The sequence below is a fragment of the Paenibacillus pinisoli genome (assembly GCF_003605435.1).
Classification (GTDB): Bacteria; Bacillota; Bacilli; order Paenibacillales; family Paenibacillaceae; genus Pristimantibacillus; species Pristimantibacillus pinisoli.
Window position 1 is genome coordinate 804,769 of the sequence record NZ_QXQB01000002.1, and the last position, 230,686, is coordinate 1,035,454.

The 230,686-nt window shown below is 51.0% G+C and carries 200 protein-coding genes, 1 tRNA gene and 2 pseudogenes (2 of these 203 running past the window's edge); 55 read left to right on the forward strand and 148 right to left on the reverse strand.

Going from position 1 to position 230,686, the window contains the following annotated elements:
• The 5 genes from D3P09_RS10990 to D3P09_RS11010 all read right to left on the reverse strand — a co-directional run.
• Positions 1-284 carry the 5' portion of a carbohydrate ABC transporter permease gene (locus D3P09_RS10990; protein WP_120109746.1) on the reverse strand. It extends 553 nt beyond the left edge of the window, so only the first 284 of its 837 coding nucleotides appear in the window; its start codon is at positions 282-284; its stop codon lies beyond the left edge, outside the window.
• A gap of 21 nt (positions 285-305) precedes the next feature.
• A complete protein-coding gene (locus D3P09_RS10995) occupies positions 306-1,220 on the reverse strand; it encodes a carbohydrate ABC transporter permease (protein WP_243644073.1) in 915 nt (304 codons plus the stop codon).
• Between the two features lie 182 nt (positions 1,221-1,402).
• Complete coding sequence (locus D3P09_RS11000) at positions 1,403-2,764, reverse strand: ABC transporter substrate-binding protein (protein ID WP_120109747.1); 1,362 nt, start codon at positions 2,762-2,764, stop codon at positions 1,403-1,405.
• Positions 2,765-2,879: 115 nt separating this feature from the next.
• On the reverse strand, positions 2,880-4,475 hold the full coding sequence (locus D3P09_RS11005; protein ID WP_120109749.1) for a response regulator: 1,596 nt from the start codon (positions 4,473-4,475) through the stop codon (positions 2,880-2,882).
• A gap of 1 nt (position 4,476) precedes the next feature.
• On the reverse strand, positions 4,477-6,216 hold the full coding sequence (locus D3P09_RS11010) for a sensor histidine kinase (RefSeq protein WP_165867394.1): 1,740 nt from the start codon (positions 6,214-6,216) through the stop codon (positions 4,477-4,479).
• A 241-nt stretch (positions 6,217-6,457) separates the two neighbouring features.
• Here D3P09_RS11010 and D3P09_RS11015 point away from each other — a divergent pair, with 241 nt between their 5' ends.
• Positions 6,458-6,985, forward strand: a complete 528-nt coding sequence (locus tag D3P09_RS11015; protein ID WP_120109752.1) for a cupin domain-containing protein — start codon at positions 6,458-6,460, stop codon at positions 6,983-6,985.
• A 92-nt stretch (positions 6,986-7,077) separates the two neighbouring features.
• On the opposite strand, the gene D3P09_RS11020 is transcribed toward D3P09_RS11015, so the two are convergent.
• The 7 genes from D3P09_RS11020 to D3P09_RS11050 all read right to left on the reverse strand — a co-directional run bounded on the left by D3P09_RS11020 (position 7,078) and on the right by D3P09_RS11050 (position 15,009).
• Entirely contained in the window at positions 7,078-8,640 is a 1,563-nt protein-coding gene (locus D3P09_RS11020; RefSeq protein WP_120109753.1) for an AraC family transcriptional regulator, read from the reverse strand.
• A 32-nt stretch (positions 8,641-8,672) separates the two neighbouring features.
• The gene (locus D3P09_RS11025; protein ID WP_165867395.1) at positions 8,673-9,677 is read right to left on the reverse strand and encodes an ABC transporter substrate-binding protein; all 1,005 of its coding nucleotides are present in this window, start codon (positions 9,675-9,677) and stop codon (positions 8,673-8,675) included.
• 241 nt (positions 9,678-9,918) lie between these two features.
• Positions 9,919-11,040, reverse strand: a complete 1,122-nt coding sequence (locus D3P09_RS11030) for an aminoglycoside phosphotransferase family protein (protein ID WP_120109756.1) — start codon at positions 11,038-11,040, stop codon at positions 9,919-9,921.
• A 139-nt stretch (positions 11,041-11,179) separates the two neighbouring features.
• Positions 11,180-12,217 (reverse strand): HAAS signaling domain-containing protein, encoded by a 1,038-nt coding sequence (locus D3P09_RS11035; RefSeq protein WP_120109758.1) that lies wholly within the window; start codon positions 12,215-12,217, stop codon positions 11,180-11,182.
• A gap of 43 nt (positions 12,218-12,260) precedes the next feature.
• A complete protein-coding gene (locus D3P09_RS11040; RefSeq protein WP_120109759.1) occupies positions 12,261-12,599 on the reverse strand; it encodes a PadR family transcriptional regulator in 339 nt (112 codons plus the stop codon).
• Between the two features lie 861 nt (positions 12,600-13,460).
• A complete protein-coding gene (locus D3P09_RS11045; protein ID WP_120109761.1) occupies positions 13,461-14,480 on the reverse strand; it encodes an SMI1/KNR4 family protein in 1,020 nt (339 codons plus the stop codon).
• A 19-nt stretch (positions 14,481-14,499) separates the two neighbouring features.
• The gene (locus D3P09_RS11050) at positions 14,500-15,009 is read right to left on the reverse strand and encodes an endonuclease V (protein ID WP_120109762.1); all 510 of its coding nucleotides are present in this window, start codon (positions 15,007-15,009) and stop codon (positions 14,500-14,502) included.
• 235 nt (positions 15,010-15,244) lie between these two features.
• On the opposite strand from D3P09_RS11050, the gene D3P09_RS11055 reads away from it, so the two are divergent.
• Entirely contained in the window at positions 15,245-15,937 is a 693-nt protein-coding gene (locus D3P09_RS11055) for a queuosine precursor transporter (protein WP_120109764.1), read from the forward strand.
• On the opposite strand, the gene D3P09_RS27645 is transcribed toward D3P09_RS11055, so the two are convergent.
• Positions 15,934-16,071: a hypothetical protein gene (locus tag D3P09_RS27645; RefSeq protein WP_165867396.1), complete on the reverse strand. Its 138-nt coding sequence runs from the start codon at positions 16,069-16,071 to the stop codon at positions 15,934-15,936. The genes D3P09_RS11055 and D3P09_RS27645 overlap by 4 nt on opposite strands.
• Positions 16,072-16,197: 126 nt before the next feature.
• Here D3P09_RS27645 and D3P09_RS11060 point away from each other — a divergent pair, with 126 nt between their 5' ends.
• The gene (locus D3P09_RS11060) at positions 16,198-16,977 is read left to right on the forward strand and encodes a MerR family transcriptional regulator (protein ID WP_120109766.1); all 780 of its coding nucleotides are present in this window, start codon (positions 16,198-16,200) and stop codon (positions 16,975-16,977) included.
• An 89-nt stretch (positions 16,978-17,066) separates the two neighbouring features.
• Here D3P09_RS11060 and D3P09_RS11065 read toward each other — a convergent pair whose 3' ends face one another.
• The 8 genes from D3P09_RS11065 to D3P09_RS11100 all read right to left on the reverse strand — a co-directional run bounded on the left by D3P09_RS11065 (position 17,067) and on the right by D3P09_RS11100 (position 26,327).
• Positions 17,067-18,188 (reverse strand): TolB family protein, encoded by a 1,122-nt coding sequence (locus D3P09_RS11065; RefSeq protein WP_120109767.1) that lies wholly within the window; start codon positions 18,186-18,188, stop codon positions 17,067-17,069.
• A gap of 83 nt (positions 18,189-18,271) precedes the next feature.
• Positions 18,272-19,729 (reverse strand): sensor histidine kinase, encoded by a 1,458-nt coding sequence (locus tag D3P09_RS11070; protein WP_165867397.1) that lies wholly within the window; start codon positions 19,727-19,729, stop codon positions 18,272-18,274.
• Entirely contained in the window at positions 19,716-20,429 is a 714-nt protein-coding gene (locus D3P09_RS11075) for a response regulator transcription factor (protein WP_243644075.1), read from the reverse strand. The genes D3P09_RS11070 and D3P09_RS11075 overlap by 14 nt, the downstream gene beginning before the upstream one ends.
• A gap of 160 nt (positions 20,430-20,589) precedes the next feature.
• Positions 20,590-21,249, reverse strand: a complete 660-nt coding sequence (gene catA, locus D3P09_RS11080; protein ID WP_120109771.1) for a type A chloramphenicol O-acetyltransferase — start codon at positions 21,247-21,249, stop codon at positions 20,590-20,592.
• Positions 21,250-21,441: 192 nt separating this feature from the next.
• On the reverse strand, positions 21,442-22,323 hold the full coding sequence (locus D3P09_RS11085; RefSeq protein ID WP_120109772.1) for a DUF6999 family protein: 882 nt from the start codon (positions 22,321-22,323) through the stop codon (positions 21,442-21,444).
• Positions 22,320-24,185, reverse strand: a complete 1,866-nt coding sequence (locus tag D3P09_RS11090) for a StlD/DarB family beta-ketosynthase (protein ID WP_120109774.1) — start codon at positions 24,183-24,185, stop codon at positions 22,320-22,322. Before D3P09_RS11090 ends, D3P09_RS11085 begins: the two co-directional genes overlap by 4 nt.
• Before the next feature lie 141 nt (positions 24,186-24,326).
• A complete protein-coding gene (gene erm / locus D3P09_RS11095) occupies positions 24,327-25,163 on the reverse strand; it encodes a 23S ribosomal RNA methyltransferase Erm (RefSeq protein WP_165867398.1) in 837 nt (278 codons plus the stop codon).
• 444 nt (positions 25,164-25,607) lie between these two features.
• Entirely contained in the window at positions 25,608-26,327 is a 720-nt protein-coding gene (locus tag D3P09_RS11100) for an SDR family NAD(P)-dependent oxidoreductase (protein ID WP_120109778.1), read from the reverse strand.
• Positions 26,328-26,511: 184 nt separating this feature from the next.
• Between D3P09_RS11100 and D3P09_RS11105 the strand changes: the two genes are divergently transcribed.
• A complete protein-coding gene (locus D3P09_RS11105) occupies positions 26,512-27,945 on the forward strand; it encodes an alpha/beta hydrolase family protein (protein WP_120109780.1) in 1,434 nt (477 codons plus the stop codon).
• A 61-nt stretch (positions 27,946-28,006) separates the two neighbouring features.
• On the opposite strand, the gene D3P09_RS11110 is transcribed toward D3P09_RS11105, so the two are convergent.
• Together D3P09_RS11110 and D3P09_RS11115 are read right to left on the reverse strand one after the other, a co-directional pair.
• Entirely contained in the window at positions 28,007-28,951 is a 945-nt protein-coding gene (locus D3P09_RS11110) for a MerR family transcriptional regulator (RefSeq protein ID WP_243644077.1), read from the reverse strand.
• A gap of 17 nt (positions 28,952-28,968) precedes the next feature.
• The gene (locus D3P09_RS11115) at positions 28,969-29,631 is read right to left on the reverse strand and encodes a pentapeptide repeat-containing protein (protein ID WP_120109783.1); all 663 of its coding nucleotides are present in this window, start codon (positions 29,629-29,631) and stop codon (positions 28,969-28,971) included.
• Positions 29,632-29,850: 219 nt separating this feature from the next.
• Between D3P09_RS11115 and D3P09_RS11120 the strand changes: the two genes are divergently transcribed.
• From D3P09_RS11120 to D3P09_RS11125, 3 genes are all read left to right on the forward strand, one after another.
• Positions 29,851-31,839, forward strand: coding sequence for a fibronectin type III domain-containing protein (locus tag D3P09_RS11120; RefSeq protein ID WP_120109785.1), 1,989 nt, complete (start codon positions 29,851-29,853; stop codon positions 31,837-31,839).
• Between the two features lie 174 nt (positions 31,840-32,013).
• Positions 32,014-32,169, forward strand: a complete 156-nt coding sequence (locus D3P09_RS27650) for a hypothetical protein (protein ID WP_165867349.1) — start codon at positions 32,014-32,016, stop codon at positions 32,167-32,169.
• Positions 32,170-32,229: 60 nt separating this feature from the next.
• On the forward strand, positions 32,230-32,922 hold the full coding sequence (locus D3P09_RS11125) for a Dph6-related ATP pyrophosphatase (protein WP_120109787.1): 693 nt from the start codon (positions 32,230-32,232) through the stop codon (positions 32,920-32,922).
• A gap of 84 nt (positions 32,923-33,006) precedes the next feature.
• Here the strand turns inward: D3P09_RS11125 and D3P09_RS11130 are convergent, their stop codons facing one another.
• On the reverse strand, positions 33,007-33,396 hold the full coding sequence (locus tag D3P09_RS11130; protein ID WP_120109789.1) for a hypothetical protein: 390 nt from the start codon (positions 33,394-33,396) through the stop codon (positions 33,007-33,009).
• 329 nt (positions 33,397-33,725) lie between these two features.
• Here D3P09_RS11130 and D3P09_RS11135 point away from each other — a divergent pair, with 329 nt between their 5' ends.
• Positions 33,726-34,394, forward strand: coding sequence for a L,D-transpeptidase family protein (locus tag D3P09_RS11135; RefSeq protein WP_243644079.1), 669 nt, complete (start codon positions 33,726-33,728; stop codon positions 34,392-34,394).
• Between the two features lie 71 nt (positions 34,395-34,465).
• On the opposite strand, the gene D3P09_RS11140 is transcribed toward D3P09_RS11135, so the two are convergent.
• From D3P09_RS11140 to D3P09_RS28075, 5 genes and pseudogenes are all read right to left on the reverse strand, one after another.
• Positions 34,466-34,909: a cell wall hydrolase gene (locus D3P09_RS11140; RefSeq protein ID WP_120109792.1), complete on the reverse strand. Its 444-nt coding sequence runs from the start codon at positions 34,907-34,909 to the stop codon at positions 34,466-34,468.
• Positions 34,910-35,039: 130 nt separating this feature from the next.
• Positions 35,040-37,079, reverse strand: a complete 2,040-nt coding sequence (locus tag D3P09_RS11145; protein ID WP_120110755.1) for a serine hydrolase domain-containing protein — start codon at positions 37,077-37,079, stop codon at positions 35,040-35,042.
• A 667-nt stretch (positions 37,080-37,746) separates the two neighbouring features.
• Positions 37,747-40,035: an S-layer homology domain-containing protein gene (locus D3P09_RS11150; protein WP_120109793.1), complete on the reverse strand. Its 2,289-nt coding sequence runs from the start codon at positions 40,033-40,035 to the stop codon at positions 37,747-37,749.
• Positions 40,036-40,146: 111 nt separating this feature from the next.
• On the reverse strand, positions 40,147-43,227 hold the full coding sequence (locus D3P09_RS11155; RefSeq protein WP_120109795.1) for an AfsR/SARP family transcriptional regulator: 3,081 nt from the start codon (positions 43,225-43,227) through the stop codon (positions 40,147-40,149).
• A gap of 174 nt (positions 43,228-43,401) precedes the next feature.
• Positions 43,402-43,655, reverse strand: a pseudogene (locus D3P09_RS28075) (DNA alkylation repair protein); the annotation flags it as partial.
• A 323-nt stretch (positions 43,656-43,978) separates the two neighbouring features.
• On the opposite strand from D3P09_RS28075, the gene D3P09_RS11165 reads away from it, so the two are divergent.
• On the forward strand, positions 43,979-45,163 hold the full coding sequence (locus D3P09_RS11165; RefSeq protein ID WP_120110757.1) for a hypothetical protein: 1,185 nt from the start codon (positions 43,979-43,981) through the stop codon (positions 45,161-45,163).
• Positions 45,160-48,165 carry a DEAD/DEAH box helicase gene (locus D3P09_RS11170; protein ID WP_120109797.1) on the forward strand — a complete coding sequence of 1,002 codons (3,006 nt, stop codon included), beginning with the start codon at positions 45,160-45,162 and terminating at the stop codon, positions 48,163-48,165. Before D3P09_RS11165 ends, D3P09_RS11170 begins: the two co-directional genes overlap by 4 nt.
• A gap of 276 nt (positions 48,166-48,441) precedes the next feature.
• Here the strand turns inward: D3P09_RS11170 and D3P09_RS11175 are convergent, their stop codons facing one another.
• Positions 48,442-49,602: a serine hydrolase domain-containing protein gene (locus D3P09_RS11175; protein ID WP_165867399.1), complete on the reverse strand. Its 1,161-nt coding sequence runs from the start codon at positions 49,600-49,602 to the stop codon at positions 48,442-48,444.
• A 370-nt stretch (positions 49,603-49,972) separates the two neighbouring features.
• The gene (locus tag D3P09_RS11180) at positions 49,973-50,818 is read right to left on the reverse strand and encodes a sulfurtransferase (protein WP_120109801.1); all 846 of its coding nucleotides are present in this window, start codon (positions 50,816-50,818) and stop codon (positions 49,973-49,975) included.
• Positions 50,819-51,174: 356 nt separating this feature from the next.
• Between D3P09_RS11180 and D3P09_RS11185 the strand changes: the two genes are divergently transcribed.
• Positions 51,175-51,321, forward strand: a complete 147-nt coding sequence (locus D3P09_RS11185; RefSeq protein WP_120109803.1) for a DUF1540 domain-containing protein — start codon at positions 51,175-51,177, stop codon at positions 51,319-51,321.
• A 199-nt stretch (positions 51,322-51,520) separates the two neighbouring features.
• Positions 51,521-51,886 (forward strand): hypothetical protein, encoded by a 366-nt coding sequence (locus D3P09_RS11190; RefSeq protein WP_243644083.1) that lies wholly within the window; start codon positions 51,521-51,523, stop codon positions 51,884-51,886.
• Positions 51,887-52,041: 155 nt separating this feature from the next.
• Here D3P09_RS11190 and D3P09_RS11195 read toward each other — a convergent pair whose 3' ends face one another.
• Positions 52,042-52,257 (reverse strand): hypothetical protein, encoded by a 216-nt coding sequence (locus tag D3P09_RS11195; protein ID WP_120110762.1) that lies wholly within the window; start codon positions 52,255-52,257, stop codon positions 52,042-52,044.
• 251 nt (positions 52,258-52,508) lie between these two features.
• Between D3P09_RS11195 and D3P09_RS11200 the strand changes: the two genes are divergently transcribed.
• Entirely contained in the window at positions 52,509-52,817 is a 309-nt protein-coding gene (locus D3P09_RS11200; RefSeq protein ID WP_120109805.1) for a putative quinol monooxygenase, read from the forward strand.
• A 1,000-nt stretch (positions 52,818-53,817) separates the two neighbouring features.
• Here the strand turns inward: D3P09_RS11200 and D3P09_RS11205 are convergent.
• The 15 genes and pseudogenes from D3P09_RS11205 to D3P09_RS11275 form a co-directional block, all read right to left on the reverse strand.
• The gene (locus D3P09_RS11205; protein ID WP_120109806.1) at positions 53,818-55,146 is read right to left on the reverse strand and encodes an ABC transporter substrate-binding protein; all 1,329 of its coding nucleotides are present in this window, start codon (positions 55,144-55,146) and stop codon (positions 53,818-53,820) included.
• Between the two features lie 26 nt (positions 55,147-55,172).
• Positions 55,173-56,318: an efflux RND transporter periplasmic adaptor subunit gene (locus tag D3P09_RS11210; protein WP_120109808.1), complete on the reverse strand. Its 1,146-nt coding sequence runs from the start codon at positions 56,316-56,318 to the stop codon at positions 55,173-55,175.
• Positions 56,319-56,333: 15 nt separating this feature from the next.
• Positions 56,334-57,200: a carbohydrate ABC transporter permease gene (locus D3P09_RS11215; protein WP_120109809.1), complete on the reverse strand. Its 867-nt coding sequence runs from the start codon at positions 57,198-57,200 to the stop codon at positions 56,334-56,336.
• Positions 57,201-57,220: 20 nt separating this feature from the next.
• Complete coding sequence (locus tag D3P09_RS11220; protein WP_207892475.1) at positions 57,221-58,123, reverse strand: carbohydrate ABC transporter permease; 903 nt, start codon at positions 58,121-58,123, stop codon at positions 57,221-57,223.
• A gap of 79 nt (positions 58,124-58,202) precedes the next feature.
• Positions 58,203-59,321: a sensor histidine kinase gene (locus tag D3P09_RS11225; RefSeq protein WP_120109811.1), complete on the reverse strand. Its 1,119-nt coding sequence runs from the start codon at positions 59,319-59,321 to the stop codon at positions 58,203-58,205.
• Positions 59,314-60,018, reverse strand: coding sequence for a response regulator transcription factor (locus D3P09_RS11230; RefSeq protein WP_120109812.1), 705 nt, complete (start codon positions 60,016-60,018; stop codon positions 59,314-59,316). Before D3P09_RS11230 ends, D3P09_RS11225 begins: the two co-directional genes overlap by 8 nt.
• 49 nt (positions 60,019-60,067) lie before the next feature.
• A complete protein-coding gene (locus D3P09_RS11235; RefSeq protein ID WP_120109814.1) occupies positions 60,068-60,655 on the reverse strand; it encodes a VanZ family protein in 588 nt (195 codons plus the stop codon).
• A 7-nt stretch (positions 60,656-60,662) separates the two neighbouring features.
• A complete protein-coding gene (locus tag D3P09_RS11240; protein ID WP_120109816.1) occupies positions 60,663-61,559 on the reverse strand; it encodes a M15 family metallopeptidase in 897 nt (298 codons plus the stop codon).
• Between the two features lie 114 nt (positions 61,560-61,673).
• Positions 61,674-62,549 carry an alpha/beta fold hydrolase gene (locus tag D3P09_RS11245; protein ID WP_120109818.1) on the reverse strand — a complete coding sequence of 292 codons (876 nt, stop codon included), beginning with the start codon at positions 62,547-62,549 and terminating at the stop codon, positions 61,674-61,676.
• A gap of 80 nt (positions 62,550-62,629) precedes the next feature.
• Positions 62,630-63,013 (reverse strand): hypothetical protein, encoded by a 384-nt coding sequence (locus D3P09_RS11250; RefSeq protein ID WP_120109819.1) that lies wholly within the window; start codon positions 63,011-63,013, stop codon positions 62,630-62,632.
• Between the two features lie 153 nt (positions 63,014-63,166).
• On the reverse strand, positions 63,167-67,027 hold the full coding sequence (locus D3P09_RS11255) for an S-layer homology domain-containing protein (protein ID WP_165867400.1): 3,861 nt from the start codon (positions 67,025-67,027) through the stop codon (positions 63,167-63,169).
• A gap of 229 nt (positions 67,028-67,256) precedes the next feature.
• A complete protein-coding gene (locus D3P09_RS11260; RefSeq protein ID WP_120109822.1) occupies positions 67,257-67,838 on the reverse strand; it encodes an LOG family protein in 582 nt (193 codons plus the stop codon).
• Positions 67,839-67,856: 18 nt separating this feature from the next.
• Positions 67,857-68,033, reverse strand: a pseudogene (locus D3P09_RS28080) (MazG nucleotide pyrophosphohydrolase domain-containing protein); the annotation flags it as partial.
• Between the two features lie 174 nt (positions 68,034-68,207).
• Positions 68,208-70,460 carry a hypothetical protein gene (locus D3P09_RS11270; protein ID WP_120109824.1) on the reverse strand — a complete coding sequence of 751 codons (2,253 nt, stop codon included), beginning with the start codon at positions 70,458-70,460 and terminating at the stop codon, positions 68,208-68,210.
• Positions 70,461-70,714: 254 nt separating this feature from the next.
• Positions 70,715-72,055, reverse strand: a complete 1,341-nt coding sequence (locus tag D3P09_RS11275; protein ID WP_120109826.1) for an aminotransferase-like domain-containing protein — start codon at positions 72,053-72,055, stop codon at positions 70,715-70,717.
• Between the two features lie 147 nt (positions 72,056-72,202).
• Between D3P09_RS11275 and D3P09_RS11280 the strand changes: the two genes are divergently transcribed.
• Positions 72,203-73,159, forward strand: a complete 957-nt coding sequence (locus D3P09_RS11280) for a DMT family transporter (RefSeq protein WP_120109828.1) — start codon at positions 72,203-72,205, stop codon at positions 73,157-73,159.
• A 167-nt stretch (positions 73,160-73,326) separates the two neighbouring features.
• Here D3P09_RS11280 and D3P09_RS11285 read toward each other — a convergent pair whose 3' ends face one another.
• Positions 73,327-74,295, reverse strand: a complete 969-nt coding sequence (locus D3P09_RS11285; protein WP_120109829.1) for a helix-turn-helix transcriptional regulator — start codon at positions 74,293-74,295, stop codon at positions 73,327-73,329.
• Positions 74,296-74,414: 119 nt separating this feature from the next.
• On the opposite strand from D3P09_RS11285, the gene D3P09_RS11290 reads away from it, so the two are divergent.
• Positions 74,415-74,840 (forward strand): VOC family protein, encoded by a 426-nt coding sequence (locus D3P09_RS11290; RefSeq protein WP_120109831.1) that lies wholly within the window; start codon positions 74,415-74,417, stop codon positions 74,838-74,840.
• A 95-nt stretch (positions 74,841-74,935) separates the two neighbouring features.
• Here D3P09_RS11290 and D3P09_RS11295 read toward each other — a convergent pair whose 3' ends face one another.
• Positions 74,936-75,358: a VOC family protein gene (locus D3P09_RS11295; RefSeq protein ID WP_120109833.1), complete on the reverse strand. Its 423-nt coding sequence runs from the start codon at positions 75,356-75,358 to the stop codon at positions 74,936-74,938.
• A gap of 75 nt (positions 75,359-75,433) precedes the next feature.
• Positions 75,434-76,414 (reverse strand): sigma-70 family RNA polymerase sigma factor, encoded by a 981-nt coding sequence (locus tag D3P09_RS11300; RefSeq protein WP_120109835.1) that lies wholly within the window; start codon positions 76,412-76,414, stop codon positions 75,434-75,436.
• A 171-nt stretch (positions 76,415-76,585) separates the two neighbouring features.
• Here D3P09_RS11300 and D3P09_RS11305 point away from each other — a divergent pair, with 171 nt between their 5' ends.
• The 4 genes from D3P09_RS11305 (at position 76,586) to secA2 (ending at position 81,511) form a co-directional block, all read left to right on the forward strand.
• On the forward strand, positions 76,586-77,521 hold the full coding sequence (locus D3P09_RS11305; RefSeq protein ID WP_120109837.1) for a LytTR family transcriptional regulator DNA-binding domain-containing protein: 936 nt from the start codon (positions 76,586-76,588) through the stop codon (positions 77,519-77,521).
• Positions 77,522-77,659: 138 nt separating this feature from the next.
• On the forward strand, positions 77,660-78,505 hold the full coding sequence (locus D3P09_RS11310; protein WP_120109838.1) for an ABC transporter ATP-binding protein: 846 nt from the start codon (positions 77,660-77,662) through the stop codon (positions 78,503-78,505).
• Positions 78,502-79,209 carry an ABC transporter permease subunit gene (locus tag D3P09_RS11315; protein WP_120109840.1) on the forward strand — a complete coding sequence of 236 codons (708 nt, stop codon included), beginning with the start codon at positions 78,502-78,504 and terminating at the stop codon, positions 79,207-79,209. The genes D3P09_RS11310 and D3P09_RS11315 overlap by 4 nt, the downstream gene beginning before the upstream one ends.
• A gap of 25 nt (positions 79,210-79,234) precedes the next feature.
• Positions 79,235-81,511, forward strand: coding sequence for an accessory Sec system translocase SecA2 (gene secA2 / locus D3P09_RS11320; RefSeq protein WP_120109842.1), 2,277 nt, complete (start codon positions 79,235-79,237; stop codon positions 81,509-81,511).
• Positions 81,512-81,679: 168 nt separating this feature from the next.
• Here secA2 and D3P09_RS11325 read toward each other — a convergent pair whose 3' ends face one another.
• From D3P09_RS11325 to D3P09_RS11395, 16 genes are all read right to left on the reverse strand, one after another.
• A complete protein-coding gene (locus tag D3P09_RS11325) occupies positions 81,680-82,069 on the reverse strand; it encodes a hypothetical protein (protein WP_120109843.1) in 390 nt (129 codons plus the stop codon).
• Between the two features lie 298 nt (positions 82,070-82,367).
• Positions 82,368-82,826, reverse strand: coding sequence for a type II toxin-antitoxin system VapC family toxin (locus D3P09_RS11330; RefSeq protein WP_243644088.1), 459 nt, complete (start codon positions 82,824-82,826; stop codon positions 82,368-82,370).
• A 12-nt stretch (positions 82,827-82,838) separates the two neighbouring features.
• Positions 82,839-83,144, reverse strand: coding sequence for a hypothetical protein (locus D3P09_RS11335; protein ID WP_120109847.1), 306 nt, complete (start codon positions 83,142-83,144; stop codon positions 82,839-82,841).
• A gap of 329 nt (positions 83,145-83,473) precedes the next feature.
• Entirely contained in the window at positions 83,474-83,578 is a 105-nt protein-coding gene (locus D3P09_RS28085) for a putative holin-like toxin (protein ID WP_243644090.1), read from the reverse strand.
• Positions 83,579-83,891: 313 nt separating this feature from the next.
• Positions 83,892-84,275 (reverse strand): hypothetical protein, encoded by a 384-nt coding sequence (locus tag D3P09_RS11340; RefSeq protein ID WP_120109849.1) that lies wholly within the window; start codon positions 84,273-84,275, stop codon positions 83,892-83,894.
• Between the two features lie 289 nt (positions 84,276-84,564).
• The gene (locus D3P09_RS11345) at positions 84,565-86,586 is read right to left on the reverse strand and encodes a serine hydrolase domain-containing protein (protein ID WP_120109851.1); all 2,022 of its coding nucleotides are present in this window, start codon (positions 86,584-86,586) and stop codon (positions 84,565-84,567) included.
• A gap of 341 nt (positions 86,587-86,927) precedes the next feature.
• Entirely contained in the window at positions 86,928-87,560 is a 633-nt protein-coding gene (locus D3P09_RS11350; RefSeq protein WP_243644093.1) for a flavin reductase family protein, read from the reverse strand.
• A gap of 367 nt (positions 87,561-87,927) precedes the next feature.
• Positions 87,928-88,791 carry a sulfurtransferase gene (locus D3P09_RS11355; protein WP_120109853.1) on the reverse strand — a complete coding sequence of 288 codons (864 nt, stop codon included), beginning with the start codon at positions 88,789-88,791 and terminating at the stop codon, positions 87,928-87,930.
• Between the two features lie 30 nt (positions 88,792-88,821).
• Positions 88,822-89,595, reverse strand: a complete 774-nt coding sequence (locus tag D3P09_RS11360; protein WP_120109854.1) for an ABC transporter ATP-binding protein — start codon at positions 89,593-89,595, stop codon at positions 88,822-88,824.
• 13 nt (positions 89,596-89,608) lie between these two features.
• Positions 89,609-90,634, reverse strand: a complete 1,026-nt coding sequence (locus tag D3P09_RS11365) for an ABC transporter substrate-binding protein (protein WP_120109856.1) — start codon at positions 90,632-90,634, stop codon at positions 89,609-89,611.
• A 30-nt stretch (positions 90,635-90,664) separates the two neighbouring features.
• Entirely contained in the window at positions 90,665-91,447 is a 783-nt protein-coding gene (locus tag D3P09_RS11370; RefSeq protein WP_120109857.1) for an ABC transporter permease, read from the reverse strand.
• A 42-nt stretch (positions 91,448-91,489) separates the two neighbouring features.
• Positions 91,490-92,857 (reverse strand): LLM class flavin-dependent oxidoreductase, encoded by a 1,368-nt coding sequence (locus tag D3P09_RS11375; protein ID WP_120109859.1) that lies wholly within the window; start codon positions 92,855-92,857, stop codon positions 91,490-91,492.
• Between the two features lie 48 nt (positions 92,858-92,905).
• Entirely contained in the window at positions 92,906-93,895 is a 990-nt protein-coding gene (locus D3P09_RS11380) for an aldo/keto reductase (protein ID WP_120109860.1), read from the reverse strand.
• Between the two features lie 113 nt (positions 93,896-94,008).
• Entirely contained in the window at positions 94,009-94,869 is an 861-nt protein-coding gene (locus tag D3P09_RS11385) for an ankyrin repeat domain-containing protein (RefSeq protein WP_165867401.1), read from the reverse strand.
• Between the two features lie 137 nt (positions 94,870-95,006).
• Entirely contained in the window at positions 95,007-95,663 is a 657-nt protein-coding gene (locus tag D3P09_RS11390; protein WP_120109863.1) for a metallophosphoesterase family protein, read from the reverse strand.
• A 213-nt stretch (positions 95,664-95,876) separates the two neighbouring features.
• Positions 95,877-96,650, reverse strand: coding sequence for an SDR family oxidoreductase (locus D3P09_RS11395; protein ID WP_120109865.1), 774 nt, complete (start codon positions 96,648-96,650; stop codon positions 95,877-95,879).
• Positions 96,651-97,031: 381 nt separating this feature from the next.
• Here D3P09_RS11395 and D3P09_RS11400 point away from each other — a divergent pair, with 381 nt between their 5' ends.
• Complete coding sequence (locus D3P09_RS11400) at positions 97,032-97,421, forward strand: VOC family protein (RefSeq protein ID WP_120109866.1); 390 nt, start codon at positions 97,032-97,034, stop codon at positions 97,419-97,421.
• A 90-nt stretch (positions 97,422-97,511) separates the two neighbouring features.
• Here the strand turns inward: D3P09_RS11400 and D3P09_RS11405 are convergent, their stop codons facing one another.
• Together D3P09_RS11405 and D3P09_RS11410 are read right to left on the reverse strand one after the other, a co-directional pair.
• Complete coding sequence (locus tag D3P09_RS11405; RefSeq protein ID WP_120109868.1) at positions 97,512-100,718, reverse strand: glycosyl hydrolase family 18 protein; 3,207 nt, start codon at positions 100,716-100,718, stop codon at positions 97,512-97,514.
• 366 nt (positions 100,719-101,084) lie between these two features.
• Complete coding sequence (locus D3P09_RS11410; protein WP_120109870.1) at positions 101,085-101,723, reverse strand: nitroreductase family protein; 639 nt, start codon at positions 101,721-101,723, stop codon at positions 101,085-101,087.
• A 121-nt stretch (positions 101,724-101,844) separates the two neighbouring features.
• Between D3P09_RS11410 and D3P09_RS11415 the strand changes: the two genes are divergently transcribed.
• A complete protein-coding gene (locus tag D3P09_RS11415; protein ID WP_120109871.1) occupies positions 101,845-102,204 on the forward strand; it encodes a MerR family transcriptional regulator in 360 nt (119 codons plus the stop codon).
• 108 nt (positions 102,205-102,312) lie between these two features.
• On the opposite strand, the gene D3P09_RS11420 is transcribed toward D3P09_RS11415, so the two are convergent.
• Both D3P09_RS11420 and D3P09_RS11425 read right to left on the reverse strand, forming a co-directional pair.
• Positions 102,313-102,789: a GyrI-like domain-containing protein gene (locus D3P09_RS11420; protein ID WP_341538285.1), complete on the reverse strand. Its 477-nt coding sequence runs from the start codon at positions 102,787-102,789 to the stop codon at positions 102,313-102,315.
• The gene (locus tag D3P09_RS11425; protein ID WP_120109873.1) at positions 102,773-103,156 is read right to left on the reverse strand and encodes a winged helix-turn-helix transcriptional regulator; all 384 of its coding nucleotides are present in this window, start codon (positions 103,154-103,156) and stop codon (positions 102,773-102,775) included. The genes D3P09_RS11420 and D3P09_RS11425 overlap by 17 nt, the downstream gene beginning before the upstream one ends.
• A gap of 145 nt (positions 103,157-103,301) precedes the next feature.
• Between D3P09_RS11425 and D3P09_RS11430 the strand changes: the two genes are divergently transcribed.
• Together D3P09_RS11430 and D3P09_RS11435 are read left to right on the forward strand one after the other, a co-directional pair.
• Positions 103,302-103,655 (forward strand): DoxX family protein, encoded by a 354-nt coding sequence (locus D3P09_RS11430; RefSeq protein ID WP_120110773.1) that lies wholly within the window; start codon positions 103,302-103,304, stop codon positions 103,653-103,655.
• Positions 103,656-103,756: 101 nt separating this feature from the next.
• On the forward strand, positions 103,757-104,635 hold the full coding sequence (locus D3P09_RS11435) for an aminoglycoside phosphotransferase family protein (protein WP_120110776.1): 879 nt from the start codon (positions 103,757-103,759) through the stop codon (positions 104,633-104,635).
• A gap of 69 nt (positions 104,636-104,704) precedes the next feature.
• Here D3P09_RS11435 and D3P09_RS11440 read toward each other — a convergent pair whose 3' ends face one another.
• From D3P09_RS11440 to D3P09_RS11460, 5 genes are all read right to left on the reverse strand, one after another.
• Entirely contained in the window at positions 104,705-105,910 is a 1,206-nt protein-coding gene (locus D3P09_RS11440; protein WP_243644095.1) for an MFS transporter, read from the reverse strand.
• Positions 105,911-106,098: 188 nt separating this feature from the next.
• Positions 106,099-106,653: a MarR family winged helix-turn-helix transcriptional regulator gene (locus D3P09_RS11445; RefSeq protein ID WP_120109875.1), complete on the reverse strand. Its 555-nt coding sequence runs from the start codon at positions 106,651-106,653 to the stop codon at positions 106,099-106,101.
• Between the two features lie 130 nt (positions 106,654-106,783).
• Positions 106,784-109,840, reverse strand: a complete 3,057-nt coding sequence (locus D3P09_RS11450) for a cadherin-like beta sandwich domain-containing protein (RefSeq protein WP_120109877.1) — start codon at positions 109,838-109,840, stop codon at positions 106,784-106,786.
• Positions 109,841-110,501: 661 nt separating this feature from the next.
• Positions 110,502-112,058 (reverse strand): ABC-F family ATP-binding cassette domain-containing protein, encoded by a 1,557-nt coding sequence (locus D3P09_RS11455; protein ID WP_120109879.1) that lies wholly within the window; start codon positions 112,056-112,058, stop codon positions 110,502-110,504.
• Between the two features lie 282 nt (positions 112,059-112,340).
• Positions 112,341-113,312, reverse strand: a complete 972-nt coding sequence (locus tag D3P09_RS11460; RefSeq protein WP_120109881.1) for a LacI family DNA-binding transcriptional regulator — start codon at positions 113,310-113,312, stop codon at positions 112,341-112,343.
• Positions 113,313-113,616: 304 nt separating this feature from the next.
• Between D3P09_RS11460 and D3P09_RS11465 the strand changes: the two genes are divergently transcribed.
• The 5 genes from D3P09_RS11465 to D3P09_RS11485 all read left to right on the forward strand — a co-directional run bounded on the left by D3P09_RS11465 (position 113,617) and on the right by D3P09_RS11485 (position 120,429).
• Positions 113,617-114,876 carry an ABC transporter substrate-binding protein gene (locus D3P09_RS11465; protein WP_120109883.1) on the forward strand — a complete coding sequence of 420 codons (1,260 nt, stop codon included), beginning with the start codon at positions 113,617-113,619 and terminating at the stop codon, positions 114,874-114,876.
• 119 nt (positions 114,877-114,995) lie between these two features.
• Positions 114,996-115,871 carry a carbohydrate ABC transporter permease gene (locus D3P09_RS11470; protein WP_120109885.1) on the forward strand — a complete coding sequence of 292 codons (876 nt, stop codon included), beginning with the start codon at positions 114,996-114,998 and terminating at the stop codon, positions 115,869-115,871.
• Positions 115,871-116,707 carry a carbohydrate ABC transporter permease gene (locus D3P09_RS11475; RefSeq protein ID WP_120109887.1) on the forward strand — a complete coding sequence of 279 codons (837 nt, stop codon included), beginning with the start codon at positions 115,871-115,873 and terminating at the stop codon, positions 116,705-116,707. The genes D3P09_RS11470 and D3P09_RS11475 overlap by 1 nt, the downstream gene beginning before the upstream one ends.
• Positions 116,708-116,726: 19 nt before the next feature.
• Positions 116,727-118,811 (forward strand): amylo-alpha-1,6-glucosidase, encoded by a 2,085-nt coding sequence (locus D3P09_RS11480; RefSeq protein ID WP_120109889.1) that lies wholly within the window; start codon positions 116,727-116,729, stop codon positions 118,809-118,811.
• A 4-nt stretch (positions 118,812-118,815) separates the two neighbouring features.
• A complete protein-coding gene (locus D3P09_RS11485) occupies positions 118,816-120,429 on the forward strand; it encodes a glycoside hydrolase family 13 protein (RefSeq protein ID WP_120109891.1) in 1,614 nt (537 codons plus the stop codon).
• Positions 120,430-120,706: 277 nt separating this feature from the next.
• Here D3P09_RS11485 and D3P09_RS28315 read toward each other — a convergent pair whose 3' ends face one another.
• From D3P09_RS28315 to D3P09_RS11540, 11 genes are all read right to left on the reverse strand, one after another.
• Positions 120,707-122,818 carry a collagen-like domain-containing protein gene (locus D3P09_RS28315; protein ID WP_481354045.1) on the reverse strand — a complete coding sequence of 704 codons (2,112 nt, stop codon included), beginning with the start codon at positions 122,816-122,818 and terminating at the stop codon, positions 120,707-120,709.
• Positions 122,819-123,195: 377 nt separating this feature from the next.
• Positions 123,196-123,948 (reverse strand): type I methionyl aminopeptidase, encoded by a 753-nt coding sequence (gene map, locus D3P09_RS11495; protein WP_120109893.1) that lies wholly within the window; start codon positions 123,946-123,948, stop codon positions 123,196-123,198.
• A gap of 135 nt (positions 123,949-124,083) precedes the next feature.
• Entirely contained in the window at positions 124,084-125,118 is a 1,035-nt protein-coding gene (locus D3P09_RS11500; protein WP_120109894.1) for an NAD(P)/FAD-dependent oxidoreductase, read from the reverse strand.
• A gap of 171 nt (positions 125,119-125,289) precedes the next feature.
• Positions 125,290-125,478: a hypothetical protein gene (locus tag D3P09_RS11505; protein WP_119597648.1), complete on the reverse strand. Its 189-nt coding sequence runs from the start codon at positions 125,476-125,478 to the stop codon at positions 125,290-125,292.
• A 177-nt stretch (positions 125,479-125,655) separates the two neighbouring features.
• Positions 125,656-125,856 carry a hypothetical protein gene (locus tag D3P09_RS11510; protein WP_120109896.1) on the reverse strand — a complete coding sequence of 67 codons (201 nt, stop codon included), beginning with the start codon at positions 125,854-125,856 and terminating at the stop codon, positions 125,656-125,658.
• Positions 125,857-126,027: 171 nt separating this feature from the next.
• Positions 126,028-126,465 carry a PaaI family thioesterase gene (locus D3P09_RS11515; RefSeq protein ID WP_120109898.1) on the reverse strand — a complete coding sequence of 146 codons (438 nt, stop codon included), beginning with the start codon at positions 126,463-126,465 and terminating at the stop codon, positions 126,028-126,030.
• Complete coding sequence (locus D3P09_RS11520) at positions 126,462-128,543, reverse strand: long-chain-fatty-acid--CoA ligase (protein WP_120109900.1); 2,082 nt, start codon at positions 128,541-128,543, stop codon at positions 126,462-126,464. Before D3P09_RS11520 ends, D3P09_RS11515 begins: the two co-directional genes overlap by 4 nt.
• A gap of 15 nt (positions 128,544-128,558) precedes the next feature.
• A complete protein-coding gene (locus D3P09_RS11525) occupies positions 128,559-130,367 on the reverse strand; it encodes an acyl-CoA dehydrogenase family protein (RefSeq protein ID WP_120109902.1) in 1,809 nt (602 codons plus the stop codon).
• A 59-nt stretch (positions 130,368-130,426) separates the two neighbouring features.
• On the reverse strand, positions 130,427-131,644 hold the full coding sequence (locus D3P09_RS11530; protein ID WP_120109904.1) for an acetyl-CoA C-acyltransferase: 1,218 nt from the start codon (positions 131,642-131,644) through the stop codon (positions 130,427-130,429).
• Between the two features lie 13 nt (positions 131,645-131,657).
• Positions 131,658-134,108, reverse strand: coding sequence for a 3-hydroxyacyl-CoA dehydrogenase/enoyl-CoA hydratase family protein (locus D3P09_RS11535; protein ID WP_120109906.1), 2,451 nt, complete (start codon positions 134,106-134,108; stop codon positions 131,658-131,660).
• A gap of 61 nt (positions 134,109-134,169) precedes the next feature.
• Complete coding sequence (locus D3P09_RS11540) at positions 134,170-136,371, reverse strand: (Fe-S)-binding protein (RefSeq protein WP_120110781.1); 2,202 nt, start codon at positions 136,369-136,371, stop codon at positions 134,170-134,172.
• Positions 136,372-136,748: 377 nt separating this feature from the next.
• Here D3P09_RS11540 and D3P09_RS11545 point away from each other — a divergent pair, with 377 nt between their 5' ends.
• Both D3P09_RS11545 and D3P09_RS11550 read left to right on the forward strand, forming a co-directional pair.
• A complete protein-coding gene (locus D3P09_RS11545; RefSeq protein WP_120109908.1) occupies positions 136,749-137,552 on the forward strand; it encodes an electron transfer flavoprotein subunit beta/FixA family protein in 804 nt (267 codons plus the stop codon).
• A 208-nt stretch (positions 137,553-137,760) separates the two neighbouring features.
• Positions 137,761-138,762, forward strand: coding sequence for an electron transfer flavoprotein subunit alpha/FixB family protein (locus tag D3P09_RS11550; RefSeq protein ID WP_120109910.1), 1,002 nt, complete (start codon positions 137,761-137,763; stop codon positions 138,760-138,762).
• 728 nt (positions 138,763-139,490) lie between these two features.
• Here the strand turns inward: D3P09_RS11550 and D3P09_RS11555 are convergent.
• The 5 genes from D3P09_RS11555 to D3P09_RS11575 form a co-directional block, all read right to left on the reverse strand.
• The gene (locus D3P09_RS11555) at positions 139,491-140,495 is read right to left on the reverse strand and encodes a class I SAM-dependent methyltransferase (protein WP_120109912.1); all 1,005 of its coding nucleotides are present in this window, start codon (positions 140,493-140,495) and stop codon (positions 139,491-139,493) included.
• Positions 140,434-141,261: a polysaccharide deacetylase family protein gene (locus D3P09_RS11560; protein WP_243644137.1), complete on the reverse strand. Its 828-nt coding sequence runs from the start codon at positions 141,259-141,261 to the stop codon at positions 140,434-140,436. Before D3P09_RS11560 ends, D3P09_RS11555 begins: the two co-directional genes overlap by 62 nt.
• Positions 141,262-141,453: 192 nt before the next feature.
• Positions 141,454-142,128, reverse strand: a complete 675-nt coding sequence (locus D3P09_RS11565; RefSeq protein WP_120109916.1) for an SOS response-associated peptidase — start codon at positions 142,126-142,128, stop codon at positions 141,454-141,456.
• Positions 142,129-142,256: 128 nt separating this feature from the next.
• On the reverse strand, positions 142,257-143,108 hold the full coding sequence (locus tag D3P09_RS11570; protein ID WP_120109918.1) for an AraC family transcriptional regulator: 852 nt from the start codon (positions 143,106-143,108) through the stop codon (positions 142,257-142,259).
• A 217-nt stretch (positions 143,109-143,325) separates the two neighbouring features.
• On the reverse strand, positions 143,326-144,126 hold the full coding sequence (locus D3P09_RS11575) for a hypothetical protein (protein WP_120109920.1): 801 nt from the start codon (positions 144,124-144,126) through the stop codon (positions 143,326-143,328).
• 237 nt (positions 144,127-144,363) lie between these two features.
• Here D3P09_RS11575 and D3P09_RS11580 point away from each other — a divergent pair, with 237 nt between their 5' ends.
• From D3P09_RS11580 to D3P09_RS11595, 4 genes are all read left to right on the forward strand, one after another.
• The gene (locus tag D3P09_RS11580) at positions 144,364-146,553 is read left to right on the forward strand and encodes an exosporium glycoprotein BclB-related protein (protein WP_279387124.1); all 2,190 of its coding nucleotides are present in this window, start codon (positions 144,364-144,366) and stop codon (positions 146,551-146,553) included.
• A gap of 510 nt (positions 146,554-147,063) precedes the next feature.
• The gene (locus tag D3P09_RS11585; protein ID WP_243644098.1) at positions 147,064-148,947 is read left to right on the forward strand and encodes an exosporium glycoprotein BclB-related protein; all 1,884 of its coding nucleotides are present in this window, start codon (positions 147,064-147,066) and stop codon (positions 148,945-148,947) included.
• A 504-nt stretch (positions 148,948-149,451) separates the two neighbouring features.
• Positions 149,452-151,554, forward strand: coding sequence for a collagen-like protein (locus D3P09_RS11590; protein ID WP_424452316.1), 2,103 nt, complete (start codon positions 149,452-149,454; stop codon positions 151,552-151,554).
• Positions 151,555-151,900: 346 nt separating this feature from the next.
• The gene (locus D3P09_RS11595; RefSeq protein ID WP_133304991.1) at positions 151,901-156,316 is read left to right on the forward strand and encodes a beta strand repeat-containing protein; all 4,416 of its coding nucleotides are present in this window, start codon (positions 151,901-151,903) and stop codon (positions 156,314-156,316) included.
• Positions 156,317-156,382: 66 nt separating this feature from the next.
• On the opposite strand, the gene D3P09_RS11600 is transcribed toward D3P09_RS11595, so the two are convergent.
• Positions 156,383-156,931 (reverse strand): hypothetical protein, encoded by a 549-nt coding sequence (locus tag D3P09_RS11600; protein WP_120109923.1) that lies wholly within the window; start codon positions 156,929-156,931, stop codon positions 156,383-156,385.
• 137 nt (positions 156,932-157,068) lie between these two features.
• Between D3P09_RS11600 and ilvA the strand changes: the two genes are divergently transcribed.
• Positions 157,069-158,337, forward strand: a complete 1,269-nt coding sequence (ilvA, locus tag D3P09_RS11605) for a threonine ammonia-lyase IlvA (RefSeq protein ID WP_120109925.1) — start codon at positions 157,069-157,071, stop codon at positions 158,335-158,337.
• Positions 158,338-158,407: 70 nt separating this feature from the next.
• Here the strand turns inward: ilvA and D3P09_RS11610 are convergent, their stop codons facing one another.
• Positions 158,408-159,388, reverse strand: coding sequence for an aldo/keto reductase (locus D3P09_RS11610; protein ID WP_120109927.1), 981 nt, complete (start codon positions 159,386-159,388; stop codon positions 158,408-158,410).
• A 131-nt stretch (positions 159,389-159,519) separates the two neighbouring features.
• On the opposite strand from D3P09_RS11610, the gene D3P09_RS11615 reads away from it, so the two are divergent.
• The 6 genes from D3P09_RS11615 (at position 159,520) to D3P09_RS11635 (ending at position 163,428) form a co-directional block, all read left to right on the forward strand.
• The gene (locus tag D3P09_RS11615) at positions 159,520-160,689 is read left to right on the forward strand and encodes an MGDG synthase family glycosyltransferase (protein ID WP_165867403.1); all 1,170 of its coding nucleotides are present in this window, start codon (positions 159,520-159,522) and stop codon (positions 160,687-160,689) included.
• A 33-nt stretch (positions 160,690-160,722) separates the two neighbouring features.
• Complete coding sequence (locus D3P09_RS11620; RefSeq protein WP_120109931.1) at positions 160,723-161,889, forward strand: MFS transporter; 1,167 nt, start codon at positions 160,723-160,725, stop codon at positions 161,887-161,889.
• The gene (locus tag D3P09_RS11625) at positions 161,889-162,497 is read left to right on the forward strand and encodes a TVP38/TMEM64 family protein (RefSeq protein ID WP_120109933.1); all 609 of its coding nucleotides are present in this window, start codon (positions 161,889-161,891) and stop codon (positions 162,495-162,497) included. Before D3P09_RS11620 ends, D3P09_RS11625 begins: the two co-directional genes overlap by 1 nt.
• Positions 162,498-162,508: 11 nt before the next feature.
• Positions 162,509-162,865 (forward strand): hypothetical protein, encoded by a 357-nt coding sequence (locus D3P09_RS27365; protein WP_133304992.1) that lies wholly within the window; start codon positions 162,509-162,511, stop codon positions 162,863-162,865.
• Positions 162,866-162,951: 86 nt separating this feature from the next.
• Positions 162,952-163,095 (forward strand): hypothetical protein, encoded by a 144-nt coding sequence (locus D3P09_RS27655; protein WP_165867404.1) that lies wholly within the window; start codon positions 162,952-162,954, stop codon positions 163,093-163,095.
• Positions 163,096-163,134: 39 nt separating this feature from the next.
• Positions 163,135-163,428 (forward strand): transposase, encoded by a 294-nt coding sequence (locus D3P09_RS11635; RefSeq protein ID WP_120109937.1) that lies wholly within the window; start codon positions 163,135-163,137, stop codon positions 163,426-163,428.
• A gap of 67 nt (positions 163,429-163,495) precedes the next feature.
• On the opposite strand, the gene D3P09_RS11640 is transcribed toward D3P09_RS11635, so the two are convergent.
• Positions 163,496-164,614, reverse strand: a complete 1,119-nt coding sequence (locus tag D3P09_RS11640) for a DNA alkylation repair protein (RefSeq protein ID WP_120109939.1) — start codon at positions 164,612-164,614, stop codon at positions 163,496-163,498.
• A 101-nt stretch (positions 164,615-164,715) separates the two neighbouring features.
• A complete protein-coding gene (locus D3P09_RS11645; RefSeq protein WP_120109941.1) occupies positions 164,716-166,497 on the reverse strand; it encodes an ATP-binding protein in 1,782 nt (593 codons plus the stop codon).
• Between the two features lie 214 nt (positions 166,498-166,711).
• Between D3P09_RS11645 and mscL the strand changes: the two genes are divergently transcribed.
• Both mscL and D3P09_RS11655 read left to right on the forward strand, forming a co-directional pair.
• A complete protein-coding gene (gene mscL / locus D3P09_RS11650) occupies positions 166,712-167,179 on the forward strand; it encodes a large-conductance mechanosensitive channel protein MscL (protein WP_120109943.1) in 468 nt (155 codons plus the stop codon).
• A complete protein-coding gene (locus D3P09_RS11655) occupies positions 167,172-167,819 on the forward strand; it encodes an NUDIX hydrolase (RefSeq protein WP_120109945.1) in 648 nt (215 codons plus the stop codon). Before mscL ends, D3P09_RS11655 begins: the two co-directional genes overlap by 8 nt.
• 70 nt (positions 167,820-167,889) lie before the next feature.
• On the opposite strand, the gene D3P09_RS11660 is transcribed toward D3P09_RS11655, so the two are convergent.
• The 5 genes from D3P09_RS11660 to D3P09_RS11680 all read right to left on the reverse strand — a co-directional run bounded on the left by D3P09_RS11660 (position 167,890) and on the right by D3P09_RS11680 (position 172,911).
• Positions 167,890-168,300, reverse strand: a complete 411-nt coding sequence (locus D3P09_RS11660; RefSeq protein ID WP_120109947.1) for a hypothetical protein — start codon at positions 168,298-168,300, stop codon at positions 167,890-167,892.
• A gap of 126 nt (positions 168,301-168,426) precedes the next feature.
• Positions 168,427-169,584: a glycoside hydrolase family 18 protein gene (locus D3P09_RS11665; RefSeq protein WP_120109949.1), complete on the reverse strand. Its 1,158-nt coding sequence runs from the start codon at positions 169,582-169,584 to the stop codon at positions 168,427-168,429.
• Positions 169,585-169,589: 5 nt separating this feature from the next.
• Complete coding sequence (locus D3P09_RS11670; protein WP_120109950.1) at positions 169,590-170,702, reverse strand: acyltransferase; 1,113 nt, start codon at positions 170,700-170,702, stop codon at positions 169,590-169,592.
• Positions 170,703-170,719: 17 nt separating this feature from the next.
• Positions 170,720-172,069 carry a glycosyltransferase family 2 protein gene (locus D3P09_RS11675; protein ID WP_120109952.1) on the reverse strand — a complete coding sequence of 450 codons (1,350 nt, stop codon included), beginning with the start codon at positions 172,067-172,069 and terminating at the stop codon, positions 170,720-170,722.
• Between the two features lie 467 nt (positions 172,070-172,536).
• Positions 172,537-172,911 carry a hypothetical protein gene (locus D3P09_RS11680; protein ID WP_120109954.1) on the reverse strand — a complete coding sequence of 125 codons (375 nt, stop codon included), beginning with the start codon at positions 172,909-172,911 and terminating at the stop codon, positions 172,537-172,539.
• 311 nt (positions 172,912-173,222) lie between these two features.
• Between D3P09_RS11680 and D3P09_RS11685 the strand changes: the two genes are divergently transcribed.
• The 3 genes from D3P09_RS11685 (at position 173,223) to D3P09_RS11695 (ending at position 174,845) form a co-directional block, all read left to right on the forward strand.
• Positions 173,223-173,633, forward strand: a complete 411-nt coding sequence (locus D3P09_RS11685; protein WP_120109956.1) for a helix-turn-helix domain-containing protein — start codon at positions 173,223-173,225, stop codon at positions 173,631-173,633.
• A gap of 187 nt (positions 173,634-173,820) precedes the next feature.
• Positions 173,821-174,453 carry an ImmA/IrrE family metallo-endopeptidase gene (locus D3P09_RS11690; RefSeq protein ID WP_120109957.1) on the forward strand — a complete coding sequence of 211 codons (633 nt, stop codon included), beginning with the start codon at positions 173,821-173,823 and terminating at the stop codon, positions 174,451-174,453.
• Positions 174,450-174,845: a hypothetical protein gene (locus tag D3P09_RS11695; RefSeq protein WP_120109959.1), complete on the forward strand. Its 396-nt coding sequence runs from the start codon at positions 174,450-174,452 to the stop codon at positions 174,843-174,845. Before D3P09_RS11690 ends, D3P09_RS11695 begins: the two co-directional genes overlap by 4 nt.
• Here the strand turns inward: D3P09_RS11695 and D3P09_RS11700 are convergent.
• From D3P09_RS11700 to D3P09_RS11710, 3 genes are read right to left on the reverse strand one after another with little or no spacing between them, the layout of a single operon-like run.
• Positions 174,842-175,156, reverse strand: coding sequence for a DMT family transporter (locus tag D3P09_RS11700; RefSeq protein ID WP_120109961.1), 315 nt, complete (start codon positions 175,154-175,156; stop codon positions 174,842-174,844). The genes D3P09_RS11695 and D3P09_RS11700 overlap by 4 nt on opposite strands.
• Positions 175,156-175,506, reverse strand: coding sequence for a DMT family transporter (locus D3P09_RS11705; protein ID WP_120109963.1), 351 nt, complete (start codon positions 175,504-175,506; stop codon positions 175,156-175,158). The genes D3P09_RS11700 and D3P09_RS11705 overlap by 1 nt, the downstream gene beginning before the upstream one ends.
• Positions 175,487-176,275: a MerR family transcriptional regulator gene (locus D3P09_RS11710; RefSeq protein WP_120109965.1), complete on the reverse strand. Its 789-nt coding sequence runs from the start codon at positions 176,273-176,275 to the stop codon at positions 175,487-175,489. Before D3P09_RS11710 ends, D3P09_RS11705 begins: the two co-directional genes overlap by 20 nt.
• A 146-nt stretch (positions 176,276-176,421) precedes the next feature.
• On the opposite strand from D3P09_RS11710, the gene D3P09_RS11715 reads away from it, so the two are divergent.
• Positions 176,422-177,969 carry an FAD-dependent oxidoreductase gene (locus D3P09_RS11715; RefSeq protein WP_120109967.1) on the forward strand — a complete coding sequence of 516 codons (1,548 nt, stop codon included), beginning with the start codon at positions 176,422-176,424 and terminating at the stop codon, positions 177,967-177,969.
• Positions 177,970-178,084: 115 nt separating this feature from the next.
• Here D3P09_RS11715 and D3P09_RS11720 read toward each other — a convergent pair whose 3' ends face one another.
• Positions 178,085-178,438 (reverse strand): hypothetical protein, encoded by a 354-nt coding sequence (locus tag D3P09_RS11720; protein WP_120109969.1) that lies wholly within the window; start codon positions 178,436-178,438, stop codon positions 178,085-178,087.
• Positions 178,439-178,694: 256 nt separating this feature from the next.
• On the opposite strand from D3P09_RS11720, the gene D3P09_RS11725 reads away from it, so the two are divergent.
• Positions 178,695-179,069, forward strand: coding sequence for a hypothetical protein (locus tag D3P09_RS11725; RefSeq protein ID WP_120109971.1), 375 nt, complete (start codon positions 178,695-178,697; stop codon positions 179,067-179,069).
• Positions 179,070-179,132: 63 nt separating this feature from the next.
• Here D3P09_RS11725 and D3P09_RS11730 read toward each other — a convergent pair whose 3' ends face one another.
• The 35 genes from D3P09_RS11730 to D3P09_RS11900 all read right to left on the reverse strand — a co-directional run bounded on the left by D3P09_RS11730 (position 179,133) and on the right by D3P09_RS11900 (position 211,726).
• Complete coding sequence (locus D3P09_RS11730) at positions 179,133-183,431, reverse strand: LuxR C-terminal-related transcriptional regulator (RefSeq protein WP_120109973.1); 4,299 nt, start codon at positions 183,429-183,431, stop codon at positions 179,133-179,135.
• A 275-nt stretch (positions 183,432-183,706) separates the two neighbouring features.
• Entirely contained in the window at positions 183,707-183,964 is a 258-nt protein-coding gene (locus D3P09_RS11735; RefSeq protein ID WP_120109974.1) for a phage holin family protein, read from the reverse strand.
• Positions 183,957-184,799 (reverse strand): N-acetylmuramoyl-L-alanine amidase, encoded by an 843-nt coding sequence (locus D3P09_RS11740; RefSeq protein WP_165867405.1) that lies wholly within the window; start codon positions 184,797-184,799, stop codon positions 183,957-183,959. Before D3P09_RS11740 ends, D3P09_RS11735 begins: the two co-directional genes overlap by 8 nt.
• A 56-nt stretch (positions 184,800-184,855) precedes the next feature.
• Positions 184,856-185,107, reverse strand: a complete 252-nt coding sequence (locus tag D3P09_RS11745) for a hemolysin XhlA family protein (protein ID WP_120109977.1) — start codon at positions 185,105-185,107, stop codon at positions 184,856-184,858.
• Between the two features lie 113 nt (positions 185,108-185,220).
• Positions 185,221-185,388, reverse strand: coding sequence for a hypothetical protein (locus tag D3P09_RS27660; protein WP_165867406.1), 168 nt, complete (start codon positions 185,386-185,388; stop codon positions 185,221-185,223).
• A gap of 16 nt (positions 185,389-185,404) precedes the next feature.
• Positions 185,405-185,728 carry a hypothetical protein gene (locus D3P09_RS11750; protein WP_120109979.1) on the reverse strand — a complete coding sequence of 108 codons (324 nt, stop codon included), beginning with the start codon at positions 185,726-185,728 and terminating at the stop codon, positions 185,405-185,407.
• Between the two features lie 18 nt (positions 185,729-185,746).
• On the reverse strand, positions 185,747-187,195 hold the full coding sequence (locus D3P09_RS11755; RefSeq protein WP_120109980.1) for an NHL repeat-containing protein: 1,449 nt from the start codon (positions 187,193-187,195) through the stop codon (positions 185,747-185,749).
• Positions 187,196-187,206: 11 nt separating this feature from the next.
• A complete protein-coding gene (locus D3P09_RS11760; protein WP_120109982.1) occupies positions 187,207-187,551 on the reverse strand; it encodes a hypothetical protein in 345 nt (114 codons plus the stop codon).
• Position 187,552: 1 nt separating this feature from the next.
• Positions 187,553-189,412, reverse strand: coding sequence for a pyocin knob domain-containing protein (locus D3P09_RS11765; protein ID WP_120109983.1), 1,860 nt, complete (start codon positions 189,410-189,412; stop codon positions 187,553-187,555).
• A gap of 170 nt (positions 189,413-189,582) precedes the next feature.
• A complete protein-coding gene (locus D3P09_RS27370; RefSeq protein WP_133304993.1) occupies positions 189,583-190,806 on the reverse strand; it encodes a Kelch repeat-containing protein in 1,224 nt (407 codons plus the stop codon).
• Positions 190,803-193,094, reverse strand: a complete 2,292-nt coding sequence (locus D3P09_RS11775) for a hypothetical protein (protein WP_120109987.1) — start codon at positions 193,092-193,094, stop codon at positions 190,803-190,805. Before D3P09_RS11775 ends, D3P09_RS27370 begins: the two co-directional genes overlap by 4 nt.
• Positions 193,095-193,500: 406 nt before the next feature.
• A complete protein-coding gene (locus tag D3P09_RS11785; protein ID WP_120109990.1) occupies positions 193,501-193,632 on the reverse strand; it encodes an XkdX family protein in 132 nt (43 codons plus the stop codon).
• Entirely contained in the window at positions 193,632-194,063 is a 432-nt protein-coding gene (locus tag D3P09_RS11790; protein WP_120109992.1) for a hypothetical protein, read from the reverse strand. Before D3P09_RS11790 ends, D3P09_RS11785 begins: the two co-directional genes overlap by 1 nt.
• Before the next feature lie 15 nt (positions 194,064-194,078).
• On the reverse strand, positions 194,079-194,450 hold the full coding sequence (locus D3P09_RS11795) for a hypothetical protein (RefSeq protein WP_120109994.1): 372 nt from the start codon (positions 194,448-194,450) through the stop codon (positions 194,079-194,081).
• Positions 194,451-194,462: 12 nt separating this feature from the next.
• On the reverse strand, positions 194,463-197,147 hold the full coding sequence (locus tag D3P09_RS11800; RefSeq protein WP_120109995.1) for a hypothetical protein: 2,685 nt from the start codon (positions 197,145-197,147) through the stop codon (positions 194,463-194,465).
• Between the two features lie 4 nt (positions 197,148-197,151).
• Positions 197,152-197,433, reverse strand: a complete 282-nt coding sequence (locus D3P09_RS11805) for a ketopantoate hydroxymethyltransferase (RefSeq protein ID WP_120109997.1) — start codon at positions 197,431-197,433, stop codon at positions 197,152-197,154.
• Entirely contained in the window at positions 197,430-198,017 is a 588-nt protein-coding gene (locus D3P09_RS11810) for a putative phage tail protein (protein WP_120109998.1), read from the reverse strand. Before D3P09_RS11810 ends, D3P09_RS11805 begins: the two co-directional genes overlap by 4 nt.
• On the reverse strand, positions 198,010-199,095 hold the full coding sequence (locus tag D3P09_RS11815; RefSeq protein ID WP_120110000.1) for a baseplate J/gp47 family protein: 1,086 nt from the start codon (positions 199,093-199,095) through the stop codon (positions 198,010-198,012). The genes D3P09_RS11810 and D3P09_RS11815 overlap by 8 nt, the downstream gene beginning before the upstream one ends.
• A complete protein-coding gene (locus tag D3P09_RS11820; protein WP_120110001.1) occupies positions 199,088-199,492 on the reverse strand; it encodes a DUF2634 domain-containing protein in 405 nt (134 codons plus the stop codon). The genes D3P09_RS11815 and D3P09_RS11820 overlap by 8 nt, the downstream gene beginning before the upstream one ends.
• Complete coding sequence (locus D3P09_RS11825; protein WP_120110003.1) at positions 199,482-199,790, reverse strand: DUF2577 domain-containing protein; 309 nt, start codon at positions 199,788-199,790, stop codon at positions 199,482-199,484. The genes D3P09_RS11820 and D3P09_RS11825 overlap by 11 nt, the downstream gene beginning before the upstream one ends.
• A 2-nt stretch (positions 199,791-199,792) precedes the next feature.
• A complete protein-coding gene (locus D3P09_RS11830) occupies positions 199,793-200,755 on the reverse strand; it encodes an XkdQ/YqbQ family protein (protein WP_341538288.1) in 963 nt (320 codons plus the stop codon).
• 5 nt (positions 200,756-200,760) lie between these two features.
• Entirely contained in the window at positions 200,761-201,516 is a 756-nt protein-coding gene (locus D3P09_RS11835) for a LysM peptidoglycan-binding domain-containing protein (protein WP_120110006.1), read from the reverse strand.
• Positions 201,517-201,527: 11 nt separating this feature from the next.
• Positions 201,528-204,206, reverse strand: coding sequence for a phage tail tape measure protein (locus tag D3P09_RS11840; protein WP_120110008.1), 2,679 nt, complete (start codon positions 204,204-204,206; stop codon positions 201,528-201,530).
• Between the two features lie 324 nt (positions 204,207-204,530).
• Positions 204,531-204,938, reverse strand: a complete 408-nt coding sequence (locus D3P09_RS11845) for a phage tail assembly chaperone (RefSeq protein ID WP_120110010.1) — start codon at positions 204,936-204,938, stop codon at positions 204,531-204,533.
• A gap of 34 nt (positions 204,939-204,972) precedes the next feature.
• A complete protein-coding gene (locus D3P09_RS11850; RefSeq protein ID WP_120110012.1) occupies positions 204,973-205,440 on the reverse strand; it encodes a phage tail tube protein in 468 nt (155 codons plus the stop codon).
• Position 205,441: 1 nt separating this feature from the next.
• A complete protein-coding gene (locus D3P09_RS11855) occupies positions 205,442-206,758 on the reverse strand; it encodes a phage tail sheath family protein (protein ID WP_120110014.1) in 1,317 nt (438 codons plus the stop codon).
• 1 nt (position 206,759) lies between these two features.
• Complete coding sequence (locus D3P09_RS11860) at positions 206,760-206,960, reverse strand: hypothetical protein (RefSeq protein ID WP_120110016.1); 201 nt, start codon at positions 206,958-206,960, stop codon at positions 206,760-206,762.
• On the reverse strand, positions 206,950-207,381 hold the full coding sequence (locus D3P09_RS11865; RefSeq protein ID WP_120110018.1) for a phage tail terminator family protein: 432 nt from the start codon (positions 207,379-207,381) through the stop codon (positions 206,950-206,952). Before D3P09_RS11865 ends, D3P09_RS11860 begins: the two co-directional genes overlap by 11 nt.
• Positions 207,382-207,556: 175 nt before the next feature.
• The gene (locus D3P09_RS11870) at positions 207,557-207,820 is read right to left on the reverse strand and encodes a hypothetical protein (protein WP_120110020.1); all 264 of its coding nucleotides are present in this window, start codon (positions 207,818-207,820) and stop codon (positions 207,557-207,559) included.
• Positions 207,821-208,045: 225 nt separating this feature from the next.
• Entirely contained in the window at positions 208,046-208,534 is a 489-nt protein-coding gene (locus D3P09_RS11875) for a hypothetical protein (RefSeq protein WP_120110021.1), read from the reverse strand.
• Positions 208,535-208,557: 23 nt separating this feature from the next.
• Entirely contained in the window at positions 208,558-209,976 is a 1,419-nt protein-coding gene (dnaB, locus tag D3P09_RS11880; protein ID WP_120110787.1) for a replicative DNA helicase, read from the reverse strand.
• 22 nt (positions 209,977-209,998) lie between these two features.
• On the reverse strand, positions 209,999-210,340 hold the full coding sequence (locus D3P09_RS11885; RefSeq protein ID WP_120110023.1) for a replicative helicase loader/inhibitor: 342 nt from the start codon (positions 210,338-210,340) through the stop codon (positions 209,999-210,001).
• Entirely contained in the window at positions 210,318-211,160 is an 843-nt protein-coding gene (locus D3P09_RS11890) for an HTH domain-containing protein (RefSeq protein WP_120110024.1), read from the reverse strand. Before D3P09_RS11890 ends, D3P09_RS11885 begins: the two co-directional genes overlap by 23 nt.
• 49 nt (positions 211,161-211,209) lie before the next feature.
• The gene (locus D3P09_RS11895; protein WP_120110026.1) at positions 211,210-211,464 is read right to left on the reverse strand and encodes a hypothetical protein; all 255 of its coding nucleotides are present in this window, start codon (positions 211,462-211,464) and stop codon (positions 211,210-211,212) included.
• Between the two features lie 25 nt (positions 211,465-211,489).
• Complete coding sequence (locus tag D3P09_RS11900; RefSeq protein ID WP_120110027.1) at positions 211,490-211,726, reverse strand: helix-turn-helix transcriptional regulator; 237 nt, start codon at positions 211,724-211,726, stop codon at positions 211,490-211,492.
• 181 nt (positions 211,727-211,907) lie between these two features.
• Here D3P09_RS11900 and D3P09_RS11905 point away from each other — a divergent pair, with 181 nt between their 5' ends.
• Entirely contained in the window at positions 211,908-212,270 is a 363-nt protein-coding gene (locus tag D3P09_RS11905; RefSeq protein ID WP_279387130.1) for a helix-turn-helix domain-containing protein, read from the forward strand.
• A 55-nt stretch (positions 212,271-212,325) separates the two neighbouring features.
• Here the strand turns inward: D3P09_RS11905 and D3P09_RS11910 are convergent.
• A tRNA-Thr gene (locus D3P09_RS11910) sits at positions 212,326-212,396 on the reverse strand.
• Between the two features lie 295 nt (positions 212,397-212,691).
• On the opposite strand from D3P09_RS11910, the gene D3P09_RS11915 reads away from it, so the two are divergent.
• Together D3P09_RS11915 and D3P09_RS11920 are read left to right on the forward strand one after the other, a co-directional pair.
• Positions 212,692-213,588 (forward strand): manganese catalase family protein, encoded by an 897-nt coding sequence (locus tag D3P09_RS11915; RefSeq protein ID WP_120110030.1) that lies wholly within the window; start codon positions 212,692-212,694, stop codon positions 213,586-213,588.
• Positions 213,589-213,733: 145 nt separating this feature from the next.
• Positions 213,734-214,396: a TraX family protein gene (locus D3P09_RS11920; RefSeq protein ID WP_243644102.1), complete on the forward strand. Its 663-nt coding sequence runs from the start codon at positions 213,734-213,736 to the stop codon at positions 214,394-214,396.
• Between the two features lie 12 nt (positions 214,397-214,408).
• Here D3P09_RS11920 and D3P09_RS11925 read toward each other — a convergent pair whose 3' ends face one another.
• Entirely contained in the window at positions 214,409-215,287 is an 879-nt protein-coding gene (locus D3P09_RS11925) for a serine/threonine protein kinase (protein WP_120110032.1), read from the reverse strand.
• Positions 215,288-215,439: 152 nt separating this feature from the next.
• Here D3P09_RS11925 and D3P09_RS11930 point away from each other — a divergent pair, with 152 nt between their 5' ends.
• Entirely contained in the window at positions 215,440-215,841 is a 402-nt protein-coding gene (locus D3P09_RS11930; protein WP_120110033.1) for a hypothetical protein, read from the forward strand.
• Between the two features lie 111 nt (positions 215,842-215,952).
• Positions 215,953-216,171 (forward strand): hypothetical protein, encoded by a 219-nt coding sequence (locus tag D3P09_RS11935; RefSeq protein ID WP_120110035.1) that lies wholly within the window; start codon positions 215,953-215,955, stop codon positions 216,169-216,171.
• Positions 216,172-216,244: 73 nt separating this feature from the next.
• On the opposite strand, the gene D3P09_RS11940 is transcribed toward D3P09_RS11935, so the two are convergent.
• The 6 genes from D3P09_RS11940 to D3P09_RS11965 form a co-directional block, all read right to left on the reverse strand.
• Positions 216,245-217,576 carry a putative bifunctional diguanylate cyclase/phosphodiesterase gene (locus D3P09_RS11940; RefSeq protein WP_120110037.1) on the reverse strand — a complete coding sequence of 444 codons (1,332 nt, stop codon included), beginning with the start codon at positions 217,574-217,576 and terminating at the stop codon, positions 216,245-216,247.
• A 234-nt stretch (positions 217,577-217,810) separates the two neighbouring features.
• Positions 217,811-218,527 (reverse strand): response regulator transcription factor, encoded by a 717-nt coding sequence (locus tag D3P09_RS11945; protein ID WP_120110038.1) that lies wholly within the window; start codon positions 218,525-218,527, stop codon positions 217,811-217,813.
• A 109-nt stretch (positions 218,528-218,636) separates the two neighbouring features.
• A complete protein-coding gene (locus tag D3P09_RS11950) occupies positions 218,637-222,500 on the reverse strand; it encodes a response regulator (protein WP_120110040.1) in 3,864 nt (1,287 codons plus the stop codon).
• A gap of 48 nt (positions 222,501-222,548) precedes the next feature.
• Positions 222,549-223,547, reverse strand: coding sequence for an L-glyceraldehyde 3-phosphate reductase (mgrA, locus tag D3P09_RS11955; RefSeq protein ID WP_120110042.1), 999 nt, complete (start codon positions 223,545-223,547; stop codon positions 222,549-222,551).
• Positions 223,548-223,614: 67 nt separating this feature from the next.
• Entirely contained in the window at positions 223,615-225,060 is a 1,446-nt protein-coding gene (locus D3P09_RS11960) for an HD-GYP domain-containing protein (protein ID WP_120110043.1), read from the reverse strand.
• A 31-nt stretch (positions 225,061-225,091) separates the two neighbouring features.
• Complete coding sequence (locus tag D3P09_RS11965) at positions 225,092-227,107, reverse strand: putative bifunctional diguanylate cyclase/phosphodiesterase (protein ID WP_120110045.1); 2,016 nt, start codon at positions 227,105-227,107, stop codon at positions 225,092-225,094.
• Positions 227,108-227,273: 166 nt separating this feature from the next.
• Between D3P09_RS11965 and D3P09_RS11970 the strand changes: the two genes are divergently transcribed.
• Complete coding sequence (locus tag D3P09_RS11970; RefSeq protein ID WP_120110047.1) at positions 227,274-228,449, forward strand: foldase protein PrsA; 1,176 nt, start codon at positions 227,274-227,276, stop codon at positions 228,447-228,449.
• A 184-nt stretch (positions 228,450-228,633) separates the two neighbouring features.
• A complete protein-coding gene (locus D3P09_RS11975; RefSeq protein ID WP_120110048.1) occupies positions 228,634-229,509 on the forward strand; it encodes an aldose epimerase family protein in 876 nt (291 codons plus the stop codon).
• Between the two features lie 671 nt (positions 229,510-230,180).
• On the opposite strand, the gene deoC is transcribed toward D3P09_RS11975, so the two are convergent.
• A protein-coding gene (gene deoC / locus D3P09_RS11980; RefSeq protein WP_243644140.1) for a deoxyribose-phosphate aldolase crosses the window boundary here: on the reverse strand, positions 230,181-230,686 show its 3' portion. 142 nt of this gene lie beyond the right edge of the window; 506 of the gene's 648 nt are visible here — the last part of the coding sequence; its start codon lies off the right edge, out of view; its stop codon occupies positions 230,181-230,183.

Here is a 230,686-nt window from a genome sequence, read left to right on the forward strand (position 1 = left end):
AGCGAACTGGTCAGCAATGAGCCGATGACGGTGATTACTGTAATTTTGATCGTATTCCAGTAGTATTGGGCGAACTGATATTTCTCTCCCCATACCGTCCCATAGTTGCGCAGATTGAATGTGCTCGGTATCCACTCGATTGGATAATTGAATACTTCCGCCTGGATTTTGAAGGATGCGGACAGCATCCATAGAAACGGCGATAGTATGATTACGGCTAACAGCAGCATCGCGGAAGTTACGGCTGTCTTTACAAACCTGGCGTTAAGTCGTCGTTTTGTCATTGTCGTTAGTTCACTCCTTCATTAAAAGTGCTGCTGCCATTTCTTCTGGCTTCTCCATTGCACAAGGGTTACGATGAAGATCATGCAGAACAATAGCCATGATAAAGTTGCGGCATAGCCCATTTTGTAATATTGAAACGCCTGCAGATAAATATGATAAGCCATTACCATCGTCGAATTGAGCGGTCCGCCTTGCGTCATTACATTAATGACTGCAAATACCTGGAAGGTAGATATGATGAGCGTTATGGCGATGAGGAAGCTTGTTGGCTTCAGCATAGGCACCGTAATTTTGAAAAATTGAGTGGTGCGATTCGCCCCGTCAATAGAGGCTGCCTCATACAAATCCTTGGGAATCCCTTGTAATCCGGCCATATACAGAACGAGTGTATAGCCGATGTACGTCCATGCGACGAGGATAATGATTGCGATCAACGCCCATTGCGGGCTGGCTAGCCATCCTGGAGGATTCTCGATGCCGATATCTCGCAGAAAGGAGTTAATCGGACCGCTTCTGGAATTGTAGAGTACGCTCCACACAATGGACACCGCCACTAAGCTGCTCACATACGGCAGGAAAAAGATCGTCCTCAGCATGTTTTTCAAATACACAAACCGGTTAATGACGACTGCCAGCATCAGCCCCATCACCATGGCTAATGGAACGGTGACTGCCGTAAATACCGCATTATTGATCAATGCTCTGCCCAAATATTCATCCTTCGCCATCCGGATAATATTGTCGAGCCCTGCGAATGTAAGCCCGCCAAATCCCTTCAAGTAATCCCAATCCATAAATACGAGATACAGACTGAACAGCAAAGGCAATACGATGAAAAAAAACACCCCTAATAGATTAGGCAATATAAATAAATATCCCGCGATATTTTCCTTCATATCCTCTCTGAACAACCTCGCTGTTGCTTTATTAAGCATGCCGATCCACTCCTCGTGTTGAATATAGGCTTTATACTAATGACTTAGGTCATGTAATGAAACGTAGTATTTTAGGGGTTTTCCGTCTTTTTTTTAGCTGGCTCATAAAAGCTGGACATAAAAAAAGCACCTGCTTATGACAATTGTCAAAGCAGATGCCTTCTTGCTATTCAGGGATGAAATTATTTGCTTTCAGCTTGAATCGCTTGATCCGCTCGAGCTTTCACTCGTTCCATAGTTTGATCCAGCGGCTGTGCGTTCATCATGTACTTCTCCGATTCTTCCGACAAGATTTTCGTCAGCTCAGCGTAAGCTACCGATTTCACTTGCTTAGGGAACACATAATCGATGCTCAGCACTTGCTTCAATGACTCTACATCAATCAGGTCTTCTGCTTCGCCTACGAACAGCTCCACCAGCTTATCCATATCCGCTTGCTTGTTGGTCGGAATACGTCCGCCTGGAATCATCGCCGTATTGCCCTCTGTCAAATACCATGAGATAAACGCCATGGCTTCTTCCTTATTCGCACTCTTGCTGTTGATGGACATCAGATCGTTGAAGCCGGCAATATTTACTTTTCCGCCCTTCTCCATTTGAGGGTTTGGCGCAAAAGCGACTTTAAAGTCACGCGGGAACTCTTCCTTGTTTTTCACATAACGCATCAGATGCGTGCCGCCCAGAATCATGTTGGCTTGGCCAGTAAATAATTCACTGTACGGCTTAAGATTATTGGATATCGACTCCGGCCAGCTTATCATGGACTTCTCGTCATAAAGCTGCTTTTGAAGCTGCATTCCCTTCTGGACAGCGGCGCTGCCAAAGCTTGACAGGCCCTCTGCATCATAATAAGAGTCTTGCGGCTGGCTTAGCGTCAACAATATTTTCGGCAAAATTTCTCCCGGCGCTTCAATAAAGCTTCCGAATACATTCCCTGTAGTCAGCTTGCCCGCAAGCGCAACATACTCATCCCACGTCCAATCTGACGGCAATTGCTCTCCCGCCGCTGTCAATGCTGACTGATTAATCAGCACCATCGAAATTTGCTTCATAGCCGGCAAGTAGAAGATTTGACCATCATGCTTAATGACGTTGTCCTCGCCAATGACCGCTTCCACATCAAAACCTGTCTTCTGGATCAGCTCATCCATGGAAGCTGTCATGCCGGCATGCATTCTGCGGTTGAAATACGTTTCGCCATAGCTGATAAAGATGTCCGGCGCATCGGTATTGCTGATCAAAGCCGTGTCCAGCTTCGTATTCCCGCTATCGTCATTCACATAGCGCACATACTCGACCTGGATTCCCGGATTATTCGCATTCCAGTTGGCCACAACTTCGCCTGGACCGCTTTCCTCCGGAACGCCGCCCCACATTTTCAGCTTCACGACCTTATCCGTTGCATTTTCCGTTGTCTGTTCCTTCGTTTCCGATCCGTTGCCGCCTGTATTTGTTTTTCCGTTGCTGCTGCTCGAGCATGCGCTCAATATCGTACTTAGCGCGAGCACGCCAACAAGCATCATTAACAACATGCTTTTTCTCAAAGCGAGTCCCCTCCAAATGGCTGTATTGGTTGTCGTCCATCACGACATGTCAAGAATACCAAGCCCCTTACCTTCATTGAAGGGAATAATCCTCTGTAAATCCGTCTCTTTTCACTCATATATTAAAATAGATTTTTCTATATTCTTGGGGATAAATCCCTTCTATTTTCCTGAAAAACTTCCCGAAATAATTGGAATCCGTATAGCCTACAGCTTCGGAAATTTCATAGATTTTCAACGTTTTGTCCTTTAGCAGCTCCTTCGCCTTTTTCAGCCGATATCTGGTAATGGAGTCCATAATCGTCTCGCCGGTTTCCTTCTTATACAGTACGCTTAAATAGGACTCCGAATAGCCAACCGCTCTTGCCAAATCCATCAACTTAATATTGGTCGCGTACTGTTCCTTGATCGTCTGTGCAACGAGCTGAATCTCAGGACGCCATTGATGATTCACGCAATGATTCAAATATTGAAAATAAACGTCAACCCAGCCTTGCAGCCAAGCCAAGATTTCATCCATCGTCTCTGCATTCCGAACAGCCTGGAACGGAAATTTGCCTTGATGCGGCTCGATGGAATAAATGTCCCCGCCAACTTCGCTGAGCGACTGTGAGAACAAATGAATAATTTTGATCCACTGCTCCTTGACCTCGCTAGGCTCCACCATTGGATACCGCGACATTCGCGCGCCGATTCCGCTAATAAATCTCTGCACGGCATCCTGATCTCGCTGCTCCAGCAATCTCGACAATGGTTCGTCGCTCCAGCTTATTCGTTCGGGATTTTCCCCCGTTGCAGCAGCTAGCGAATCCACATAAATAATTTTGTCGGCACTGCCATAAAAGTTAAAGCTCAGCGCATATTCGGCTTCAGTGAATGCCGCATGTACCTGATAAATATCGGAGAACGGCGCCGATACGCCGCAGCTTATAGCAAGCTTCAGGTATCTTTTCATGCTGTCTCTGATTTCCTCCAGCAGCTTCTCGGAAAAGCTCCCGAGCAACAGCGAGAATCTCCCTGATTCCAGCACGATCAGCTCCCCGCCTCCTCTGCCTCTCACCAACTCCATCATAATATTGGCTACGGATTGAATCAGAAGCTTCTCGCTCTTAAACGTATTGGTTTCCAGCACCCCCTGATAGTTGTCGATTTGAAGCATCACACTGCGATAATTCTCACTCTCGGGGAATTGAAATTCCTGCAGAACCTCCGCAATCTCCCGCTTGCTGCAAGCTTTCGTAATGATGTCATAAAATCTTTTTTCGCGAATTTCCTTTTGAAACATTTCAATCTTGAAGTTCAATCGCTTCACTTGGCTTAGGTCGGAGCGTTCTTGTTCAATTTGCGCCTGCACCGCGCGGAGCTTATGGATAAGCTCTTGAGGCTCCATAGTCAGCTTCAGGATATAATCCATTGCCCCAAGCTGAAGCGCTGTTCGCACCATCTCAAAGTCATCGTGGTTGGATAAAATCATGCTTTTGATATGAGGATACAATTCCTTCACCCTGCGCAATAACGTCAATCCATCCATTTGCGGCATCTGGATGTCGGTCAGCAGCAAGTCGCATTCCTCATTCTCCAATAGGCCAAGCGCTTCTAGCCCGTTAGCTGCCTCCGCAATGAGTTCAAAACCTTCCTCTTCCCAGGCTATTAATGTTTTCAAGCCTACTCTAACCAGAAACTCGTCTTCTACTATGAGCACCTTGATCACATTATCGTTCCCCTTCCCGCAAAGGCAATTGAAGCGTCACTTCAAATCCTTCATTCATGATGTTACGAACGGTTAGACCATAGGCTTCTCCAAAATGCAATTTGATGCGCTCGTGAATATTGTTCAGTCCAATCCCGCTAAACTTGGACACTGTAATCGAAGCATGATGTTCCGCCCTATTTTCATCTGTATCGTCGTCACTGCCTATACTGCCCCCGCCGTTGTCTCGAATCGAGATCGTAACCATCCCATCTTTAATGCTGCCATGGATCGAAATCAATAACGGATCGCTTCGCCCATGAATAATGCTGTTCTCTACAATGGGCTGCAAAGTAAATTTCAAGATCGGCACCGCCAGCAGCTCCGATGGAAGATCCGCCTTCAGGCGCACGCTGTTATTGAATCTAATATTTTGCAAGGACACATAGCTTCTGAGAAAATCAATCTCTTCAGACAGCAAAGCTTGCTCCTTATCGTTTTTCATCGAATAGCTTAACAGCTTGCCTAACGAGGTAATCATCTCGCTAACATGCTCGGCGCCCGATAACTTGGCGGACCATTTAATCGAAGTTAAGGTGTTGAACAAAAAATGCGGCTTCACTTGAGCCTGCAACGCTTGAAACTTGGCCTCTTCTTTTTTCTTCTGTTCTTCGGCGACATTTCTGACCAGCACGCTCAAGTTCGACACCATATCATTGAATTTGCGGCTAAGCAGCACGAGCTCATCATCGCCTGCTCCGATTGGAATCGGAGTAAAATTGCCAGAGCCCACCTTGCTCATCGAGCTATGCAGCATCTTTAACCGCTTCATAATTCGCAGCATGATCATGATAAATACCAAGCAACAGCACATTAAGAGCAGAACAAGCCAAAACATGGATTGATTGCGCAAGGATTGCAGCTTTTCGGAAAACAGATTGCTCGGCGTGGCTTCAATCAAGCTCCAGCCTAACTGATTGATGTGCTGTTCATTGATCAAAAAACGTTGATCCAACGCCCCATATGCCATTTCATCCCCCAGCAGCAGATCTTGATCCCTCACTAGAAACAGCTTGCTGCCGGCCGCTTTCTCTGAAGGAAGCTCCGCTATCATCTCAGGCAGCATCGAAGAAATTGGAACCGCTATCAAAACAATGCCATAGCCCTTGCCCGTACTGCCGGCTACCAGTCTTGTCATAGTTAAATAGGTTTCAGCCTGTGAGCCTTGTACAATGCCCATATCCTGCTCGCCGAAGATATTCCAGAGCGGTACGCCTTGCATAGCTTTCGTAGCTTCGAACCATGGTTCCAGCTGCATCTGCTCATAGATTTGATTAGATTGCTGGATCGTCCAAGTGGAGGTCAAATGGCCTCTGAAATCGAATACAGCGACATAGGCTTCTGTCTCCAATAAAAAATCTCTTATGTTGATCATTTTTTTGGAAAAGGTTTTATATTTTTGAAAGGTGTCGTACTCGACCAGCCAGCTTTTATCCGGCAATTGCAGGAACTCAATCATTTCAGGATCATTGATCATCAAATGCGAGGCTTGATACATCCGTTCAGCAGTCGTGTTCACCCGATCGGCTAACTTAGCCAGCATCTCGGCGCTAGATTGATGAACTTCAGCCATTAAGAGGCGATTAGAGGATTCATAATACAACATGACCGCAATTAAGATCGGGATCATAATTAAGATTAGGAAGGACAGCAAGAGCTTTGTTTGAATGCGTGTCAAAAAAACCTTTAGCTTATGCACCATGCAAATTCTCCTCGGTCGTAGATGAACTGGCAGAAGCATCGACAAGCGCCTCTCATAGTAAGGCGCTAAAAATTAATTATACTACTTGTAGTATAATTGGGCCTGAATTATGCGAAAAGGTTTTTTTCTATTCATTATCTAGAACATTTTTGGAAGTTAACCATAACGAAACCTGTATCGCCAAAAAAACGAAACAATGTTATTATAAATAAACTCAAAATTTAAAAAAGGATTTGATCGCATGCAGGCAACTAGTCCCGAGTATTGGATTAACAAACTGGAATTAACCGCTCATCCCGAAGGCGGTTATTATAAACGGACCTACCAAGGGGAGGAAAAGATTACCGACCAGGAGCTGTCCGTTGAATTTAATGGCCATCGCTGGCTGTACACCAGTATTTACTTCCTGCTTCGCTCCCAGGATATCTCCCACTTCCACCGTCTGAAATCGGACGAGCTATGGTACTATCATGCAGGAAGCCCGCTTACGATTCACGTCATTCACGAGAATGGCACGTACGAGGAAATTAAGCTGGGAAGCAACCTGGAGAATGGAGAGACGATGCAATATCTCGTTCCCAAAAATTCGATCTTCGGCTCCTCCGTGCTGGAACCGGATACCTTCTCGCTAGTAGGATGCATGGTCGCGCCAGGCTTTGACTTTCAGGATTTCGAGCTGTTCACTCAAGCAGAATTGCTGGCTCAATATCCCGACCATCATGAAGTCATTGGAAAGATCGCTTACGAAAAGATTCCGGTGGGCGTGTAGAAACAGCTTACTGCAACTCATACTTTCTTACAAAGACTGGACAAGCATCTGCTTGTCCAGGTCTTTTATGATATAGCTTACTCTTTGCACGTTCACGCCCTTATCAACTGCGGAAGCTCCTTCATCTGCCCCAGCCTTGAGATCGGATCGACATAGAGCCAGTCTCTCGTGAGCACATGCACGCGCCCAGACTTTACGGCTTGCAGATTGCGCCATATCGCTCCCTTGCGATACTGCTCGAACAGCTCCCTGGCTTGGCTGTCTACCACGACAAACATATAGTCCCCCGCATACAGCGGCATTTCCGCAATATTCTTGCTTTCCTTGAAAGGCAGCTGCAGTCGTTCCCTTCTGGCCTGATCGATCGTTGGCGGGGGATTCAGTCCCAGATCATCGTACATCATCTCCCGGTCATAATAGACATCGAATTGATTCGGGAATTCCCTAATGTACCAGAAGGAGACTGTCGGCTCCGTGCCCAGCGACTTCCTCAGCTGACGCCGCACTTCCTGCACCTGATCGGCATAGCGCTCCATCCATTCGTCAGCCTGCCGCTCTCTTCCTGTCAGCGAAGCCACTTGCTTGAACCGGCTAAAGGCCGGCTGCGACCACTCGATATTCAAGGTTGGCGCGATGCGGCTGTACTGATCATAGTGGAATCCGTCAAAGGTAAAGATCGCATCCGGCGCAACTCCCTTCAGCCGTTCCATATCCGGCATCACAACCGTGCTTCCCGTCTCGGCAATTCCATCCACCAAAGGACGCACGTATTTGCCGGACAGCAGCAGCTTGGGCGCGCCAACCGGCTTCACGCCCAGCGCCAGAAGCTCGCCCAGATATTGATAAACCGCAATACGGCTATGCTCCCGATGAAGATGAACATACAGCCGCGGGGAGACGCCTACATGCCGCTTAAAGGTGCGGCTAAAATGAAACGGGTCGCTAAAGCCGCTTTTGGCCGCAACCTGCTGTACGGATTCCGAAGTTAAGGTCAGCAGCTTCTTGGCCTCTGCAACCCGGCTGCGAATCCTATAATTCGTCGGACTAAGACCTGTCAGCTTGGTGAACAGCCTTGAATAATGTCTCAGAGATAACCGGCATTGTTCTGCCTGCTTGGCGAAATCGATCGGCTCGGCCATCGTTTGGTCCATGTAAGCGATGCTTCTCTTCACCGCCTCAATCGCTCCATACTCAAGACTCTGATTACTGCTGTTAAGCGCCTCAAGCACCACCTGCATCATTTTCTGAAAAAGGGTATGCAAACTATACGCCTCTGGCTCGTGAGTCACATGGCGTCCTTCAAATAATTGCTCGGCAAAACCGATCATCCTGCTGATAGACGGCGTATATAGCTCCTGCACCACATCTGCGGCTACGCGATCGTTCTCGCGTTGATTGCCGCTTTCGATCACCGCTACACTTTTGAACGAAACGAGAAAAGCGCTCCAGGATTCCCCTGAAGCGTTCTCGAAGCTAGCTATCGTATGAGTGGGCAGAATATACATGTCTGCATCCATCATGTCGGGAGCTTGGCCGTTCAACCGCCAGCTGGCTTTCCCTGCGACGGGCAAGAGCAGCGCCGGAGAGTCTGAACAGCGGTGCTCCCCTTCTCTAATAAGGGCAATATCCGTCCATACGTATACACGATGCACCATACCTTGAAGCTCCTTTTACCTGTATTGCTATGCTACTGAATCAATAATTTCACGACATCATCCAGTTGTTGTTCAAGAGACAGCACATCAAGCGGGAACCAAAGCGCATTTTCCAATACGTATACCTTGTTGTTTTTCACTGCGGGCAGGTTCTTCCACAGGCTGCTGTCCAGCACCTGATTCAAGAAGTCTGGATCATTATCAAATTGTACAACAAACAGGCGATCTGCAGCTGCATATTGAGGCAGCAATTCCATGGAGATATCCATGCCCAGCGGATACTTCTCCTTCTCCCATGCAGATTTCACGATATCCAGCATCGGGAATTCCAGCGCGCTGAAGAGGGTATAACCCACGTTCTGATCCGCATACACGCGGAGCTGCCCTTCTTTGTAGCCACCGATTACGACCGTGCCGAACGTTTCGTCTGGCGACACCGTCGCTGCCAGCTTCTCTTTTGTTTCTGCCACTTTTTGCTTGTAGTCTGCAATCCACTGATCCGCCTTGCCCGACAACCCCAATACATCGGCAGTATCCTTCAGATGGTCGAACGCATCCTTATTGTTCCATGTTACAACAACAGTCGGCGCAATCTTGCTCAGCCTGTCAATAAGCTCCTCATTATCTTCCATCGTCAGGATCAAATCCGGATTCAGCTCTAATGCCTTCTCCACGTTCAGCTCGTTAACCGCGCCCAAGTCTTCAATCCCGCCGATCCTATCGCGCACAGAGGCAAAGTTCGTCAGCAAGTGTCTGGGAGCAGCGATTGGCTTCACGCCCAGAGCCAGCATCTCCGGCAAATATTGCGTCGTAATAATACGCTGAGGATGAACTGGAATCTCGACTTGGCGCCCGCTTCCATCCGTCCACATGCGAGTTTGGGCGTTGTCGCCGCCTGGCGTTGCTTCAGCTCCTTGCTGATTGCTATTGCCCGGCTGATTGTTATGGCTTGGTTTATTGGCCGCGGTACCGCAAGCCGCCAGCACTAAGGCTACGGCCATCATTAGAATAGCTATACGAAAAGATCGAACTCTCATGATGCTTCTTGCTCCTTTTAATTTATAATGATAATCATTCGCAATGACGTAAGTATAGCATATCCTCTTCGGGACGAACATGCGTGATTCGGACATCTATCTGACTGATTCGGACTTGCATTAATCAGAACCCTTTTGTACATGCTCACCTATACACCTCCGCGCATAATAAAAAACACTACAGCAATAAATGCTTTAGTGTTTCCTTAGAACGAGAATATGAAGTTGAAAGAATGTAAAATCAACTGATGATTTCACTTCGCAAATGCCACGCTTCCTCTGCCATATGAAGAAGCTCCTTAGTGACGGCTTCCAGATGGCTCGTGCCGAATTCCTCGTCGGTGTTGCTGTCATCTTCCATGCCGCGCAGCAGCTTATCCATCACCATGATATACCTGAGTGACGCAGCCGTCATAAAGCCGAAACGAGCCAGCTTGGCATCCCCTTCCCAACCTGCAGCTCTAAGCCCTTGCACATAGCTCGAAAAAAGCTCTTCCCTATATTCCGCCGCTTGTACAACGGGAATCTTCTTCTTTAATAGCGCATAGCCAAACATCCTGCCCAGCTCTTCGCCTACGCCTGAGATGCTGGCAAACTGCCAATCGACCGCAACTAAGGAGTCCGCACCTTTCCCTTTTTCCAAAAAGATATTGTCCCAATGCACATCTTGATGAGCAAATACGCGGGGCAGTCGCTCCAGCGTCTCGATCAGGCTGCTTGCCAGATGTCTATTGCTGATGTACCGCTGCCACAAATCGTCGCTGCCGTTCCGATACGAGTCCCAAATAGCCTTCTGCTCCTCAATGGGCTTCGCATAAGCTGTACATACTTCTACCCAAGAGCGCATCCATGCCCGGCATAGGAACCCATCCGCCGGGAGAGGAGCGCCTGTCAAATACGCACCATTGAACATTCCTAATCCATAAAAGATTTCGCACATATGCGCCAAGGCCCAGTCCTTATGGAGCGTATCAATAGGCAGATCTTCAAGCCAGACTCTGACATCCCCATTGGGCTGCTCCTGGACACCATAGCACTGTGGCGCCCTGATGCCGTCAGGCAGCTGGCTCAGTATTCCCGACTGATACACCAACGCTTCACGCTTCCAGTAGTAGTAATGCTCGGCCTTATTCCGCATGGAGTCAGGCCTAGCTATCTTCAGAATGAGTGAATAGTCCCGCTTGCTGCCGTCCTGGAATTGAACGGTACAAGCTACCCGATAGACTGAGCTTTCTTCCTTGATGTCTCCAAGCGGACTGCAGCTCCACGAGATGAGCTGATGAATCTCTGAGGATGCAATTTGTCGCAATTGTGACTGTATGCAGGCAGAATCCACAACAAGCGTGTTAACGGACGTTGTCATCTACTGGCCCCATTTCTTCAAACATATCTATATAAGATTAGTTGAAGCAGCCCCCGATTCCTTCCTCCTAAAAAATACATCGCCACGAGGAGTCATTTTCCTCACGACGATGTACTTTAACTCTAAGTGGCTCGAACCATTACAAATACCTTCTAAGCTTATAACCTCTGTAAAGCAGCCATGCCAGGTCGAATATAAAAAATACAGCGATGAAATAAATAATATTGCCGGATACAAGATTCCAAATCGAAAGGATGAAGCCAAAATCCTTGCCGTCCGCTAATTCCCGGGCAATCTCCTGGATTTGAAGGCCAAATTGCCCATTCAGGACCGTACCGTCAGCGAATATGACCAAAGCCGCAATAAAGACTAGCACACTGATCACGATGTTAAAGACCAATAAACCTTTTGACCATTTCCCCGTGACAAGCCTGAGGATTTCCTTAAGAATGATCAGAGCTGCACTGCCCCATATCAGCGGCGCATAGGCCTTCAATATTTCAACATTAAATAATGGAACATTAAAATATTTATCCGAATGCGAAATGTGTACAGCGATCCATTCAGGCGAGCTTATTAAAATGGCGCTAAACAGCACGGTAAGGATAATGCTGACGATGGGATCCGATCTCTTGATCTGCAGCTCCGAATTGGGAATTGGCGGCAGGTCGGATGGCTGCCAATTTCCCTTTTTCCCTGAAGCCAGCGCTGCAGCGTCCTTGACGCCCTTGTATTCCAGCACAGCAAAGATAATCGTAACCCAGACAAAGCCCTGCACGACCGCCTCAATAATGGTACCGATCCACCTGCCGACGATACCGTTGAATGCCGTGGCCGGATTGCTGCCAGGTTGAAGCATGTCAATGATTAGCACAACGCTCATCGCTAAGATGATAGCCATGCCAACAATCTTCAACACGCGCACGTAGCTATCGAATAGCTCCGGGCCAATCAAATAACGACGGCGGCCGCTATACTTGGCTGCCAGCTCTGACGGCGGACCTAGCTCGAGCAGCACGGCCTCGATGACAGCGGTATCTGCCGATCCGCTGTCATGTCCTGTCCTCTCCTCCAGCATATCCTCAATCAGTCCGTGAAGCTCCTTCTCAATTTCTTCGCGCTGCTCAGCCGGCAGCTTGCTTATTACTGCATGCACGTACCTTGCTATCAACTCCACACGCCTTCCCCCTTCTCGTATCCCCTTATTTGATGAAGCCTGCTCAGTCTGTGCCGATCAGCTGCTCCATGCTGGCCACCATTGTTCTCCATTCCTTGCAAAGCTGGTCGTAGACTTCGATTCCCATCGGACTGAGCAAATAATACTTGCGCGGCCTTGTCTCCTGCGTATCCCACTCGCTCTTAAGAAGTCCCTGCTTCTCAAGCCTGCGCAGCAACGGATACAGGGTTCCAGGATCAATCGTAATTCCCTTGGACTCCAGCATCGCAACCAGAGAGTAACCGTATTGCGGTTCAGACAGCTGGCTCAACACGCTAATAATAAGCGTGCCGCGGCGAAGCTCCTGAAGCTGACCGCTTAATACCTCTTCCACTTCTCCCATTCTGATCAACTCCTGATTTCATCCACTTGCCATACGGCCAACTTCTAATCTCATCCACTTCTGCCATATGATTAACTTCTGATTTCATTATACTGTACGTCGCACACTATTGTAAATAGCACTATATAATAAGACGCACATATTATGTTAAGGCTTCACATTTTTCTTGGTGTGAGCTGCACGGTTGGCGTCCTATGTTAGTTTCGTAGCACAAAAAAACACCGCCCAGGGCACTCGGTCCACGCAGCGGTGGATTCAAAACGTAGAAAAGCATCTATGCTCATGTTGAACTATACACATGAGGTTAATAGTAACCAGGCACCTATCGCAAAAAGCTTGGTACGGTAACTATTCCTCAGTTTGTGCGAAGTGCTGCAAGCCGAGAAAATCTGCTTACAGCTGCTGTTACCCGCGTGAGTCTGACCCCATGCCGAGAAAATCGGCTTACAGCTGCTGAATACCGCGGGAGACTGACCCTATGCCGAGAAAGTCGGCTTACAGCTGCTGAATACCGCGGGAGACCGGCCCTACGCCAAGAAAGTCGGCTTACAGCTGCTGAATACCGCGGGAGACTGGCCCCATGCCGAGAAAATCGGCTTACAGCTGCTGAATACCGCGGGAAACTGGCCCTACGCCAAGAAAGTCGGCTTACAGCTGCTGAATACCGCGTGAGTCTGACCCCATGCCGAGAAAGTCGGCTTACAGCTGCTGAATACCGCGGGAGACTGGCCCCATGCCGAGAAAATCGGCTTACAGCTGCTGAATACCGCGGGAAACTGGCCCTACGCCGAGAAAGTCGACTTACAGCTGCTGAATACCGCGGGAGACCGGCCCCATACCGAGAAAGTCGGCTTACAGCAACTAATCCCCCATCACATAGCCCGCGTAACGCAGCGCTTCCGGGTCGCGCACCTTGTCGAGCCGCTGCGAAATAATCGTTTTAAATTCCGTGAGATCATACGATTTACCGTACCAATTCAAGAATTGCACCGCTTTTAGAAAATCCTCATCGCTTTCAGAATGCAGCAATTCGAGCAAAAGACCCCTTCCAGCCCCGAAAGAGGTTTTACAGATTAGCTGGATCGCTATAACCCGGCAATGCTGTCCCTCCTCCGCAACATTTCTCAAAAAGTCTATCGTCGGCTTCGAGATCTTCTTTAATTTGAACATGCCTTTTAACGCTTTGAATCGGGTATCCTCGTTCGAGGCGCTTTGGTACACCTGTATCAACGCATGTTCATCACCCGGCATTGTGCTGCCAAACCATGAAATCTCATAATCCAAAATAATTTCATCCAGCCAACGCTCATACCAGTCGAGGAAGCTGTCCTCATAGACAAAGAAGAAGGGGTAGTCAGGATGAAAATCCGACGTATATACGACTCTCCCTCTGTACTCCCCATTCAGCACGAGATACATATCGTATTCGCAGCCTTGCGTGCCAATGCACAGCATACCGCCCAGCACTCTGTCGCGGGCAGCGTCATACTCTTCATCGCTAATATCCTCATCACTTGTAAGCGGCTCAATCAATTGATTCCATTCTTCTTTCGCCATGCCAGGATACAGAACGCATGATGCAGCTAGTGCATGACTCTCCGTATACGAAGCTGCTTTCTCAATCGAGTATATGCCGTAATACGGGCCAGCGCCTCCGTTACCGACTTCCGTTAGAAACCGCTTATATGGCTCTGGCAGAGCAACCCCATGCTTGGCCTCCCATTCCGAGAGTACATTTGCATCCAGTTGTTGAGAAACATTATATTTGTGCGAGGAAGCTCCAAACACCGATAAAGCTTTATCTTTGCGTTTGGCCTCCTCCAGTTTGATTTTAATGCGATCAGCAGCTCCAGTTTTTTTCTTCCAAAACGAAAACGGCATCGTAATCCCCCCCAGTTGGCTATAGGCCGGTTTCTTTCGTGTGCCTATCCAGCAGCTTCAGCAAATGCGGGAATCGGTATGCTCCGCACATGCTCTGGATATGTGCGGCAGCCCTCCCTAGCTCCATACCGACAGCGGTGATGAACAAAGGCTTGGAGCTGTTGCCACGATATATTTTTTGAACATGGGCCTCGTTGTCATGAAATGCCGTTTTCGCCACGCCGATCACAGGAATCTTCCCGGAATAAGCGGTGTAGACATAATGTCCAAGCCCAGGCTTCTTCTCATTGTCCAAATACACATAACCGTCTACAACAATCGCATGAATCCGGTCGATATCTGCAAGCTTCAACAGCTCCTGTATGCAAGGAAGCTCACGTTTATAGAATGCGCCGGGTTCGTAATCGAGGGGATTATCTATATAAGCTACGATAACTTCATGCGGTTCGGCATCATCCCAATGTTGAAAAATTACGCCTACCGCTTTCGCTCTATGTTCCTCATAATAAACATCGATAGCAATGATCATAATCTGCGGTTCCTTCCTTCAACGCCGTTATGCTCTATAGTAGATATTCCCATTATACCATCTGTTCTGAAGGACCAAGACACCGCATAAAGCATATCATCGTCAAGGGCGAACACTTTGCCTCAGATTTAACTTTTCACCAATAGGAAAAGCTGATATGATAATGGCTATCTGCATCGGCAGTCGCGGTTCGAGACCATCCCGCGTTACCAAAACTAAGGGGGCTTTTTAAGTTATGTTCAATTTGTTGTGGGGCGTGCTGTTCATGCTCGTCCACTTCGGCCTTTTTTTGCTCTGTTATCGCATGTTCGGCAAGAAAGGTCTGTACGCCTGGGTCGGCTTTGCCACGGTAATCGCCAACATCCAGGTAACCAAAACGATCGAGATGTCCATCGGCACCTTCGCTATCGTCATGACGCTGGGCAATACGATCTACACGACCATCTATATGACAACGGATCTGCTCAATGAGAAGTATGGCCAGCCAGCTGCAAAACAGGCCGTCTGGTTCGGCTTCTTCACGCTTATCGCATCGAATATCTTGATGCAGATGACGCTCGCCTTCACCCCGCAAGCGGAGGACTTTGCCCATGAGCCGCTGACAGCGATCTTTGGTTTCCTTCCGCAGGTTGCGGCAGGAAGCTTGTGCGCTTACTTCGTCAGCCAGTTTCTAGACGTTCGAGTGTTCAGCTATCTGAAGAAGAAATTCCCGGTGCGCAATCAGTTCTGGATTCGAATCAACGGCAGTTCGCTTGTCAGCCAACTGATCGATTCCCTTGTGTTCTGTACGATCGCATTCTACAAGGTCCATACGTTCGATATTTGGATTCAAATTTTCCTGACAACGTATGTGCTCAAGCTCCTTATCTCCTTCCTGGCTACGCCAGTGCTCTACTGGGCGCGAAATATGAAGGTGAAGGAAGACTAAGCTGCAATCAATATGGTCAACTGGATAACACCAGTCAAAAACAACGCCACAAGGCTTATAAGCCTTGTGGCGTTGTTTTTATACCCGCTCACCCAATCAACCGGCACGTTATCATAATCGCCAAACCTCTTCACGTCATCCTTGCTCGCGGCAGCCTCAATGGATCTCAGCCGTTTTCATTCTTATAATAAATGTAGTTAGCATGCCCTTGACTCTCCTCTAAGAGGAGCCCTTACAATCAAACACGAGGTGAGGAAATCATGCGATACACAGTCAAGCAATTGGCGGATTTGACGGGTATCACCATTAAGACATTGCATCACTATCACAAAATAAAGCTGCTTGAGCCCTGTGAAGTTACGCAAGCCGGCTACCGTTTGTACAGCACAGAGGAGCTGGAGCAGCTCCAGCAAATTTTGTTCTACAGAGAGCTTGATTTCCCCCTCCATGAAATCAAACAGGCGATGGCGGATGAGCCGAGCAGGCTTCACTGTCTGGTGAAGCAGAAGGAAGCACTTCGATTGCGCAAGCAGCGAATGGACCGACTGCTCACCACGCTCGAAGACTCTATCCGCTTCGCCCAGAGAGGAGAGCATATGGATCAATCGCAAATGTTCCAAGGCTTGAACAAAGAAGAATGGGAGGCTGCTTTGTCAGAGCAGAACCGCTACTTGAAAGAAAATTACGAGTACGATATGCTCGATGGTCAAGCTATCGACCCTCAGGAATTAAACGAAACCGCACAGGAAGCCGAAGCATTCATGTCGGGATTGGCGCAAGCGCTGCGCGACGGCTGGAGCCCGGCAGACGAGAGGTTGCAGGGTCTGCTTACCCGGCATATTGTCTACTTGAATGAGCTGGGGTTTGAGACAACTGCAGAATCTTTTGTGGATCAAGCCTCTTTCTTCGTAGAAGACGACCTTCACCGCAATATGATGGAAAGCCAACAGACCGGAATGAGCTATTACCTCTACACCGCCGCTGTATATTACAGAGATAGACGCAGGGAATCGCATCAGGACGAATCGAACGGTCAATAAGCTGGCGATTCGAATCTAATTAAGAGCGAAAAAAATACAGAGCAGCAGCTTCAACTAGCTGCGCTCTGTATTTTAGCGAGAGAGTGATTTTAGGGCTGCAAGGAAGTATGAATCTCGACGACGCTGCTCTCGTAGCTGCTGCCGTTCCATACCACATAGGATAGCTTATCGCCCGATGGGCTCCACGAGGAGCCCACGGCGTTGTCGACATCGGCTGCGATTCGAACGGCTTGGCCGGACAATAGATCGTGGACGTACAAGCCTTTGACCGCCGCGCCGCTTATCTCCGCTTGCATGCTGTACGCGATCAGCCGCTGATCTGCTGACCAGGAAACTCCGCCAAGCTCCGAGCCTTCCGCGATCGTCTTCGCGTTACCTCCATCCAGATCGCACAGCGTTAGCTTCACCTTGGAGCCTTCGTATTGTTTCACTAGCAGCTGCTTGCCGTCTGGCGAAGGAATAACGCCGCCCACAGAGCCAAGCCCCATATCCTTGGTCTCCTTGGTATCCAGATTAAGCACCTTCAGCGCTTCATCCGCATTGGAGTTATAGTAGACGCTGCTTCCAAGCTTGGCTACGATAATCAGTGCTCCCTCGCTTAAACCCTCAAGCTTCGCAATCTCGCCTGTCGTCGTTGCCGTGTAAGCTCCGCCTCCATAAGAAGCGCCGATGATGCTGCTATCATCCGTCCATCTGGCGCTCATGGCCCCTCCAATGGGCTCGCCGGTCAGAGCGAACGATTGCAGCGTATCCAGGTTCATGACATAGTACACAGGATCGCCAAGCGTATATTCCTGGTAGATGAGATGTTTGCTGTCCGGGGACAAGCTGGCTCCTCCCAAGAACACGTTCTCCTGTTCTTTCAGCGGAACCCGTTCCCCCGTCTTAAGATTCATTCGGTACAAGCTGCGCGGATAGGAGCTTGCCAATTCCTCCAGCTTCATCTTCCCCAAAGACTCATTCTCTTGGGACACGATGACCGTATCACCGTCTAGCCAGCCGAAGATTTCCATCTTCTCGTATCGTTTGATGCCGCCCATCGTAATGGCAGAATCTGCCGCCGGCGTCTTGCTGTCGTTATCAATGACGGTAATGGTTTTTCCCGGTTCCCGAATAACCTCGCGATTTCCTTCGTTATCTCCGCTGCAAGCGGTAATCGTAAGCAACAATGCGGGTACGCATGCTATGATGGCTGCTTTTGTTCTGTTCAATATGATCGCCTCCTTGATGCTTACAATACCAACCGTATGTTGCGAATAAACAAAGAGTTGTTTCCAAGTTGTAAACAAATTCATCAAGTTTGTAACGGGAACTTCATTCGGAACGTCGTGCCGCTATCATCGGACTTCACGATGGAGATGCTGCCTCCCTGCGTCTCTGCATACCGCTTCGCCAGCGACAGCCCCAGTCCAGCGCCGCCATGCTCCCTGGATCTGTTTTTATCCACCGTATAGAATGCTTCAAATATTTTACCCGCGACTTCCTCCGGAATGCCAATCCCTGTATCGGATATTTCGATAACGACTTCGTTGCCCCTGACGTAATTGCTTACGCGGATACGGCCGTCTGCCTTGTTGTATTTGATGGCGTTATCCAGCAGGTTCGCTAGCACAATGTTCATATAATCCTTATCAGCTTCCAAATAGGCTTCGTGCAAATCCGTCTCCAGCGTGAGGCCGAACTTGTTCATTTTTCCCTTCAGGCTGTTCAGCGCCGACTCCATTATCCCCCGTACTTCAAGTCTTTCTTTGTTATACTCAAAATCATATTTCTCCATTGCTGATAACTGCAGCACCTTCTCGACCATCTCATAAAGCCTCTGCGTCTCTCCGGCGATATGGGTTTTGGCCGTGGCCAGCAGCTCCTTGTCATCGGGATACATGTCGAGCAGATCAAGATAGGCTTTAATGGAAGTCAGCGGCGTCTTGAACTCATGAGTGACATTGCCGATGAACTCCTTCTGCTGCCGGTCCAGCTCCGATAGTTTGCGAACAGCAAGCGCCAGCTTCTCCCGCTCCTCGTCCTTATCTCGCATCGTAACCATGAGCCGTTCGCTCATGGCGGCTATGCCTGCGCCGAGCTCCCCAATCTCGTCCCTTCGCTTCATGCCCGGCACTGCGAACTGTCCCTCCCGGATACGGCCTACCGTATCGTTCAGCTTGACAATGCTGCGAGCGAAGGAGTTAAAAAACAAATAGCCCAAAAGGAAGCTGAGTACGAATACGCCTGTTCCGATATAGATAAACAATCGCTTGATCTCATCGTAGAAGGCTTGATGGTCACGGAGAGAGTAATAGAATTGGATGACGCCAACCTGCTCGCCCACCACGCGAAGAGGCGTCAAATAGTACATGGACTCGCCTTCCACCAAATACGCGGTCTTGTTCTCCAGCGCATACGCCAATGTCTGCTTGATGCTCTCGGATAGGGAAGCCGCGGGCTTCCTCCCTATGACGGCGCCGTTCCCATCATAGAGGACGACAGGCTGCCCGCTAATCAGCTTCAGCTGCTCGCCGAACGCCTCTCCATTCGTCTCCAGGAATGATTGAGGGACTTTATTGGATTGCTCCATAATGGACTGGAACAAATAAACGTTGGCCGTGTCGGCTTGCTGAGCAAGGAGCCCCTCCACTTGCGCGCGCTGATTCCGCTCGATTCCCTGCAGGACCAGCAGGCTGAGCACAAATACCGTGAGCAGCAGAAGGCCGGCGAGGAACAGGCTGAATTTCAGCTTTATGCTAACTCTCACCATGTACTCCTGACGCCCTGTAGCCGATGCCATGGACAGTTTGAATGATGTCTCCATATTGCGGACCCAGCTTCTTGCGCAGCCGCTGCACATGAATGTCTACCGTGCGCGTGCCTCCGTAATAGTCCATCCCCCACACGAGATCCAGCAATTGCTCTCTCTCGTACACTCTGCCGGGATTAGCTGCTAGCAGAGCCATCAGATCGAATTCCTTAGGCGTCAGCTCCAGCCTCTGCGTCCCCGCAATAACCGTTCTTTTGGCGACATGCACCTTCACTCCGCCTAGCTGAATCTCATTCGACTCCTTCTTCTCCCCTGCTGTCTGCAGCCGCCTAAGCAGAGACTTAAGGCGAGCGAGCAGCTCCCGCATATCGAAGGGCTTCGTCATATAGTCGTCAGCCCCAAGCTCCAGCCCGAGTACCTTATTCACGATATCCTCCTTGGCTGTCAGCATAATGACGCCGACTCTATCCTTGTCCTGCAGCTTTTTCAGTACATCGTAGCCGTCCATACCGGGCAGCATCACATCGAGGATGATGGCATCGGGGCGAGTCTCCCCAAGACGCTTCGCGGCTATATCCCCGCGATCGATAACCTCCACCTCATAGCCTTCGCGCTTAAGCGCATAGGTGATCGCATCCGCAATCGCTTTTTCGTCTTCGATGACCATAATCTTCGCCTGCATGCATTCCACCTGCCCCATGTCGTTATTATCTGCTTCCATTATAAGAGTTTTATGGCTGGAACCAAAGTTCAAGCTTCAAATTCGAAAAAAAGGCAGCTCAAATAAAGCCAAAAAGAGCCGTGCGCTAGCACGACTCCAACATAGCTGCAGCTTATAGAATTGCCGCCCATGCGCAAAATTAATGTTCACCCAGCCAGCTTTTGCAACCGGCCGCCATTGCTTGAAGCTCGTTAAACAACATGCCGGCATGGTATCCATCACATACCGCATGATGGAGTTGTACAGACAAAGGCAGCAGCACCTTATCATCCAGCTCCTCGAATTTTCCCATTGTAAAAATAGGCAGCAAATACGTTCCCTCGTTATATACATTCAGGTTAAATCCCGTGAAGTTAACCCATGGAATGCTGGAAATAGGGAATGTGTTCAGAGGCTCGCTAGCATCAGGGAATAACTGCTTCGCATTCTTGTAGGCCTTTGTCTGTCTTAAATAACAGTCATGGAACGGGACGAACTCTTCGCAATACGGGGCCCATAGGCTTGAGAACGTCTTTTCCTCTTCATGGAATATGGTGAAGCTGGGAGACATCTTGTCCCAGAAACCAAGCCTTCCCTCCGAGTCGAAGCAAGTTCGGAACTCCCGGTGGCGATTCACTACCGTAGTGATCATGTAGATCAAGGCTGGATATAGCTTCGTCCCCCTGGCTTTAAGTTCTGCCCGCAATTCAGCGATTTCAATATTCGCTGTCATGCTGTAGGTGCATCTTACCTGGTTCATATAGTGTTCGTAATAAGGCTTTCTGGACCAGCTCTCCATATCAATCGGATTAAATTTCATGGTTTACCCTCCTAAAAATATTTTTTGTCTTTCTAGGAGGGATAATCAACCGCTTTGACCATTTCCTTCACGATCCTTATCGTTTATTTCTTGGGTCTATTTTAACATGATTCTTGCAAATTAGGCCTTACATTCAGATGGGAGCTATATCTGTTACAACAAGTCAATGACACGCTCGAACCGTTGCATGCGTCATGCAGCAAGCTCCTGCTTGCGCTTCAGCTCGACGAGCAGCGCGTGCAATTGCTCCGTGGCAAGTCCATGCAGCACGAGCCGGAAGCCTGCGCTCAGCGTCGTCATCGGCACCATCGGATGCTTGTTGTTAATGAGCGCGAGCCGGTCGTTGCTGCCAATGATTTTCGAAGCGAGAATGCCGATCGTTTCATCTAATTGCAAGGAGTTAGTCGCACGCCAGAAGTCGTTGTCGGACAAGAACAGCTGGTACACCGGCGTGAAGCACTCGATGGCTGTCGTGAGATCCATGAAGTTGGTCCACCGCTTCGGCATAGGCTCGATAGGCAGAGGCGTTGACGTAATAGCTGCGAAATGAAGCTGCTCCTGCTTCGTTACCTCGATTCCCTTCTCCCGCAGTTCCATGTTCAAGTTAATAACGAAGTTGTATAAGTTCAAGTCATGGATAAGGAACAGATCGTCCTTCACCGGTTCCAGATTCGTGGGCTTAAGCGGATTCATAGTTATATCCACGCCCGGCACATTGTCGCGGATGAACTGCAGCACCTCCGATCCGAGGTAGAAGTGACGCAGAATCATATAGTTGGCGCTTGGGCTGACGAATGTTTTCATGCCCCAGTGCAGCACCTGGTGCAGCATCCGGGATGAGGTGAACGCCTTAGGGATGATAATCTTGTAGATTTGCAGCAAAATGATCATGAGACGGGCTAGCGGTCGCAGCAGCGGAAGCAGGAACTGCCGAGACCGGCTCGAGCAATCCTTCAAATAGGCAGCTTTGGCCTCTTCATTGAACGGAATGCTCTGATCGAGATAGATCGCAAGAAAAGGATTCGGGTCGTCCCGGTCATGCGTCATATTGCGAAAATAGTCCGACTCGCTCATACGCAGTTCAACTCCTCTAATTGCAGCAAATACAGACGTGCCGTTGTCTTCGCCGTCTTAACGATGCGGGCGGCAATGTCTGCCGTAAGCAGCGGATGCTGTACAACGGCCTCCAGCCGTTCGAAGTGCAACTCATCGGAATCGCTATGATAGAGCAAGAATGATACCTGCTCGTCGCTCAGACCCAGCTGATCCCGGATCATTTCCCCCCAGTATCGGGCCATCCGGCAGCCTAGCCCCTCGATAATCCACATCGCGCCGATAAGGTCGACAGGATTGTCGCGGCTCGCACGCTGGAATAGGTAGGCGGACAACGCCTCGCTGCCGATATTTTTCTCCCCTGCCTGTATAGCCTCCAGATCTCCTCCTACGGATACATAATTACGCTCCAAAATTTCAAAATCGCGGTGCTCATCACTTGCATGGGCGATGAACGCGGAACGCAGATCGATATGCTCGATCGGTATGTAGGAGGCTGCGCGCGCGATCCATTGCGATCCGTCAATGACTTGCTGGCGGATATTCTCCATCAACGACTTATAATCGTTCATCGTGAATTTCCCTTGGTACAGCTTATGAATAACGGGCACACGGGCCAGCTTCTGCTCGAAGTCAATCCATACGCGCACAAGCTGGCGAACAAGCTGGGCCTGTATATCATTCGCGTTATCGTATTTCAGCTTTGGCGCTTCTGGCTCCCGCTCCTCGAACGGAATCCCAGGCGCCGCATCCTTAGAGCCAACAACGGTCATCAGCATATACGATGTCTGGAATCGGCCGCTCTCCGGCACCATGCACAATACGCGCTCGCCGGGCGACAGCTTGCCGCTGGCAAGCAGCTCCTCCAGCATAATGTAGATCGATGCCGCTCCCGTATTGCCCCGCGTGTACAAATTAGTGAACCACTTCTCCTCCGGAATCATCAATCCTCCGAGCTTCAGCAGGCGGAATATTTCGTCGCGGAAGAAGTGCGAGGAATAGTGGCACACCATCCAATCGATAGAAGACGGGTCGACGACTCCTTCCTCTACCAGCTCGAAGAAGCGGTCGACTCCGACCTTTGGCATTTCGTTCACAAGCCGGATATCCTGCTTCAGGTTAATAGCGCCATCATCGGCTGCGTCATGCGCCGATAGATAGTCATGCCAGCTGGCATGCTCCTTATTGTCCTTGTTATATCCGGCGTACATGCATACGTCATAGCTGTTCGCATACGACTTGTTGTCAATCCATTCGATGCGAAGCGATAAGCCGCTAGGAGCAGGGCAGTTCTGCAAGATGGCTGCTCCTGCCCCATCAGACAGCATAAATCGGAGGAAGTCGGTATCGAATGGTACGGCACGATCCCTAAAGCCCTGCTGCGCTTCGAAGCGCGTGTGCTTGAAGACGCGGCTTGGAAATTCGCTTGCGCAGGATATGGCTGTGCGGCTCTCGCCAGACAGCACTTGCAGATAGGCGTTCTTCATCGCCTGCATGCCGCTGGCGCATACCCCATGATGAGTGGCGATTTCCATAACGGGCAGCCCCGTCTCGGCATGAACCATGCTTGCAAAGCCGGGAACAAGCAGATCTCCCTGCGTCGTGCCCACCGCAAGAAAGTCGATATCGTTCTCATCTGCGCCCGAATTGCGATTCAGCGCATCGCGGATGGCGAGAGCCGCCATCTCGGCATTGCTATACAAGCTGCGCTGCTCCTTGTCGATAGCATAATGGCGAAAGCGGATTTTATTTTGCTCAAGGATTCTTCGCATGGACTTGGAACTCTTGCCGTTGATTCGGCCCAGGTAATCTTCCATTTCTTCATTCCCGACAGGCTCTCCCGGCAGAAACTTTCCCATGCTCGTCACATACACGTTGTTCATCCTGCAAACCTCCCACTCAATCGATATGGTATATGATCCATAATCGCCCAATAGGAGCTATGCAGGTAGTTCCATCTTTTCGTAGTACTGGTATCGTGCTTATCCAGAGTCAGTTTAGTGACTGAACGAAATACATCCCCTTTATCCTTTCGGCCAACGGTGAGGCGCGACATGCTGCAGCATACTGCAGAAGAGGGAAGCCCACTGTTCCAGCGTTAGTGAACGGACTGGTTGCTCGCGGCTCACATTGGCCAATTGCATAGAAGCTTTGATCTGCGCAGGTGTAAAAATCCCTCTTAACGCGTGGGCCGCTGCAAGCCGGGGCTCGCGCAGCATATGCTTGGCAAATCCCACAAACCTCGCGCTATGCTGGACGGGAATCATCGGATGCTCCCTTCGCTCAATTCGCAGCACTGCGGCATCCACCCGCGGCGGCGGAGCAAAGTGAGCGCGCGGAATAACGGATTGCATCTTCAACACAAAATGCATTCTCCACAACAACAAACGAGGATCCCCTGTTTCGCTCTGCGTTAATCTTCGTGCTGCTCCTTTTTCTACAATCAACACGCCCCGTTGAAACGCTCTGCCCTCAGGACCGAGCAGCTTCTCAAGAATAGGCGTTGTGATAGAAAATGGAATATTCGCTGCTACATGAAAGGCTTCCTTCGGCAGCCGGATCAATCGGAAGTCACCATGAATAATGCGTATGCGGGGATCGCCTTCCGCTTTGGCCCGGAGAACGCGCACAAACTCCGCATCCGTCTCTACTGCAATGACTTTCCCGGCTTGATCGGCGAGCGGGAAGGTCAAGCTTCCTTTGCCTGCGCCGATATCAAGTACGGTGTCAGCCGAGCTTAATCGGGCCGAACGGATGAGTTGCCGAATCGTCTCGGGATGATGCAGCAGATGCTGTGCCGTGAAATTAGGGGCAGTTTTATATGTCCTTGCGGTTCCTTGCTTCTTTTTTTGTTTTCTCATAGGTTTTTCTCCCGTTTCGTCATTTTTTCGCCAAACAAAAAAACGCAGGCATATGCCTGCGGCGAGAAACGGAAGATAAGCTTTAATCATGCACATGCAAACAAACGTATGGCACCATACGATAATTGACAGACGTATCCCATACACCTATATACTTTTGCACACACAAAAAAAGAGACAGACTGGCTGTCCCTTGTTCTCCGATACGATCGGGATGTCCTAAAATGGGCAGACTGATTCCGTTTTACTCCGCACGCAGGCAGAGCCTTTGCTCACTATGAAATTTAGTGGGACAAAGGAACAAAACGAATTCTTCTAGTCAAAGCACCCATCATTAGAACAACCCTCCTTAGCTTGAATTAGAGCTAATATAGCATAAATAGGTTCAAAACAGCAAGAAGGACCGGGCATTTATCAAGTCTCTCCTGTTCATCCCTTCCATTGCTATGTATTGGTATCCATCAGCGCCGGGATATTAATTTCCTTCACGCAGGATGCTTTGGACAAGCTAACCACACATCTCACGATGGACACCATATCCTGAAGCGGAATTCGTGTGCCGCCATAGGCGGCAAGGGCACGCTCGGCTCCTTCTTCATACGGAATTTCGGCGGCCAGCTCGCCAGGATTGATACACGTCACAGCAATGCCGTCCCCTCTCGTATGCTCCCTAAGCGCCTCTGTAATTCCCCGTATAGCGAACTTTGAAGCAACGAAAGAAACCTGACTGCTGTTCGCATTGTTCAAGCCTGCTGTCGAACCGATCAGAATGATTTTGCCTGCTTCAGATTGCCGAAGCTGGGGCAATAAGGCTTGAATACATACAATGGCGGAGGTAATATTCACTTGAATCAAATTCTGGATGTCAGCAGGCTCATCGTTATCGAAGGTATAGTGATCCTCAAAGCCTTCCTTCTCCCATATCCCTACATTGTAGATGAGGACATCCAAGGTTTCGCTCTGCAGCCTCTCTTTAACAAGCGCACCTGAATGAAGATCAGACAAATCTGCAGGTATCCATTCGCGCTGAATACCATCCTCTATATCCAAGCTCTCGGGCTTGCTGCGAGCAACCACCCATACTTTATCGCCTGACTGGGGCACCCCTCTTACAAATGCATCTCCCAATCCTTTGCTTGCGCCAAATACTATATATGTTTTCATCTGAATGCTCCTTTAATTTAATTGGGCTATCTCCTGCTCTTCATACGTTCTATTGCCTCATTTGTTACAAATTCCCGCAGAAAAGCGGTTCGGCAGATAGGGGTTGAATCTTCACCTGCTGGAGGTTGTAAGCTTCATAGTAGCTAGCAGCTGCAGTTACTATGAAGTTGGAGGTTCAATGCTTATGAGGTCTTTGGAAATGTTGTTGGTTGTAGTCAATATCGTGCTGGTCTTCTGGATTCTGTTCGCCAAGAACAAGCCGCAGCGCTCCCTTCTCCTCGGATTCGGCGTTTCCGCCGTTATCCTGCTGGTACACGGAATCCTGGACGGGATGCGCTGGCCGATGATTCCCGCTTATCTGATGTCGGCATTACCGCTGCTGATCGTCGCTGTCAGATCGTTGCGCAGCGCCAAGAATAAGGAACAGATTGGGCGAAAATCCCTGCTGGTGAAGCGTATTCTATTGACAGCGCTGGCTGTTATCTGCTCAGCGTCAGCTGTAGCGCTGCCGCTCTTGCTTCCGGTATTCGCCTTTGAGAAACCGGCCGGCCCCTACAAAATCGGCACAGTCGCCTATGACTGGACAGATAACGAGCGTGACGAAATCCTTACACCGGATACCAACGGCAAACGCCGGTTAATGGTGCAAATCTGGTATCCTGCTGACGCAAAGGCAAAAGGAAAAACGCAAGCCTATCATTCGGACATCGATGTTTTTGCCGAAGGGTATAGCCAAATGTTGAATTTCCCCAAGCTGCTGTTCCATTCAATCGGTTATGTCAAGACGCACGCGATAGAGAATGCGGCAATGTCCGATAAGGAAGCATCCTATCCTGTGCTGCTCTTTTCCCACGGACTCACCGGGAATAAGATGCAAAACACCTTTCAGGTCGAGCATTTGGTCAGCCAAGGTTACATCGTGGTCGGCATAGACCATACCTACAGCAGCACCGCTTCTATTTTCCCAGACGGGCATGTGGCGCCTTTAAAAATGCCAGATATCACGTCCATCGCCGTCTTGGATCATGCTAATAAACAATGGGTGGAAGATGCCAGGTTTGTGCTAGATCAGGTCGAGGAGCTGGCGGCGAATGATCCGGAGCAGCGCTTTACCGGCCGGATGGATATGAATCATGTGGGGATGTTCGGCCATTCCTTCGGCGGGGCGACAAGCATGCAAGCCTTAATGACAGATTCAAGGATAAAGGCAGCGCTAAATATGGATGGCGCATTATATGGCGAGCTGCGTATTCCGGAAGAAGGGCTGAATAAGCCGTTTATGATGATGAGTGCCGATTCCAGTGTAGAGAGCTTGAATAGCCCGTCGGAAGACAGTCCGATCGATATGATGAAGGAAGTGCTGCCGCGGTACGACCATGTCACGAAAGGCGGCAACTACTGGATGATTCTGAACAAGACCACGCACCTCAGCTTCACCGATATGGTTCTGTTCTCCCCCCTGTTTCAATTAATGCAGGGACGCGATGTTCGAGAAGGCCTTAACCTTATCAACGAGTATTCGCAAGATTTCTTCGATCATTATCTAAGACAGCAGCCATTCCGGCTAATCGAGCAGCATATTGGAGAATACCCGGAGTTTACGATATTGCAGGATTGATTAATCCGAACGCCCGAACAGCCCGCAAAGCCTTGGCTTTGGGGCTGTTCTCATGTATACATTACGGATTCAGCTTCCGCTGCAAGTTTTGGAAGTAGACGATATTTCCTTCTGAAAGCAAGTTTAATTGCGGGCTCATAATAGCGCATAGCCTATTAACACGCTCAATAAGAGGCGAGCGCGTCTGCTCGGCATGCTCAAAATAGGATTTCAGAAAATCCGCGTTATAGATGGTTTGCTCGGCATTCGCATATAACGAGACCGACTCTTCAATAATCGACTGAACCTCAGGACTGTCAGGGGATCTCTTGGCCTCCCACGCCTGACTCAACCGGGCATAGATATGATCCAACTTCTTGATCCATGTATCTGCATCATAACGGGGCTGAAGCTCTTGTATAAAGAATGCAAAGTTGGTGTTTTTCGTATCTTTGATATATTGGGGATCGTTAATGATTTCTTGCAGCTCATTCCAGGCCGCTCTTTGCTGAGCTGTTGTTTTTTCTTGACCTACAATATATTTATTGAAGTAATGCAGCATGGGACTCTGCCATTCTGCAGGAACCCCTTCAAACAAATCGGAAGCCGCCACCTTATCTGCAATAAACTGCTTTCTTTGATCAACATGGGATGCTTTGGCTTGCACAAAATCATAGAGGTGACGCATGGAGTCCCCTTGCTGCCGCTTGGCTTGCTGCAAGATCGAAATCATATTGCCGAGGGCGCTAGCCTGGATAGAAAGAGATTCAATCTGCCAATCCAGCGCCTTCTCGACCGATAATGCCCCAGACAAGAGCCGGCTGATTTCTTCGATGCTGAAGTCCAGATAACGCAGCGTTGCAGTAAGCTCCAATCGCCATATGTCTTCCGCGGTATATAGCCGGTGCCCTCCCTCGGTATGGCTTGCGGGCCTTACTAAGCCAATCTCATCGTAGTAACGGATCGTTCTAACCTTAGCCCCTATCATCTTCGCTACTTCACCAATCGAATAGGTTCTTTCTTGCAAGAAATCGGCCTCCAAATTCATATTCCTCGATCTTCGCGATCCATAGATAGAGCATTTCCATTCACCTTGACGTATTCCGTAATCATCGTCCCCCAATCGGGAAGATGTTGTTCCTCTCCTAGAAATCGGCTGCCGGCAAAAGACCCGTTGTTCATATTTGCGCCTTCAAAGATACATTCCTCGAATTTGCAATACATAAGATGTGCACCGCGAAAGTTAGCGCCGGAGAATTGGCAGCGGATGAACGATACGTCTCTTCCTTTCGTATAGCTCACATTGCAGCCTGTAAAATCGCAATCCTCAAACTGCTCGCCAAACGCAGCATTCTTGAGAATGGCTTTATGAAACGAACAATGCTTGAATATCTTCGTGATGAATCTGCCATCTAATTTGACCCCGTCAAAACGGCAATTCGTAAAAGTAGAGTAGATCAGGCCGCCAGTCGGCTCGAAAATGGCATATGATAGATCGAGGTTTTGCACAGTGAGATACTGCAGCGCCTCGGTCAGAACAATCCCTCGAAAGTCCTCTAACCCCGCATCCGTTTGTCCGAATGGGGATGGAGGGAAAGAACGGTCTTTTTTGTGCAAGTTTTGTTTTCCTGTTACGGCAGCCAGTGCCTTATTCACGGCAGCGATTTGCTCCGGCTCCCATCTGTGAATCCATTCCTTCTTGTTCAATGAGTTAACCTCCTCGCATCACATTCCATTGTTTTTCGCTTGCATTCCCAAAATTTATAATCATTATAAAAGAACAAGCAGGTCTCTGTCATATCTTCATTTTTTGCGAGGATAAAACATCAATTAAATTAACATTAGTTAATAGTATTAAAAGATCATATCTGCTATATTATTCTTCGTATTTTTAAATACCAATATGAGCGGGAAAGGGCGACAACCGTGCTGAAAGTTAATTATACGAATTTAAGGCAACGAATGATATGGCTTGTTATTGCATCTATGATCGCTGTAAACGGATTTGGATATTGGGACGTCATAACTTACGCGGAAAAAGCACCGTTGACCGATATTGCCGGCTCATACTCGCACAATGAAATCACCGCATTGGTCGAGGCCGGCATCATGACCGGTTATGGCGACGGCAGCTTCAAGCCGGCAAGCTCTATAACAAGAGCCGAATTCTCCGCCGTAATCGCTAAGCTCCTTGGCTTACAGGAGATGCCTGACAAAGCTGCTGTTTTTACGGATGTCGACACCTCGGCTTGGTATATCGGCTATGTAGGCGCTCTTTCAAATGCAGGAATCATAAACGGAACTGCTCCCGGTATATTTGATCCGCAAGCTTCCATCACTAGAGAAGAATTAGCGGCTCTATTCGTTCGCGCATTAGGATTGGAGGAAATCGCCCTCAAGCTTCCACTAGAAGAAACATACGCCGATTCGGAGTTTGTATCGGATTGGGCGAAGCCTTATACTGCTCTTGCGAATCGCATCGGACTCATCCGGGGCATAATCGACAGAGATGGAACCATGACGATTCAGCCTAAGGAAAAGGCGCAGCGGCAAGCCGCGGCCAGACTCGCTTATGAATTCATGACCAATCATGAGGTTTATTTCAATGAAGCCCAGCGGCTCATGCAGTTGCCGGCAAGCCCGAGCCCCGAGCCGTCCGCCGCGCCTTCTGCTTCGCCGTCAAGCGAACCGACAGCAACGCCATCTGCAACGCCAGCACCAACATGGGCTCCTTCGCCTACGGCAACGCCTGTACCAACAAGAACGCCTTCCCCTACAGCAACGCCGACAATTTCCCCTACGCCAACGCCAACACCGACGCCGATACCGACGCCTCAACCCCCTACAGGCTTGATTGCAGCTAGCGGCGATACTGTTGTCACGTTGACTTGGGAAGCTTCGGCTGCTGCATTGTTCTATACGGTATATCAATCAACCGTATCCGGGACGGCGTTCGAGGAAGCGGCTACTCATGTAACGGCAACTACTGCAACCTTAACCGGGTTATCCAATGGTACGCCGTATTACTTTGTCGTCCGGGCAGTCAATGCCGGCGGTGAAAGCGAGTTTTCAGCCGAAACCTCCGCGACACCGCAAGTTGCCGCTCCGGTCGCTCCTGTATTAAACGAGGCTGTATCCGGAGACATGCAAGTCACTCTCTCATGGACGGCCGTGCCAAAGGCAACAAGCTACATTGTATACTATTCCATTATACAGGGGACGCAATATGTTGAAGTTGCCCGCAATATTACGAGTACAACTGCAACGATAACGGAACTGGCAAACGGAAGAACCTACTATTTTGTAGTACGAGCGGTCAATGCTGGAGGAGAAAGTTCCTATTCCAATTCTTTGTCGGCAGCTCCTGTACTGCCGCCTCCTGATACGCCCGCTAACATAAGAGTTACGAACGGCTATCAGCAAGCAACCGTGCAATGGAATGCATCTGCCAGGGCGGCAAGATATAATGTGTATATGTCGACCGTGTCCGGCAGCGAATACAGCTTGGTCGCCTCCAACGTAGCAGGGACAAACTACACGGTAACGAACCTTACATCAGGGATCCCCTATTACATTGTCGTCCGAGCCATTAACACTGCGGGAGAGAGCGCTCCCTCCGCCGAGGCGAATGCGATGTCGTATCTTGAAGCGCCTAGAGGAAATTCCCATTACAACTATGTTTCCGATATGATGTTGTTTTGGTCCAAGCCGGCGAACGCCACAAGGGTAAAAGTATTCTGGTCGACAACAAGCGATGGTCCGTACACCGAGTACCTTCCTCAATATTCGTTCAACACCAGTGTAGCGTTCAGACCGGTCGTAAACGGAACTACCTATTATATCAAATATATTGCTGTCTATCCCGACGGGGAAAGCGACTTTTCCTCTGTGTATACGGCACCTTACTATTATTAAAAACAAGCTCGGCACATATGGCCCCATAAACCAAACGCTTGAAAGCCGTTTAGTTTATGAGGGCTTTTTTTATCTCCTGCGCAGCCGCTTTGCTCCTGGGGACAACGCTTCTCTTATGATGATGAGGGTTAACGCGGCACCTATGTTACAATTGGTCAAAATGGGGGGAGAAAATTGCAAAAACAAAAAATCGCAATTATTGGCGCGGGGATTGTCTGGCGTCGGCAGCTCGCGCCGCTGATTGCCCGTCTCGCTGCGAATGAAATCATCGACCGGGAAGCAAGACACGAATTAGCCCCTTGCCGGCTCTCCCGATTTAAAGACCACTAGAGGGTTGTACCCTGTTTGTGAATCAAGTTCCAGGACACAGAACAAAGGAGAACGATAGAATTGATAAAAACGGTGAACTGGAAAAATGGCGCTCATGGGCATAAATTTATAGCTTCATTTAGCGGGGGAAAAGATAGCGTCCTGGCTCTGTATAAATCTATGATGGTTGGAGAAGCGATGGGACTCATCGTCATGATGGAGGAAGAAGGGAAACGTTCCAGATCCCATGGCATGCCTCCAGAGCTTATTCATGCCCAAGCTGAATCTATCGGCTTGCCCCTCTATACTGCCGCTTCTAGCTGGGACGACTATGAAAACAAATTTATGGATCTTTTAGAATATGCAAAACGTCAAGGCGCAGAGGTGTTAGTCACAGGAGATCTGGATGTACCCACTCAGGACTGCTGGCATGACAAGGTTACCCAAAATGCCGGACTAAAGCTTGGCATGCCGCTATGGGGAATGAATTATTATGAAGCTGTCAAAGAGTTTATTGATCTCGGCTTCAAATCGACTTTGGTCACTGTAAATCTATCGCTCGGAATGCGGGAAGAAGATTTGGGACGAATATTAACTTACGACTACATTAAGGAGCTTCAGGCTCGTGGCATTGACCCGTGCGGGGAAGGCGGCGAGTTCCATACCACCGTAATCGACGGCCCCATCTTCAAGCATCCTATTCCTGTTCGCCAATGCAGCATTGTGAAGGACGGGAATTATGCCTTTATGCCTTTGGAACTGATAAGCACTTGAAGGAGGAACAACAAAGAGGACTGCAGCAGCCTGCCTCTCAGCAGCCTGTAGCAGTCCTAAACTCGCGTACGATACGACAACATATTAGTATTTAGGCTGTAAAGAAAACAAAAACACAGAACCATAGCTGCCCTGGAACTGGGCTTGTACCACTACAGGGTTATCATAAGGATTAGCATTAGATGCGCTGCAGCAATATAGATCAGGGCTGTTAACCGTAGCGTATCCGCCGGCGTTAAGCGTGACGGTGACGCTGGAGCCAGTGATAGGGTCCAGTTGTCCCCAAGGTCCTTTGTACATCAAAGTAACGGTCACTTGAGTATTAGGCTCTCCCGAGAGAGTCACGGAGTAAGCATATTTGGAGTGACCTACCAGCCCATATCTCGTATCCTGCGATACTACAGTATAAGCGGCAGAAGCCGAGCTGGTGAAAGCAAACATCGCAATGAGGACTAATAATATGACCTTTTTCATCAATCTCACCTCCTCTCTGCGAAGGATATCGATAAGGAAATCAGCACACTCATTGATGTAATAAATAGCAAATCGCTTATATTATATAAAAATAGGTATAAATAAGAAACAAAAACTTATATAACGCCGCAGCCTAGGAAGCGGTCACATGTCGTTGCTTTCCCCTTTTCTTATCGTTACACATTCACCGGTTTTGATGGGCATTTAGAGTCAGCATGTGATGTAATATTTTTCATGAGGCTGGACATCATATATCTAGTCTGCAATAAAGCTAAAGCACCTCAATCTAATGACACGAACGGTGATAACGCATGAGATATTTAATATGTATGCTTTTGCTGCCGCTTATTGTATTGGCGTGGCCTGTACCTGTATTAGCAATCAATACGGATGTAGATCCACTGCCCATTTACGCGCCAACAAGTGAATACAGAATCGAAGTTTTCCCCCTCCAACACCGCCTCACGGTATTTAAAGAAGAAAAAATAATTAAGAAGTTTAGAGTTGCTGTCGGCAACCCTTCTACGCCCACCCCTGTTGGGGATTACACAATCGTTTATAAGGGGAAGAACTGGGGCCCTTCTTTTGGCCCGCGTTGGCTGGGACTTAACGTTCCTTGGGGCTATTATGGAATACACGGAACGAACAGGCCTCATTCTATCGGCCAGCATCAAAGCCATGGCTGCATTCGTATGCATAATGCGGATGTACTGCAATTATATGAGCTTATCCCGATTGGCACAAAAGTTACCATACACGGGCATGTGCTTGGGGACATGAATCATGAACCTAGAGATTTGGCCGAAGGGGATGTTGGCGGCGATGTGCAATTAATTCAATCCCGATTGAAGAGCAGCGGATATTTTGCAGGCGAATGCAACGGGAAGTTCCGCTCAGATACTACAGCAGCTATCAAAAGATTTCAACGCGATCGGCATTTACGGCCTAACGGTGTAGTGTCACGAACGCTATATGAAGAATTGGGCCTCATCGAATAACTTCCAGGGTGATATTCTGAATTAAAAAAACATCGCCAGGCGCATACTTCCGCTTAGCGATGTTATCCATTTTAATACGTATTATATATGTTTTCACATTCTTCCGCGGTTGGTTCATAGAAACAGTGCTTCTTCCATCTGCCTGCGAGCGGCTGATTATACCAGGTTGGCGGGCATGGTCCGGGATTTTCGAACGATCCTGGGCGGAAGTACCATAAGGAGAATTTGGCCGGCCAATTCCGCTCCCCATTCACAGACCGCTGCGCCAGACGGCGTTCCCGGTCTCTTGCGTTCTGGTAATACAAACTATGCTGCAATGCTTCGAACGCATGCGGCTGATTAATCATTTGGGGAATCGTCCGGATGTTTTTAAAATCGGAGCAGTCCCCTCTTATTCGGTTAATGCCAACATTTCCAACAAGAAGCATGCCCATTTCGCCTTCAGTCTCAGCCTCAGCGCGAAGCAACCTCGCCAACATTTTAATATCCTGTTCCCTGGCTTTTACAACTGCCATTGGCTCACCTCTTTAGATTTCTAGAATCATCATATTGTAGGCGAAGCGGAAGTGTGACTCTAGCCAAAACATCCCAAGAGCAATAACCGACTTCATGGTGGTAAGTCCAATCGCGCAGCCATTGGATTAGTTACTGAGCAGAAATCTCGAACTGCGCACCGGCATCTCCGGCGAAAACAATGGATCCTCCCGCGGGCAACTCAACCTGAACCTTGTCTTCAATGATACTGAAGTAGATGCATTTGCCATTCGCATCATAAATGACGTAAGAGGCATTCGAGGGCACGCTCACCTTAATTGTACTGCCGCCGTCTTGCTCACTTATCGTATACCACTCGGCGTATCCGCTCGATGGAATGGTAACGATTGACTTCTTGGCGACATTCAGAGGCTTCACGTAATCCTCGCTCATTAAGATTCTTCCGCCTTGTTCCAAGTACTCCACGCCTTCCTCCGTAAAGAACGTTAAACCTGTGAGATCCCGCCCATTCATTCCCGGAATTTGCAATTCGGAGATTGCCGTATTGGGGCCTGTTATACGTTTATCCAAAACATACCCCGGCAATTGCTTGGACACATTCAATTGATAAGGCGGCATGATCAAATAAACGACCGACGTATACTTCTCATTCAACAGATAATATTTTTTGCCATCGCGCTTCGTCCATGCCTTTGTTGTCTCTGTCGGAAGAACCCCAGGCTGAAGCTTCTCGGCAGAATACATAGAATAGGCTGTCTGCCCAAGACCCGGCGGCGAAAAATACCCGTTAATCTGGAAATAGGTGCGGCCGTTCTCCTCCGTTACGAAGCTGGCCATCACATTCCCGTCCTTACTCCGGAACGTGCCGTCCGATGTATATCTATAGGACTGGGCCTGATTATTGGGCGGCTGCTCCGGAGTGACAGACATTAGGCCGAATTCCGAAATCTGAATGTTCATCGTTCCAGTAGACGAGCCATAGATCCCCGCATACTGCAGCATGGACTTCGGCATATCGGCCTTTACCGGCACGCCATACGACTTCTCAGCCTTGAACTCGGCAATTGTCCCTTTCTCTTTCAGCGCCTGAAGCAGGATCTCGTTCGCCAGAAGCCCGTTGTATCCGCTTGATCCGCCGGAAGTGACGACAGCTGCCGCCATATCCTGCTCGGGAAGCACAACGAGCGATGCGTGGTAGAGAACAAGGTCCCCGCCTTTGGTCAACGCCTTCATCCCGTATTCGCTGAAGGGATACAGATTAACACTGTCCCAGCCGAGACCGTATTCCATGGAGTTATCCGCATCATCAGGCCACAAAGACGTCTTGAATTCGTTCTGGGTCATGGCCGCAGCTGATTGGCCGGATAAGAATTGTTCTGCTCCCCCTGTAAATAGTTGCGAGAATCGAGCCAAATCCTCCGCAGTAGAATAGATGCCCCCTGACCCGATTACGTTGGCCGCTTCGTTGGGAAGTTGTCCTGTAAAGCCAGGATAATAGTAGAGTCCCGCCATCTCGGCCGTGTTCGGAGAATCGAGCGGCGTTAGTGTATGGTCCATACCTAGCGGCTCCGTAATATATCGATGGATATAAGAAGTAAAGTCCATGCCGCTGACATACTCGACCAGAATCTCGGCCAGCGCAAATCCGTCATTGCAGTATACCGAGTAAGCGCCCGGGTCCGCCTTCAAGGTCTGTCCGGCCAGCCGCTCCAGCAGTGTGTCGTGAGCGTAAGTATCGTTATCTTCGAATAGATAGACATTTCCCCCCGACGTTCCGTTCAGACCAGAAGAATGATTTAACAGCATACGCGGCGTAATCTGCTTATAGCGCTCGTCTTTCATCGTAAACTCGGGGATATACTGGACGACCGGCGTATCTAGATCGATTTTCCCTAGGTCGACCAACTGCATGACGGCAACCGTGGTGAATATTTTGCTGATCGAGCCGATCCCATACATCGTGTCTTTCGTGAGCGGCTTCTGTCCTTGCTCATCATTCTTTCCCATTTGGCCGGATACGACGATGTTGCCTTGATCGATAATGGCGTACTGCACACTGTTCGTGTCGTATGCCTTCGTGAGAAGATCAGCCTTCTCCATTGCAATTTTCCGGGTTTCTTCGTAATTGAACACAGCCTCGTTCGAATCGGTCACCTCAGACGGATTAGGCGACACTGTTGTGTTCTGCATCTCTACCGGTGTATAGTCGCCATCACAAGAGGTTAGCAGTAAACAGAAAGCTAGCAATACCAGGAAGGTCAAGCGAGTATTCTTAAACATTTGTCGCAGAAAGCTCATGCTTTGTATCCTCCTTATTTATGTTAAGAAAGATTATAATGGATGAACCTTTGATTTCCCTTTGAAGAACACTGCATCTTGAGCTTATAGCCCAAGCCTCTTACCGTTTGAATATATTGATCCGCATGCCAGGGAAATTCCTTCTCCCGCATAATATGAAAAGTATTATAACTAACTCCATTTGATGGAACTCTATGAGAAAATCGTAACATATTAAAACTTATTTGCGGGAACTCCTAAAGAAAATACTTCCACAAACATTTTTCTGACTCGTTCGTTGACTCCGTGTTGACTTCGAGGCATGAAAAAACATCGCCGGGGCGCTTAGGCCAAATGGCGATGATTCGGCGCCCCTTATCACGCTAACAGCGAATACTAAGGACTCCATTCAGGGCGCCTTCAATGGTAAACACAAATAAGCCCGTGTACCAACAGGAACACGGGCTTCAAAATTATTTACAATCCTTTCACCTATCCCGCAGCTGCCCTACCTTCTTTAGTTATTAGACTTTTTCAGTGGCTACATTCCGCGATGGGAAGGCTCTGGGCTTGATTTAAACTAAACGCTAACGGTTGTTTCGAATACAGTTGTCGTGAGAGGGACATTATTTGAATCTATTAAGGCCCCTGAAGCGAATGTGACCGTAATCGTGTCACCAGGCAGAAGGATTGTTGACGGATCCAGTGTGATAAGGAGCTGTGGCATACCTGGTATCCATTGAACTTGAGTAACCGTTAGATCTGTACTCGAGCCACCACTATTGACAGTAACTGAATCAATAAGAGTCGATGTATTCTCAAGTGTTGTTTCATTCAGTTCGGGTGAATTAAATGTTAATGATAGTGACGATACAGGTCCAGCTTGCACCGGCGCAAATGTCACGTTTGCATTTTCTGGCTGAGGCTGCTCTAGATTGCCGCTCATTGGGATCGTTGCGAATGCTACCACTTGACCAGAAGCATCCGTTGCTGCCAATGCAACATAATACGTTTCACTGCTGTAGCTGTAGTCGCAATATCCTTGAAGCATGTTTCCTGCCACGGCACAAGACGTATATCCGGACTTGACTTCACCAATCGCAGGAGTCACAAATGGCGAACTGCTCGTGCTGATCATCAACTGGGTAGCTCCCGCTGGCAACGTAATTGTTCCCATGATATTCCCAAAGCCCGGGCCATTAGAGCCGAATGAGAGGTTGCTAATATCCAGCAACGGCGCTTCCTCCGAAGCTGGCGGTGTTGGTGTTGGCGTTGGTGTTGGCGTTGGCGTTGGCGTTGGTATCGATGTTGACGGTAGTGCTGGTGTTGGTTGTGGCGGCTCAGTCACAACATTGAATTTCAGTGTGACAGACGACGTAATCACATATAGAGTGAGAGTGTATTCCTTGAATATACCCTCACTCGGCATTGTGAAAGGTACCGAGAAGGTGCCTGGTTCACCGGTGCGCGCCGTATCTATCGTTCCAATGGAAGCTGGAAGATACGGGAAGAATGTGAGAGAAGCACTAGACAACGGGTTAGACGACGACGGCAATATCAAATAACCATATTGATCATACGCGTTGAAGTTCACATGATAATTACGAGACCATTCAGCTTGCGTTACTTCTTGACCGTTCAAGTCACGAAGCAAGCCACTCCATTCTATTTTAGCAACAATTGGCGCATGTCCAACTTTAAAGCTTTTAGAGACAGTGACAGTATCGTTGTTATTTGTACTAGTTAGAGTTATAGGTATCAAATCACCTTGCATTACACTCGTGGTATCCACTACAACAGCCATACGATTGAGGTCAACCTGAGCAGTGACGTTAGTATTTACGTCTAGTTCGGGAGCTTGAACCGCTTCCCCGAACTGATTAGAAGCCTTAAACGGAATAGCAACCTGCTCTGCGTAGGGAATTGTATCTGAGCCGATAATAAATTCAATCTTAACGATCTTCTCGGCTTCTGCTGTCAAACTTGCGGTAACCTTGTCCACATCCGCAGCATCAAGACCAGACAAAGCAACGGTATACTCCCCTGCAACCAAATTGTCGTCAAAGGTCAAGATAGCGCTCTTCTTATCATCCGACCAAGCGACCGAGTAACTCCCCTTCGAGACAGAAAGCTTCGCCTTCTGTGTGTCGACCGGCTTATTGAAGGTCACGTTGATCTTCTTTGCTCCGACCTGTTTTGCTCCCGTAAGGCCCACTTTCCCAGGTGCAACGTACTGTTGCTTGGCTTCGTATGCGCCTGTAAGGAGCAGATCGCGTGTTGCGTTGGTTTTGCCGCCGAACGTTCCGTCGATACCATTCGGTAATAGTTCTAGTTCCAACGCCAAGGCCACATAACCCTGTGCCCAGCCGGATACCGTATTATCGTCGCCAGTCTTCGTTTTTGCATCCGCTTCTTTGTCTAGCACTCGAACCAAGAACGTAGCCAACTGCTCTTTGGTCACTTTGCCAGCCGGATTGTATGTGCCTTCGCCATAACCATCCGTAATGCCAGCAGCTTTAATGGCTTCGATGAAAGGCAGCGCATATCCGTTGGCGGCATCATCCGCCAAGACGTCGCTGAAACTGGACGTCTTCAGATCTTTATTGACTTCAATGCCCGTTATCAATGCCGCAACCTTGGCGAACTGCGCGCGGTTCATCTCCTCCTTCAACCCGAACGTCGTATCGCTGATGCCATCGAAAATCCCTGCGCTAATCATAGCGTCAAACTTGGCTTTCGTTGCCGCATCCAGATCCTTTAAGTCCGTAAAGTCAGCAGACGTCCTCGCAGACGCGCTGCCTCCAAAGCCGATGACAGCGCTCAAGCCGAGTAATACCGCCAGCGAAAAACTGATGATTTTTTTTCTCATCGGATTTATCCCTCCTGTTGTGAGTGTCAAAGCAATTTATTTGACTCTATCACAGTCAGTCTAAACAAAGCCTAAACAATGAGATCGCTTCATCAGGTATTCGTGATGTTCCTATCCGCCACAATCCAGCAGTGTCCCTATTGCGTCCTTGGGCTCAATCCCGAATTCGGTTAACAGCATTACCCTTAGCGCTTCGTATTGCTTGATTGCAGAAATACGGTCATCTGCTAAAACGAATACGCGAATAAGCTGTTCATGGATATACTCGTTCAGCGGATCATGCGCAAGAGCCTCCCGCAGCAGCTCCGCAGCGACATCATAATGCCCTTCCTTCTTCTCACGGTCATGGAGGCGGAGCAACATCGCGACGTACTCGCTTCCCAGGCGAACTCGCGTCGGCTCTGCCCACTCATACGAAGTGCCCGCCAGATAGCCCTGTCCGTAAAATTGAACAAGTCCCCTGGCATAGTCACGCAATGCAATGTCATCGATTTGCGCCTGAGCGGCCAGCAACCGATCCCACTCCTCGATATCAAGGTCCAATCGGGTCATATCGATTCGGTAACCGCCTTCTACATGCTGAACGATACCGTCAAGTCCCATTTGGCTTATAGCTTTTCGCAAATAGTGAGTCGTCGTATTAAACTGGGCCCCTGCCCGGTCAACGTTTACTTCTCCCCACAAACAATTGAGGATTCGATCTCTGCTCACCGTCTCACCGCGATGATGAAGAAGAAAGGCCATCAATTCTTCGGTTTTAGAAGTCCGCCACTTGATCGCAGCGCCGTCCTCTGTCTCTACGCGAAACCGTCCAAAACATCGAATTTTCATTCGTGGAAGTGCGAGATGGACATCGAACGCATCTAGTACAAGACACGCATAACCGGACACATCATTCGATCCCCCATCCTTGTCTCCATACGACCGCACATAAATAGACATCAGCTCCGCCATCGCCGATCCTTCGTCCACGAAGCTGCGGATGAACCCCTGCGGCTCTGCAAGACGCAGGGCGGTATCCAATTTCATCAGTGCCTGCTCCGTCCGACCATCAAGATACATCCCCATGCTTTGCAAGATTAGAACTTGAATTCGGTCGCGCAAGCGGTCTTCCTTCGTCAGCAGATGATACAGCCGCTCTGCGAGAGATAGCCCCGGTTCGCATTGTCCGCATGCCACAAGCACGCGAACGAGCGTCAGCTGTTCAGGCACTTGATCCAAAGTTGCTTCGTCCGAGTGTGACATCCCGCATTGCTCCAACCATCGCTGAGCAGACGACAAGTCGCCTTGACGCACTGCTAGTCTGGCCTGCTCCGCTTCGACTTTGCGTAGAAATATTTCATAGTCCGGTGAATTGATCTTCAGCTTCAGTTGTTCTAGCAGCGCCTTGGCTTCTAGCGAGTTTCCTTTCGCTTGTTGTATTCTCGAAGCCGCCACATCCAGTTGATAGATATTTCGAGGAACCGGCGCGAGTCCGTCCGCTCGGTTCATTCGGTTAATCCAAACTTCCGCTTCCTCTAACCGATTCCACTCGCACAACAGCTTGGCGTATGACGCATACATTGGCGTCGCAAACGGATGATTCACTTGAGTCTGCCAATGACCCGTCATCTTGTCGAAAAATTGTGCCGCGCCATGATAGTCGTTAATGTAGCACAGATGGTCATCAAACTCTTCTACAGAATAATGTCTATTGTTACCGCCTTGAATAAACAAGCTGTGCTCAGGCGCCAGCTGATCACCGCGGATAAAATATTCAGCTGTGCGGGCAAGGTCTTTGGATACATAGGCAGCGGAAGCGCAGATATAATATATTTCTCCCATCGTCGCGCACCATACGTCAGCGTCCATATGATCCTTCATCGCTTCGAAACGACTTCTAAGCCGCTCCGCTCGATCCAGAATGCCACTAAACTGCCGAACCCCAACCATCGCATACAAATAAAAAAGCTCAAGGAATGGCCTACCCGATACGTATGGCTCAGGCACTTTCATCACCCATCGAGCAACGACGACGTTTTTACCGCCAATAAGCAGCTCATTTAGATGACCCTCAATCAGACGGACGGCATCTTCATAATGCCGTCCTGCCAAATAATGCTCTGCCGCTTCTTCGACAAAGCCATTCGTTTCGAGCCATTGCGCGGCACGCCCGTTCGCCCGAGCCCACAACTCCGGCTCATTTCGGGCGAGCATCGACTGCAGAAAATCAGACAACAGATGGTGATAACGATACCAGCCCCGTTGATCGTCCAACGGAATAATGAATAGCTGAAGCTGTTCCAATTGCTCCAGCTGTTGCTGGCCTCCCGACCGGCCAGTCACCGCCTCGCACAAGGCGTAATTCATCTGGCTTAACACGGAAGTTTGCAGCAAAAAATCGCGCATCGCCTCCGGCAGATCGCGAATGACTTCCTCTAGCAAATAATCAGATACGAGCTGCTGCCGACCGCTGAATTGGCGGATCATTTCAGCCACATTGCCCCTCCGTTTCAGGGAGATGGCCGCCAGACGCAGGCCGCTAATCCAGCCTTCAGTTCGGTTGTACAGAATGTGGAGTTGCTCCGCTGACAGTTTCAATTCCGTCGTCTCTTGGAAGAACTCAGACACTTCCTCTAATCGGAACCGCAATTGTTCGATTGTAATCCGCCGCATCTCACCTTTTGCCAATAATCTTGTTGTCGGGAAAGAAAGGTCGCTACGGCTTGCGATATATAAATGAATATGGTCTGGAAGGCATTCGAGCAAATAGCTCATCGACTTCTGGATGGCTGGCATCGTCACCAGGTGATAGTCGTCAAACATAATGACGAGCTCGCTTGGCAATAGATTCAACTCGTTCAACAGCGCAGTCATTGCCGGTTCCATAGATGCGGAGGACGCAGTAGGCCCTTGAGCTATCAGCGGCCCGACCGTCCGCCCAAATCCTTCGACTCGATTCTGGATCGAAGCAATGACCGCGTTCCAGAATGAAATCCAATCGTCGTCCTGCTTGCCGAGCGATACCCATGCAACAGAATTTTCTCTTTGTCTGGCCCATTCGCTTAACGTCGTCGTCTTCCCATAGCCGGATGGAGCGAATACGAACATCAGCTTTGCATCCATGCCCTCATCTAGCAGACGAATCAGATCCGAGCGAATAACCAAAGTATGCCGTTCATGAGGAATATGCATCTTCGTTGCAACAATCATTGGGTACCCTCCGGAATTAAGACAGAAAATGAGTAATGAAGTGTAAATTCGACAACAAGTCGTAAATTCCTACGTTCTGTTGTCAAATGTCTGACAAGCAAAAAGGATCTGGAAGCTTACTTTCAGATCCTTTGTCCATATTGAGAGTTTGAATTCCTTTATTCTCACATCATACTCTTTATAAAGACCCGTTTTCTCACCAAGTGTAGCCCATTCCTTCCGGCTCTTCCTGCTGAATATTAGACTTCAATTGCTGGAGAGCAGAAGGACTATTTTCCCATAACTCCATCAATGCAATTTTCTTCTTGTCTTTGGTGATTAGCCATTAACCAATCCATTAAGTTATTTCGCTCGACAAATGTGTGAATCCCTATATCTTTCTCAAGCTTATTAAGTACATCTTCTGAAAGATTTCTGCTTTTGAAGATCGTTTCATTTCTGCACTTTTATTCTTATTCATTTGACACAACTCCTTTATTAAAGAACTGTTTCGGCATGAACATCGTCTTCTTCGCGTTAGTAAGGGTTGCGGTTGGCCGTAAGCCGATGGTTTTTATGGGGTCATGTCAGGGACAACCGTATTGTTGTCCCTAACACTCAAATCCTAATCTTTTGGCTAGCAAACCGCAATCGTGATCCTCTGCCTGTTAGATCAATGATCTTTGCGCTGTATGCCATCGAGACCATTTATCGTTATAATGAAGGAACGGATCTACGAGCGGTCAAGCTCAAGAAAGGAATATCCGCCATCATGACGACAATGGATTCGAATTCGCCGATCGGGCTGAGCGTTGCCCAGTGGCAGGACCTGATAGCCAGCTGCGCCCGTGAAGCGGCGAATACCCCGTACGAAAAAAATTATGGCACCGAGGTGCTATCCATGGTGCGCCCGTTCATGTCGGAGTTGACACCCGAGGAGGCTTGGCTGTTCGAGCTGAACGTCGGGCTGTTCTTGCTCCGCAAGCAATCGACCGGCCGCCACTTAGGCTACTTCGCGCAGTTGGCGGTATCCGAAACGCTGCATGCCATCGAGAGTCAACTCCATAACGGCTTGCCTTCTGAGATCGCGGTCAAGCAACAGGGGCGACTACTGGAGACGGCTGCATACATTCGTGAAACGGCAATGGAGAGTGCAGGGTCCCCTCCAGACTATTTGGATATCTACGTGGAGCTGTGGCTGATCTTGGTATCATCCGCTGCGGACATCCCTCGTCTCTTCAAGGAGGAGCTAACCCATTTGGCCGAGGGATCCGGCAAGGAAAATAAGCTCTTCCCGCTCGTCGCTCTAGCCTGGATGCGCTTCTGGCTGGGAGAGGATGAGGAGGCTTGGGAGCTGCTGGATGCTGCGGGGCGGCATGGACTAGAGCCCAGGCAGGTATTTCGTTTCCTGCGCCTTCTGGAGGAGAACGGCGAATGGACACGGCTTGAAGCTTGGCTGAGTCAATGCGCGAACGAGCAGGTCGGGCGCAGTCCCGGCAGCCTAGACGCATATGGCCGCTACTGGGATGCCGTCGTCAAGCAATTGCCGGAGGCCGAGGAACGAATGTGGAGCGCGATCGCGAGCCTTCCTCCCTACTGCAATAGCCTGTACGTGGAGAACCTAATGCGCTATGGCCGCTTCCGGCAGTGGATCGATTACCAGCTTAGCCTCGGCAGCGATCCGCTCGGCTTTCGAGCGAAGGATCTGCAGCCTATCGAGAAGGAGGCTCCAGAGTCGCTGCTGCCTTTTTACCACCACGGTGTGGAAAATTACGTGTTGTCCAAAAACCGCGACGGCTACAAGCGGGCGGTCAAGCTGCTCAAGCGGCTGGCCAAGCTGTACAAGAAGCTGAAGCGCGAGCAGCGATGGGAGGCGTACATCGAGACATTCGCCAGCCGGAATAGCCGGTTGCGAGCCCTCCAGGAAGAACTGCGAAAAGGAGGGCTAATCCCATGACGACCACTACGTATAACCTGGATGCCATCGCGGTTCGAATGGTTCTGACGTCGCATGGCGATGCTTTGTTCTTCGCGGATCCGGATTCGCTGCGGGAGTGGACCGGACCCCAGCTGAAGCATCGCCTGTTCGCTTGGCACGAACCGTCCTTCTATGGCACCGAGCTGGAGCTCGTCAACATCGGGGAGCTCGAGGCCGTCGTACTGCCCGCCGAAGAACTCATTGCCTTCTTCGCCTCAGTGCCGCTCCTGGCGCATATCGAGTGGAAGTGGGAAGACGATGCCGCGCGCTTGGCCGCATTGGCGCCGCTCTTGAACGAGTGTCTGGAGAAAGGGCTGTACACGCCTGACCTTGCGGCTTACCGCAGAGGCACCCTGCGCTGGAGCTGGGATGCGGCTGCGGTCTGCGCGACCTTCGGACAGGCGCGCCGCGACGAGCTGGACCTGAAGCGCGGCAACTGGAGCGATGAGGCGCGTGACGGGCTAATGGCAGCCTTCTCGGCGGCCTTAACGAGCCGGTTCTACAGTACGGAGCCGGACGAGGCGGATCTGCGCCGGGAATTCCCGGCTCTGTTCGCGCGCGAGAACGCGGCGGCCGCAACGGCGGGACTTGACGACGAGACCTGGCTTATGCAGATCGGCTGGAAAGCGGATGTCGCGCCATTCCGCCCCCTGCTGCAGCTAATGGAACCATGGCAGGGTGACGAGCACTCCCGCTGGCGGCTGCGGCTCGTGCTGCAGGACAAAAGCGATCCGGCTAAGCTCCACAGAGTGCGGCTCGGAGACGAAGGCTCGGTGACTGGCAAATGGCCTGACGCATGGGCGGAAGCTATCCATAGCCGCTCGGACGGTTGGCTGCAACGGCTGCGGGCCAGCCTTCCGCAGGATCGGCTGTCGCGCGGCGAGGACGTGCTTGTCAAGCCGCTTGACGACGAAGCGGCCTGGCGGTTCCTGAACGAGGACAGCCGCCGTCTGCTTGAAGCCGGCTGGCAGGTCCTGCTGCCCGCATGGTGGGAAGCTGCAAGCCGCAAGAAGCCGCGGCTGCGCGCAGCGGTGCAGTCGGAGGACGAATCCAAAAAACGCGGCGGCGGCAAGTCATTATTCGGTCTGGAAGCCATTATGAACTTTAACTGGCGCATCTCCATTGACGACGCCGAGATGAACGAGGAGGAGTTCGACGAACTGCTCGCGAGAGGGGAGCGTCTCGTAAAGTTTCGGGACCGCTGGATCGTGCTCGACCCGGCGTTGATCGCCCAGATCCGCCGCATGATGGATGGCATGGACAAGAGCCAGGGATTGAGCTTCCAGGATGTGCTGCAATTGCATCTGCTCTCGCAGGGCCAGACGGACGGCCACGCGGATGGCGGGGCGACGGGCGCCAGCGCGGAGACATTCGGGGCCGATGCCGCCCGCATTGAGCTCGAAGTCGAGCTCAATGCGCATTTGACTGGGCTGTTTGCCCAAATCAATCAGCAGCGCGAATGGCCTCGGCTCGATCCGCCGGCCGGTTTGCGTGCCGAGCTGCGCAGCTACCAGCAGGAAGGGTTCGCCTGGCTGGCCTTTCTCCGACGCTTCGGGCTAGGGGCCTGTCTTGCTGACGACATGGGCCTCGGCAAGACGGTCCAGTTAATTGCTTATCTCCTGCACGCCAAGGAGCAGGCCGACGAGGGCATGCGGCTCCCTTCGCTAATCGTCTGCCCCACGTCGGTGCTCGGCAACTGGCAGAAGGAGATTTCCCGCTTCGCCCCATCGCTGCGGGTGGCCATGCACTACGGCTCCGGGCGAAAGAGCGGAGATGAGTTTCGGAAAGAGGCCCGGAGCGTTGACGTCGTGCTGACCTCCTTTGCTACCGCCTCGCTCGATCAGGAGACGCTGGCCGCGTTCCAATGGGGCGCCGTCTGTTTGGACGAAGCACAGAATATCAAAAACGCCGGGACCAGGCAGGCCGCGGCGGTCAAGAGCTTTCCCGCACTGCATCGCATCGCGCTTACGGGGACGCCGATCGAGAATCGGCTGGCGGAGCTATGGTCGATCTACGATTTCACCGTGCCCACTTATCTCGGGACCGCCAAGGCGTTCCAGGACCGCTTCGCCACCCCGATCGAGCGCGAACAGGACGGGCGTCGCACGGCGGAGCTAAAGCGGCTAGTAAAACCGTTCATGCTGCGGCGCAAGAAGAAGGATCCCTCCATACAGCTCGAACTGCCGGACAAAAACGAGATGAAAACGTATGTGCCGCTTACGTCCGAGCAAGCTGCCTTGTACGACAATTGCGTCAAGGAGCTGCTCGAAAAGCTGAAGAAGCTCGACGGCATCCAGCGTAAAGGCGCGATTCTCGGGGCGCTTACGCGGCTCAAGCAGGCATGCGACCATCCGGCTCTGCTGGATGAGGAGACGGGAATGGATCCAGAGGATAGCCCTCTACAGACGGAGGCGATCATCGCCCGCTCCTCCAAGCTCGAGAGACTGCTGGCGATGGTCAAAGAGTTGCGCGAGGCGGACGAGCGCTGCCTCATCTTCACGCAATACATTGGTATGGGCACAATGATTCAGAATGTTCTGCAGCGCGAGCTGGGCGAGCCCGTGCTGTACCTGAACGGCAGCACGCCGAAAGTGCAGCGGGACCGGATGGTCGAACGGTTCCAGTCTCGCGACCTTCCGCCTTCCGAGCAGCCGAACGTGTTCATCCTCTCCCTCAAGGCGGGTGGCGTCGGGCTTAACTTGACCGCGGCGAACCATGTCTTCCACTTCGACCGCTGGTGGAATCCGGCCGTCGAGAACCAGGCGACTGACCGAGCCTACCGGATGGGCCAGACGCGCGACGTACAGGTGCATAAATTCATCTCGCTCGGCACCCTTGAGGAACGCATCGACGAGATGCTAGAGAGCAAGCAGCAGCTAAGCGACAACATCATCACCAGCTCGGAGGGCTGGATAACCGAGCTGTCGACGGATGCGCTGAGGGAAATGTTCTCGCTGCGGCGGGACTGGTCTCGCGATTGAAAGCATCTCAAGCAACAACTTGCTCCAGTTCCTTATCTTCCACCCAGAGATGAAGGAGGCGCCTTCCCAACATTAAAATGCTCCCCATGCAACGGCAGGTTTAGATCTTTCACCTGTCCACCGTATGGGGAGCATAATATTACTGTTCTTGCTATTCATCGGATACAGATTTTCACACGTGGACTCAATTTAGCCTTTCTCGGCTATTCTTCGTCACCGGTGGCAATGGGGGTCTGTGGGTACGAAATCCAATCGCCCCAGCTTTCAGATTGAATTCTACATAATTAACTCCAAACCAAATTTGTAGCTACTCTGATTTATATTTTCCCACTTCACAATTTGATTAATCACTTCTTGAATCATTTTATTTCCCGAGTCGCTGTTTGTTAAGATTACGATTCCATCTCCACTTTTCCTATTCATATAAAAGTTACTTTGGTAGCCTATATTCGTGCCTCCATGAGTTATTAACTCGTGGTCTTCGTTAGAGATAATTAAGAACCCTAATCCATATCTGTTCATTACAGGTGTAAACATCGTATTTAACGATTCCTCGGACAATATATTTCTACCGGCAGGCTGTTTCTCGTCTTCATCTTTTACTAAAGCTGCTACAAATTTCGAATAATCAATGACAGTCGTATGAAGTCCCGCTGCTGCCAATTCTCTGTAGGAAATTATTGGATACGCTTCTCCCGTTTGTTCATACCCAACAGCGAGGTTCCGAACCTCTTCAGAATGTAGAGCGTACAAACTATCGTTCATGTCTAACGGATTTAATATCTCGTTTTTCATAAATTCCGAATATGTTTGCTCCGTTATTTCCTCGACGACTAATTGAAGCAGCGTGTATCCCCCTCCTGAATATCGAAATTGTCCTCCCGGACTATAAACCAACTTAACCTCTTCATCCACACTATTCTTGCCGTTTAATGATTCTTCCAAAGTCGGTAGGTTTTCACCTTCAGGATATCCGGGATAGCCATGTAAGGACAAACCTGCAGTATGACTTAGTAATCCTCTTATCGTGACTTCTTCCTTGTTATACACACTATCGGGAATATGCCATCTGGATAGATAATTTTCTACTGGCATATCTAGCTCAAGCCTTCCCTGCTCTATTAATTTTATTATTCCCCAAGCGGCTACCGGCTTAGAATTGGACGCCACTTGAAAGATCGTATTTTCATCAACTTCAATTTTCTGTTTTACGTCGGCATATCCGAATCCTTCCGCCCACTTTATGTGCCCTTGATGGATAATTGCGATCGCAGCGCCTGGAACTTTATTTTGTTCCATCAATTTTGGGATCTCCGCTTCTAAAAACTCTGGTAAATCCATACCCGCCTTCTCTTCAGAACATCCGACCACTATAAACAAAAAAACCGCAACCATTATTGTAATAGTCTTAACCCAGTATTCTTTCAACCTTTTCAAGATCATAGACCTCCATTACAATTTTGTTATTCCAAATAAAAGATAACATATATCCATTTTTTCCTAAACCTCTCTTTTCGAATGTTGGCACTATGTTGAATGAACAATTTTGAATTTTGAGTTTTTGACTTGATTATTCCGCAACTCCAGTAACCATTTCAAGAGCATGATTTGCTGGCCTTCCTTATGCCCTACAAGATGGTGTACGATATATCGAAGACATCCGAGAGGGTTTTTGGCTCGAATTTCTTGTAATTATTTCCAGATATTGAGCGTTGACTCCGTGTTGACTTCAACACCCCTCAGCCCAACGCAAAGAAGTACACCGCCACATGAGCGATGTACTCCAATTCAGATACTACTATGCTGACTAAGCCTTCTTCTCATCCCCCGTAGCCACCGGATTCTCGCTATACGAGATCCAATCGCTCCAGCTCCCCGCATACAGCTTTACATTCGTAAAGCCCGCTTCCTGCAGGGCGATCACATTCGGAGTTGCCGTTACGCCGGAGCCGCAATACACGATGATGTCGCGGTTTTTGTCCAGATCGGAGAAGCGTTCCGCTTGCTCAGCTCCATCCTTCCAGCTGCCGGACGCCGACAGGCCGTCCTTCCAGAAGCGATTGATGGCGCCTGGGATATGGCCCGCTGCACGGTCAATCGGCTCTGCCTCGCCGCGATAACGCGGCGCTTCGCGGGAATCGATCAGCGTTACGCCCTCTTTGCCCAGCAGCTCCTGCACCTGATCCATCTCCACCAGCATGCTGTGCTCCACCACAGCCAGGAATTTCACTGGAGCTGGCTCAATCACCTCGTCCGTCACAGGATATCCTGCATGGGTCCATGCATCGAACCCTTCGTCCATGACATACACTTGCTCATGTCCCAAATATTTCAGCAGCCACCACAGCCGGGAAGCCATCGCTCCCCCTTGATCGTCGTAAGCCACCACTTTCGTCTCATTGCCGATCCCTGCGCGGCTAAGCGCCACAGTTAGATCGAATATATCCGGCAGCGGATGACGTCCGCCATGCTCATCTACCGGTGCAGACAGATCCTTCTCCAAGTCCAGATAGACCGCGCCCGGAATATGCGATGCTTCATAAGCCTCGCGCCCTGCCTCCGGCTTGCCAAGTACAAAACGGCAATCGGCAATGACGACGTCCGGCGCTCCTATTTGCTCTTTCACCCATGCCATAGATACAATATTGTTCATGTTAGATTCCGTCCTTTCTCATACAACCCATGCGTCCTATTATACGGATTTTTGCCTCATCACAAAAGTCCGCGCCGCCTTTATTTTGGTCCGGCATTAAATAAACCCGCTTCGCTTGAACACAGCGTAACGGGTTCTTATTGAATCATCTATGAAATTCCTATGAAACTTCTGTGCAGCAGCGGTGAACCGCTTGCGATTTCGCCCAACTTCAATGTATTATTAAGTATGAAACACAAATAGCCCTTTGTGCGAAAAAGGGACATGCATGCTAGCGATGACAAGGTGCGAACTTGGGTATCGCCTTGCTGTATTCCATTTGTGTCTTCCATTAATTCCATAAGGAGGTGTCCGCAATGGCTAAAGACGTTCTTTGTGAAGTCGACTCCTGCCGTCACTGGAGCAACGGCAACAAGTGCGCTGCTGAACAAATTTACATCGTATCCAAGCAGCAAGCTAGCACATCGTCGGAAACAGACTGCAAAACATTCGAAGTTAAATAAGTCACATGGAGAAGGAATACATCAGGTGTTCCTTCTTCTTTTTTGATTTTATCAATAACGATAATTATTATCAAGTCTTTTTTTGCTGGAAAAATCCTTCTTTCCGCTTAAATCCCTTTTGCTCCTCCAACATTTTTTTAAAACCGCTTGAAATCCCGTTAATTCCTAGTATAATACTCGGTATAGGAGATTTCAACGATTGGAGCTGTTGAACATGTCACACCCCGATAAAGCTATAGCGGCAAGATGGATCGATGATTATTTGGATCTATACAACTTGGCAGTATCCATTGGCGATGCGGCATGGGAGCAGGACATTCTGCAGACGCTGCAAGACAGCGATAGTCACATCCAGGCTGAAATCAACCATAATGTACAAGCGGAGCTATGGCTGCGCTTCGACAGAATAAATCGCAAGATGCTTGATCTGTACGAGCAGCTTCGCAGCTCTGCCCATACGGACAACGAGAAGCGGCAATTGCAAGAGCAGGTGTGGGAATTCAAAATACAGAGAATTGACATCTCCACTAAGCTGAAGGCACACCATACAGCCCAGCAACGATAATAAACGAAGAGAAAACAAAAAAAGCCGGCATGCAGCTATCTGCTTTGCCAACCTATGTACCAGATCCTATTCCATATATGCATGCAGACAACTGCTCTGCAGTAACAGCGAAGTCCGCCTCGCAGATCGTCATGAATGGCCAGATTCATAGACGATTACATCGATACTTGCTCCATTTCACGCATCATCTTCATCATCATTGTCATCATTTCGTCGCATTCCTGCATCTTCATCATCATCATGTTGGTATCCATGCCATCCATCATGTCCATTTCCTTCATCTTGTCCATCATCATCTTCATGGAGTTCATCTTGCACATCATCTCATCCATGCACATCGTCATCATCATTTGCATTGCCATCTTTTCCACGTCCATTCACCTCCCCATATTTGCTACATTTAAAAAGATACTACAGCCCGCCCATTTTTTCAATACTTTTCTCAAAAAAGGTGTTTCTTTTTATTTTCCGATATGTTATAAATAAAGGTTGTACTTAAAACCTGATTAAGCCGCTTGGTATAATATAACTTCAATGCCTTAGCAAAGCGCTGTCGCTTTTTTACAATACACTAACGGACATCCTAACCTACACTACTTCTAAAACGTTAGGAGCGATGGTTATGAGCAGGTTCGGAATGAATGTCAAATTTACCGCAAAGCCAGGCGAACGGGATAGATTGGTCGATATATTGCTGGAGGGCGAAGACGCCATGCAAGCCATGGAGGAATGCGAGCTGTATATTGTCAATGTCTCGGATACGGAGCCGGATGTCATATGGGTAACCGAGGTATGGAGCAGCCCGGAAGCGCATCGCTCCTCTCTCGACCATCAAGACACAAAGGCTTCGATTGCCCGCGCCATGCCGTTGATCGCCGGAGTGGAGCCGACAATAATCAGACCGGTCGGCGGAAAAGGATTGCGGTTTTAATCCCCGCCCAGCCTCAGCTTCACTGTCTTAAAAGAAGGATAGCTCGAAGAGACACCTCACTTAAAGAATGTGACCAGGCAAAAATGAAGAAATGACGATGCCAGAGATTTATCTCTGCACCGACATTTTTTTTGTTTAATACGATTTTGAGAAGACGTCACTCGTTTTCTATCTAGCCAATCATTGTGGGCACTCCCGTACGTTTCGGCGTTATCTCAGAAATTTAGCGCTTTTGGTGTGTCTAGCGTTGTGTGGCCCCGCTATATCATCTCAAGTTGCGATATCGAATCTCTAACGGTGCTATACGGCACTTTTTCCGAAATTCAGCGCTTTGGTTGCGTATAGTGATGTGTAGCGTCGTTACATCATCTCCAATCGCGATTTCGAGACTCTAACGATGCTATACGGCGCTATTTCCGAAATTCAGCGCTTTTGTCGCATGTAGCGTCGTGTGGCACCGTTATATCATCTCAAGTTACAATTTCGAGACTCTAGCGGTGCTACACGGCGCTATTTCCGAAATTCAGCGCTTTTGCCGCATGTAGCGTTGTGTAGCGTCGTTACATCCTCTCAAATCGCAATTTCGAGACTCTAACGGTGCTATACGGCGCTATTTCTAAAATTCCGCGCTTTTGTCGCATGTAGCGTTGTGTAGCGTCGTTACATCATCTCCAATCGCGATATCGAACCTCTAATGGTGCTATACGGCGCTATTTCTAAAATTCCGCGCTTTTGCCGCATGTAGCGTTGTGTGGCAACGTTACATCCTATCAAATCGCGATATCGAACCTCTAATGGTGCTATACGGCGCTATTTCCGAAATTCAGCGCTTTTGCCGAATGTAGCGTTGTGTGGCACCGTTATATCATCTCAAGTTACTATTTCGAGACTCTAACGGTGCTACACGTCGCTATTTCCGCGATTCTGCCCCTTTAGGCGCATTTAGCGGTGTATGGCACTGCTATCTCGCGTTGTGGGGCGGACCTTTCTTAGCCGCCAGCTACTCGTTCAAAAACGTCGTGGCCCGGTTTTGGATCAGCCCGGCTGCTTCCTCCGCAGTCTTCTGGCCGCTGAAATAAGCGAGCGACTCCTCCCCTACAATGGCAATCACTTTCCCGTCGAGTGCCGCGTATTGATCCGCCGAGTCCAGCAGCTCATTGAACCGGGTGAATTCCGCCTCTTCCGCCTTGACCGTTTGGCCGTCAGGAAGCTGGTAAGAGCCCGCCTGGATTTGCCCCTTGATCTCATCGAGCTTCCCCTCGTTCACCGACTTAAGCAGCGAGAATCCGTCGCGTTCCGGCATCGACTGACCCTCCTCGGACAACATGAAGCTGAGCAGCTTCCATGCCTCCTCCTGTACAGAAGATTTTGCCTGAATCGCAAGCTTGGAGGATGGTATAATCCGCATCATGCCGGATTGCTCTGCGCTATGCGGCTTCTGCATCAGCCGCGGCTGCTCGAATAATGCATGCGTTACGTCAATGACATCAGCCGGCCCTCGCAATACGGCTGAGTAGAATAGCTGCTTATCCAGCTCCCCCGGTTCTGCAGTCATGACGCCTTCATCGTACATGCTCTTTACCTGTTTCAGTAATGCCACAAATTCCGGAGTATCGAACTTTGCTTTTTTCGATGCCTTATCTACATATACGCTGTAGCTGTCGACGGTCATTTCCTGCATTAGCATGTCCGGCGTATATTCCGTCATCGCGTATACCCCATCCTTACCCTGCACCAATTGCTTGGCTATGCCGGCAAAGTCCTGCCACGTCCAGGTCTTCTCATTGATATTGGCATCCTTAAGCTGCCCTCCATCGCCAATGAATGCCCTCAGAGAAAATCTGGACGGAATCGCGTAGGTCCCGCCTTGCTGCTTCATAGCTTTTAATACATTCATATGCAAATTGTCCTGCTTCACATTGTCATCCTGATTCAGCAGATCCTCTACATTCAGAAGAAGACCCTTCGCAACATATTCGTCTGCGGGCAAGCCGTCGATCAGCTCCAGCACATCCGCTCCTTTGCCCGATAGCAAAGCGGTATTGACCGACTTCCGGTATTCCTCCCAGTCCCCGGACTTCAGCTCTTCCCCAGCCTGCTTGTAAGCTTGTATTTGCAGATCGATATTCGGATGCTTGGCTTCGAATTTTTTCTCTAATGCTTCATAATAAGGCGTGGACTGCATGACCGACAATGTAAGTACAGTTTTTCCATCTGCCGTTGCCGTGCCGTCCTTCTTCGTATTGGCCCCGCCGCCCGTGCTGCAAGCGGTCATAGCTGCCAGCATAATTGCCGCCGATAACATAGTCAAACCTAATCTTTTTATCATGGCTTCATACCTCTCCTCTTGAGTTTTTATTGTAGGCGAACCCGATTGCCATCCTGCAGCGGCTCGCTGCTTTCCAGAATGACCAGATCCCCTTCATATAAGCGATCCTGCCCAATCATCGTCTCCCGCTCCGTCGTCTCGCTTGCCTCGATAGGAACCTTGCGGGCTACGAACACATTGCCTAAAGCGCCGCGCTGCTGCTCCACCTTGTATATGTAACGGCTCTCGCCTTCCCGGTGCACCGCTTCGTTCGGGATAATCCATCCCTTACCGGATGTTGCCCGTTCCAGCTTGACCGATACCTGCTCACCTCCTTTCAGAGCGGCATCGGCCACATGAATGCGCAGCTGCTTCTGCCGAACAGCCGCTGGCGCTCCCCCGCTCCCTCCCGCCGAGCCCGCATCGGCAATCTCATCGATTATGCCTTCTAATGATCGGGCCGGCTGCTCTCCCTCGGCCGCGGCTCGCAGCTCAATGGGCTGCTTATGGGCAAGACCCAGGCGATCAACAAGCCCGCTGTCAGCCACGATCTCCAGCCGATAGCCTAGTTCGCTGTTCGTAATCACCACATCAGGCAGGCCAGCGGAGATAAGACCTTCTACTGCATTCACCTTCGTCACAATCCCGTCGAATGGCGCGGCCAGCTCTCTCTGCTGATTCAGCTGCTCCCGCATCCCGTTAATCCTGCGTTGCTGCATGGATATATCAATATTGCGCGTTGCCAGCTCGCGCTTAACCCCTCGCGCAGCGGACTCGTCTCCTTCCACCATCGACATCCTGTATTGCTCCTGCACGCCTTCCAATGCGATCGTCAGCTTCTCCAGCTGCGCAATCTCGTCCTCCAGCTCCCTCTCGGCCGAGGCGCTATTGTACAAGATGAGCTTCTGTCCTTTCTTGACCGCTTGCCCTTCCTTCACCAGCACCTCCCGGACCTTCCAGCCGGCCGCGTTCGGCAGCTCCGCCTGATTGACCGGCTGCAGTATGCCGCTGCCCTCCAGCTTGTACTTCATTCCCCCGATTGCCACAAGACCGGTCCTCGCCTTCGGCAAGGTCACCGACTGCAGCGTATTGCTGAATAACGTGAAGAACAGCAGCACTGCGGCCAACAGCAGCATCACGGCGGCGATCCATCTCTTCCGCTTGCGGTCAACCTGCTCCTTCGATAACTCCATCCTTGCCTTCCCCTCCTACCCCTTGATTCCAGACAACTGAACACCTTCGATGAAATACGTCTCCGCGTACAGGAACAGCAGCACCATCGGAGCCATATACAGCATCGACGCCGCAAACACCGTATCCCATTCGCCGCTTAACCTCGACAGAAATACCGATAAAGGCTGCTTGAACGGATCGTCTATAAAAATCAGCGGCTGCTCGACCATATTCCAGTAATCGACGAACAACAGCACGACCAGTGCGGCAAGCCCCGGCTTTACCATGGGCACAATAACCGTCAGAAATATTCGCAGATGGCCAGCCCCGTCCATCTTCGCCGCTTCGATGTAGGCATACGGAATATGCAGCATGAACTGGCGCAGCATGAATACGCCGAAGGCTGCAAAGATGCCTGGAAGGATGACAGCGCCGGATGTATGCAGCAAGCCCAGCTTATCCGCCATGATATAGTTCGGAACTAGCGTGACCTGGAAGGGCATCAGCATCGTCAGCAGATACACCAGGAACAAGGAATCGCGGCCGCGGAAGCTCAGCTTCGCAAAGGCATAGGCCGCCATCGCCGCGACTGCTGTCTGCCCAAGGATAATGGGGACGACCAAGCCTGCCGAATTCCAAAACAGCAGCAAATAGTTAGGCGAATAGACCAGCAGCTCGCCGTATTGCGCCAGAGTCACCTTGTCCGGCAGCCATTTCAGATTGACGAATGTATCGGCTCCCGTCGCCGTCACCTCTGTGAGCTTCCCGATCGTCCCATAGTTGATGAGCAGCTCCCCTCCGGTCATCAGCGAATTGGTAAAGGTAATGACAATCGGGAACAGCAGCAGCAATCCAATCAACCCCAGCAATAGCGTTAACAAGCTTTTATGTATCGTTGTCATGACTCGCAAGACTTCACCCCCTACTCCATAAACCGGCGATACCGGCGCTCGAGGCCGAACAGCCCAAGAACAACGGCCATGATGCCGCAGACCATCAGCGCGGCCGCGGCCGTCAGCTTCTGAATATCCAGCGACACGAACATGTTGTTCATGTAATGCTGCAGCATATAGATGCTGTCATGCGGGTAATCGCCTGCCAGCAAATACGTCTCCCGGAATACCTTAAAGGAATTGATGATCGACATAATGACCACGAAGAACGTCGTAGTCGTCAAATAAACCAGCGTAATACTGTAAAATTGGCGAAAGCGCCCGGCCCCTTCAAGCTGTGCCGTCTCGTAATAATCCTTCGGAATTTGCTGAAGGCCAGCCAGGAACAAAATGACGTTGTACCCGACGTTTTTCCATAGATACACGGCAATGACCACATTCCGCGCGGCTTCCGTCTTCATCCAGTCCACCCGGCTGATGCCGAACCAGCTGAGCGCATAATTCAACACCCCATTCCAGTCAAAAATCATCTGCCAGATGATGATGACAGAGGCGACAGGAACGACAAGCGGCAAGACATAGGAAGTCCGCAGCCATTTGCGCAGATAGATCTGGCCGTTCAGCAACAGCGCCAGCCCCAGAGACAACGCCAGCATCAGCGGAACGCTAACCGCGCTGAAATAAAAGGTATTGGAAGCCGCCTTCCGGAACGACTCGCTGGCCAGCAGCTCCCGGTAATTCGCCAGGCCAGCGAAGCCTCCCTCAGAGGCGTTGCTCATGAATGAATACATCACCCCCATGACAAACGGGATCAGATAGAACACGGCAAAGCCGGCTGCGCTCGGCGCGAGCAGCAGCCAGGCCGCCGCTGCGTCCCGGCGCATCCACCGGGCTATGCCCCGCTGAGCGCGCAAAAAAACCCACTTCTTCATCTTTCAGTCCTCCTGCCGTTAATGCTCTAAGCATAGGCCAGACTGTTAAAATAAGAAGTGGGGTAATCCTTAACTTTCCCTAAAATGGATGAGTTTGCACACTTGAATCCAAGATCGGCAATCGCACCTCGAATTCGGTGCGTATGACATCGCTTTGCACCGATATGGCGCCTTCGTGCTGTTCGACGATGTTCTTCGCGATAAACAAGCCAAGCCCGGTGCTGCCCTCCTGATGGGTACGCGCTCGATCTCCGGTGAAGAACATATCGAACACATGCGGAAGCTCGTCAGGCGGAATGAATCTGCCGTAATTGGTTACTTGAATGACGACCTGCCCCTCCTCCTGGCTGCCGCGAATATCGATATACTCGCCGTCTGTGCCGTAACGAACGGCATTGGACAGCAGATTCTCGAATACGCGCGCAAGCACGTCGCCGTCACCGGAAACCATCAGATTGGGCTCTATCGTAAGGCGCGCAGTCAGCTCGTTTTTCTCAAATACCGGATACATCTCTTCGCTTAATTGAGTCAGCAGCTCGCCCAGATCAAGCGGCGCCCGGCGGATATTCAGCTTACCGTAATTCATTCGCGTAATTTCGAACAGCTCGTCAATCAGCTTCTCCAGCCGCTGCGACTTCGTGAAGGCGATCGTTGTATAATGCTTCATCTGGTCCGCGGTCAGATCCTTGCCTTGCAGGATAAAATCCAAATACCCGATGACAGATGTCAGCGGGGTTCTCAAATCATGCGCAAGGTTAAGCACCAGCTGCTCCTTGCTGTTCTCGGCGAAATCGCCCCGCTCCACCGCCTGCTTCAGCTTCTCGCTGGCAAGGTTGATGTCCCGGGCAATGTCTCCGATCTCATCTTTGGTCGGAATATGGACCCGATGGGAGAAGTCGCCTCCGGCGAGCTGGTTGATCCCTTGCGATATTTCGCGGAAATAAGCAACATACCGCCTGGTCAGCAGATAGAAGTATAGAAAAGAGATCGGAAAAAAAAGAATCAAAAACGCGTTGATATCGCCGATATCCCGAATCGCCTCGCGGACCTGGAACATCGGATTCTCGCGCAGGAGCGTATAATAATATTGCTGCAGCACCAAATAGATCAGGAAGGTAGTGGCTGCGGACAGCAGCATGCTGAGCACGAAGAGACGGACCATCTGGAAGCGGAAGCTGCGGAATTTGGGCTTAGCCATTGAACGCATAACCTACTCCCCACACCGTCCGGATCAGCTTGTTCTTATGCTGGTCCTCTCCCAGCTTCTTGCGAAGTGTCCGAATGTGAACCATCACCGTATTCCCGCTTTCATAATACGCCTCGCCCCACACCCGCTGGAAAATATGCTCCGAGCTGAACACCTTCTTGGGATGGCTGGCGAGCAGCACCAATATATCGAATTCCTTGGGCGTAAGCTCGACCGGCTCGCCGTACAGGAACACGTTGCGCTGATCGGGATAGATTACAAGCCCGCCAGCCTCCAGCATGGACGTATCCTCCGCAGGGGCAGCCATCGACGGATTCAGCTGGATGAAGCGGCGCAGCTGGGCGTTCACCCGGGCTACCAGCTCCATAGGGTTGAATGGCTTGGTCATATAATCATCGGCGCCGCGAACGAGACCCGTGATCTTATCCAGATCGGTCGCCTTGGCGCTAAGAAAAATAATCGGCAAATGATATTTCTCGCGGATAAGCCGTGTCAGCTCGTATCCGTCGATCTTGGGCATCATAATATCTAATATCGCCAGATCTACGGACTGCATGCGAATCAAATCGAGCGCTTCTTGGCCGTCAATGGCTTTCAGGCAGCGATAGCCCTCTTTGACCAGATGCAGCTCGAGCAGATCGGCAATTTCCGCCTCGTCATCCGCGATGAGTATGGTGATCGATTTCATGACATTCTCTCCTTTTCAAGGACAAGCATAACCGAGTCAGGCTTGCGTTTCAAATGCTGTTTTTATCCGATGTGCCGCGGATGGCACGAGCAGCTGACCGGTATGCCGCAAAGCCTAGCATTCCTCCTATGGTATTGAGCAAGAGGTCATCGACGTCGAACTGGCCGATCATGAACAGCAGCTGCGCGGTCTCCAGGCACAGGCTCAAGAGGAAGGCGCAAAGCAATACTTTCATTCCCGCCAGCTTGTTGCGTGCGAACATCATTCCCAACAGGATGCCAAGCGGCATAAAGATCGCCACGTTGCCAATCAGGTTATACCTGTCGTGGCTGCTGAACGATTGCAGGGAACGGGAAATTTCCTGAAAGAGAACCAGATTGCCGCTCTCCAGCCGCTGCGAGAGCAAGTCCGGCTGCTGCAGTCCGGCGAGCAGGCGGCTCCACAGAAACCCCATATCCAAAGAATGAAACTTCAACAAAATGATCTTAACCAGCAAATATACATATAGGACTAGAACAGCCCAGAGAAGCAGCTTGCTCAGCGGGCTATTCCCTCCTGCTATACTTTTACGAGGATGGACACTCCTATTATTCGTCCCTGCTCCTCTTGCTGCCACCGTCTCCATCCTCGTATTCATCCGCTCTTCACTCTCCTTGTCCTGTTGATTGGCGCACCGTCACGATCACGCCGTCCTGATTGTTGCCGGAGATTTCATATTCGCCTTGCACCGGCACGTCGATCTTGGAATTCCGGGTTACCGGATAATAGAAGACGTGATAGCGATCCTCGCCGACCTTTGTGCTCACCGATTGCTGATCCTTCAGAAACGCCAGATATTCCTCTAGCACGAGGTTCTTCTCTTTCATAATCGCGCTATGCGGCAAACCGACGTAGCGAAAATGCCACGGCTCGAATTGAACGCCGGTAATCGCTGTCTTATCCTCGGGAAAGCGCAAAACAAACCCGTATTTCCATGAGTGGTCTATTAGCCACTTCCCTTCGGGGGCACGGCTCATTTCGGCCTGTGAGGAGCCGATATCCATGGATAGGCCGACATTGTGCTCGCTATACCCAGGGGGATTGGCAATCTGCGCCCCCAATGTGCGATACAGCTCCTCTTGATCGGCTTCACTCCGAAAGCCGCTGCTGATCAAGAAGCCGGCTATTCCTTCCTGTGCCGCATCCTTGACCATCCTGCTGAACTTCCCAGCCAGCCGGGGCGACAGCAGCACCCTATTATCCAACACGCCGAAGCCGTCGATCAACTGGGGATTTCTGACCAGGCTTACCGCTTCCGACTCCGCGTCAATTCCATCCGGAACCGGATGGTCTTTGTTGATGAGCAGCAGGTCTCCCCGGTAGATCATTCCTTCCGATACGTCTATCGTAAAGCCGTCCCTTTGAGCTGGCGCATCGGGCTTCATCCCGTGTTCTATGCCAGATAGCGATTCATCGGGCAAGCTGCTTATTCCCGTCTTCCACTTCGTCCATCCATAGCCTAGCAGCAGCAAAACCACAAGACAAAAAACCCATTTCTTCATGCTCCAGCTTCCTCCTTATCCTTCTATTCTTGAAGAATAAAGAAAACTGTTAAAAAAGAAATGGGGCCAAATTTAAAGTTTTTCTTAAATGGAAGGCCGGCTTGCAGACAGCGGTTAGTCCCGCCCCGCTTCGTACAGCTTCTGCGCCACCATAGCCGGTCTTGTGCGCGAATCGGTCATATGGTCGCCGTCTCCGACGATCAGGCGGAAAGTGCCAAGCCTGGAAGCCATGCGCGGATACCAGCCGTAGCCTTCCCCGCCTGCAAAAACATTGTCCTGATAGAAGAACAGATAGCTCTTGGGCGCAGGAAGCGCATAAAACGCTTTGAGATCCAGCTTCTCGAAGAGCGGCTTTGCCGGCTCCGGCGTGATACGCGCATACATCTGCCGAGCAACATCGAGCGCCGCTGTATTGACGAATAAATCCCGGAACAGCGGAAATGGAAGCATAATCGTATCGTCATGCGATGCCGCTCGAAGCTGCTCGAAGCCTTGCCTCGTTGCGTGTGGCAGCTCATCGGCAAGCGCCTCGCCGTCATTTAATACAAAGGCGTCCCAAAAGACGAGTCGCTTGATCCGCTCCGGGATCTGTTCCGCCGCCTTCTGAATGACTGTCCCGCCGAAGCTGTGTCCGACGAGAATAATGTCATGCAGATTCATTCTCCTTACATACTCAACAACAGACTCTGTGATCATCTCATGCGTGACCGCTTTGTTCGGATCATCGCCATGGCCTGCATACTCCGGCGTGTAGACCGTATGCCCTCTCCTGCGCAGCTCCGCTGCAATGCCATCCCAGAAGTGCGCATCGGCCCAGGACCCATGCACTAGCACAAAGGTAAGCAGCTGCTGCGGATGAAGCAGATAGCTTTCTTGAACCTCTCTGACGCCATACGGCCACGTCCAGCCGCTAGAGAAATAAGGATAGTTATCATAACCGGGGGGCACAAACCGGTAGAAATCATACGATTGAGGGCAATAGGGAAACATGGGTCAACATCCTCTCCACTTGTCATCATTCAGCGTATGCCCAATGATATGGCGAGGTTCTGCTGCTTCATCCTCTCCTATTACTTCTCCACAACTTCCCATTCCAGCTCAACAGATGCATCTTCTATAAAGTGAAGGAGCGCAGACTCCACCAGCTCGAAGCCCACGATATATTTCTGAGGAAATTCGCAGGCTTGGCCGCCAACGGTAATCTCCACAAAATCATCCTCTTCCTCAGAGCCTAGCAGGTTATGAATCGCTGTGCCTGTCTCAACCGATACAATGAATTCGCCGCTGCCGCCGCCAATCATAATCATATGGCCCTGATGCTGGACGGTGACCTGACTGCGTGTGAAGCCGTCCATCCGCCCAATGATTTCGAGGCACTTATCTATCGTGGCATCGGGATGTTCGATGGTGCTCGCTATCGCTCCCTTACGCTCTTCCTCATAAATGGTAATCACCGGGGTCAACACTCCTTTTACTAGCTTATAAGATATGTCCATGATATAAAGGTCTGGAATAAATTGCAATTCCGTCAAAGCTGCTTTACATAAGAAGAAGGCCGCCGAATGGACCGGCGGCCTTGTATTAGCTATTAATCAAATTAGACTTCTTCAATAATTTCGTATAACTTCAATCTCGCCGCTAAGATAATATTTCGCTTGCAACGATTGCGATGCGGAGCCAATCGCTCCTGAAGCCCAGTGGGCAGCAGGCACATCCGACCATGCCTGATCCTCTGCGATGTACATCGGACGCACGAGCACCCGATTCAAGATGGCGACCGCTTCCGCCCGCGTCACACTGCGGTTTGGACGGAAGCTTCCGTCTGCATAGCCGTTGATCCAGCCTTCATGCTCAGCGGATGCAATGGCAGCAGAAGCCCAATGCGCGCTCGCATCCGGGTAGCTTGCTGGCCCTGATCCTTGCAGCTCGCGCCATCTTACGAGTATGCTTGCCAGCTCCGCTCGCGTCAGCGCCTTGGATGGATGGAACCAACCATCCGGGTAGCCGCTCATCCAGCTATGGCCAGCAGCATAGGCAATAGCCTCTGCCGCCCAATGCGATTGCGGCACATCGGCGAATATCGTATTCGTACCGCTGCCTACGGAAGCCTTGCCTGCTTGCATAGACAGCTTCATTAGCAGCATAGCAAGCTCTGCCCGCGTTACAGCCCGCTCAGGCGCGAAGCTGCCATCTGCGTTCCCGTTAATGTAACGCTCATACGTGAGGGCAATTGGCTCAGCCTGCAGCAACACGGCACGAGAAGAGGACTGGAGCTCTATCACAACCGCAATGGCCTGACCACCTGCATTATAGCGTACGGTTGCCGGCAAGAGAGCCGTTGTTCCGTTCCTTTCCACGAAAACAGCCAGCTTGCGCAGCTCCGTCACTTCTAGGCCGGCAGGCAGCGGAAGAACGAGCGCACCTTTGCTAACCGATCCGTTTGCCGCAAAATCGATGGTCTCCCCTACCGGCTTAGCCTGCCACTTCTTGCCCTCCGGCCCATTTTCCAGCTTGCTCAGCCATTGTCCGGTCTCGCTAGAGTCGCGCAATGCCCGTACACTCACATTCAGCTCTCCATCTCCTCCGACCTCGACATCTGCCGGGATCTCGTAAGCTGCATCCCCGATGCCCAGCGTGATTTTGACATGATGTCCCTTCAACTGCAACATTGCTTTGGACGAAATATTGAATGCTATGGAGCCCTCAGGCAAAGCTTGTCCAAGGGGTTCAATGCGCAGCTCATTTTCCTTATCGCTTTGAACTAGGCTAACCAGCGAAGCTGCATCGTCCACTTTCAACTCAAACAGAGGCTGGCCGTTCTGGCTGCTTCTGATCGTCTCGTCCAGTCCCGCCCATTCCTTGCCGTTCAGCTTGGCGGAGAAGACTTTGGTTGAGATGCTGCTTCCTGAGGAGGCCAGCCTCTCGCGCGTGGCTTCAATCGTATAGGTCCGCTTCACAGAAGCAAGCGGAGCTGTGACGTCAATCCGAATCGTATTCACGCCAGGGCTTAGCAATACGGAGAGCGAGTCTCCTGCGGCAAGCTGCCTTCCATTCACAGATACGGATGCCGCAGCCTCTTCTGACTCAGCCTTCAGCATAATGGAAGGCACATCACTCGCCACTTGCAGCGTATAGCGAAGCTGGTCCGGGGCGAATTCCGGCGACAACGAAAGCTCCTCACCGCTGCCTTTAATAATAAGTGCAGCAAGCCTTGCATTTGTACTCCGGATATTGCTGATTTCAATCCTGGCTATAGCCTCGTTGCCTGCCGCATCGCGGGTATAGACGGTATATGTTCCGTTCTCAGTCGCTTCCAAGACCAGCGTATCTGTAATGTCCTGAATTTGCCCTTCGCGAAAATATTCGATTGGCAAGTCGCCTTCCGCCCAATAAACTTTTTTGATTGTATTGCCGTCCCCTAACGCTGTGGCCTTGACCGTCACAGACACCGTATCCCCTGTTGGCTGCGTTGTATCTGGCGTTAACTCCAGCGTCGGCTTTGCTGTCAGAATATTAGCGATGCTAATTTGCTGCAACGTCTGATTGCCAGCCTGATCCGTTGCAATCACCGTATATGTGCCGTTGGAATATACCTCGAATTCGCCATTTTCAACTTCATTTGAGAACCATGGAAGATCCGGCATTGGGGCTGACGATGACCAGCGCACCTCGCTAATTCCGCTTTCATCATCCTCGGCAGTTACCGTGATCACGACATAATCATTGGTTGGAGCTGTTATATCAGGCGTTAATGCGAGCCTCGGCGCAGTACGGTCAATATTGGTTATATCAATGGAAGCCACGCTCTCGTTCCCGGCTTTATCTCTTGCATACACGGAATACTTGCCATTGTCCATTCCTTCGAACTCTGATTCGGCAAGGATATCATTCCCGCCGCCAGAAGCGAAGAATGCAGGCTCCTGCTCGCCTGCTGCCCAGCGCAGAGCAGCCAGGGCGTTGCCATCGGCTTCGCCTTCCGTGCTGGCTGCAACATCTACGAATACAGTATCTCTTGTAGGCGTATCAGGAAATAGCGTTAACGTCAGCTGCGGCGCTTGCTTGAACACATTAGATATCGTAATTGAAGCTAATCCATGATTGCCTGCTGTATCCTCTACATACACGCTATAAACTCCATTGCTGCTGGCATCAAATTGATCAGTGAACGATGTGCCCTCTCCTCCTTGGAAGTAGGCCGCAGTTCTCAAACCCTCTGCCCAAAGCTGCTTGCTTATTGCCACATTATCGGATGCCGCAGCTTGTACTATTACATTCGCATTGGTCAGCTCCGTTGTGCTTGCTGTAAGGGCAACGCTCGGCGCCACGCGATCGATATTGGACACCGTCACCGGCAGCAACGTCACGTTGCCTATAACATCTCTGGCGTATACGGTGTAATCCCCATTATCAGCCGCCATAAATGAATTCGTCAGCAAGGTGCCCCCTGCCACAAAGTAGCTCTCCGCTTGATTCCCAGCCGCCCACTTCAGCAGCTGCACGCCGCTTAACGCATCGCTGGCCTGAATCTGGACCGCTACATTCTGAGTCGTCGCTCCACTAGGCGTGAGCGTATGGGAGAGAGTTGGTCCCGTTTTGTCGTAGATCACAGTTGTACCATCTGTTGCTCCAGTGACGACTGGACCAGGCGTACCGTCAATCGAGAATATGGAAGCAGACACCGGCAATGTGCCTTCGCTTATATCATCAGTCAGGTCAAAACTGGCGCTCCAATTCGTGCCGGAGCCTGATACTGTCAATTCCACCCCTGCCACCTTGATGACAGGCGGGGCAATTGGGATATCGCTCTGCAACGCAATCGTCACCGTATCCCCTGGCTTCGCATAGTCAGCATGTCCGCTATTGGATGTAATGGTTAGTGACTGCACATTTGGCGCTGTTCGATTAATCGTATAGTCCGCAAAAGTATGGTTGATTGTATTGTGCCAGCCGTCGGTAAACTCAACAAGCGACGCCCAAATGGCGTCAGCGGGTATATGGAAAGCATCGGATACCGTATATGTATCCACACCATTCACCGAATAGCGAAATACCGTGTTGCCAATTGGATTGATATTAAGGCTTTCAACTTGAAAAGAAGATATGGTTGCCCAAGCGGCCGTCGCCGGGATGCTCATAGGGTCAGTCGTCTGTTCAATCTCGCCGAAATTGCTATAGGTAAACACCTTGTTCCAGCTATTTCGAGTCCAGCTGCCATCGTAATAGTTGGATACTGTTACCCATTTGGCAGCAGCCGGCGGCGTCGAGCTTTGCTGCACTACGCCATTATGGCTAAAGGTATATTCCGTGACATGACTGGAATATATTCTGTTGGAATAGGTCTCATAACTCGTCATAATCTGTACTTGATAAGCTGCTGCGCTAACCTTAGCCACATATGCAAACGATCCGATAAGAGGCAGCAGAAGCGTAATCATGGCTACCGTGGAGAAAAACCTTCTTTTTTTCATGCGAATGTCCCTTTCATTCATAATCTTGATTCCATCCGTAATCTTAATGGATAACCAGGCATATAACTATTCCCCATTTGGGGGATTGTTCCGATAGAACAGCCTCTTAACAATCACAAAAAAACAGAGCATCGGCATCCGGCACCGAGCTCTGTTCTATCTTTTTCTATTCTATTCTCTGATCGGACCCAATAACGGACATTATCGAAGATAGCAAGTACCTAAACAATCAAGTGCGCTGTTCATTCAGATAGGTTTTGACAGAAGGGGCTTCATAATTCGAGAACTGCTGCAAGATTCCTTCTGGCGTGTCGTCTGTGATGACCATAGTACGATACTTCGGCTGCATGAATTGTTCCCTCTGCATGACATTAAACATAGACACAATCGGATCAAAATAGTGATTAATATTCAATAAGCCACACGGCTTGCGATGCAACCCCAGCTGGCCCCAAGTAAAGATTTCGAAAAACTCTTCCATAGTCCCAGGTCCGCCAGGCAGAGCGATGAATCCATCTGCCAATTCAGCCATCTTGGCCTTGCGCTCATGCATGGAATCCACCATCACAAGCTCTGTCAGCCCTTTATGCGCAATTTCCCGATCCTGCAAAAAGAATGGAAGCACCCCGATCACGCTGCCTCCTTGCTCCAGCACAGCATCAGCAACCGCGCCCATCAGCCCGACATTGGCGCCGCCATAAATAAGAGTAATCTGTCGTTCAGCCAGCGCATGGCCTAGCCTCACTGCACTTTCTTTATAAATAGAAGAGGCTCCTTCGCTGGAGCCGCAAAAGACGGCGATCGATTTCATAATCACACACTCCAATTATTATTCTGTAGAATAGCGTGCTTCAAGCTTTTGCTTATGCGCTTTTAAAATATCTTCAAGAGTTATATCATATCGATTGGCAATGACAATAAGATTCCTCAGCACATCTCCAAGCTCTTCCGTCAGATCGGATTTGTTCACCTCGTAGGTGCCTTCTGCCTCATCAGGGCGATCTCGTCACAAAAAATCATACCATAATGGATAAGCGCTAGCTACGCCTAGCTCATGTAACAACTCCGAGAGCCAGCAAATCATCCCAACGCCAAAGAGATTGCAACAGGTCACTTGCCCATGATCTGTCACAACCCTTAAACTCGCTTCAGAAGCGCATGTGAGCCAAACCCTCAGTTGTTAGTTCGAATAGCTCTTCAATATAAAGGCCGGTTTCCCATCCGCTCCGTTGCGTACTTCCATGTCTTCATAAAAGCCGTCAACGACAAACCTGTCATAGCCTGAATCCACCATACTTAGTTTTATGATTTCTGTATAAAAAGGACCGTACGCCGCAGATTCCCCGTTCTGTTGTTGATAACGGTCATTCTCATCACTGTGCAGCAAGACATACAAATGATCCTTGTAACGGATCAGCTTGCCGATGTCCGAAAAGTTTTGCCGAAATACTTCGAGCACGTCATTGCGCTGCAAATCGATCGCGATAATACGATAGCCTTGAACCAGATAAAGAACGCCGCGTGCTTCATCTAATTGACTAGAGTTCTCTCCATGCGGCGTTCGATCATAGATGCCATCCGGTTGGGAGCGCGGAAATTCGATTCGGCCCAACCCATTGCCTTGACGATCAAATCTCTCCAATCGGTGGTCAAGCATGACGAGTATCTCATCACGGTAAGGGATGATCTGCACATTGCCGGCATAGTTTTCGTTATAGCCTACAAAGAAGGAACGCAGCTCTTTCTCCCGCTCGCGGTATTGGTACAATACACCTTCGAAATAATACCACGTGAGCCGGCTCTCTTTATCCTCTAGATATTGCTGAGTACTGAAGTGCTTATCTGTTTCATATGCCATCTTCGCCGTAGATTTGAAAGCTAAGGGCTTCTTCCCCTTTAACGCGAAGCTTGAGTCGATGGTAATGAGACTGTCCTCGGAAGATACCGTCAATTGATTCACCTCAAGTGACAGCCGATACGGTGCAGGAACCGAAACCTCAGCTTTGATCTGCAGTTGTTCATCCAGCTTAAGCACACGCGAACCCTCGGTATCCGCTACGATCCAGCTTTCGCCGACTCGCACGAAATCTCTCGCTGTATGGCCGCCTGCCGCTTCACCTATCGATACGGAAAGCGTGACCGGCATATTGCCAATTTTCTGTAATTCACCGTCTTTGTATACGAAGAAGTGATTGTCGTACAGCACGTACCATCTTCCATCGATAAGACGGAACGTTTTCCCGTAACCATAATCACTGTCCATTAGCACATTATCCATCGCCCTCATGAGATCCTCGGGAATTTCGGCGTTCGTGTTATATTCCTCATATTCTATGGCGGGCACTCTCGGCTTCGTCCAATCTGAATCATAATTGGGACGCAGCTCCATGCTCGATTTATAATTTTCCAATGGGGTTAGCCATATCGGATTCCCCCCTGGCGATCCGGCATGTATGAGATCGAACCAGGAGATTTGCTTCTTTTCATTCCCCGCTTGGTAGGTCAATAAGAGGCCTTGATTCGAGATCAACCGTGAGCCGGCTGTAGAGAATGACATCCATTTCGGTTCCCCGACTTGCTTTCGCCCATCCTCCAGATAAGTCTCTGCGTACTGCATAGTTTCCAGCTTATCGGGCAGGATCTGCGTAAATATTAAGGAATAAGGCGTAAGCATCTGCCAATCCTCATCCCATAACCTGGGTTCAACGGCAATTGGCGTGTCCTCATAATTTCCATTCAAAAACATCATAACCTCTTCATTCCCTGAAGAGCGGAAACGCCCCAGCAACTGATGAGAAGCGTCTAGGCTGTCTATCTCCTTTATATCCAATAACTCTAAGTCCAAGTATCGTCTTGCAAGCAGCAAAGGAGCTTCAGAATAGAGTATCGTGTCGCCTTTATCCCTATACATATGAAGGGTCGAGCCATCCGCTAGATTGAACTTGCTCCCCTCTGTTACATAACGCATTTCTTGCTGCTTATGATCACGATCCGGCAATGTTTCAAGACTTCCCCTATTCATAGTGACCCAATTGTCGAGTGCAGGATCAAGGAGATGATCGGAGTAGGCTTCACCATTGACTACTGTCGCAATGAATAGCCGAGGATGCTCTGCCGCCAGCATTTGCAATACTTCCTGCGGTCCGAAAAAAGTCGTATCCTCATAATCCACAACCGTTCTTGCTCCGATCTGAATACCTAGCCATTGCCCCTGCAACCCTGATTCGCTATTCTGCTCGTTAATCTGCACGCCGAGAAGCAAGCGATCGCCATTCATCCACGCCTTGGCATAATAAGGCTCCTTCCATTCGTATAGGCTTACAGCCTTTGAACCGTCATTCAAGCTATATAGCTTGCGATTCTGAACGTACAAGGAAGATTGGTTATTCTTCCATAAAATATACGGCTCTTGGACATCCAATCGGAATTCCATTGGCGAATCGATATGATTTCCTGCGGGGCTTTCTCTTAAGAAAAGGGCTAAACCAATCAACATTATTGTGCAGATACATGCGATGTATACAACCTTTTTCTTTATCGACATATGCCCACAGGCCCCTCTCCATTTTCCCTAAACTCTTCATAAATGTGTAAACGTATTTTAATTGGAAAATGTTTCTTGCAAAAAAAGCCCCCATAGTCTGTACGCTTGAAAAAGCGTTTAGTCTATGGGGGGAAGCTTATCCTTTACCGGTCACCCTTGCGCACTTCCTCTACAATTGCCTTGACCCCTTCATCGATCCCCTCGGGCTTTGTCTGGGAAATGCTGATCCGCAGGAACTTCTCCCGCTCCAAATAATTGGATAAATAGAACCCTTTACTGGATAAGACACTAATATTTCTCGCTGCAAGCCGCTTTAAGAGACGCTCCACATTAACCGTCGGCTTCAGCTTAAAGTGCGTATAGATGCCTGACGGGATATAGGGCACTTCCATAATCCCCGGTTCATTATACCGCTCTACCGATTCATTCAAGGCCAGCATTCGTGATGCGTACAAGCTGCCTATCTTGCGCTTATGCCGCTCGTACATGCCATTTTTAATGTACACTTCAAGGGCCGCCTGGGATAGCAGTGAAGTATCAGGATATATTTTGTAAGCATGAAAAGTCTTCAACAGCCGCTCGGGCAATACGACCGCGCCTACTCTCAAGCCTGGAAAGATGATCTTGGAGAAGCTTTTTACGTAAATGACATGCGATCCCCCATCGTAAGCATAGATCGGATCGGATTGACGGTCTGCGCCCAAGTCAGCCATATAATCGTCTTCCACGATAAACACGTCGTATTTTCGGGCCAGCTTGGCGATAATCCTTTTCTCTTCCGCACTATAGGAAGTGCCAAGCGGATTATGATACCTGGACATCGTATAGAAAAATTTGATATTGCCGCTCTTGAACCACCCCTCCAATTCCTGAAGATCTATGCCTGCTGCCGTACGAGCGATGCCATAGACAGGTACGCCTTCCCTCTCAAGAAATTGCAAATAACGATCGTAGCTCGGTTGTTCGACCAACACCGTTTCTTTACCGTTCGGAAATGGCATCTTCGCTAAAACTTCCAGTGCCTGCTGCGCTCCAGAGGTGACAAAAATTCTCTCGATTTTCGTGAATACCTGATCATTGGCCAAGTGAGAAACAAGCGTATGGCGAAATGACTCTAGTCCCAGCGGATCGCCGTAAGTAAACAAGTCGTACTTGTAAATATCGATGGCTTTGTTCAGACAATGCTGAAAATCCAAATAAGGGAATGCCTCCACATCCGGCAGTACGGTAGCGAAATAGATCATGTTGCTGTCTCGGCTGTCTCGCCAATCTCCCGGCTTTACGACCACATAAAAGCCGCTTTGCGGAACCGAATAAATGATATGGCGCTTCTCCAGCTCCGCATAAGCTCTTGTGATCGTGCTGATGCTGCACCCATAAGCCTCCGCGGCGCTTCGGACAGAAGGCAGCTTTTGACCAGGTGGGTACATCCCCTGCCGAATCTTATTCTCCATATCGGTTATGATTGCAAAATATTTTTTCATGCTGCACTCCCATTCACGCCAGACCAACTGTATCGATACAGTTGGAGCAATATAATGTTGTTCCAATTATCAATTTATCATATCTTCAACTTAACGGTTTCAGACGTTCGCGAACACGCCGCCGTTAGTTAGAGAGGATGATGCAACATGAGTCAAAAGGAAGCAAGACTTCCCTATTTCATTGCCGTGCTTAATGCGGTCATTATCGGATTGTCATTTCTGTTTGCTAAGCTCGTACTCGATTATGCCAGTCCGCTCGACACGCTGGCCTTTCGCTTTGCCATATCGTTTCTGGTCATATCCGTCCCGGTAGCTTTCGGCTGGGTTAAGCTTTCTTACCGCGGCAAGCCCATCTTCAAAGTGCTGCTTCTGGCAACCATGTACCCGCTTGCGTTCTTCCTGCTTCAAGCGTTTGGGCTGCAGCATGCCAGCTCGGCAGAAGGAGGCATTCTGTACGCGTTCACCCCGGTCGTTACCATGATTTTCGCCTCCCTATTTTTGAAAGAGGCCATAACCGTCTTGCAGAAGCTGTCGATATTCCTGTCGGTGTTCGGCGTCGTATTTATCTTCATCATGAAAGGCAGCCGCATCGATCTATGGAACCTGACAGGGATCTCATTGCTATTACTGACCTGTGTCGCTTTTGCCGGATATACCGTTCTAGCCCGCTCATTATCCAAGCACTTCAAACCAGCGGAAATTACTTATTTGATGATGGGCATCGGGTTCGTCTTTTTTATGGTCACTTCGGTTACCAGCCATGCGTCCAAAGGAACACTGCATCACTTATTCGCTCCTTTTGCCAGCGGCGTTTTTATCGTATCCATCCTCTTCTTGGCCATTATATCCTCATTGTTTACTGCATTAATGGCCAATTATATCCTGGCCAGAATGGAAGCGTCGAAAATGAGCGTATTCGCCAACCTCTCTACCATCGTCTCCATGACAGCCGGAGCGGTATTTCTGGGGGAAGAAGTGACCATCTATCACCTGATCGGCTCCGTTATGATTATAGCTGGGGTTATCGGCACGAATAGACTAGGCCGGAACAAAACATTGGAGAGGCCCAATAAACAAACAGAATTAAATAGTTCAAGGAGTTGAATGTACTGGAACGGCTTCTAACGTGCCGATCATCAGCTTTACGCCGCCAGCATAATCCCTTTAATGGATTATGCTTCCCCTTTGGGGCTGTGACAGGCTAGGAGTATGTGACCTGTTCGGTCCTTTTGGGAGGAATTCATATCTGGTATCGATCAACACATATTTGGTTAAGTCCCTGCGTCCTCTTCGTCTTCGTCTCCGTAGTGAACCATCATTTCAGACAGCAGCTGCCTAATCGCTGTCCGCAACTCCTTCGGTTCCCGCACCGTACCTTTCTTGCCGAGCCCGATAAAATATGAAGCAAAAAACGGAATATCTTTGCTCGCCACATATCCTTCTAGCCGCCCCGTGCTGTCGTTGCGGACATGGAGCAGGGAAACCGACCATGGTTCTGCCTCGCATGCTTCCACACCTTCACGGGACAGCTCCGCATACAGGTATACGCTATCGCCTTCAGGGCGGAATAGCTCCTCCTTGCTTCCCAGATGAATATGCTGCAAATCTTGCGGCGGGGTTTCTGAGGGAAGGGCAGAATCAATCCGATCGCATCGAAACACGCGAAAAGATTGGCTAAGAAAGCAATATGCCAAGCAATACCACAATCCCTCTTGAGTGAAAATGCCAATCGGCTGAATTTCCCGCTTTCCCCGTTTATGTTTTGATGCATAATCCACAAGCAAGACAACTTGCCGGATAGCAGCATCCAGCAGGATGGACAAATGCGGTGACTGCGCCTGTCGAGCTGGCGTAATAAAGTCAACCCTGTCTCGCATCTGATCGATCCGGTCACGCACATCTTCCGGCATATAGTTATAGAACTTGTTAAGCGCAGCTGATGTCTCTGTCTCGAACGGCAGTGACGAATAATGGCGCAGCGCCTGGACAGCAAAAAATACGGCAGCTGCCTCTCGCTCCGTAAAGGCGATTGGGGGCAAAAGCCGTTCTTGCAAAAGCCGGTAGCCGCCATGAGGGCCTACTTCCGAATACAGGGGGACGCCCAGCTCGCTCAGCTCCTGTAAATCCCGAAGAATCGTCCTCGTAGAAACATTGAACTCATTGGCAAGCTCCTTAACCGTAAAACGGCGCTTGCGATTGACCGCGACAATCAATTCCATCAACCGTTTGCCCTTAGACACTTGCTAATCCACCTCGCTTGTAAGAAAGCCAAATAACTATGACGTAATTTGTCACCATTATCCGATACAATCGAAGATGAGTCCAGAACAAAATCAAAACGTTAAGGAGTTGAAGCGAGATGAAGGTAAAGTTCACCCCTTTTATCATGCTCGATGGCCAAGCTAATGAAGCAATCCGATATTACGAGCAGGCTCTCGGCGCGCAAATCGTGTTCAAACAAACATTCGGAGAAATTCCGGACGAAGGCGGCACCTCGCCAATGACCGAAGAAATGAAGGCAAGAATAGCCCATTCCGTCATGGTTGCCGGTGAATCTGAACTGTTCGTCAGCGATTCAGAACCCAGCCAGCCGCTCGAGCGTGGAGATCAGGTCAACATCTGCCTCACTGTCAAGGAAGTATCCGAAGCGGAGCGCATATACGATACGCTTCGTACTGAAGGAAAGGTGCTCTTGCCCTTGCAGCCACTCTATTTCAGTCCCGCCTATGGCATGGTAACGGACCGGTTTGGCGTTACCTTTCAGATTTTCACAGAAAGAAGCTAAGCAGCATTACGACTATTCGCACGGACTGTAACAGCAAAAATATTAGGGCCATCCCTTTACGGAATGGCCCTTTCCTTTTCCACGCTTTTGTTGATTTAGCTTTGAATTTCCGTATAAATTTGAAAGGTCACGCCGAACTTGTCCGTTACATCGGCAAATCCGGGACTGAACGATTCTTCAGAGAACGGCATATTGACTTGTCCGCCTTGCCGTACGGCTTCATATATGCGTTTGGATTGCTCCACATCGTTCGTCGTGATGCAGATCGTAACCCGTTTGCCCGCTTCGATCGCCGAACCGCCGGGAGCATCCGAAAACATAAGCTCGGACTCGCCAACTCGCAGCTTGGCATGAGCCACTAAGTCCTTGAGGTCGTCAGTAAACGTATCCGGCATTTCTGGCATATCTCCATAGGTCATGAGTGATAGAACTTCTGCCCCGACTGCTTGTTCATAGAAGCGAATGGCTTCCTTGGCGTTTCCATTCAAAGTAATGTAAGGCGTAAGCTTAACGGCCATCGATTGTTCCTCCTTGGGTTTGAATAATCATCTATATTCACTTTCATCTATATAGACGATTCAGCCTCAGAAAAATCATCGGTGGGTTAAGAAATCCCTATTGGCGTCCAAACAGTCCGGCATACCGAACCGGCCAAATAAATCGGAATCTATGAAATGATGGAGATGCGCGATCCTTCCGTTTTGTATCTCAAGAACATGAATAGACCACGGAACCAATAATCCGTCACGTCCGCTTGGCATATACTGCGCATAAGCAGGACAATTGCCATTCGCGCGGACCGGCAGCAGCCGGGAGCCTGAACAATGGCTGCTCGTGATGCGATAGAACGACGACATATTCGGTCTGCCGCTAACCCACATGGCAAAAGGCGGCATCGACAAGCTGCTGTTCTCGTGGAATAGCGACAATAATGCATCGATATCGTACTGCTCGAAAGCTTCAACATAGCGCGCAAGAAGAGCCTGATCAGCTTCGCCGTCCAGCTCTTGCAGAGCATCAGACCGGAGATTCGCATGAGCTAGCGTCGCCCGTGCCCGTTGCAAAGCGCTGTTAACGGCTGCCGTGGTCATCCCCATGGCAGCTGCGGTCTGATTGGCCGGCCAACGGAAGACATCGTGCAGGATCAATACGGCGCGTTGACGTGGCGGCAGTTTTTGCAAGACAGCAATAAACGATAATCGAATGGTCTCCTTGCTAACCGCGATATCAGCCGGATTGCCGGCGGAGTCGGGAGCCGGCCATATCCAAGAAGCCTTGGACAAGTTATCCTTGGGCTCCGCTATAATCGCGGCAGGCTCCGAGAGATCCATCGGTAGCGCACGGCGCTTCGCGCTCCTTAGCCGATCTAAGCAAACGTTGGTGACAATCCGATAGATCCACGCTTTGCGCGATGCATCCTGCCGAATCTGGTCCCAGCTCTGCCATATGCGGATTGTGGCATCCTGCACCGCATCCTCCGCCTCGAAGATAGACCCCATCATTCGATAGCAATAGCCGATAAGTTCGGGACGCAGCTCTTCGATCAAGTCTGTCTCTCCATGCGTCCAGCTCATATTCACGTTCCTCCTTTGGCGCTTCACATCTCCCATATTATAGCACATCCCCTATCAGCTTCCCGTTTAACCAAACTCCAATGATAGGCAACAATAGAAACTGACAAGAAATTATCCCAATATTATAATGGTTTCTATATATCCTATAGCGGCGCTTATCAGGAGGACGACATGCAATTTCAACCAATATATGAGAATGGGGAATTATTTCTGCCGAAGTTCGAATTACATATGTCATTCAACCAATCGATTGGTATGATTACAGACTTGAGGCGCAAGCAGCTGCTATTGAACCAATTAGCGGATCATAACCAATATTATGTATTACGGGCGGGGCAAAACGAATACATGCGTTTAACAGTGGAAGAGCTCATCGCTTTTCTAATCCGAGTAACGGAGAGAAATGAGCGTGTCGCTTCGTTAATGGATTATTTTGATTTGAGAGAAGTTCGGAAGAACAAAATCAAGGATCTCACCTCCTCAAAAAGAATGTATGTGACCTTGCTGCGAGTCTTCTTTGCTCATCAGCCTGCTCTTGTACTGGAGGAACCTTATTTTTACTTGGAGGAGCAAGACCGCCGTCAATTCAAACGGATTCTAGACGACCTATCGAAAGAAAAGCAGATTTTAATCCTAACTTCGAATTTAGAGGATGCTATGATTTCCTGTGATGCCATTTATCGCTTGAATGAGCTTGGGCTTCATCCATTGGACATTCGGGACTCCGATGAGGATAAGCAGGAGGTACAGAAACAAGATGAGGCCAATATCACCTTGAAGAAGATATCTACCAAAAGAAAAGACAAAATCATTTTATTTAGTCCTCCTGAAATCGATTTTATCGAAAGCCTCAATGGCTCTATCCTTGTTCATGTCGGTGGAGAAAATTATGATTGCGCCTTGACGTTAACCGAGCTCGAGCAAAGATTATTGAATTCCGGTTTTTTCAGGTGTCACCGATCTTACATCGTGAATCTGCAAAAAGTTAGAGAGATTATAACATGGACAAAAAATAGCTACAGCTTGCGATTAAACACTGGCAAAGAGATCGTGGTTCCGTTATCCCGCTCAAAATTGCAGGAATTAAAGGCGCTCCTTCACATTTAATTTCCGGGGAAATTGTCGAACCAATTAAGCACCAGGTGGTACAATTCAGGCGAAAACAGCTACATTTCGGCGGGTTTTGATGGCTGGAGACATGCAATCTCTATATACTTAAGCGATCAACTTAAGGATGTGGTGTTAATGGCTGTTATCCAGGTCGAACATGTTCGCAAAAGATTTGGTAATAAGGACGCATTGGAAGATGTGTCTTTTTCAATTCCGAAAGGCGAAATTTTTGGTTTTCTAGGTCCCAGCGGTTCTGGGAAAACGACATTAATCAAAATTTTAACTGCGCAATTAAATCCGACAGATGGGCAGGCAAGTGTATTGGGCCAGCCGGCGACTACGATGCAGCAGTCTGCTCAGAAGATGCGTTTTGGCATTTTGACGGATAACAGCGGTCTATATGAGAGATTAACGATAGAGGAAAATCTGGAGCTGTTTCGCCAACTATATAGCCTTCCTAAATCCTCGATCGACAAGGTGCTGCAGTTTGTTAACTTAAGCGGAGAGCGCAAAAAGAAAGTCAATCGCCTATCGAAAGGGATGCGTCAGCGAGTCATGCTGGCATGCGCGATTATCCATGAGCCGGAATTGTTATTTTTAGACGAGCCTACTTCCGCTTTAGACCCAGTAAACTCAGCCCATATTTATAAAGGCTTACGCTACTTGAATGAGAAAGGGACAACGATTTTTTTAACTACGCATGATATGGCAGAGGCAGAATCGCTATGTGACCGTGTAGCGATTTTGTATCAGGGACAAATTCAAGCCATCGGCTCGCCGAAGGAGCTAAAAAAACAGCACCGGGAAAATGTCGTTCGTGTTGACCTAACCAATGGAGAAGCATACGAGCTTCCGGTCACTGAGGGAACGGCTGATCAAATCGCCGATTGGATGAAGCGAGGGTTAATTGACCGATTGGCAACGAAAGAGCCAAGTCTAGGCGATATCTTTATTCAAATGACAGGAAGTGAGCTGCTATGAGTATCTCATTGAGGCGTGCCAGGGCGATATTTGTAAAGGATTATAAAGAATTTTCGCGCAATTATGCGATATCTATTAGTTTGATTGTTCCTATTCTCTTCGCGTTTCTTTTTCGCAGTGCCGGCCCCTCTTTGCCTGGAGCTATCGGTTTTCTTTTTAATATTTCGCTTGTGCTGCTGACGTGCTTAGTACAGGCATGCTTGATTGCGGAGGAAAAGGAGCGCAACACGCTACGAACCTTAATGATGACTCCGGCCACGACCTTGGATGTTTTAATCGGGAAAAGCGCTCTAGTCTTTGTGTTATCTGCCCTTGCTCTGGCTATTGCATCGTATGTAATGGGCTATGAGCCAGCTAGTCTATGGGCGGTTGTGGCGGCAGTCGTTCTTTCGATCATTCTATACATTGCAGTCGGGACGATATGCGGCTTATTCTCCAAAACATTGCTTGAAGCATCCTTATCGGTCATTCCCGCGGCGATGGTATTTACTGCGCCTCCCGTTGCCCCGTTGCTATTCGGGGATTATCCGATTCTCAAAGTGCTGGATTATACGCCAAGCATTCAGCTTGTGCAGTTGCTGGAGCTGCCCCCAGGCTTTATGACGGGAGACATATTAAAGCCCCTCCTCATTATTTCGGCATGGACGGTTGTATTCTCGATTATATCTGTTGTCTTGTATCAACGACGGTTAAAGGACGAGTAGGAAGCCTGGGAGGGATCACATTCTGATGAATATAGCCATCAAGCTGATGCAGCAATTCAAAGACCGCGATAACCAGAATAAGCTGAAAGTCTATCAGGACAAAACGGAGCTCATCCGAAAACGGAATTTGGAGATCTGGGACGATGGCCAGCTTCAAGCGGAATCTCTCCGGCTGCAACGGGAAGCTCAATCAGGTACGCCATTGGACGAGCTGCTTGTCGATGCCTATGCGCTAGTCTGCGAGGCGGCGAAGAGAACGCTCGGATTACAGCCCTATGATGTCCAGATCATGGCTGCCGTCGCTCTGCACGAGAGATTCTTGATCGAGCAGCATACCGGAGAAGGGAAAACGCTGTCTGCGGTTATGCCCGCTTATCTGAATGCGTTAACCGGCGAAGGCGTTCATGTGCTGACCTTCAACGATTATTTGGCCAATCGGGATGCGGAGTGGATGGGGCCCATCTACCGATTCCTCGGGTTAACGGTAAGCTCGGTTCAAGCGGGCATGAGCCCCTCCGAGAAACGGAAAGCATACGCCGCGGATATCACCTATGTAACGGCCAAAGAGGCGGGATTCGATTATTTGCGCGACACGATTGCATTAGACGAAGCCGATACCGTGCACCGCCCTTTCCACTACGTCATCGTCGATGAAGCGGACTCCCTGCTTCTCGATGAAGCCCGGGTCCCTCTTGTCATCGCCAGCGAATCGGACTCTTCCAGCCACGACGGCATTCATCTCGCAGAAGTGGCTCGGCAGCTGGAGCCGATTGCACATTACGACTTCGACGAGTCCAAACGGAACGTATACATGAATGAGGCGGGCTCCGCAAAAGCGGAATCGCTGCTTGGATGCGGCAATTTGTACGAAAATCATAATAGCCAATTGTTATCGTCATTAAATTGTGCGCTGCATGTAGAAGTGTTATTGAAAAGAGACGTCGATTATATCGTCCGGGAGGGGCAGATTGAGCTGATCGACGAATATACCGGACGCGTGGCGGAGAACAGGCATTTGCCGGACGGGCTGCAAGCCGCGCTTACGGCCAAAGAAGGGCTGCAGTCGACCTCCGGCGGGAAAATCCTTGGGACGATCACCCTTCAACACTTCCTTAGCCTCTATCCGAAGGCTTGCGGCATGACGGCTACCGCGCACGCTTCCGCAATGGAATTTGAAGCCATTTATGGCCTGCAGGTCGTGCAAATTCCGCCTTACCGGCCAAACATACGAATCGACCATCCGCGTAGGGTTTATACCCATAAAGAGGCCAAGCTCAAGGCGCTTGTGCAGGAAATCTCGTCCGTCCATGCGACGGGACGACCGATTCTCATTGGTACATCAAGCGTCGAGGAGTCTGACAGGCTGGCAGAGGCGCTGGCGGCAGCCGACGTGCCCTGCCATGTTCTGAATGCCAAAAACGACGCAAAAGAAGCCGAGATCATCGCTAAGGCGGGAGAAATCGGCGCCGTGATGGTATCCACGAATATGGCCGGACGCGGCGTCGATATTCGGCTCGGCGGCGGCAACCCCGCGCAAGCAGAAGCTGTCGCCAAGCTGGGCGGGCTGTACGTGATTGGCACGCATGTGAACGAAAGCGTGCGGATCGACAATCAACTGCGCGGGCGCTCCGGCCGTCAAGGCGACCCGGGAGCTTCCGTATTTTTCGTAAGCTTGGAGGACGAGTTGCTGCTTCAGTTCGGCATCGATAAATGGTTTCGCGGCCTTAGGCAAGATGGGCCGCTCCAAGAACCAGCGCTTCACAGCAAAATCTCGCATATTCAGCGCGTAGCTATGGCCCAAAACTTCCATATCCGCCAGGAGCTGAACGGTTATTCGGATATGGTGGAGGATCAAAGGCGAATTCTGTACGAGGAGCGGCTCAGAATTTTGAAGGGCGAGAAGCCGATGAGCCCTTCGGAGCAGCGGGTACGGCTCTTTTATATCGATGAATTCTGGGCCGACCATCTGGCATACGCTTCTTACCTTCGCGAAGGCATCCACTTGGAGAGCCTGGCCAGCCGCAATCCGATTGACGAATTTCATATGCAAATCACCCAAGCATACGAGCAAATTCGGGTTAACATCGACAGTCAATCGGCGAATATGCTAGCAAAGCTCGAAGGCTCGAATGACCCGGCGGAGTGGGAAAAGCTCGGCCTGAAGAGCCCTTCTTCCACTCGGACTTATATCATCAACGACCAATATCTCCAAAACAAACGCAGCTCATGGACCCCGGCGACGATAATGGCTTATTATCTTCGCAAGCTCTTGAGGCCGGTATTCGGGTGGGCAAAATATTAAATGAACAGCAACACGCGAAAGCTATAAAGGGCTGTGACAATTAAAACAGGAGATAAAATAGTAGAATAACTGAGAAGCGCGAACACCAAAGAGGGCTGCGACTGCCTGCCTCTCAGCAGCCTGTCGCAGCCCCCAAACCCGCTTATAGTTCGCCAACAATACTAATATCTAATATCTAGCGTGCAAATAAAAAAAGTTAACGCTGCCATAGCTGCCCTCGAATTGAGCTTGTACGACTACAGGACTAGAGTATGGATTTGAAGCAATCGGGGTGCAGCAATAAAGATCGGGACTATAAATATAAGCGCTGCCGCTGGCGTCAAGCGTAACGGTGACCGTTGAGCCGTAGACAGGCTCTCGTTGTCCCAGAGGTCCCTTGTTCATCAAAGTGACGGTCGCCTGAGTATTCGGTTGTCCCGAAATAGACACTTCATAGTAATATTTGGAGTGATTGATTTGCCCATACCTGGTTTCTTGCGATTCCGCAGTAAATGCGGCAGAGGCCGAAGCAGAGAAGGCTAGCATCGCAATGAGGACCAATAATACTACCTTTTTCATTATTTCACCTCCTGTCTACAAGGGGATCGTAAAGAAGGCAGCTCTCACCATGATGAAATAACTAGTAATTCAAATATATTATACAAAAAGATATAAAAATAGGAAACTTTATTTTTAAGTTCTCAATCCTTCCTAGTGGGGCAAACTCTCGTCACGCAAGAGACCTCCCCTTCTCGTCTGCAAGATATGGAACAAAAAGACCAAAAAGGGCCGCAACAGGTCACATACTAACCTGTTACAGCCCCTGAGCTACATCCACGCGTTATCTCCGGCTCTCGCTCTTCTTCCTCGGCCGACTTTAATGGGATGGAAGAATTCGAATTTCCTTATCCAAATTGACTAGCATCATATAATTGCGGTTGAAAGTAAAGATGCGTTTTATCTGATAATAGGACATGGTGACAGCAGTGAGCGCTTCGCTGAGAGAGAAGCGGAGCTCGGGCCTGTCTATAAGCAATCTGCGCGATTCTCGCACGAATTCGGGGCCGCTGGAGATGACCTCAAGCTTGCCGTTGCTCACTGCTTTATCTATTGCATTCAGAAAATATTCCGCCTGCTGATAGCTGTATTCATTGCAGAGCCATTCATGAAGATCAAATATAATGGCGTTTGTCGTCACGAAATTGCGTTCAAGATCATTCAAATCCAGAAACATAGAGCGGGCTTTCATGTAGCGGGGGTTTTCAGGGTTCATGAAAGCAGCCAGGGCTGTTTCATCCAGAAAAATGGTATCCTGAACGATCGAATGGTTTTCCATTGTCATCACTCCTTAATCCTTTAGCTTGCAAATACCATCCAAATACAGCAGCGGATTATCTTCCTTTTGTGCCACGGAGATGGGGCTTGATTCGTTTTGGGCTTTTACACTTATCATGTACTGGACAATGATTTCATTGACAATCGCTTGCACGTTCGTCCCTTGCTTATCGGCGATTGCTTTCAGCTCAACATAATATTGTGAATTGATTTCTACAGAACCTTCTTCTTCGTCTTCATCTTTTGAAGATAAGAATCCGGAAGCGGTAGACTTCGCTTTTTCATATTGATTTTGAATGAAGCGTTTGTATTTATTCACTGTCGCGATTCACTCCCTCTACATAGCTTCTATATAGATTCGTCAAATTTTGTCGATTTCAGGGGGCAAGCCTGTGAACGAAAACGCCAAAGAGGGCAGTGACAGCCTGCCTTCCAGCAGCCTATCACAGCCCCCAAACTCGCGTCCAACGCGTCCTAATTCAATCCGAACAATTCTATATGGTTGCATGCATAAACCTGCACAGTTATAATAAAACTAAAGAAGGAGCCGTGCGTCAACACGACTCCTCGGCACAGTAGACCGCTTCAAAGGCGGTCGGCTTCGGGAATATGATCAGAAATAGACCGTCATCCTAGCAGAGGGGCGGTCTATTTCTTTTGGTTAATTGCTGCGACGATGGCGACCACCAGCGTCAGCGCTATAATAAGCGCGCCAAAACCGATCATCAACGTCAAAGCGTCTTTAACCTCCATGGGCATCCCTCCCTTCATGAGAGGTAGCCGACTACCCTTGCAAGCCGTTCTATGTGCTTCTAATTATAGCATAATATGTAAGTTCCCTAGCGATAATTTTTAACTAATTCAGACTAACTCGAGAGCTTCGAGTTCTTCACGAATCAGCTTCAATTCTTGCAGCCCATTATCAAGCATTTCTTTTGATGGCTGAAAGCTATTGTCTAGTTTTTTACCTGTCCTGCTAGTTTGCCAATCCCGTAATGCTTTATCAATAAAAAAATCATAAGTCTTATCTAAACGTTGACCAAGAACTGCTAATTGTTCCCGTTCATTAACGGTAATTTAGATTTAAATTCATTGTCTTGTACTCTCCATCAAATTGTTGAATGGCTTCTAAATAATCATCGAAAAGCTCATAGTCTGCTTGTAACCCGTATGTAAAATTCATAATGTTCGATTCTCCAGGGACGGCCAATAACCAATAGAGACTGGATTGTTCTTCACTAATAGGATGCTCGCCCTTTTTCGCAGCCAAATCATTGACCAACGCTCTGAAATTCCCTAATTCTTTTCCCCGTTCAATATATTCATTCATGAGAATTCCTTTTTTAAGTGCAGCTTGATTTGATTTATGGTCAAAATACATCTTCAAAAAAAATGCATTTACTACAAGCGAAAGGACCAAACAAGTAACGATCACACTATTTTTACTCACTGTTTCTCACTCCTAGATTTATAACATACTGCAAAATCTCGACTTTAAGCATCACTTGTTTGGTCAGCGGACCAAAACGATTCTATATTATACTCTGTTTAAAATTCTTGCTTGCCAGTTGTCGACGAACACGCCAAAGAGGACCGCAACAGTCTGCCTCTCAGCAGCCTATCACAGCCCCCAAACTCGCGTCCAACGCGGCATCCCGGCTCTTACTCCAATAACTCGGTGCTACCTCTTGATGTGAGTCGACGCGTCTAATTCAATTGCTGTTTCAGTATTAGAAAAGTTACTGGGTGAAAATCTCGAACTGCGCACCGGCATCTCCTGCGAAAACAATGGATCCTCCCGCAGGCAACGCAACCTGATCCTTGTCTTCAATGATACTGAAGTAGATGCATTTGCCATTCGCGTCATAGACGGCGAAGGAGGCGTTCGAGGGCATGCTCACCCTAACGTTTTTGCCCACGTCTTCCTCGCTTATCGTATACCACTTAGCGTATCCGCTCGATGGAATGATAACGTTTGACTCCTTAGCGGTATTCAGTGCCTTCACGTTATCCTCGCTCACTAAGATCATTCCACGTTGTTCCAGGTACTCAATGCCTTCCTCCGTAAAAAACGTTAAACCTGAGAGATCCCGCCCATTCGATCCCGGTATTTGCAATTCGGAGACTGCCGTATTGGGGCCTGTTATACGTTTATCCAAAACATACCCCGGCAATTGCTTGGATACATTCAATTGATAGGACATCTGCACCATATAAACGACCGACGAATACTTCTCATTCAACAGATAATATCTTTTGCCATCGCGTCTACTCCATGCCTCTGTTACCTCTGACGGTAGAGCCTCAGGCTGTAGCTTCTCGGCAGAATACATAGAATAGGCTGTCTGCCCAAGGCCCGGCAGCGAAGAATATGAATTAATCTGGAAATAGATGCGGCCGTTCTCCTCCGTTACGAAGCTGGCCATCACACTTCCGTCCCCACTTCGGAACGTGCCATCCGACGTATATCTATAGGACTGGGCCTGAGTCTTGGACGGCTGCTCTGGAGTGACAGACATAAGGCCGCTTTCCGTAATATTAATGTTCATCGTTGCATCAGAAGAGCCATAGATCCCCGCATACTGGAGCATGGACTTCGGCATATCGGCCTTTACCGGTACGCCATACGATTTCTCAGCCTTGAACTCGGTAATTGTCCCTTTCTCCTTCAGCACCTGAAGCAGGATCTCGTTCGCCAAAAGCTGGTTGTATACGCCGGATCCGCCAGAAGAGACGACAGCTGCCGCTATACCCTGCTCGGGAAGCACAACGAGTGACGCTTGATAGAGAATCGTAGCCCCGCCTTTGGCCAGCGCCTTCATCCCATATTCGCTGAAGGGATACAGATTAACACTATCCCAGCCAAGACCGTATGCCATTGAGTTATCCGCCTCATCAGGCCACAAAGACGTCTTGTATTCGTTCTGAGTCATGGCTTCAGCTGATTGGCCGGACAATATTTGTTCTGCTCCCCCTGTAAATAGTTGCGAGAATCGAACCAAGTCCTCTGCAGTAGAATAGATGCCTCCAGATCCTATTACGTTGGTTGTTTCGTTGGGAAGTTGTCCCGTATAGGCAGGATAATAGAGTCCCGCCATCCCGGCCGTGTTCGGAGAATCGAGCGGCGTCACCGTATGGGTCATACCAAGAGGCTCCGTAATATATCGATGGATATAAGAGGTAAAGTCCATACCGCTGACATACTCGACCAGAATCTCAGCCAGCGTAAATCCGTCATTGCAGTATACCGAGAATGCGCCCGGGTCCGCCTTCAAGGTCTGTCCGGCCAGTTGCGTCAGAAGCATGTCGTGGGCGTAAGTATCGTTATCCTCGAATAGGTAGACATTTGTGGCCGATGTTCCGTTCAGACCGGAAGAGTGATTTAACAGCATACGCGGCGTAATCTGCTTATAACGCTCATCCTTCATCGTAAACTCGGGAATATACTGGACGACCGGCATATCGAGATCGATTTTCCCCAGGTCGACCAACTGCATGACGGCAACCGTGGTGAATATTTTGCTGACCGAGCCTGTCCCATACATCGTATCTTTCGTGAGCGGCCTCTGTCCTTGCTCATCATTCTTCCCAGTTTGGCCGGACACGACGATATTGCCTTGATCGATAATGGCGTACTGCACACTGTTCGTGTCGTATACTTTCGTGAGAAGCTCAGCCTTCTCCCTTGCAACTTTCCAGGTTTCTTCGTAGTTGATCGCAGCTTCATTCGGATCGGTCACCTCGGACGTATTCGGCGCCATCGTCGAATTCTGCGTCTCTACTGGTGTATTGACTCCATCACAAGAGGTTAGCAGAAAACAGAAAGCCAGTAATACCAGGAAGGTCAAGCGAGTATTCTTAAACACCTGTCGTAGAAAGCTCATGCTTTGTATCCCCCTTACTTATATTTAGATGGATTATAATGGATAGACCTTTGATTTTCATTTGAATAACGATTACATCTTGAGTTTACAGCCTAAGCCTCTTACCTTTTGAATACGCATGCCAGGGGAACTCGTTTATTGACTTTTTGTTGACTTCGAAGCATAAAAAAACATCGCCGGGGCGCTTAGGCCACATGGCGATGTATTCAAAACATATATTACGTTGCAGCCGGCCCGAACACCGGGGCTAGCCGGGAATTGGATAGTTGTTCGCTTAGGCCAAAATATTCGCAGAAATTCATGATCATTGGGTTCCATTTGGACGGATCAACATAATTCGGATGATCTTTCATCGTCAAGTGTTGCGCAACGTGAATTTTCCCAATGCGGACCTCCAATGCAACTAATGAGCTTGGCTCTTCGAAAGGGTGTACTTTGACGAGCTTCGCCTCCAAGTGAATGGGACATTGCTGCACCCGAGGCGCCATGACCTCCCTGGATGGTAGAGGAGTCAATTTTGACACTCCGAATTTATCCGCTTCGAATCGATAACCCCTCGCTGCCTTGGATTCCGGGACAGGATTTCGTCCAGTTAGTAGGGTGAGACGTTCGATCGCTGGGATTAAGTCAATGGACGGTAAATTCAGCACGCATTCTCCCTCTCTAATCATATTCTGAGCAGTCTGCGATTTGTGACTTAGCCCGAGCATGCAAGATCGATTCAACCACCAAGCCGATGACATAGGCGCCAAGTTTGGAGTTCCATCTTCATTTATCGTACTGATCAGCACAACGGATGAGCCAAAATAAAGGATTTTAGGATCGATTTCAACATGCGTTGTCATACTCATAACGCTCATTCCTCCTCCAGATGATCATGTGCACCCAATGTAGCACAGATGGGGAGGCATTTATACGAAGTGGGAATAAGATGGCAAGAACGCAAAATGTTGATTTTTGAGTTGTTGGCTTGAATTTATTAATTCCATGCAGCAACACACAAAGACCGACAGCCGCTACAAGAGCGGGAACTGTCGGCCTTCTTTATGTTCGTACAAAGAACTGTACCATATATCATGCTTCAAACGAATGGCTGCTGATTTGGACCTTCCAGCATATATTTCTAGGATATGAGCGTTGGCTCCATGTCTTCGATGCCTCTAAGCAGAAGCCAAAAATACATCAAGCATAGGTACTCCAAGCCCCATACAATGCCACTTAAGCTTTCTCCTTGTCCCCCACGGCCACAGGATTCTCGCAATACGAGATCCAATCGCTCCAGCTCCCCGCATACAGCTTCACATTCTCGTACCCCGCTTCGCGGAGCGCCAGAACGTTAGGTGTTGCCGAGATGCCTGAGCCGCAGTAGACGATGATTTCCTCATCCTTCGGCAAACTCGCGAAGCGCTCGCGGAGCTGCTCCGGCGACTTCCAGGAGCCGTCATCAAGCAGCGCGTCCTTCCAGAAGTAATGGAGCGCACCCGGAATATGTCCCGCGACCGGATCGAACGGCGCCTCCAGGCCTGCGTATTGCGCGGCGTCACGCGAATCCACCAACTTCGCACTGCTCTGGCCGCTTCCGGCAGATACTGCACGCACCTCGTCTACACCGACGAGCCAGCCGGCTTGAACCGCCGGCACGAATTGGCGCGGCTTTGCGTCCACCGTCACCTCCGTCGCTGCCTCTCCGCCAGCAGCCGACCAAGCGGAATAACCGCCATCCAGCACCTGCACGCGCTCCGCACCCAAGTAACGGAGCACCCACCATAATCTCGCAGCCGCTGGACCGTTGCCATCTTCATAAGCAACGACAGCCGTATCGCGGTCGATGCCGAGCGACCCGAACAAGGAAGCCAGCTCCTCCGGCGAAGGCAGCGGACTGCGTCCCCCATGCTCCTGTTCAGGGCGGGTCAAGTCAGCCTTGAAGTCGATAAAGCGCGCGCCTGGCAAATGCCCCTTCGAATAAGCCTCGCGTCCATAGGAAGATTCCTTGGGATGGAATCGCACATCCAGAAGCACGATCCGCTCCCCGCTGTCCAGCCTAGCCTTCAACTGCTCTACATTCACCACGTTAGACGACATTACCCTTCACGCTCCTCTTCCATTCTAAAATCAGATCGTAAATTCCAGACTGTCCTGCGACTTCACATCATGAATAGCCGCGTATATGTCATTCTGTATCTTGAGCAGCTCCACATCGTCGCGCTTGCGCGGACGCGGCTTCGACACCTGGAAGATTTGATTAATCCGTCCCGGCCTTGGGGAAAGCAAGACGACCCGATCTCCCAGGAATACCGCTTCCGACACATCATGCGTAACGAATACCACCGTCTTTTTCTCCGCCGCCCAAATCTTCAGCAAATCATCTTGCAATTGCAGCCTCGTCAGATGGTCGACTGCGCCGAACGGCTCATCCATAAGCAGCACCTCGGGACTGTTCGCGAGCGCCCGGGCGATCCCCGCTCTCTGCTTCATGCCGCCGGACAGATGGTGAGGATACTTATGCTCGAATCCGCGCAGCCCGACCAGATCGAGATAACGCTGCGCCGCCTCCCGGCGCTCATTCTTCGCGACGCCCCGAAATTCGAGCCCCAGCTCTACATTCTTGTATATCGTTCTCCATGGGTATAACGATGGATCTTGAAACACCACGCCCCGCTCAATCCCCGGTCCCTTCAGCTTTTCTCCGCCAAACCAGACTTCGCCGGAGGTAGGCAGCTGGAGTCCAGCCAAAATTTCGAGCAACGTGCTTTTGCCGCAGCCGCTTGGACCAAGAATGCTGAGGAACTCCCCGTCCTCAATCGTCAGATGAATGTCGGAGAGCGTCTCCGTCGGAGCCGCTCCCCCGTATACCTTCGATACGCCGCGGATAGAGAAAGCCTCCATACGATCACCCCGCTTATTTTTTCGGAATCAAGCTTAAGTCCAACAAATCCTTAATGTCATAAATTTGATCCTGGAAGCCGAGATCGACCTGGACCTGCTGCGTATCCTGCAGCGCATCCAAATTCACATCCGGATTGTTCTCCCACAGCACATTCTCGCGCTCGAACGCCTTGTCTACCACTGCTGCGTCTACCTTCACATTTTGGAGGAAATACGCCTTGTACTCATCCAGATTGCTCTTCGCATATTCCTGCGACTTGAAATAAGCGCGCAGCAGCTTCTCTACAAGCTCCGGATGCTTCTCGATAAAATCATTGCGGGACACCAGGACGCCAGTATGGAAGGTCGGCAGGTAATCCCAGCCTTTCGCAAGAATGGTGCCTGTTCCCTCGATTTCTGCAAGCGATGCGAATGGCTCGTGAATAATCGTGGCATCGACCTGGCCTGAAGTAAGGCTGGCATACGCCGCTTCGTTCACCCCGTTAGCCAGATAAGTGACATCGTCCTTGCTCAGGCCATGCTTGTTCAGAATCGTCTGAGTGTATGCATCAAGACCGCTGCCGAGCGCCGCAGCTCCGACATTCTTGCCCTTCAAGTCTTCCACGCTCTCGATGCCCGGCTTCGCGATCAGGTAGAACGGGCCTTTCGTGCGGAACATCGACGAGACGATCTTCAGCGGCGCTCCCTTGCCGGCTGCCACGATGACGTTCGTCGTGGCGCTGTCTGCAATATCTACATCCTTGCTTGTCAGAGCTTCAATCGGATTCTGCGTCGTGATCAGCTCTACGTCCAGCCCCTCTTCCTTGAAGAAGCCCTTCTCAATGCCGAAGCGTACGGCAAGTCCGCTCACCCCGTTGAATGGCGAATATCTGATCTTCTGTAGCTCCGTTGTCTCGCCTCCCGAAGCGGCATCCGTCGGCGTTGGACTGCCCGAAGCAGGGCTTCCCCCAGGAGAGTTATTGCTGCCGCCGCAGCCTGCGAGCACAAGCGCAAGCGACATGGTGATAATTCCAGTTCCTATCCATTTTCTCTTCCACATGATGACTCTCTCCTTTGAATTCAAGCTTGTTTATGAGGACTTCCATCTAAGCACGACCCGCTTCTCCAGCAGATCGATTGCAGCAATAATGAGCACAGAGACGACCGTCACAACCGTAATAATGGCAAAAGCCTTCGCCGTATCGTACAAGGAAGTTGCTTGCACTAACAGATTGCCGAGTCCGTCCTTTGACGCCACCATTTCGCCGAACAGCGCGCCGACCAGGCCTGTCGCAGCCGATACCCGAAGGGACACGAAGATCGTCGGCGCCGCGGACGGCAGGATGACCTTCACAATCGTCTGCAGCTTGGAGGCTTCGAATACTTTCGCAACCTTGAGATGCGCTTCCGCTGTCTGCTTGATTCCCGTAATCGTATTGAATGCGATGGTGAAAAAGCAGAACAGAAAGACGATCGCAACCTTATGTGATAACCCGATACCAAGCCAGAGCATCAGCAGCGGAATAATCGTCACCTTAGGAATTGCGAGCAGCGCCGACAGGAACGGTCGGAAGAACGATTCCGCATGCGGAACGAGTACCAGGAACAGCCCCGTTGCAATGCCCGCGAATGCGCTAAGCAGATAACCCGCCCCAAATTCCTTGAGCGTCACGATGAGATGATGGAAGATCTCGCCGTCTGCGAACAGCTTGTAGATTTCCTCGATGACCTGAGTCGGCTTGGACAAATACAAGCTGCCGACAATCTCCGCCCGCACGATGTATTCAATAATGCCCAGGCAGGCGAGCAGCAGCACGACCTGCCCGATGATAATGCGCCATCTGTAGCGCTTGTTGCTATCGTTGTTGCTCATACGACTCTCTCCTCCAGACGCATCTTATCGAAGCTCACCTCATTACTCGCTCGCGCCTTGTAACGCAGCCCTCTTGGCGTAACGGCTCTCCGGACGAGACAAGCCGAAATGGCCGCGGAAGGTGTCCGCATCATATTCCGTACGGAACAGCCCTCTGCGCTGCAAGACCGGCACTACCAAGTCGATGAAGAGATCGATTCCGCCCATCATATATGGCGGGCAAATATTGAACCCGTCGGCCGCCCGCTCCACGAACCATTCCTCCATCTGATCCGCTATTTCCTCCGGATCGCCGACAATTAGAAGATGGCCTCTCGATGTAGCCGCGAAGTAATGGAACAGCTCTCGTATCGTAATATCCTTGTGACCTTCCGCCCGCTCCGCAAGTGCCACCAGCCACTTCGCTTCGTCGCCCGGCAGCGTCGACAGCGACAGATCCGGCAGCGGACCGTCAAGCGGATAAGCGGACAAATCTATGCCAATTCTCGCTGACAGCGGCGCGAGATCGTAGTTCGTCACGAGCAAGCTGTTCAGCTCGCGGTACTTGGCATGCGCTTCCTCCTTGGTACGGCCTACAAGAGGTACAAGACCCGGGAGGATGAATACCTCATCCGGATTTCTTCCGTAGCTTGCAGCCTTCGACTTAATCTCAGCGTAGAATTGCTTGGACACATCAAGCAGAATCTGTCCGGAGAAAACAGCGCTGGAAAGCTTGGCCCCAAGGTCACGGCTGCGCTCCGACGTCCCCGCATTCAGCAGCGGGATTTGTCCCTGCGGCGGCCGGGCTATGTTCAATGGGCCAGCGACGGAGAAGTGCTCCCCTTCGTGATTGATTCTGTGCACCTTGCTTCCGTCAACGAACTCACCGGTCTCCTTATTCCGCAGGAAGGCATCATCCTCCCAGGAATCCCACAGCTGCTGGACGATCTCAACAAATTCATCTGCGTAATCGTAGCGTTTGGAGTTGTCCCAATGCTTCTCACGGCTGTAGTTCTGCGCCGCCCGCACGTCCATGCCCGTGACGACGTTCCAAGCGAGCCGCCCTCCGCTTAGATAATCAAGCGACGCGGTCTGGCGCGCAATCGTGTACGGCTCCGAATAAGTCGTGTTCGCCGTAACGATCAGACCGATCTTCTCGGTGACGGCCGCAATGTTCGCAATCATCGTGAAGGGCTCCAGCCGCACCATTTGCGACGGGAACGTATACTGCATATCCGGGCTTGTTGCGAGGGCATCGCCAAGGAAGAAGAAGTCGAACTTCGCTTCCTCCAGCCGCTGAGCGACACGATGCAGAAATTTGGGATCGAATGCTCCATCGGTTGTCGCTTCCGGCAGCCTCCAGCCAGCCGGATGGTAGCCGGTTGAGAACAGGAATAGACCGAGGTGAAGCTGGCGCTTAGGTTGAGTCATGGTTTTCATCCTCCTAAATTTTTAGTTTATCTATGCGAAAAGTCGGCTTTAACGTAAAAAATGGCCAATGCTCCTTGAAATTTCATCAATTGCGGCAAGCTCTTCCGTAGTCAGCTTCTCATCGACATGCTGTAAGGCGTCGCGAATCTGCTCCGGCTTCGAGGCTCCGAGAATCGCAGATGTAACATAGGATTGGCTAAGCACCCAGGAGAGCGCGAATTGCGCTAGCGTCCAGCCTCTGGCTTCAGCGAGCGGCCTGATCTTATCCACGAGCGCGTATGCCGGATTGGCTTCCAGCAGCAGCTCCAGCCTCTTCTCGCCCAGCGCCAGCCTGGAGCCTATCGGCGGCGCTTCGTCTTGCCGGTACTTCCCGCTCAGAATGCCTCTGCCCAGCGGACTGTAGCTGATAATGCCGACCCCCTCGGACTTTGCGAACGGCACAAGCTCACGCTCGATATCTCTCGTTATCAGGCTGTACTCCGGCTGCACGCTCTCGAACCGGTGAAGGCCGTGCAGCGCGCTTATACCATGTGACTTAGCCAATTGCCAAGCCGCATAGTTGGAGCAGCCCAGGTAGCGGATTTTGCCCTGCTTCACCAGGTCGTCGAGCGCTCGCAATGTCTCTTCGATCGGTGTATCGGGATCGAATACATGCACCTGATACAGGTCAATATAGTCCGTCTGCAATCGGCGCAGGCTATTCTCCAATGCGCGGTAGATATGATAGCGGCTCTGTCCGCCATCATTGACCCCTGGCCCTACATGGGCGCTGAACTTCGTTGCCAGCAGGATGTCATTGCGCCGCCCGCGCAGCAGCTTGCCTAGTATCGCTTCAGCCTCGCCGAATTTGGAACGGTCTTGCGTATCCATCCCGCTGCCGTATACATCTGCCGTATCGATCAGATTAATTCCCGCTTCCAGCGCCGTATCCAGCACCTCCGCCGACGCCTTCTCGTCAATCCATCTCCCGAACGCCATCGTTCCCAAGCTGACTTCGGATACCTTAAGCCCTGTTCTTCCTAATTTGCGGTATTGCATGTCGCTCTCTCCCCTTCCGCATACGACAAAAAACAGACGGATTCCGCTCTCTATATCAAGCGTTTCTCCGTCTGTTCGGTCGAAATGTCGTATGTAATTAGTGTTATTAATCGTTATATGGCCAGCAATTCCGCGGAGCCTGTATGACCAAGTGAGATAGCCAGATCATATGGCGTCTCGCCGTTGTCATTCCTCTCCGTCTTGTCAGCCCCGTAGCTGAGAAATTTCTCAATGAGCGGCGCATTATCGAAGTATGCCGCCACATGCAGGACATTGAAGCCTCGTCTCAGCTCGCCTTCACACTTGGCATGAAGATCAGCCCCTGCTTCTATCAGCAGGTCTACAAGATGTCCATAACCGCCGAATACGGTAGCATGAATGGCCGTGTTGTTCAGACTGCCGTCGCGGCTGCGCGCATTCACATCTGCGCCTCGGCCGAGCAGCAGCTTTACCGTCTCGGCATTGCCGAAGTGGGTGGCCAGAGACAGAAGCGGAAATCCGTCGTGACTGTAGCTGTTCAGCAGCGCCGGAGATTTGTCCAGCAGCTCCTTCACCCTTGAGCTGTACCCGACAGCGGCGGCTTCGAATACATTCAGCCTGCCAGCGCCGTTCTGAAGCAGCAGCTCCTTGATGTCGTTCGCCCTCATGAACGCGGCAAGCAGTACGGGAGTCTCCCCTTGCTTGTTGCTGGCGTTCACAAGACTTGCATCCTTGTCGATCAGCTCCGCGACCTTGCCGATGTCCCGCAGCTTGACTGCCTCGAACATCTCATTGCGCAGCCGCTGAAGATTATCGGCTTGCTCCCGCGCCCGCACCAGCAGATCATGGGAAGCGCGTACCCCCATATTGACGAAGTGGGTGACCGCTCTTGAGCGATTGGACTCGAGTCCTGACTCGACAAGCAGATCTACAGCCTTAAGCGCCTCGTCATCTAATCGGATAGAGAGCACAGCGGTACTTTTTTTCTTAGGCATGGCACTCCTCATCGGTTACGTGTAATTAAAATTACAAAATTACTATAACACGGTTCGGGATGTTTGAATAGCATAAATTCACATTGAATTACATGGAATTAATTTCAGAGACTCTTTTGACATGAGGCTCTCATCTATTAACCCGATACATCAATAGCTAGAGTAGGTACAAATATAATTTCAGTGACTTGGCCCTCATCATTTATTTTTACGGCTGAAAGCCCGTTCGGCCGATAAGCCCATGTATCAATATTCCATGTATTGCTCTCAAAATCAAATTCAGCCCTTCCTGATTGGCAAGGCGTATGCCCGATAATCTGTAGTTTGCCTATATGCTTTAATCTTCCCCTGGTCCACAACACACTCTCTGGATGTGATTCTTCAAACGGATGGTCTGCGGACTGCGAAATGCCTGCGTGACTAATGAATACATGGTCCGTTTCATAGAATAACGGCAGCGATTTCATCCAGGACATATAGCTAGCCAGCTCTAAGGACTTTTTTTCAAATTGTTTTAGCGTCTCTTCTCCACACTGTCTCAACCAATTATCATTTCCTTCTTCTACATGCACAATAGCCTCAAACTCATGATTCCCCTTCAGGAAGCAAGCTCGATCAGGATACTTTTGTTGCAATTCAATCGCGTACAGAAGAGTCTCAGGCGAGAATTGCCCTCTATCCAATAAATCCCCAAGCTGCACCAGGATCTGCTTGCCGCTATCCCAATGCTCGTCCAGCAACTTGGAGAACGTATGAACACAACCGTGCACATCTCCCACTACTAATAACTCCATGCATGCCTCCTGAACAAAATCTCGTTGTCATTGACTATTACTATAGCGTTCAATTACATGTATTGTACAGATGCATGCTCAGGAACTTTGAACCCATTACTCTGGTTGATTTCATGCAAAAAAACATACATCGCCTAAGGCATTCTGCCTTTCTGACGATGTATGTCCTATTTTATGCCGCTGTCCTAATGTTCACACTGCAAGCAAGTATCCTCAATCCCAAAAACCGCCGTCAGAGTGTATAATCTGCCCGGTAATCCACTGCGCATCATCCTGACAGAGAAAGCTGATCAGCTTCGCCGCATCATCCGGCTGTCCGATTCTACCCATCGGGAACTTCGGCAGCAAATATTGCTTCAAGGCCTCGTCCATCCATCCGGAGTCTGTCGGTCCGGGATCTACCGCGTTGACCGTTATGCGCAGCGGTGCTAACTCAGCCGCGAGCGACACCGTAAAGGCCGAGATCGCTCCCTTCGTCGCCACATAAGCCAAGTTGCCCGGCATTGGTCCCTTGTCTTGTCCCGAGACCAGGTTAACGATACGCCCTCCATGGCCCGCAGCTAATCTCCTGGCAAACTCTACAGAGAGCATGCAAGTGCCCGTAATATTAACCGCGCAATGCCTATCCAGAATGTCTGCGCTTAGTTCTTGGTAGCCGACTTCCTTACAATAAGTCGCATTATTCACTAACAGACTCGGCAAACCTAACTGCCGCTCTGCCTCATCCAGCAGCTTCACTGGCGATAATGGATCCGATAGATCCAGCTCCATCGATTCGGCCCGCACCCCATAAGAACGCAGCTCCTCCGCGAATACGCCAGGCCATTCCTGCTCGGCGCCATAAGGCTGATCCTGGTCATAGCGGCACCAATGGGTAAAAAAGATATCCGCCCCTTCGCTCGCCAAAGCTCGCGCAATGGCGCTTCCTATTCCCCGTCTGCGGCTTACGCCTGTAATAATAGCTGTTTTCCCTTGCAATCGACTCATCTATTATTCCTCCTGAATGTAAGGAGGCATGGCCATGGAGTTACAGGAGATGGAAACTCCCCAACAAAAAAACGGACACAAAGGTGTCCGCACGGGTTTCATAACTCAATAACCTTGCGTCCCTTTATAATGGCATAAGAAGGCACACTATCCCTAGGATAATGTTCCGACACAATACACGCCATTACAAAGTTCCTGCCATCGGTTAATTCCCCTTTCCATCATCTCCAAGGATAAAGTAACACGATTGATGCGAGGGGTCAATATAGATTTAACGGTGACGAGAATAGTCATATCCATATTGCGCAATCGAGAAGAAGTCCGCCTGCATTGCTGCTGATACAATAATCCTAACGCAAACGAGATAAAGGAGGAAGATTGATGATCACCAATGCCGCTCAAATCACAGTCTTTGTTAAGAATCAGGAGGAAGCCAAATCCTTTTACATTGAAAAGCTTGGGTTTGTTATCTGCGCAGACATCGAGCTTGGACCGGGATGGTCTTATCTAACCGTCGCACCGAATAGGGACAATCAGACGATGATTGAGCTTGTTCAGGCCGATACGCCAGAACGACAATCGTTGATCGGCAGACAAGCCGCCGACCAGATTCTAATCATGTTCCTTTCGAATGATATTCATAGCGATTATAACGAAATGAAAGCGCGAGGCGTTGTTTTTCACGGAGAACCCAATCGGGTTCCAGGCGGTTGGGGTGTTGGATTCCAAGATCTAGACGGCAATCTGTTCGACCTCTATCAACCGGACTAATATAAAAGCAAAAGCAGCCCATCCCTGTCAGGATGAAGCTGCCTCTGCAATGGCATTCGGTATGGCGCTTATCGGCCGGATCACCATCGTTTACGGATTCAGCGAATAAGTTACGCCATCGATCGTAATGGTAACGTTGGCAGGTCCGCTAATCGGCAAGTAATAGACAAGGTCGAACAATTCCGACGCTCCAGGCGCAATCGACTTCCAGCCAGGAACCGTAATCGCGATTCGGTGGAAATCGCCTTTTAGACCGCCAATATTATTGCCTGTATGGCCTGTAGAGATTACGCTGACCTGATCGCCGTTCCAGCTGCGGAACAAGGCATTGGTCGATGTCGGAACATCGAACTCGATAACAGCTCCGCCTGTAATCGTTGTATTGCTGTTGTTGGTCAGCTTGATCTTTGGATTGATCGGGAAGTTCTGATCACCCAATTTAAAGCCTGTAAACTCGATTGAAGCATCAAACTTCTCAGCTGGCATTGCAATGGTCCGGTTTGTGTTGCCATACGGCGTTGTATTCGAGAATTTGTTATACATAGCGTTGGTCATCGTGTAACCTACGCCATATTCGGATTTGCCGGCATCCCAGCCATAGTCGCCTGCAAGCTCCCAAATCATCAAACCGCCAATGCTGTTCTCAATAGCCCAGTCCGCTTTAGCGTTAATCGATTGCTCGTCCTCCGTGGAGATGAACACACGTTTTGTGCTGTTCCACAACCATGGGGCAACAAGCGTCTCATCGTAGTGGCGCGTATACGTGCCCGTCAATGGAGCAGCTTCCAGTCCATAATCCCCCAGATACGTACCGCGAATGCCGAACTCCAGGTTTTTCGCATGCCACATCGGGTTGGAGCCTGCTCCCAGCTCATGGCCTGAATCGTTTTTGTCATGCCACAGGTTGTCGATGCCTACCGCACCGTCGCCGCATTTTCCTTTCAACTCTGTAGGACATACGGTTCCTTTGGCTGTGCCCCATAGGCCATTTGTGCCGCCTACGACATTTTGGAATCCGCGCGTGTAGTAAGGCACGCCGATATTGATTCGTCCCGCTTGCATCATACCGCGCATGTAATGATAAGCCCAGTCTGTGTTCAGATAGCCGATGCCGCCGTATTCAGCCGTGGAATATACACCAGCCGCTTTCAGCTCCGCATCTTTGCCGTCATCGAACAATTGTGCGTTTGGTCCTACGAATTCATTCCAAGCGCCATGAAGATCATAGCTCATGACGTTGACATAATCCAAATATTTAAGGGAGTTAAATGTCTCCATGCCGCGCAACAGGTAACCGGATGATGGGGATGCAATCGTCAGCATGTAATATTGGCCGTCTTCAGCAGAAGCTTGGTCTAGCTTCGTACGAAGTGTTTTCATCAGAACATCATAGCTTTTGGCAAGTCCAGCCAGACGAGGCGTCGAGAATACCCAGTCATGCGGGTTGCCGGCATCCTTCATGGAAGTCGGATACTCATAGTCGATGTCCACACCGTCAAAGCCGTATTGACGGATGAATGCTACTGCAGAATCGGAGAAAGCCTCAATCCCCGCCTCATTGACAGAACCGTCCGCATTAGTTGTCATCGTGTAGAAACCGCCATTCGCTACGCGATCTCCGTTGTCATTAAAGTAACCGCCTGTTTCGGCCCAGCCGCCAACGGAAATCAGCGTTTTTACGCCTGGATTCTGTTTCTTGAACTTGTTCAGCAAGTTAAAGTGTCCTTGGTAGGAATAAGACGGGTCCATCTCTGCTCCCGCTACTCCAGGCCATGTTTTGCCTAACGATGCGTTGTTTGGAGAGTGGCTGCCTACGGAAACTTTGTTATTGCTGTCGATATGGGCAAATGCATAGTTGATATGCGACAGTTTGTTCCAAGGGATATCGGAAGCCAAATATCTAAGCTGCCCGTTATCACCTGTACGCCAGCTTGTGAAGTAACCGATGATGCGGCGATCCAGACCATTCGGAAGAAGCTCGCGGCCGTCTGTATCGTAAGCGCTGCAATAAGGCACGCCCTCTACGCCGGAGTCATACAATCCTTCGGGCCGGCAGGCATCTTGATTGACGGGTGCTGTTTCTGTCAATACCGTCACAGCATTACTTGCTGCTGATACATTGCCTGCCGCATCCTTCGCTTTAACGACGAACGTGTACGAAGTGTTAGGTGTCAGACCTGAGATGGTTGCACTTGTTCCGGTTACGGAAACGTCTGTGGAGCCATAGGAAACGGTGTAGCCCGTGACGCCAACGTTATCTGTCGACGCTGCCCATGTGAGGGCAACCGAACTGGATGTTACAGAGGAAGCGGTCAGGTTCGCCGGAGCGGAAGGAGCTGTTGTGTCGGGAACAACGGCAAGCGTCGTGACAACAACTGAGTTGCTTGCTGCCGATACATTGCCTGCCGCGTCCTTCGCGGTAACAACGAATGTGTAAGATGTGCCGGAAGCCAAACCTGCAATGGTTGTGCTTGTACCCGATACAGAAACGCTTGTGGAGCCGTAATTTACCGTGTAGCCCGTGACGCCAACGTCATCTGTCGATGCTGCCCACTCCAGGCTTACGGAGCTTGAAGTCACGTTCGAAGCTGTCAAATTCGCCGGAGCGGAAGGAGCTGTTGTGTCAGGAGTAACAGCAAGCGTCGTGACAACAAGCGGAAGGCTCGCTGCCGATACATTGCCTGCTGCATCCCTCGCTTTTACCGTGTACGTGTAGGCCGTGCCAGCAGTAAGCGCTGTTGCCGTATAGGAAGTACCTGCTACAGTTGCTGCCAAGGATCCGCCTTGGTAAACCTCGTAGCCTGTCACCCCAACGTTATCCGTAGAAGCATTCCAGGATAATTTAACTGAATTTTCTGTAATATCTGAAGCTGCGAGATTTCCTGGCACGGAAGGCGCTTGCGAATCCCCGCCGCCGCTCGCATTAATAACTTGATAGGAGATTGTACCTGATGTGGATGAGCCGTAGGAGTTGATCAGTTCAACCTTGTAAACGTAAGTACCGGATGGCTTGTTGGTGAAAGCAAACGAGGCAGTTTGTGCATTAGGAGATTGATCTATTAGTGTTCCTGTATGGACAACAACGTTATTCTCATACAATTTCCAGGCCGTACCGTTGTTGCCCCACCACATATTGAAACCAATTGAATAATTCGGGCTGTTATTCCAGTTGCTTTGGTACAAGAGCGGCGCCCCTGGCGCGCCGGATGCTGCCGCCAAGCCCAAACCTGGCAGCACGGACAAGACTATAAGTGCTGATAACAACATAATCGCAACCGTTTTTTTCATTCTCCTCATTTGTGACAATTCCCCCCATTAAGTTTGTGTTCTTCACTTGCAATAAACCTATTAAACCTAGAAATGAAAGCGCATTCTTTTTGCTCTCACTATGATTTTATTCATACCTGTGACTTTTTCATAGGGGGTTAATTCGCTACTGCAGGGGGTAAAAACGATTATATTCACCAAAATATAATACAAATTAAGAGAAAATACTCTATTTTCACATTGTGAATGGATAATATTTACAACAAACGTCTACAAACTGATTTACACAGCAAAGAAGTACATCGTCACAAGCGATGTACTTCAATCTGCGTACTATCTCCATTTTATCTAAACTTAGTATCCAACCCGCGTCTTCACATCGGACGACCGTCTATTTCATCTCCAAAATGTAATTTTGTCAGAAGCCAACCGAACAGACTCATATCCCGCTTCCTTGGCCTTTCCTATCGAAATAATCATGACCGGAGCATAGCGCTCCTCATCTAGATCGAATGCCCGTGCCACTTGATCAACCTCAAATCCCGCCATTGGATTCGTATCATATCCGTGTGCACGGGCGACTAACATGAGCTGCATCGCAAAGAGGCTGCTGTCGACCTTGGCCACTTCCACCTTCAGTTCTTTCGGCAAAGCCGGGAACATCGATAGAATCGTTCCGAGTTGGCGCTCTTTTACTTCAGCCGGCATTTTCCCTTGCTCCACAGCTGTGTTGTAAATTTCTTCAGCATTCAAATGACTCTCGGTATCGCCAAAAATCAATAACATAGCGGATGAAGTATCGTTTTGCAGCGTATTGAACCGCACAAGCGGTCTTAGTTTTTCCTTTCCCTCAGGCGTATCCACTACAACTACGCGCCAAGGCTGCATATTGGCAGACGACGGAGCGAGGCTGGCTTCCGCAATCATTTCGCTGATCTCTTCTCTCGATATCTTAACGCTCTCATCATAATGGCGAACGGAGCGCCGTCCCTTTAGGATATTGGCAAAATCATTATTTTGAATACTCGCAAACATAGAAACTCTCCTTTTGATAACCTTAGTTTTTTTGACATGGTGTATGTCATTCGTTATCCTATTCGTAGTATGAACTATGAACCTAGGTTTATAGCAAGCACCCAGAAGCGAGGTTTATTCTATGAAAATAAATGAAGTTGCCAAATTAACGGGACTGCCTATCTCGACCTTAAGATTCTACGAGCGCAAAAACATCATTCCGGACAAATTTGTTCAGAGGGATGAACATAATTACCGGGTATATTCTGAGGAAATTGTTGATTTTCTGGATGATGTGAAGACGCTATTATCTGTGAACTTTTCAATTGAAGAAATCAGCTTGCTCGTCAATCAAGAGCTTAACCTGTCCTATGAGGCCAAAAAGAAATCGGTAGAGCAAAAGATCAAGGAACTCGAAGATATCCAAAAGCAATTAAAAAAGTCGAAAGCCTTTCTGCACGCCGTCCTGGATGGAACAGCCAATTTCCAAACGAAGTGTTGAACTATTGCCGTTCCGTTAAGACAAGCTGCATTGCTGCATAAAACACAAAAAGAGGCTGTCCCCAAGACGAATGACCTCGCCTTCCAGGGACAGCCCCTGCGTTCATTTTTATGTTCCAATCGGTATCATAATCACAAATTCCGGATCTTCCGATTGCGGATCTTGATTCATCGGGTACTCTTCATAATGAGTAATGTCGCCTTTATACAGACTGTAGCCCCTATCCTGAATCCAAGCATAAATATTGTTATAGGAAGCTTCAATGTTTTGTCCCCGTCGATGCTCGCACTTCGCATAAGTCAAGGTTGGAGGAGTAATGCTCGCCATGCCATCCGGAATATCTTCCATCTGTTCTACTTCAACTGCAGAATAGTGGGTAAAGCCGTCTTCCGTCACATGATAGGACAGACCAAGCAATATATGCGGATTAACGACTTGCTTGATTTCGTTCATTCTGCTCTTCATCTCTGCTTGCACAAGCCGAATTCCGCCTGCGCCTGCCTCAGCGAACGTTCCCGACCATTTCAACCCAATCGCCCGAAAAGATTCTTTCGTAACCAGCATGCATTCATTTTTTTGTTCCACTTGGATCGCCTCCATCATCAACATTCAGTCCTGCCCAGTCAGCTCCATACCGCTTATCCATATGCTCCATATGTGCGGCTCCCCAGTCATTCAAGGCCTGAAGTACAACGCTTAGACCTTTGCCATACTCGGAGATCGAATATTCAACCTTTGGAGGAACCTGGCTGTATACCTCACGATGTACGATATCGTTATACTCCAGCTCCCTTAATTGCTGAGTGAGCATCTTTTTGTTAATATCCGGTATCGCCCGTTGAAGCTCACTGAATCTCATCGTACCGTTCGAGATCAGCTGCAGCAGAATGACAGGCTTCCATTTGCCGATTAAGATCTCCAATGCCGATTCAAATTTGCAATACTCTTTCATGGCAGCCTCCCGCTTCCCTTTATGGATCTAAGGTCACTTTTTATACACCAGGTCTAGAAAAAGTGCCTACTTCCGTCCTTCGAATACTTAAGTCTATTATACCTGTATCGGAGGTTGAACAAGAAATCAGGAGGTTGAAATGTATATGAATATCGCAATCTGGATCATTCAAGGGCTAGCTGCATTAGGATTTATCTATTCAGGATGGTTGAAGGCGTTCCAGTATGAGCAAGCCAAAGCGTCATGGGGGTGGGTAAAAGAGGTTCCGAAGGGATTCGTCCTCTTTATCGGGTTAGCGGAACTATTAGGCGCGATTGGGGTAATCTTGCCTCAGGCGCTGAATCTCATGCCCATATTAACGCCGCTTGCCGCAACCGGACTTGCCGCTGTCGTTCTATTCGGCGCTATCTTCCACATAGCCCGCAAAGAATACCGCGAGATTCTCGTCAACGTCGTATTCTTCACGTTAGCATTGATTGTTGCGATTGGACGTTTTTAATCTTAGGGCAAGATTAATTATAACTTTTGTATCCTTTGAGGCTGCAGGGCAGCCCGGTTTATACTGGGGAAAGAATCTGAGCAGAAAGCGCGGTGAATGGCATGATGATTACAACGGAATTGGTTCGCAATCTAATCGATACCCAGTTTCCACAGTGGAGGGATTTAACCATCAAGCCTGTCGAGAAGTCCGGGCATGACAACCGTACCTATCGGCTTGGCCCCAAAATGACGGTGCGCCTTCCCAGCCATGAGCGATACGCATCTGCTGTTCAGAAGGAGCAGCTATGGCTGCCCCGCATTCAGCAGCATCTTTCTCTTCCCATACCGGCCCCTCTTGCCTTGGGACAGCCTACAGATGAGTATCCCCTCCCCTGGTCCGTCAATCGATGGATTGAAGGCGATACGGTTACGCATGGCAATATCTATAGTGAGAACCAATTCGCCGATGATCTCGCTTCTTTCTTGCAGGAATTGCAAGCGATCGATGCAAGCGACGGCATCCCTGCTGGTGTGCAAAACTTTCATCGCGGAGGCAATCTTGCAGTCTACGATGGCGATACAAGATCGGTCATCAAGGAGCTTGGTGGCCAATATGATCGGAAGCTTCTAGCCGAGATATGGGAATTGTCCCTCTCCTCCAGCTGTCAATCCGCTCCACGCTGGGTACATGGCGATGTTGCTGTAGGCAATTTGCTCGTACAGAACGGACGTCTGTCCGGCGTGATTGATTTTGGCACCATGGGCACCGGCGATCCTTCGAGTGACCTTGTGATGGCTTGGAACTTCTTCCACGAAGAGAGCCGGGCTGTATTTTTCAGCAAAATGAATGTGGATGCAGATACCGTTAACCGGGCGCGAGGCTGGGCCCTGTGGAAAGCGCTCATCACCTATGCCTGGAATGAGAAAGACTCGGAGCTCGCACGCTGGGGCAAGCGAGTGATGGATGTTATTTTGCAAGAATATAGACAAAGGTACTAGGGCTGGACTAACACAACAAACCCATCAGAATCCTGCGATTTTGATGGGTTGTTTTTTGATGGGCCGCTATCAGCTTTTGGCCTGTTCAGGCACTTCGCTGCGAATCAAGCAGGCGGCTATGAAGCCGATACCGAGTATTAGCGCCAGCACAACAAAGATGAGCGGGTAGCTGCCCATTCTCATGGACTGTATGGAAATAATGGGTCCCAGGCTTGTTCCCGCAAACAAGATAAACGTATACACCGAGACAGCGATGCCACGCGATTGGCCGCCGAGCTGGCCGACGAGCGATATGAGAGAAGGCGTCGCAATGGCGATGCCCGCGATAAAGACCACACTTACCGTAACGAGCAGCGGCAGGACAGAAATTAACCCCGAGGCAGCTAGGGCAATCATCGCTAGCAATAACCCCCCTCTTAATACCGTCAGCGCACCGAAACGCCCCGCAAGCCGCCCCGCATAAGGCGAGACAAGCATCCCCAATACGCCAAAGGAGCGAATATATAGAATCTCCCCTTGGCTCAGACCGAATGTCGAACTGCTCAAATACGAACCAAGCACGGTCGACATGCTAACAAAGGACATCAGCAGTACGAATGCCGCCAGATAAGCTAACAATAGGCTTTTACGGGCCAACACTTTCCTCATGTTGCGAATGGGCTCCAAGATGCTGGCGCCGGCATGCTGAACTTCCCCTTTCGGAAGGAGCCTCGCAACAAGAACAGCGGTAACCGCATAGACTGCAGCCAGTAAATAAAAGATCGCATTCCATCCATAATGCTGGCTGATGCTCCCGCTTACGACTTGACCGACAATACCCGCGACCAGAAAGCCCGTACTTATAAATCCAATAGCGGTCACCCGTTTTTGTGCTGGATACATCTCCACTGCATAAGCAAGTGCAACAGGGGAAAATGTCGCTGCGGCCGCCCCCTGCAGCCACCGGAGTATGATCATCCATGAAAACTCCTGAACTACGCCGAGCAGCAAAGAAATCAAAGTCAGCGCGATCAAGCCGATAAAGATTACTTTCTTGCGGCCGTATTTATCGGATACTGCGCCATAGACAAGACAGCCCAAGGCAAATCCCAAAGAGAACACACTGCCTGCAGCTGCAGCCTGCGTGGAGGATACCCCGAAGGTATCCGAGAACATGGAAATAAGAGGAATCGTGACGTACAGGCTAGACATGACCACCATGCCTGCCCAGCACAAAATAGCTGTCATAATCGGATAATTTCGTTTAGGGTGTTTGGTTGTTATTGCTTGTGTCATAAGAACACCTCTTTCTTTATGATTCAGTCCTTGTTGCTGCGGGCTTTGCCAGAATGCGATTTGATAAGATAATCTAACTACATACTCAAAAGGGGTTATTATTCTGCTACCATGGCGCTTCCCATCCTTCAGACCATTTTCTGAAACCCCGTATAGTAAGATAATCTAACTAGTTGTCCAAAAAAAATTTATCGCCCTCCTCCCATTCGTTTTTCCACTATGCCATGCAATTTAATCAAAAGCTTTTCGGCGATGACTCGCTCCTCTTGGGACAAGCCATCAAACAGAGAAGCGCAAGTAGACCAAAAGGTTGGCAGAACTTGCTTCACTAATGCGCGGCCTTCCTCCGTTATCCTCACATGAATCATCCGGCGATCTGCCTCGCTTTGAATACGGATAATCCATCCCCTCTTCTCGAGCCAGTCCAGCAGTGCCGTTACCGAGGCCCGTCTGATCCCCAGTCTGTCTGCAAGGCCGGAAGGGGTAATAAGCTCTCTCCCCTCATGCAGAACAAGCAGGAGCAATAGATCCAGCTTACTCTCTGAAATGCCGTAAGGGGCCAAATCGCCGTCCATGACATCTAGAACGTTGTCACTCAGCCACAGCATAAGCAACCCCATATGAGCCGATTTACGTTCCGTATCTTCGGCAGCCGTCTGATTCATGAGCTCTAAATAAGGCTCTACACCGAGTGCAGGCAGTTGTTGATCCATTGCCTGCTCTTTCGTTCTTTTTTTTCTCATTCCATTCTCCTTCGCAACTAATTAGAATATCTAACTAAAAGAAACTTATCATAAATGATGAGACTTTGCAAGTAATAGAAAAAAGGCTTAATCGCCTGGGTATCCAAGGATTAAGCCTTTTGTACGCTAATTACTTTTCAATGATATCAAGCTTCTGCAAGGTTCTGATAAGCACTGTCGCCGCTTGAGCCCTTGTCGTTTCCCCTTTAGGATTAAACGTCTCTTCGCTCGTACCCGTCATGATGCGGAGTTGGATCAGCAATCGGATGGCCTCGATATGAGCCGGATCCATAGCTTCAGCATCCTTATAACCATCCACGCTTATGGTCCCTTTGGTAACCGAATTCGCTTCAAGCTTCACGGCAGCCGCAAGCATGCTCGCCATTTCCTCGCGCGTAAGCGGCTGATTAGGCATAAAGACATCGCCTTTCGCAAAACCGAGCAGACCCAGCTCCTTCGCTTTGGCAACGAAGCTGTAATACCAGTCCCCTTGCTTCACATCATCATAAGACGTTGGCTCGCTGGAAGAGGTGCCGCGTCCCAATGCGCGAACCAGCATAGCGGTGAATTCCGCTCTTGTCACAGCCCGGTCCGGTACAAATGTCTGCTTACTCACGCCTTCCACCAGCTTTTTCGCTGCGGCTAGCTCAACCATCGACTGGCTCCAGTGCTGTTGCAAATCAGTAAAGCTTACTTTGTTGTCAGCCACCACATACACGCTGTTAGAGTAGGAGCTGATCGAGGCATACCAGACATCTTCGATCTGGACCATCTTGGCAGGAACAAATTCGAATACGCCGGTTGTCTCGTTATAACGGAATGCTCCCCACTGTTCAGGCAGAGCGTTCAACGTTCTTGGCATCGGAATCAATCGATTCAGCGCTTGGCTGAATGTGTCCGCAACGCCGAGCGGCTCTCCCGTGCTGGTATTCAGGATTTCAAGCTTGAAATCTACAAGGGCCCCCATTACCCCTCCATCCGGCAAGCCCTTCTCCAATGCTTGCTGGAGCTTCGAGTCCCCCGACCTATCCGTCAGTGTAATGCCGAAGCTGATTTCATCGAGTCTCATGGCATGCTTCGCGAGCAGCGCTTCAAGTCCGGGGATGAGCGATGCTAATTGAACCGGAATGCGGTAGCTGCCATAAGGCGTCTTGATTTCTAGCAAAAAGCTGGCGTTCGCGCCTCTAAATCCCGTTAATACGGATGCCGGGATACGAGCCGCGGCCACACCGTCTTTTGGCGTAACATTCAAAACTGCAGTTGGTTTCGAAGTGTCGATCGTATCGGGGTCAACCCATCGGTCGCCTAAGTCAATGAGCGGTCCCGGTTGGTTCCCGGCAGGAACGCTCACGCCGCCTGCTCGCGTCACACGGACAGAATAGGTCTTGGTTGTTGTTCCATCCTGTGCTGTGACCACAATTGTAATCGTGCTGGAGCCTATTGGCAGCGGGATCGGACCAAAGGCATTGCCGCTAGTCGCCGAGTTCCCGTTCACTTTCACAGTAGCAGTACTGCTCGCCGATGTTGGCGTTACACTGAGCGAGGTTACACTGTTGGCTACAGACGAAGTGTAAGATGTTGTACCCGGTGCAAATGGAATATCCAAGGTTCCGCTGCTCATGGTCAGGCTGCTCAACGTTGCATCTGCTGAAGGCGCACGAGTTACAGTAATGTTGTATGTCCTGGTTGTCATACCATCCTCAGCTGTGACGATAATCGTAATGGGATTCGGACCAACTGCCAATGGGACCGGTCCATAAGCGCTGCCGTTCGTCGCCGCATTTCCGTTCACAGTCAACGTTGCCCGGTACGAATTAAGGCCTGTTACTTCTATGGATTCTATCGAGTTAGCAACATTCGCGGAATACTCTGTATCCGCCGGATCAAATGTTTCATTCAGAGGACCCGAACTAATGGACAACGCGCTTAATGCCGCATCTGTATGACGCGCTTTCGTAACTTTAATTGTATAGGCTCGCACACTATTATTTTCCGCCGTTACATCCACAGAAATATAGTTGTCTCCTGTCGCCAATGGAATATCTTCAGAAGCATCGCCGCTTGTTACCGCTACATGATTAACTTGTACAGTAGCCGACGTATTAGCTAATACAGGGGTGACTGCAATGGAGTCAACGCTGCCTCCTACAACAGCACTATACTCTAGGATATCTGATGAAAATGGAAAAGGAACCAAAGCGCCTTCGCTGATGGTTAACGCAGACAAGCGGTTGTCAGGCGAGCCGATCGTTAGCTTCTTTACTTGGTTATTAGCAGGCACAATCTGGGATTCTTGGCTTACATATAGCGCTCCTGATTGGTCCAGTGCTATATCATTAGAAGCTAAACCAGGTGTCGGGTTATGGAAATATGTCGCGTCCACATCCAAATTCTTATTTAACCTAGTAACGAGACTGCTGCCGTTCCTACTCGCCGCATACAGGTATCCGTCAACTCCAATTCGAAGCCCTCTTGGATAATCGAGATTTATCACTCGTTCAACCGAGCCGCTTGGTGTAACTTTCATAATGGTTTCGGCACTTTGACTGCTAATATATACCCCCGAGGTATCAGCAGCCAGCCCCGTAGGCGACTGTAGTGCAGTGGTCATCGCCGGGTCCGGATCCAGATCGTCTGACCAAATGGCAGGCGTACTTAAGCTGCTGAAAGTCGCTGTATTGAACTTCAACACTCGATCGTTGTTCGTATCGGCTACATACAAGTCACTGCCTGATATCGCAATCCCTTGAGGGTAAGCTAGCCCCCCGTCCCACTTTACATCTTGAACAAACGAATAACTTGTACCCCAGTATAGAATATGGAATCTGAACAGCTTATTTCTATCGGTTACATACAGATAATTGGGGCCGTCAAACCGGACAGCTAAAGGCTGCGAGAAATCCGGACTGAAAATAATTCCTTTACTAACGCCATCTTTATCATAGATATTTACTTTATTATTAATGTGGTCCGCTACAAATAAAAAGCCGTTCACCGGGTCAATGTCCATTCCTACCGGAACGCCGTCAAATGAAGGTGGGTCGTCTGCCTCTCCTCCTCCTGTCGTCCAATTGGGTGCAGCTGATAATGAGGGACTGTACATCGCCCACGTTGAGAACAATATGGCTGCTGCAAGCGCTGCCGCCAGGTATGATCGCCAACGTATTGGCATCCATTTTTTGATCATTTATTTTTCTCCTTCTTTTAAAATGAATAGATATATGGTTTTCGTTTTACACACTATTAGTCACATTTTACTATAAGCTTTCCAATCCTAATAGAAGAAAATGTATAAATTTATCGGTACGAGTCTCTATAAAAATAAACCCACTGATGGAGTGGGTTTTATGAAGGCACACAGCCATTATTCTATTAAATAAAGATAATCTCAATCCTGCCATCCCGATCAGTTCAATTTTGTTCCGTATGAGCAGGTTGCCTTCCGAGTGATTCACGTATATCCCGAAAGGTTTGATCTCCCCGCGGAGTCCTCACATACGGCTAATTTGATTCTCTAAGATGCGATGGGACTTCCCGTTAACCATTCGAATGCCGCCGGCAGTAATTTCTGATTGTAATGCTTGGCAAGGATACGAAGATTGTTTTTTGCGCCGCTTATCCTCACCGTCTCATGATAAATGCCCCTATGGGACCAGAATAACATCCCCTTCGTTCGCCGAAGCCACCGCATCTTGAATGACCGTCGGACTGTCCGGGAATACATCTATGATCGCCACCCCTATCACCCCTAGATAGAAAATGTACTGTCTGTTATTAGTACATTCTTGTGGGCGTGATAGAGGAACAGGCTGGTGTCTATGGGAAGTTGTCTTTTTTCAATAAACCTATTATGCCAGGCTCTTCATCGACCAGGCCTCTACATCCCATGTTTTGGTTACCCAATCCATATAAAAATCAGGTTCATGAGAGACCAGAACGACTGTACCCTTGTAAGCCTTTAACGCTCGCTTCAATTCAGCTTTGGCGACCACATCCAAATGGTTCGTCGGTTCATCGAACAAAATCCAGTTGCTCTCTCGCATCATCAGTTTACATAGCCGAACCTTGGCCTGCTCTCCACCGCTCAGCTGGTTAAGCGAGCGTGTAATATGCTCATTCTTAAGGCCGCAGCGGGCAAGCGCTGCCCGAACCTCGTGCTGATTCATAAAGGAAAATTCATCCCATACGTCCTCTAGCGGAGTCATCGTCGGCGCCTTTGCTTCCTGCTCGAAGTAAGCAGGAAATAAATAATCGCCTAGATACGTTTTACCCTCCAACGGAGCAATAACGCCAAGAATGGTCTTTAAGAGTGTTGATTTGCCGACGCCGTTGCAGCCTACGATTGCGATTTTATCGCCTCGCTCAATGACCATATCCAGCTTGGGAAGGAGCGGCTTGTTGTAGCCGATGACCATCCCCTCCGCTTCAAATACGGTCTTGCCGCTGGTTCTGGATTCTTTAAAGTTAAAGGTCGGCTTCGCCGCCTCCTCCGGCTTGTCGATGCGGTCGATACGGTCGAGCTGCTTCTCGCGGCTCTTCGCACGTCCGGAGGTAGAAGCACGCGCTTTGTTTTTTTGAATAAATTCCTCTTGCTTCTTAATATAATCCCGTTGCCTCTCATAAGCGTCGATATGCTGAGCTTTATTCAATTCAGCCATCTCCAGAAACTTCTCATAATTGGCCGAGTAACGCGTCAGCTTCGTAAACTCAAGATGATAGATAACGTTGACGACTTGATTCATAAAGCCTGTTTCATGAGAAATAAGAACAAACGAATAAGGATAGTTTTTCAGATAGTTAGTCAGCCAGTTAATATGCTCTTCATCCAAATAGTTTGTAGGCTCGTCCAGCAATAAGACGCCCGGCTTCTCAAGCAGCAGCTTGGCAAGCAGAACCTTCGTCCGCTGACCGCCGCTTAACGCGGCGACATCACGGTCAAGTCCGATCACATTAAGGCCCAAGCCATTGGCCATCTCATCGACTTTCACATCGATTAAATAGAAATCCCCGATTTCAAGCTCCTCTTGAATTTCTCCCATGCGCTCCAAAAGCTGTTCCAACGTATCAGGGTCGGCATCGCCCATTTGCGCTGTAATGCCGTTAAGCTCCTCTTCCAATACGAGCAAAGGCAAAAACGCATCCTTCAAGACATCCCGAATGGTTTTGCCTGCTTCCAGCTTCGTATGCTGGTCCAAATAACCGTAGCGTACACGAGGCGTCCATTCCACCTTGCCTTCGTCCTTCAGCAGCTTGCCTGTCAAAATATTCATAAGAGTAGATTTCCCTGTACCATTCGCGCCAACCAGCCCGACACGCTCTCCCTCAAGCAAACGGAACGACACGTTTCTAAACAATACCCGATCGCCAAACGTATGTGATAATTGCTCAACCGTTAACAAGCTCATTTTTATTTATCTCCATTCATGTAAGCACCGTAGTTAAAATATATATCCCTTGATTTGCTCGTATCATTGTACCACAAATAAAAACGCACCGATTCTCTAAGAAGACAATGCGTTACACCTGAGGAAAAACATGATTAGAGGAGCCAATTACGGGGTAAGTTAAAATGAACTCGCAGCAGGTATCTGGTTTATATCCCAATAAAAAAGCCTGAACGACCGCTGGTCACTCAGGCTGGTTGGAACAAACATCCGTTCAAGGGAACGACCGATGGAGTTAACGTTTTAGGAACGAACGGACTGGCGCCAGATGATGGATGCGCCAAGCTTGACAGTATCGCGATTGACGTTGCCTTTGATCAGCTCCAGCAGCTCTTTGGCTGCGAGGAAGCCGCTTTCGTAACGCGGGATTTTGATCGTCGTCAAGCCAGCCAGCGCAGCGGCATCGGAATCATCAAAGCCGGTAATGGAGATGTCCTGCGGCACGGAGATGCCATGCTCCTCGAATGCTTTGATAGCGCCGATCGCCATATTGTCATTCGCGCAGACCAGCACTTCCGGATAGTCGTTGCTCAGGATCATCAGCTTAGCTGCCTGATAGCCGCTCTTCTCCCGGTAATTGCCATGGTAATAATACGTCTGGTCGAAGGCGATTCCATTCGCTTGAAGCGTATCCATGAAGCCGGAGAAGCGCTCCTTATTATCCAGCGTTGCAGCTTGTCCGCCCAGGAAGCCAAAGCGCCTCATACCTTTGTTCACCAAAGACTGCACGAGCTGGCACATCACCGGATAATTGTCGACGATGACGCTTTTTGTATTTTTATTGTCGTTATCGAGCACCCTGTCCATAAGCACCACTGGGAATTCAGGCTTCGCCACCGATTGGAAGTATTCGTCGGACAGGCTTCCGTCCAGACTGATTGTCCCGCGCGCGAAGCTGCTCTTCAGGAAGTTGTCGCTTGATTTATTGGTGCAAATAATGAGGTCGTACCCGTTCTCATTCAGGCAGGTGCTGACCCCTTCAATGATTTTCAAATAAAACTCGCGGTCAAAATCGCTGAATATAAACACGATCCGTTTATCTTTATCGGACTTGGATTTTTTCGGCGCAGCGTCATGCACGTAGCCCTGCTCTTCGCAAATCCGCAGGATGCGTTCTCTTGTTTCTTGCGATACGTTTTTCCGTCCGTTCAGTACGTTGGATACGGTCGAAATAGATACGCCCGTAAGCTGGGCAATCTCTTTCAAACTGCTCATCCATAAACCTCCTCATCAAATTCCGTAAGTAAAACTTATTATATCACTTTACAATCGTTTTACCTACACATTTCAACAGCAAATAAATTGCCAAAACCATTGAAACGACAGGAACAGTAGAAATTAGCCATATTTTGCGATTAGTAAAATGAAACTCAGTTTTACCTACTATTATAGTCTACATTTTACTTAAAACAACTACATTTTATTAAGTAAAACATCTAAATTTCATAAGTTTTTTATTGACTTCTACACCTGTCGGTTTATAATCAATGGTACATCCATCAAAAGGGGGACCTTACAAGTGACAAATGTAAAGCGCTTTATTTCCATCATGATCAGTTCCGTTATGCTACTTACCATCCTCGCCGCTTGCGGCGGGAACAATACGAATAACGGCGGTACGAACGGTGAAGGCGGAGCTGCGAAGCTTCCGAAGATTTCCCTGTTCCAATCCAAAGTTGAAATCGCTGACCAACTGGAAGCGATGGCCAAGAAGTATAAGGAAGAAACAGGCAACGAGATCGACGTATGGGGCTCCGCAGGCGACAACTACCTGACTCAGCTTCAAGCAAAGCTTAACGCTGGCGAAGGCCCAACGATCTTCGGCGTACAGACAGGCGCCGAGACAACCAAGTTCCAGTCGTACTACTACGACATGAGCAATGAATCCTACGTGAAGAACATCGCTCCGAACATGGAAGTGAAAATCGACGGCAAGATCGTCGGCGTACCGACTGGCGTAGAAGGCTTCGGCTTCGTCTACAACAAAGAGCTGGTTGATCCTGCGAAAATCACTGACCTTGCATCCTTCAAGTCGTTCCTGGAAGAGAGCAAAGCGAACGGCATTAACGGCTTCAGCCTGTCCCAGGAAGCATACTTCCTGATCGGCCACATCATCAACACGCCTTTCGCTCTGCAGCAAGATCCGGTTGCATTCATCGAGAAGCTGAACAAAGGCGAAGTGAAAATGGCTGACACGAAGGAATTCCAAGAGTTCGGACAGTTCATGGAAGCGATCCGCGAATCGGCGAAAAACCCGCTTGAAGTAACTTACGACACTCAAATGGGCGACTTCGCAACTGGCAAGACAGCAATCGTACACCAAGGCAACTGGAGCTACGGCATGCTGCAAGACTACAAAGACATCGATGCCGGCATGATGGCTATGCCGCTTGCAGGCAACACGAAGCTGGCTGTAGACATCCCGGCCATCTGGGTTATCAATAACAAAGCATCCGCTGATCAAATCAAAGCGGCTAATGCATTCTTCGAGTGGCTGTACAACAGCGAGACTGGCAAAAACATCATCGTGAACGAATTCAAGTTCATCCCTGCGATGACGAATATCGAAACAAGCAGCCTGGACCCGCTGTCCCAAGCGGTATCCGAAGCTACAGTTAGCGGCAACACGATTCCTTGGGCTCTGACATACTTCCCGCAAGGCATCATCCAGAACGATCTGGCTCCTGTCGCGCAAGAGTTTTTCCTGAACAAGTCCATGACAGGCGCTCAGCTTCTGCAGAAGCTTGACGAAGTATGGGCGAAAGCTCCTAAGCAATAAGCCTGACGCCATAACGGCAGCAGCTGATTCATGGAAAACTAACCTGGCCGGGCCAGGTTAGTTTTCTATCTTTGACCCAATCGTACGGACCGAAATTACTCCGAAATGAGTGAATCCATATGAAAGCGAACAAAAATAGAGCCTGGTACGCTCTATTTACAGCACCCCTGCTGACTATCTTTTCCATTGTCGTCCTCATCCCGTTTGCCATCGGCATTTACTACTCCTTCATTAGCTGGGACGGGATTCCGGCCAATCCAAAGGTATTTGTAGGCTTCGACAACTACGTTCATATTTTCCAGGACGACCGCTTCTTGAAGTCGGCTTGGCTCACAATTAAATTTACATTTTTAGCTCTGATTATTGTCAATGTGATGGGCCTTGCCCTGTCGCTGCTCGTGACGTCCAAGCTGCGCACCAGCAACATCGCGAGAACTTTATTCTTTATGCCGAACCTGATCGGCGGCCTGATTCTGGGTTACATCTGGAAGTTTATCTTTACCGATGTGTTCAAATATGTCGGGGAGAACACCGGCATGGGCGGCGTCTTCTTCAACTGGCTGCTTAATCCCGACTTTGCCCTGTATGCGATCGCGGTCGTATTCGCTTGGCAAATGGCGGGTTATACAATGATTATCTACATTGCGGGAATCCAAGGCATTCCCGACGACATGATGGAAGCCGCGAAAGTCGACGGCGCCAATGCTTGGCATAGGCTGACCAAGATCATATTCCCGCTGCTCATGCCGTCCTTTACCATTTGTCTATTCTTGACGCTATCCGGCGCATTCAAAATATTCGACGTTAACCTGTCGCTCACCGGCGGCGGCCCGATTAACTCTACAGAAATGTTCGCCATGAACATCTTCAATGAGATCTTCGGCTACAGCCGTTATGGTATCGGTCAAGCGAAAGCGATTATCTTCTTCGTGCTCGTAGCCGCTGTAACACTCGTACAGGTCTACATCACGAAGAAAAGAGAGGTGCAGATGTAATGAAGAAAACAAGCAAATTGATTTTGGAAATATTGCTTGTCGTCATCGCTATCCTCTTCTTGTCGCCTATCTACATCATGATCGTGAACTCGTTCAAGACTCGCTCCGAGCTGTACGAGAACGCGCTTGCGCTGCCATCCTCTTTCAGCTTCGAGTATTACGCGCAAGCCATGGAGAAGATGAACTTCCTGACCGCGTTCGGCAACTCGCTATTCGTAACGCTTGTCTCGCTCGTGTTCATCGTCGTGCTGGCGTCCATGACGGCTTGGATGCTTGTCCGCACCAACAATAGACTGAGCCAAATTATTTTCATGGTACTCGTATCGACGATGCTGATTCCGTTCCAGACGCTGATGATGCCTCTTATGCAAGTTATGGGCTGGATCGGCACGAATCTGCATATCCCGATGCTGAATACGCATGGCGGCCTGATCTTCATGAACATTGGCTTCCACGCCAGCATGGCGGTCTTCCTGTACCACGGCTTTATCAAGTCCGTACCGATTGCGCTTGAAGAAGCGGCAACACTGGACGGCTGCAGCAAGTTCGGCGTCTTCTGGCGCATCGTATTCCCGATGCTGAAGACCATTACGATTACCGTTGCGATTCTCGACGTCATCATGATGTGGAACGACTACTTGCTCCCATCCCTGACGCTCTCGGACAAAGGCTTGCGTACGATTCCGCTCTCCACCTTCTACTTCTTCGGAGAGTTCACGATTGTATGGAACCTGGCAATGGCCGGCCTCACGCTGTCCATCATCCCGGTTGTAATTTTCTATTTCACAGCTCAGAAGCACATCATCAAAGGGGTTGCCGAAGGCGCAGTGAAGTAAGGCAGGAGGAATTGACCGCATGAATAACTGCGTGATGAAAGAAGGAGATTTGTTCTGTCTGACAGCGCCGAACGGAGATATGGCCGGCGGCTCCGAGGATGGTTACGGTCTCTATGCAAAAGATACTCGCTTCCTGAGCGAGATGGAGCTGAAGCTGGGAGGAGAGCTGCCCGAGCTGCTCTCCTCCCATTTGGACCGCAGCTACTATACCAAGCTGCGGCTGATGAGCCAAACCAAAGATGTAGGCGCAATGGAGCTCATTCGGGAACGTTACATTTTTGACGGCTCGCTGCATGAACGGGTTACGGTAACGAACTTCTTCCCGGATGCCAGACCCGCCGATATCGATATGTTGTTCGGAGCGGACTTCCAAGATATGTTCCTCGTTCGCCGCTACCGTACCGGAGAGGTCGGACATATCAGTCAAGCTTCCTATGATCGTGACGGCATGACTTTGCAATACTCCGGCAAGGACAGCCTGAAGCGCTTCATTCATATTCAGTGGGATTCGGAGCCTGCCGAAGTGAATGAATCCGGGCATGTCCGGTTCAGCCAGGTACTGCAGCCGCGCGAGTCGGTATCCATTCATTTCATGATTACGCCAAGCTGGGAGACGGTTCGGAAGCCATCTCTCCCTCCTTTCGCAGACGGACTGGCAGCTCTTGCCGAGAGCTACCGTGCTTGGGCAGAGGATACGATGACCGTTGAATCGGACCTTCCCGCATTCCAGCGCGTATTCAGCCGCAGCGTGCAAGACCTTAAAATGCTGATGTCCGATTATGGACATGGCGAGATGCCTACAGCGGGTCTGCCCTGGTTCGCCGCTCCATTCGGCCGAGACAGCCTGATTACTTCCCTCTACATGCTGATGCTGCAGCCGGAGACAGCCAAGGCGACCTTGCGTACGCTGGCAGCATGGCAAGGCACCAAGTACGACGCTACCCGTGACGAGCAGCCAGGCAAGATCATGCACGAAATGCGCTTCGGAGAGCTCGTTGCAACAGGCCAATCCCCGTTTGGTCCATACTTCGGCACGGTCGATGCAACGCCTCTCTTCCTCGCCGTACTCGGGGAGTATGTCAAGTGGACAGGCGATCTGGACCTGGTCAAGGAATTGACTCCAGCGATTAACAAGGCGCTTGCATGGATCGATGAGAATAGCGAGCAGTATGGCGGCTTCCTCTCGTATCATCAAGAAGCGGAGCAAGGCTTCCCGAATCAGGGCTGGAAGGATTCGCCGAATTGCATTGTTCATCCGAGCGGCCAGCTTGCCGCCTCCCCTATCGCGCTAAGCGAGGTGCAGGGCTATGTCTACTACGCCAAGAGACAGCTTGCAGCGATCTATGACCGTCTGGGAGACACGGAGCTTGGAGCGAAGCTGAAGCAAGAGGCTGAGGCTTTGCAGCAGCAATTCGAGTCCCGCTACTGGATGGAAGACGCGCAGTATTACGCGATCGCGCTGGAGCGCGACCGGAACCCGGTCCATTCCGTAACCTCTAATCCCGGCCACCTGCTCTTCTGCGAGCTTCCGGAGGCTGAACGGGCTGCCCAGGTTGCGAAGCGTCTTGGCTCTCCTGATATGAATGGAGGTTTCGGCATTCGTACGATGAGCACGGAAGCGGCCGGATATTATCCGATGAGCTACCACAACGGCAGTGTATGGCCTCATGATAATGGATTCATCCTTCTTGGATTGAGCCGCCTTGGCTTCGGGGCGGAAGCGGTACAGCTGATTGACAGCCTGCTGGAAGCCTCCCGTTCGTTCGCGGACGCCAGGTTCCCCGAGCTATTCTGCGGTTATGCCAATGAAGGCGAAGGCGTAGTCCCATATCCGACGACATGCTCGCCGCAAGCTTGGTCGGCAGCAGTGTCGATCGTCATCGCACAGACCGCACTGGGATTGTTCCCGGATGCGCTGAACCGTGTTATTAACCTGAATCCGGTGCTGCCTAGCGGCATGAACCGGCTGAGAATCGAACGTATACCGGTTGGCGAAGGCCATCTTAGCATAGAAGTACAACGATTAACGACGAATGATGACCTGCATGTGAATGTGCTCAGCAATACAACGGGCTATGCGGTTGAAGTTGGAAAGGGTAGATAACAACATGAACAAAATCTGGTGGAAAGAAGCAGTCGTCTATCAAGTGTATTGGCGCAGCTTTTATGACAGCAATGGAGACGGGTACGGCGATCTGGAAGGCGTCTATCAGAAGCTCGATTATATTCAAAGCCTGGGCGTAGACGTCATTTGGCTGAATCCGTGCTACGAGTCTCCGGATGTCGACAACGGCTATGACATCGCGGACTACCGCTCCATTATGCCGAAGGCGGGCACGATGGCTACGTTCGACAAGCTCCTATCCGCTGTGCATGAACGCGGAATGAAGCTCATTATGGATCTGGTGGTGAACCATACTTCCGATCAGCATGCCTGGTTCAAGGAGTCCCGTTCGTCCGTCAGCAATCCGAAGCGAGACTACTATATCTGGCGCAAAGAAAAGAACAACTGGCGCTCCTACTTTGCCCCTTCCGCTTGGACGTATGACGAGGCAACAGGCGAGTACTACTTCCACTCGTTCTCAGCCGAGCAGCCTGATCTTAACTGGGAGAATGAGAAGGTTCGCGAGGAAGTATACGCGCTGATGCGCTTCTGGCTGGACAAAGGAATTGACGGCTTCCGCATGGATGTCATCAATCTGCTGGCCAAGATTCCGGGCTTCCCGGATGCCGAGAATCCGTCCGATATCTCTTATCTGGGCAACAATCCGGGCATACATGAGTACTTGCAGGAAATGCACGAGAAAGTGCTGAAGCATTATGATGCTTTCACTGTTGGCGAAATTCCGTTCGTTAATCCCGAGGACGGCCTGCTCTACGTCGGCGAGGATCGCGGCGAACTGAACACGATGTTCCACTTTGAAGTGTGCGACTATATGGCTTATTGGGACATGCACCGCTTCAAGCAAATTCAGGACCGCTGGTATAACGGCTTATGGGGCAAGGGCTGGAATTCTCAGTTCCTGAACAACCATGACCATACCCGTGTCGTGACGCGCTTCGGCAACGATGCCGAATACCGCGAGCAATCGGCTACTTGCTTCGCCACGCTCATTCATACTTTGCCTGGTATGCCTTATGTGTATCAGGGCGAAGAGATTGGCATGACGGGCATCCGCTTCTCCTCCATCGATGAATATAACGATATCTCGATGAGGAACAAGTACAAAGAGGAAGTCGGCAAAGGCCGCAACCCGGAGGAAGTGCTGAAGGAGCTTCAGCATCTGTCGCGCGACAACTCCCGTACGCCGATGCAGTGGAACAGCTCGCCTCAAGGCGGCTTCACTGAGGGTAAGCCTTGGATCGGCGTCAATCCGAATCACAAGGACATCAATGTTGAGCAAGCCTTGGCGGATCCGAACTCCGTATTCTACTACTACAAAAAGCTCATTGAGCTGCGCAAGCGCAATGAAGTGATGATATACGGAAGCTTCGCCACTCACTTGAAAGACCACGAGCAGATCTACGCGTACACTCGGACGCTAGGCGACGAATCTTGGCTCGTGCTGCTGAACATCTCGGAGCAGCCGGCAATCGTCAACACGGCAGATTGCGGCGCAGAGAAGCTTGGCGACATCGTCATCAGCAACTATTCCGCAAGAACCAATCAAGACACCGTGATCGAACTGCAGCCTTATGAGGCTGTCGTCTATCGCGTATAACGATACCCACAACCCGCAAGGCGGACACCTCGTGTTCCTCTTGCGGGTTGTTTTTTGATGTTTTCCATTCCGCCAGCCTTCATTTCTCTTGTGCTGATTTTAAGTGCATATGATACAAATATTGTAGAGCAAAGACATGAGATTATCTGCTTCTAAAGGCATAGTCCCAGGCGCAACGGTACGGTAAATTTGAGAAACTATAATACTATAGGTTCAAACTCACAAAACAAAAGCTCGCCAATATCGCGCGAGCTTCGTGTTTACTCTATTTGTACGTTTAGAGAAAGACCGATTGATGAATGGACCAAACAATGCCAGGCAATATGCTTCCGATATCAATCGGGATCGTGAAACCGTCATCGACGTAGAACAATCCTAATTGCTCGCCGCCGTTAAGCTGCAAGTCTCCTGCCAAAGTAACCGTGCCGGATCTAAGCACAGACCGTCCTGTAAAGTCAGCGAAGGCAAGATCGACTATAGGGATCGCTCCCGTAATAACTTCCTCACCGGTCGATAAATTTCGTACGGAGAAATAAGGATTAACATCGGGTCCTATTGACGTAGTCGGAACTTCAGTCAGATTATAGCTTATCGTAGCGGAAACAGAGAACACACCAGGCCTTGGTACGAAATAAGTTCCGGATACAGGATCTAATTGACCAAAAAAATTATAATAGGGCGGTACTGTCGACCAATTGCCAATCTGCGTAGTAGCGGCGACTGTTGTTGTTGTAACTGCAGAGAAACCATTCGGCTCATCTGGCTTAACATCGAAGAACACTGTTGTCATGGTCGGATCTTCTTGAACATTTATATTTATATTCCCTACAGGTTCCAGACGCAAAATATCACCGAATGTAATAACCCCAGTTCCTCCTGGCGACTCAACCGTAAACAGCGGTTCACCGACATCAAAAGTGCCAGTTGGGCCGGTTGCGCCTGTTGCTCCGTCTGCTCCCGTCGGACCGGTTGCACCTGTTGCTCCTAACGCTCCGTCTGCTCCCGTCGGGCCGGTTGCGCCTGTCGCTCCGTCTGCTCCTGTCGGACCGGTTGCACCTGTTGCTCCTAACGCTCCGTCTGCTCCCGTCGGACCGGTTGCACCTGTTGCTCCTATCGCTCCGTCTGCTCCCGTCGGCCCCGTTGCGCCTGTCGCTCCGTCTGCTCCCGTCGGGCCGGTTGCACCTGTTGCGCCTGTCGCTCCGTCTGCTCCCGTCGGCCCCGTTGCGCCTGTCGCTCCGTCTGCTCCCGTCGAGCCGGTTGCTCCTATCGCTCCGTCAGCTCCCGTCGGGCCGGTTGCACCTATCGCTCCGTCAGCTCCCGTCGGGCCGGTTGCGCCCGTCGCTCCGTCTGCTCCCGTCGGACCGGTTGCACCTATCGCTCCGTCAGCTCCCGTCGAGCCAGTTACGCCGGTTGCGCCTGTGGTTCCGTCCGCTCCCGTCGGACCCGTTGCACCAGGATCCCCTGCCGCTCCTGGCAGACCTGTAGCTCCCGTGGGACCTGTTGCGCCAGGATCCCCTGTCGGGCCGGTTACACCAGGATCCCCTGTCGCTCCTGGCAGACCTATAGCTCCCGTCGGACCTGTTGCGCCTAGATCCCCTGTCGCGCCTGGCAGACCTGTAGCTCCCGTCGGACCTGTTGCGCCAGGATCCCCTGTCGCGCCTGGCAGACCTGTAGCTCCCGTCGGACCTGTTGCGCCAGGATCCCCTGTCGCCCCTATTAGACCTGTCGCTCCCGTGGGACCTGTTGCGCCAGGATCCCCTGTCGGGCCGGTTACACCAGGATCCCCTGTCGCTCCTGGCAGACCTGTAGCTCCCGTCGGACCTGTTGCGCCAGGATCCCCTGTCGCCCCTGTTAGACCTGTCGCTCCCGTGGGACCGGTTGCACCAGGGTCCCCTGTTGCCCCTGGTAGACCTGTCGCTCCCGTCGGACCTATTGCGCCAGGGTCCCCTGTTGCCCCTGGTAGACCTGTCGCTCCCGTCGGACCTGTTGCGCCAGGATCCCCTGTCGCGCCTGGCAGACCTATAGCTCCCGTCGGACCGGTTGCACCAGGATCCCCTGTAGCTCCCGTCGGACCTGTTGCACCTGGATTCCCTGTCGCTCCTGGCAGACCTATAGCTCCCGTCGGACCTGTTGCACCAGGATCCCCTGTCGCCCCTATTAGACCTGTCGCTCCCGTCGGACCCGTTGCACCAGGATCCCCTGTCGCCCCTATTAGACCTGTCGCTCCCGTCGGACCTGTTGCACCTGGATCCCCTGTCGCTCCTGACAGGCCTGCTTCACCTAATCTACCGCGTTTGCCTCGCTTGCCACGCTCCCCTTCTTCTCCTTTTTTCCCCCGTGGCCCGCGTGGCCCTTCAGGACCCGTTGGCCCTGGCGGGCCAATTATCACCTTATGTTTTTTCAACTTTTTCAAAACTTCTCGTTTTTTCTTTTCATAAGAATTCATGTTTTCACCTCAATTCATCCTTTTTTTTAGTATATAAACGACATCATAATATGGATTATGCTTATACCCAGCTATAATTAATAATGGCAATCAAATGATAGTAATTTCAATAAGATGAAACGAAATAAACATCTCCATGTGTACCCCCAGTCTGCTATGACACGAGGACAACCCAGAAGATGTTATATAGACATGCTAAAGTTGGCTGCAAGAGAATATGAACAGCTCGATTGCCCTACAACTCCTTAAAATAGAAATAACCAGCCATCGCCCCGATGACTGGTTACTTATTTCCCTCATATCTTCGATCCCAAAAACAATTAGTCCCAGCGAGTAAGTATAATCGGGCCATCCTTCGTGATGGCGATGGTATGCTCGAACTGCGCCGACCATGAGCCATCCATTGTGCGGGCCGTCCATCCGTCGCGGGCAATATAGACATCGGCCCTGCCGGAAGTGATGATCGGCTCCACCGTAAGCACCATGCCTTCCTCCAGCCTGACGCCTTGGCCGGGAGGTCCGTAATGCTCCACATTGGGATACTCATGCATCTGGCGTCCGATTCCGTGGCCGACGAACATCCGCACCACATTGTAGCCTTCCCGCTCCGCCCGCATCTGTACGGCATGGCCGATATCCCCGATATAATTGCCGGGCTGCGCCAGCCTGATACCCTCTTGCATCGATTGCTTCGCCACGCGCAGCAGCTTCTCAGTCGCGGCGGTCGACTTTCCGATAATATACGTCCAGGCGGAGTCCGCCTTCCATCCGTTCACGTCCGCCACCATATCAATCGTCACAATATCGCCGGATTCCAGCGGCTCCGTATCAGGGAAACCATGGCAGACCACATCGTTGACAGAAGCGCAAGTGGCATAAGGATAGCCTTTATACCCCTTCTGCGCAGGCGTGGCGCCGCGGTCCAGCATGAACCGTTCAACAAACCGGTCAATCTCCCTTGTTGTCACCCCTGGAGCAAGCCGCTGGGACAATGCCTTATGGCATGCCGCAACGATGCGCCCCGCCCTGCGAATCCCCCTGATATGTTCGCGGGTCTTCAATTCCACCGCCATGTGCGTACCTCCTTCTTAGTCTCGTGGATAACAGAAATTGGGAGTATATGCTATACCCTATTCCACGAACCAAGAACTCATGCAAGGCAATAATGGCGAATTACGCGAAAGTTTTCTGAGCTTGAAGGAAGCAGCCTATCCATTCACCTCAAGAAGCTTGTTTTTCTCCTTGAACCTGTCATTGTGGGAGGATACATAAGCGTAAGGATTCGCTTCCGGATCCAGATAGACCTTGGCGCTATTCAAAGCAACAATGGCATCAGTAAACGTCCCCGCGATCAACCCGACCTTGCTGTCATGGCCGACAAAGTCTCCAGCGCCGAATACCCCGGCTATATTGGTCTCCATCTTGGGACTGACATTCGCCTTCCATTCGCCCATATCGAAGCCCCACTCGCGGATCGGCCCAAAGTCCGATCTCATCCCATGATTGACAATGACAGCGTCGACATCAAGCCGTATTTCTTCTTCCGTCTCGATATGCTTTATGGACACCTGGCCAATCATCTTGCCGTCTAGACTGTGCAAGGCATGGAGTGCATACGGCGTACGGACATCGACCGAGGATTCCTTCATCATTGTGACATTGCGCTCCAGTCCTCCGAAGCTGTCCCGGCGATGAACAACCGTGACACTGGCTGCCACCTTCTCCAGCTCATTAGCCCAATCCACTGCCGAATCCCCGCCGCCTGAGATCAGGACGCGCTTGCCGCGGAAGGTCTCCAAATTCTGAACCGTGTAGTAAAGGTTCGTCACCTCGTAACGATCGGCTCCTTCAATCTCAAGCTTCGCCAGCTTGCGGATGCCATAGCCGCAAGCCATGATCACAGCGCGCGTATGATGAAGCTGACCGCTGGCTGCTGTCAGGATGAACGTTCCGTCTTCCTGCCGATCCAGACCAACAATCTGCTCACCCATTACCAGCGTTGGCTCGAAGGTCATGCCCTGCTCGATTATCTGCTTCAGCAGCTTCTCAGCGCGAATCGGCGGCACGCCGCCTACATCCCATACAATCTTCTCCGGATACAGCAGCATCCGGCCGCCCAGTTGATCCTGAGCCTCGATAATTTTGGTCTTCAGCTCTCTCATGCCGCTGTAAAAAGCCGTATATAATCCGGCGGGGCCTCCGCCGATAATCGTGATATCGTATAACTCCAGCTGATTGCTCATGTCTTCCTCCCCGTCGCGCCTATCCACCTGCGCATCTCTGTGCGGTAATGATAATCATTATCTATACTATACCTCAATTGAAATCAATTCTCAATTAAACCAGAAATTTTTTTCGGCAAACAAAAAGGCCTTGCTCCCCAATACGGGAAGCAAAGCCTCTAAAAGTTAAACTCATCCGACCGAAGAGTTCATTCTGCCAAGTTCGTCCTCCACCAAAGATGTTAGCTCATCCTCATACCCGCCTGTGATGCGGTATTTGCGAATATAATCCTTCACAAACTTCCGCGGGTCCTTAGGCTGGAAAATTCTCGTTAGTTCTTTCAGGCTTTCCTTGACTTCATTCTGGCTATGTTTCGCCATGAAATCTCCTCCCTTATACGATGGATGGTCGTCCTAAACAGCAATATCCGAGAACGTATGCGGCTCTTACACCGCAAGAACCCCCTTCGGTGCAGGCATCTCCATGGCCAATGAGTCACAATGTTTTCATTTTTCTTACTATTATATCATTTTGGCTCCGAATAGGAAAGTGAACAATTATGTTCCCTTTGTTGATTCTCCTTCGGATTTGGATTGTTGATCGCCGGAAAGTCCGTCAGAAGGCGGGGAATCTCCGCTTGATTGGACATTCGCTGCCAATTTTTCCTTGCGCAGCATTCGCAAATAAGCTATAACGCCAACAACGCCCACCGCGATGCCGAACACTAATAACAACGTTGTAATCCAACTCGGCTCCATTCCCCGCCCTCCTTTCCCATATCCTTATTATCGGTCAAATATTAGGATCACTTGATATACAAACTGCACAAGATCGTTTCCATTTATTTGCTACAATTATAGCGAATTCAAAAATAACTGGCAACCAATGGCACTTTCCTTTGGTTACTTCCATTTCCATCGTAACACCCTTTAAATGAGCCGGTACGATCCGCTTCCCCAGGCAAGCAGCTTCCCTTCCTCATCTTTTACTTCCGCCTGCAGCGTCAGTGTCCTTCCGGTCCGATGCAATAATTCCGCTTCACACAGCAGCAAACCGCTGGAGGTACTGGCGAGGAAATGCGTGTTCATATTCGCCGTAACGGTCCGTCCCGTAGTCTCCGCCAGCATGACCACCAGTCCCATCGCATTATCCATCAGCGACATCAAGACTCCGCCGTGAACGATGCCAAGCAGATTCAAGTGGGAGGGGACGAGATCCAGACAGATCGCCGCTTTTTTGCCGTCCGCCTTCACGACCTCGCAGCCAAGCAGCCCCCAGAACGTCTCCTGGGCACGTTCGGCGAGCCGGGTCAGCTGTCCCGCATCATCTGCTTGCTGGCGGAACCAATTCTCTTCCTTTTCCTTCATTCCTTATCGTCCCCCAAAGCGTCTGCCGATTCCACATCTTCCTCTGCGAGCTTGCGTCTGAGCACCTTGCCGACCATTGTTTTTGGAAGCGTTTCCCTAAATGCATAATACTGTGGCACCTTAAAGGCCGCCAGCCGCTCGCGGCACCAGCGGTCGAGCTGTCCGCGAGATACTTGCCAGCCCTCCTTGAGCACAATATAAGCCTTCACCGTCTCCCCTCTATAACCATCCTTGACGCCAATTACCGCAGCTTCCCTCACGGCCGGATGCTCGAACAGCACTTCCTCCACTTCTCTCGGGTAGATATTGAATCCGCTCGCGATAATCACGTCTTTGATCCGATCCATGATTGTAAAATATCCATCTTCATCCATAGTGGCGAGATCGCCTGTTCGCAGCCAGCCATTGTGGAGCGCGTCTTCTGTCTCCTTAGGCCGATTCCAGTAGCCCTTCATCACTTGCGGCCCTCGGATAATCAATTCGCCAAGCTGCCCCGGCGGAAGCAGCTTGCCGGAGACAGGATCCATAACAGCGGCGTCCGTATCGGGGAACGGTATGCCGATCGTTCCGATCTTCCGGTTGCCCCATATTGGATTGGCGTGTGTTACCGGCGTGGCTTCCGTCAGACCGTAGCCTTCGATCAACCGTCCGCCGCTAAGCGCTTCGAATTGCTCCTGCACTTCCAGCGGCAGCGCGGCAGAGCCGCTTATGCAGACGTTGACCGATGACAAATCGAATTTCGAAGCATGGGGATGATTAATAAGGGCAACATACATGGTAGGCGCCCCGGGAAATATGGTCGGCTCCCGATCGGAGATCGTCTTCAATACCGTCTCCGTCTCGAATCTCGGCAGCAGAATCAGCGTCCCTGCCTTTAGCACTGCCATATTCATCACAACGGTCAGGCCAAATACATGAAACAGCGGCAGCGCGGCAAGAAATTTCTCCTTGCCGTCCTCAGCCTTATAGCACCACGCTGAAGTCTGCAGCGTATTCGCCACGAAGTTCGCATGCGTCAGCATGACGCCTTTGGGCGTCCCGGTCGTGCCTCCCGTATATTGCAGGGCCGCCAGCTCGTCGCCTTTGCCGGGCTCCGGCAAACTCACGTTAGGCGCCGTTCCCTTCAGCAAGCTGCGATACGCGATTACGCCCCTCTTCCCGTATGGAATAATAGAGCGGAAGCCTTCCTTCCGCTGCTTGATGGGATACAGCAGGTTTTTGGGGAAGGGCAACCCGTCCTTTAGGGAAGTGACAATAATATGCTGGAGCTTCGGCACAGGTCCTTCCTCCGTTATCTCTCCGCGCACGCGTGCCACACGGTCGTAGAAGAGGTCCAGCGTAATGATTGCAGAAGCTCCGCTATCCTTCAGCTGATGCTCCAATTCCCGCTCCACATATAACGGATTCGTCTGCACAACTACTGCCCCGGCGAATAAAACCGCATAATATGCGATGACAGCCTGAGGGCAATTGGGCAGCATGATCGCAATGCGGTCTCCCTTTGCGATTCCGCGGACCGCCAGTTCCTTGGCCAATCGGGTTGCGGATGCTTGAAGCTCGCGGTACGATACTGACTTGCCCATAAAATAGACCGCTTCATGAGCAGGAAACCGCCTCGCCGCATCCGTCAGAAACTGCGCAATGCTGCACTCCGGATACGTGAGCGACGCAGGAACCTCCTTGGGATAATGATTCAGCCACGGGCGAACGAGAGGCTGTTCCGCATCCTCCTCTTGCTCGTCATTGTCCGAATCAGAATCCGGCAATTCAAGGTCCGCCGCTCCCTCGGAGCGATCAGCCTCCTCCGTCTGTGCCTCTTCATCAGGTTGTTCCACATGGAGGGATTCACTCTGAATGGTCTCGGACTCCCCCTCATCTTCTTCAATCGGCGCTGCGTTCTGCTCCGGTTCCTCCAAGTCTGTTACATGATCCTCCGCTGGCCGTACAGATTCTGATTCGGCGGCGGAGGCGGCCTGCGGAATCTCCTCGGAGCGCGCATCCTCCTCGGCTCCGGCCACCTCCTCCTCAGCTGGCGATTGTGCGGGTACAAGCGGATCTTCAGGTCGATGCGATTCCATGCTGGCTCTCCCCCTCTACACGACATATTGCTCACTTCGAATCACTCTGGCCGCGATCTCCCTCTTGAGCGCGATCGTATTGGCGAGCGGCGCCCGCATCAGCTTCTTCAAGACGGACAGCTGCATCTGCAAGCCATCTCCGCTCTCTAGCGCAGCTAACGCAGCTTTGGCATGGGTTTCCACCTTCTCCATAGCATCCTGAATGAATACCTCGGCCATTGCCACCGCAAGCCTTGAATGCGCCGCGTCCTTGCTTCCGTTCCTGCCCAGCATCTTCTGCGCCCGCAGCAAGACGCTCTCCATCGCGAATGTCTGTATCATCAGGTCGGCTAATACGCATAGCACCTCCTGCTCTTGTTCAAGCTGAAGCCCAAGCTTCTGGACGGCCAGCCCGCCGATGGCGAGGAACGTTTTCTTTGCTTGGCCTACCCGGTAGGCTTCCTTCTCCAGCGGCCCATCGAATGCCGGCAGCGGCATCGGCTGCAGCAGCTCGCTCTGCAGCGCCTGTGCCCTCTGCAGCAGAGGCAGCTCGCCCTTCATCGCCTTCTTAAGCAGCGTGCCTGGTATGAGCATCCGATTGATTTCATTCGTTCCCTCGAATATCCGGTTAATCCTTGAATCGCGATAGATCCGCTCTACCTTGTATTCCCGAATATATCCGTACCCTCCGTGAATTTGCACCCCCTCGTCAACGACGGCATCCAGAGCCTCCGAAGCAAATACCTTCACCATTGAGCATTCAATCGCATATTCGCTTATCGCTTTGGCCGCCCTTCTGCCAGCATCGGCTGCTGACGACTCGCCCTCTTCCACGGCCTCCTCTTCGGAGAGCCTAAGCGTATCGTCTATAAATCCGGCCGTACGGTAGAGCAGGCTCTCCAGAGCGAACGTGCGAATATTCATATCCGCGAGCTTCGCGGCAATCAGGGGGAAGCTCGATATGGCCTGCCCGAATTGCTTGCGCATGTTGGCATAGCTGGAAGCAAGCTCGATCGTCTCCTTGGACGAGCCGAGGCATGCAGCTCCCAGCTTGAAGCGTCCGATATTCAAAATATTGAAAGCAATATGATGTCCCTTTCCAACCTCCCCCAGCACCTGAGAGCTTGGAACGGCGACATCCTCAAAGAAGAGCGGGCAGGTTGATGATCCCTTAATGCCCATCTTATGCTCCTCAGGACCGACACTGAACCCCGGCGTTTCCCGTTCGACAATAAAAGCGGTGAACTTATCTCCATCAACCTTCGCGTAGACGATAAAAATATCTGCAAATCCGGCATTTGTAATATACAGCTTGGAGCCGTTCAGAATATAATGCTTCCCGTCATCCGACAGCTTCGCCGTCGTCCGTGCGCCAAGCGCATCAGACCCGGACGCCGGCTCGGTGAGGCAATAAGCTGCAATCTTTGCTCCCGTAGCAAGATCCGGCAAGTACTTGCTTTTCTGCTCAGGCGTGCCGAAGAATACAATCGGCAGCGTCCCGATGCCCGTATGGGCGCCAACCGACAGAGCAAAGGAGGAAGAACGCGCCAGCGTCTCCGCCAGCAAGGTCGTGCTGACCTTATCAAGCCCGATACCACCGTAAGCCTCTGGAATGTCCGCGCCAAGCAGTCCAAGCTCTCCCGCCTTTCGCATTAGCTCTACCGTCAATTCATAATTCAGAGCCTCAATCTCCGCGTCCTTCGGAACAAGCTCCGTCTCCAGGAATTGCAAGGCGGCGTCTTGCATCAACCGCTGTTCTTCCGTGAAATCCTCGGGCGTCACGACCGCTTCCGGCTTGCTGTCCTCAATAATGAACCGTCCGCCGAATCGTCTCGTATCCGTCATGCCAATGCCCTCCCTATAGCTTGCAATGTAAATTACGCTCTTGGTCCAACCCGAAGTCTCTACTGTCCTGCGTACACTTCCAGCACTCCGGCCGCTCCCATGCCGCCGCCGATGCACATCGTCACGACACCGATGCCTCCGCCGCGTCTCCCCAGCTCATGAATGAGCGATACCGACAGCTTTGTTCCCGTACAGCCAAGCGGATGACCCAGCGCAATAGCGCCGCCGTTCACATTGACGCGCTCCGGATCAAGCTCCAGCTCGCGAATAATGGGCACGCACTGGGCAGCGAACGCCTCATTCAGCTCGAACAGGTCGACGTCTTCCTTCGATATACCCGCTTTCCGGAGTGCCTTCGGAACAGCCTCTATTGGACCGATGCCCATAATCTCCGGCGCTACTCCCGCCACACTGAAGCTGCGGAATACGGCGAGCGGCTTCAGACCGAGCTCCTCTGCGCGGCTGCGGCTCATGACAATGACAGCAGCCGCCCCGTCGCTCATCTGCGAGGCATTGCCTGCCGTCACCGTCCCTTCTCTTGCAAAAGAAGGCTTAAGCCCAGACAGCGTCTGTACGGTCGTCTCCGGCCTCACCCCTTCGTCGATCGCGAAGGTGAACGTCCTTTGCCAAGGACGGCCGTTATCATCCGTGCCGGAGCGGCTGGCTGTAATCGGCACAATCTCCGCCTGGAACAGTCCTGCGGCGATCGCCGTAGCCGCCTTCTGATGGCTGGAAGCGGCGAAGGCGTCCTGCAGCTCCCTAGATACGCCATATCGGCGGGCTACCTCCTCCGCTGTATGCCCCATGCCCATGTACGCTTCCGGCATCGTGTCTACAATGCCGGGATGCGGCGACAGCCGGAAGCCGGTCATCGGCACATGGCTCATGCTCTCGACTCCTCCGGCAATGATTGCATCGGCTTCGCCCAGCCTGATCCTCTCTGCCGCATAAGCAATCGATTGCAGACCCGATGCGCAGAACCGGTTCACCGTGACAGCCGGCGTCGTCACCGGCAAGCCAGCGTACAGCGAGATAACCCGAGCCACATTAAGCCCTTGCTCGCCTTCCGGCATGGCGCAGCCCATGATAACATCCTCGACCTCTTCCTTCGGAAGCTCCGGCACCCGCTCCAGCGCGCCCTGAATGACGGCTCTGCCCAGATCTTCCGCTCTAGTCTCCGCAAGACTCCCCTTTGCCGCTTTGCCTACTGCCGTCCGGACCGCCGACACGATTACGGCATCCCGCTCATGCGGCACAAATCTCTCCTGCCTGCTCATCGCACTCCCCCTCTCAATTGCGAAGCGGCTTGCCCGTGGCAAGCATATGGCTCATGCGTTCCTGCGTCTTGCGCTCGCCGCACAAGCTAAGGAACGCCTCACATTCCAAATCCAGCAAGTATTGCTCGCTCACTTCTGATCCAGGCTTCACATCTCCGCCGGCAAGCACATGGGCCAGCTTGCCTCCAATCCAAGCGTCATGCTCGCTGATCATGCCGGACAAACGCATCGATTGGACCGCAAGCTTCAGAACCGCCTTGCCCTCCTTGCCCGCAACGGCGATCCGCTCCTCCAGCGGCGGCGCATAGCCAGCCCGGTCAAGCTCCAGCACTGCCCGCTTCGCCTCCGATATCCGCGCGTCTTGCCTTGCAATGACGCGATCCTGAGAGCGCAGCAAGCCGAGCTTCTTCGCTTCGTGGCCGCTTGCCGACGCCTTCGCCATGGCAATCGTCTCAAACAACGCATTCAGCGGCTGTTGAATATCCGCGCTTCCCCTGCCGCCTCCCGATGCGGCTGCCGCTCTCTGGGCGGCCAGCGCCGCCGCTTCCTTGCAGCCCCCGCCTGCAGGAATAAGGCCAACGCCCGTCTCGACCAGCCCGAAATATGTCTCCGGCGAGAGAATGATCTGATCCGCCGGTAAGCAAGCCTCGACACCGCCGCCCAGCGTCATCCGGTGCGGCGCGGCTACGACTGGCCGATCCAGCCTCTTCAGCCGCAGCATGCTGTCCTGGAAGAAGCGAATGATCTCCTCCACCTCATCCCACTCGCCGTTCTGCGCTTCCATCAGCAGCAGGACGAGATTGGCTCCGACGCAGAAATTCCGGCCTTCATTGGCCAGCACAAGCCCTCTCCAGTTGCGGGACACTTCCTGCACCGACTGCCGGATCGCCGTCAGCACCTCGCCTCCAATCGCATTGTTCTGCGAATGAAATTCCAGACAGGCCACCTCGTCGCCAAGATCGATCAAGCTGGCTCCCTGCGTGGAGAATACGGTACGGCCCGCAGACTTCAGTGCTGCCAAGGAGATCACATCGGCCTCTTCCTTCTCCGCTGTGAAGCCGCCCGGCGCCGCATGGAACCGTTTCTGGCCGGATACGCGATAGAAGCTGGAATGCCCTTCGGCCAGCCATTCCTCGACCCAGGCCGGAATTGACTCGCCTTCTTGCTTCATCCGCGCGACCGACTCTTCCAGGCCAATGGCATCCCATAGCTCGAAGGGGCCAAGCTCCCAATTAAAGCCCCAGCGCATAGCCCGGTCTATCTCTGTGATGGAATCCGCAATAATGCCTACTTGAGCAGCCGTATACAGCAGCGTCTTCTTCAGCGTCGACCATGCGAACCGGGCATGCTTGTGATTGGGATCGGAGGCCAGCAGAGCCCGAGCCTTGGCAGCCGCCCCCTTCGCCGCCTTAGCCGCATCGATGACTGGCGAGGACACCCTCCGCTGCTCGCCGTACTCCAGGGTATCCAGTCGCAGCGATTCAATCCGGCTGCGGCCGTCCTCACCCTTCAGCTTGCGATAGAAGCCCTCACCGGACTTCTCGCCAAGCCTGCCGAGCGATACGAGTCTCGCCAGCAGCTCCGGTCTCTCGAAGGTCGCCCGCTCCCCTTCATCGGCGCTCCGCTCCCGCACGTTGTCCACCACATGCAAGAGCGTATCAAGCCCGACCAGATCCAGCATGCGGAAGGTCGCTGTCTTCGGTCTGCCGATCGCAGGTCCCGTTAGCGCATCGGCTTCCTCCACCGTCAGTCCGAACGCTTCCGTATCGGCCAGCGTTATCATCATGCCGTAGGAGCCGATTCGATTGGCGATGAAGTTCGGCGTGTCCTTCGCCAGCACGACGCCTTTGCCCAGCCGTTTCTCGCACAGCTCCGTCAGCAGTGCGACCGTCTCCGGGTCGGTGTCGTCCGTCGGCACCACCTCGACCAGCTTCATATACCGCGGCGGGTTGAAGAAATGGGTTGCGGCAAAGTGCCTCCGGAATTCCAGACTCCGGCCCTCCGCCATCGCCGCAACCGACAAGCCTGACGTATTCGTGCTGACCAGCGTTCCCGGCCGTCTCGCCGATTCAATGGAGGCAAGCACCTCCTGCTTAATGTCCAGCCGCTCCACGACCGCTTCTACAATCCAGTCGACATCACCCAGACTCATCAGATGGTCAGTGAGATTGCCCGGCGTTACCCTCTTCACCCATGAGCTGTCATACAGCTGGGCTGGCTGCGCCTTCGCCATTCTGGCTGCCGCGGCGGCAGACAACCGATTGCGCACAGAAGCGTCAGATAGCGACAGCCCCTTCTTCTCCTCGTCTTCGGTCAGCTTCCTCGGCACAACGTCAAGCAACAAGACGTTCATGCCCGCGTTCGCCAAGTGCGCGGCAATTCCCGCTCCCATCACGCCAGAGCCGATGACAGCCGCATTGCGAATGGAACCCGAATTTTTCGTACGGGTCTGTTGGTTCGTCATCGTATCGCCTCACCTCGCTTGTTAACAGAATTTTAGAATCAAGCCATCGGATCTGCTCCTGTCATTCCCCGAATACGCTGTCGGCAAGAAGCTCCGCCACATCGCGCGCGATGACGCTCTCACCTTCTTGCAGCGACTTCAGCCCATCCTCCATCATCGTCAGACAGTACGGACAAGCCGAGCTGATTACAGAAGGCTTCACAGCGAGCGCTTGCGCGGTTCGCGCGTAGTTGACCCGCGTGCCCGCATGCTCCTCCATCCACATCAAGCCGCCGCCCGCACCGCAGCACATGCCGTTTTTGCCCGACCGCTCCATCTCTTCGATGAACAGGCCGGGAATAGCTTTTAATATAGCTCTGGGCGCTTCATACGTATCGTTGTATCTGCCCAGATAGCAAGAATCATGCACCGTCACACGTTCCTCCACATCGAACTTTGGCGTTAGCCTGCCCTTCGACAGAAGCTCCGCCAGCAATTGGGTATGGTGCGTCACTTTCACATCCATCGTCAGCCCGAAGTCCGGGTACTCATTTTTGAACGTGTTGTAAGTATGCGGGCAGGCGGTGACAATATGCTTGACGCCGTACTTCGCAAGCGCCGCGATATTGTCCCGGCACAGCTCCTGGAACAGAAGCTCGTTGCCGATGCGGCGAGCCGTGTCGCCCGAGCTGCGCTCCTCCTGCCCCAGCGTCGCGAAGTCCACGCCGGCTGATGCCATCAGGCGGACCAAGTCGAACAACACGCGCCTGCTGCGCGTATCATATGAGCCCATGGAGCCCGCCCACAGCAGAACCTCCGGCAGCCGGCCCTGCGACTTGCGCTCGCTCATTGTATCGACGCGGATACCCGTCTTCCGCTCGCATTCCTCGATCCAGGCCGCCCGCTCCGCACGCGGCAGCCCCCATGGATTGCTCTGGCGCTCAATGTTCTGCAGGGCGCGCTGCCCATCGGACGGCATGCTTCCCTCCATTAGCACCAGATATCTTCGCATGTCGATAATTTTGTCCACATGCTCGTTGCCCACTGGACACTGGTCCTCGCAGTTGCGGCATGTCGTGCAGGACCATAGCTCATCCGCGGTGATGACATCCCCGATCAGCTCAAGCCCGGCCGGATCAGCCCCTTCCCGCTTGGCCCATGCTGCGCCTTGCACCGCCATCGCAGGACCGATATCGGTGCGGTACTGCGATTCCTCGCCTTCTCCTGCAGCCGCCTCCCAGGCCGGTATGACCGCGCCCATCACATAAGCTCCGCCGCTCTCTCCTTTGCCTGACCATAATCCGGCAGGAAGCCATGGCGACTTGGAGGTAAGAGCAGCCCCTTTCTCCGTCAAATGGTCTCTCAGCTTCACGATAAGATGCATAGGCGAAAGAAGCTTCCCCGTACTGGCTGCTGGACACACATTCGTGCATCGTCCGCATTCGACGCAGGCATACAGGTCCAGCAGCTGCTTGCGGTTGAAATCCTCGATCTTTCCGGCACCGAACGACTCTGCTTCCTCATTCTCCAGATCAAGCGGCGTTAGCCGGCCCGGCGGCTCGTTCCTTCTGAACCACAGATTGACCGGAGCGGTAAGCAAATGAAAGTGCTTCGATTGCGGCACATAGACCAGAAAAGCAAGCAGCACCAACAAGTGAAGCCACCAGAATAGCTCGAACCCGGCTATAGCCAGCGGGCTTTGCTTTTGGACGCCCAGCAGCATAAGGAGCTGCGACACCGGCTCGCTGATCGGCGCAAAGGAAGCCGCAACCGCTTCCCCTGATCCTGCAGCCAGCCGCTCGAAGGAAAGCGACAGCAATACGGTGAGCATAAGCGACCCTATGAACCACATGACAAGCGACGGCTTCCAGCCTCGCTTCAGCCGAGGCAGCTTCTCGCCGTAGCGGCGGTACGCGCCGTATAGCACAGCGAGGAACACCATCGCAACCGTGATCTCCTGCACCAGGGAGAAAGCGCCGTAATACGGCAGCGGCAGCGGCTTGCCGCCATTCAGTCCTTTCCAGATCAAATCAATCGCTCCGAATTGAAGCATGATGAAGCCGTAGAAATAGACGAGATGCATGACGCCGCTGCGAACATCGTTCAGCAGTCTGCGATGGCCGAGCACCTCGCCCGCAATGCCTTTCCGTCTGACGGGCTTATGCCGTTCGAACGCTGCCGGCGCTCCAAGCCGCATATACCCGATGCGTCTGAGCACAACAGCGGCGAACATCCATAATGCGCTCCCTGTCAGCGCCGCGAACAATATCCACCTCCCCCACATAATGACGTCTGGATAGCCTGCCAGTAGAAGCGCAGCATGATCGGCCGTAAGCTGCGCAGCCAGCTTGTGCGTCCCGCCTGCGCCAGCAACCGGCGTCTGCCAAATCCCTGTCATTCGCACAGCCCTCCCCGTCTCCCGTATTGCCCCAGCCTCGCTGGCTGCGGCCATCCTCCGGATTGGTCGGACAAGCATATAAAGCGCTTTCAAAAATGGCCGCGGTGCTCCAAGTATATGAACGCCAACCGATGAACATGCTTCGGGAGCAGTGATTGAACGGCGGTCTATTCCCCCCTTTCCCGTCATAAGGTAGCACTGATGGACAATACGTATTGGAATACTGCAGGGCAATACTTTTGAACGACAGGGAGGGAAGCTTCATGCCTAAAGTTGTCGTCTTGCTTAAGCAAACCTTCGACACCGAGGAGAAAATAATCGTCACGCCCCTAGGCGTAGACGAACGTGAGGCCAAGTTCGTCATCAACCCCTATGACGAATATGCGCTGGAGGAAGCTATTCAGTTGAAAGAGAAGCTGGGCTGCGAGGTTATCGCTGTTACATGCGGAAGCGAGCGGTCGCAGGAGGCGCTGCGGACTGCGCTTGCCGTCGGCGCGGATGAAGCGATTCGGCTGGACAACGAGGGGCTGTCCGATGACAGCTATGAGATCGCCGAGGCGCTTGCCGCAGTCATCGCCCCCCTCTCTGCCGATCTGCTGCTCGCGGGTTTATTCGCCGTGGACAGCGGCTCAGGCAGCGTCGCGCTGCAGGTGGCCGAGCGTCTGGAGCTGCCCCATGCCTCCGCAGCGGTAAAGCTGACGCTGGGCACGGCCTCAGAGCTTGGTCTCGCTCATCCCGTGCAAGCTGCGCAATATGCACTGATCGAGCGCGATGCGGAAGGCGACACCGAGACGGTCGCCATCCCGCTTCCAGCGCTCATTACAGCCCAGCAAGGCTTGAACGAGCCTCGATATCCGTCGCTGCCCGGCATTATGAAGGCCAAGCGCAAGCCGCTGCGCACCGTCACGCTATCGGAGCTTGGGATCGGCAATGGCGCCGCCCGTACGCAGCGAACGTCGCTCTCTCCTCCACCGCCGCGAGCCCTCGGCAAGCGGATTGCCGGTACTCCCGAGGAGCAGGCGGCGGGATTGGCTGAGCTGCTCCGTACGGAAGCAAAGGTTCTGTGAGGGCTGCGAGGGCTGTGAGGGCTGTAAAGGCCGTGAGGGCTGTGGGGACTGTGAGGGCTGTAAAGGCCGTGAGGGCTGTAAGGACTGTGAGGGCTGTAAAGGCCGTGAGGGCTGTGGGGACTGTAAAGGCCGTGAGGGCTGTGGGTACTGAGAATGCTGTGAAGGGATGGTCTGATGCCTATCCCAGATTGGAAAGGAGCTGTATCGCATGTCCAGAACGATACTAGTCTATGCCGAGCGGCGCGACGGTTCGCTGCGCCGCGTCGCATTCGAGGCGCTCGGCGCAGCCAGGCGCCTCGCGGGCGACGGCGGCTCGGTGCACGCCGTCCTCGCCGGAGATGGCAGCGCGGCGGAGGACGCCGCCGCGCTCCAGGCCAGAGGGGCGGATGTCGTGCATATCGCCGACGATCCGTCCCTCAAGGATTACGCGCCCGAGGCGTATCTCGCCGTGCTGCGCGCAGCCATGGATGCGGTGGGGCCGGACGCGCTGCTGCTCGGCCATACCGCCGCGGGGCGCGAGCTCGCGCCCCGTGTGGCCGCTGCTTATGGCGCCGGCCACATCGCCGACGTCACCGCCATCGAGCCATCGCCGGATGGCGCAGACGTCGGCTTCATTCGCCCGCTCTACGCCGGCAAGGCGTTCGAGCGGCGCAGCTTCCTGCCGGGGCACCCGTGGGTCGTCACGGTGCGCCCGAACAATCTCCCGCCGGCGGAGCCTTTGGACGCCGGCGGAAGCGGCGGCAGCGTACAGGCGCTCCCGTACGCGCCGCCTCCGCTATGGACCGCCGTGCGCGGAGTGCTGCGCCGCGCCAGCGGACAGCTTGACCTCGCCGAAGCCGACGTCGTCGTATCGGGAGGCCGGGGCGTGCGCAGCGCGGCGGGCTTCGAGCCGCTGCATGCGCTAGCCGCCGCATTCGGCGGCGCGGTAGGCGCGTCCCGCGCCGCTTGCGATGCGGGCTATTGCGACTATGCCCTGCAGATTGGGCAGACCGGCAAAGTTGTGACGCCGCAGCTTTATATCGCCTGCGGCATCAGCGGAGCGATTCAGCATCTGGCGGGCATGAGCCAGTCCCGCACCATCGTCGCCATCAACAAAGACCCCGATGCGCCGATCTTCAGCATCGCGGATTACGGCATCGTAGGCGACCTGTTCGAGATTGTGCCGCTGCTCACCTCCGAGGTGCTTCGCACCAACCAGCATGCTGAGTAACTAAAAGATTTCCTTGCTTGCATAGCATACCCTAAGCAACTTTAAGAAGGAGCTTTTTCTGTCTGGTACACAGGTTAACCGAAAGAGACTCCTCAATTGATGAATGAACCAGCGAAATGAAAAGATGGCGGTGCCAGGATCTTATCCCTGCACCGCCATCTTTGGCTTTTCGTTTGTTTACAATTTACAAAGGGGCATGCCTAGTTATCTAACCCTTCCTTCTGGTCAGTCACTATTTCCGAACATTTAGCGGTGTGTAGCGTCGTTACATCATCTCAAATCGCAATTTCGTGCTTCTAACGATTCCGCACGGCGCTATTTCCGAATTTCAACGCTTCTGGCGCATTTAGCGGTGTGTAGCGGCGTTACATCATCTCAAATCGCAATTTCGTGCTTCTAACGGTGCCACACGGCGCTATTTCCCAATTTCAGCGCTTCTGGCGCATTTAGCGGTGTGTAGCGGCGTTATATCATCTCAAATCGCAATTTTGTGCTTCTAACGGTGTCACACGGCGCTATTTCCGAATTTCAGCGCTTCTGGCGCATTTAGCGGTGTGTAGCGTCGTTACATCATCTCAAATCGCAATTTTGTGCTTCTAACGGTGCCACACGGCGCTATTTCCCAATTTCAGCGCTTCTGGCGCATTTAGCGGTGTGTGACACTACTATTTCGACACTTGGAACCGCCCCTTCTTTGATTACTAGTTACTCTACAATGAGCCCCCCTCTTAACCCCGCTTCTCAGCCACTATCGCAAAATATACCGGCCATCGTCCCGCTATCATCCGATCCTCGTCCATATAATAGCGCATACTTTCGAATCCAGACTCTAGTAAGAGGCTCTCTACCTGCCGCCTTCTTAAATAGCGTCCCTGCGAAAGACCGGGATCAGGCTTAGTTCCCCATCCCGCACGCAGCTTCCGCAGCGCATAAGCCGCCATATCCCTGCTCCATATCCCCCGCCTGCGAACCAGATAATCGAACGGATAGCCAGGACCGTGCACAAGCAAATACAGCTTGCCTCCCGGCTCAAGCACACGGTACATTTCCGCGATAGATCTCTTAATATCCAGATAGTGCAGCGACGCCCGGCATATGACCAGATCAAAGCTCTCTTCCGGCCATGGCAGCCTGTGGACATCACCAATATGCGTCTCAATTCGCTGTCCGTCGGCCGCGCTGTCTACAGCATATGCCGTAGTCCCTGCGATGCTCGTATACACTCGCTCCCCATACGCCTCTATCTCCAGCAGCTCCCGCAATAGCTCAATCTGCCCGCTTGCCGCATCAATTCCGCATACTCGCTCCCGGCGTTCCGCCTTAAGCAGGGCCAATATCGTAGCGCCGCCGCCGCAGCATATATCCGCAATTCTGCGCCTGCCGTCAGCCTCCTCTATCAACAACTGGTCCAGCGGCTCCGTGCGGTACAATTGCCGCACATACTCATAACAGCTATAGGCCGCTGTCTTGTCGGCTAATCTTCCTTTTGCGGTTATCCAGCCCCGCTCCTTCAGCCTGTCAATCGCTGAACGGCTAATCATGCTCTTCTCAGGCAGCCGTATGCCTGATTCCCGGGCGAACAGATTCGCCATGCAAGCCAAAAGCTCCTCATCCCGAAATAATTCAGATGCGCTTTTATAAGCAAATTTGTCCCCCATCCGATCTATACGGTCAGCCATGACTGACCATGCCTTCCGCTTGATGCTCATAATGCTCAATCGACGTACACTCATATTCGGTTAGCATCCGCTCTATTTTTCGGCGAGTCCCGCCTAGTCCGTAGTATCTTCTGAAGCTGCTCGACCACGTAGACCGGAAGATGCGCGGCTGCTCCTTGTCCAAATCATAGGGATGAATATAGAACAAAAAATAATCATGCCGCTTCAGCCAAGATTTCACTCCGTAGCGGAACAATTCATAAGGATACAGCCGGTAGTACCCTCCGCCTCCCCACGGAATATGCAGGTTCCCGATCCTCTGCACAGGCAGCGGATATTCGATCAGCTTTCCTTTAATAGGAAAAGACATGCCGGCATTCGGATACTCGCCAAGCCCCCCTGAATCGCCTGCGAACGAATGGGGCATCAAGCTGGAATCATAATTGAAGCCCTCTTCCTCCAGCAGCTCCAGTCCCCACTCCGTCATGGAGAAGCAGGGCGCCCGGTAGCCCCGCACCTCGGAGCCGGTCAGCTGTTCCAGCAGCGTTTTGGAATGGCGGATATCCTCCTTGAACTCCAGGCGCGACTGCTTGTAGACCAGCCGGTGAGCATAGCCATGGGAGGCAATCTCATGCCCCCGCCGATGAATCTCCTTCACCAGGCCGGGCTTATGCTCCGCAATCCAGCCCAATACAAAAAACGTCCCCTTTGCATTCTTTTCGTCCAGCATATCAAGCAGCAGATGCGTTGGCTTCTCCAATCTGAACGGATAGCGCTTCCAATCGGCAAGTGACAACTCCGGGCTGCAAAACCAGTCTTCCAGATCTACCGTAAAAATCATGTCCAACGGCTTCACCCTCTCTGCTTCTATTCTCATTGAATCTGCGGCAAAAAGTTCGAGTTCCTTCTATTATAAGGGATATTATGATTGAATAGGAAAAAACTGATGCACAGCACCCGTAAAAAACGTACGCAAAAAAGCCAGTCTCGGCAAAATTAAATTTGCACAAGACCGGCTTCTCTTCTTTCATCGTTATGCAAAATCGGGAATCGCAATCTCCCTGATGCAGTCAGGCGCTTCGTACCATTCGTCATGAACGGCATTCGTAACGGGATAGGACCGGAGCAAGTAGCTCTCCGGCGCCTCCATATGCTTGCGCAGCATACTGAACTCCTTCAGCTTCGGATTCAACCAATCCTCGATGCCTTCCTCATCCAGCACGACCGGCAATGTAGGCTGCCAGACGGACATCGAGCCGCTAGTTGCCGCTGTCAGCATCGTGAAAGCACGCACTTCCTTGCCGCTTGAATGGCGCCAGCAATCATACATTCCGGCTATGCCAAGCACATCATGGCCCGGCAGAACGGTATGCATGGCTCTCGGCTCCCGCTCCTTGCCGAAGAGCTTCTGACCGTAAAATCCGCTGCAAGGAATGACGCAGCGCTGGCGCTTCATCATCTGGTGCAGGAACGGCTTCTCCGGCAACGCCGCCGAATCGGCATTCACCGAATCTTTGGCCCAGAACGGAAACAGCCCCCATCTTGCTTCCTGCAGCACGCGCGTGTCGTGCCGGTCATTCATAATGATAGACACCGTCTGAGTCGGAGCTATGTTGAACCGATTCGTATGCCCGACCACCACTTTTTGAATCCCAAACCGCTCTTCGATCTCACTCATGTCCGCCGTCAACGAAAACCGTTCTATCATCGCTGGATCACTCCTTTGGCCTCGAGGCCGAGTAGTTGAATCCAGTTTCTGTAGAATGGAGGAAAATTATGCATGGCATTTTTTTAACGCGTTTTGGGCAGTTCGATTTCGTTGACGCTCTAAATGATTTAGGTCGTGAACCGTTTCCGGAACTTGAGCGGCGGCATGCCGGTGTGCGAAGCGAAAAGACGGGAGAAATGCGGAGTTTGCCGAAAACCGGTCTCCTCCGCCACTCTCGCAATCGTCCAGTCTGTCTTGATCAGCAGCAGCTTCGCTTGGTCCAGGCGGTAGTACAGCAAATACTGCTGCGGCGTACATCCGAACACTTCCGTCATGCAGCGCGTGATGTAATTCGTATGAAGATCAAGCACCTCGCTCAGCATCGTATTGCTGATGGAATTTCTATAATTTAGCTTTAAATAAGCCGCTGCCCGCTCCGCAACGGATACAGCCGCCCTCGCCGCATCCGAACGCCAGCCTTCGTCCAGCATTTGAAGCAGATGCAGGAATCGCTGCTGCCTGTCCCAGAACGCTCCATGAGAGGAGCTCTTGGCAGCCTCGTGAAGCTGAGAGAAGATAAGCTTCGCCTCATCCGGATAATTAAGCTTCATTTTTTTGGGCAGGCGGATCGCATACGTATAATAATCCCCTCGAATGCTGCCCGGCTGATTGTCCTCGGTCTCCTCCCATGCGCCAACGGTCTGGAAGTGGACCCAGTCGAATACCGTCTCCTCGTCGCAAGGCCGGAAGGAATAATGCCAGCGGTCCGGCCGCAGGATAAGCACATCTCCAGGCTTCAAGGTCCATTTATGATTCTCTTCGGCTACATATAGCGTTCCCTCGTTCACAAATAGCAGATCGAATACGCCAAGATTCGTCCGGTTGGGATGCTCTTCGCCGGGTTTATATGTAATTCGGTTCGACTCTACGAAAAAAGGCAGAGGCGGCGAACGAAATGTGAGCAATAAGTCTTCTGACACGCTGATCTCTCTCCCCGTTGCATAGCTGCATGAATTCCCATGAATACTGCCATGTTACTTGAAGTGCTGATCGTTTGTCCATACTCTATTTCTCCAAGATGCCAAAGCCATTCCTTCCCCAAAAAAGAGCCTCGTTCTGTCGATGACTAATCGCAGAATCAAGACTCTTCCTTCTGGTATGCAAAGATTCACTCTCTGCATATATGAACCGCTTAGACTACAGCGATATCGTCTGAATGCCATGGAACATCGTCGCCATATAAATCTGATCGCCCAGGATGTCGACATCGGTTACGGGGAATCCAAGCTGGACAGAAAGCATAACCAGACGGTCCGCTATGTAGACAAGCTTGAACAGCCCTTGGTCGGTGCACACGTACAGCACGCCTCTCTTGGGAACGATGGAATAGATGATCTTCTTCCCGAATTGAACTCGCTCGAATCGCCCTTTCTTGTCGCCTATCATCAATTCGCCCTGATCCGTCGCGCCGATTAGATGGCCCCGGTATACAGCAAGACTGGTGATCGCTCGCTGCAATTCAAAATGTGCCCAATCATCCATGAAGCGGTCATATAATGATATTCCGGTATCATGGCCGACGACGACATATTGCGGGAGACTTAGAAAATCAAAGACATGCTTCCCCTCGCAAGAGAGCTGCCCCCACTTCGACCCTGTCCGAATCCATAATCCGTCCGAGGTCGAGGCATAGCATGCCCCTCCAAGCCTGCGATATTGATAGCAAGGCAGCGTCAATCCATCCTGCACCCACGTCTCGCCGTTCCACTCGTACAAACCGTTATTCGTGCAAGCATGAAGCAGCTCATGATGCAGCTGAAGACGGTGGATGCCGGCCGTATCCGGCAAGCCTGTGCCAAGCTTATCCCACTCAGACTCATCTTCGATCGAATATACGCCATGCCAGATCGTAGCGGCGAACACGCCGTAAGGACCCGCCGTCACAGCGGAGAATGGGAATAGAAGCCAGTTCCATGGTTGTTTGGTTCCCGTCTGCATGATTTCAAACCCCTTTCCGCGTACAGAACAAGGGCCGTCTCAATCGGTAAAGCTCACCCTTTATCCGCCTATTCACTGATAATTATTATCATTAAAATGATAACCATTCTCATATGTAGTTGTCAACCTCGCTCAAGCGCCCATTTTTCTAAAAATAGGCCATTGCCTACGCGACAGATAACCAGCACCCAAGCAAACCTCCACTCCTGCCCGTAGTATAAAGAAATTACCTAGGAGGTGCTTCAACTGAACGTATCCAATCGTCGTTACCGCAAACGCCCAACCAAAAAACAAACGTTAAGAATTAAAACGTCGAATAGCCGCAACTATCCAAGAAAACATAAAAAAATAGCTGTCGCGAAGAGAAAACGCCTCTTCATCTCTGGAACTCGAAGGAGACATCGCCCTCGCCGTCACCATCATGATCATCATGAACACCATCATCGCAACCATCATTGTGATGAACACTGTGAGCATAGAGGACCCATCGGACCTCAAGGGCCCGAAGGGGAACGCGGCAAAAGAGGCGACGACGGCGACCGCGGCAAGCGCGGGCGAACTGGAGCTACCGGTGCTACTGGAGCGACTGGTGCTACTGGAGCAACAGGCACTACCGGTGCTACTGGAGCATCCGGCATTGCAGGGGCCACGGGGGCCACAGGCACTACCGGCGCGACTGGAGCAGCCGGCATTACAGGGGCCACGGGGGCGACCGGCTCAACAGGCGCCACGGGTCCATCAGGCGGACCTCCCGGACCAACTGGCGCGACAGGCGCCACGGGTTGGCAAGGGCCAATCGGGCCTCAAGGACCTGTCGGACCGGCAGGAAGCATCGGACCGCAAGGACCGCAAGGACCTCAAGGCGATCCGGGTATACAAGGTCCACAAGGTCCTCAGGGACCTCAGGGGCCGCAAGGTAATGCTGGAGTGCAAGGACCCCAGGGACCTCAAGGTCTCGTAGGAAATACAGGAGCCACAGGCGCAACTGGTTCTACTGGTACTACAGGTGCCACTGGCGCTACCGGCGCAACCGGTGCAGCGGGAGCTCAAGGGCCTGTCGGTCCTCAAGGACCTCAAGGCGCGGCTGGGCAGCAAGGAGCTACCGGGGCTCAGGGGCCTGCAGGTACTCAGGGCGCTCAAGGCGCTCAAGGGCCAATCGGCAATACTGGTGCAACCGGCGCGACTGGTGCAACCGGCGCCACAGGCACTACCGGCATTGGAATCACAGGCCCAACCGGACCAACGGGCGCGACTGGACCGACGGGCGTCACTGGAGCGACTGGCGCTACGGGCGTAACCGGCACAACAGGTGGAACCGGGGCTACTGGACCGACGGGTGACACCGGAGCTACTGGCGCTACGGGTACAGGTGCTACTGGCGCAACTGGTGCAACAGGACCAACAGGAGCCACTGGGGCTACTGGTGTCACGGGCGCTACAGGTACTGGCGCCACTGGCGCGACTGGTGCAACTGGGCCCACAGGGCTGACCGGACCGACAGGAGCCACTGGCGATACCGGTGCCACTGGCGCGACAGGTACAGGAGCCACTGGCGCGACAGGGGCAACTGGACCCACAGGGCTGACCGGACCGACAGGAGCCACTGGTGCTACCGGTGTCACGGGTGCTACAGGTACAGGAGCCACTGGCGCGACTGGACCAACGGGCCCCACAGGATCAACAGGAGCAACTGGCGCAGTAGGTACAGGAGCAACTGGACCGACAGGAGCAACCGGGGCGACTGGCGGTACTGGCACTACCGGTGCAACCGGTGCAACAGGAGCCACTGGACTGACAGGTGCTACTGGGCCGACAGGCGCAACGGGTCTCACTGGTGCGACTGGTACCACTGGCGCGACCGGAACTACCGGAGCTACTGGCGCAACCGGGGCAACTGGCGCAGCAGGCAGCGGAGCCATTATCCCATTTGCTTCTGGCGAGCCGCTTGTCATGTCCACGATTCTTGGCGGTTTGGCAGGTACTGCCGGACTTGTTGGATTCGGCAGCAGCGGACCGACCTTAAGTGCACTCGGAGCTACTATCGATCTGACTGGCGCCGCAGGAACTCTCCTTAACTTTGCCTTCTCGGTACCGCGAGACGGTATTATCACATCAATTGCGGCTTACTTCAGTACAACTCTGGCACTCAATTTGGTCGGCACCACGATTACTGTGCAAGCTCAACTGTACAGGTCGACGACGCCGAACAATATTTTCAGCCCTATTCCGGGCACGGCTGTCACTTTGGCACCGACTTTGAATGGAATATTGCCAATCGGCACCATCAGTAATGGCTTAGTTACGGGATTAAATATCCCGGTTACAGCGCAAACTCGTCTCTTGCTCGTCTTCTCCGCTACCGCCGCCGGAGTATCGCTCATCAATACAGTCGCCGGTTATGGCAGTGCAGGTGTATCAATCAACTAATCAGATCTTATTATTCATCCAACAGACCAAGTGCCAGCTTGGTCTGTTTTTTGTTTTTTGATACGAAAGGAAGGAACGCCCTCTACTCTCTTATTACATCATTATTGTATTCATCATTAATCCTCCAGCTCTACTACTCTAGCCTATTATCTAATCATTTATATTGTCGAAACGTACAAGCCGAATCTATTACTTTTTCATAGAATAAGTGAAACTAAGGAGGTGTTATCACTGAAAACTAACAATAGGCACAAAATGCTGCGTATTATAACTAAAAAGTCCAAGCCTAATCACGAACTCATTATCCTCTCGAGAAATTCCAGCGTCGACAAAAACAATAAGAAGCACAAGCCCTGCAAAAAGAAAGACGAGTGCGACTGCTGTTGTATCGGTCCTAAAGGACCGAGAGGCAAGCGCGGCAAAAAAGGAAAACGAGGCAAGCGCGGATATACAGGAGCCATTGGGGCCACTGGGGCTACGGGGGCTATAGGCGCGACTGGCAGACCCGGAATGACAGGACCAACAGGAGCGACTGGGGCTGCCGGTGACCCCGGCGCTACGGGGACAACTGGGTCAACTGGCGCGATAGGCGCAACAGGTGCAACAGGTACTACGGGGGCGACTGGGGTAACAGGCGCTACGGGAGATCCTGGGGCTCCTGGCGCTACGGGCGCTACTGGATCCACTGGTGTAACAGGTTCGATGGGGGCTACCGGTACGACAGGGGCTACAGGTGCTACAGGAGATCCCGGAGCTGCTGGCGCTACGGGAGCCACTGGCGTAACAGGTGCTACAGGGGCAACCGGTACGACAGGTGTCACAGGTGCTACAGGAGATCCCGGAGCTGCTGGCGCTACGGGAGCCACTGGCGTAACAGGTGCTACAGGGGCAACTGGTACGACAGGTGTCACAGGTGCTACAGGAGATCCCGGAGCTGCTGGCGCTACGGGAGCCACTGGCGTAACAGGTGCTACAGGGGCAACCGGTACGACAGGTGTCACAGGTGCTACAGGAGATCCCGGAGCTGCTGGCGCTACGGGAGCCACTGGCGTAACAGGTGCTACAGGGGCAACAGGCACGACAGGTGTCACAGGTGCTACAGGAGATCCCGGAGCTGCTGGCGCTACGGGAGCCACTGGCGTAACAGGTGCTACAGGGGCAACAGGCACTACAGGCACTACAGGCGCTACGGGAGATCCTGGAGCTACTGGCGCTACAGGGGCTACAGGCACGACAGGTGTCACAGGTGTTACGGGTTCCACTGGCGTAACAGGCCCAACGGGGGATTCTGGAGCGACGGGGGCAACCGGTGCTACTGGAGATCCTGGGGCGACTGGAGCAACTGGCGCTACAGGGCCAACTGGCGCTAATGGACTGACGGGTGTTACTGGTGCAACAGGGGCTACGGGTTCCACTGGCGTAACAGGCCCAACGGGGGCTACAGGGGATCCCGGGGTGACTGGACCGACGGGTGTTACTGGCGCAACGGGAGATCCTGGATTAACTGGCGCTACTGGACCTACTGGTGCAACAGGGGCTACGGGATCTACTGGCGTAACAGGTCCGACGGGGGATTCTGGAGCGACGGGGGCAACCGGCGCTACTGGAGATTCTGGAGCGACTGGGGCGACTGGGGCAACTGGAGCAACAGGGCCAACTGGCGCTACTGGGCTGACGGGTGCTACTGGTACAACAGGGGCTACTGGTACGATCGGTGCAACAGGGGCAACGGGATCTACTGGCGTAACAGGTCCGACGGGGGCTACAGGGGATCCCGGAGTGACGGGCGCGACTGGTGTAACAGGAGCAACGGGCCTTACTGGCGCTACAGGACCGACGGGACCAACTGGTGCAACGGGTCCAACAGGTACAGGGGGCAGCGCAATTATTCCTTATGCATCGGGGCTTGCCCTCGCTTTAACTACGGTTGCCGGAGGGCTTGCAGGAACTGGAGGGTTGCTTGGCTTCGGTACGAGCGCACCAACACCGTCTGTTCTCGGGGGATCAATCGATTTGACGGGGGCTGGCGGTGTAGACCTCAACTATGCTTTCTCCATGCCTCGAGATGGCACAATAACTTCAATAGCTGCTTATTTCAGCACTACTGCAGGCCTCAATATTCCTGGCACATCTATAACGATCCAAGTCCAACTATACAGTTCAACTACTCCAGATAATATTTTCAACCCCATTCCTGGAACACTGCTCAGCCTCTCCCCTGCCCTAACTGGCGTTGTTAATATTGGAACGTTTAGTAACGCTGTGCTTACGGGTATTAATGTTCCGGTAACAACGCAAACTCGTTTGTTGCTGGTATTTTCTGCGGTGGCTACCGGCCTTAACCTTATTAATGCGATTGTAGGTTATGGCAGCGCTGGCCTGACAATTGAATAGCCTTATATATGATCAGCCAAGTCCATGACTTGGCTTTTATCATGCAACTCTATGATTTCAACCTTCTATCGTCTCTATGTGTATTCACACATTTTCTAATAAAAGGGAAAATACTAAATGAACGCACATACAGAATCTATCTACCCTTCGTAGTATAAGGAAGAATACAAGGAGGTGTTTCAACTGGATTATCCATCTAACAAAAAGAAAACTATCAAGATAATCAGACGTCGCTCAAACAGTACGTTATCCATTCATTCTGACGAATCTTCGCAATTCAAAAAGAAGAAAAGAAAATGGAAAAACGACGAATGCAAAAAAGTATCCTTCGTCCGCGAGCCGAGAGGCCATAGAGGACCTCCGGGACCTCCAGGACCTCCGGGGCCTACTGGCCCTGAAGGACCGCACGGTAAACGCGGCAAACGTGGAAAAGACGGCGAAAGAGGAAGAAGAGGTCCAGCCGGACCGCAGGGACCACCAGGAACTTTTGATCCCGGCGAAGAATTGTTCAATGTTATTGGACCCCTGGGATCAGCTACAGTTGGCCTCGGCGATAATCTGATTTTTGAATCGGATACGCTGGATATTGTCGTTTCTGAGGGCTCCGCAATTGTCCGCCTGGAAGTGCCAACAGGCAGCACAGGCATAGCCGGACCGACAGGACCAACTGGTGCTGATGGAGCAACCGGAGCTACGGGGGCTACTGGACCGACAGGACCCTATGGTGAAGGAGGTACGGGCGCTACCGGGGCTACTGGTGATACAGGGGCGACAGGCGCGACTGGGCCAACTGGCGCGACTGGGATAGGAACCACTGGACCAACTGGTGCAACTGGTGCAACTGGCGCGACTGGTGTGGATGGCACGACTGGGGCAACTGGACCAACTGGAGCAGGAACCACTGGACCAACTGGCGCGACTGGCGCGACTGGTGAGGCTGGAACGACTGGTGCAACTGGCGCTACGGGGCCAACTGGCGCGACTGGGGCGGGAACCACTGGACCAACTGGGCCGACTGGCGCAACTGGACTAGCGGGGACTACTGGCGCTACAGGTCAAACTGGGGCGACTGGAGCGACTGGGGCGACTGGTGCAACGGGTGTCACTGGACCGACCGGACCATCTGACGGACCAGCTGGACCAACTGGTGCCACAGGGGCAACAGGGCCGACTGGCGCGACTGGTGTAACTGGACCAACTGGTGCTGACGGCGTTACTGGTGCAACAGGTGCGACTGGACCGACTGGTGCTGATGGCGTTACTGGTGCAACAGGTGCGACTGGACCGACTGGTGCTGATGGCGTTACAGGAGCGACTGGCGTTACTGGACCAACTGGTGCTGACGGGGTTACTGGGGCAACTGGTGCAACGGGCGTCACTGGAGTAACTGGACCGACTGGTGCTGACGGCGTTACGGGTGCAACGGGTGCGACTGGTGCTGACGGCGTTACTGGTGCAACAGGTGCGACTGGTGCCGACGGTGTTACTGGGGCAACAGGTGCGACTGGTGCTGACGGTGTTACTGGGGCAACAGGTGCGACTGGCGCTGACGGCGTTACTGGTGCAACAGGTGCGACTGGCGCTGACGGCGTTACTGGTGCAACTGGTGCGACTGGCGCTGATGGCGTTACTGGTGCAACTGGTGCGACTGGCGCTGACGGCGTTACGGGTGCAACTGGTGCGACTGGCGCTGATGGCGTTACTGGTGCAACTGGTGCGACTGGCGCTGACGGCGTTACTGGTGCAACTGGTGCGACTGGCGCTGATGGCGTTACGGGTGCAACTGGTGCAACTGGTGCTGACGGCGTTACTGGTGCAACTGGTGCGACTGGTGCTGATGGTGTAACTGGCGCGACTGGCGTAACTGGAGCAACTGGACCTACAGGCGCTGACGGCGTTACGGGCGCAACTGGTGTCACTGGAGCAACTGGTCCGACTGGTGCTGACGGTGTAACTGGCGCGACTGGCGTAACTGGAGCAACTGGACCTACAGGCGCTGACGGCGTTACGGGCGCAACTGGTGTCACTGGAGCAACTGGCGCGACTGGCGCAACCGGTGTGACTGGTGCTACTGGCGCGACTGGAGCTACAGGGGTAACCGGCGCTACAGGAGCAACGGGACCAATTGTAACAACCGAAGGATTCTCGGCCATAACAACTGCAGCTGGTGTTGCGGCTTCACAACAAATCGTAAACTGGACAGTAGCCGCTCCGTATTTTGCAAGTGCTAGCTTCAACCCAGCAACTGGTGTATACACTGTTCCTACAACAGGTAGATATTTAATTACTGCGACAATAGGTTACTCTACTACAGCCGCCTTAACAATCAGTTTAGGAGCAGGTATCGATCCAGCTTTTGTTGTAGAACGAATTTCCGACTCTACAACTCTAATAACTGGTCTATTCCCTATATTGAACGTCAACGTAGCCTTAGTTCTAACATTACGTGCTGTTCTTGGCAGTGGTACGGTAACATTGGCTGGTGAAGTAGAACTTAATGCTGGAGATACTATCGGATTGTTCTATGTTGCTGACGGTTTAACAATTCCACTGGATTTGGGTGGAGCAGGAAGCGCCGTCTACTGGTCCATTAACCAACTTGTCTAATTTCCAAATAAAACCACCCATTAAGTTTGACTAATTCAAAAAAACCCTTGGTCCTTATTAGAGGCCAAGGGGTTTTTTTGACTGAGAAATAATTACTGATAAGGCTGTTATGTAAAATGAAGCTTCAAATTAATTAAAATATTTTTTTCAACTTCATGTAAGGCTGTTCGATTATTTCAACGTCATTTATAAATTTCCTGTATAAACAATCTAGTTAGAAAAATAATCTTATCATTTCGCATATAGCCCTCTCTCCCCTCTTCACCTCATTAAGGCTTAACTTTTCTATTCTGTTCGGTTGCTACATATGCATTAATAGGCTCTTATGCGGAAGGTTGGGATACATATGAACGATCGCCCTGACAACGAGGAAAACTCCCGCAATCCCAAGGACACATATAAAAAATCGAAAAAAAAGAACAAAAAGCTTCGTAAAAACAGTCCAATTCACGAGAAGCACCATAATCACTGCATTCAAGGCCCTACCGGGCCAACTGGACCTCAAGGTGTACCAGGGAGTAAAGGCAAGCGTGGAAAAAAAGGCGCAACAGGACCGCCTGGACCAACGGGACCTCCTGGACCGACAGGATCAGTATTTGTAAATCCTCTCTTTTATGTAATTGGTCCTGTAGGCTCAGCAACAGTCGGTCTGCAAGATGATCTAACCTTTGAATCGGATACCCTTCAAATTAGCGTTACAGAAGGCTCGGCAATTGTAAGGTTAGAGGCCGAAAACTTTGGACCGACGGGACCAACGGGGCCAACTGGTGCAGACGGCGCTACTGGAGTTACCGGTTCCACAGGGCCGACTGGCGCGAACGGCCCTACTGGACCAACCGGACCGACGGGGTCAACTGGCGCCGTTGGCGCTACTGGTGCTACTGGAGCTACCGGCTCTACAGGGCCAATTGGCGTGGACGGCCCTACTGGAGCCACCGGTTCAACCGGACCGACAGGGTCAACAGGGTCAACTGGTGCAGACGGCGCTACCGGAGCTACCGGACCCACAGGGCCAACTGGCGCGGATGGCTCTACTGGACCAACTGGACCCACAGGGCCGACTGGTGCGGACGGCGCTGCTGGAGCTACCGGACCCACAGGGCCAACTGGTGCAGACGGCGCCGCTGGACCAACTGGAACAACAGGGCCAACTGGCGCGGAAGGCGCTGCTGGACCTACCGGACCGACGGGGCCAACTGGCGCCGATGGCGCTGCTGGAGCTACCGGATCAACAGGGCCAACTGGCGCGGATGGCTCTACTGGAGCTACCGGACCAACAGGGCCAACTGGCACCGTTGGCTCTACTGGAGTTACCGGACCCACAGGGCCAACTGGTGCAAACGGCGCTGCTGGAGCTACCGGACCCACAGGGCCAACTGGTGCAGACGGCGCGACTGGAGCCACCGGACCCACAGGGCCAACTGGTGCAGACGGCGCTACTGGAGCTACCGGACCGACAGGGCCAACTGGTGCAGACGGCCCTACTGGAGCTACCGGACCGACAGGGCCAACTGGCGCGGATGGTGCTACTGGAGCTATCGGTCCGACGGGACCAACAGGCACAGACGGCGCTACTGGAGCTACCGGATCAACAGGGCCAACTGGCGCAGACGGCCTTATTGGAGCCACTGGACCAACAGGGCCAACTGGCGCGGACGGTGCTACTGGACCAATCGGACCCACAGGGCCAACTGGCGTAGACGGTGCCACAGGAGCTACCGGACCCACAGGGCCAACTGGCGCCAATGGCACTACTGGAGCTACCGGACCCACAGGGCCAACTGGCGCCAATGGCACTACTGGAGCTACCGGACCCACAGGGCCAACTGGCGCCAATGGCGCTACTGGAGTTACCGGACCGACAGGGCCAACTGGCGCGGATGGTGCTACTGGAGCTATCGGTCCGACGGGACCAACAGGCACAGACGGCGCGACTGGAGCTACCGGATCAACAGGGCCAACTGGCGCAGACGGCCCTACTGGAGCCACTGGACCAACAGGGCCAACTGGCGCAGACGGCGCTGCTGGACCAACAGGACCGACGGGGCCAACTGGCGCAGACGGCGCTACTGGAGCCACTGGACCAACTGGGCCAACTGGCGCAGACGGCGCTACTGGAGCCACTGGACCAACCGGACCCACAGGGCCAACTGGCGCAGACGGCGCGACTGGCGCGACCGGGCCCACAGGGCCAACTGGCGCGGACGGCCCTACTGGAGCCACTGGACCGACGGGGCCAACTGGCGAGAATGGCGCTATTGGAGCTACCGGACCCACAGGGCCAACTGGCGCCAATGGTGCGACTGGCGCTACCGGACCCACAGGGCCAACCGGCACCAATGGCGCTACTGGAGCCACTGGACCCACAGGGCCAACCGGCACCAATGGCGCTACTGGAGCCACTGGACCCACAGGGCCAACTGGCGCAGACGGCGCTGCTGGACCAACCGGACCGACGGGGCCAACTGGCGCGGACGGTGCTGCTGGACCAACCGGACCGACGGGGCCAACTGGCGCGGACGGTGCTGCTGGAGCTACCGGACCAACGGGGCCAACTGGCGCCAATGGTGCGACTGGCGCTACCGGACCGACGGGGCCAAGCGGCACCAATGGCGCTACTGGAGCTACTGGACCCACAGGGCCAACTGGCACTGACGGCGCTACTGGAGCCACTGGACCCACAGGGCCAACTGGCGCAGACGGCGCTGCTGGACCAACCGGACCGACGGGGCCAACTGGCGCGGACGGTGCTGCTGGACCAACCGGACCGACGGGGCCGACCGGTGTAGACGGCGCGACTGGCGCTACCGGACCCACAGGGCCAACTGGCGCGGATGGCCCAGCTGGAGCTACCGGACCGACGGGGCCGACCGGTGCAGACGGCGCGGATGGCCCAACTGGACCGACGGGGCCAACTGGTGCAGTAGGTACCGCTGGACCAACCGGACCGACGGGGCCAACTGCCGCAGACGGCCCTACTGGAGCCACTGGACCAACAGGGCCAACTGGCGCAGACGGCGCTGCTGGACCAACCGGACCGACGGGGCCAACTGGCGCGGACGGTGCTGCTGGAGCTACCGGACCAACGGGGCCAACTGGCGCCAATGGTGCGACTGGCGCTACCGGACCGACGGGGCCAACCGGCACCAATGGCGCTACTGGAGTTACCGGACCCACAGGGCCAACTGGCGCAGACGGCCCTACTGGAGCCACTGGACCCATAGGGCCAACTGGCGCGGACGGCGCTGCTGGACCAACAGGGCCAACTGGCGCCGATGGCACCGCTGGAGTTACTGGAGCTACTGGAGCTACTGGAGCTACCGGAGCTACCGGACCGACGGGGCCAACTGGCGCGGACGGTGCTGCTGGACCAACAGGACCAACGGGGCCAACTGGCGTAGACGGCGCCACTGGAGCTACCGGACCAACGGGGCCAACTGGTGCAGAAGGTGCCGCTGGACCAACAGGACCAACAGGGCCGACTGGTGCGGACGGCATTGCTGGACCAACTGGACCAACCGGACCGACGGGGCCAACTGGCGCAGACGGCCCTACTGGAGCCACCGGACCAACAGGGCCAACTGGCGCAGACGGCGCTGCTGGACCAACCGGACCGACGGGGCCAACTGGCGCGGACGGCCCTACTGGAGCCACTGGACCAACAGGGCCAACTGGTGCAGAAGGTGCTGCTGGACCAACCGGACCCACAGGGCCAACCGGCGCGGACGGCGCTACTGGACCTAACGGTCCCACAGGGCCAACTGGCGCGGATGGCCCTACTGGAGCTACCGGACCGACGGGGCCAACTGGCGCGGACGGCGCTGCTGGACCAACTGGACCGACGGGGCCAACTGGCGCGGACGGTGCTGCTGGACCAACCGGACCGACGGGGCCAACTGGCGCAGACGGCCCTACTGGAGCCACTGGACCAACAGGGCCAACTGGTGCAGAAGGTGCTGCTGGACCAACCGGACCCACAGGGCCAACCGGCGCGGACGGCGCTACTGGACCTAACGGTCCCACAGGGCCAACTGGCGCGGATGGCCCTACTGGAGCTACCGGACCGACGGGGCCAACTGGCGCGGACGGCGCTGCTGGACCAACTGGTCCGACGGGGCCAACTGGTGCAGATGGTGCCGCGGGACCAACGGGGCCGACCGGCATCACAGGTGCGACCGGTCCAACTGGCAATACCGGACCCACAGGGCCAACAGGGCCGACTGGCAATACCGGACCCACAGGGCCAACAGGGCCGACGGGAGCAACTGGTCCGAATTTCGCTACAAATGGATTTTCTGGCAGAATCAATAGCACAACCGTTTCTGCTGATACTCAGCTCGCCAACTGGACTGTCACCAGCCCCTATTACGGCAATGCCGCTTTTAATGCAACTACCGGAACATTCACAGTCCCCTCGACTGGCAGGTATGCGATCAAAGCTACGATAAACTATACGACAACTGCTGTAATTTCCGTTGTGCTTGGAGCCGGCATCTTCCCTTCATTCCGAGTTAGACGCATTTCTCCTGCAACAACAGATCTCATTACGGCCGATTTCCCTATTCTGAACGTCAATATCGCCCTCGTGCTCAGCTTAAGAACAATTCTGGGAAGCGGAGCTGTTACGATTGCAGGCGACGTCGAACTAAATGCCGGCGATACGATCGGCTTGGTCTATGTGTCCAACGGACTGACCATCGGCTTGTCTCTCGGCGGTACGTCTAACGAAGGCATCGTATGGTCCATGTTTCAAATCGCTTAACCCCTTCCTTCCGAATTTATAAAAAAATCCCTTCCGATCACTGTCGGAAGGGATTTCTTCATGCCGTTAGAACGGCAGCTTAATATCAAACAAGACCTTAACCTGCTTCTCTTCAAACTTCACATTATCAACTGAAACCAAATCACTTGTCGGCAAATCAAGCGGAATAACAATCGTCTCCAGCATCGAAAGCGGCAGCTCAATTCCTTTCAGCTTGAGCGATTGAGGCCTCAGCGCCAAATTAGGATTTTGCCATTCCAGCCGGTATTCGGCCTGGATTTGAGCGGGAATTCGGTCACGGTACGTGATGTTAAGGTCGGCAACCAAGCGGTCTCCCTGCAACTGGAATTGCGCGCCGTCCAATCGGACATGCTCAGCTACATCCCGATCGATATGCTTTTTGATTAAGTCATTAACTTCCGCTTCACTGAGTACAAGCTCCGGCTTGAAGCTTTTAACCATATCAACAGCCTTCTGCCTGACATCTATCGGATTATAATTCAAATCTAAAGGCTTATCCGGCTTGATATAAGACAGGAACCACCACGCGGCCCCTCCTGCGATCAACAACAAAACAATTAAGGTGATAAACAATCTCTTTATAAATTTCCCCATTCTCTACCTCCTCGTCCATCTCCTATTCTATCGAATTATATATTTTGAAGCCAGTCCCTTCATTCTTCCTCTCATAGTGGTATAATGAATCCACTATTTATTCAAGACGCAATCGAATGACGGAAGGAAGGTCCTCCATGAGTGTTCATCCCTTATCCCATAACCATATACGGCTAGAGGAGATCGTTCAGGCGCAAATGCATCTGAAAGACGTCATCTCCCGCACCCCGCTTCAATATAACCGAGTTCTGTCGGAACGCTACAATTGCCAGGTTTGGCTCAAGCGCGAAGATCTGCAGGTCGTCCGTTCTTTCAAAATAAGAGGAGCCTACCATCTCATGCGCTCCCTCTCCCCCGAGGAAACGGTAAAAGGCGTCGTCTGCGCCAGCGCCGGCAACCACGCCCAAGGCGTAGCCTACTCCTGCCAAACGCTGGGCATACCGGGCAAAATCTATATGCCGAGCACTACGCCGAGACAAAAGGTGAAGCAAGTGTCCTTCTTCGGCGGAGATATGGTTGAAGTCGTCCTGACCGGCGACACGTTCGACGACGCCTATGCGGAAGCAATCGCGGAGAGCAAGCGCAGCGGGCTTGCCTTCATCCATCCGTTCGACGACCGGAAGATTATTGCCGGCAACGGCACCGTCGGCCAAGAGCTGATGGAGAAGGCCGAGACTGCGCCGGATTATATCTTCGTTACAGTCGGCGGAGGCGGACTTGCTGCGGGAGTAGCCTCGTATATCAAAATCGTAGCTCCGCAAACTCAAATTATAGGCGTCGAGCCTGAAGGAGCCCCGTCGCTTCGCGCTTCTCTCGATGCAGGCGAGGTTGTGCCGCTGGAGATGATAGACAAGTTCGTAGACGGCGCTGCGGTTAAGCGCATCGGCGACTTGACGTTCTCCATCTGCCAGGAGCTGCTGGATGATGTCATAACGGTACCGGAGGGCAAAGTATGTACGACCCTTCTTGACCTATATAACGAAAATGCCATCGTAGCTGAACCTGCCGGAGCTCTACCGATTGCGGCGCTGGACGCATTCCGGGACCAGATTGCCGGCAAGACGGTTGTCTGTGTCGTCAGCGGCGGCAATAACGATGTAGACCGGATGCAAGAGATCAAAGAGCGCTCTTTGATCTATGAAGGCTACAAGCATTATTTCATGGTCAGCTTCCCCCAGAGAGCCGGGGCTCTCCGTGAATTTCTCGACCAGGTTCTTGGCCCGAACGACGATATTACCCGCTTCGAATATACGAAAAAGTCAAATAAGGATAACGGACCTGCATTGGTCGGACTTGAACTCAAGCATCGCGAGGATTACGAGCCGCTCGTTGCACGCATGCACAAGAAAGGCTTCCAGTTCGTTGAATTGAATAAGGACCCTGTATTGTTCAATCTGCTTATTTGATCCTTGCACTATATAACAACAGCCCGAGAGCAGTCTCGGGCTGTTCGTCTTTCATCGCCGGCTGATCATTTTACCAAGCGTAAGCTCTTGGCGCATCTCCGCCAGGTCCTGGGAAGATTTCATCCAGACGCTTCATCGTCTCTTCGCTTAGCTCCACTTCCAATACCCGCAGGGAACGCTCGAATTGCTCGCTGGTGCGAACTCCGATAATCGGAGCCGTGACGGCTGGATTAGCCAGCAGCCAAGCAAGCGATACGACATCCTCCGGCTCGCCCAGCTCATCGCATAGCTTCCCGTAGGCATCCAGCTGAGCCTGATGCTTGGCCAGCCGCTTCTCATCCCCGCTCCGTCTTCCGCCGCCCTTCTTGCGGCGATGGTTCCCCGCAAGCAAGCCGCCGTCCAGCGGGCTCCACGGAATAACGCCCAGACCGAGTGCCTGCGATGCCGGAAGCACTTCAAGCTCCGGCAGACGGCATAACAAATTATATTTGTGCTGCTCGGATACAAGCCCCAATATGCCTCTCGCCTTCGCTTCTCCCTGGGCTACCGCAATATCCCACCCGGCGAAGTTGCTGGAGCCCACATAACCAATCTTCCCCTGTGCCTGAGCGTTCTGGAATGCCCCCCACAGCTCCGTCCAATTCACATTGCGGTCGACATGATGCATCTGGTACAGCTCAATATGGTCGGTCTGCAAGCGCCTGAGCGATCCCTCCAGATGCCTGCGGATTTTGTAAGCGGACAAGCCCTGCTCCCGGTTAGGTCCGTCATATGTGTCATGCATATCGCCATACACTTTAGTAGCCAGAACGGTGCGTTCCCTTCTCCCGCTTCCTCCTTTGAACCACCGTCCGATAATTTCCTCCGTTCGTCCGGCATTCGTCCCCCAGCCATAAATATTCGCCGTATCAAAAAAGTTAATGCCGGCATCCAGCGCCGCATCCATAATGCGGAAGGCTTCCTTCTCCTCCGTATCCACGCCAAAATTCATCGTGCCCAGACATAGCCTGCTTACCTTCAAACCGGAATTTCCAAGATACGTATATTTCATGCCCGTTGCTCCTTTTCATTTTAGAATGAGACGGATATTACAATAAATCTACAAAAATAATATAAAGGATCCACATGTCGTTCACATTCTTGTTACAAACCATCCTTAGACTATGCTGTAGGAGGTGCGTCATGCTGATTCATTCCCAAAACCGGCAGCCAAAATTGCTCATCGTCTACGCCTCATACGGCGAAGGTCATATCCAGGCAGCCAAAGCTCTTCGCGATGCCTATCTTGATTCCGGGTACAATCAGGTCGTCATGTACGATTTGATGGCGGAATCGCATCCCTGGCTGAATGAAATGACTAAGCTCTTTTACCACAAAAGCTACACGCATCTGCCCTTTCTCTACGGCTGGATGTACGGCCTTACGAAACCAATGAAGCATAACTCCTTGCTCGGCAGCTGGCTTCATTCCTTCGGACGTCATAAGATCAAGCAATTGCTGCTGGCTGAGCAGCCCGATGCGGTCATTTACACCTTTCCGTTCTACGCCATTCAAAGCATGAGGAAGCTTGCTTCATCCATACCTTCATACGCAGTTATTACCGACTTCGATTTGCATCGCCGCTGGATTCACCCGAGTCTTAAACGCTACTACGTGGCCACTAAGGATTTGAGCCAGGAGCTCCAACAGTTAGGCATTCAAAAAGGAGCAATTAAAGTAAGCGGCTTGCCGCTAAAGAAGGAATTCTGCTCCATTCATCGCTCACATGAACTGTACAGCCGGTACGGACTTCAATACGGAGTGCCTACCGTACTTATTATGGCTGGCGCTCAAGGCGTCATGCCGAACATTGATGAGATTTGCGAGCTGCTTCTGCATGACCCGAAAGTTCAAGTTGCTGTAGTCTGCGGACATAACCGCCAGCTCAAGGAAATGCTCGAAGAGCGGTTCCGCTTCCACCCATCGGCACATCGCCTGATCTCCTTCGGATACATGGACCGCATTCATGAATTAATGGCGCTTGCGGACGGACTTATTACGAAGCCAGGCGGCCTCACGTTAGCCGAGGCGATTGCCGCTGAGCTGCCAGCCTTCCTCTACCGCCCCGTGCCCGGTCAGGAGAAACAGAATGCGCTGTACCTTCAGTCCAAGGGTGCGGCATTCATCGCCCGCAGCAGCCATGAACTGGTTCGCCAAGTGCTGCAATTAGTGAACGACCCGGTTAAGCTTACGAACAGCCGCATACGCATCCGGAGCCTTCAAGCGAAGGGGTCCTCCCATTCTGCTGCTGAGACGATTATAATGGATATTGTAACCAAATTGCATGTTCAAAACAAAGCTTCCTTCTTTTAACGTTGGTTGCGGAAAAGGAGTCTATTCGTACCTATGCGCCAAAAACATTGGATGGGGGCCGATATGCGGCTCTTGTCCGTCATTCTGTTCATCGTCGAATTCGTCAGGGGGGCCGTGCTCGTCAGCCTCCTTCCCATCTATGGAGCCCGCACGCTCGGGCTTTCGCCTGACGTCATAGGTCTGGCCATCTCAGCCCATTACATTACGGATACGCTGCTCAAAATCGCCATCGGCTACCTGCTTGACCGGTTCTCCCCCCGTCTGATTGTTCAGATCAGCCTGGTCATTGCGCTTGCCGGTGTGTACGCCCTTCAATTTGCCAGTCTGCCCTGGATGTTCATCGGCGCGGCTGCCATCTACGGGATAGGCATGTCCCCAGTCTGGATTGTATGCCTGACGAGGGTATCCGAGGAGCATCGCGCTACGCAAATGGGCTTCCTGTATACGATCTGGCTCTTCGGGCTCGGAAGCGGACCGATTATTTGCAATATTTTGCTCGATTACAGCTCCAATATGACCTATAACCTACTCGTCATCTTATCTATCGTCGCCACGCTGATTTCCTTCTTCTTGAAAAAGAGCAACCAGCAGGCGGTTCACCATATCCCTCTAAAAGCCCAAATTCACGCTCTGCGCGATAAGCTTGTCAGCATGAAGCAGCTGCTGCCCGGCATGATCCTGCAGACGACCGGCTCCAGCATGCTTATTCCAATTCTGCCGGGCTTTGCAACCCATGAGCTCGGACTGTCCGGAGCGCAGTATTCCATCCTCCTGACCGTCGGTGGGTTATGCGCGGTAGGCGGTCTCATCCCCATGGGCAAGCTGTCCGACCGGCTGGGCGGCAACCGCTGGTTTCTCGTGGTCGGCTTCATCGCTTTTGCCTTTGGATTGTATGTGCTGGCATGGGGACTTTCATTCTGGTATTGTTTAGTTATAGCGGTGGGTCTTGGATTATCCTATTCGGCTATTCTGCCTACCTGGAATGCTTTGCTGGCCACATATGTACCGCCTAAGCAAGAGGGGGTTGGCTGGGGGCTGCTATCTACATTTGAAGGCGTAGGCGTCATGATCGGCCCTATTCTGGGCGGAGTCATTGCGTTATGGGGCGGGGAAACCGCCGTATTCTGGACAAGCGCCATCTTATTCGGCTTAATCGGCATCTACTATTCAACACTTAAGAAGATCGGGGTTAGGAATTGATGAGCAATTGGCAAGACTGGATTCATGATTTAAAAAATATGGACCTGCATCAAATTCAACAAACGCTGGAGAGCTATTCGCAGTTCGGTCCGCTTCCGGGCATACTTCTGCCCTTCATCGAAGCTTTCCTTCCCTTCCTGCCGCTCATCGTCATTATTGCGGCTAACGTGAACATTTACGGCTTCGGGCTTGGATTTCTCTTCTCATGGATAGGGGTTACAGGCGGAGCGCTATGCGTCTTCCTCATCTGCCGCACGCTTGGGCGCAATGTGAAGGAAAAGCTGATGCGCAAATTTCCGAAGTCGGAGAGGTTCTTCAATTGGGTAGAAAAAAGAGGATTCACTCCTTTATTCCTGCTGGCATGCTTTCCATTTACCCCTTCGGTCGTTATTACCGTTGTTTCCGGACTAAGCAAGGTGCCGTTCCATACCTTCCTGGTGGCGACTATGATGGGCAAAGCCGTCATGATCTTCGTGATCTCGCTCATCAGCTTCGATATTACCAACCTGGTGAACGAGCCATGGCGAATATTCGTCTCCATAACAGCCGTGCTTGTGATGTGGTTCGGAGGCAAGACGCTGGAGAAACGCTATCAGGTGAATGGGTGAGGTGACCTAAGGTGCATATCTTATCATCATGGAATCCTCACTCAACCGCCGCCCCGCTAGCTTCATGGCTGAATATCGGGGCAACTGTCCTTGTATTGCTTCTGGCTTGCGGACTGCTCGGAGTTATGTTTCTCGTCATTCGCGTCATGTCGGATGATTCCGATAACTACAAGACGATTCGCAGCATGGTGGAAGCCATCTTCGGTACGCCTGCCCATCTGCAGAGCGGGAAGGAAGAGCCTCCCGCCTCCGTTTCCGCGCCCCATGGCAGCCCGTCAGCCTCTTATCGCGAGCCATGCCCCGGCTGCGGCGAGGAAGTAACCGAACGGGATGCCGCCTGCCCTTCCTGCGAGCTCCGATTGTTGTAACGAACTCATATCTTTCTTCCTCCTGTGGCACACTAAAGCCGATCTTCCCTAACAGATCATTACTTTCTGCAAAGGAGCGATAGCCCATGTCCGGCAAAAATCCATCCGACCGCCAGAAGGCAGCAAGCAAAGCACAGTCGCTCGCTGACCGTCAACAGGCAAGCAAGCAAAATGCCAGCGAGCTGCAATCAGAAGCTGACCGTGCTGCTGTGCCGAAGCACGGCCTATAAGCTTTTTTTTGGAAGACAGCCCAAGGAGGATACAGGCATATGAGCAATTCTCATGAAGATTATCGCATGGACCCCATCTCCGGCGAGCCGGTGGAAGCGGACGGCGTGTACCGCAATGAATGGGGACGTGACGAGAAGCTTAAACGTGGCGAATCCTTCCCTGCCGATCCCATATTGGGATCGACGGAATGGAGACAGGTCGAGCTTGAGTTCGACAACCATCATGAAGGCCGCACGGATCCAAGGCTCACGCCGCATGATGACGACGACAATCCGGAAGCGCACATGCAGCATCCTAGACGCCATACGACAAGCAACAAGGATAAAGACTAATTGTGCCATCCATATGAACAAATGACAAAGGAGCAAGGCGAATGCGCCCTGCTCCTTTCTTCACTTGTTATTCAGCACGGAGAAGAAGCTCTGCGCTTGCAAACTCCATTCCATTCACCCATAAGGTAATGACATGCGTACCAGGATAATGCTTGCGTGTCGTCAAATCTGCGAAACGATGCACCCGCGCGTGCTCGATCACTTCGCCTTGACTAAACTCCCGGTCTGACAACAGGAATCTCTTCAGCGAGGTTTTCCCGCCGGACTTCACAAAGGCGATGCCATATTCCACACGCAGCTTGAAGCGCTCCGTCGTTCCGTTATCCTTAAATTGAATGCGATAATGCAGCTTCACTTCTCCGCCAATGGCAATCTCGGTCTTCGACAATTCCAATGCCGCGGCTTGAACCAATGACTCTTCAGCAGCATTGTGGGCAGTATAGCCGAATAAAGCCATTGCCCGCGTGTCGGCCCGCTTCACCAGCGTCCGGCAAGCATGTCTAACGATCCAATCCGTCCACTCATGCCCTCCGAGCCACTTCTCAGCAATAGCCAAGACCAGATCAGGGTGATCCTTGGCAATATCGTTCAAGTGATTGGCGACGCTCTTGCGCACATACAGCGAAGGATCGGCTTTCAGCTTCTCCAAGACGGGCAGCATCGGGCTAGGATCTTTCTTGAACCGCTCAATCGCTTGCCCCCAAGGCAGCCTCGGTCTCGAGCCTTCGCTCGCCAGCCTGCGCACATGCTCATCCGGATCGTCTGCCCATTGCAGCAATTGCGGAATCATCCGCTCCGGGTGCTCGATAATAAACGGCCTTACTGCAAACTCCGAGCTTGAGCGACGAGTGAACCGGGCGAGCGCATCCATCGACCGCTCCCAGTGTTCCTCCCCCCTCCCGTATACTTCTACGAAGTCAGGGAAGAACAGATATGGAAACCCGACACAGTCTTCATCAATGAGATACAGCACATCCAGCGCATCTATGTAGTCGCGCGGCAAGGCAGCGCCCAGAGCCTCGGCAATTCTGCGAATACGGGGCTTTAGCTCCAGCTCTGCCCAATCCTCTCTTCTTGCCTCGCTGACGAATAGCTCTACATGGAACGGCTCCCAAGCTTCCTTCAGCTTCATCCCGAACTGCTCCAGAAAAACTCCGTCATACATCAACTTCAGCGGCTCCGCCATCTCTCTAATCTCCTTCTTCGAAAGGATGGAATGCCCTCCATCGCTCTAGAACATATGTTTGTATATTAGAGATATACCATGGAACGGCATGTCATTGCAACTTATGCATGGCGGTTGAGCAATTCCAGCTTGCCGGTTGCCGGACAGCGCTGAGGGAGGCGAATGGTGAAGGTGGTGCCAACGCCAAGCTCGCTCTCAGCCGAGATAAAGCCTTCGTGATTGTCGATAATCTTGTAAGAGACCATAAGCCCGAGGCCGGTCCCCTTGTCCTTGGTCGTATAGAACGGCTGCCCCATCTTCGCAAGCTGCTCCTTGGAGATGCCCTCTCCTTCATCACGGACTCGGATAATGGCCATTCCTCTGTCGTTAACAGTTACATCCACACGAACGGTGCCGCCGTCTTGCATCGACTCTATCGCATTTTTGATGACGTTAATAAATACCTGCTTGAGCTGTGTCCCGACACCCACCACCCATAACGGATGCTGCACTTGCCCATACTCCAAGTGGACCCGGTACATATCGGCATGCGCCCGCAAGCTGGCGACCGACTCTGAAAGCAGCTGCCTGAGATCGATATGCGAGTATTCATATACTTGCGGCTTGGATAACATAAGCAGCTCGCTGATGATGGTCTCAATCTGAATAAGATCGGACTTCATGACGGCATAGTAATGGCTGTTATGATTGCGGCCTGAAGATAATAGCTGCATGAATCCCTTGAGCGAGGTGAGCGGATTGCGGATTTCATGGGCGATGCCCGCCGCTAACTGGCCGGCAATAGACAGCTTCTCCGCTTTGATCAGCAGCTCCTCATTCTTCTTCCGCTCCGAGATATCCCGGATAATGACCTGCTCGACAGGAGCGCCGTAGAAGGATGCGCGGACGCGAACCATCTCCGTATGGATCAGCTTGCCGCTAAGCGTCCGCCACCGCAGCTCCGTTGTCAGAGCGGGCGCCCCTTCCGCCGGCAGCTCCGCGTCCATCCATTCGGCGATATCGGCGTGATGCTTCGGCTCCAGCAGACCATAGACGCTGGCCCCAATCAGCTCCCGCTCATGCCTCGCTTCAAACAAAGCAAGCCCGGACGGATTCATATATTCCCATTTGCCGTCTTTGATCAGAGCAATAGTGTCCATTGAGTTTTCAACAAGGAGCTTGTAGCGTCCGTGCATCACTGCGAATTTCTTAATATTGAACCATGTGGCAAGGCTGAAGGAAATAATCAGGACGGTAGTCATGCAAAGAATAAAAGCCAGCAGCATCAAATATTCATTGAACCGTTCCATGGTCATGATGTCGCGGTACTGCACTGTAATGGCATGCATGCCAAGCTGGTGCATAGCCATGCAGGAGATGCCCAGCACAAGGCCGTTGGCCAATTTATAAGATGGCGGTTTCTTCTTAAGCAAGAGGATGGCGGTATAAGCACCGGCGAAGCTGATTACGAAGGAAAGAGCAAACCATGCATATTGAATGGAATAATCCTTAATGGAATTCGAGAGGACGGACATGTAGTGGAGCAGCATTGATGAACAGGCTAGCATGAAGGCAGCGATGCATTCGCAAAACCGCGAAATGTCAGGCTTATGGAAGATGATATACAACGCAGCGAAGGTCGTGACCACGCATGCCAGAAAAGTTGCCATCATGCTCCAGTCCACTACAATCACATAATCGGAAGCCATCATCGACACAACATGCATCGTCCATAGCCCCAAGCTGAAGACCAGCGCAGCGCCAATCAGCCAATTGACCGATTGCCGGGCGATTTGAGGCCTCATATGGTCTATCATACTCATCATCGTAAAGGAGGCAAAGCACATGATCGAAAGCGAAAGCAGCAAATAGTAAGGGTTGCCGTACAATATCGGGTGGCTCACTTGCGCTCCTCCTCCGCTACTGAATATCTTACATCTTAAGTGAGTTCGACAAATTACCAAAATATCCTTTTTCTTTCGCGTAGATCATGACGCTTTTTGTTGAATTAGGGCATTCGTCCCCTTCCTTAGGTCTTGCTATTCTGGAATAGCAATGCTAGATTTGGTTCATACTAGAGTTACTAGGGTACCTGAGAAGAAAACGGAGGAAAGCACGATGAAATTTAAATTTGTGAACGAGTTCAAAGAATTCGCCATGCGCGGCAATGTTGTAGACCTTGCTGTGGGCGTAATCATAGGGGGCGCATTCGGCAAGATCGTCACTTCGCTGGTTAATGACATTATCATGCCGCCTATCGGATACATCCTGGGGGAAGTAGATTTCAGAGATTTGCAGATTCCATTAGTAGATTTATCTACACTAACAGATGCTGAGAAAGCTACCGCGCCTGTTATCAAGTACGGCGTATTTATTAACGTCATACTCGATTTCGTCATTGTCGCGTTCTGTATCTTCCTGCTGGTCAAAGGCATTAACGCCCTGCGCCGGAAGAAAGAGGATCCGGATGCAGCCAAGGCGGAACCGACGGAGAAGGATTGCCCTTACTGCCTGTCCAAAGTGCCGGTAAAGGCAACCCGCTGCAAGCACTGCACATCGCAGCTGGAGACTGCGGCCAATGGCTGAGGAGAGGTTCGACATCTACGATGAAGCCATGAATCCGATCGGTACGGCCACCCGCTCCGAGACTCATAAGCACGGATATTGGCATCGGTCGTTCCATTGCTGGCTGACGCGGCGGATTGAAGGCCGTCCTGTTGTCTTGTTCCAGCGGCGTCAGCTCGGCAAGGATACTAATCCCGGGAGCTTCGATATTACGGCCGCGGGTCACCTGACTGCCGGCGAGACAGTCCGGGACGCTGCCCGGGAACTGGAGGAGGAGCTCGGCATCCGGGCGGACTTCGATCAGCTTGTCCCGCTCGGGCAAATACGCGAAGAAGCCGAGGGCATCGTCGGCGGCTCCGTATATATGGACCGGGAAGTGAGCGACGTGTTCGCCCTCGTATGCGAGCTGCCGCTGTCCGAATTCCGCCTGCAGCCTGAAGAGGTCGCCGGCATCTACGAGGCGGATATTGCCGATATGCTCAAGCTGTTCGAAGGTTCGGCAGACGAGCTTGCCGTACATGGCATGAAGCTGGCTGACGGAACTGCGCCAGACGCCGGCCTGCTTGTCCCAGATGCTTGCGTCATCCGTGCGGAGCAATTCGTGCCGCGTGAGGCCGCCTACTATATCGAAGTTATGAATCAGCTTGCTGAGCTGTCATGACAGGAATAGGAAGAAGCCCGGTCCGCTCCGACGAGAGACCGGGCTTCTCATTCCCAAGAAGGCTAGAGAATTAAAAGAAGCCGTTTCTGAAGCCGCCGTCAAATCCGCAACAACGATTCAAGCTTCTTACGCAAATATCAAACGTAACAAACGCGGAGCCTCGTCCGAAACAACAGCTGATTTTCACACAATCAAATCCAGGTTTACGGAAGAAGCAAATCGCCCGGCATCTCCATTCAAAAATCTCATTAATCGCTCTGCGGTCGCAATGGCGGATAGCCGCAACCAGCCTGCGTGCCTTGCAGCGTTTCCGAAGCTTGGCGAATGATCTGCTTAAGTCCGCTCCCATCTCTTGAATCCCTTCCACCGCAAAATCTTCGTGTCTGCGATGGTGTCTGCGGTGATGTCTGCGACGGTCTCCGGATACAAGAACAGCCCTTCTGCCTTTTCCCAAACCGCTAATCTTTGCTTTTGCCGACATATGGATCCTCCTCTCTATCATGCTTACTACAGCATATGCGAGATTAAGAGAGGGGTATGGGTAGATCATGTCCGACAAATGCTGAAAAATAAGACCAGCTGTCCCTTGTCGGGCAGCGCAGAGGGATTAATCCTCGTTCAGATTGTCCGTCAAATATTGAATGATGCCGTCCTCCGCGTCCTGGGCGTATTCCCATACCATGGCGCCGGCCAAATTCTTTTTCTTAATGTAGCTAATTTTCGCATCCACTGCTTCCAGATCCTCATAGCTGATGAAGGTGTCACCGTCATACAGATAGGCCGCCTTTGCTTCCTCGTCGAAATAACGGGTAAAGCCGTTTTGGTTCAAATAGTCCTTCACAATGGATTTGTAGCTGAGGTCCGTCTTCACGATATCGATCGGCTCGCCCGTCTGGAAGAGGCCGTCCCCCGTATCCTTCACACCTGACCAAGCGTAGGAATAGGCCGGAATGCCGAGCAGCAGCTTCTTGCTGTCCACGCCATGCTTCAAGTAGCTCGTTATAATATGGTCAATGCTAAGCGGAGATTGCCCTTTGCTGTCGGGATACAGATTGGCGTTGAAGCCGGTCTTGTCCGACCAGCGGCCGGTTAAGTCATAGCTCATGACGTTAATGTAGTCGACGTGCTTCTCCACTTCCTTCAGCTCGACTTTATCGAAATACCAGTCCTGGGAGCCGGCGGCGAACGTCAGGATGTAGCGCTTGTCCCCTTTATGCGGCAAAAGGTTCAACTTCTCTCGCAGCTCCCTCATAAGGCTGGTAAAGTTGACCGTATCCTTGGGACTGGCCTTCACCGTGCCCCAGCCGTCATGCGCCGGGAATTCCCAGTCAATGTCGACGCCGTCCAGATCCAGCTCCTTCACCAGTTCGATGATGCTCTCGGTGAACAAGTAACGCGTTCCGTCCATGGAGGCGTCAGAGAAGCCGTCTACCCCGTAGCCGCCGACCGCCAGCACAAACTTCGTCTTTGGATTGTTTTCTTTCAGAGCCTTGATATTGTTTTTGATTTGCTCATTCGCCGCTTCATCCTCATGGAAGAACAAGTCAGTTCCTGCAATCTTCGCAAATGCGACAAAGGCAATGTCTACGCCCTTCTCCGACAGCTTCACATTCGCGGGATCACGCCAAGCCTCGATATAGACGGTGTTGACTCGGCGCTCCTCCCCTCCAATGCTCTGCACATAATAAATGCCTATTCCGATTAATACGACTGCGACGATCAGCTTCGTCCATGCATTGATCTTGACCGCTTTGTTCGCTCTCAAGTCTGTCACCCTCTCCCGCCGAATAAGATTGCCGTCACAAAGCGGTTCAGATTAAGCACCTTGACCGCAATGTAACTGACGGCGAATACTGCCGCCAGATTGAAGATCAGACTTCCCGCCGTCTCGATGAACGACGCCTCCACCCCCACGCTGCGCGCAACCATCGTCTCCACCAGCAGATGTACCAGATAGATGCTGAAGCTTGCGGCGGAGACTGAACTGATCACTTTCCGCACCTTGTCGTTGGTCCTTCGCGATATGGCCGTATCCTTTTCTTTGAAGAAGAGGAAAAGGCCGACCGCCATCAGAAAGCTTGTAATGGAATAGTTGCCGTAGAACATTTCGTCCAGCGTACCGTTCAGCTTCGACACCCCATAGGTCAATATAGGCGTCAGCACGAACGATAGAATGCCCAGGTTGTACAAGACGTGCTTCCATATCGTCGGCAGCTCATAGTGAAAGAGATAATAGCCTAAAATAAAATAGCCGAGATACCCCATAAAGAGAGGAATGTTCATGCTTGAAATGTAGAGATACTGATCGGTGGCGCGGTACACAATATCCGAGATCAGCCGGTACAGGATGCTTATCACGAACCACAGCAGCAAATAATAGCGCAGATCCTTTTCGCTGCAGGCCTTCACTAACTTGGAGATGAGTGGCACAGTCATATAGACTGCAATGATGGCGTAAAGAAACCATAGATGCACATAATTCTGGTCGGTGAGCAGCTTGTAGCCGAAGTCCGCTACGAACTCCAGCGCATTCATATCGCTTTTCAACAGATAGTATTGGTAGAATAGCCCGTAAATGAGCGACCAGGACAGCAAGGATACAACAAGCGGCCATACCCTTCTCAAATAAAAATCCTTCAAAGACTTAATCTCCGAACGCAGGATCATCGCGCCGCTAATCATGAAGAATACCGGAACTGCAAACCGGCAGATGGAATTGAATACATTGCTCACCCACCAGGATGTCGTCGAAAAATCATTCGTACGGGTCAGCAGCGAAGCCGAGATATGCAGTACGATAACGGCTACGATAGAAATAATTCGCAATAGGTCGATATAAATGATTCGTTTTCCCGCCGGCTTGGCGGTGCTTACGCTGCTCATGGTCTGCCTCCGTCCGGTTATCGGGCGCTTGCCGACGTATTGCGTCCGATTGATGCGACGCCCTTACGCTCGACGAACCCCCAGCCATTGTCGTTATCGAAATATTTGAAGGTGCCGACGACATTGATATACATCAGCACCAATCTATACGAGATGAGGTCATACTGGCTGAACGCCATCATTTTGACATACTCCCATAGGGTGAAATGCCCGCCGTATTTCCTGCATAGCAGAAAGGAAATGCCAAGCTGCAAGGCATTAATGAAGATCGTAATAATAAATAACAGGAAAGCGATAAACAGATTGCTGCCAGAGAATGCTGCATCGATTAGGTAGAATACGGTAGTAAATACCGTCAGCGTCCCCAGAATAAAGCCGTCGATGGCAAAAAAGATGCTAATGCCCGGCTTGAAGCTGCGGGAGAGCTTCGACCAATAGATGAGAATGCAGTCTACGAATGCCTTCTGCCAGCGGATGCGCTGCTTGTAGAAGTTCTTCATATCCTCCGGGCATTCAGTAAAGCATACCGCCTCAGGCGCGTAGACCAGCCTTTGGTTCAGCTTGTTCGCCTTGATGTATTCGTGAATTTTCAGCGTAATGTCGATGTCCTCGCCAACGGTGCTGCGGAAGCCGTTCACCTCATACATCAGCTCCTTGTAGAAGGCGCCGAACGCACCGGAGATGACGACGATGGAGTTAAAATAGGATTGCGTCAGCTTGCGCACATAGAAGCTATGGATGTAGCTGATCATTTGGCTGCGCACAATGCCTTTGCCTGTGAACGTCTCATGAATCTCGCCGTTCTTCCGCTTCGCCCCTTGCACAATTTTGACCGTGCCGCCTAGAGCGACGATCGACGGATCATAGAAATACTGATTAACGTACTTAAGGGAATTAGCCTCCAGCATGCTATCCGCGTCCAGCGTAATGACGATCTCCCCATCGGCGTAATCGATGCCTGCGTTCAGGGAATCCGCTTTGCCGCCATTGAGCTTGTCAATGACGAAAATATTCGGGTATAGCGCAGACTGGTAAAAACCCCTAACCCGCTTATACTTCAGCCGCTGATTCGGCTTGCGGTAATTGACGCGAAGATCCAGCAGCTCTTGCAGACGTTCGAAGGTGCGGTCCCTGGAGCCGTCATTCACGATGATAATCTCGTGATTGCGGTAGTTCAGGCCGTCCATCGCATCCAGGCAGTTCTGTATCGTCTTCTCTTCGTTGTAGGCCGGCACGAGAACCGACAGCGTCTTTTCCTCCAGGTCTGGCTCCAGCTTCATCACCTTGCTATACAGGAGAGGGATCACCGTGTACAGCACTTGGAACAATAAAAAACTGCCTGTGGTCAAATAAAGCACATAATACATCGACATTCACTCCTTCCTGGTTACGGGACTTTATGTCATTAGGAAGGTAAGACTGGGCAATTGCCAGCTCGAGCCATGTTCAGCCTAGATCAAGAAGTGTTTTCCCTTGTAACCAATAACTGTTTTTTGTTTGTTCTAATACCCTATCCCAACGGAATTCATCTGTAAAATCGGATTTGAAAGTAAGAAAACGATAACAATGGTTCTTTTTTACACAAATGCTCGCTATTTTATCCTTTTTCGCTCTCTGTATTAATCATTGGTGAACATTTCTGTCAAAAAAGAGCGTTAGCTATCATGACGTCGGGTGTGATTTTTGCACACGAAGAAGAGCCCTCTGTGGGAAGCAGTTCGGCTTATACGGGGGCGAAGGTCAAGTTCTTATGGGAACCTGCCTGCGGCAACCGGTACGCCTGCTCCTCGGAGGGCTCTTAGCTGTGTGGCTTTATGAGGATAATAAGTCAGATCTATGAAACGGGATACTCCCGCCTCTGGGAAAGCTTAAGAAGAAGCCTATTGCGAATATCGACAATAAGCAGCTGCGGGATCAGAAGCGCAGGGAGAAACATCATAATGATGAATACGAGATTCGCCAGAATTTGTTCTCTGCCATCCGATTCAAGAGAAATAAGCCAGACCGGCAAGGCAGCCACCCATAACAGCAGATTGGACCACAGCACCTGGCGCATGCCTCTCCATAGACAGCAGAACAACAGGAAAGCACACACAGGAGCAATCCAAGAGCTTAATAGATATTCCCCGAAATACAGCAGACCAAAAGCCGCTAGCGGGTACAGGGCGGTTACGCCATACTGAATCCTTTTGTCGGTGTACAGTTTCATGGCTGTTCTCCTCCCTTGTGCTGGATCAATTCGACAAACTTACATTTTCACTCTATTTATGCGTAGCAATATCTATATCAACTGTTTGATGATGGGTTGGTTGGGGATACAATCCGATTGATTGTTCAACCAGCGCACATATTTGTACAAGTTTCTTGTACATTGGATCCCAGATTTAAATTATTTAAGTAAAAACGATATAGATTTTGTCTTTATATTGAAATTCGCTCGATATGTAGTACAATATACTTGTACCTAAAAATAGCTTAATCTTTCATTTCGTCTCGCATATCTGTTAAGGAGAGATTATCGTGTTTAGAGCCGATCGGTTAACTGAACGCAGAAAGCTTATGAAGCTCACGCAAGAGCAGCTTGCGCACCAAGTTAACCTGACCAAGGCCGCGATCAGCAACTACGAGCAAGGGCGCAGCGCGCCGCCGCACGAGACGTTAGCGGCTCTAGTAGACGCGCTCCATACAAACGCTGACTATTTGCTGGATCTCTCAGATAATTCCAATCCAAAGACGCTGCGTAATGAGACTTCAGAGCGCCTAGCGTCCAGCAAGAGCACGAAGCCTGAATCTGGCGTATATATTGCATATTTAGGCGGACCACCTGAAGAAATAGACGAGGAAGAAGCGGAGCATTTAAAACGCGAGCTAGAGATGTTCCGGGCGTTCAAAGAAAAACGCCGCCGGGAACGTGATACTTCTAGTGAGTAAGGAGCGCCAAGCCGACTTTCTCGGCTTGCAGTGAGCTTCCGCTGATGCTGGGACGCGCTAAGCCGATTTTCTCGGCTTGCACCACCACTATCACAGCTATCCAATAGAGGCAGCTGGCAATTAACCCTAAGGGGTTTTATTTTTCGGCAAATAAGCGAACATACATTCTTATACGAGGAGGAGCGGCATGGAGCTTCTAAACTTTGAACTCTATCGACCTACGGCTATGGAGCTGTGGATTCAAGCCAAATTCGAGGAGGGGGGCATTCGGACCCCTGATGATTTGGAAGATTTGGATCATATCGCTTCCCTCTTTGACGCATTCATCGCTTATACGGAGGGCGAGACGAAAGTTCTTTATGATGAAGACGGAGACTGCCTGATCTTCTTGAACATCCATATGGATCGGCATGAGCAGCGCCTCGCTTTTTTCCATGAGCTGTGCCATCCTGCGCTGCATGCCGGCAATCAGAGAGAGCTTCCTCCCTCCTTCGTCAGCCTGCAGGAGACACAAGCCGGATTATTCCAGCAGTACAGCGCCATGCCCCTGCACATGCTTCGCGAGGTAACGGCTATCCCGAATCAGCCTTCTTGCTACCGCCAGTTAGCCGAAACCTTCGGCGTGCCTGCCGAGTTTGCGCAAGCAAGGCTTGAACGAATTACCCGGCGAATGAACCAAGAACGGCGAGACCGCAATCTGCGTGCCCGCTTGGCCGCCTTGCCCGCCTTCAAGCACGGCTACTCGGATGCAACAACCAAGCTGCTCATGCAGCTGCAGCGACAAACCTATGAAAAGAAAGGAGCGATCAGCCAGCGATGAGACAAGCAGTCTTCTATGAGCAGGATGCCGATACAGGCCAGCCCATTCCGATTTGGCTCATGATTGAGAATACGGAAGCTCTTGACTGGGACAGCACGTTATACATACGTCTTGACGCACCGTTCGAGCAATATTTGTTCAATGATTCCGACATGGAAAGCATGGCCTTATCTGTGCCTGATCATGTCTATGTCCGCAATATGGAAGATCCATCCGTATTCGGCATTCATCTTCCTGCACTCAGAGCTTACGTCCGCCGCATTGCAGCCATGGCCGATCAGCCTTTCTCGCTTCAAGATCTGTCGCGCCTGATGCTTCGCATCTCCGACATTGAAGATACATTGCAATTCGAAGTGCGCAGCCGGGTGCAATGGGACCAATTGTCCTATTAGCTAACCAATTTCAACCCTACGACTGAAAAAATAATGCCCAAAATGCAGCCGATTCGGAGCCAGCTCTTCGGTTCTTTGAAAAAAATCATGCCGACGACAGCCGCTCCGACCGTGCCGATCCCGGTCCACACCGCGTACGCCGTCGCCAGCGGAATCGTCCCCATGGCTTCAATCAACAGCTGAAAGCTGATAATGAATCCGCCAATCAGGATTATATTGTTCGTCCAATTATTGTTTTGCGCCACGCGTTTAATGCCGATTACGCCAGCGATCTCGAATAGACCTGCGCCAATAAGCATAAGCCAGTCCATTAGCGCCCACTTCCTTTCGCCGTAAGTTTCAGCCCGATCATACAGCCAAGCAGCAGCAGAATAAAAACAATACGCAGCGGCTTGACCGCTTCGCCTGACAGTATCATCTCCATCATTGTCGTGCCGAGCGTGCCCATCCCCGCAAACACAGCGTATACCGTTCCTACCGGAAGCACTTTGGCAGCCCGGATAATGAGGTCGAAGCTGGTCAGCAAAGCAATCAGCACGACCAATGACGGTATCGCTTCATACTTAAAGCCGCTGGCCCAGACAATCTCAAGCATGCCGCCGATGACGACGTAGGACCAAGCCCTTCCTTCGCTTATCGGCTTATTCAACTTTCCCGCCATTTGATGTCGCTCCTTCCCCATGCAGCAAATACCAATCTACAATGCTGTCAATATAGTCCATCACGCCGGAATCGAGGGCATACACCTTCGAGTCCGCCCCTTCATCAGGTCGAATTAAAGTCCAGTACTTCTCAAGCAATATCTCATCCTGCTCAAACCACTCCATCGTAATCTCTATAATCTCTGCTGCAAGCTGCTGCGAAACCGCAGACGATGGCGGCTCGTCCATATGCAGCTTGACAGTGCGTATGATCTCCGCCCATTTCATCGCGCGAGGGTCTTTGGAGCTTAGATCCGGCAGTTTTTTAATAATCGCAATCTCTCTTTCCGTAAAATGCTCCTCTAAAAAACGATCCCTGATTTCCGATGGCGACTGAAGCGCGCGAATAAATAAAAAGATATCCTCCGGGTCAAACTCCCCTTTGATCACAAGCGCATGCTTCGCGGTTTGCAGCAGCTTCTCCATACTGTCCAGCCTCGCCCGCTCCTGTTCGATTGCCTCCAGCTCCATATTCAGATATGACATCCAGCGCTTCTCTTGATCTGCTGCCTCCTTTCCCTCAGACAATAAATCCTTAATGGAAGCCAGCGTGAAGCCAAGCTCCTTAAGTGCCGCGATGTGCTGAAGCAGACGAATTTCCTCATTGGAGTAATAGCGATAACCCGACTCCGCCACCCTGGCAGGCTTGAGCAAACCCAGTTCATCATAATAGCGCAGCGTCCGAATGGAGATGCCGGTTTTTTGGGACAATTGGCCGATGGAATACATATGCTACGCCTCCCTTCTGACTTCATTATAAACTCTCCAGTATACGTAAGAGTCAATCCGCTATTTAGATATAGGCAGACATCCGAATAGAATGTCGAAATTTGGGAAGGAATGAAGGAAGCACTTACTTCAGAAAGGGGATTACGATGGCCAATTTGCCACCGCTGCCAACATACCCGGAATCGTATTGGCTCCAATCACTTAAAGGGCTGCCCGCCTACTCGAAGCTTCAGCATGATACTGAAGCCGATGCAGCCGTTATTGGAGGAGGCATCTCCGGCATTACAACCGCTTATTTGCTTGCCAAAGCAGGCCTCAGCGTCGTATTGCTCGAAGCCGGCAAGCTGCTCCATGGAACGACAGGCCATACCACAGCGAAAATAACAGCACAGCACGATCTGATCTATGACGAGCTTATCAAGCAGGAGGGCAAGGAAAAGGCTTCGCTTTATTTTCAAGCCAATCAGGATGCGCTTCGATTTATTGAACGTTCGGTTAATCAGCATGCAATCGACTGCGGGTTCTTGAAGCAGGATGCCTACGTCTTCACCAACTCGGATGACTACATCCGCAAGCTGGAGAACGAGATGGCTGCGTACGATGCGCTCGGCATTCCGGGCGCTTATCTGGATCATATCCCGCTGAAGAATCTGCCTTCGAAAGCTGCCATCAAGATGAACGATCAGGCTCAATTCCACCCGCTCCGCTATCTAGAGGCGTTAGTCCGCGAAATGACGGAGGCTGGCGGACATGTATACGAAGGTACAACTGCCATTGATATCGAAAAAGGGGAGCTCCCTACTGTCAGAACGGCTGACGGACATGCCGTGACATGCAAGCATGTAGCGATTTGCTCGCATTACCCGTTTTACGATGGTTACGGATTTTTCTTCGCACGCATGCATGCCGAGCGTTCCTATGCGCTTGGCGTAAAATCCAATATGGATTATCCAGGCGGCATGTATATCAGTGCGGAGGATCCAAAGCGTTCTATACGAAGCGCGACCGCTGAGGACGGCTCGCCTCTCCTCATCATAGGCGGACAGAAGCATAAGACAGGCCAAGGAATTTGCACGATTAACCACTATGAAGCCCTGCAGGAATACGCTGCCCAGCAATTTAACACAGAGGAAATTTTGTACCGCTGGTCGGCGCAAGACTTGGTTACGGGAGATAAGCTTCCGTATATCGGACCGATTACCGACGCGGAATCGAAGTCCAATATCTACATCGCCACCGGCTACAAAAAATGGGGGATGACGACAGGCACAGCGGCCGCGATGATGATCAGCGATCTCATTCAGGAGAAAGAGAACCGTTATGCGGAGCTGTTCATGCCTTCCAGATCGCTCTCTGTGAAGACGCTCAAGAATCTGGTGGTCGACAACTTCGACGTCGCCAAACATTTGATCAGCGGCAAGCTGGAGATGGTTCGCCGTACGCCGGATGACCTGGAGCGGGATGAAGGAGCGGCTGTCACCCTGCACGGGCGCAGAGCCGGCGCCTACAGAGATAAGGAAGGCAAGCTGTTCATCGTGGACACGACTTGCACCCATATGGGCTGCGAAGTGGAATGGAATGACGGAGAACGCACATGGGATTGCCCATGCCATGGCTCCAGATTCTCCATTGAAGGCGAAGTGTTGGAAGGCCCGGCAGAACGGCCTCTCCCTCTCCTCTCGGAACAACATTAATGTACGACGCAAAAAATCCCTTGAATCATTAACGATTCAAGGGATTTTTCATTTGGCGCCCTATGTAGACCGAAACTGCCTAATAGATGCTTATGCCATTTACCCCGCGTCAACCTTATTGACGGTAGTAGCTGGAGCTGCCGTAGTTCGAATACGGTTGTTGCTGTGTGTTTGCCGCAATGCTGCCGGAAGTTGCGGAAGTATGAGAAATTTGGTTACACAGGTTCGTAATATGCTGCAATTGTTGAACTGCTGTCTGATGGCCTTGCAAAGCGGTTTGGATCGTTTGTGCAGCTTGCTGCTCGCGTTGCGAAAGTTGTTGAAGAAGCTGCGCGTTCTCCTGCTCCTGCTTCAACAGCTGCTGGTATTGTGCGGATGCTTGCTGAGTCTGTTGAATCAATTGCTGTACAATGCCTTCAATTTGATTCAATTGGCCGGATACGTTGCCGGATTGGAAGTTGTTGTTCATTTGTTTTGTTGCCTCCTCGAAAGTTTGTGGTTGTAACCCCGATTATTATCTTTCAAGGGAATTGAAATCATACAAAAATTTGAAAATATGTATATCCGACATAACCGCACCTATCATCCCTGGCAGCTTTGCTCATCCAAAATCGGCCTCTTGCACATGTACCAAATTTTACGCATACTTCATTCATCGGACGAGCAGTATATATGCTATTGCCGGATACGATCCGGAAACCACTTATCGATAAGGAGTCCGTCCGATGGCAGAAAAAAACATTCTGGCTTTCTTCCGCAGTCCTGAGCAGGCCGAAAAAGCCTTGCAGCGTATAAAAGACTTAAAGCTGGTCGACAGCTCAATCGACCGATTCGATGGGTATCCCGGGGACGGCGTCGATCACATAATGAATCCGATAACCAGCAATTTCGACAGTCTGGCCACCTTGACTCTTGGTGGAGACTTCCCCGATCGCGATGCCGGCATTCTAGCTTCTGCTAGCGTAAGCGCCAGCGGCATGAGCTCTGGCGGAGATGACAACGAAACGACGGGACGCGATATTCTTCTTACTATTGTTATTGAAGAAGAAGATTTCGAGAAAGCAATGGCTATTGTGCAAGAGGAAGGCGCGCTCGTGTAGCGTTGAAATCAAACACAGCCCAACCTGCGGAGCACTGACTCGCGCAGGTTGGGCTACTGGCATTTATTTGCGGAGCAGTCCCAGCTCATTCGCTCTCACAACCGCCTGGCCGCGACGCTTCACGCCCATTTTGCCAAAAATTCTGGACACATGCGTCTTGACCGTCGTCTCGGTAATCCCAAGCTGATCCGCAATATCCTTATTGGACATTCCTTCCGATATGGCTGTCAAAATCTCCAGCTCCCGCTTGGTAAGCGGCTCTACCAAACCTTCCTGAACTTCAACTGTGCCCTCTATTGTCTCTGTCCCTGGCAGATCTCCTTCAATCAGATGGATATAGATAATGCGTGTTGCAATCAGCTCAAGCACCTTCAAATCGCGCTCGGTAAATACGCCAGGCACATGCTGGTTTTCCAAGTAGAGAAAAAACCCGGACGGCTCGCCTGGAACCGAAAATGGCATGCATAAGATGGAACGCGGCTTCAGGGACGCGATGTAATTGTCCCTTATCCAGTAGCTTCGAATCGCGTCATGAACAACAACCGGCCCTTTCGTTGCACGGGTATGCCGCAGCACGCTATCCGCAAACAAGTCTCCTTCCTCAGAATGAGGCATCCCCAGCTCTGCTGCCACTGCAAAGCTTAACTGATCGTCACGCAGCACGCGTCCTCGATCAGCTCCCGATTGGCGAAGCGCGGTATGCAATAACTTCGTAACCCACTGTCCTTTTGCCAACTGTCCGAATCCGTGAAGCAGCTGCTGAAGCAGCTTGTCCTCTCCTGCAGGAACCTTGGTATCATCATTGGAGCCCTCCTTGCGAGGCATATGCAATTGGACGAAGTCGGTCTGATTCTCTTCCAGTGACCTCTTTGCTCCAACCTCGTATAGCTTAGGAGCAACGCCTAGCAAATGCGCATGCTCGCTGCGGATTTGCGTCACCTTGGAGGTTACGCCCCAATTCGAATACGCCGTGCCTGCATCCAGCATGGCGATCATGGCTCCCCCGCTGCTGATCAGGTCCTGCTTATAGCATAAAGCAAGGCGCTCGCAAATGATCCCTTCCATTAAACCATACTTATCAGACCTGGATTGCTTTACGGCATCGATATAATAACGCAGCGCTTTCTGCTCACGTCCGGCTAATCGTTCGCATTCCGCTTTTAGGAGCAAGTAGGCAGAGGAGCCTTGTCCAAGATGCCCCTTCCACTTTCTCATCCTGCGCAGTTGCGCATGCAGCGCCTTGCGTATCCGTTTGCTTTCCTCCGCACTGGCATCAGGATAGAGAGCGGCTAAAGTCAATGCTTCGAATACACGTTGTTTCCGTACACGCGCCCAATCCTCTGCAAGCTCACTCTCCCTGCTGCGCCTTGCCCAATACAGCGCATCACGGTAATGCCCCGACAAGAAAGCCACCTCCAGCTTGCATAGGCAGCTATAGTTATCCTCCTCGGACGCCTCCTCCGCATACTGCGGCATCTTAACATACTCGGCCATCAAGGACTCATTTTGCAGGGCAGCCAAATAATCTTTTGCGATCTGAACTATTTCTATCGTCTTGTCATTTGCGCTTGGGCCAACATGCTCCGAGAAAAACTCCAGCAAGTCCTCAAGCTCATAAAGACTGCCATAATACCCGATTAAGCAAGTAATCATCGCAATATTGGCAAACTCTTTATCCCCATACTCAACACTTCGTCGCATCGCCTTGAAGAGCAAATGAGACGCCTCTTGCGGGCTCTCCAATTGCCTCGCCATCCCGCTTATAAAAAAAATCCGATGAAGCCGAGAGGGATCTGCGGCTGTGATCCTTTCCAGGTCAAGTGCAGGAACAACCTGAGCATAGCCTGGCAGCACTCTATGCATCAAGAGATTGTAGCTTGCAATAAGCATGGCCAGCGGCCCGTTCATCCCCCGGCTGATTCCGTAACGGATGAAGCGTGCATAAAGCTCGATTTGCGCTTCCGCATTATGCATAAGAAGGGGTAAAAAGCATCGCTCCATAAGCATGCAGAGGCTTAAATATTCGTCATCCTTATGCAAGCTCAATAATGGCAGACTGTGCCGTTTTCGATACATCGCCGATTGCGTCTGCACGACTTCCTTCATAACGGCCAGCTTCGAAGTTCCCTCCCGGTATTTCCAGCCGTATGCTTCCAATGCTTCTTTCACATATTCGACAGCGGTATCATTCTCCACAATCGCATGGAACTGGATCAGCGGCGTCCAGATTTGAATGCGCTCAGCTCTGCTTAACCTTTGGTCACGGCTCTTTAAATCAAGTACAATATCTCGGCCATGCTGCGGATTCCCGCCCATATATTCCGACCAGGCTGCAGCCAAGCGCAGCTGAACATATACCGAGCCTGTCTGCGGCAGCTGCTCATCCTCCGCATGTATAAGTCCAGCCTGCGCATAACGCTTGGCGCTCGCATACTGCGCGTCGGCTAGAGCACTCTGCCCCGCCTCAAGATTGAGCACGGGCAGCTGTCTTCTTTCCCATAGCGCCATTGCCCCTGCACCCATATTCAACTGATCCACCGCCGCGAACGACATTTCGCCGCTTCTTTCGTAACGCTGCTGAAGCAGTCTTCCAATGGTCAGATGGCGATTCGCATTGCCTTCCGGATCGTAGCCATAAGCCATTTCGCGAACGTATTCATGGAGGAACAGGTATGTGCTCTCCTCCCCCTCGTCGTCCTCTCGTCCGACCATGCCTGCGGCCTCGGCTTTGCGAAGCATACAGGCTGCAGACTCTGGAGTGCAGTTGCAGGCTTCTGCAAGCAAGGCCAGATGAAAGGCCCCCCCTATCGCCGCCGCCATCGCAAGCAACGATTTCTCCTCATCCGGTAATATGCCGAAGTTCTCCTTCATCAGATCGCGATTCAATCCCGCTCCGGTTGACGGCATCCAGCCAGAATCCCATGTCCACCGCTGCCGGCTCTCGTGAAAGCTCAGCTTCCCTTCCTGCAGCCAGTTACTGAGCAACAGCTCCATCTGCCTCGGGTTGCCGCTTGTTTGGTAGAACAGAGAACTCGCTAATAAACGAAGCCTTGACGACTCTTCATGCAAGGCATGCGATACATAATGTCTTACATCCTCGTAGCTCAAAGGCTGTAACGCCAATCGGGAAGCGAAAACTTCTGATGAGTAAAAAGCTGTCATCCCTTCTGCATTGTTAACAGAGCTCTCCTCTGTACGGAAAGCTCCGATAAAAAGCAGACCAGAAGCTGCAGCCCCCTTTGCAAGCGCTTTTATGATATCCAAGGTGCCTCTGTCGGCACAATCCATGTTGTCAATAAATAGAACTAGAGGAGGAAGGCTTGCAGCCAAGCAACGGATCAAGTCCGGCACCCGTTCTGTAAATCGCTTCATGTCTTCAGCATTAGGAAGTGTTCCCTTACCCGCCGTCTCCCCGAAAATCATTCGCATGCCGGGCAGCATTGCGGTTAGGGTGCCAGCTTCCGAGCTGAAATTAGAAAGGAGCTTGGATTTCAGCCCCTCAACTATATTAGGGGGCTCGCTCCACAGCTGGAGCAGCCATTCGTTCAAAGCATTAACAATTGGCTCCAAGGGCGCCGATTCTTGCCCCCGCAGGAATCCGCCTTCGACAAAGCGGCCTCCCTGTAACACAGCCATCTCCCGAATGCTGTGGGCAAGCGCTGTTTTGCCGCTGCCCTCAGGGCCTGTTATCCATCGAAAAATTTGCTCGCCTTGAGCCGCCTGTTTGAGCTCGGACTCCATCATTTCCAGGTCCGCATCTCGTCCGTACAATTGGCTTGGCCACCGGAACGAACGGGCTTGATCATACCGTCCCAGCTCAAAGGAAGCCAGCACTCCATCGTTCTCCAGCATAGCCAGGCATTGCTTCCAATCATCCAGCAAGCCATACGCGCCCTGGTAGCGCTGTTCCGGTGATTTGGCTAGAAGCTTCATGAGAATCGCATCAAGCTGACCAGCCCATTCAGGACGAATCTCGGATACCGGCAGCGGAGCCTTGTAGATGTGCGCAGACTCCCAGTCCCCGTCCCAGTCAGGCTCCAGCGGCAGCCGCCCCGACAGCTGCTCATACAAAATTACGCCCAACGCATACAAGTCGGAGCGTACGTCCGGCACACCATTAAGCCGCCCCGATTGCTCAGGCGACCGGTAAGCAGCATGCGACTCTCCGCTTCCAATCAGACGTGCTTCCCTGCCGCCACTTACTATTTTTATATGATCAGGATCCAAATTCCCGATTACAGACGTCTGCTGATGCTCGCGGCCAACCATCTCCGTCAATACAACGGCAAGCCTAATAAAGTCCGGCAAGTCCATAGACCCGCGAAACCCATATTCCTTAAGCATGTTGTCGCTGCTGCTCATGACCTCACCTGTCTACTTCATAGTGGTAAATTATTCGTTAGTTAGATTTTAATATGAGGCGAGGGCAGAGTCTAGCTTTGTCGATTTTTGAGGATTAAAAACGAGAGATCTACGATTGGCGGAGATTATGTAATAACGGCTGTTTTACAAAAACTATCCTATTAAAGATGTGTTTAGAGAAAATTGTGGAATTGATTTTTGAGGTTGATATTGAGGCTGTTTTGAGAGTGAGGTTTAAATAGAAGAAAAGCCCGGGGGGTACCCGGGCTCCATGATCAGTTCTTGCTTAGTGTCTGCTTCACAAGCTGGTGGGTTAATACGGTCGCCCCCGTAACAAGAATGCCCTGGATTATACCTTGAAGCGCATCGCCTACAATTAAGATGCCTCCTGTCACGCCAAGCACCAGCAGTACCCACGGAATCGCCCAATCCGCCAACCATGGGGTGTTTTTCAGCAGCAGACCGATAACAAAAAGCACCGGCATCAGCACCAGCGCTTGCTCTGTAATAAATTGAATGATTTCGTTATTCATGTTCCGGGTTGCCTCCCTTATTCCTATTCAACAATCCGAGCCTGTCCAGCAATACTGCGGCTTGTGCGCGGGTCATCGGCTGTTCGGGGCCAAAGATGCCTTCTGATAGGCCGCTCATAATCCCCGCTTGCTTCGCCTTCACGATAGAGCTCTCCGCCCAGTGACCGGCAATATCAGAGAATCCCTCTACCCATTGCACGGGAGGGGTAGGCTGAGATATTGGCGGTATCACAGGCGGTATGGATGTATCAACAGGTGGTGAATACTTGTGGCCTTTAAATAGACAGTACGCTTTCATCACAGACTCGGCATAGCGTTTCCAATTGGCTAACAGGCGCGCTGCGTCAACGGGGTTGCTGCAAAAACCGTATTCCACAATAACGGTAGATACATTTCCCGTCTGACGGTGCATAAAGTAATAGTCGCCATTGGAAGCATTCATCTTACTGTATACCGGCGTTGAACGTTTAGGCTGGCCAGCGTCTGCAATGGCTTGCATAAGAGCCGCTGCCAGCTTCCCGTCGTTATAGATGCTATGAATGGTCTCAACACCTGCAGCAACTGCTGATGCAGCGGAGTTGATATGATTGCTGATACAATACTTGGCCCCGCTGTTTTTCACCAGCGAGGATCGCACCGAGCTGTCTAGCGTGACATCACTGTCCCGCGTCAATGCTACCTTAACGCCTAATTGCTTGAACCGCTCATATTGATACAGCGAGATGTTGAGCGTCATCAGCTTCTCGACAATGCCATTCCCGCTCGCTCCCGGATCCTTGCCTCCATGTCCTGGATCAATTACAAGCTCCGGGTTTAATTCTCCGATAAGTCTCAACCTGATCACCCCCTGGAATAGTTAGTACAGCGTGAGACGGTCGTCTCTCTGCAGAGCTATAACTGAAGTCCCCCGCCAATGATAAAAGCAACAACAGCAACGAGCACAGCACCAACCATTGTCCTCCACAGCCACTTTTGGTTATCTTCGATTTTATCAATGCGCTGATGGGCTAAGGCAGCAGAAGCGCGTGCTTCCACCGCCATTTCATTCGCCGTGATGGCGCGGTCAAGCTTGCCGTCCATGCCGTCAACCTTTGTCTCGACCCGCGTCAGGCGCTGCAGCATTTCATTTTGCATGTCTGGCATATCATCGTCCCTTTCTGCATGAAAATAGGCCCCGCAATTGCGGAACCTTGTTAATTACAAAATTAAAAAAACAATGCTGTGAGTTATGCTTTTGCAAACCTCGGCATTGTTTTTTATAAGTTGATATCAGGACGCTTGGATAGAATAGTCGCAAAAACCAGGGCGTTATGATCATCACTGAATCCATAGGATTCGACTACCGACTGGATGTCTGTCTCGCCCCGATCATAGCGGATCGTACAGGCCTGGGCGATTACCGATACTTCAATTTGTGTCAACATATGCTCTGCCCCTTTCTTATACCTTTGCAATGAAATCAGCCATAAGCAAATATAGATCTTCCACTTCAGTTGTCTTCTGAGCCAATTTCCGTTCAAGCAATTCCATTCTTTCTTGTTCCGAAAGGGGAGCGTCATAGTACTCATACCATAACTCATTCGTCTCTCGGTTAATGTAAAGAACAGCATATTTGCCTTCCTTATCCTCCGGTTCAGGGACAAAGGGAACTTCTTTAGAAAATTCAGCCCGTTCCCCCTCGCTAAGCAAGTCTGGACGGTAATGAATAGTCACTACCCTTGTTTTACTAATATCCTCAGCAGAATCATAATGAATAAGCGGCATAGTTATTAGCCTCCTGAATTAAAATTTATTCCGAAAATTTCTGACGTCACCTATTGTTGTAGCAAGGCCCCAAGTATGTGGATTCGCCCCAGTATAGCTATATGAAGAAACAAGCGACATCGTATTTTTATTAAAAATAAGAACGATCATCTTTCCATTGGATACTGCTTCCGACACTTTTAAAATGACATGTTCTCCAGTTACATAGAGCTTGGGATCCCTCTGATTTTTACTTGGCTGCCAAGAAAAGTGCGGTAAAATATCTGTATCGCTTAGCACCGTCCCTGCGCTTGACACCTTGGTGATTTTAAATAGATCATAGCAGTAAGCGTAAATTACATCATTTTCATCAATGGCTACATTACTGTATGAGCCTGCAAGTCCAACGCCCGTAAAAACCTGCGATAAAGTATACGATGAACCATTGCTCACAACCGACCACTTGGCTATTCTTCCTGTGCCAAAATTGTACACCAACACAACATTGCCTTGAGAATCAACTGCTATATCAGAAACATAATTCGATATAGATTGAGTTGTTAAGGCTGCGCCGGTTGAATTCCTAATGGATATTGTTGAAGGTGAGCTGTTTCCTACAACAAAGTATATATCCCTAACACCATCAGCTGCGTGTGACATTATACCATTTGAGAATATTGAAGACGAATAAACATTGCCCCCATTAGTGTTAAACATATTCCATTTGGCTGAACCTCCTATATTTGCAGCACATACATTGCCATTAGAACTAATTATCACCTTATTGTTATAACCCGTATCACCTGAGAACGATGCCGTCCAATAGTGTTCAAAGGTTTGCAGATCTCTACAATAGATTTGCCCGCTGGTTGAATTACTTGTTGTGAAAATTTTCCCTCTATCAGGATCGACAGCAATGTGGCTAAAATGTGCAGTAGAGTCAGACCTTACAGGAACTCCACCTATTAACTCGCGAACTTGAATACCTTCATTCTGAACACCTACAATGAAAAGTACATTGACACTTGAAATCGTCTCCCACTGTGCTCCAGTCCAGCGGCTTGCGGCAAGCATCACTTCGCCTGTTGTTGTACGTTTCCAGACTTGACCGAGCCTTGCGTAAACATCAAATAAGTCCGTCATCGTGTATGCAAACTTTCCATGTTCAGTTAAATCAGGAGTTTCCGGTTGAACTGGAGCATGATATCTACTCATTTTCAGCTCCGAGGCTTTCGCGATCTGTTCTTTTTCATATGTTCGGATAAAGTAGTCCCCCACCGCGGGTATTGCTTTATCCGTATCAAATATAATTTTACCGCCTGTGTCCGTATCCTTTATCCATAAATCATTGACGGATGGCGATACAGGCGCTGTAGTAGCTATCGTTACTTTTACGAATTTAATTGTAGGGCCAGTCGACGAATTGCCGCCATCAAATCCAGATATAGCGTCATTAAATCCTGTAACCCCGCCAAACTTTTTATCCATAGAAGCGCCTCCTATGCTATCTGTTCAATAATGCCATAAGCAGCCATTGTGACATCTGCACCGGCATCTTGTTTGGCAGCAAGTGTTTGCGTACCTGTAAATACAAGGGCTTTACCTGCCAAATCAATAAAAATCGAACCGCTTGCCGGCAATACAATTGCGCTAGCGATCATATTTACAGTTGCCGTACCGTTTTTGTAAAGAGATACCTTACGTTCGGATGCCCCGTTATTGCTAAGCCAAATCCCGGTAACTTGTGTCCTATTCGCCGCACTATTGGTATACCTTGCCGTTGCCGTAGCACTTAAAGCAACAGGGGCTATAATTTCAGCGGGTGTACGATCTCCGATCGCCATATTAAATCATTCCTCCTTGAGTAATAGATCGTTGCAGATTAAGACGAAAAACATTCAAATTACTTTGCACTGCATCCGTCTCCGCTTTGCGTGCCACATCATCTGCAGCTTGCGGAGCAGCGGCTTTAATAGTCCCGCTTGCTCCGCGTATCGCAACCGTATTCGGAGTGGCTAAAGATGTTGCATGACAATCATCCAGCATATCTGCATTCAGATTAGTAACTCTAGTAGTTGACGATACGGACAACGGAGCTGTTCCAGTTGCAATAGAAGAGTTGAATCTTGGCGCTGAGACGATACCAGAGAAGGTTGAGTTGCCAGTGGATCGGTTAATAAGCAACACATTGCCTAATCCCGCTCCAGTGTCGTTGTATCTCCAAATTCCAAAGTCAGAGCCCGAGTTTGAGCCCGATTCCTCCGTAATCAAGCCAATTCCGAATCGAAGCGCTGATATTGCTTCTGAACCGTTTCGCAGATGGTAATGTAAGTTGCCGCCGTTGACTGTAGGTATTACTGTCTTTACAAATTTGACACCGATACTTTCATCAGTGTTCTGCACAACGATAGAGTTAGCTGCACTGGATATGCTTGCATGGTATCCGTCCACCATATCTGCATCCATTCCGCTTCCAGCACCCATATTCGCCTGATTCCAGATTAACCTCCAGGGAGACCAAGTAGAGATTCCTCCAACATCGGTTGGATTTCCGCTTCGGAATGCAATTTTGCCTACATCTGGTCCCTGATAAGGGAAGATCATCTGAGTAATCGTGTCAGCATTCGAAGCCCTGAGAACAAGCATATTCCCGTAGGAATACGTTGTACTAGGGGCGTCTGCGTGAGTCTGTTGAAGCCTATACATACCTGGTGTGGTGATTGTATTTAAAGATCCGCTCGCAGTTTTAGCTACTGGTGTTGAATCAGCCAGCGCATACTGTGTGTGCGGGTTCCCTGTACTGTTATGATTATTGCTGTCTAACACCGTTCTCCAAGCTGTCCAAGTATTATTACCAAAGAGTGAGTTGCGATATTGAATAGGGACATCGGAGTTGTACGGATAGAAATATTGTGTACTTGGGTTGTTGCTATACCCCTTATACGTCACAATTGTTCCGTAACTCGATGGTCCAGGCCAGCCTGCCACATTATTTATGAAAAACATAGAAATTCCGGTTGGATAAGTCGATGGCAGATCAGTTGGCCCAAAGCTATTCTCTGGAAGCCGTTGATCGATACCGTGGGCTGCTTTCAGCACCCCTGACATTGTCCCGCCAGTTTTGAGCAAATACTGTGTATGCGGATCTCCAGTGCTGTTATGGTTCCCCGCATGATGGACGGTGTTTGTACGATATTTCAAGCCGCTGTTCGCATCCGAGCCCTGGCCGATTTCTAGAGCCCAACGAGAGTTGAGGTAATCGTAGACACCCCATTTTCCGGATGATGGCTGACTGCCAGTTCCCCACTGCCAAGTACCATCAGCGCTTTGTGTTTGAGTACCGAGAACCCCAGTATCGGTGTCCGCTAGGGGTTTGAGCCTTACGCTGGCTCCCACTGTTTGTACGTTTAGGTGGGAGGTCATTGTATCGCCATCTCGCTTAACGGCATTTTCCAATGTTGTGCGAGGCGCGGTCTTCCAATCTGCTTTGCCCGTAATTGACTTCACCATGTATGCAAGCCAACCCAGCAATACAGTTAATTTTCCTTGGTTCCCTGTTGGCGAGGCAGCGTCGGAGATTGTACGGTCACCAATTCGGGCATCCGTCACGCTGTTGTCCTCGTACAAAGCGTTAATCTCTCGTCCAATCTGATTCATATCCTGCGGGCCTACCGTTTTATTTAAATCCCAGTCTGTTCTTGCCATGTCACTTTACCTCCTTTACAGTTACTGTCTTGCAATCCTTTTTGGCTACAGACCCGATCCTTATAATCAAGGTTGGTTATTAATTTACCGTCCATATATTTATGGCGAATCGGCTCGACCAAATCTGGAACATCAACATTTGCTTGCTAATGTTCCTTTTAAACCACTCTTTATTTTATTTGTGACCAAGCACTCCCGGTTCCATAGTAAAAAGGCACGTTCTGAATCTTGCCATCTTTGAAATAGTAAACATCATCAAAGCCAGTGGCAAAACGCGTTGGAATCCCTTTAAGCTTTGGAGCGCTCACGAACTCAGTTAAGTACCTGCCTGTGTGTACACTAGGCTTTAACACAACAATTGTGTTGTCGTCGTATTGCTTAGAAACTAGAGAGTACGCATTTATCGGTTGATTAATTGCGTTTGGTACGCAGAGCAATGCATCTTGCATACCAATTAATAGTGGGTATTGCTTACCTTCCGATTGATTCAGAATGTTTACAAAAGTATCGTTCGAAAAGTCGTAGCAACTTATCGAGCTATACCAATTTGTCGTACCAACCCTGCTGCCGACAAAAAACTTATCACCAATCATTGCTGTGCACCAGTTTTTTCGATGATTTAATACTCCTGGTGGTGCAACTGTATGAGTGGTGTATGTGTTTGTCGATATATTAAATTTATGATACGTATTTAAGTAATTGTCACTAGATGTTGAAATAGAATTCAACCCACCGAAAATAACGCAATAGCCCCCATAATAGGCGGCTGAAGCGTCTCTCCGAACGCTTGGCAAGCTAGGCAGAGTTGTATAAACGCCTGTGTCTAAGTTTACATATCCGGCAGTGCTTTGCGGGCTGTTCGAAGACCTCCCGCCAAATCCGTAAAGTAGATTTCCTGCGATTACAAACGCTATTTCTCCGTTTGGTGACGGTCCACTATAGTTAAACAGCAATGTTAGGGACATATCACTTGCATTAACCTTGTATACGGCATTATGGGTATACATAATCAGATCGCTTTTATAGACATCTAGATCCCCTTTCGGGTTTAGAGTGCCTTTGTTAGTCCATACCTTAGATGTTGGGTTATACGTAGTAACGGCTCCTTGTGACGTAAAGCAATAGTAAAGACCACCATAAAAGACAGCTTTAACACTGGTGTCTACTGAACCCGGGCTTGTACCAAAATTCAAATCGCTGGGTGGTATAAACTGATTCGGCAAAAAGATCGAACTATCAAAGTACACGTTTGGAGCAGTATTGTTTGACAACATGACAATGCCCTCGTAGCCCTTGACTGGCAATGTCGGCTTAGAAGATACGTTTAGCTTCGGACCTCCTCCCCCAAGAAGCTGTGCCATCCAAAAACCATCAATCGATCCTGTAGGAATCACGATGTCACCGCCTTTGTATAACCTGTCAATTTCTCGCCATTCCAAGTGGCCGACCATGTAACCTTTGTCGCCCCAGCCTGTGCGATCATCGTCACCGGCTTATCATCGTTATAGCTCATCGTAAGGGTGCAGACAGTCGTCGCCCCGTCTTTAATCAAGATTGTCGCAGGCTTGTCTCCGTCCCACGCCGTTACCGACCATGCCCGTGTATCGGTCGGCATAAGCAACGTTTGGATGAACGCCAGCGATTGGTTGTTAACCCCACGCGGTACAGACGCCTGAGCCACTGCATCCGTCTCCGCTTTGCGAGCTACATCATCTGCAGCTTGCGGAGCAGCTGCTTTAATAGTCCCACTCGCTCCGCGTATCGCAACTGTATTTGGAGTGGCTAGAGCAGTTGCGTGGCAATCATCCAGCATATCGGCGTTAAGGTTCCCGACTCTGGTTGTGGATGAGACGACAAATGGCGATGTCCCCTGTGCCGCATATGAAGTGAGCTGACCGTTGTCAGAGGCCCGGAATAGTTTTTTGTCGCCGGCCCCCTGGATTTCAAATCCGCTGCTGGCTCCTACACCGCTTCCGCCCACTCTAATTCTGGCTGTGTCATCCAAATAACCTAGGTAGGCTTGAGCCAAAGAATTATTGGGATTATGGACCCTGAACGCACTCGCTACCAGTGAACCGCCTCCATCACGGGCAGCAACCGTATTCCCGTCCGCCCCTTGGGAAGCGTGGTAATCATCCAATAAATCGGCATTCATACCGCTGCCTCGACCCATGTTCGTTTCATTCCATATTTTTTTCCAACTAGGAGTAAACGCCACATCCGCCGTAGTAGCGTGAGATCCTGTCTCAAAAAAATGCAGCCCTCCTCCAAAAGCAGAGAACCTAATTCCTCTTGCTCCAACAGTGGAGTGGGTTTTAGCATAGCGGTATTCATTATTCCCTGTAGTATATGCATTGCCAGAAATCAGAAAATGTCCGTCGCTATTAGAAGAAACGTCTCCCCACGGCCCCGCTATCAAGTTGCGTCCTTCCGAACTGCCGGCACTGACGCTTTGATTAACAGCCAACGCCCCGGTCATAGTCCCTCCCGTTTTTAATAGGTACTGGTTATGCGGATCAGAGCTGCTGTTGTGATTAGCGGTAGTCAGAACAGGACTTCCGTTGACTTGAAATCCTCCGGCTTCGATATAATGCATATTATTGGCAGGAAGCTCCACGATACTGTTATTGATTTCCGTATTGATAGCCGTAGATGTCTGCTCGTTATAGTACTCGATATATTTCAGGCTTTCAGGTGCGGTTGAATAAATATATCCCCTGAAGTAGATCCCGTTAGTCATAGCCATCGCATTGTATGGAATAGACAGGGCAACGTATTTCACTCCGTTGTATTTACAGGTAACAAAGGTGCAACGCTCTGCAATAGACTGGACACTCACTCTCGTATTTTCATATGCAGAGTGTGAGTGTACGGTTGCCAGAGGCGCTCTGGACAACATCGAAGGAGCTCCCCTATGTCCGAAGAAGTCACCGATGCAATAGTTATAATTAATCCGGGTCGTATCATAAGCCTGATGCAATAGAATAACTGCCCTCGTATATGATCCATCTACTCCATTAGCAAGTACAGGATAGTTAGACACATAATTAGAAAACGAATTCCCTTCTGTTACTGGTCCTGTGAATACAGGTGCGCTCTTTAATGCATACTGCGAGTGAGGGTCTCCTGCGCTATTGTGATTTCCCGCGTGATGGGCAATGTTTGAATTAATTTTGACTGCCCCTGAACCGTTCTTGGTACTGAGCAAAATCTCCCCATTCTCTCGCTCGTTAACAATACTGAAATGCGGATTGCTGGAGGTTCCGAAACCGGTAAACGCGCTTCTTACGTCTTGATTGTCACGATCAGAGAAGTACTGCATGTAAACATGGTTCGAAATCCCGCCCTTAAGGCTCAATGCGTTGGACAATCCTGTATCCATGACTAGCGGCCCGCTCATCGTATCCCCGTTGCGTTTCACCGCATTTTCCAGAGTCGTACGCGGAGCGGTTCTCCAGTTTGGCTTACCAGTAATGGTTTTAATCATATTGGCAAGCCATCCCAATAAAACCATTATCTTCCCTCTGTCACCAGTAGGGGCTGCTGTATCCGAAATGGTACGATCACCGATTTGGTTATCAGTTACACTATTATCGGCCGATAAAGCATTAATATCCTTGCCAATTTGATTCATGTCCTCAGGACTAATGGTATCTGCAAGTTTCCAATCTGTTTTGGCCATGTTATTACACCTCCCTTATTGTTATGGTCTGAAGCATCATGTGGTCGGCCGCAATGGGTACGTTCACCGTTCTGCTTGATAACAATTTGTTGGCCGAATCCTTAAGTTCAATGAGTGTGATAAGAGATACATCCGCCACAGGTACAATGTAATTAAGCACTAGCTTATTGTCGGATACAGACTTTACAACAAAGTCAGTTATGACATATGAACCATTGATAACCACCTTGGCAACTCTACTGTTCACATGCAGCGCAATACTATTCAGTAGACCGGAATCGATCATGTCACTGGCACCTCCGCTCCTAGCGAGATAAATGGCTTTTACAAGCCCTCAAGTTTAAAATTTCGGTTATGATTTACTTGCTCGTCCACTTAAAATAAAATGGCCCCGCCTATGCGGAGCCTAATAATCTTGACCTGTAATAATTCCGAACTGCTCAGGCGTAATCTTGTTAAAAGCAACATACTGCCTCAAATCGGGAATTTGGGCCCAACCCTTCTCATAATAGAACTTCACACGTTCAAAATCAGTCATTAGCTGCCACGCCTCCCTTCCAATGAAAGAAGCCTTAACTCCATCTTCACTAATAGCTCGCCAAGAATGGCGTTCTCTGCTTGCAGCTCCGTCAATTCGCTCCCTGATAACAACTCAGGCAGCTCGCCAATCTCTGCTGGGCGCATTCCTGGTGAGCTTACAAAAGCGTGAGTTATAGGGCTATCAGTAGTCAGAATAGCGATGCCTGATTTACTTTCGACAATGACTTCGTCATTTCCCATTTGAAAAGATATTTCGATACCAGATAGTGTGGCTGGCTTATTCAAATAATCAAATAAACGGGCTTGAATGCCCCCTTCTATCAATTCAGCCCGAATATGATATTGCGTATCATAGGAATGCCATTCTCCTGGATACTTCTCGATAAGAACTTGTCCATTTTCTTCTACCCGATAACTTGGTGCCGTCATACGATCAATCAACTCCTATTGATACAAAATATAGTCTGCGGAGCCTTGAAGAGAAAACTTCAAGCCAGGGTATGTGTGCATTGCCCTTATTTCCAGACTTTTTGTAAACTCTGCGTTTAAATGTTGGTCGAAGCTGTACGGGTAAGAATCATTTCGGGTTATGCTTCTTGCAAAATGGCGATTGAGATCATAGCCATCCCATCCGTTATGCACACCATCAACATAAACCAAAATGTAAAGATACATATTGGCTATTGTTGTACTATCCGTATAGATAGATACCCTTTTCAACTTGCCTTTGACATTGTTGATATTCACAATAGTAATAGACTCAAATTCAGCAAGCCCTTCACCTCTAGCATCTGCTGTCTTCGGGATATTAGGCATGATCTCCCCTCCTTATTTAAGCGCATAGTCTGCTGAAGCGTGTAAATTCACTGTAGAAGTATGAGAATGCATAACTTCTACTTTCAGTGATCTAAAAAAGACTAGCTCAGTAAAGAAGTCCAGTGAGTACATAGCAGAATAAGATCCTGTTCCAGACGTATGCTGTAAACCCCTTGCACTGTTGGCCATAGTCCCTCCAGGCGTTAGATTGGATACTACACCGTCCACTGTAACTCGAATAGTTAGGTTATAGTTTAGTGTTGTACTTGCCAAAACGACGCGGCTCAATATACCCGCACCAGTGACGTCGAGCAGCGTGTAGTAGGTCTGGGATGTCGCACCGGCTTGAACCAAATCCGCTGTCCTTGGTTTAGTAGGCTGGATGACTGCACCCTCAAACCAGCCTTTTGTCACCACGTCATCAGAAGTTTGCGGGGCAGCTGCTTTCAATGTACCTTGTGCACCTCGTATAGCTACAGTGTTAGGCGTCGCTACTGAAGTTGCATGACAGTCGTCCAGCATGTCCGCATTCAGATTCGCCACTCTGGTTGTCGACGAAACGGTTAAAGGAGCAGTTCCTTGACCGATACGAGAGATAAGTCTGGATGCTGATAACACATTGTCAAAGTACGCGCCGCCGTTCTCTCTACTGATTGTAAATGCGAGTCCTAAATATGTGCCATCGTCTTTATATCTATAGACACCAAGATTAGAGCCAGAATTGCTGCCGGACTCCAAATCTGTTAAGCCAACCGCAAAGCGAAGCGAGTTGGTGTTATGCAGCAGAAGATGCACGGCGCCCCCGGCGGTGGTTGTTGCCGTACTCTTGAACGTCTTGGTAGTGATAGAGCCTCCACCGTCTCGAACAGCAACGGTATTAGCTACATCATTCAGATTGGCGTGATATCCGTCCAATAAGTCCGCATGCAAACCGCTCCCCGCGCCATGGTTACCTTCGGTCCACATCTTAATCCATGGATTCCACGTTGATCCTCCACCGACTTCGGGAGGGCTACCACTACGAAGCATGACGTTTCCTTGACTAGCTCCTTGGTACGGGAAAATAACTTGCGTAATGGTGTCTGCATTGTTAGGGCCTCTAAGAACAAGAATATTTCCGTAAGCATAGACGCCAGGAGGAGCGTTCCCGTGAGTCTGTTGCAGACGGTGCATACCTGCTTTTACTAGGTTATTCAAGTCCCCTGAGTAATACTGGTTCTGCGGTGTAGCTGTTAAGAGAGCATACTGGCCGTGCGGATTCCCTGTACTATTATGATTAGCGTCAGTCAGAATCGCTGCGCCTGAACCGTCTCTATAATAAGCAATCGTTCCCTCAGTATTAACCTGCAAGAAATTGTTTGTCTTCAAGGTTCCGTCGGCTGTTCTATAGTGGAATATCATTTGTCTTGAAGCCGCTAGGCCAGAAGCAGTTCTTGCAGGAAAAGTGAGCGCAGCATCCATTGTTGTATTCCCTGTGATGGTCCCGCCTGTCTTAAGCAAGTACTGCGTGTGCGGATCAGCAAGACCGCCATGATTGGCTTGTGTCATTACATTACTTCCATTAACAAGGAAAGCGGCTGCCTCTATGAACTGAACATTTGCAGGATCTATAGGAGCAATTGATCCGTTAATCTCTGGATGCGTGGCGGTAGACGTCTGCTCATTGTAATACTCAATGTATTTCAGACGTTCTCTCCCAACGCTGCTTCTAGCATATCCCTCGAAGTAGATACCATTCGCATAATTATTAGCCCCATAAGCAATTGATAGGGCGACGTACTTAACGCCCTCGTAAGTACATGTAACGAACGAGTATCTCTCGGCGGTGGAGTTTGACTGCGCGCTGAGACTTACTCTCGTTTGTTGGTAAGCTGAATGAGAGTTAACACTAACGAGAGCGGCTCTGCCGTTAGTATTAGTTGCTCCTCTATGCGCGAAGAAATCCCCTACACAGTAATTAGTATCGATGTTCGTTCCGTTATACATTGGATGGAGTAAAATGACGGCGCGCATAAAACCATTCGTATCAGAGGGCTTAGCTACTGTATGAGCTGAAAGAAAAGTAGATACAGGAGCCTCGCTCATCGTAACGGTGCCAGTAAAAGTCGGATTTGACTTAGGGGCATACTGCGTATGAGGGTCACCTGTATTTCCGTGATTCCCTGCATGATAAACAGAGTTGTTGCGATATTTAAATTCATCTGTTCCAAGAGTAGGTTCGATATAGAGTCCCCAGCGATCACCTGCGTTATCGTAGACGCCCCATCTTCCGCTATTTGGATGCATGCCGCTTATCCATTTGGTTGCTCCTGTCGCAGTTTCATGACCTACTCCAATAAAAGCGTTAGAAGTATCGGATGCGGTTCTTAAATTTAACGAAGCAGAGTTTCTGGTAATACGGAGATTTCCCGTCAGTTCGTCCCCATCGCGCTTTACCGCATTTTCCAAAGTTGTACGCGGAGCAGTTCTCCAATTGGACTTACCTGTTATCGTTTTGATCATATTGGCAAGCCAGCCGAACAATACCGTTACCTTCCCTTTGTCCCCAGTTGGAGCTCCCGCATCCGAAATAGTACGATCACCGATTTGGTTATCAGTGACACTATTGTCGGCTGATAAGGCATTAATATCTTTGCCAATCTGATTCATATCCTCAGGTCTGACTGTATCGGTGAGTTTCCAATCTGTTTTTGCCAAGTCACTACACCTCCCTTACCGTTATGGTCTGGAGCATCATATGGTCGGCCGCAATAGGCACATTTACCGTTCTACTTGATAGCACCTTATTGGCTGCATCTTTGAGCTCAATGAGAGTGATAAGAGATACATCCGCCACAGGAACAATGTAATTAAGCACTAGCTTATTGTCAGATACAGACTTTACTACAAAGTCAGTAATAACATACGAACCATTGATCACCACTTTGGCGACTCTACTGTTTACATGCAGCGCAATACTATTCAGTAGACCGGAATCAATCATGTCACTGGCACCTCCACTCCTAGCGAGATAAATGGCTTCTCCCCGAGTTTCCAGGAGCCATCAAGTTTATAATTCCAAGTTATGATTCGTTTGCCTACATACTCATCCAGCCCAATGCCATCTGCGATTGCTGTGTTCTGCTGGTAGACCAGATTCGCAGGCTTAATCGTATCAATCGTATGCAATACTTCACGAAACACGTTAGCGTTATCCAAGTTCGTTGTTACCGTAAGCACGAATGCATGCGGATCAATGGATACAATGGTCATACCCGGGCCAACCAACATGTCCAACTGCTGCTGCAAATAACGAATAGTAAAAGGCGGTTTGGTCTGATAACGGTTAAGAATTCGCCGGCGCCGGAAGTCTAACGACTCCGTCGTGGGATCTGCCTTAATTCCCAGCATTTGCTCCCGCCGGCGAATCGATTGCTGTCCAGCTGTCATGACAAATTGGTCATTAAAAAGCTGGTCCACCGCATCTTGCAGTGAATCCAGCTCATTCGACTCTGTATGATCCAGCTGTTGAAAATCTTTAATGACTTTATAGAAGTCAGGAAGATGGCCTAGGATGCGATCAGGCATTGAGAACCACCGTCCCCATTAGCGGCACCTCATCTGAACCTAATGTAAGGTTAGCTGCTGCGCCATTGATCAAGGTATCGGTTATATCCTCAACGCCCGATACCGTAAGCAGTCTAGCGTCAATCTGCGCTGTCCGCACGACAAGCTGCTGCTGATTGGCCCAGTCATGCCGGAGCTCCTGCAGGTAACCTGAGACAACAGCCTCGATCTCCTGTTGTACTTGGCCGGGAGATACTCCGCTTGCCAAGGTTAATGATGTCTTAATATTAATCGTTTTGCCTATCACTCCCGCTATCGTCACGACATGACCGATAGGCGCTTGTCCCAGACCCTGACCTCGGTTGACTGTAGGATCCATATAGGTCTGTACTTCGTCCACCAATGCAGCAGACGGCACCTGCCAAGCAGAGTTGATGACCGTACACTTTACCGTCCCGCCGCCTTGCCAAGCCGGATAGATCTTGCTGTCGCCAATACCGGAGATGCCATTAATTTTTTGCTTATAATCCGCAGCATTGCCGCCAAATGGCGGCTCATTCACTGCAGCGTACATCCGCTGCCGCAATGCCTCATCCGATTCCTCATCCTCACCAGGAACAATCACATCCGATAGGACAGCACGTGCTAATCCAGGCACATAATCAATAGGCAATAATGCACCGAACTGCTCATTGCCAACAGTCCCAGTCGTCTCACAAGTCAGATGAATGGTAGAGGTAGGTCTGTCTGAACGATGGCTTACCACATACGTAAGCCCTCCTATGGAGAACCGCGTTCCAATCGCAATATCCATAATGTTGTTAGCTTCGTTATAAAACAGCCCTTGTCTTACAGCGGTTGTAGCCGGATTGCGGTTGACGCCAAATTCGGCTGCTTTGCGGCTCAAATACTCGCCACTTGTAGAATCCGCGAAGGATAAATTGTAGTTGATATCCAAATCAATATACATCTGTGCCAGCTCAGCCGCTGCCGGCGCACAAGCATCATAAATAACGCTGCCTTGACGCTTGTCGATATCGTCCGATACTCTAGCAAGCATACGCTGCAGAATAAAATCAAAGGTCATATGTTCATACACTTACGCTCACCTCCTGCCCGAAATTTCCGTAGATCGTATTAACATTGAAGCGAATCATAATATAGTCAGCATTGATTTCCGTTGTTAACTGATCGATCCCCTCAATACGATCATCACTCATAAGCGCCTCTGTAATGAGACGCTTCGCTTCAGACTGTGCGAATACCGGGCTGCTGCCCAACAGCAGCGTCAGTTCATGTCCATAGTCTGAATCATAGATATCATGGTTGAAACGTATTGTCTGAAGCGCTTTGAATATGGCTTGCTTGACGGCATCGAATCCATCAATACGTCCAGTTATCCGGCCTTTGTCCATATCCAGCCGCCAAGTCAATAATGGCAGCTGCTGGTCGTCCAACGGACGGTCCAACAATGCTGGATCAAGTTCAGGTATCATTGCCGCTCACCATCCTGTCCAAAATGATATACTGTTGTCCGCCCTGTACGCGCAATAGCAGGACTTTATCTCCGAGCTCTAAGCCGCGTCGAATAACAATTGGTTCACCTAAACGTATTTCCAGACGTGTAAGTGATTCAGGAACAACTAAAAAATCCGCAGGAAGTGTGAAACGTTGATCAACGTTTACCTTCAGCGGATTTATGTTTGTAACTTCTGCGAATAATACGGCAGTTGGATTGCTGGCATCAACTGCTCCCTTTGCCGCTTGCTTGATCATAGTTAATAAATCTGCCATTCTTACACCACCCTCAAGTCCAGTGTCATCGTATGGTCCGCTCCGTCAAAGTCATGAGTGCATTCATCCACCAACAGCGCCTGATCAACACCGTATTCAGATACCAGAATCCTCACACGCATACCTGCACGTACCCGTATATCGCCAAGTGCATTAATTTTGAGTGATTTACTCTCTCTGTTTTTAATAAAAGACAAATTGCTGAGCAGCTCATCGATCTGAGCGTCATTAGCATTTTCATCTACGCTTTGATAGAGTTGGAGCAACCCCCATCGCTTAATATTGACGGTATCTTTAGCTACATAAAGCTCGCGTTTTCCGGTTTGTTGATTATTTTTGTACAGCTTAATATAGTTGTAAGTGTCATTGTCTATAGAAGTTTTAACACTATAATCCGTCATGAGACTGCCGTCACCAATGATTAAATCAGGTTGTCCATCGTTAACGTCGCGTAAGCACAACGAGCCGAAGTCATCATACAAGCAATAATCTCGGCCGGTGTTCGCAAAAGTCAGTGTAATGGCTTTACAGATAATATCCATCAGCTTCTGACCTGTCTCGCTCATCGTCTTGATCTTATAACCGGTATCGGCAACTGTTCCAAGCTTGATTTCAAAGTCCTTGGCAATTCGCTTCAGTACTTCTGTCGCTGTCACACCTGTGAATACATAAGAATCCGAGTTCATGAGATACCGCATCTGATCATAGGCAGTTATTTTAACCGACTCATCACGGCCTCCATCTATGCTAAAGATATAACCATGGAATACATCGGTATTGCCGACACGCAAACGAACCACATCACCGTTGCTATAGGTGAAATCCTTCAACTGATAGAGCGGCGCTCCTTTGATCAAATTAAAGTTAAGGCTGCCTGCCCGACCAATGCGGGAAGTCTTCCATGTCACGCCTTCCACGATCTCAGATATATCCCACTCGGCACCTTGTTTATTAATGATTTTCACACGTATCAAGGCAGCTTCAACACCTTTCCGATAGACAGCCTTTTCAAGTCGGCATCCTTAATACCATTAAGGTTTTGAATTTCCTTCCAGCGCGCGCCATTGCCCAGCTGAGTTTGGGCAACTTTCCAAAGTGTGTCTCCAGAGACAAGAGTATACGTTTTAGCTTGCTGTTTCTCGTTGGGCCGCGGTGCTGAGCTCGCTGCCTGTGTACTGGCAGTTGTCGTGCCATTTGCTGTTTTCTGCACAATTTTTCGGGCAGCATAGAAGATATATTTCCGCAGCTTAATGCTGTATTCAATATCCCCGCCACCACCGGCAACTTCTTTCCATTCAAAAGATTCGATTGACGCGGGTGTGTTTATATCGTAAGTCGAGCTGGAAAAAATAAAGCGGATGGGACGTTTAGTCACCATCCAGCTTTCAATTTTCTTGATATAGACATCTGGTTTCAACAGGATAACCTTTTCCGGCTTCTTCTGCTCCTTCTGCTCCTTCTCGTCAGGAGTTTTCTTTGCCTTGTTGTTGGGAGAAGTCAAAGACTCCGCTATGAAAGGATAATGTTGAGCTGGAAAAATACCGCTCATACTGTACTCCGTCAGCTTACGGTCTTTGATAACATTAATTTCGCCAAGGCTGGCTACATTGTAACCCTTACTCTGACCTGATTCACTAACTTCCATAGAAGACGGATTTACCGGAAGCTGAAAAACCTCGCCTTTGGCCTTGTTGTTGAAGCTCAACTCAACCCCATAGATCTCCATTATTATCCCTCCTATCCGTAAGCTGTGTCGGCACTAACGGCAATATCTTCTTCCAACTTTTGAGAAATCTTGGATACAATCGTATTCAAGTCGCTTTCGTTGCGAACATGTGTATCGCCGAAGTTAATGCTTGGCTGCAGCGTGACGAAGTTTTGAATGTTTTTCATTTCAGCCAGCTCGCGCATCATCTTCAGATCCTCGCTGCTCACTTCTACAGAACCTTTAATGTTATCAACCTGTTTTACGTTGCCGATTTCTTTAATGTTGCCATTATCTAATCTGCCATCGCCTACATTCCATGCACCAGTCGGCAATTTATCCATACCAGGAAGAGGCGGTGGTGCAAATCGTTCATCTTCTTTTTCCTTCTTTTCCTTCTGTTTTTCTTTATCAAGAAGGTCATCCACTTTTTTCTGACGTTCTGCCGCCTTATTTGCAGCCTTTGTTTCTTGTACTAAAAGATATGCTTCGCTGCCTTTCCTAAAAGCTTCAGCATCTTTTTCTGCCTTAGATACAATCTTATCCCTAACTTTGGATGCAATCTCTTCATTAAACTCAAATCCAATATTAACACCAGGTATTTTATTAAGCGCTTCAAATAGTGAATTAAGAAGGCCCATACCCTTAACAATCATATCAGCTAGACCTTGTAACATCTTTACCCTCATATCGTTTATTGAATTAATCACACCCAATACCATTCTCTGTGTGAATATTGGTATTTGATCCATGAAATTAAGAAAGCCGTTCCATTTGCTCTGTATGGTTGCTGCAACCTCGCTATTCCTACTCGCTAACATCACAAGTGCTGCAATAACTCCAATAATAAGTGAAACTATCAATACGAATGGATTAGCAGAAAGTACTGCATTTAAAATTGCTGCACCAATGGCCACAGCATTGGTAATAAGCAAGAATGCCCCAAACGCAGCTACAACTCCCCAAATTATCGGCTCAATCCAACTCCAATTATCCATAATGAAACTTGCCGCACTCATTCCGATCAACATAACCTGCTCAATAATGTCGAAGATGTTACCAAAAACATTTAGTACAATACTCTCTATTAAAGGCATATTTTCGATTAAAAATGATGCAAATTGTGTGATTATAGGCATAAGGCCGTAACCTATTTTTTCTTGTATAGCCCCCCATGCATTCGAAAGACGCAGTACTTGTCCTTCAGGTGATTGCCCCATAGCTTCCGCGAGTCCTGACATATTATCATCAATCATTTTAATGACAAGTGCTGCCCGTTCTGCCTCTGTACCGGTTCTAAGCAAGCTTTGTTCTGCCTCATTAAAGACTGTGCCAATGTCAAGACCGATCTGAGACAAGGCGCTAGTATCTCCTGTCATTACCTTACCCATCATATCAGCGGTTTGCATCAACTGACTCTGGCTAACATTTGCTCCATAGGTTCCTGCCGCCAAGTTATACATCGCTTCAGTCATAGCAGCAATATTAGTAGGATCAGCAACATATTGGGCCAACTGAGCTTGACCCTGAACACCTGTAGCCGCATCTATGGTTGTTGTACCTTCCAGTTCTCGTGCACGTTTTCTAACATGATCAACACCATCTTGTGTCATCCCATTTGTCCTGCTCATTACGGATAGCAAGCGTTGCTCGGCCTGAAGCTGTTCATTAGCACCTGCCAAGGAGGTCTTTAAAAAAGATCTTAATTGGGTGATGGCCTTACCCAGGTAAGCATTTCCCACATCTCTGATTTTACTCGCAAATCCATTAGCCGCACCCTGCCCACTGATGAGGCTTGCATTAAATCGTTCCTGCTCTTTTTTGTTACTCCTTATCCCCACCTCTACGGAATCGATTATGCTATTTAAATTATTATAAGCTTTTTGAGTCTTAGTTAAATCTCCAGCCTTTATCGCATTGTTTAAAGCGTTTTGCTGGCTAATAGCATCATGAATTGAATTTCTAATTTTTGCTGCAGATTCATTCAATTTTTCAAATGCCTCAGGGCTAGCCTTTTTACTTAATCCTGCTTTTTGTTGCTCAACGAGTTGCAACTTAGTACCTAATTGCTGTAGTCTCTGTTGTAGCTTATTAATATCTTCGCTAGCCGAAGAAGGCAAAAATGTTACTCCTGACATATCGAGTTTCTTCTGCAAGGAAGAAAGTTCACCCAATTTTGTCTTCAATGCCTCTATCTCTTGAACGTGTCTCTCTGCACCAGTTGTTTGAAATATTTCTGGCGCGCTCCACTGGTCCCATTTCGGTTGCTCCGGAGCAGGCTCGGGTGTTGCAACTTTGGGTTTAGGGAACTCGATAACTTTTCCTGCTGCTCTAGTAACAGGCGAATCCGATGCCCTTGCTGCTGCTCTAGCAGCCGGGAATTCAATAACATTTGACGCTGCTCTCGAAGCTTGGGAGACCTGGTTTTCTGTCGTTGCTAGCGGACCCGAACGTCCCTCCGGAATTTTCAAAACAGGAGTTTCATTAATGCTTTTTTTTAACTTCTCTTGAGCTGCTACTGCCCGCATAATCGAATTGGACATATTCCCATCCGCTTTCGCGAGCGCCGCTTTCGTCTTGGCAATAGACATCGACTTGACCTCGATTTGTCCCAAGCTTGCGATCAAATAAGCATCCATCGATTTCGATATTTTCTGAAATGGAACTTTCATAGCTTCGATCATGCTAATAGCCGATTTTATAGTAGACATACATTCTCCTCCTTCCCGAGTAAATAAAAACAAGCACCCCTCACCTGAAGAGTGCTTGTTTATATTTACTAAAACATTTGGTACGACAGCGCAGCGCGATAGGGCTAAGCCAATTAGTGACCAGCCCTCAGCACTACGTGTATGAACTTAATTACTTTCTTCGTGCCTTGGAAGCTTGCTTCTTCTCAGCGGCAAGCCTCTCATCGATACAAGCTATCACAAAGGCTTTTTCCTCTCGGGAGAGAGCTAAAAATTCACCAGGCCATTTGTGAAACTTATGGAGGACATAATACGCATAGTTTGCATCTGCGTCGCCCCCCTGTATTAGTTTTTTGCTTCTTCGACGAGTGTACCCATCTCTTTATTAAAGCCACTCAAATCCTGGATTTTTTCAGCTAGAGTGGTCACTTCGCCAGCCAGCAGCACGCTTTCAACATACTCTTCCGGCGTACGCACTCCCAGCTTTTTCAAGCTCTCAGCTTGCTTAAAGTCCGGTGTAATCGTGTGGTTAATAATCATATTTAGATTAAACTTACGGGAGTCAAACTCCACTTTTCGGTTTTTCTTGATTTCCATGCTGACTTTACGAAGCTCGTCAAAGTCCGTATTCGTCATGGCTTTAATTTTGAATTTCATCACAATACCCTTGTCATCCACAAATCGAGGCGATATCACAACTTCCTCTGTCAAATTGTTAACCAGATTGTTGTTCAAGAAATCTTGTAAATTCATTTGTTATCCCTCCAAAAGTTAGAAAGGCGCCTGATTAGGCGCCGTTAATAGAATTGAATTGATCAGTAATATCATAATCATTAAATGTAAACGGCAGTTCTTCCTCTAGCATATCGTCGCTTGTTGCATCGAAACGCGCAGCAATGACACTGTCAAGGTTACAATTAAGCAGATGAGTTACCTGCTTGCCTGTGCTACTGCCCGGTTGCTCGTTCACGATCATCAAATCAAACCAGAAGTCTTGCCCTGTTTGAATGTACGTACGCATAAGCTGACGGAACACAGACGTAACATAATAAATTGTCATTGTTCCGGAACCCGACCAACCCGCGGAGCGTTGCGGCGTATTGGTCTTGCCAAGCACCGGCACATCCACTTTATTTTTCTCAATCGTTGCCTCAAGAGATTTTGCATAAAACAATTCTTCTACCCGACCATTAATGCTAGCGTAAGCTTTTGCCTGCTTGCCGCTAATTGCATCTGTCTCACGAAAAATAGGCATCTTACTTCACCTCCACGCTAATATAAATTTTTTCAACGGCATCTACCGGCTTGATATGCAAGGTCACAACGACCGAATCCGAATCTCTGCCTTCCGCAACGGAGATGTCGCTTTGGCTATCGAACTCGTCAATGGCATTAAGTCCCTGCAAAGTCTGCAGGTAGTTAATAATTTCTGCGCCCAGCAATGCGCGGCCATCCGCATTATTGCCGACTTTGCCAATATAGAAGCTCTCGAAAATGCGCTGCACATCGTTTGCGATTGTATCCAGCACTCGAATGACGCGATTTTTGCCGAAGGCTTTGCCTTTGTCCGGCGTAAAGCTGGTCAGCGTATTAATGTCCTGCTCGACGACCGCACGGCCTTGATTGGACGTGAACACGAATTCGCCTGCCTGAAGCGCCGCTACGATTTGCGTATTCGTATAGCGAGGAGACGCATCTACCGCGCCATCATAAGCGCTGTAAGTCAGCGACTGGTTAACCGGTGCGGCAGCTGTTGCCGCTGCGACCCATGCTGTTGCCTGAGCAGCTGTCAGTGTAGTGCCGTCCGACAGGACAACGCCGTTTTTCACGCTGATTACACCTTCGTAATCGGCAGCAACATCGTTTTCCAGAACCAGCTGCAGCTTCTTGCCTTCCGTCTCGCGCAGTCGGCGGACGAATGCTGTGTACACGCCTTTCAGCGCCACATCTGTACCGGTATAAGCGATCGTATTCAGATCATGCAATTCAATTGCAGTCATGTACTCCATGTGGTCCTGATTGGTCACTGTGCCGTCGGTGCCGCCTTCAAGCGCTGCTCCGGCCGTAGCCGTCAGGCTGCCAATGCCGCTGAAGTCCACATAGCTATTGTTTTTCAGGCCTGCCGCATCGGCAGCAGTCTGTTTGTCGACTTCTGCGCCGCGCAGAATGGTATACACATCAAACAGGTTCTCGTCATCGACGTTCTTCTGAATGACAATGTTCAGATCATTGCCCAGTGTACCGCCATACTTCGCAGTAGCGGTCAAGCTGCCAATCGTAGCGCTGGACTTCGTACCCGAGTTCAGACGATACAGCAGCACCGTTTTCGCTTGCTTCAGCGCCTCTCTCAGGAGCAGGACAGATGAGTCTGTCAAATCCACCCCAAGACGGGCGCGAATGTCGTCGCCTGCCTCGATCGCCATGACTTCTTTCGGTGCTCCCCATGGCAATGTCAGGGCCATCGATGTAATGCCGCTCTCTCCAAGAGCTCCAAGCGGCTTCGGCGCGCTTTTGAAATTAATATAAACGCCAGGTCTTACTTTGTTTTGGTCTACCCATGTGCCTCCGGCCATGTTAAACCGCCTCCCTTTTCAAAAAATGTTGGATGGCCTTATTGGCCTCAGCAATTGCATATTGTTTTCCGTCTTCAAGAACTACACAAAGAATATCCTTCTCTCTCCCGGGCCATTGCCGGGATTGCAGAAGCTGTTCTTTCGTATAGCGCGACACATCTGGCGCAGCCTGCTGCTCCGACGCTTTCGCTTTACGAGCCATTGATCTTTCCCTCCTGAGCCATGTTCCGCATAGCCGGAACGGCAGGTTCCTGCTCCCATACCAACATGCGGTAAGTCACAGAAAATTGCAGAACTCCTTCAATCATTTGCACTTTCATGCTCTGTCCCGGCCACCGGCTGTCGTTAACCGTAATCCAATTAAGCACGGTCATTAGTTGCTCCGCCATATTGTACATGTCGTCATGGGATCCCCCCGGACTGCTATACTGCACAACAAACGGATACTCTCGCCGATACCGCCGGCCCAGCTCCTGCGTATGCGTCTGCTCCAGCAGGCGCACGACAAATCGAGGAGGATCAAGCATCTGCTTATTCTCCTCCTCGGTAATCGGAATGGCCGGGAAGGCGGCTTCCAAAGCGCTATGAACAGCATGGCGCACTTGGTTTATCGTCACTTGCACGGCATCATCTCCCCGAGTTTCTTGATCTTGCAGCTTCTCTTGGTTCCTACTCCTGCTTCATGATCATCCCTCCGTATTCCTCTTCATGGATACCTTAGCAGCGTACCTGGTGATGTCCTGCTATTGCCGGCAATACGGAATCGGCAAGGGCTGCGGCAGTCTCAGCCGCAGCCCGTTAGTCCACAAGGTCATATTCAGCTTCTAGCTCCGCCCGAGTGCAGACGCGCAACAAACCATTAGCCTCTTTAATAATGAGCTCTCCCAATTTTGCGTTAAGTACGCTGTAGGCTCCGCGAATGACACGCACCTGCACACCTTCATTGGTGTACTCTACACTAATGGGCAGACCGGTAAACTCGATAATGGCTTGTGGATTGCCTGCTGTATTGTCAAATTCGATGGCATCGATATACACCATCTTCTGGTATCGGCTTTGCATGGACTCACCTCCCATCGCATGAAAAAAGCACTCTCGCGGGTAGCGGGAGTGCCTCTTCCTATCCTTGCAGATGACTGGATTCTGCTAATCGGAACATATAAAACCGCCCCTTGCGGAGCGGCTATTAGGGTTGAGGCGTTAACCTCATTTATCACAATACCAATATACCATGGACAGGGCGTCAGGTGGTGTTCATCTTACAGTCACCTTATGTTCAGGCTTCAATCAGAATTCCGCGTTGTCCTGATCAAAGAATCCGATCAGCTTTAAGGTTCCGGCTATACTGGCCGTTCCCTCCAGCAATTTGCGGCGTACCGTGCTGTCACTCATGCCGCTTCGGAAAAACAGCACGGTTTCCTTAAACGAATGCCCCTTCAAATAGCGATATTGGATGGCGTGGCCGGCATCCTCGTCCGGAATCAATGCCGCGGCCCGGCGAAGGTGGAAGGTATAAATTTTGTACTTCTCATACACCCACCGCTGTTTCTCAGCCACGATTACCGCATTCGCTGTTTTGTCGGCATGCAAATCCTCCTGGTCAATCCGCCTGGCTATTTCTCCGTCAATCGCCACCTGCTTCATATCCGCCTCGTATTTCTCAAAATCATCCATAAGCATGCACATGCTCTTATATTTGCTCAGCAGAAACTTCGTCCGCTGTAGCTCGGCTTCCGATGCTTTGGGGAATAAATCTGAATGCCATACCATAGCCATTCCACCTCATCCTCTCAATAATGTTACGATCTATGCTTCCCGCTCCCACGATACATGTCCGGGATCCGGTTTCCTTTGACCTTCAGTTCCTGCTCGCCTTGCGCGACCTTATATATCTGCTCCAGATTTACGAACTTGTTGAATTGTTTTAAAAATACCAGCTCTACCGTTACCCCGGAGGGACCGTTCCGTTGCTTGGATATAATGATTTCAATAATATTCTGCTTGCTAGACTCCGAATCGTAATAATCATCCCGATAAAGAAAGGCCACTACATCGGCATCTTGCTCAATCGCCCCGGACTCTCTCAAATCGGACATCATGGGCCGTTTGTCCCGCCGCTGCTCCACACCGCGGCTTAGCTGAGACAATGCTATAACCGGAACATCAAGCTCCCGTGCCAGCTGCTTTAGCGTCCTGCTGATCTGCGACACCTCTTCTTGGCGGGTGATCTTCCGTCCGCCGTTTCCTTGAATAAGCTGCAAATAATCGATCAGAATCATACCAAGGCCGCGTTCCTTCTTCAGCCTCCTGCACTTGGCGCGGATATCATTCACCGATATGCCCGGCGTATCATCGATATGAATGTCTGCATTCGCCAATTCTCCGACCGCCAGAGCCATCCGCTCCCAATCCTCAGCCTCGAAGCGGCCTGTCCGCATCCGGCTTGCGTCAATCTGGCCTTCGGCGCAGATCATGCGCTGCACCAACTGGGAAGCCGACATCTCCAGCGAAAAAATCGCGACCGTCTTCCCTTCCCGCACACTTGCGTTCTGCGCAATGTTAAGGGCAAAAGCCGTCTTGCCAACGGAAGGGCGAGCTGCAACAATGATGAAATCGCTTCGCTGAAAGCCGGCTGTCATCCGGTCAAGATCGAGAAATCCGGAAGGAATTCCGGTCACTCCGCGATTCGTATCCTTTGCGTTAAAGCGCTCCTCCGCTTCCTCCCAAACTTTCATCAGCACTTGCTTCATCCCTGCGAACTCCTGTGCCGGCGCTGTTTGATCGGATAGCTTGGACACAGCCTTCTCCGCCGTCGCAATAAACCCTCTCACGTCCCGCTCTTCACCCGCATTTTGCAGCAAATGAAACGCCACTTCTACAGCCTGGCGCCGAAGGAACATTTGTTGTACCCGTCCGGCATAATAAGCTGCATTAGCCGCATCAGGCACCGATTGAGCCATTTGAGTCAAATATCCGACTCCGCCTGTCTTAGCGAGCTCCTCCGAATCCTGAAGTTGCGCGGTTACAGTTACAAGATCAATCGGCTGGCCAGACTCCTTTAATTGCCGCATGGCCCGAAGTATTCTGGCGTGTCCTTCTTCATAAAACTCTCCGCCTTGCAAAATGTCCGTTACGCTATCATAGACAGTCTGATCTAACAGAATCGAACCGATTACCGCTTGCTCTGCCTGAAGGTCATAAGGCGTCTCGATCCCCATTGTTCCTAGCACTTTATCATGTTCAATCACCCGTACCACCTCGCAAATTGTTCATAACTTGCTTCCAATAACCCGACGGCGGATGACTCCCTGTCCCCCAGGCATCCAGCTTCGCCATATGCTCCGCAGCCACTGCTTTACTGCGCTCAGAATCCTTCAGATCTCCGGCTCTCCCTCGAATATCCGCTATCGTCGGAGGGAATCTTTCGGTCAGCATGTACTTCTCCATATTCGCGCAAGCTGTCTCGTACGGAAAATCTTGCAAATACTTCGCATAGTGCTCGATGCTTGGCTGACTGATATCAAAGCTTGGATACGTGCGTTTGATGATGCCGAAGAGATCAATAAGCTGAAGCTTGTTCACGTTTCAACTCCTCCTCCCGAAGCCGCTCCAGTTCGTTAAGCTCTTGCTGCTGCTTGCTTATAAATCCGTTCCTGCGGGGGCTTGAGCCAGGGGCGACTGCAGCGGGCGGCACCGCTGCAGTTGTAGCTTTCAGCTTCTCCCAGGCGTCCAGAATGCGAGGTACAACAAAGTTAAAGCTGCGGATTTCATCCCGGGAATGGCGCGGCTTGAATTCATCGAAAGCACGATCAATACAAGTTAGGATTAACGATAATGGCACATTGCTGACGACCAATCTTTGTATTTCTTCAAAGTCGGAAGGACTGACAGCATAGCCCCTTCCCCGCCGGAATAGAAAATGTTGTTCAATCTCTTGAATGAGTTGCAGTTTCTCCTGTTCAACTACAACAACTACAGGACTAGCTGTAATATCTTTATTGGATCCGACACTCTTGTCCCGCTGATCAGACAGATCTGTATGATCGCTAGCGAATGCCCGTACACTATTGTCTGATGCCGGTGCCGCAAATTTCTTTGATTGTCTGACGGATAGAATAAGCCCTCGAGGTGCGCGGGTAACTCTTATGTACTGATACTCCTCCAGGATATTGATCCATCTGCTCACCGTTTTGTCGCTAACGCCAAATTTCTGGGCCAGCTCAGCAAGCTGCAGCGGCTTATTCCCAAGCACAATGCCCCAGACTATGGCATCCTTTTCCTTCTCTGCTGTAGTCGCGCTGACGCACCATAGAAAAAGCCATATTGCGCCGCCTATTTTTTTGTAATGTCCTTGTTCCAGCAATCCCGAGTACATCGGAAACGGATAGCTGTGCCGAGGCATACTCTCATCCCCTAACGTGCCAAAATGTTTACCGCAACAGCAGGCTGTCTCACGAAATATTGAACATCCGCACATCGAGTTTTCCTGATACGCCATGCTTCAAAAGCGTTCCAGCCGTTACGCCTTTCCCTATTTCATCAATCAATTTCATCAACAATTGAGGCATCTCATCGACTTTCGCCATTTGTGCCATTTGCAATCCAAGAATCCGGGCTACCATTTTCAAATGATCATGAACGGCGGGATCCCCTTTTTCCTGAGCTTCTTCCATCCACTTCATTAATACGGCTAGTTGCTCTTGCATTTCATGCACGCTCCTCTTGTTTCTCTCAATGAACTGCTATGACACATTGCCCATCGTTCCTATTCGGAACATCATAATTAAAAAAAAGATCATCTACTCTTGAATCAAGCGCATCCGCAATTCTTTTCATCACTTTAAATGAAGGATCCTTGCGTCCAGCTTCCACATTGCTATAGTACGCTCTTGAGATATTGGCTCTTTCAGCTACAGCTTCATGGCTTAAGTTCAAGCAGCGCCGACGCTCCGCTAGTGATTCTCTCATCGCCCTCACCCCCTAAGTTCCGATAAGGAACATCTCTTATTTCTTATATTAGTTCCTTAACGGAACATTGTCAACGGTTTTGTTCCGATAAATTACGTTTCTTTTAGGAACATATTTCAGTAAAATGGGTGTATAATGTTCCGGTGGTGATACAATGCCTAGTTTCCATGCACGGTTTAAAATGCTCCGTGAAAAACATAAATTAACACAAGACCAAATGGCTGAGCGCATCGGCGTATCGCGCCCGACTATTGCTGGTTATGAGTCGGAAGAGAAGAACCGCATACCAAGAGAAGATACGCTGCACAAGATTGCCGATATCTTTGACGTAAGCATCGACTATTTGCTGGGCCGCACGGACGATCCATCGCCATCCGCTGCGAAGACAAGCGAGGGTCCGATTCCCGGTGTGTATATCGCCTGGTTAGGCGGGCCTCCGGAAACGATGGACGAAGAGGAAGCCGAGCATCTCAGGCAAGAATTGGAGATGTTCAGAGCCTTTAAGGAGAAACGCAGGCAAGAGAAGAAGCTGAAGGATAATTAAAACTAACACTAAAAACAATGACGCGGTCCCATGCGGGAACCGCGTCATTCTTTTATGCTGGTGAAGGGAATTGAGCCCCGGCCTACGCATCACGAGTGCGTTGCTCTCCCCCTGAGCTACACCAGCTTATTAATCGCAATCATTGATACCCTGTGAAAAATCGACAAATAATAGAGTACGAATTTTCACATGAGATGTCAAGGGATTTAGTGTGGCCTCCCCTCCACCACGTATGCCGCCGCTTTCTTTCGCATACCTATGTAATAATACTTTTGCAAGTTACCATGCATAACCCGCAGGTCATCATCGCGCAGTATAACGCTATACTGCCGCTGGTGCTGTACGAATTGCTCAGCCTTACCTTGTTATACACGTCACCCGGAGCCAAAGAAATCCTTTTCAGGAAAGAGGTGATGCCCCCATGTTCCAACGTCAAAACAGGCTGCAGATCGAGCTTCCTCCCTCTCCTTATGCCGACGCCAATGCCGCTGCCGCCGTGCAGGAGCTGCTTGGCGGGAAGTTCGGAGAGATGTCGACGCTCAACAACTACCTGTATCAGTCCTTCAATTTCAGAGAGAAGAAGAAGCTCAAGCCCTTCTATGATCTAGTCGCAAGCATTACGGCCGAGGAGCTGGGCCATGTCGAACTGGTCTCCACCGCCATTAACATGGTGCTGACCGGCACTACCAGTCCGGGCGATCCCGATAGCGCCCCGCTCCGCCCGGGCGTAGACAAGCGGAACAGCTATTTCTTTATTGCTACAGCGCAAACGTCATTAGCCGGCGATTCCATGGGACGCCCATGGGCTGGCGACTATGTATTCAACAGCGGCAACCTCGTGCTCGACCTGCTGCACAACTTCTTTCTGGAATGCGGCGCGCGTACACACAAGATGCGCGTATATGAAATGACCAACCATCCTACTGCCCGCGCCATGATCGGCTACTTGCTCGTTCGCGGCGGCGTGCATGTGCTGGCTTATGCGAAAGCACTGGAGGTGGCGACCGGCGTCGATATCAAGAAGCTGATCCCGATTCCGAACCTAAGCAACGATCACTTCGAAGCTGCGCGCAAATACGAGGCTATGGGGCTGGGGAACAAGCTGTATACATTCAGCCCGCATGACTTCAAGGACGTCGTGCTCATCTGGAACGGACAGAACCCGCAGACTGGAGCGCAGCTTGAGGTCATCCAAGGCGCGCCCGAAGGCGCTCCGATCCCGGATTTGAGCGGATTGCCTGAAGAATTCGCACCTGGCATCACGCCTGAAGAGTTTATGGAAATCGCGCAAAGACTGAAGAAAAACGCCGGGCTGTAACTTGCGTTCCACATCGCCTGCATCGGCCATGCTGCGTAGACCTCCTGACCGCGCCCCATCGTGAGTCACGAGGTCTTCTCCTTCTCCAATTTCATAGCGATGCAGCTGCCTTATGATATACTGAATAAGGCTGTCTGCTCACAACTTGCATCGGACGAAGGTGATTCTTATTCAGTTTCTGGCCATGTTAACCATGTTAATCGATCATATTGGTGTAGTATGGCATCCCGAGGATAACGTCTGGCGCATTATCGGAAGGCTGTCGCTGCCGTTCTATATATACGCCATGGTCATCGGATACTCCCGGACCAGGGACGTTACCCGCTATTTGACCAGGGTCGGCCTGCTTGCCGTCATCTCTCAAATCCCATATCAGCTGGCCTTCCGCTTGCAAGTGCTGGAGATCAACGTCATTGCTACGCTGTTCTTCTGCCTGCTGGCCTTGCTTCTGCTGGACCGGCTTAAGGGCAAGCCGATTACCGCCGTCCTGGCCACCGCTGCTATATTCGTGCTGCTGGAAGTCCTGCCATTCGATTACGGCGGATATGCGCTGGCCTTAATGCTCATCTACCGTTATGCTGCGCCTCACATGATGGTGGTGCTTCATTTGGCGCTCAATGTGGTTAGTATTTTCTATAAAGGCTGGATTCTGCAATTGTTCAGCTTGCTCTCAACTTTATGGATCGTTTATACGCCTGAACTGATGCGGAGCATAGAGCGCATACGCATTCCGCGCTTCCTATGGCGAAGCTTCTATCCGCTTCACTTGCTTATTATTGCGATCGTCTATTATATGATGAATCCTTAATGAATCAGCGCCCTACATCTCAGGCTGCCCGGCAAGCCTCAGGGAGTTAAGCAATTCATCCAGCTCTTGCCGGCAATGCTCGGTCGTCTCCCAACCCGGCTCCTCCTGAAGAAGCTTGGAGACGAATAATCGCACTTCCGACTGGAGGCTCAGCTCCTCCTCCCAGCTCTTCTCTGGCTGTCCTTCCGGATGCTCGTATCCGGCGTACATCAGAAACAGGAACAAGTGACCGAGACCGAACCAATCGCTGGACGGAAGCGGGCTTCTCATTCGTCTCTTAATAGCGGCAGCGCTGCCGGAAGCCATGGAACCATCCGATTCTCCCAATGCGGCTTGCAGCTTTGCCGGGAGACGCTCGCCGATTGGGCATGCAAGCCCTAGATCAATCAGGAACAGCTTCCCCTCCTGCAGCATCACATTGGGGATGCGCACATCCCGATGGACGAAGCCTTGCTTATGGAGGTACGACAGCGGAGCAAGCAATGACTTCAGAACGGCAAGCGCTTCATAAGCCGAATACGTTATGCCTTGCTCGTATATCCCGAACTCCAAGTTATGGCCATCAATATATTCCATGATAAGCGCCTCATCCCGCTTCCTGACCGTGTAATCCAGCCATCTTGGAATTTGCGGATGTGCAAGCGATCTCATCAGCTCGCTTTCTCTTCTAAGCAGCTCGATGCCGGTTCTGCCTTTGCTCGGCTTATTGCGCTTAAGCAGCGCCACGCTGCCTGTCGACAGATCCGTGCAGGCGTAGGCCTGGCCATAGCTGCCCATTCCAAGCAGGCGCTCAATCCGGAATCTGTCCTTCCAGATCGTTCCCGGCTGCAGCGGATAATCGCGCCAAGCATCGATAATCTCCTTGAGTTTTCCAGCTATTCTGCCCAACATGGATTCATCAGCTCCTGACTCTAGCTTACAGACGGACACCTCTCCTGTCGAGTGCGAGAAAGGGCGTTCCACTTAGAAACCACTTCATAGCAGATGCGTATAATCTAACAACGCCATTAATGATTTACTTATTTAATTAAGGAGGTTATCGCATGCTTAAGCGCATCTTATATTCCTTATCCGGTCACAAGCGTTACGGCTATCACCATTACAGCAGCAGCGACTTCAAGAAAGGCTATTATCCGCCGCCGCATTACCCGCATCCTCATCATCCGCCTTATCCGAATCAGCATGCCGCGGGGCACCCGCCGTATCCCAATCAACATTCGGGACAGCCGCCGTATCCGCAAGGGCAACCGCCTTACCCGAATCAGCATGCCGCAGCACATCCGCCATATCCGAACGGACAGCCGCCTTACCCGAATCAATATGCGCCGGGACAGCCGCCGTATCCGCCAGGACAGCCGTATTATCCGCCGCATCCGCCGCATCGCTATAATCATCATTACGGACATGGCTATTACAAGAAAAAATGGAAATACAGCAGCTCCTAGCACTTGTTAGGAAAGTGTGAGCAAAATAAACATTCTCCTGACCATAGATTCATAAGGGGCTAAAATGTTCAAGGTAAAATGGGAAAAACGCAATCGGAGGTGCATAGTACAATGATGCGAGTTATTACCTTCAAAAATCGTTCGGTCCCTGTCTATTACCCTAACGAACAATCGGCATCTGTAGATATGCTTCATCATAAATTGTACGAGATGGAACTGGACTTTGATTTCAGGAAAAAATGGAAACGGATCAGATCGGTCGAGATGGTGCGGGATGTCGCCATATTCCAATACAGCGACGGCACTAAGCTTTATCTGGAAGTCAGCTAGAATTGCTTTGATCATCCAAAACAGCCGAGCCCAAGGGGCTCGGCTGTTTTTCTATGTGGGGGAAGCAGCAGCCTTATACACGGCCTGCCGCTGCCTTCTTGCCATTCGCATCTACGAAGCTGCCCAGCATCGACGTATCGATGACGGTCGGATCCATCGGCATGCCTAGCAGGTACCCCTGCACATAATGGCAGCCCCACTCCTTCAGCAGCTCGTATTGCTCCTTGTATTCCACGCCCTCTGCCACCACTTCCAGGCCAAGCTTCCGCATCAGTCCGATAATCGCTTCTACAACATGGCGCTCTGCGCTTTGCAGATCGATTCTGCGAATAAAGCTTTTATCTAGCTTGAGGCAATGAACCGGCAGCTCCATCAGATGATGCAGCGAAGAAAATCCGGCGCCGAATCCGTCCAGCGCTATGCGAATTCCTCCGGCGCGAAGCTGTGTAATCGCCATGATCGACTGCTCGGAGGAATGCATCATAATGTGCTCCGTAATGTCCAGCTCCACAGACTGCCGAGATAGTCCGAACTCGTGAATAATATTCCATACCGTCTGGACAAAAGAGGGATCTTGCATCTGGACAGGCGAAATATTAACGGACATCGTCAGCCCGCTCAGCCCGTATTCCGTCATGCCTGCCAGCATCTTGCATGCCTCCCGAAGCACCCATTCGCCAATCGGAATAATGAGTCCGTTGTACTCCGCGATCGGGATAAATTCATGCGGCGAAATGAGGCCAAGTTCGGGATGCTGCCAGCGAATAAGCGCTTCGAACCCTCTCAGCCTTCCGTCCGACAGCCGATAGATCGGCTGATAGCTGAGATGGAACTGCCTAAGGAACAAGGCAGGCCGAAGCCCCATCTCGATGGCAATGCGACGGTTCATCCGGTTGGTATCTTCCGCATTGTAGAATACGGTACGATTGCCGCCAAGCTCCTTCGCTTGATACAGGGCAGATTCCGTACGGCAGAGCATTCTTTCGCTTGTAAGCCCATCCTGAGGGAACAGGCTGGCGCCGATGCTGCAAGTCATATAGAGCTCCTTTCCCGAATCGGAGACGGGCTGCTCTACCGCATGCTTGATCGCATCTACCGCTTTCCAGCACTGCGGGGCTTCCTTCTCGATCTCCATCATGATCAGAAACGTATTCCCGTCAACCTTGCATACGCTAGGCTTTGCCGCATCTGTATGCGACGCTTCCGTCTGCCCCAGGCGTGACGCTACAATTGTTAATACCTCATTGCCGAAGGCTGTTCCTCTCGTCTCATTGACACGGTAAAACTTGTCCAAATCCACCAATGCAACCAGCAATCGCTTACCTGCTACGCGCGCGCCCTGTATCGCTAGCTCTAGCTGCGTGAATGCCTTGCCGCGTCCAGATAATTCGATTGGCCCCTCCATCTGGATCCCTCCGCCCTCTTATTTCGTTCCATTGTCGTGATTCTATAGTCGCATACAAGTATTAGAAATGTGCGGAATAGACTTTTAGAAGATTGTTAGAAATTTTAACGGATTACCTAAATCATTCATCTAAAGGGGATATTGGCAAAAAAAAAAGCACTCCGCCTAAGGCGGAGTACAATTTTTCTGTTAGGACCAGACTAAATCGGGCATTCCTTCATGCTTCCCCGTGCTTTAAGTAGCAGCCTGTGCCGTATACTTATAACCAAACCCCCATACTGTTCGAATTAGCTTAGGTTCCTTCGGATTCTGTTCGATTTTCTTCCGAAGATTCACAATATGTACGTCAATCGCACGATCGGTGACAAACGAATCAAAGCCTCTAATGGCATTAATCAGCTCTTCCCGGCTGAACACCTTGCCCGGATGCGCAAGGAACAGCTTCATCAGTTCATATTCCGAGAAGGTCGTCTCGACCAATTGTCCGCGAACGAGAAGCAGACGTCTCTCTACGTCTAGCTGAATCGGCTCTTCTTCCTCTGCCGTCGTAGAAGCTGCGGCGACCTGTGCGGCTGACTCCCCAAATACGGCATGCGATCTTCGAATTAATGCCTCGACTCTCGCTGTAAGCTCATGCATGCTGAAAGGCTTGCACAAGTAATCATCCGCTCCGGTCTTCAGCGCTTGCACGCGTTCGGACACTTCACTCTTCATAGACAGGATCATAATCGGTACTTGAGACACGCTGCGTATTTGCGCGCATACCTCAATACCATCCATATCAGGCAGCATTAGATCGAGCAGAACCAGGTGCGGATCGAATGAATCCGCAAGCTGCAGCCCATCATTCCCGCGATAAGCCTGCTTGACCATGTACCCCTCTTCTTGCAGATACATAGACAGCATATTGCTCATCATGACGTCATCTTCAATAACCAAAACTTTATACATTGGCGTCACCCTTTAATAAATTGAAGATTCCTGTCGAGTAGTCGTATCGTAACTCTACTATACAATACGGAAAGATTAGGAACAACAGATTGTTAGAAAATTGTTAGATTTAATTGTCGAAACGGTTAAGCGCCTCATTCAACCCTGCCAGCAGCTGAACCAATTCCTTCTCCAGATGAGCCAGCACAAACGCCAGTTCCCTCGATTGCTCCCCGCGCTTGATTGCCTCGCCGGTCTCATGGGCAGCGTCTCCAAGCTCGCGGGCGGACAAGTAACCGGCCGCCCCCTTCAGTGTATGGAGCATGCGCAGAGCCGTCTTGGTCTCAGACTGCTTGAGCATCATGCGCAGCTGATCCATGAACGAGTCATAATCGAGACGGAACTGCTCGATCATATGGAACAGAATTTGCCGCTTGCCGTTCACGCGCTCAAGAGCGCTCTCCACATCCATGCCGGCAATCGGCGCCATCGCACTACCGGCTGTGCCAATGCTGCTGCGATTCGTCCCCGGATAGCTGCTGATTCCATCTCTCGCTGCAGATGGGGATCCAGATGCGCCGGACGACCTCTCCAGCCAATACTTCAGTATTTCCTGCAGGCGATCGCCAGAAAGAGGCTTGGTCATCACATCATTCATGCCCAGCCGAATGTAGCGGTCATGATCCTTCTTCACTGCATTGGCGGTTACTGCAATAATCGGAATATGCTTATACCGCTCCTGACTCCGAATGATGCGCACAGCTTCAGTGCCGTCCATGACCGGCATATGGATATCCATCATGATGAGGTCCCAGGCGCTAGCTTCCAGCATGCGCAGCACTTCCTCACCTGTCTCGGCAAGACCCACCTCGTACCCATTCTCCTTAAGAAGCTCAACCGCTACCAGTTGATTGATTTTATTGTCCTCGGCCAGCAATACCCGCTTCATGTCCGGCCTGCTCTGCACATGCGGCGGATCGGCAGGCTCTTCCCGGAGGACATACTGGCGGACGGTCTGTTGATTTCTCAGCGCCTCGTGCAGCGACCGTACAATCGCCTCTCTAGTAACCGGCTTCGTCAGGATCGCGACAGGACGCTCCTCCTCCTGCAGCTGCTGCAGCTCATCCCTGCCGTATGTGGTCGTCAGCGCGATAATCGGCACGCCTGCCCCCTCTGCCTCGCTGCGGAATGAGCGCCAAGTCTCAATGCCATACATATCAGGCATCTCCATGTCCATTAACAGAAGATCAGGCAGCACGCCTTCCCCGACGCGGCGAAGACGCTCGCGGGCACTCTGCCAGCTGCTGTACGAGATGGCCGACCACCCTAGCGACTCGAACAGATAAGACCAGTGATCGCGCATTTTGGAATCGTCCTCGGCAATCCATACCGTTCCTTCCGGAATAGGCACGGATGTCTCATCCTCGATTTCCTGACGATACGGACTCGTCTGGAACGTAAGCGCAAAGGCGAACCGGCTGCCAACGCCTTCCTTGCTGCTAACATGCAGCTCTCCGCCCATCATCTCTACAAGGCTTTTGGAGATGACCAGACCCAGACCAGTTCCTCCGTATTTCCGTGTCGTAGAGCTGTCTGCCTGCGTGAACGGCTTGAACAGCTTGTCCATGACGCTCTTGCTCATGCCGATGCCGGTATCTGCAATCAGGAAACGCAGCTTGACGGTATCCGCCTGCTGCTCGACGATATCCAGCTCCAACTTCACAAGCCCTCTATCGGTGAACTTGATGGCATTCACGCATAGATTCAGCAGCACTTGCTCCAAGCGGAGAGAATCTCCGACCAAGGTATGCGGAAGCTTGTCTGGCGTCTTGATCATAAATTCGAATTGCTCTTTGCCGCCAAGGAATACGCTCAGCCCATTCGCCAACCGGTGCAGCAGCTCTTCCAGCTGGAATGGCAGGCGTTCCATCTCGATCTTGTCCGCTTCGATCTTGGAGAAATCAAGCACATCGCTAATCATGCGGTACAGCGTCTCGGAAGACATGCTCATCTTGTCCAAATAATCCTTCTGCACAATAGAAAGCTCCGTCTTGCGAAGAAGCTGCGTGAGCCCGATAATGCCGTTCAGCGGCGTGCGGATCTCATGGCTCATCAGCGCCAGGAAGCGGCTCTTGGCCTGATTGGCCTCCTCCGCCTCGAGCGTAGCGCGCACTAGCTCTTCCTGAACGAGCTTCTGCTCGGATATGTCGCGAGCGATGCAAGAGAAGAACAGCTCGCCAGTGGTTGCATCCACATGGGTTACAACGACCATGGAGACGAACAGCGGATCTCCGTTGCTTTTGCGCAGCTGCGTGTTGCTTTCCCAATAGCCGTACTCTCTTGCAAGCTCCGCTCCCTGAAGGATTTGCTCATACATGCGAGGATCGACATGGTCCTTGACCGTGGAAGCATCCTGCTCCTCGCAAGGAAGACCAAGCATCTCCTTCCCCGCCCTGTTCATGTAGATGAGCTCGCCCTTCATATCGACGGAAGCGATCAAGTCCTTGGCAGACTCTACAATATCAAGAAGCCGGTTGCGCGCCTTCTCCACCTGCTTGCGGTCCGATATATCGCGCAGCATGCCGACGACGCCGGAAAACTTGCCGTTGCGGTCACGTAGGCCATTCGAGCTGTGCAGAATCGGAATCCGGCGTCCATCCTTGTGGATGAACGTCCACTCCCGCTCATAGGAGAACATATCCTCGCGAAGCACCCGGAAGACCTCCAGACCGGGCTGAACATGCCGGCCGAGCTCCTCCGACAGCCGCTCAGCCTCCGCCGCAATCTCATCATTGTCCATGAATAACAGCGGCGTCGCATGTCCGGCCAGCTCCTGAGTCGTATATCCAAGCAGCTCCTCAGCCGTTTTGTTCAGGTAAGCAACCTTGTATTCATTATCAAGCACGATAAAGCCGTATTGGTTCTGATTGATGATGGCATTCAGGCGGTCGAACATCTCCTGCAAGTGCTCCATCATTCCATTAACCGAGTGAGCTAACTTGCCGATCTCATCATACTGCGACGTATCCAGATGCTCGGCCTGGAACTCCCCTGCAGCCGCCTGCTTCGTAACCGACAATATTCGCTCCAGCCGTCTAATAATTTGATTGAAATAGAGGTAGAAAGACAGCGCAATCACAAACTCTGCGATGGCAATAGTGGAGACCATGCTCCAGAAGATCGGCCTCATCATCTCTTTCATATGCGAGTACGGCTCCTGCAGCGCGATTCGCCAAGGCGTACCGGCAACCTTGGCATAGAACACGGCATAAGATTCGCCATCCACCGCAATATCTACACGGCCCTCATTATGACTCAAAATTTCATGGGCAACCTCGCTTAAAGTAGAGTCCGAGCGCAGCGACGTCTTCCTGACTACCGGTTCGGAGCCATAAATGATCTCGCCCTCGTCATTATAGAAACGCACTGGAGCATTTTCATCCGCAAAATCAAAAAAACGGTTAAACGCTGTAAACGGGATAGACGCATAAATAATGCCTTCGATTTGAGTCCCCACCCCATACACGGGCACAGCAATAAAGGTCTGCTCCACGACGGAGAAACCCGGCTTGTAGGGATCGGTTATCGTAATAGCGCCCTTAATGGCCGGCTCGAAGAACGGCTCGCTCTTCATGTTGCGCGACGCGCCGTCACTGCGATAAGCAATCCCGTCCTGGCCAATAAATCCGATAGCATGGTAGGTAAAGCCGCTGCGAACCAGTTCCCTCTGAAAATAATTCAGCCGCTCGGCGTTCGTGCCGTAACGTACTGCGGAAGTGCGGCTCATGACCAGCACCTCGGCGCGGCGAATGTCCATCCATGCGGCGATATTGCCCGCCTGACTGGACAGCTTGCTGCTGATCTTCTCCATCTCCGAGCGCATCATCGCGTTCTTGGCTGTAGAGTAATTGCCCCATCCGGCAATCAGGAGCGGGATAAACGATATGAGTACGATTAGGATTAATCCCTTTGTTCTAAGCGACATTTTCGACATCGCTTATCCCTCCTTACGGCCTGACTCTGTCTAATGTTGGAACTTCAATTATCCCTCCCGGGAGAGAATGGATTCGATCCGGCTTAACTCATCATCGGAAAAAGCCAGATTGCCCAGCGCTGCTACATTGTCGTCGATTTGCTCCACGCGGCTGGCGCCGATCAATGCGGAGGTTACCCGCCCGCCTCTAAGCACCCACGCCAAAGCCATGCCGGCGAGCGTCTGCCCTCGCTCTTGCGCCAGCTCATTCAGCGCCTTCACCTTGTCCAGCTTGCCTTCTGTAATCTGATCCGACTTCAGGAAGATGCTTGGTCCGCCCGCACGGGAATCGGCAGGGATACCGTTCAGGTAGCGATTCGTAAGCAGCCCGCCAGCAAGCGGCGAGAATACGATGGAGCCGATACCTTGCTCATCCAGCACATCCTGCAAGCCGTCTTCAATCCAGCGGTTGAACATGGAGTAGGAAGGCTGGTGAATCAGGCACGGCGTGCCCAGCTCCTTCAGAATGCGGGCAGCCTCTGCCGTCTGCTCCGCGCTGTAGTTGGAGATGCCGACATATAGCGCCTTGCCTTGGCGCACAGCATGGTCAAGCGCCCCCATCGTCTCCTCCAGCGGCGTATCCGGGTCAGGACGGTGGGAATAGAAAATATCTACATAATCCAGCTTCATTCGCTTGAGGCTTTGGTCCAGACTGGAAATCATATATTTGCGGGATCCCCATTCCCCATATGGGCCCGGCCACATGCCATAGCCGGCTTTTGTGGAGATAATCAGCTCATCGCGGTATGGCGCGAGGTCATGCTGCAGAATCGCGCCGAATGCTTCTTCCGCCGAGCCTGGCGGAGGACCGTAATTATTGGCCAGATCGAAGTGAGTGATGCCCAGGTCGAACGCGCGGCGCGCCATCGCCCTGCCGTTCTCATAACGGTCATTGCCGCCGAAGTTATGCCATAGTCCGAGCGAGACAGCAGGAAGCTTCAGCCCGCTTTTGCCTACACGGTTGTATATCATCGTATCGTAACGCTTTTCGTTTGCTATGTAGCTCATATTCAAATTACCTCCTCTAATTGGTGTATAACCTTTGTAACCTATTCAAATTATCGGCAATTCCTCACTATCTGGCCAGTTTTTGCTCCAGCTTAAGGTTCGGGCTGTTCAGCAGCGCCTCCCGAAAGAAGGTCTCCTGCTCCGCCGTAAGTTTCTGCCAGGCATGAATACAGCGCGGATCGAAGTGTCGTCCGCTCTCTTGAATCAGAATCTCCATCGCTTCTTCATGGGTCATAGCTTGCCGGTAGGAGCGGGATGAGGTCAGCGCGTCATAGACGTCCGCCACCGCCGTTATTCTGGCGACAAGCGGGATCTCTTCGCCCGACAGCCGGTCCGGATAGCCGCTGCCGTTCCACTTCTCATGATGGGAGCGGATAACGGCCAGCTCCTCGACCATAAAGCCGAGACGCTTGCAGACGTTATAGCCGGATAGCGGGTGGGACTCGATAATGGAGCGTTCTTCCTCAGACAGCTTGCCCGGCTTGTTCAGGATGCCGTCCGGTATGTATAGCTTGCCGATATCATGGACGATGCCGCCCTGCGCAATGGCCCGCAGCTGCGACGAAGACAGCCCCATCTCCTCGCCAAGCTTCAGCGCATATAAAGCAACGCGATAATTGTGCCCCGCGGTATAAGAATCCTTGGACTCTGTCGCCATGACCAGCTCTCTCACGCTTGGAGAGATATAAGTATGAATCCAGTCCTGGGGATTGGCGCGGAACAGCATTTTGATCGCCCCGGTAATGGAGCCCGTGTTCAAGTGTTCTCTTATAATGCCTGCGACCATAACAATGACGGAAGCAAGCAGCAGGAAGTGGTACAGCCACCAGCTGGCCATCCATGCTTCTCCGGTTACCATAATGATTTGCGCGCTGAACATCCAGCCCGTACTGTAGACGATTGCCAGCTGTAGCGGAAATCGGGAGGCCAGATAAGTTTGCAGATTGCGGTAGATCGTCCACACATTCATAACAAGAATCAGAGCGGTCGTCACCCACTTGCTGATCTCTCCCTTCAAGTGAAGGACGTGAACCGTATCGGGATTGAACCATAATATTAAACCGGACAACAGCAAGATCGCCGACCAGACAGGCAGCAGCCACTTCTGTCTCATCGACAGCCAGCGGGTAAACTTATGATCGGCTGATATGGAGCACATCCATAGCCAGAATGCGGACAATAGCACGCTGAGCTGGGCGACATTGCCCGATATGGAGGAATGATGGATGAGAAATCCCGGCGTCGACAGTCCGTGCAGAATGAACATAGCTGCCAAGGATACATAGGATAAGGACAGGAAGCTAACCTTTATATTCCGGATACGGATCGCAACGATGCCTATCGCGGTCGCAACAGCCAGCGCCAGCACGGAGACAAGGCTGACGATATAGAAATGGCCGTGCGGCGTATGGATATTTTTATCGTAAGGCGACAGCTGATACAGGAAATAACCGGCGAGCGGCAGCAGCAAGAATACCGCAAGCCTGGCTAATATACGAGTGTCTCTTCTCAAAGGCTATCCTCCTCCAACCATTGTCAATAGCTTAAGCGCTCAATCCGTCCAGCCAAGCGTCCACTTCCTCACGAGGCATTGGCTTCTTGAAGTAGTAGCCTTGCATAATGGAACATCCCGCCTGGCGCAGGAACTGGAGCTGGCGCTCAGTCTCCACGCCTTCGGCCACAAGCTCAATATTCAGCTGCTGGGCCAGCGTAATAATGGTATTGACAATTGCTCTCTTGGAAGGCGATTCATAGTCTTGCATGTACAGCTTATCGATTTTCAAGGTTTGGAACGGAATTCGGTCAATGGAGCCTAGGAAGGAGTAACCGGAGCCGAAGTTGTCCATCGATACGCGCACGCCAGCCTCTTGAAGCGGAACAAGCTGCTCCGTCGCTTCAACAGCATGATACATGACGGTCGCCTCCGTAATCTCCAGCTCCAGCAGCTCCGGATGCAGGCCGGAATGGAGCAGCGCTTCGTTAACCATATTCTGCACGCTGCGCGTCTCGAATACATTCGCAGATAAATTGACGGATACGCCGAGCTTGCTGCTGCCCTTGCCATTCCATTCCTGGCAGTCTCTGCAGGCTTGATCCAGCACCCATCTTGTAATCGGAATAATCAAGCCGGTCTCTTCGGCTATGGGAATAAATTCGTCCGGCGCAATCGCGCCAAGCTGAGGATGCTTCCATCTAAGCAGCGCTTCAAAGCCGATTGGCTTATTCGTAGCGGCATTCCACTTGGGCTGGTAGAAGGTGGACAGCTCGCCCAGCATAAGCGCCGTTCGCAGCCCCTTCTCGATCTCCATCCGTCTCGCCAGCTTGCGGTCCAACTCTTCATTATAGGCGCAATATTGGTTTTTACCCTGACTCTTAGCGTAATACATCGCCGTATCCGCCGCTTTCAGCAGCTCCGTCCGGCTCTGTCCATGCTGCGGCGCGTAGCTGATGCCGATGCTGCTGGTGACATAAAGCTCATTGCCCTCCAGCCAGAACGGGCGTCTCAGCTCCTCCAGAATCATCTCGGCCAGCGACTCCGCCGACAGCTGCTTGAGATCCATCGTTACAAGCAGAAACTCATCGCCGCCCAGCCTGAAGATTCTCCGCTGCTTGTTCACAAACTGGTTGATCCGGCTGCCAACTTCCTTGACGAGAAGATCGCCGACATCGTGACCTAACGTATCATTAATGAGCTTGAATTGATCCAGGTCGATAAAGAGAACGGCGTATTCCTTCGTGTCCCGCAGCGTCTCGTCAAACTCGTGATTCATGGCATGGCGGTTCGGCAATCCTGTCAGCGGGTCGCTATACGCCATCCGCCTCAGCACTAGCCTTTCCCAATAAAGTGCCGTCCAAGTGACCACAACAACCAGTATCATGACGCTCGATACCGCAATCAGCAATGACAAATTGATTCCTGCATCGACAAGCTGCTCAAGCGCCCCGGGTGTCAAGCACCAGAACATAGCCGCTTCCATGCCAGTGTAATGCATGCCTGTCACGGCCAGTCCCATGAGCAAAGCCGCAGCCAACTTGAACCAGCGTGCTTTGCTTTCGTTGCGGAAGCGGGTGAGCAGGTAAAGCGCAGCATAAGACGCGATGACGGCAATGACAGCCGAGATCAGCCATAGCGTTTCATTATAGGTAATCTTCAGAAGCGAAGATTCCATAGATGCCATGCCGGTATAATGCATCGTGACGATGCCCGATCCCATAAGCAGGCTTCCGACCACCAGCTTCCCTTGCGTCACCTGCTTAGCCATTGTGACATAGAAAGCCAGCAGCGAAGCCAATATGCTTGCCAATATAGATATGACGGTTGTCGTCCCGTTGTAATTCACTTCAATTCCAAGATGGAACGCCATCATTCCGACAAAATGCATCGTCCAAATGCCGCAGCCCATTACAAATCCGGAGATGATTAACCACCCTAACTTGGACTTGCCGGCTGTATGCGATATTTTATAGGAAAGATTAAGTGCGGAATAAGAAGTGAACAACGCGATAACTAGCGACAGCAACACGATCCAGCTATCGTAGCTCCCAAGTAATCTGATCAATATATCCCTCCGTGTCAACGCTTGTTACACGTTTCTTTTTTACGTCTACCTATACAATTAATACGATTCGACAAGCAATGCAAGCTTTTTTATTTTAGATTAAGGTTTTTTTGTTCATGATTTGATATAGTAGGTGAAGAATTGCAATTTGAAGGGAGTTTATGGAATGAACAACAAAGAATCGCAGTCAAACGATACACCAATAGACAACGAAACTGCGAAGGAAGAAAACAAGGTTCAAGAGAGCGAAACGAAGATCGAAAGTGAAGTAAATACAGTTGAAACGGACAAGCCTGAGGAGACTAGTGATGCTGATCGCGCAGCTGCCGAGACAGCAGTTGCAGCAGCAGCCCCTTATTCCTCGGCAGCAGGCGCTGCGCCTCGCCTGGAAGCAGCTGCCCCTGCGAAGAAAAGCTCCACTGGCTGGGTCGTTCTGTCTGCAGTACTCGCCATTGCGCTAATTGTTGTTCTGATCAAGCCTCCTTTCGGCGGCGGCGAAGGCAGCGAGACGATCGCAACCGTTAACGGCGCTAATATTAAGAAGCAAGAACTGTATGATCTGCTGCTGAAGGTGAACGGCGAGCCTGCGCTCGACAACCTCATACTGGAGAAGCTGGTGCAGCAAGAGGCTGACGCGGCTAGCGTGAAGTTCTCTGAGCAGGACATCACAGATGAAATCAATGTCATCAAGATCGACTTCCCTTCGGAAGAAGACTTCAATAATGTATTGCTCCAAAACAACCTGACCATGGAAGACCTGCGTGAGGATATGCGCCTTAGCGCATTGATCCGCAAAGTGCTGGAGCCGAAAACAACGGTAACGGACGAAGACGTGAAAGCGTACTTCGACGCCAACCTGGCCAAGTTCGGCGAGCATGGCGAGCAGGTTCGCGCCTCGCATATCCTGGTGAAAACCAAAGAAGAGGCTGATGCGATTCTGGCTGAGCTTAAAGGCGGCGCAGACTTCGCTGAGACTGCCAAAGCCAAATCCACTGACGGATCGGCCGCCAATGGCGGAGATCTCGGCTTCTTCACGAAAGAAGAAATGGTCGAGCCATTCGCGAATGCAGCATTCGCTCTGGAAAAAGACGCAACCAGCGATGTTGTACAAAGCGAATTCGGCTACCACATCATCAAGAAAACCGATTACAGAGAAGCGGCTAAAGCCAACTTCGATGAAAATAAAGACCTGATCCGCACGAAGCTGGTAATCGATGAAGTTCGTACGCTGTCCAGCGCTTGGATCTCCGAAATCCGCGAGAAAGCGAAAATTACGAACAACCTGAAACCGGAAGCAACTACACCTGCTGACGGTGCTGAAGGCGGCGCCGGCGCGCAATAAAATGCGATTGAAAATGGATGGATGCCTCACCGTCAGAACAGATTCTATGACTGCGGCATCGTCCGATATGTAAGGGCCCATCACTGGGCAGCTGTACAAGCTGCTTCGTGGCGGGCCCTTTACTCATGCGCCGAATTAAGGCACAATAGTAGACAATCATGATTACACATTTGGAGGTAGCAGCGTGAGCACATTTGAAGTAAGCCACTATCAAGATACGTATACGATTTATGAGTTGAAAGAGAATTCCACGTCTTCGCGCGTGCTCGTATGCCCGGAGCGCGGCGCCATCGTAATCGGCTGCCAGCTGAACGGCGAGGAGCTCTTCTTTTTGGATAAAGCGACATTCGAGAACCCGGCCACCAACATCCGCGGCGGCAACCCGATTCTGTTCCCCATTGCCGGCTCTCTGAAGGATGCTGAATACCAGTGGAACGGCGTCACCTACAAGATGGGCCAGCATGGCGTTGCACGTCTCTTGCCGTGGGAAGTTGTCAGCACATCCACGGAAGGCGAAGCGTCCATCACGCTGCGCCTTCGCTCAAGCGAGGCTACTCTCGCCGCATATCCGTTCCAATTTGAGCTGATCTTCACGTATGCGCTGGTGAACGGCGAGCTTCATACCCGCCAGCAATACCGCAATATCGGCCAGAACGAGGAGATGCCCTTCTACTCCGGCTTCCATCCGTACTTCGCGATTGAAGGCAGCAAGGACATCCCTTACCAAACAGACGCTCCGCGCTACGTCGATCTGACGACCGGAGAAGAAGCTGATTATACCGGACGCGCCAACATGGATGACTACATCGACTCCATCTGCCTGTTCGGCGCAAAAGACCCTAGCATCTCCTTCCCTATCCGCGAAGGCGTAACGGTCAACCTGCGCTATGACGATCTATTCAAATATGTCGTCATCTGGTCGGTGAAGGAGCGCCCATTCGTGTGCGTCGAGCCTTGGATGGGACTGCCGAACGAGATGAACAACCGCAAGGAGCTGATCTACGTTAAGCCAGGCGAAGAGCTCCGCGCCGACTTCATCATCGGTTGCGAGACGAAGTAAAGCAATAGGCCTTCCCAGCGCCAGTGGCTGGGAAGGCCTTTTGTGTTGCGGCATGAAGTGAATGTAAGCCGGGTTTCTCGGCTTGCTGCGCAGTATTGCGCGCGGGCGGCTTCTGTAAGCCGGGTTTCTCGGCTTGCTGCGCAGTATTGCGCGCGGGCGGCTTCTGTAAGCCGGGTTTCTCGGCTTACTACGCGGTATTGCGCGCGGGCGGCTTCTGTAAGCCGGGTTTCTCGGCTTGCTGCGCGGTATTGCGCGCGGGTAGCTCCTGTAAGCCGAGTTTCTCGGCTTGCAGCACGGTATTGCGCGTGGGCGGCTTCTGTAAGCCGAGTTTCTCGGCTTGCAGCGCGATATCGCGAGCGGGCAGCCCCTCTAAGCCGAGTTTCTCGGCTTACTGCGCGGTATCGCGAGCGGGAAGCTCCTGTAAGCCGAGTTTCTCGGCTTACTGCGCGGTATCGCGAGCGGCAGCCCCTCTAAGCTGAGTTTCTCGGCTTGCAGCACACATCTGTCTCGCTCGCGGGTCCTCTAAGCCGTGTTTCTCGGCAGCGCGTTATTGCGCGTGGGCGGCTTCTGTAAGCCGAGTTTCTCGGCTTGCAGCGCGGTATTACGCGCAGGCGGCCCCTCTAAGCCGGGTTTCTCGGCTTACAGCATACCTCCGCCCCATTCGGCGGCGCTTAGTAGCCTTCGCCTTGGCCGCCGGTTACGATTGCGACGCTTGAGCTTGCGCCGATGCGGGTTGCTCCGGATTTCAGCATCTGCAGGGCAGTCTCCAGATCGCGAACGCCGCCAGATGCTTTTACGCCGAGTGTTGGACCTACTGTACGTCGCATAAGCGCGATGTCTTCTGCAGTAGCTCCGCCTTTGCCGAAGCCTGTGGACGTCTTGACGAAGTCTGCGCCCGCTTCAACGCACAGTTCGCAAGCCTTCACCTTCTCCTCATCCGTAAGCAAGCCTGTCTCCAGGATCACTTTAAGCGCCGCTTTCCCTTTGCAAGCTGCTGCGACGCTTTCGACGTCACGCTTTACGCCTTCGTAATCGCCGGATTTCAACAGTCCGATGTTCAGCACCATGTCGATCTCCGTTGCGCCGTTGTCAATCGCCTCTGCTGCTTCAAAAGCTTTGGAAGCCGTAGTCGTTGCGCCAAGCGGGAAGCCGACAACAGTCGTAATGCCGACGCCCG

Bases quoted from the DNA above. Each gene is read 5' to 3' on its own strand.
- D3P09_RS10995 (WP_243644073.1), bottom strand. From the start codon at position 1,220: ATGCTTAATAAAGCAACAGCGAGGTTGTTCAGAGAGGATATGAAGGAA.
- D3P09_RS11010 (WP_165867394.1), bottom strand. From the start codon at position 6,216: ATGGTGCATAAGCTAAAGGTTTTTTTGACACGCATTCAAACAAAGCTC.
- D3P09_RS11015 (WP_120109752.1), top strand. From the start codon at position 6,458: ATGCAGGCAACTAGTCCCGAGTATTGGATTAACAAACTGGAATTAACC.
- D3P09_RS11020 (WP_120109753.1), bottom strand. From the start codon at position 8,640: ATGGTGCATCGTGTATACGTATGGACGGATATTGCCCTTATTAGAGAA.
- D3P09_RS11025 (WP_165867395.1), bottom strand. From the start codon at position 9,677: ATGAGAGTTCGATCTTTTCGTATAGCTATTCTAATGATGGCCGTAGCC.
- D3P09_RS11030 (WP_120109756.1), bottom strand. From the start codon at position 11,040: ATGACAACGTCCGTTAACACGCTTGTTGTGGATTCTGCCTGCATACAG.
- D3P09_RS11040 (WP_120109759.1), bottom strand. From the start codon at position 12,599: ATGGGAGAAGTGGAAGAGGTATTAAGCGGTCAGCTTCAGGAGCTTCGC.
- D3P09_RS11045 (WP_120109761.1), bottom strand. From the start codon at position 14,480: ATGCCGTTTTCGTTTTGGAAGAAAAAAACTGGAGCTGCTGATCGCATT.
- D3P09_RS11050 (WP_120109762.1), bottom strand. From the start codon at position 15,009: ATGATCATTGCTATCGATGTTTATTATGAGGAACATAGAGCGAAAGCG.
- D3P09_RS11055 (WP_120109764.1), top strand. From the start codon at position 15,245: ATGTTCAATTTGTTGTGGGGCGTGCTGTTCATGCTCGTCCACTTCGGC.
- D3P09_RS11060 (WP_120109766.1), top strand. From the start codon at position 16,198: ATGCGATACACAGTCAAGCAATTGGCGGATTTGACGGGTATCACCATT.
- D3P09_RS11070 (WP_165867397.1), bottom strand. From the start codon at position 19,729: ATGGTGAGAGTTAGCATAAAGCTGAAATTCAGCCTGTTCCTCGCCGGC.
- D3P09_RS11075 (WP_243644075.1), bottom strand. From the start codon at position 20,429: ATGGGGCAGGTGGAATGCATGCAGGCGAAGATTATGGTCATCGAAGAC.
- catA (WP_120109771.1), bottom strand. From the start codon at position 21,249: ATGAAATTTAATCCGATTGATATGGAGAGCTGGTCCAGAAAGCCTTAT.
- D3P09_RS11085 (WP_120109772.1), bottom strand. From the start codon at position 22,323: ATGAGCGAGTCGGACTATTTTCGCAATATGACGCATGACCGGGACGAC.
- D3P09_RS11090 (WP_120109774.1), bottom strand. From the start codon at position 24,185: ATGAACAACGTGTATGTGACGAGCATGGGAAAGTTTCTGCCGGGAGAG.
- erm (WP_165867398.1), bottom strand. From the start codon at position 25,163: ATGAGAAAACAAAAAAAGAAGCAAGGAACCGCAAGGACATATAAAACT.
- D3P09_RS11100 (WP_120109778.1), bottom strand. From the start codon at position 26,327: ATGAAAACATATATAGTATTTGGCGCAAGCAAAGGATTGGGAGATGCA.
- D3P09_RS11105 (WP_120109780.1), top strand. From the start codon at position 26,512: ATGAGGTCTTTGGAAATGTTGTTGGTTGTAGTCAATATCGTGCTGGTC.
- D3P09_RS11130 (WP_120109789.1), bottom strand. From the start codon at position 33,396: ATGAAAAAGGTCATATTATTAGTCCTCATTGCGATGTTTGCTTTCACC.
- D3P09_RS11135 (WP_243644079.1), top strand. From the start codon at position 33,726: ATGCTTTTGCTGCCGCTTATTGTATTGGCGTGGCCTGTACCTGTATTA.
- D3P09_RS11140 (WP_120109792.1), bottom strand. From the start codon at position 34,909: ATGGCAGTTGTAAAAGCCAGGGAACAGGATATTAAAATGTTGGCGAGG.
- D3P09_RS11145 (WP_120110755.1), bottom strand. From the start codon at position 37,079: ATGCAGAACACAACAGTGTCGCCTAATCCGTCTGAGGTGACCGATTCG.
- D3P09_RS11150 (WP_120109793.1), bottom strand. From the start codon at position 40,035: ATGAGAAAAAAAATCATCAGTTTTTCGCTGGCGGTATTACTCGGCTTG.
- D3P09_RS11155 (WP_120109795.1), bottom strand. From the start codon at position 43,227: ATGATTGTTGCAACGAAGATGCATATTCCTCATGAACGGCATACTTTG.
- D3P09_RS11165 (WP_120110757.1), top strand. From the start codon at position 43,979: ATGACGACAATGGATTCGAATTCGCCGATCGGGCTGAGCGTTGCCCAG.
- D3P09_RS11170 (WP_120109797.1), top strand. From the start codon at position 45,160: ATGACGACCACTACGTATAACCTGGATGCCATCGCGGTTCGAATGGTT.
- D3P09_RS11180 (WP_120109801.1), bottom strand. From the start codon at position 50,818: ATGAACAATATTGTATCTATGGCATGGGTGAAAGAGCAAATAGGAGCG.
- D3P09_RS11185 (WP_120109803.1), top strand. From the start codon at position 51,175: ATGGCTAAAGACGTTCTTTGTGAAGTCGACTCCTGCCGTCACTGGAGC.
- D3P09_RS11200 (WP_120109805.1), top strand. From the start codon at position 52,509: ATGAGCAGGTTCGGAATGAATGTCAAATTTACCGCAAAGCCAGGCGAA.
- D3P09_RS11205 (WP_120109806.1), bottom strand. From the start codon at position 55,146: ATGATAAAAAGATTAGGTTTGACTATGTTATCGGCGGCAATTATGCTG.
- D3P09_RS11210 (WP_120109808.1), bottom strand. From the start codon at position 56,318: ATGGAGTTATCGAAGGAGCAGGTTGACCGCAAGCGGAAGAGATGGATC.
- D3P09_RS11215 (WP_120109809.1), bottom strand. From the start codon at position 57,200: ATGACAACGATACATAAAAGCTTGTTAACGCTATTGCTGGGGTTGATT.
- D3P09_RS11220 (WP_207892475.1), bottom strand. From the start codon at position 58,123: ATGAAGAAGTGGGTTTTTTTGCGCGCTCAGCGGGGCATAGCCCGGTGG.
- D3P09_RS11225 (WP_120109811.1), bottom strand. From the start codon at position 59,321: ATGGCTAAGCCCAAATTCCGCAGCTTCCGCTTCCAGATGGTCCGTCTC.
- D3P09_RS11230 (WP_120109812.1), bottom strand. From the start codon at position 60,018: ATGAAATCGATCACCATACTCATCGCGGATGACGAGGCGGAAATTGCC.
- D3P09_RS11235 (WP_120109814.1), bottom strand. From the start codon at position 60,655: ATGAATACGAGGATGGAGACGGTGGCAGCAAGAGGAGCAGGGACGAAT.
- D3P09_RS11240 (WP_120109816.1), bottom strand. From the start codon at position 61,559: ATGAAGAAATGGGTTTTTTGTCTTGTGGTTTTGCTGCTGCTAGGCTAT.
- D3P09_RS11245 (WP_120109818.1), bottom strand. From the start codon at position 62,549: ATGTTTCCCTATTGCCCTCAATCGTATGATTTCTACCGGTTTGTGCCC.
- D3P09_RS11255 (WP_165867400.1), bottom strand. From the start codon at position 67,027: ATGAAAAAAAGAAGGTTTTTCTCCACGGTAGCCATGATTACGCTTCTG.
- D3P09_RS11260 (WP_120109822.1), bottom strand. From the start codon at position 67,838: ATGAAATCGATCGCCGTCTTTTGCGGCTCCAGCGAAGGAGCCTCTTCT.
- D3P09_RS11270 (WP_120109824.1), bottom strand. From the start codon at position 70,460: ATGGAATTCCGATTGGATGTCCAAGAGCCGTATATTTTATGGAAGAAT.
- D3P09_RS11275 (WP_120109826.1), bottom strand. From the start codon at position 72,055: ATGAAAAAATATTTTGCAATCATAACCGATATGGAGAATAAGATTCGG.
- D3P09_RS11280 (WP_120109828.1), top strand. From the start codon at position 72,203: ATGAGTCAAAAGGAAGCAAGACTTCCCTATTTCATTGCCGTGCTTAAT.
- D3P09_RS11290 (WP_120109831.1), top strand. From the start codon at position 74,415: ATGAAGGTAAAGTTCACCCCTTTTATCATGCTCGATGGCCAAGCTAAT.
- D3P09_RS11295 (WP_120109833.1), bottom strand. From the start codon at position 75,358: ATGGCCGTTAAGCTTACGCCTTACATTACTTTGAATGGAAACGCCAAG.
- D3P09_RS11300 (WP_120109835.1), bottom strand. From the start codon at position 76,414: ATGAGCTGGACGCATGGAGAGACAGACTTGATCGAAGAGCTGCGTCCC.
- D3P09_RS11305 (WP_120109837.1), top strand. From the start codon at position 76,586: ATGCAATTTCAACCAATATATGAGAATGGGGAATTATTTCTGCCGAAG.
- D3P09_RS11310 (WP_120109838.1), top strand. From the start codon at position 77,660: ATGGCTGTTATCCAGGTCGAACATGTTCGCAAAAGATTTGGTAATAAG.
- D3P09_RS11315 (WP_120109840.1), top strand. From the start codon at position 78,502: ATGAGTATCTCATTGAGGCGTGCCAGGGCGATATTTGTAAAGGATTAT.
- secA2 (WP_120109842.1), top strand. From the start codon at position 79,235: ATGAATATAGCCATCAAGCTGATGCAGCAATTCAAAGACCGCGATAAC.
- D3P09_RS11325 (WP_120109843.1), bottom strand. From the start codon at position 82,069: ATGAAAAAGGTAGTATTATTGGTCCTCATTGCGATGCTAGCCTTCTCT.
- D3P09_RS11330 (WP_243644088.1), bottom strand. From the start codon at position 82,826: ATGGAAAACCATTCGATCGTTCAGGATACCATTTTTCTGGATGAAACA.
- D3P09_RS28085 (WP_243644090.1), bottom strand. From the start codon at position 83,578: ATGGAGGTTAAAGACGCTTTGACGTTGATGATCGGTTTTGGCGCGCTT.
- D3P09_RS11345 (WP_120109851.1), bottom strand. From the start codon at position 86,586: ATGGCGCCGAATACGTCCGAGGTGACCGATCCGAATGAAGCTGCGATC.
- D3P09_RS11350 (WP_243644093.1), bottom strand. From the start codon at position 87,560: ATGAGTATGACAACGCATGTTGAAATCGATCCTAAAATCCTTTATTTT.
- D3P09_RS11355 (WP_120109853.1), bottom strand. From the start codon at position 88,791: ATGTCGTCTAACGTGGTGAATGTAGAGCAGTTGAAGGCTAGGCTGGAC.
- D3P09_RS11360 (WP_120109854.1), bottom strand. From the start codon at position 89,595: ATGGAGGCTTTCTCTATCCGCGGCGTATCGAAGGTATACGGGGGAGCG.
- D3P09_RS11365 (WP_120109856.1), bottom strand. From the start codon at position 90,634: ATGTGGAAGAGAAAATGGATAGGAACTGGAATTATCACCATGTCGCTT.
- D3P09_RS11370 (WP_120109857.1), bottom strand. From the start codon at position 91,447: ATGAGCAACAACGATAGCAACAAGCGCTACAGATGGCGCATTATCATC.
- D3P09_RS11375 (WP_120109859.1), bottom strand. From the start codon at position 92,857: ATGACTCAACCTAAGCGCCAGCTTCACCTCGGTCTATTCCTGTTCTCA.
- D3P09_RS11380 (WP_120109860.1), bottom strand. From the start codon at position 93,895: ATGCAATACCGCAAATTAGGAAGAACAGGGCTTAAGGTATCCGAAGTC.
- D3P09_RS11385 (WP_165867401.1), bottom strand. From the start codon at position 94,869: ATGCCTAAGAAAAAAAGTACCGCTGTGCTCTCTATCCGATTAGATGAC.
- D3P09_RS11390 (WP_120109863.1), bottom strand. From the start codon at position 95,663: ATGGAGTTATTAGTAGTGGGAGATGTGCACGGTTGTGTTCATACGTTC.
- D3P09_RS11395 (WP_120109865.1), bottom strand. From the start codon at position 96,650: ATGAGTCGATTGCAAGGGAAAACAGCTATTATTACAGGCGTAAGCCGC.
- D3P09_RS11400 (WP_120109866.1), top strand. From the start codon at position 97,032: ATGATCACCAATGCCGCTCAAATCACAGTCTTTGTTAAGAATCAGGAG.
- D3P09_RS11405 (WP_120109868.1), bottom strand. From the start codon at position 100,718: ATGAGGAGAATGAAAAAAACGGTTGCGATTATGTTGTTATCAGCACTT.
- D3P09_RS11410 (WP_120109870.1), bottom strand. From the start codon at position 101,723: ATGTTTGCGAGTATTCAAAATAATGATTTTGCCAATATCCTAAAGGGA.
- D3P09_RS11415 (WP_120109871.1), top strand. From the start codon at position 101,845: ATGAAAATAAATGAAGTTGCCAAATTAACGGGACTGCCTATCTCGACC.
- D3P09_RS11425 (WP_120109873.1), bottom strand. From the start codon at position 103,156: ATGAAAGAGTATTGCAAATTTGAATCGGCATTGGAGATCTTAATCGGC.
- D3P09_RS11430 (WP_120110773.1), top strand. From the start codon at position 103,302: ATGAATATCGCAATCTGGATCATTCAAGGGCTAGCTGCATTAGGATTT.
- D3P09_RS11435 (WP_120110776.1), top strand. From the start codon at position 103,757: ATGATGATTACAACGGAATTGGTTCGCAATCTAATCGATACCCAGTTT.
- D3P09_RS11440 (WP_243644095.1), bottom strand. From the start codon at position 105,910: ATGACACAAGCAATAACAACCAAACACCCTAAACGAAATTATCCGATT.
- D3P09_RS11445 (WP_120109875.1), bottom strand. From the start codon at position 106,653: ATGAGAAAAAAAAGAACGAAAGAGCAGGCAATGGATCAACAACTGCCT.
- D3P09_RS11450 (WP_120109877.1), bottom strand. From the start codon at position 109,840: ATGATCAAAAAATGGATGCCAATACGTTGGCGATCATACCTGGCGGCA.
- D3P09_RS11455 (WP_120109879.1), bottom strand. From the start codon at position 112,058: ATGAGCTTGTTAACGGTTGAGCAATTATCACATACGTTTGGCGATCGG.
- D3P09_RS11460 (WP_120109881.1), bottom strand. From the start codon at position 113,312: ATGAGCAGTTTGAAAGAGATTGCCCAGCTTACGGGCGTATCTATTTCG.
- D3P09_RS11470 (WP_120109885.1), top strand. From the start codon at position 114,996: ATGAAAGCGAACAAAAATAGAGCCTGGTACGCTCTATTTACAGCACCC.
- D3P09_RS11475 (WP_120109887.1), top strand. From the start codon at position 115,871: ATGAAGAAAACAAGCAAATTGATTTTGGAAATATTGCTTGTCGTCATC.
- D3P09_RS11480 (WP_120109889.1), top strand. From the start codon at position 116,727: ATGAATAACTGCGTGATGAAAGAAGGAGATTTGTTCTGTCTGACAGCG.
- D3P09_RS11485 (WP_120109891.1), top strand. From the start codon at position 118,816: ATGAACAAAATCTGGTGGAAAGAAGCAGTCGTCTATCAAGTGTATTGG.
- map (WP_120109893.1), bottom strand. From the start codon at position 123,948: ATGGCGGTGGAATTGAAGACCCGCGAACATATCAGGGGGATTCGCAGG.
- D3P09_RS11500 (WP_120109894.1), bottom strand. From the start codon at position 125,118: ATGAGCAATCAGCTGGAGTTATACGATATCACGATTATCGGCGGAGGC.
- D3P09_RS11505 (WP_119597648.1), bottom strand. From the start codon at position 125,478: ATGGCGAAACATAGCCAGAATGAAGTCAAGGAAAGCCTGAAAGAACTA.
- D3P09_RS11510 (WP_120109896.1), bottom strand. From the start codon at position 125,856: ATGGAGCCGAGTTGGATTACAACGTTGTTATTAGTGTTCGGCATCGCG.
- D3P09_RS11515 (WP_120109898.1), bottom strand. From the start codon at position 126,465: ATGAAGGAAAAGGAAGAGAATTGGTTCCGCCAGCAAGCAGATGATGCG.
- D3P09_RS11520 (WP_120109900.1), bottom strand. From the start codon at position 128,543: ATGGAATCGCATCGACCTGAAGATCCGCTTGTACCCGCACAATCGCCA.
- D3P09_RS11525 (WP_120109902.1), bottom strand. From the start codon at position 130,367: ATGACGGATACGAGACGATTCGGCGGACGGTTCATTATTGAGGACAGC.
- D3P09_RS11530 (WP_120109904.1), bottom strand. From the start codon at position 131,644: ATGAGCAGGCAGGAGAGATTTGTGCCGCATGAGCGGGATGCCGTAATC.
- D3P09_RS11535 (WP_120109906.1), bottom strand. From the start codon at position 134,108: ATGACGAACCAACAGACCCGTACGAAAAATTCGGGTTCCATTCGCAAT.
- D3P09_RS11540 (WP_120110781.1), bottom strand. From the start codon at position 136,371: ATGTGGGGGAGGTGGATATTGTTCGCGGCGCTGACAGGGAGCGCATTA.
- D3P09_RS11545 (WP_120109908.1), top strand. From the start codon at position 136,749: ATGCCTAAAGTTGTCGTCTTGCTTAAGCAAACCTTCGACACCGAGGAG.
- D3P09_RS11550 (WP_120109910.1), top strand. From the start codon at position 137,761: ATGTCCAGAACGATACTAGTCTATGCCGAGCGGCGCGACGGTTCGCTG.
- D3P09_RS11555 (WP_120109912.1), bottom strand. From the start codon at position 140,495: ATGAGTGTACGTCGATTGAGCATTATGAGCATCAAGCGGAAGGCATGG.
- D3P09_RS11560 (WP_243644137.1), bottom strand. From the start codon at position 141,261: ATGATTTTTACGGTAGATCTGGAAGACTGGTTTTGCAGCCCGGAGTTG.
- D3P09_RS11565 (WP_120109916.1), bottom strand. From the start codon at position 142,128: ATGATAGAACGGTTTTCGTTGACGGCGGACATGAGTGAGATCGAAGAG.
- D3P09_RS11575 (WP_120109920.1), bottom strand. From the start codon at position 144,126: ATGCAGACGGGAACCAAACAACCATGGAACTGGCTTCTATTCCCATTC.
- D3P09_RS11585 (WP_243644098.1), top strand. From the start codon at position 147,064: ATGACAGGACCAACAGGAGCGACTGGGGCTGCCGGTGACCCCGGCGCT.
- D3P09_RS11595 (WP_133304991.1), top strand. From the start codon at position 151,901: ATGAACGATCGCCCTGACAACGAGGAAAACTCCCGCAATCCCAAGGAC.
- D3P09_RS11600 (WP_120109923.1), bottom strand. From the start codon at position 156,931: ATGGGGAAATTTATAAAGAGATTGTTTATCACCTTAATTGTTTTGTTG.
- ilvA (WP_120109925.1), top strand. From the start codon at position 157,069: ATGAGTGTTCATCCCTTATCCCATAACCATATACGGCTAGAGGAGATC.
- D3P09_RS11610 (WP_120109927.1), bottom strand. From the start codon at position 159,388: ATGAAATATACGTATCTTGGAAATTCCGGTTTGAAGGTAAGCAGGCTA.
- D3P09_RS11615 (WP_165867403.1), top strand. From the start codon at position 159,520: ATGCTGATTCATTCCCAAAACCGGCAGCCAAAATTGCTCATCGTCTAC.
- D3P09_RS11620 (WP_120109931.1), top strand. From the start codon at position 160,723: ATGCGCCAAAAACATTGGATGGGGGCCGATATGCGGCTCTTGTCCGTC.
- D3P09_RS11625 (WP_120109933.1), top strand. From the start codon at position 161,889: ATGAGCAATTGGCAAGACTGGATTCATGATTTAAAAAATATGGACCTG.
- D3P09_RS27655 (WP_165867404.1), top strand. From the start codon at position 162,952: ATGTCCGGCAAAAATCCATCCGACCGCCAGAAGGCAGCAAGCAAAGCA.
- D3P09_RS11635 (WP_120109937.1), top strand. From the start codon at position 163,135: ATGAGCAATTCTCATGAAGATTATCGCATGGACCCCATCTCCGGCGAG.
- D3P09_RS11640 (WP_120109939.1), bottom strand. From the start codon at position 164,614: ATGGCGGAGCCGCTGAAGTTGATGTATGACGGAGTTTTTCTGGAGCAG.
- mscL (WP_120109943.1), top strand. From the start codon at position 166,712: ATGAAATTTAAATTTGTGAACGAGTTCAAAGAATTCGCCATGCGCGGC.
- D3P09_RS11655 (WP_120109945.1), top strand. From the start codon at position 167,172: ATGGCTGAGGAGAGGTTCGACATCTACGATGAAGCCATGAATCCGATC.
- D3P09_RS11660 (WP_120109947.1), bottom strand. From the start codon at position 168,300: ATGTCGGCAAAAGCAAAGATTAGCGGTTTGGGAAAAGGCAGAAGGGCT.
- D3P09_RS11670 (WP_120109950.1), bottom strand. From the start codon at position 170,702: ATGAGCAGCGTAAGCACCGCCAAGCCGGCGGGAAAACGAATCATTTAT.
- D3P09_RS11675 (WP_120109952.1), bottom strand. From the start codon at position 172,069: ATGTATTATGTGCTTTATTTGACCACAGGCAGTTTTTTATTGTTCCAA.
- D3P09_RS11680 (WP_120109954.1), bottom strand. From the start codon at position 172,911: ATGAAACTGTACACCGACAAAAGGATTCAGTATGGCGTAACCGCCCTG.
- D3P09_RS11690 (WP_120109957.1), top strand. From the start codon at position 173,821: ATGGAGCTTCTAAACTTTGAACTCTATCGACCTACGGCTATGGAGCTG.
- D3P09_RS11695 (WP_120109959.1), top strand. From the start codon at position 174,450: ATGAGACAAGCAGTCTTCTATGAGCAGGATGCCGATACAGGCCAGCCC.
- D3P09_RS11700 (WP_120109961.1), bottom strand. From the start codon at position 175,156: ATGGACTGGCTTATGCTTATTGGCGCAGGTCTATTCGAGATCGCTGGC.
- D3P09_RS11705 (WP_120109963.1), bottom strand. From the start codon at position 175,506: ATGGCGGGAAAGTTGAATAAGCCGATAAGCGAAGGAAGGGCTTGGTCC.
- D3P09_RS11710 (WP_120109965.1), bottom strand. From the start codon at position 176,275: ATGTATTCCATCGGCCAATTGTCCCAAAAAACCGGCATCTCCATTCGG.
- D3P09_RS11715 (WP_120109967.1), top strand. From the start codon at position 176,422: ATGGCCAATTTGCCACCGCTGCCAACATACCCGGAATCGTATTGGCTC.
- D3P09_RS11720 (WP_120109969.1), bottom strand. From the start codon at position 178,438: ATGAACAACAACTTCCAATCCGGCAACGTATCCGGCCAATTGAATCAA.
- D3P09_RS11725 (WP_120109971.1), top strand. From the start codon at position 178,695: ATGGCAGAAAAAAACATTCTGGCTTTCTTCCGCAGTCCTGAGCAGGCC.
- D3P09_RS11730 (WP_120109973.1), bottom strand. From the start codon at position 183,431: ATGAGCAGCAGCGACAACATGCTTAAGGAATATGGGTTTCGCGGGTCT.
- D3P09_RS11735 (WP_120109974.1), bottom strand. From the start codon at position 183,964: ATGAATAACGAAATCATTCAATTTATTACAGAGCAAGCGCTGGTGCTG.
- D3P09_RS11745 (WP_120109977.1), bottom strand. From the start codon at position 185,107: ATGCCAGACATGCAAAATGAAATGCTGCAGCGCCTGACGCGGGTCGAG.
- D3P09_RS27660 (WP_165867406.1), bottom strand. From the start codon at position 185,388: ATGTTGACACAAATTGAAGTATCGGTAATCGCCCAGGCCTGTACGATC.
- D3P09_RS11750 (WP_120109979.1), bottom strand. From the start codon at position 185,728: ATGCCGCTTATTCATTATGATTCTGCTGAGGATATTAGTAAAACAAGG.
- D3P09_RS11755 (WP_120109980.1), bottom strand. From the start codon at position 187,195: ATGGATAAAAAGTTTGGCGGGGTTACAGGATTTAATGACGCTATATCT.
- D3P09_RS11760 (WP_120109982.1), bottom strand. From the start codon at position 187,551: ATGGCGATCGGAGATCGTACACCCGCTGAAATTATAGCCCCTGTTGCT.
- D3P09_RS11765 (WP_120109983.1), bottom strand. From the start codon at position 189,412: ATGGCAAGAACAGACTGGGATTTAAATAAAACGGTAGGCCCGCAGGAT.
- D3P09_RS11775 (WP_120109987.1), bottom strand. From the start codon at position 193,094: ATGGCCAAAACAGATTGGAAACTTGCAGATACCATTAGTCCTGAGGAC.
- D3P09_RS11785 (WP_120109990.1), bottom strand. From the start codon at position 193,632: ATGACTGATTTTGAACGTGTGAAGTTCTATTATGAGAAGGGTTGGGCC.
- D3P09_RS11790 (WP_120109992.1), bottom strand. From the start codon at position 194,063: ATGACGGCACCAAGTTATCGGGTAGAAGAAAATGGACAAGTTCTTATC.
- D3P09_RS11795 (WP_120109994.1), bottom strand. From the start codon at position 194,450: ATGCCTAATATCCCGAAGACAGCAGATGCTAGAGGTGAAGGGCTTGCT.
- D3P09_RS11805 (WP_120109997.1), bottom strand. From the start codon at position 197,433: ATGATTGATTCCGGTCTACTGAATAGTATTGCGCTGCATGTAAACAGT.
- D3P09_RS11810 (WP_120109998.1), bottom strand. From the start codon at position 198,017: ATGCCTGATCGCATCCTAGGCCATCTTCCTGACTTCTATAAAGTCATT.
- D3P09_RS11820 (WP_120110001.1), bottom strand. From the start codon at position 199,492: ATGATACCTGAACTTGATCCAGCATTGTTGGACCGTCCGTTGGACGAC.
- D3P09_RS11825 (WP_120110003.1), bottom strand. From the start codon at position 199,790: ATGGCAGATTTATTAACTATGATCAAGCAAGCGGCAAAGGGAGCAGTT.
- D3P09_RS11835 (WP_120110006.1), bottom strand. From the start codon at position 201,516: ATGGAGATCTATGGGGTTGAGTTGAGCTTCAACAACAAGGCCAAAGGC.
- D3P09_RS11840 (WP_120110008.1), bottom strand. From the start codon at position 204,206: ATGTCTACTATAAAATCGGCTATTAGCATGATCGAAGCTATGAAAGTT.
- D3P09_RS11845 (WP_120110010.1), bottom strand. From the start codon at position 204,938: ATGAATTTACAAGATTTCTTGAACAACAATCTGGTTAACAATTTGACA.
- D3P09_RS11850 (WP_120110012.1), bottom strand. From the start codon at position 205,440: ATGCCTATTTTTCGTGAGACAGATGCAATTAGCGGCAAGCAGGCAAAA.
- D3P09_RS11855 (WP_120110014.1), bottom strand. From the start codon at position 206,758: ATGGCCGGAGGCACATGGGTAGACCAAAACAAAGTAAGACCTGGCGTT.
- D3P09_RS11860 (WP_120110016.1), bottom strand. From the start codon at position 206,960: ATGGCTCGTAAAGCGAAAGCGTCGGAGCAGCAGGCTGCGCCAGATGTG.
- D3P09_RS11870 (WP_120110020.1), bottom strand. From the start codon at position 207,820: ATGCAAAGCCGATACCAGAAGATGGTGTATATCGATGCCATCGAATTT.
- D3P09_RS11875 (WP_120110021.1), bottom strand. From the start codon at position 208,534: ATGGCTATGGTATGGCATTCAGATTTATTCCCCAAAGCATCGGAAGCC.
- dnaB (WP_120110787.1), bottom strand. From the start codon at position 209,976: ATGGGGATCGAGACGCCTTATGACCTTCAGGCAGAGCAAGCGGTAATC.
- D3P09_RS11890 (WP_120110024.1), bottom strand. From the start codon at position 211,160: ATGCCTCGGCACAGCTATCCGTTTCCGATGTACTCGGGATTGCTGGAA.
- D3P09_RS11895 (WP_120110026.1), bottom strand. From the start codon at position 211,464: ATGCAAGAGCAACTAGCCGTATTAATGAAGTGGATGGAAGAAGCTCAG.
- D3P09_RS11900 (WP_120110027.1), bottom strand. From the start codon at position 211,726: ATGAGAGAATCACTAGCGGAGCGTCGGCGCTGCTTGAACTTAAGCCAT.
- D3P09_RS11905 (WP_279387130.1), top strand. From the start codon at position 211,908: ATGCTCCGTGAAAAACATAAATTAACACAAGACCAAATGGCTGAGCGC.
- D3P09_RS11915 (WP_120110030.1), top strand. From the start codon at position 212,692: ATGTTCCAACGTCAAAACAGGCTGCAGATCGAGCTTCCTCCCTCTCCT.
- D3P09_RS11925 (WP_120110032.1), bottom strand. From the start codon at position 215,287: ATGTTGGGCAGAATAGCTGGAAAACTCAAGGAGATTATCGATGCTTGG.
- D3P09_RS11930 (WP_120110033.1), top strand. From the start codon at position 215,440: ATGCTTAAGCGCATCTTATATTCCTTATCCGGTCACAAGCGTTACGGC.
- D3P09_RS11935 (WP_120110035.1), top strand. From the start codon at position 215,953: ATGATGCGAGTTATTACCTTCAAAAATCGTTCGGTCCCTGTCTATTAC.
- D3P09_RS11940 (WP_120110037.1), bottom strand. From the start codon at position 217,576: ATGGAGGGGCCAATCGAATTATCTGGACGCGGCAAGGCATTCACGCAG.
- D3P09_RS11945 (WP_120110038.1), bottom strand. From the start codon at position 218,527: ATGTATAAAGTTTTGGTTATTGAAGATGACGTCATGATGAGCAATATG.
- D3P09_RS11950 (WP_120110040.1), bottom strand. From the start codon at position 222,500: ATGTCGAAAATGTCGCTTAGAACAAAGGGATTAATCCTAATCGTACTC.
- mgrA (WP_120110042.1), bottom strand. From the start codon at position 223,547: ATGAGCTACATAGCAAACGAAAAGCGTTACGATACGATGATATACAAC.
- D3P09_RS11970 (WP_120110047.1), top strand. From the start codon at position 227,274: ATGAACAACAAAGAATCGCAGTCAAACGATACACCAATAGACAACGAA.